Raw genomic sequence first — 220,528 nt, forward strand, 5'->3', positions numbered from 1 at the left:
AGGGGCCCACGAAAAAGTCGCCTTCAACGGTCAGTTCAAAGGAATTGTCGGATCGCAGACGCCAAACCTGACAGGCAGCCTGAGGTAAATCCTCCACAGGCTCCCAGCGCTGCACCGTCTCCTGATCGTCGGTCATCGCCATCTCCATTCGAGTGAAAGCCGCGGGTTGTGCTCAAGCGCCTATCATCCCGCGCGGGCTTCGACCAGCTTGTCGCGACTTGGGGCTATGTCGAGCGGGTCTTCTTTGAGGCGCAACGGATTGACCATAACATGAGTAAAAAAATCATGTTATTATCGAGCCTTTTCAGCGGCTTGCGGCGAAAATTGACCAATTGATAAAAAAATAAAACGTGCTAGCCTTCCCCAAAACGAAAACATGGGGAACTGACGATGCCAGAAGGCCAGTTCAAGGACGGTATCGCCGGCGGACGGCTTGCCGCCGACCAGTATGCCGAGAATTTTTCCGACCTGCATCCACCGCTCGATCATCATGAGGCGCTGGTCGAATCCGACCGCTGTTATTTCTGCTACGACGCGCCGTGCATGAATGCGTGCCCGACCTCGATCGACATTCCGCTGTTCATCCGCCAGATCTCGACCGGCAACCCGATCGGCTCCGCCAAGACGATTTTCGACCAGAACATTCTGGGTGGCATGTGCGCCCGCGTCTGCCCGACCGAAACGCTGTGCGAAGAGGTCTGCGTGCGCGAGGTGGCGGAAGGCAAGCCGGTGCAGATCGGCCGCCTGCAGCGCTACGCGACCGACGTCGCCATGGCCGAGCAAAAACAGTTTTATCCGCGTGCGGAATCGACCGGCAAGTCTGTCGCCGTGGTCGGCGCCGGTCCTGCGGGTCTTGCCGCCGCGCACCGACTCGCCCGCCATGGCCATGACGTCACCATTCTGGAAGCTCGCCCGAAGGCCGGCGGCCTCAACGAGTACGGCATCGCCGCCTACAAGAGCATCGACAATTTCGCCCAGGCCGAGGTCGACTATGTCACGGCGATCGGCGGCATCGACATCCAGAACGGCAAGGCGCTCGGCCGCGACTACCAGCTGTCGGACCTGACCCGGAACTACGATGCCGTCTTCCTCGGCATGGGGCTTGGCGGCGTCAATGCGCTGCGCGCCGATGGCGAGGATGCCGACGGCGTCACCAATGCGGTCGAGTTCATCGCCGAACTGCGCCAGGCCAGCGATCTCGCAAGCCTGCCGGTCGGCCGGCGCGTCGTCGTCATCGGCGGCGGCATGACGGCAATCGACGCCGCCGTGCAGTCGAAGCTGCTCGGCGCCGAGGAGGTGACGATCTGCTACCGGCGCGGCCAGGAGCACATGAACGCTTCCGAATTCGAGCAGGATCTGGCCGCCGCCAACGGCGTTACCATCCGCCACTGGCTGCAGCCGAAGCGCGTCATTGCCGAAGGTGGCAAAGTGTCGGGCATCGAGCTCGAATACACTGCCATGAACGGCGACAAGCTTGCCGGCACCGGCGAGCGGCTGACGCTCGTCGCCGACCAGGTGTTCAAGGCGATCGGCCAGAGTTTTGTGCCGGCCGCCCTCAACGGCAGCGGTGCTGCGATCGAACTCGAAGCCGGCCGCATCAAGGTCGATGCCGAAGGGCGCACGTCGCTCGCCAATGTCTGGGCCGGCGGCGACTGCATCTTTGGCGGCGACGACCTGACCGTCTCGGCCGTGGCGCAAGGGCGCGATGCGGCTGAGAGCATCAACAGGAGTCTGACGCAGGGATAGAGATCATGGCCTCGGTGGAATCGGGCATCGCCCGTCACTACGACGTATCGGGTCTTGAGCAGCACATTCTTGCGGTGCTCGCCGATACCGGTGTGGACATTGCCCATCTGCGCGCCGGCGATCTCGAAGCGGTCGACGAATTCCACATTGGCGGTATCGCCGCCACCAGGGAACTCATCGGCCAGATAGGTTTGAAGCCGGGAGCCAGGCTGCTCGACATTGGCTCCGGCGTGGGTGGCCCAGCCCGCTTTGCCGCCAACAATGCCGGCGCGGATGTCACCGGCATCGATCTGACGCAAAGCTATGTCGACATCGCGACCAGCCTGTCGAAGCGGGTGGGAATGGCCGACAAAGTCCGGTTCGTGCAGGGCAGCGCGCTGGACATGCCGTTCGGCGACAGAAGCTTTGATACGGCCATGATCCTGCATGTCGGCATGAATCTTCCCGACAAGAAAAAGCTGATGAGCGAGGCGGCGCGCGTGCTCAAGCCGGGCGGCGTCTTTGCCGTCTACGATGTGATGCGGCTGAAGTCCGGCGCTCTGACCTATCCGCTGCCATGGGCATCGGATGAAAGCATGTCCTTCGTCGCCACGCCCGACGACTATCGCTCGGCTGCCGCGGCTGCAGGGTTCTCTGTAGCCGCCGAGCGGCCGCGCGGCGCCTTCGCCATCGAATTCTTCGCCACGATACGGGCGCGCATGGCTGCGGCGCAGGCGGAAGGCAAAAAACCGCCGCCCGGCGTCAATCTTATCATGGGCGAGAACGCCCGCACCAAGATCGCCAATCTCACCGCCGCGCTTGAAGGCGGCATTCTCGCACCCGTCGAACTGCTTCTTCGTCTCGGCTGAAAGGGACCTGTCATGGCAGACATCCGCAACAGATTCGTCGGCATCAAATCGCCCAATCCGTTCTGGCTGGCTTCGGCGCCGACGACCCGCTTGATCAACCGGGCATTGCGATGATCGCGCCGATCCTCGCTGCCGTTATCGGCACCGCGGCAATGCCTGCGGCTTCTGCGGACTATTGGCTCTACGCGGAGTGGTGTGATGAGAAGGGCGAGGAGCGGATGTATGTCGAAGCGACCGGCGTCGGTTTCAACGAGCACACAATGTGCCAATGGACATCCGGGCCGCCAGCCGGCGATCAGGTTGCAACGAAGATCTCATGCGCGAACGTCTATCTCAACGGCGAGGAGACGGTGCGCATGGACGAGAAAATGGTCGGACTGGACGCGCGCAAAGGCGATCCGGACAAGATCACGGTAACGGTCGAAGGCGAACCGTCGACGGTTTTTCTTCGATGTGAGGAATGATCGGGGTACGATAGGCAACGCTGGGTAAGCCCGCCGCGGCCAGAGGAGAAAGATCCATGGCAGACATCAGAAACAATTTCGTCGGCATCAAATCGCCCAATCCGTTCTGGCTGGCCTCGGCGCCGCCGACCGACAAGGCCTACAACGTCATCCGCGCCTTCAAGGCGGGCTGGGGCGGCGTGGTCTGGAAGACGCTTGGCGAAGAAGGCCCGCCGGTGGTCAACGTCAACGGCCCGCGCTACGGCGCGATCTGGGGTGCGGACCGGCGCCTGCTCGGCCTCAACAATATCGAGCTGATCACCGACCGCGATTTGCAGGTCAATCTGCGCGAGATCAAGCAGGTCAAGAAGGACTGGCCTGACCGCGCCATCGTCGTCTCGCTGATGGTGCCGTGCGTCGAGGAAAGCTGGAAGGCGATCCTGCCGGTCGTCGAGGAGACCGAAGCCGACGGCATCGAGCTCAATTTCGGCTGCCCGCACGGCATGTCGGAGCGCGGCATGGGCGCGGCTGTCGGCCAGGTGCCGGAATACATCGAAATGGTGGTGCGCTGGTGCAAGGCCAACACCCGCATGCCTGTCATCACCAAGCTGACGCCCAACATCACCGATGTGCGCAAGCCCGCGCGTGCTGCCCTTGCCGGCGGCACCGACGCGGTGTCGCTGATCAACACCATCAACTCGATCACGGGCGTCGATCTCGATAGCTTCGCGCCGCAGCCGACCATCGACGGCAAGGGTTCGCATGGCGGCTATTGCGGCCCGGCGGTGAAGCCGATCGCCATGAACATGGTGGCCGAGATCGCGCGCGATCCCGAAACGCACGGCCTGCCGATCTCCGGCATTGGCGGCATCACCACCTGGCGCGACGCGGCCGAATTCATGGCGCTCGGCGCCGGCAATGTGCAGGTGTGCACGGCGGCGATGACCTACGGCTTCAAGATCGTGCAGGAGATGATCGCCGGTCTCGAAAACTGGATGGACGAGAAGGGCCACGCCTCGCTCGATGATATCATCGGCCGCGCCACGCCCAACGTCACCGACTGGCAGTATCTCAACCTCAATTACATCGCCAAGGCGCATATCGACCAGGACGCCTGCATCAAATGCGGCCGCTGCCACATCGCTTGCGAGGACACTTCGCATCAGGCGATCACCAGCATGGTCGACGGCAAGAGGCATTTTGAGGTGATCGAAGCCGAATGCGTCGGCTGCAATCTGTGCGTCAATGTCTGCCCGGTCGAGAACTGCATCACCATGGAGCCGCTGGCCGCGGGCGTCATGGACCAACGCACCGGCAAGCCGGTCTCGCCGGTCTACGCCAACTGGACGACGCATCCCAACAACCCGATGGCCAAGGTGGCCGCGGAGTAGGAACGGACCTACGGAAAAAAGCGGCGCCTTCGGGCGCCGTTTTTCATTTTCCTATTGCAGATAAAATTTATCCACGATAAAAGATATCCATGAATAGGAGAACAGCACCATGAAGCTGGGCGAGGGCGTTGAAGCGGCCATTCATTGCGCGGCGACGCTCGCCAGTGTGGAGGGCAACAGCACCATGCCGGGCGCTGCCTTGGCAGAATCCTTCGGCCTGTCGCCGAGCTATCTCTTGAAGCATCTCAACATGCTGACGGCGGAGCGCATCCTGGAATCGGTGCCGGGGCCGGCGGGCGGCTACCGGCTGGCGCGGCCGGCCGAGCGCATCACGCTGCTCGACATCGTGCTGGCGATCGAAGGGCGGGAGCCGGCGTTTCGTTGCGGCGAGATCCGCCGCAACGGGCCGGTCAAGCTCGATGCGTCCGCCTATGTCAAACTCTGCGGCATCAATGCTGCGATGCTGAAGGCGGAGCGCGCCTATCGCGCAGCTCTCGCGGATATCAGGTTGTCCGACATCGTGGCGACTTACCAGGCAGAAGGCGATCCGAGATCGATCGCCGCCAGCTGTGCCTTTGTGGCGCGCCATCAGCGGCCACAGAAGCCCGCTTCGACCAAACAGATTTAACCCGCCAGACAGAAAGGAAAGACGATGAAACAGAGACTGCAATTCTTCGCCAAGGCGCCGGAAATCATGAAGGCGGTGTCGGCGCTCAACAAGGCGGTCGACGAATGCGGGCTTGAAGTGGGCCTGCTGCACCTGATCAAGCTCAGGGCATCGCAGATCAATGGCTGCTCCTACTGCGTCGAGATGCACAGCCGCGAGGCGCGGCGCGACGGCGAGACCGAGACACGGCTTTATCTGGTTTCGGCCTGGAAGGAATCGCCGCTGTTTTCCGAACGCGAGCGCGCGGCGTTTGCTTGGACCGAGGCGACGACCCTGATCGCCAACGATGGCGTGTCGGACGAACTCTATGCCAGCACGCTCGCGCATTTCTCGGAAGAGGAATTGGTCAAGCTGTCGGTCGCGATCGGCATGATCAACACCTGGAACCGGCTCTGCATCCCGTTCCACGCCATTCATCCGATGCCGGCCGCCAAGGCAGCCTGACCGTCCGGTTTATCTATGGAGCGCCGTCGAGAGGGCGGCGCTCCAACTGTTTTTAAGGGGAGAGTTTCATGCCTGTCGATTTGCCTTCTTGCCTGTTGTTTGTCGGCCGCCTTTTGCTCGGCGGCGCCTTCGTCGTCGCCGGCCTGCGCAATGTCCAGAACGAGGCCTTCCTGACCGGGCTGATGACCGCGCGCGGCGTGCCGCAGGCCAAGCTGGCGCTATGGGCCGGCATCGTCCTGCAGACCATTGCCGGTGCTCTGGTGATGGCAGGTCTGTGGACCGCGATCGCCAGCGCGGTGTTGGTGCTGTTCCTCATCGTTGCCACGCCGATGTTCCACAATTTCTGGGACCATCAGGGTCCGGACCGGGCATCCCGCATCAATGGCGTCGTCGGCAATGTCGCGCTGGCCGGTGGCTTTCTGACGCTGATCGCGCAATCGCTTTGAGGCAGCGGATTTCGCGGCTATTGTCATCCGCGAACTAATCGCCCTTTTGCTGTTGTCGCGTATCAACGGTCGGAGCGCTCATGGAGCAGAGCTGGAACGGGTTCTGGGCAAGTGTTTCACAAGTCTTCCACCAGGCACTGTTTCCGCTCCGTGCAGTCGCGGAGGCCCTTGGTCTGCACCTAGGGGATGCACAGATATGGTGCTTCCTGTGTGGCGTCTTCGTCCTGACGCTCGTCGGCATACAAACCTATGGCGACCTGCTGCTCAAGCGACGCGGTGTCGTTGCCACGGGTAAAGTCGTCAGTCTCGAAAAGTCGGATGAGGGCCCTGATACGCCGATCATCGAATTCGCCGACCGGCGCGGCAAGACTTGGCGGTTCACGTCAAGTTTGCCGGTCAACAAAACGACCAAGTCGGTCGGTGCGTCAGTCGAAGTGAAGTACGACCCACTTCGGCCCAAGCGGGCCCGCGAAGTAGGCAGGTCGCTCGCGAAAGCGGCCTATATGACCCTCTGGTGGACGATCGTGGCAGCGCTGATGACGCTGGCATTCTGGCCCGGTCTGATTTCCGACTGACGCAGCTCACGCCGCGTAGCGCAAACCGCCATCGCAGGTCAGGATCTGGCCGGTCATGAAACCGTTGGAGACGAGGAAGGCGATCGCGCCGGCGACGTCTTCGGCGTGGCCGATCCGTCCGACAGGGGTCTTGCCGGCATAGTCGGCAAAGACCGCCTGCCGCTGGTCGTCCGGCAAAAAGTCCCACCACGGCGTATCGATGACGCCGGGCGCGACGACATTGACTCGCAGCGGCTTCAGTTCGACGGCGAGGATCGGCACCACCGTCAGCAGCATCCCGTTGACGGCGGCGATGCCGGCAACGCCGGGCGCGGTCAGCTGTGCCGATACCGCCGAAATGAAGGTCACCGATCCCGATTTGTTGAGCGTCGGCAACGCCGCCTGCAGGCAGGACAGCTGCGGCCGGACTTTCTCGTCGACGCCACCGGCGATGTCGGTGAGGTCAAGGCTCGCGAACGGGCCAAGCCCCTTGCCGCCGCTGGCGGCCAGAACTAGGTGATCGAAGGGTCCGAGGTCATCGAAGAACTGGCCTACTTCGTCTGGCTTCGAAGCATCGAAGGCAGCCTTGCCGGCCGCGCCGCCAAGGCTCTTCCAGGCGCTGTTCAGCTTGTCCTGGTTTCGTCCGGTGATGGTCACCTTCATGTCCGGGCCAAGCAGTTTTTGCGCTGTCGCCAGGCCGATACCGGACGAGCCGCCGATGATGACTGTGTGTTCGATCCTGCTGGTCATGAATGTTGTTCCTTCGATTTTGCGGAGGCCTGGCCGACGAGGTCGAGGCTCAGGGTTCGCAATTGCTGCCGCGCCTTGGTGTCATAGGCCTGCGCATCGGCGCGGGATTCCTTTTGGCCGTCGAAATAGAGGCCGCTGCGGCCCTCGAGATCAGGCGATGTCGCGAGGTTGAGGATGGCGTCGGCGCCGGTCTCGACCGAACTCCATGGCGTCACGCCGGCCTGGCGGACCATGGTGGTGTTCATGTAGCTCGCCGGATGCAGGGCGTTGACGGTGACGCCGCTGCCTTTCAGCTCTGCAGCCAGGTCGATTGTGAACAGGATCTGCGCCAGCTTGCTCTGGCAGTAGGCGCGCACGCCGTCATAGGAACGGGTCAGCATGACATCGCTGAAATCGATCGCCTGCTGGCCGGCCGAGGCGACATTGACGATACGCGCTGGCGTGCTGGCCTTGAGCAGCGGCAGCAGCTCCGACGTCAGCACGAAACCGGCGAGATAGTTGACGGCAAAGCGCAGCTCGTAGCCGTCGGCGCTGAGCTGGCGCTTGGCGCCGGCGGTGCCGATGCCGGCATTGTTGATGAGGATGTCGAGCCGATCGGTTTTTGCGCGCACGGCCTCAGCGAGGCGGCGGACCTCGGCCAGCGAAGCGAGGTCGGCGGCGAGAAAATCGGCTTTGCCGCCGGCGGCTTCGATTTCGGCCGCGGTCGCCTTGCCGCGCGCGGCGTCGCGGCCATGCACCAGCACGCGCGCGCCGGCCGCACCCAGCCTTTGCGCGACGACGCGGCCGACGCCGTCGGTCGAGCCGGTGATGAGGATTGTCTTGTCTTTCACGTCCATGTCGGGAGCCTCCATATTCGCTCTGGACGTCAAGATGGGGCGCTTTGCGCGGCGCAAACAGTTCAAACTTTATCCTGGTATCGATACTGCTATACTGAGCCCTCATGGATGCTTCCGCACCATCACCCGAAGACAGCCGCCGGCGCGAGCTCGGCGCCTTCCTGCGTTCGCGCCGCGAACGGCTTTCGCCGTCGGCCACCGGCATCGCGGCCGGCGCCAGGCGGCGCACGCCCGGTCTGCGCCGCGAAGAGGTGGCGATGATCGCCGGCGTCGGCACGACCTGGTACACCTGGCTGGAACAGGGCAGGGACGTGCGGCCATCCGTTGAGGTGCTGACGGCGCTCTGCGAGGCGCTGCGCCTCGATGCCGCCGAGAAGCGGCATTTGTTCACGCTGGCCGGCCGCCAGCAGCCCGAGCGGCGGCGCATCACCCCCGTCAAGGTCGAAGGTCCCCTGCTGCACATGCTGCAGAGCTTGGTCCTACAGCCGGCCTATATTGTCGGGCCGCGCTGGGATGTGCTGGCCTGGAATGCTGGAGCGGTAGCCATTTTCGGCGATTACGGGCTGCTGGAAGGCGACGCCCGCAACATCCTCCATGGCGTGTTCACCGATCCGCACCGGCGCCATTTGCTGGTCGACTGGGAACAGCTGGCGCGCGCAACTCTTGCCGCGTTTCGCGCCGAGAGCGCGAAATACACCGGCGATCCCGATTTCGAGCGGCTGATCGCGCTGATGATGCGCTCGAGCCCGGAGTTCCGGGAATGGTGGCCACAGCGCGACGTGGTGCATCGCCTCTCCGGCAAGAAGTATCTGCGCCATCCGATCGCCGGCGCCATGGCGTTCGAGCATATGAGCCTGTCGATCGATGACGGCTCGGACATGAAGCTGATCGTCTACACGCCGTTGGCCGAGCAGAACTCGGTTGCAAAGCTGGAAGACCTGCTGAAGGCTCAGCCACAGGAGTTGCGCAGCGCCTGACGCCCAAAGTCAGCCTTTCGGCTTCAGCCCATCAATAAACAGCTGTTCCAGAAACCGCGCCGCATCCTCAAAGCGGCCGTCGCCGCCGCGGTCGGGGCCGAGCACGGCGCGGACCTGGACGTCGAAATCGGCATAGTGCTGGGTCGTTGCCCAGATCGAAAAGATCAGGTGCCAGGGATCGGTGCGGGCAATCTTGCCGGCGCGCATCCAGCCCTTGATGACGTTGGCCTTTTCGTCCACCAGCGTTTTCAGCTCACCTTCCAAAAGCGGCATGATGCGCGGCGCGCCTTGCAGGATCTCGTTGGCGAACAGCCGGCTTTCCCTGGGAAAATCGCGCGCCATTTCAAGCTTGCGCCTGATGTAGCTCCGCAGCTCGGTCAGCGGATCGCCGATATCATCGAGTTCCCTGAGCGGCGCCAGCCAGGTCGCCAGCAGCCGCTCCATCAGCGTCTCGTGGATGTCTTCCTTGCGGCGGAAATAGTAGAGCAGGTTCGGCTTCGACATTCCCGCGGCTTCGGCGATCTGGTCGATGGTCGAACCGCGAAAGCCGTTGGTGGAGAAGACTTCGAGCGCCGCTTCCAGGATCAGTTCGCGCTTTTCCTGCTGGATACGGGTGCGGCGAGGGGCGGAGCCTTCGATGGCGTCGGTCATAAGGCCAAGCCTTGGTCGCGCGGGTCATCTGGACCAATTCTCTGGACCAGTTTTTCCCTGAGCCGTGGAGCGCACTTCGAAGGCCGCATTTCCGCTAGTAATCCCTTGACCGCCGACAGGGCGGTGCTAACGTTTGTCCAATCGGTCAAAATTTGCGTAGCATGAAAACGTCGCAAAGACCAAGTGTTGGAACGACCAAGCGTTAGCGCACCGAAACAGGTTACAAGGGGAAGTCTTGGTCATGTCCAACCGGCTGAAAGTCACGCCGAACGATCTCAGCGCATTCTGGATGCCGTTCACGGCAAACCGGCAATTCAAACAGGCGCCACGCATGTTCGTGTCCGCCAAGGACATGCACTACACCACCAGCGATGGCCGCAAGGTGCTCGACGGCACCGCCGGCCTGTGGTGCGTCAATGCCGGCCATTGCCGTCCCAAGATCACCGAGGCGATCCAGCATCAGGCGGCCGAACTCGACTATGCGCCGGCCTTCCAGATGGGCCACCCCATCGTGTTCGAACTGGCCAACCGCCTGGTCGACATCGCGCCCAAGGGCATGGACCATGTCTTCTTCACCAATTCCGGTTCGGAATCGGTCGACACGGCGCTGAAGATGGCGATCGCCTATCACCGCGTGAAGGGTGAGGGCGCACGCACCCGTCTGATCGGTCGCGAGCGCGGCTATCACGGCGTCAATTTCGGCGGCATCTCGGTCGGCGGCATCGTCTCCAACCGCAAGATGTTCGGCACGCTTCTCGGCGGCGTCGACCATATGCCGCATACGCATCTGCCGGAGAAGAACGCCTTCTCCAAGGGCGTGCCGGAATATGGTGCGGAGCTTGCCAATGAGCTGGAGCGCATCGTCACCTTGCATGACGCCTCGACCATCGCCGCCGTCATCGTCGAGCCGGTCGCCGGCTCCACCGGCGTCATCCTGCCGCCGAAGGGCTATCTGCAGAAGCTGCGCGAAATCTGCACCAAGCACGGCATCCTGTTGATCTTCGACGAGGTCATCACCGGGTTCGGCCGTCTCGGCGCGCCGTTCGCCGCCGACTATTTCGGCGTCACGCCCGACATCATGACCACCGCCAAGGGCGTTTCCAACGGCGTCATCCCGATGGGCGCGGTGTTCGTGAAGAAGGAAATCCACGACGCCTTCATGACCGGCCCCGAGCACATGATCGAGTTCTTCCACGGCTACACCTATTCGGGCAATCCGATCGCCTGCGCAGCTGCCCTAGGCACGCTCGACACCTACAAGGAAGAGGGTCTGCTCACCCGTGGCGAGGAGCTGGCGCCGTACTGGGAAGACGCGCTGCATTCGCTGAAGGGCGAGCCGCATGTCATCGACATCAGGAATATCGGCCTGATCGGCGCGATCGAACTGGCGCCGATCGCCGGCCAGCCGACCAAGCGGGCCTTCTCGGCCTTCGTCAAGGCATTCGAGCGCGGCGCGCTGATCCGCACCACCGGCGACATCATCGCGCTGTCGCCGCCGCTGATCATCACCAAGGGCCAGATCAACGAATTGATCGACCATGTGCGTGAAGTGCTGCGGGCGATAGACTAATCTATCTAGCCAATCGGGCGGTGGCGGGAACCGCCGCCCGTTGGTGACATGAAATGAGAGGACTTTGAATGGCCGCCCCAGGCGAGAATCTGCGAATCAATTCAGACCGTTTGTGGGATTCCATCATGGAGATGGCGAAGATCGGCCCCGGCATTGCCGGCGGCAACAATCGCCAGACCGTGACCGACGAGGACGGAGAGGGACGGCACCTGTTCAAGCGCTGGTGCGAGGCGGCCGGGCTCGAAATGGGCCTCGACGAGATGGGCACCATGTTTGCCCGCAGGGAAGGCGCTGATCCCAGCCTGCCGCCGGTCTATGTCGGCAGCCATCTCGACACACAGCCGACCGGCGGCAAATATGACGGCGTGCTTGGCGTGCTCGGCGGGCTGGAGATCATCCGCTCGCTCAACGATCTCGGTATCACCACCAGGCACCCGATCGTTGTCACCAACTGGACCAATGAGGAAGGCTCACGCTTTGCGCCGGCAATGATGGCCTCCGGCGTGTTCGCCGGCGTTCTGGAGCAGGCGGATGTGTATCAGCACACCGATAAGCAGGGAAAAAAATTCGGCGAGGAGCTGGAGCGTATCGGCTGGAAAGGCACCGAGAAAGTCGGCGACAGAAAGATCCACGCCTTCTTCGAACTGCATATCGAGCAGGGGCCTATTCTGGAAGATGAAGGCATCGACATAGGCGTCGTCACCCACGGCCAGGGGCTGAAATGGCTGCAGGTGACGCTGACCGGCAAGGAGGCGCATACCGGCTCGACCCCGATGCCCAAGCGCCGCAATGCCGGGCTCGGCATGGCCCGCGTCATCGAACTGGTGCACGAAATCGCCATGGACTATCAGCCGGACGCCGTCGGTGCGGTCGGCCACATGGAAGTGTTTCCGAACTCGCGCAACATCATTGCCGGGCGCACCGTCTTCACCATCGACATCCGCTCGCCGGAAAAGGAAGTGCTGGACGCGATGGACGGCCGCATCCGCGAAGGCATCGACACGATCTGCGATGCGCTCGACATCCAGTACAAGATCGAACAGGTCGGCGCGTTCGACCCGGTGACCTTCGATGCCGGTTGCGTCAAGGCGATCCGCGATGCCGCCGATCGGCTCGGCTATACCCACCGCAACATCGTCTCGGGCGCCGGCCACGACGCCTGCTGGATCAACCGTGTTGCGCCGACCGCCATGGTGATGTGCCCCTGCGTTGACGGGTTGTCACACAACGAGGCTGAGGAAATCACCAAGGAATGGGCCGGCGCCGGCGCCGACGTGCTGTTCCATGCGGTGGTGGAGACGGCGGGGATCGTGGCGTGAACTAAAAATCTGAATTCAAACGACGCTCACAAAGAAGCGCGAAGAGAACAAGGGGAACACGACAATGACCAAAGTCATCCGAAACGGCACCGTCGTCACCGCCGACCGCACCTGGAAGGCCGATGTGCTGATGCAGCACGGCAAGATCGTCGCCATCGGCTCGAACCTGCATGGCGACCATGAGTTCGACGCCAGCGGTTGCTACATCATGCCGGGCGGCATCGATCCGCACACCCATCTCGAAATGCCGTTCATGGGCACCTATTCAGCCGACGATTTCGAGTCCGGCACCCGTGCAGCCTTGTCCGGCGGCACGACCATGGTGGTCGATTTCTGCCTGCCGGCGCCGCAGCAATCGCTGCTCGAAGCCTTGCAGATGTGGGACAACAAGACCTCGAAGGCGTCTTGTGACTATTCCTTTCACATGGCGATCACCTGGTGGGGCAAGCAGGTATTCGACGAGATGGCGACCGTCGTCGACAAGGGCATCACCTCGTTCAAGCATTTCATGGCCTACAAGGGCGCGCTGATGGTCGACGACGACGAGATGTACGCGTCGTTCCAGCGCTGCGCCGATCTCGGCGCGCTGCCGCTGGTGCATGCCGAGAATGGCGATGTTGTTGCCGCCCTGTCGCAGAAGTTGCTTGCCGCCGGCAATAACGGGCCGGAGGCACATGCCTACTCGCGGCCGCCGGAGGTGGAGGGCGAGGCCGCCAACCGTGCCATCATGATCGCCGACATGGCCGGTGTGCCGCTCTATATCGTGCATGTCTCCTGCGAGCAGGCGCACGAGGCGATCCGCCGGGCGCGGCAGAAGGGCATGCGCGTGTTCGGCGAGCCGCTGATCCAGCACCTGACGCTGGACGAGAGCGAGTATTTCGACAAGGATTGGGACCATGCGGCGCGCCGTGTGATGAGCCCGCCCTTCCGCAACAAGCTGCACCAGGATTCGCTGTGGGCAGGGCTGCAGGCGGGATCACTGCAAGTGGTGGCGACCGACCACTGCGCCTTCACCACCAAGCAGAAGCGCAACGGCGTCGGTGATTTCACAAAAATCCCGAACGGCACCGGCGGGCTCGAAGACCGCATGCCGGTGCTGTGGACGACCGGTGTCAACACCGGGCGGCTGACGATGAACGAGTTCGTCGCGGTGACCTCGACCAACATCGCCAAGATCCTCAACATGTATCCGAAGAAGGGCGCCATCGTCGAAGGCGCGGACGCCGATATCGTGGTGTGGGATCCGAAGCGCAAGAAGAAGATCACGTCGAAGAAGCAGCAGTCGGTGATCGACTACAATGTCTTCGAGGGCTTCGAGGTGACCGGGTTGCCGCGCTTCGTCTTCTCGCGCGGTGAACTGTCGATCGAGGAAGCCGAGATCAAGGCCAAGCCCGGCCATGGCGAGTTCGTCGCCCGCGAGCCGAACGCGGCGGTCAACCGGGCGCTGTCGACCTGGAAGGACATTACCGCGCCACGCAAGGTGGAACGCACCGGCATTCCGGCGACCGGGGTTTAGGTTGCGGAACGCCGCGGCGCTCATCTCACTGGTCGTGGCGACCGGCATCGCCGGTCCGGCAGAAGCGGCCAGCGTGCTGGTTGGCTCCTGGGGCAACGATGCCGGCTGCGTCGTCGCAAAGGCCGGCTATCAGGACGGCGACGACTATATCCTGCTGACTGCCGAAGGTATCGAGACCTATGGCAGCGGCTGCCGGTTTGCGCAGCAATTGACCTCGGCTCCGGGTATGCAATCGCTTGAGGCAACCTGTTCGGCCGAGGGTGAAGCGGGGACGACGGCTGAAACCGTTGTGGTCACCAACAAGGGCGAGGGCGGTTTCTTCGTGACCATTCCCGGCCTTGAAGAAATGGGGCCGCTGCAACCGTGTTCGTGACGTTGGATTTGGGGGAATGAGTGTGCGTGGTTTTGGTCTCTCTGTAGCGATGCTTGCCGTTCTGGCTGCTGGCCAGGCTTTCGCGGCCGGCATCGATCTGTCGAAACCCTATGGCGACAAATATGGCTGCATCAACCGCAACGGCCAGGAAGTCGCTGCCAATAAGATGCTGCTTTTGACCGACGAAGCATTGGTCACCGCCGCCAGCGCCTGCACGTTCACGGACAAGCAGGCGCAGGCCGATGGGTCACTGGTGGTGACGGCAACATGCGAGGCGGAAGGCGAAGAGAGCTCGGAGCCGACCAAGTTCACCATCAAGCGCAGCGCCAAGAACGCCAAAAAGCTGACGATCACCGACGAAGACGGCAACGTCATGGGCGAGGTTGCGCGGTGCAAATGATGGCGATCCCGTCAGCGTCAGGCGACCAGCGCATCCAGTTCCGGCAGCAGGACGACGCTTTCCTGTTCGTTGGGATCGGTGCGGGCAATGACCGCCGAAGAGGGGGCGCTGCTCAAATTGGCCGGCAGATGCGGCACGCCGGCAGGGATGTAGAAGAGGTCGCCGGCCTTGACGACGATGTGGTTCTCGAGCCGGTCGCCATACCAGGTGTGGACTTCGCCGGAGAGAACATAGATCGCCGTCTCATGGCTTTCATGCAGATGCGCCTTGGCGCGGGCGCCGGGCGGCAAGGTGAGCAGATGCATGCAGATGCCGGACGAGCCGACGGTTTCGGCGGCGATGCCGGCAAAATAGGTCAGTCCCTGCTTGCCTTCATAAGTGCTTTCAGGACGGATAAGGTGGCAGGTGGGTTTGGGCGACATCGGCAAGGCTCCGGGCGTCGATTGATGGGGATTGGACGAGTGGAAAACAACATCAACGCAAATGCAACGGCATTTCATCCTGCGCGGCAGCGGCTGCGAAAGGCAGGTCACAGCCAATGACGGGAACCTCGCCAGCCGTCGTTTCGGCAAGCAAACTTGACCTCACCTTCCAGACCAATGACGGTCCGGTCCAGGCGCTCTCCAATGTCGATCTGACCATCGGCAAGGGCGAGTTCGTCTCCTTCATCGGCCCGTCCGGTTGCGGCAAGACCACCTTGCTGCGCGTCATCGCCGATCTGGAGAAGCCGACTTCGGGCACCATCTCCATCAACGGCATGACGGCCGAACAGGCGCGCGAGAAACGCGCCTATGGCTATGTTTTCCAGGCGGCCGCGCTGTTTCCGTGGCGCACCATTGAACGCAATGTCGGGCTGCCGCTGGAGATCATGGGCCTGTCAAAGGCAGAACAAAGGGAGCGGATCAACCGCACGCTCGACCTCGTCAACCTTTCAGGTTTCGAGAAGAAATATCCCTGGCAGCTTTCTGGCGGTATGCAGCAGCGCGCCTCGATTGCCCGCGCGCTCGCCTTCGACGCCGACCTTCTGCTGATGGACGAGCCGTTCGGCGCGCTGGACGAGATCGTGCGCGATCACCTCAACAAGCAATTGCTGGAATTGTGGGGACGCACCAACAAGACCATCTGCTTCGTCACCCACTCCATTCCTGAGGCCGTGTATCTTTCGACGCGCATCGTCGTCATGTCGCCACGCCCGGGCCGCGTCACCGATGTCATCGAATCGACGCTGCCCAGAGAGCGGCCGCTCCACATTCGCGAGACGCCGGAATTCCTGGCTATCGCCGCGCGCGTCCGCGATGGTCTGCACGCGGGGCACAGCTATGAAGATTGAGGCGGTGGAGGACGGGTTCCCTCCTCTCCCCAACGGGGAGAGGGTGGCCGGAGCGAAGCGGAAGTCGGGTGAGGGGGCAGCGCCGACGGACCCGACCAAGAGAAATGTCGGGGCAACTGCTCGTGCCCGAAAGCTGCGGTTTGACGAGACCGAAGCTGAGTATCGGCTTTGGGGGGAACTGAGAGGACGTCACCTGAACGGCTACAAATTTGTGCGGCAAGTGCCGCTCGGACCTTTCATTGCCGATTTCGTCTGCCGCGAGCAGGGCCTGATAGTCGAACTCGATGGCAGCCAACACGCGGATTCGCTGACCGATCCTGCAAGGACAGCTTGGTTGAACGGCCAGGGTTATTCCGTTCTCCGCTTCTGGAACCACGAGGTATTGGCCGAGCGTCGAGCGGTCCTGGATACGATCTTGGCTTGCCTCGACGGAAAGATTTCTACCCCCTCACCCGACCTCCGCTTCGCTCCGGCCACCCTCTCCCCGTTGGGGAGAGGAGGGCGCTATACCGGCGAGGCCCGCTAGATGGACAGCTTCCGCGACAAGATCGTTCCGGTGACATCGATCCTCGCTGGGTTGGTCGTGCTCTGGTACGTTTTCGCCGTCATCCTCAACGCGCCGTTCCAGCGCGACCTCGATCGCCGCGCCAACGAAACACCCGGCACCGTCGAATTCATCGGCAAGACGCTGTCACAACCCAAGCCGACACTGCCGGCGCCGCATCAGGTGGCGGTGAATTTCTTCGAGAACACCTTTCTGCGGCCGATCACCTCGACCCGCAGTCTCGTCTACAATGCCTGGGTGACGCTGTCGTCGACGCTGCTCGGCTTTGCCTTCGGCACCGCGCTCGGTATCATCATTGCCGTCGGCATCGTCCATGTGGCAACGCTCGACCGCAGCCTGATGCCGTGGATCATCGCCTCGCAGACCATTCCGATCCTGGCGGTGGCGCCGATGATCATCGTCGTGCTGGGAGCGATCGGCATCAGCGGCCTGATCCCGAAGGCGATGATCTCGACCTACCTGTCGTTCTTCCCGGTGACGGTCGGCATGGTGAAAGGCCTGCGCTCGCCCGAACTCATGCATCTCGACCTGATGCACACCTACAACGCAAGCGCCTCGCAGACCTTCTGGAAATTGCGCGTGCCGGCCTCCGTGCCGTTCCTGTTCGCCTCGATGAAGGTCGCGGTGGCGGCAAGCCTGGTCGGCGCCATTGTCGGCGAACTGCCGACGGGTGCGGTTGCCGGCATCGGCGCCAAGCTGCTCGCCGGCGCATATTACAGCCAGTCCATCGACATCTGGTCGGCGCTGGTTGCCGGCTCGGTGGTGGCGGCCCTTCTGGTCATGGTGGTCGGCATCGCCGGGCGCTTGGTCGACCGCGCCATGGGCGGGAGGCCGGCATGAACTGGCTGAAACCCTCCTGGCAAGCGGTGCTGGCCATCGTGCTGTGCCTCGTCGCTCTGGCGCTCGGCGCGATGTCGACGCCGGAAGCGGCGGCCCTGGCAAATCCGGCCGCCAGCTTCGACTACCCCTATTTCGGAATAAGGACCCCGATGATCGGCCTGGCTGTTCTGGCAGGGTTGATCTCGATGCTCAGGATTTCGTCGCTAGCCGAGGCTGTGGTGCTGTTCATCGGCGCCCACCTTGTCGCCTGGATGCTGATCTCGGGCATTACCGGTTTCGAGGGCATGGCATTGGCGCCGTACTTCCTGCTGCTCGCCGCTGCCTGGTTGCTTGCCTGGCGCTGTGTAGCCGTGCTGTCAGGGCTTCGCCCGACAGCAAAAGGGGAGCGGATGGCGCTGCGGCTGATCATCCCGGCGATCTTCGGCGCCTGGATCCTGATCATCTGGGAAGCGGTGACGCGTGGCGCCGGCATTCCCTTCATCCTTTTGCCGCCGCCGAGCGCCATCGGCGCGCGCATCGCGAGTTCCTTGCCGGTGCTCGGCGCAGATGTCCGGCAGACCATCTTCAAGGCGGTGATCTTCGGCTATGTCGTCGGCAGCGGCGCCGGCTTCCTGGTGGCCATCGCGGCCGACCGGGTGCCGTTCCTGCGCCGTGGCCTGCTGCCGATCGGCAATATGGTCTCGGCGCTGCCGATCATCGGCGTCGCACCGATCATGGTGATGTGGTTCGGTTTCGACTGGCCGTCGAAGGCGGCGGTGGTCATCATCATGACCTTCTTCCCGATGCTGGTGAACACGGTCGCTGGGCTTGCCGCCTCCGGCCATATGGAGCGCGACCTGATGCGCACCTATGCCTCGGGCTACTGGCCGACACTCTTGAAGCTCCGGCTGCCGGCTGCGGCGCCCTTCATTTTCAACGCGCTGAAGATCAACTCGACCCTGGCGCTGATCGGCGCCATCGTCGCCGAATTCTTCGGCACGCCCGTCGTCGGCATGGGCTTCCGCATCTCGACCGAGGTCGGGCGGATGAACATCGACATGGTCTGGGCCGAAATCGCAGTTGCAGCCCTTGCGGGTTCGGTCTTTTATGGCGTGGTCGCTCTTATCGAGAGAGCTGTCACGTTTTGGCATCCCTCTGTCCGTGGTGGATAGGGCGGTGGGTTTTGGGTGTTAACTTCAGAGGGTAAAAACATGAAAAGACTGATCATTCCGTTGCTGGCCGGTGCGATGTCGCTGGCCGCGTTCCAGGCCATGGCCGCCGACAAGGTGACCTTGCAGCTGAAATGGGTCACGCAGGCCCAGTTTGCCGGCTACTACGTCGCCAAGGCCAAGGGTTTCTATGAAGCCGAGGGCCTCGACGTCGACATCAAGCCGGGCGGTCCCGATATCGCGCCGGAGCAGGTGATTGCCGGCGGCGGCGCCGACGTCATCGTCGACTGGATGGGTGGGGCGCTGGCCGCGCGCGAAAAGGGTGTGCCGCTGGTCAACATCGCCCAGCCGTTCAAGAAGGCCGGCATGGAACTGGTCTGCCCGAAGGACGGCCCGATCAAGACCGAAGCCGACTTCAAGGGCCACACGCTGGGCGTCTGGTTCTTCGGCAACGAGTATCCGTTCTACGCCTGGATGAACAAGCTCGGTCTCAAGACCGAAGGCGGCCCGGACGGCGTCACGGTTCTCAAGCAGAGCTTTGACGTGCAGCCGCTGATCCAGAAGCAGGCGGACTGCATCTCGGTCATGACCTACAACGAGTACTGGCAGCTGATCGACGCCGGCTACAAGCCGGAGCAGCTGACCGTGTTCAACTACTCGGCGATGGGCAACGACCTGCTCGAGGACGGTCTCTATGCCTCGGAAGACAAGCTCAAGGATCCAGCCTTCGAGGACAAGATGGTGCGTTTCGTGCGCGCTTCGATGAAGGGCTGGAAATACGCCATCGACAACAATGACGAAGCCGCCGGCATCGTCATGGACGGCGGTGGCCAGGACGAGAACCACCAGAAGCGGATGATGAGCGAAGTCGCCAAGCTGATCGACAATGCCGACGGCAAGCTCGATCCGGCGACCTACGAGCGGACCGCCAAGGCGCTGCTCGACCAGAAGATCATCACCAAGGCGCCGACCGGCGCCTACACCACGGCCATCACCGACAAGGCGATCAAATAAGCCTGACCGGTTAGAGTCTGATCTTGGAACGGCGCCTCTGGCTCAGAGGCGCCGTTCCTTTATGGTGTTCATGACGAAGCTGGTCTCGATCGAGGCGACGCATTTCAGCCGTGCGATCTTCTCCTTGATGAAGCGCTCATACTGTTCGAGGTTGCCGGTCGCCACCTTAAGCACATAGTCGCGCGAACCGGTGACGAGGTGGCATTCCAGCACCTCCTCCCAGCCGCGGATGGCGTCTTCGAACATGACGATCTCGTCCTCGTTCTGGCGGCTGAGCCTGACGGTGGCGATGGCGACCATGCTCCAGCCGAAGGCGGCGGGATCGACCAGCGTGGTGTAGCCCCGGATGATGCCGGCTTCCTCCAGCCGGCGCACGCGCCGCAGGCAAGGCGACGGCGACAGGCCGATGCGCTCAGCCAGCTCATTGTTGGTGATACGAGCGTCGGCCTGCAATTCGCGCAGGATTTTAAGGTCGAAATCGTCGGCTATCTTCTGCTGCAATTTTGCTCGCTCCCGGCAGTTTGTTGCCGGGATGCAGCCATGCGAGGCCGAAAATAGCAAGGACTGCGCGATGAGGATCGCATAAATTGCCGCGCGAGACTCCTCCAAATGCAGGAAAAGCCATGACCGCGCCGCGCCCGTCGAAAACCCATATCGGCAACCACAAGCTCCATCCCGAGACGCTGATGCTGAGCTATGGCTTCGATCCGCAGCTGTCGGAAGGCGCCGTCAAGCCGCCGGTGTTCCTGACCTCGACCTTCGTGTTCAAATCGGCGGAAGAGGGGCGCGACTTCTTCGACTACACGTCGGGCCGCAAGGAGCCGCCGAGCGGCACGGCGTCCGGCCTGGTCTATTCGCGCTTCAACCATCCCAACTCGGAGATCGTCGAGGATCGGCTGGCGGTCTACGAGGGGACGGATGCTTGCATCCTGTTTTCATCCGGCATGTCGGCGATTGCCACCACGCTGCTCGCCTACGCCCGTCCGGGCGATGTCATCCTGCATTCGCAGCCGCTTTACGGCGGCACCGAGACGCTGCTTACGCGCACCCTGTCCGGCTTCGGTATCGGCGCTGTCGGTTTCGCCGACGGTGTCGACGAGAAAGCGGTGCGCTCGGCTGCAGACGCCGCCGTGGTCAAGGGGCGTGTCTCCGTCATCCTGATCGAGACGCCGTCAAACCCGACCAACAGTCTGGTCGATATCGCGCTGATCAGAAAAATCGCCGACGAGATTGGCTCCAAGCAAGGGTCCACGCCGATCATCGTTTGCGACAACACGCTGCTCGGCCCGGTGTTCCAGCGGCCGATCGAACACGGCGCCGATGTCTCGGTCTATTCGCTGACCAAATATGTCGGCGGCCATTCCGACCTGATCGCCGGCGCGGCCATGGGCAGCAAGGCGGTGACCAAGCCGATCAAGGCGCTGCGCGGCGCCATCGGCACGCAGCTCGACCCGCACTCCTGCTGGATGCTCGGACGCTCGCTGGAGACGCTGTCGATCCGCATGGAGCGGGCCAACGACAATGCGCGCCTGGTCGCCGAGTTCCTTAGGGATCACGCCAAGGTCGAGAAGGTGCATTATTTGCCGTTCCTCGGCGAGGATACGGCTGCGGGCCGCGCCTACAAGGCGCAGTGCAGCGGCGCCGGCTCGACCTTCTCCTTCGACATCAAGGGCGGAGAGAAGGCGGCTTTCGTCTTTCTCAACGGACTGCAGATATTCAAGCTGGCGGTGAGCCTCGGCGGTACGGAGTCGCTCGCCAGCCATCCGGCGGCGATGACCCATTCCGGCATTCCCTTCGACGTGCGCCAGCGCATCGGCGTGCTGGAGACCACGGTCAGGCTTTCGATCGGCGTCGAGCATCCGGACGACCTGATCGCCGACCTGACGCAGGCGCTGGCAGCGGTCTGACGGCAGCTGTTCTTGGAATGGGAAGGGGGCGAGCGATCGACCCTTTTTTGTTTTCCCGGTCACAAAACCGTGTGTCGGGAAACATTGCGTCGCCCAGACGTTCCGGTTGAGGCATGCGCGCGCCGGGGGCGCCGCGACGCATGTGACATGCAATCGGAGGTTCTTTATGCACACGCACTCCTTCCTGCCGGTGTTTTCGGCGCTGGCCATCTCGACCGCCTTCCTTCTCGCCTCACCGGCCATGGCCGAGGTGGTGAAATACAAGGCGACGCTCGACGGCAGCCAGCAGAGCCCGCCCGTCACCACCAAGGGCAAGGGCACCGCCACTTTCACCTTCGACACGACCAAGAAGAAGCTCAGCTGGAACGTCAAATATTCCGGCCTCAGCGGCCCGGCGGTCGCCGCGCACATTCATGGCCCGGCGGCGATGGGTGCGAATGCCGCGCCCGTCATCCCGTTCAAAGGCAAGCTCAAAAGCCCGATCAAGGGTTCGGCCGAACTGACCGACGCGCAGGCCGCCGACCTGGCGGCCGGCAACTACTACGTCAATGTCCACACTGCGGCGAACAAGGACGGCGAGATCCGGGGGCAGATCGAGGCGGCTAAGTAGCGCAAGCCACTTCGATAAAAGGGGCGGGCGACCGCCCCTTTTTTGCTGGATTAAGCCTTGTCGCGGATTTGCGTCATCGTCCGGGTCGGCGTGATCGCCTCGGGATCGAGCCTGATTTCGACGATCGTCGGCTTGCCGCTGGCCCGCGCGCGTTCGAAGGCGGGGGCGAAATCGGCCGTCTTCTCGACCGTTTCGCCATGGCCGCCATAGGCTCGGGCGAGCGCTGCGAAGTCCGGGTTCTTCAGGTCGGTGGCGACAACGCGGCCGGGATAGTCACGCTCCTGATGCATGCGGATGGTGCCGTAAATGCCGTTGTTGACGACGATGACGATGATCGGCAGGTCGTATTGCACGGCGGTGGCGAATTCCTGGCCGTTCATCAGGAAGCAGCCGTCACCGGCAAAGGCGATCACGGTTCGGTCCGGATGCAGCGCCTTGGCGGCGACCGCGGCCGGCGTGCCGTAGCCCATCGAGCCGGAGGTGGGAGCGCCTTGCGTGGCGAAGCGGCGGAAGCGGTGGAAGCGATGTACCCAGGTGGCGTAGTTGCCGGCGCCGTTGGTCAGGATGGCGTCGTCGGGCAGCACCTTTTCCAGATAGTTCATGATCGGTCCCATCTGGACCGGGCCGGGGCCGCTTTCCGGCGGCGTCGACCAGTCGAGATAGGCGGCATGCGCCTTGGCTGTCTCGTCCGCCCAGGACGGCGTGCCGGCCGGCTTGCGCTTGGCAAAAGCTTCGACGAAAGCCGAGGGCGAAGCGTTGATGGCCAGCGTCGGCCGGTAGACGCGGCCAAGCTCGCCGGCATCGGCGTGAACATGCACCAGCGTCTGGTCGGGGTAGGGGCTCTTCAGCAGCGTGTAATCGGAAGACGGCATCTCGCCCATGCGGCCGCCGATCAAAAGCACGACGTCGGCCGCCTTGATCTGCGCCGCCAGCTTGGGGTTGATGCCGATGCCGACATCGCCTGCATAGTTCGCATGAAGATGGTCGAACAGCATCTGGCGGCGGAAAGAGCAGCCGACCGGCAGCGACCACGTCTCGGATATCGTGCGCATGCGCGCTACGGCTTCCTCGTTCCAGCGCGTGCCGCCGAGGATGACGAAGGGACGCTTGGCCTTGCCGAGCAGTTTCTCCAGCGCATCGAGCTCGGCTTCGCCCGGCCGGGTTTCGACCGGCGTGTGCGGCAAGGCAACTGGCGCCTCGACCAGGCTGGTCAGCATGTCCTCCGGCAGCGAGATGACGACCGGGCCGGGGCGGCCTGAGGTAGCCACCGCAAAGGCGCGGGTGACGAATTCGGGGATGCGCGCGGCATCGTCGATCTCGACCACCCATTTGGCGATGTCGCCGAAGAAGCGCTTGTAGTCGACCTCCTGGAACGCCTCGCGCTCCTTGGCGTGGCTGGCGACCTGGCCGATGAACAGGATCACGGGCACCGAATCCTGCATGGCGATGTGAATGCCGGCCGACGCGTTGGTGGCGCCGGGGCCGCGGGTGACAAAGCAGATGCCGGGCTTGCCGGTCAGGCGCCCCTGGCAGTCGGCCATCATCGCAGCGCCGCCTTCCTGGCGGCAGACAATGGTGCGGATCGGCGAGTCATGCAGCGCATCGAGCACGGCGAGATAGGATTCGCCCGGCACGCAAAAGATGCGATCGGTGCCATTGGCCTCGAGCGCGTCGACAATCAGCTGTCCGCCGGTCTTCATTTTCCAGATTTCTCCAGTTCGGCAAGGATTTCGTCAGTGTGTTCGCCAAGGCGCGGCGAGGGGCGTTCATAGACCAGCGGTGTGCCGGACATAACCATCGGCGCACGCACCGAGGGCAGGCGATTGCCGTGGCCGTCGTCGAGGTCGAGGCGCATGCCGCGCGCAATGGTCTGCGGGTCGGCAAACATCTGGCCGATATTGTTGATCGGGCTCGCCGGCACGCTTGCCGCTTCGAGCTTCGCCAGCAGCGGATCGCGATCCCAGTTCTTCAAGGTCTCGATCATGTGTTCGCGCAGTTTGACCCGGTTGGCGACGCGGGCTGGATTGGTGGCGAAATCGGGATTTGCTGCGAGATGGTCGAGCCCGACGGCCGCGCAGAATTTGCCGAACTGGCCGTCATTGCCGACCGCCAGGATGATGTGGCCATCCCTGACCGGCACGACCTCATAAGGCGCAATGTTCATATGCGCATTGCCCATCTGCACCGGCGACTTGCCGGAGACGAGGTAGTTGAGGTTCTGGTTGCCAAGTGCGGAGATCTGGGTGTCAAACAGCGCCATGTCGACATGCTGGCCTTCGCCGGTCTTTTCGGCATGGCGAAGCGCCGCCTGGATGGCGATGACGGAGTAGAGCCCGGTGAAGATGTCGGAAATGGCGACGCCGGCCTTTTGCGGCTCGCGGCCGACCTCGCCGGTGATCGACATCATGCCCGCCATGGCCTGGATGATGAAATCATAGCCCGCGCGGGGTGCGTAAGGGCCGTCCTGGCCGAAGCCAGTGATCGAGCAATAGACGAGACGCGGGTTGATTGCCTTCAGGCTCTCATAGTCGAGCCCGTATTTCCTGAGCCCGCCGAGCTTGAAGTTCTCGATCAACACGTCGGCCGTGGCGACAAGCCGGCGTACCGTCTCCGCACCTTCTGGCGTGGAGAAGTCGACCGCGATAGAGCGCTTGCCGCGATTGCAGGAGTGGTAATAGGCGGCCGACAGGTTCTCGCCGTCATGGCTCATGACGAAGGGCGGGCCCCATTTGCGGGTGTCGTCGCCGCCATCGGGGCTTTCGACCTTGATGACGTCGGCGCCGAGATCGGCCAGCAATTGCCCGGCCCATGGTCCCGCCAGGATGCGGGCCAGTTCGATGACGCGGACGCCTTTCAGTGGAGGTTCAGCCATAAAACACCAGAATGGGTCGGAACCGCAGCCTCTATCAATCCGGGATGCCGCTGTCACGGGGCTTGCGCTGGGCCAGCGGTGTCACCGTTTCAGCACGCTGTCGGCCCAGGCAGCGAAATCGTCCATGACGGTGTCGCGGTTCACCTCGTTCAGGCTTTCGTGGCGGGTGTCGGCGTAAACCTTTGAAACCAGATTCGAAAAGCCCATTGCGCGCATGCGTTTGGCCAAATGGTCGATGCCCTTGCCATAGTCGGACGCCGGGTCCTTCTCGCCGCCGACGATGCTGACGGGGAGGTCGCGGCGGATGCCGGCAAAGCCCGCATCCTTGCCGCCGTTCTGCGCCATCCCTACGACGTCGCGCCACATCGAGATCGAGGCGTCCCAGCCGCAAAGCGGATCGGCGATGTATTTGGCCACTTCCGCCTCGTCGCGCGACAGCCAGTCGAACAGCGTCTTGTGGTTGGGCACCGCCTTGCCCCAGGCCTGAAAGGTCAGCCTGGGCAAGATACGCGAGGGGACGTCGGAGCCGAGCCGGAAGCGCTCATAGACGAGGATGGCGAGCGCCAACTGGCCAAGCAGGCCTTGCGAGAAATTGCCGTTCCAGATCGCCGCGGCATGGACACGTGGCGAGTGCGCCAACAGATAGTTCAGCGCCACTGACGCGCCAAAGGAATGGCCGAACAGGATGACCGGCAGGCCAGGCTGCTCCTTGGCGATCAGATCGTGGACGGCATCGACATCGGCGATGACCTTGGCCGGGCCGTTTGTGCCGGCGAACCTGCCGAGCGGGGCTTCGGGCGCCTTGGTCGCGCCATGGCCGCGATGGTCGTGGACGTACACATGAAAGCCACGTGGGGCGAGGAAATCGGCGAAGCGGGCATAGCGCGCCGCATGCTCGGCTAGGCCGTGGTTGATCTGGATCACGGCGCGCGGAGCGCCGCTGGCGCGCTTCACATAAAGGTTGAGCGTGGCCCCGGTCGGTGAGGCCAGCGTCGTCTGCTTGTCAAATGCCATGTCTCGCTCCCTCAGCGACTGTTGGGCGACGGCGCGACCGACGTCAAGGGGAGGTCGAAATCCGCCAAAAGGGAATTGACAGTATGCTGTCAATCTGGTTATATGACAGCATACTGTCAAATTAGGTCGGGAGCATGAGCATGAAAACCATTTCGATCGTTTCGCGGCGCGCAATCCTGCTGGCGAGCCTCGCAACCGCGCTCTTGCCGGGCGTCGCATCCAGCCAAACCAGGGAGATGACCATGAAGACGTGCACCATTGCCGGACCGCAGGGACGGCTCGCCACTTACGACCTCGAGGCCGGTGATGGCCTGCCGATCCTGTTTGCGCATGGCGATTGCAGCCGTGCCTCGCAATGGAATCGTGTCATGCAGCTTACCGTCGACGGCCGCGAGGCTATTGTCTTCGACTTCCGTGGCCATGGCGCATCGGCGCCTGCAGCTGATGCCGATTACGGCTATGACGGCCGGGCGGCTGACATTGGTGCCGTAGCGGATGCGTTCGGCCTGAAGCGGTTTGTCCTTGTCGCGCACAGCGGCGGCAGCGGCGCAGCCCTTGTCTATGCCGCGAGCCATGCCGACCGGGTCGCCGGTATCCTGCTGGTCGATCCGGCGACCGATCCGCGTGCACTGCCCAAAGAGATCCGCGACGGGTTCGTGCATGATCTGGCTGGGCCGAAAGGCGGTGATGTCCTGAGCGCCTATTACACTTCGATCGCCGGCCCCAATGCAGATGTCCGCAAACAGGTCCTCGCCGATGCGGCTCTCGTCGATTCGGCGGCACGGGCAGGCGTCGGCAAGGCGCTGGCCGAATGGAATCCGGAACCGACGCTTGGTGCCTATCACGGGCCGGTCTTCGTGCTGGCCACCGAGGCCAACGACAATGCGGCAGCCCTTTTCCGGCTGCGCAGCGGAATTGGCCATCAGATCGTCCCGGGTTCCGGCCATTGGGTGATGCTTGACAAGCCGGAAGCGGTGGCTGAAGCCGTCAATACTTTCGTTTCCACCATCGAGGCCGGCCAGCAATGACTGAGAGGACCGAAGCCGCTGACGCACTCACCGAACTGGTACTTGCGGTGTTCCGGCTGAATGGCGGCTTTCTCGACGCGGCTGACCGGCTGGCGGAGCCCGCCGGACTGACGGCGGCGCGCTGGCAGGTTCTGGGCGCGGTGCTGAAGGAGCCGAAATCGGTGGCCGACATCGCCCGCGACATGGGGCTTGCCCGCCAGAGCGTGCAGCGGCTGGCCGACATATTGGCCGCCGAAGGGCTTGCCGCCTATGCCGACAACCCGGCGCACCGCCGCGCCAAGCTGTTGGCAATCACCGATGCCGGCTGGGCAGCAATCCGGGATATCGGCACGCGCCAGCATGTCTGGGCCAATCGCGTCTCCGACGGCATCGAAGCTCGCGCGCTTCAGACTGCGCTGGACCTGCTGCGCACACTGTCGAAGCGGGTCGAGGAGGGCGAGGCGTGACCGGCGGATCGATTGTTTTTTGCGGCGGACGAAAGAAATCGTAATTCTGACATGTCGTACGTTTCTAGCTTGCGCTATGACACGCTAGGAGTGCTGGAATGCGGATATCGGCAATAGTGGCTGCGGTGTTTTTTGCGCTGGCCGGCGCAGGCATGGCGCGAGCCGATGTGAAGATGAGCGGCTCCTTCGTGGCCGATGCCGCCTGTCCGGCAACGCAGGCGATCAAGAGCGGCAAGAATCCGGGCAACATCGCGACAACGGCCGGGCAGAGCTACGACCTCCTGGCTGGCAACAAGGATGCGCCGACGCATTATCTCATCCGCGTGCCCGGTGCCGATCAGGAACGCCGCTGGGTCAAGATCAGCTGTGGCCATGTCACCGGCGGCAACGCGGCCGCCGAGCCGGCAGCACCTGCCGATCAGGGCAAGCCTGCGGCTTCCGGCAAGCCCGAATATGTCTTTGCGCTGAGCTGGCAGCCGGCCTTCTGCGAAACCAAGTCGAGCAAGCCTGAATGCCAGGCGCAGACAGCGGGCGGTTTCGACGCGTCGCATTTCACGCTGCACGGGCTGTGGCCGCAGCCGAACGGCAACTTTTATTGCCAGGTGCCGGCGAGCGACAAGGCCAATGACAATCCGGCCCACTGGGGCGACCTGCCGCCGGTCGATCTCGATGCCAACACGCGCGCCGAACTAGACCAGGTGATGCCGGGCACGGCGTCCAAGCTCGAACGGCATGAGTGGATCAAGCACGGCACCTGCTACGGCAAGAGCCAGCAGGAGTATTTTGCCGAGGCGCTGAACCTGATGCGGGCGGTGAACGCCTCGCCGGTGCGCGAGCTCTTCACCAAGAATGTCGGCAAGCAGCTGACCTCGGACCAGATCCGCAGCGCCTTCGACAGCGCCTTCGGCAATGGGGCCGGCGCGCGGGTGCGGGTCTCTTGCCTGGTCGATCCGTCAAGCGGCAGGCGGCTGATCGGCGAGCTGACGCTCGGCCTGACCGGTCCGATAGATGCGGACAGTTCGCTGGGCAGTCTGATGCTGGCCTCGGCACCGACGAGCAAGGCCGGCTGCCCGAAGGGCTCGGTCGATGCCGCCGGGTTCCAGTAGGATATCCGTCCGTCGCTTGGCAGTGACGCGGTGACATGGTCTGGACGCATTTCGGCGGGGGTGGCGATGAGTGGCATGACATCAGGCGCGCTGGCGCGGCTGGCTTTCTGGGCCAGGGGGATGACCGCAATCCAGGACGGCCGGATGGAATGGCCGGGCTTTTCCTACACCGATGCCGAGTGGGCGCGCATGCGCGTGCTCGCCGCGCCGATAGGGGCCGGCCGCTACCAGCTGTTCACGATGGTCAATGCCGCGATCTTCATTGCCATCGCCGCGCTTGGCATCTTCTGTGTCTTCCTGCCGCTGGCAACCCTCTTGTTTCCGGTGCCGGCCGAGACCAGTGCGCTCAAATTCTCATTGCTCCTGGCAGCATGCGCTTTCCTCATCATCGGCCTCGGCCTGCCGATTTCGATGCTGCTGTCCGGCTTGCTCGTGGCCTCCAAGGAAATGCGCGCCAGCCTCGTAGCGGAAGCAGGTGATGAGGCATTGGCGGCAAAAGTGTCCTGGCAGATCAACCGCATCATGCTGGTCATGTGCGGCCTGTTGGTGCCGGGCATCCTGCTGTTCATCGCCTATGACATCGATGCCGGTCCTGTTATCACCACGCTGAAATGGCTGGCGATCGCGCTGATGGCTCTTACGACTGCGATCGGAGCCCTGCAGCGGCGCAAGCGGAGCTGATCGGGCTGGTCAGCCGCCAATGCCGCGCGTGAGCGCCCATGCGCCAGCGTCTTCGGCTTCGTCCCTGGTTTCGCCGATGACACGGTCGCGTCCGGTGGACTTGGCTTTGTAGAGACGTTCATCGGCAAGGGCGAAGAGATCGGCAAGACAGCCGACCTGTTCATCGACAGTAGCGACGCCGGCGCTGACGCTGATGTCGAAGCGGTTTGCGCACCCCTTGACCGCATGGCGGATGTTTTCGCCGAGCAGTCTGGCGACCGGATGCGGTTGCGAGCAAAGAATGGCGAATTCCTCGCCGCCGATCCTGAAGACCTGGTCGTGCGCGCCGGCCGCCTGGGTCAACACCTGGGCGATCGATCTCAGCACCCTGTCGCCCTCGGCATGGCCGAAGCGATCGTTGATCGATTTGAAATGGTCGACGTCGACGATCAGTAGACTGAGCGGCTGGGCCGTGCGCAGGCTGACTGCGACCGAACTTTCGCCATCGCTGTCAAAACGTCCCCTGTGCAAAAGGCCGGTGAGGCCGTCGCGGCCGACATATTCGACCAGGGCTTCGTAGCGCTCGCGGTAGGTTAAGGTATCGAAGACGTCGGACAATCCACGCGGCGCCACAACGTGCCGCGTCTCGAACCATTTGAGATAGGCGACCAGCATGGCGCTATAGGCAAACGCCGCGCCCATCTTGGCGAACCAGCCGCCGAAAAAGACGGCGATCGGAGCGCCGGCGACGAAATGCAGAGCGGTGAAAAATCCGGCCTGGTCGAAGGTCAGGACGCAGGCAACGCAAATCAGGACGCGGGCAAACGGCGCCTTGCGCAGATAACGCCCGAGCTTTTCGTAAAGCAGGATGATCAGGATGGCGTCGATGAAGAGCAGCGTCGTGCCCCACACCATCAGCCAGCCCATCTGGTCGATGAAACCGATGTCGGGAAGCTTGGCCCCAGAAAGCGCCGAAATGTCATGCAGGCGCAGGATCAGCACAAGCCCGATCATCAACGCGTTGCCAAGCAGCAGGCCATAGATGGGCTGCCGCACCGTGGCTGCGTCTTCCTTCATGTAGAGCAGAAGCAGCATCACCAGCTTGCCGGAAAACAGCACCGCCGAACCCGGCGAGACCATGCCGAAGGGCAAAGCGACGTAGAAGACGCTGGCGAGGTAGGTTTCCAGGAAATGCATGGCGCCGAGCGCACAGATGAATACGCCGAGACCGATGCGGTCCCTGAAGCGGAACAGCGTGACCATGACGCTGAAGTAGACCACAGCTTCGGCAAGGAGCAGGAAACTGTTCAACACTGCCGTCGGTCCGATCTCATTCTTTCTCGAAATCGCGGAAAGCCAGCGATCGATCATGTTTTGACGCGGAAGGGTTAACCGGAGATTTCAGCGCGCCCTGCGACCGGCGGGAAACTTAACGTGCGGTGTACACCTGGCTTGAAATGGCGAAAGCGATTGCCGTTCGGCCCGGCATCGCCTACATAGCGCCCAACCTCCATTCAATCCGACATTTTCGGTCAACTGTCAGGGAAAGCGCGCGTGGCTCGCCAGTTCATCTATCACATGTCCGGCCTGTCCAAGGCCTATGGCACCAAGAAGGTGCTCGATAACGTTCACCTGTCCTTTTATCCGGATGCCAAGATCGGCATTCTCGGCCCCAACGGCTCGGGCAAGTCGACCATCCTGCGCATCATGGCCGGGCTCGACAAGGAGTTTCAGGGCGAGGCCTGGCTGGCCGAGGGAGCGACCGTTGGCTACCTGCCGCAGGAGCCGCATCTCGACCCCAACAAGACCGTGATGGAAAACGTCATGGAAGGCGTCGTACGGAAGACGGCCATCATCGAGCGCTACAACGAGCTGATGATGAACTATTCCGACGAGACGGCCGAGGAGTCCGGCAAGCTTCAGGACGAGATGGACCGGCTGAACCTGTGGGATCTCGAGCAGCAGGTCGAGATGGCGATGGACGCGTTGCAGTGTCCGCCAGGCGATTCCGAAGTGACCAACCTGTCGGGCGGCGAGCGCCGTCGTGTGGCGCTTTGCCAGCTTCTGCTGCGCCAGCCGGACCTGTTGCTGCTCGACGAACCAACCAACCATCTCGACGCCGAGACCACGGCGTGGCTGGAAAAGCACCTGCGCGACTATCCGGGCTCGGTGCTGATCATCACCCACGACCGCTACTTCCTCGACAACGTCACGGGCTGGATTCTCGAACTCGACCGCGGCCGCGGCATTCCCTATGAGGGCAATTACACCAGATATCTCGACGCCAAGGCAAAGCGCCTGATCCAGGAAGGCCGCGAGGACGACGCCCGCCAGAAGTCGATCTGGCGCGAGCGCGAATGGATCCAGTCCTCGCCGAAGGCACGCCAGACCAAGTCGAAGGCGCGTATCAAGGCCTATGAGGAACTGGTCGAGCAGTCGCAGAACCGCAAGCCGACCGACACGCAGATCGTCATCCCGTCGAGCGAGCGTCTCGGTAATGTCGTCATCGAGGTCGAAGGCCTCAACAAGGGCTTTGGCGACGAGCTGCTGATCGAGAACCTGTCGTTCCGGCTGCCGCCGGGCGGCATCGTCGGCGTCATCGGCCCGAACGGCGCCGGCAAGACGACGCTGTTCAAGACCTTCACTGGACAAGAGAAGCCGGATTCAGGCACGGTGCGCATCGGCGAGACGGTCAAGCTCGGCTATGTCGATCAGAGCCGCGATGCACTGGATGGCAACAAGACCGTGTGGGAAGAAATTTCCGGCGGCGCCGAAATCATCAGGCTCGGCAAGCACGAGATCAACAGCCGCGCCTATTGCTCGTCCTTCAACTTCCGCGGCGGCGACCAGCAGCAGAAGGTCGGCAACCTCTCCGGCGGCCAGCGCAACCGCGTGCATCTGGCCAAAATGCTGAAGAACGGCGGCAATGTTCTGCTGCTCGACGAACCGACCAACGACCTCGACACCGAGACGCTGGGCGCGCTGGAAGACGCGCTCGAAGCCTATGCCGGCTGCGCCGTCATCATCAGCCACGATCGCATGTTCCTCGACCGCATGGCCACCCACATGCTCGCCTTCGAAGGCGACGCACATGTCGAGTGGTTCGAAGGCAATTTCGAGGAATATGAGAAGGACAAGCTGCGCCGCCTGGGCGCGGAAGCGGCAGCCCCGCACCGCATGACGCATAAGCGGCTGACGCGGTAAGGGGATCATTAGGGCGGCGAATTCTCAAGACGATATGAGGAGCTCAAATGGCTGATTGGTCCGCCGCCCAATATCTGAAATTCGAGGATGAGCGCACGCGGCCCGCGCGCGATCTCGTCGCACAGGTGCCGGTGGATTTCCCGCGCCACGTGGTCGACATCGGCTGCGGTCCGGGCAATTCGACCGAGCTGCTGGTCGAGCGCTGGCCGGATGCTGAGGTCAGCGGGTTCGATAGCTCGCCCGACATGATCGAGAAGGCGAGGGCGCGCCTGCCCAGCGTCAATTTCGACCTCGCGGATGCCTCGACATGGCAGCCGGCCGAGCCCGTCAACGTCATCTTCGCCAATGCGGTGTTCCAGTGGCTGCCCACGCATCCGGCGGTCTTCCAGCGGCTGATGGGCTTTCTCGCGCCCGGCGGTGCGCTGGCTGTCCAGATGCCGGACAACCTGCTTGAGCCCTCGCACCAGCTGATGCGCGAGACCGCGGCCGAAATGCCGTTCGCGGCGAAGATGGCGGGGGCCGCGCGCGGGCCGCTGCCGCCGGTGTCGTTCTACTATGATCTGTTGTCGCCGCTCTCCGACCGGGTAGATATCTGGCATACCGCCTACAATCATCCGCTGGCCGACGCCGAGGCGATCGTCGAATGGGTGAAGTCGACGGGACTGAAACCCTTTCTCGATCCGCTGGACGCCGACGAGCGCAAAGTGTTTGTGGAGAGCTACACGGCCAAGATCGCCAAGGCCTATCCGAAGACCGCAAACGGCAAGGTGCTGCTGCGTTTTCCGCGCATCTTCATCGTCGCCAAGCAGGCGGGCTAGCATTCTGGTGAATGCGGCCGATGTCCTCGGCTTAAGGCGGCGTAAACCGGCCGGGTGAGAAAAGTGTTGCGCCGGGCCTCTTCGTCGCCCACATGAGAACGACAACGCCTGCGCATGGACGGACTGGATATGCATCGCGTCATCATCAGCGGCATCGGCGTTGAAATCCCTGAAGCCAAGATCACCAATGAAGAACTGGTCACCAGCTTCAATGCCTGGGTCGACACCGAGAATGCGCGCCGCGAGGTCTCCGGCGAGACGCTGCTGCAGAAATCCGACAGCGCCTTCATCGTCCACGCCTCCGGCGTCCAGACCCGCCATGTCATCGAGCGCGAAGGCATTCTCGATCCGACCCGGATGGCGCCGCGCATCCCGGCGCGGCCCGACGATGCGTTGTCGCTGCAGGCCGAGTTCGGCGTGGCGGCGGCCAGGAAGGCGATCGACCATGCCGGCCTGCAACCGCCCGACATCGATCTGGTGATCTGCTCGGCTTCGCACCAGCAGCGGCCCTATCCGGCGATCGCCATCGAAATGCAGGAGGCGCTGGGCACCAAGGGCGCCGGCTTCGACATGGGCCTCGGCTGTTCGTCCGCCGCGGCCGCCTTGCACATCGCGGTCAATCTGGTGCGGACGGGCGCGCACAAACGCGTGCTGGTGGTTACGCCGGAGATCATCACCGGCCATCTCAATTTCCGCGACCGGCAGACGCATTTCATCTTCGGCGACGCGTCCGTGGCGATGGTCGTCGAGGGGCTGGCCAAGGGCGAGAAGCGGCCGGGACGCTTCGAGGTGCTGGACACGCGCACCTGGACGCAGATGTCGAACAACATCCGCACCAATCTGGGCTACCACACCCGCACCGCCCAGGACGATCCCTACATGATCAGCCTCGAAGGCAATCTGATCAAACAGGTCGGCAACAAGGTGTTCAAGGAAGTCACCGTCGCCGGCCATAAATTCATCGTCGAATTCCTCGCCGAACACGGGCTGACGCCACAGGCCGTCCGACGCTTCTGGCTGCATCAGGCCAATGCGCGGATGAACGCCATGATCCTGAAGCTGGCCTTCGGCCACGAGGTCGACCATGATCGCGCGCCGATGGTGCTGGAGCGGCTCGGAAACACCGCCGGCGCCGGCGCCATCATCGCGCTGTCGGAAAACCATGCCGACATGAAGCCCGGTGATTTCGGCGTGCTGTGCGCCTTCGGCGCCGGCTATTCGATCGGCGGCGCGCTGCTCAGGATGCTGTAGAGCAATTCCAGGAAAAGTGTGAAACGGTTTTCCGTCCGGAATTGCGTAAAAACAAAGGGATAGAGCGGTTCGCCGTTTCCGTGAAACGGTGAAACGCTCTAGTCAGGCTGGCGTGAACGGCACCAGCATCGGCACTCGGCGGGCATAGTCGTCATAGGCGCTACCCAGTTCGCCGCGCAGAAAACGCTCCTCAAGTTTTGCCTTCATGACGATGCCGACGGTGAGAAAGGCCGCGCCGGCGATGCCCCAGACCGTGCCTTTGGCCGCCATGGTGGCAAGGATGGCCAGCAGCAGCCCGGTGTAGATCGGGTGGCGGACCAGCCCGTAGGGACCGGTGTCGACGACACGATGTTCGGCCTTGGCCGTCACCGAAGCCGACCAGAGACGGCCGAGATGCAGCCGCGCCCACCAGGCGAACAACAGGCCAATGGCGATCAGCCCGGCGCAGATCCACGCTTCGGCAAGGGTCGGAAACCAGAACCGCAGCCGGCCGGCATAGCCATGCGCGGGAATGAACAGCAGCACCGCGCCGATCAACCACAGGGAGCGGTAGCGAAACTCCGCCTGGATGCCGGCGCGCTTTTGCGCCGGGTCGGACCAGAAGGCGGCCAGAAACCACGACACCACCCAGATCAGCCAGAGCGATGCGATTGCCGTACCGGGACGCATGGGAGACCTCCACCGACTGTCTCACCATGAAGCCGGCGCAGCACGGCGGCAATGCGGCGCAATACGGAACCGGTGCTGCTTTCAGGTAAGAAGATCGTGATCCGCGCTCATGGGCCGGAAAACATCCACTGCACGCCAAAGGCATCGACCAGCATGCCGAAGCTGGTTCCCCAAACTTGCCGCGCCAGCGGCACAGTGATCCGGCCGCCCGGGGCCATGCGGTCAAACAGTTCCCGCATTTTGGCCTGGTCGTCGAACTCCAGCATCAAGGCGGAGCCTTTCATCGGCTCCGCATCGTCATTGTCCGAGGCATGAAACAGCACGCCCGGGCCTTTGAACCGGGCATGCAGGATTTTTCCCCGCATGGTTTCGGTCCGCACCGGCATGCCGTTGTCGCCCCAGCGCAGCAGGATGGTTGCCCGGCCGAGGCCGCACGCTCCGTAGAAAGCCAGCGCCGGTTCGCTATTGGTGGGAAGAACAGCGAAGGGGAGAGCCGCATCGGGTTGTTCCTGCTCGGTGCCGTTGGCCGTATCACTGCGCCGCCGCCGCAGTAGCGGCAACGATGAGGGCCTCCCCTGTATATTGCCTGTCGCCGATGCCCCAGCCGCCGTCGGGAGCGTTGACGATGTTGATCCAGGTGTTTTCTGGCCTGTGGCCGGGCACGCAGAGCTCGGCGACAATGCTGGCGGCGGCGGTGATGAAGGCGTTGCGGGCGTCGAGCGAGCCGAGGCCGATGTTGGGCAGCTTCAGTTCGACCATGACGACCGGCCGATTGGCGCCGCCGGCATAGATGTGGTGCGGCGGCAGGATGTGAACCGTGCCGCCGACAATGGCGGTGAAGAACGCATTGCCGGTGGCGCCGGAGGCTTCGATGAGGGCGGCGCTGAGACGCGGCAGGATCTCGCGCTCTCCGGCCTGAGTCAGTACGCCTTGCGGTGCGGTGACGGTGATGGGCATTTTCTATCCTCTCCTGTGAATACATGGCCTTGCAGTTGTTGCTTGCCATCTTTCGTATCGATTGTTACGTTATGTGGAGAAGATGAGTCAACAGGTTTCGTAACGATCGCTATGGATAATTTGGAAAAGCCACGTGGCGGTCGGCCGCGTGCCTTCGACCCCGACCGGGCATTGGATGCGGCGATGCATCTGTTCTGGGAGCATGGCTATGAGGCGACGTCGCTCGCCATGTTGCGCGAGGCGATGGGGCTGACGCCGCCGCAGATCTACAACGCCTTCACCGACAAAGAGACTTTGTTCCGCAAGGCGCTTGAGCGTTACCACCAGACGGAGATCGGCTTTGCGCTGGAAGCAATGAGCGCACCGGTGTCGACGGGGGAGGCGATCCGGCGGTTGCTGCTGGGGGCTGCGGAGGCCTATTCCAGGCCCGGCAAACCCGGCGGCTGCTTGTTCGTCAGCGGCGCGCTGGCGACGTCGCCGCAGGCGCAAGCCGTTGCCGAGGAGCTGAAAACCTATCGCAAGGCGAGTGAGGCGGCGATCGCCGAGCGGCTGGCGCAGGGCAAGGCAAAGGGCGATCTGCCGGACGGTATTTCCGTCGAGGGCTTCGCCAAATACCTGGCAGGGACCATGAACGGCATGTCGATCCAGGCGCGGGACGGTGCTTCGGTGGAAGAGCTGCGCGCTTTGGCTGAAACGGCTCTTGCGGCTCTGCCGGTCGAGGGGCGAAAACCAAGAGCATGATTCAAAAACAGAACGCCACACCGGACCTCTTCCCGGAGTCCGAGAAGCCGGTCGAAATCATCCCGGCCAGGAAGTTGTCCGCCAAAGTGGCGGCACTCTATGTCGCCGCATTAGATCACTTCCAGACGCGTGCGGTTCAAGAATTGCAGCTCGGCTTCGACGGCATCGATGGCGATTTCCATGCCGGCGCTACGCGCCGCTCCGGCGGGCGCGAGCCTTGGTACCCGCGCGGCACCGAAATGCGCAACGAGCGGCAGATATCGATCGTGGCGGCGGACGAATTGGCGATTGTTGCCGGACGGATGGGGTTGGCCGAAATCAAGCCGGAATGGATCGGCGCCAATCTGCTGATCGAAGGCGTGCCGCATCTGTCCATGCTGCCGTCAGGCACGCTGCTGTTCTTCAAAGGCGGCGTGACGATCAAGGTCGACGCACAGAACGGGCCGTGTCGGCTCGCCGGGCGTTCGGTCGCCGAGAATGCCGGGATGGCCGATCGCGAAGCCGGCGCACTGGCCTTCCCGAAGGCGGCGAAGCGGCTGCGCGGCCTGGTTGCCTGGGTCGAGAAACCGGGTTGTATTACGACAGGTGAAGAGATTTCTGTGCGCGTGCCCGAGCAGTGGATTTATAGACCGTAGCTCGGCGATAGGAGAGCCGGCTGCGCCGCCGGGACGGCGCAACCGGATTTAACAGACGTGTTCAGGCCGCCTTGCGGTTCTTCTTCGCGCCCTGCGCCTCGACGGAAACGTGGTCCCACTTTTCCCAAAGCGCGATGCGGTTGGCGTATTCCTGCTTGATCATTGGCAGGCCGCCGTCGCCGAAGAACACGCGCAGCGGCGGCTCGGGCGCATCGACGAGTTCGAGCATTGCCGGTCCAGTGGCGTCGGGATCGCCGGCCACGGCGCGGCTGCGGCGCTCGGCCATGGCGGCGCGGGCGGGCGCATAGGCCTCGATTGCTTTCGAGGTTTTGGCCGAGGCGCCGGACCAGTCGGTCGAGAAGCCGCCCGGCTCGACCAGCGTGACATGGATGCCGAACTCGGCGACTTCCAGACTGAGCGACTGGCTGAAGGCTTCCAGCGCCCATTTCGAGGCGTGGTAGAGGCCGAGCGAGGCAAAGGCGTTGACGCCGCCGATCGACGAGATCTGGATGATGTGGCCGGAACGCTGCGCCCGCATGATCGGCAACGCCGCCTGGGTGACCCAGAGCGCGCCGAAGACATTGGTTTCGATCTGGTCGCGGGCTTCCTGCTCGCTGACTTCTTCGATGGCGCCGAAATGGCCATAGCCGGCGTTGTTGATGACGACGTCGAGCCGGCCAAAGCGCTTATGCGCCTCGGCGATAGCGGCATCGACGGCCTTCTTGTCGGTGACGTCGAGCTTTATCGCGGCGATGTTGTCGCCATACTTCGCAACGAGATCGGCGAGCGTGCCGGCATCCCGGGCGGTTGCGGCGACACGGTCGCCGCGGGCGAGTGCCGCCTCGGCCCAGACGCGGCCAAAACCCTTCGACGATCCGGTGATGAACCAAACCTTTGATGTCATGATCTGAGATCCTTGCCCCTGCGGGCCGTGAATTGGGGATGGAAACGGAGGCTTCTCCGTTTCTGCCATATACGGCGCATTCGCCGAGTTTCCAGAGGCGAGGGGGAATCTTTTTGGTCACGACGTCGTGTTGAGCAGGAACGCCGACCGATCAGGGATAGCGCACCGCGCTCGACCAGGCCGGGTCGTCATGCTTTTGCCAATAGAGCGCCATCAGCCGACTGGTGATCGCACCTACCTTGCCGTCGGCGACAGGCATGCCGTCGATCACCGTCACCGGCATGATGCCGCCGGCGGTCGAGGTGATGAAGACTTCGTCGGCTCCCTTCAACGCGGCGACGCTGACATCGGCTGCGGCAGCGACAAGGCCGGCTTCGGCGCAGAGATCGAAGACGGTGCGCCTGGTGATGCCGGGCAGCACGCCGATGGCCGGCGTCGACAGTTGGCCCGCCTTGACGCAGAACACGTTGAAGCCGGGGCCTTCGGCAACATTGCCGTTGAAGTCGAGGATCAGCGCGGTCTCGGCGCCGCGGTCATAGGCATCGTAGAGGCCGCGCACCAGATCGAGCCAGTGATAGTTCTTGATCGCCGGGTCGATCGAGGCCGGCGGGATGCGCACCTTGTCGCTGATGGCGACATGCAGTCCGCGCCGCAACTGCTCGGCATTGGCGACCGAACCGAACGGCACAGCGAATGCCATGAAGCGGTTGATCGCCTGGCGCGGATCGCGGCTGAAGGTCGGCGAGGCGCCGCGCGTGCACAGCATTTCGACATAGGCGGCGCGGTGGCCGGAGAGCGCCACGCAATTGTGGAGGATTTCGGCGACACCATCGCGGTCGAACGGGATCGTCATGCGCAGTTTCTGCAAGCCGGCGAAGAAACGGTCGAGATGCAGGTCGAGCCGAAAGAAGCTGCCGTCCCAGACATGGACGGTGTCGTAGGTGGCGTCGGAATGCAGAAAGCCCCAATCCAGCACCGAGATTTTCGCTTGCGACATCGGCAGATACTGGCCGTCCAGGAAGGCGATGCCGTTGGGATAGGAGTGCGGATCGATATGGCGCTCGGACAGGGTCGGCAAGGACGCAATGCTACCTGCTGCTGCGCTTCGGTTCATGGCGATTGGTCCCTTCGGCTCAATGCGGAATGATCAGGCTAGCGGCCTTCAGCCGACGGCATAGGGCCACCCAGGCAGCGCTGTTTATCCTAGGTAGCCCATTCGATTTGCCCTATGGTCAGCCTTGAAAATATCCGGCCGGGAGGGGGCAACGTGGGCAGATTTTTTCAGACCATCATCTTTGCAGTTTTCCTCGTCTTCGTCACCGGCGAGGCCTTTGCGCAGTGCGCGCGCGAGGGCGAGGAGCTGTGCCAGAGCGGCCAGACCTATCGCTGCGAAAAGACGGGCAGCGAACTGACGCCGATCTTCCAGAACGTGCCTTGCGTGGTCAATGCGACGGGGCTCAACGGCGTCTGGACCGGCAGCGGCCATCAAAGCCCGGCCGGGGCTGGCGGCGCTGACTGGGCGATCGCCATGACCATTGGCGATGGCAGCGCGTCGATCGACTATCCGTCGCTCGGCTGCGGCGGATCTCTGACCCAGCTCTCCCGGGACGACAGCTCGGCGGAATACCGCGAAAACATCACCTACGGCCAGGACAAATGCATCGACGGTGGCGGCATCACCGTCCGGTTCTTCAAAGGGAACCTGTCCTGGACCTGGGTCGGGCAGGCCGACGGCCAGCCCTACAATGCGGTTGCCGTGCTCAGCCGGAAGTAGCCGAAATCATTCCTCGTCGTCGTCGGCCTCGAGCAGGCGGGTGGCGCGCCAGCGCGTCAGCACCATATTGGTCTGCTCGATGACGAAGAAGCGCGCCGAGTCGCGGTCATAGCCCTCGGCCAGCAGCTTTTCATAGTCGGTATGGCCGTGCCTGATATGGGCGATCGTCGCCAGCCACACCGCAATGCCCGGCGGCAGCGTCTTCATATGCACCGCCCCGGCCTCGGCGCGGATTTTCTCCATATCGGCATAGGGCGCCAGCGGCAGGAGCGCGGTCAGCGCCTTGGCGATGGCGCGGCGGCGGCCGGTCGGCGCGCTCATTTGTCGTCGCGCCCGGCAATGGTCGCCCCGGCAAAGGCGTCGGTCGAAGCGAAATAGGGTTTGATGTCGATGACGGGCGTGCCGTCGAGCACATCGATGGCATCGATATCGATGCGGCCATTGTCGATGTCGACGGCGATCAGTCCGGCGACGTGCAGTCCAATCGGGTTCGGACGGGCAGGCGAGCGCAGCGAGAAAACGCCTTTCGGTTCAGTCGCATGGCGCGGCTTTTGCACAATAAGAGTCCGCGGCGCGTGATGCAGCCAGGACAGGATGACGATGTGGCTGGCGCGCTCCAGGGCAAGCAGGCCGTCGCGGTAGGCGGGGTCAATGAGAACCGTTGCCGCCTGTCCGGTCTCGCGGGCGGCTCGCATGTTCTTCGGGCAGCTTTCCCTGGATGTCCATGGCGAGGCGATGCGGCCGATGAACACGATATGGCCATCCGGCGGCATATCGGCCGGGTCGGCCTGCAGGAGCTTTTCGCCGTCGCGCGTCTCGAACATGGCTTTCGCCTCTAGCACATGCTTCCAGTCGATCGTGACCGAAAAGCGCTTCCCGGGCGCAGGGATCACGCGTGCGGCATTTTCTTGTCAGGAAGCGACATAGCCCTTGTCATGCCGCCAAATCTGACATAAACATATGTTTATATCTTTTCAAAGAGAATACGCCCATGCATGTCTCGCTCGATACGATGGTGGATACGTTGAAGGCGGCGGCCGAATCGAGCCGCCTGCGCATCTTGGCGCTGTTGTCGCGCGGCGACCTCACCGTGTCCGATCTCACCGAGATCCTCAGCCAGTCGCAGCCGCGCGTGTCGCGCCATCTGAAGCTGCTGATGGAAGCGGGGCTGATCGGCCGCTACCAGGAGGGCTCCTGGGCATTCTTCCGGCTGTCGGATACGGATTCCGCGCGCGACTTCGTCATGGGTCTGGTGTCAGGCATTCGCGGTGCCGATCCGCAGGTTGAGCGCGACCTCGAACGGCTGGCTGCCGTCAAGCGCAAGCGGCAGGATCGTGCGGCCGAATATTTCTCCGAAAACGCCGCCAGCTGGGATCACATCCGCTCGCTGCACGTGCCCGACCGCGCGGTGGAAGCAGCACTCCTCAAACTGGTCGGCAAGCGGCCGTTCCAGTCGATGCTCGATCTCGGCACCGGCACCGGGCGGCTGCTCGAAATCTTCTCGCCGCTCTACCGGCGCGGCGTCGGCATCGACATGTCGCGTGAAATGCTGACGGTGGCGCGCGCCAATCTCGACAAGGCCGGCATTGCCAATGCGCAGGTCCGCCAGGGCGACATCTTTGCGCCGCCGGTCGAGCGCGACGCCTTCGATCTCGTCACCATCCATCAGGTGCTGCACTATCTCGACGATCCGGCGCGTGCCATCCGCGAGGCGGCCAGGCTGCTGCGCCCGGCCGGCCGGCTGGTAATCGTCGACTTCGCGCCGCATGCGCTGGAGTTCCTGCGCGACCAGCATGCGCATGTCCGGCTGGGCTTTTCCGACCGGCAGATATCAGAATGGTTTGCCGAGGCCGGGCTCGACCTCGAGGATGCCCAGGAATTCGAGCCGCGCGGTGGCAACGAGGCCAGGCTTACCGTCAAGCTGTGGCTCGGCCGCGACCGCCGTCTGCTGATCGCCGAACCTTCCAACGATACTTTTCCGGCAAGGGAAACCGCCTGATGAACCAGTTCCGTTTTTCCCGCCGTCCCGACATTGGCGACAAGGTCCGCGTCTCCTTCGAGTTCTTCCCGCCGAAGACCGATGAGATGGAGGCAAGGCTCTGGGACACCGTCACCAGGCTGGAGCCGCTGAAGCCGAAATTCGTTTCGGTGACCTATGGCGCCGGCGGCTCGACACGCGAGCGCACGGCCCGCACCGTCAAGCGCATCCTCAACGAGACGACGCTGACGCCGGCGGCGCACATGACCTGCGTCGACGCCGCGCGCCATGAGGTCGACGCCGTGGTCCGCGAATTCGCCGAGATGGGTGTGAAGCGCTTCGTGGCGCTACGCGGCGATCCGGCGGCGGGTGTCGGCACCGCCTACCGGCCGCATCCCGACGGCTATGCCAATGGCGCAGAACTGGTCGGGGCGCTGAAGGGCGCCGGCGATTTCGACATTTCGGTCTCGGCCTATCCGGAAAAGCACCCGGAAAGCCCAGACTTCGCCACCGATTTCGACATGCTGAAGCGCAAGGCCGACAATGGCGCGACGCGGGCGATCACCCAGTTCTTTTTCGACAACGATCTCTATGAGCGCTACGTCGAGAAGGCGCGCCGGGCTGGCATCTACATCCCGATCGTGCCCGGCATCCTGCCGGTGCACAATTTCACCCAGGTCGCCAATTTCTCGGCACGCTGCGGTGCGCTGGTGCCGGCATGGCTGGCCGAGCGTTTCGAAGGACTGCACAACGACCCGCAGACCCATGCTTTGGTGGCTTCCGCAGTGGCGGCCGAGCAGGTGCTCGACCTCGTCGAGCGCGGCGTCAGCGATTTCCACTTCTACACCATGAACCGGGCCGACCTGGTGTTCGCCATCTGCCACATGATCGGCATCCGCTCGCACGAGGCGGAGGCGGCAGGATCAGCGGCGGCTTGAGTGGTTGGAAATGCAAAAGGCCGGGCGAAAAACCCGGCCTTTCGAATAGCTTAGACTATTTTGGTGCTGTCTTCTTCCGCTCTGGCGGTTACGGAAGAACGCCTATGATAAGGGCGCCAATGAATGCGAATGCAGCACAGATCATCAATGCGTTGATTGGCCTCGTGAGTCCCATGTCATAGCCTCCTCTATGAAAGAGCTATGTACGGAGTCTAGGGTCATTTGTGCCACAGGCAAGCGGAAAATATGCTGCAATGCGACGCGATTGTGAAATTTGCGACCTGCCGCCTGGCGTTAGGCATTGAAACTCTTCGGCAAATGCCCGCTGCCGGGCTGTGAATAAATTGTGACGGGTCTGTGGCGGAAGCGTGGCATGGCAGCGCTACCATCCCTAAAGCGCATCGCGTTTGAGCGGATTCACGCGCCGCGCTTTAGGTCTTGTTTTTGTGCATGTCGTTCGCTCAAAAACCGCGGCCACTTTTGAGCGACATTCATTAGCGTCGACCGAACAGCCGCCCGTCGATCGTCACCAGGCCGAAGGCAATCAGCGCCATGCCGCAGAACTCAAACAGAGCGAGCCGCTCGCCCAGGAACAGCAGGCCAAGCAAGATGGCGCTGGCGGGGACGATGAGGGTGACCAGCGAGGCGTTGGTGGCGCCGGCAGAGGCGACGAGATTGAAATAGAGGATGTAGGCGAAGGCGGTGGACAGCAGCGCCAGCGCCAACACCGCCGCCCAGACCGGCGGCGAGGCCGAGAACAGGCCGGCCGGGCCGTAGGTGAACAGCACCACCGGGATCATGATGATGGTCGACGCCGTCAATTGTCCGGTGGCGATGACCGGCGAGGGCACGCCCTTGAAGCGGCGGGCGATCATCAGCGCGACGGCATAGGAGAGCGAGGCGCCGATCAGCGCGAACTTCGCCCAGACCGGACCGCCGAGCCCGGCCAGCAGGCCTGGGCCGATCATGACGGCGGTGCCGGCAATGCCGAGCCCGATGCCGGCAAGCTTGTTCCACGACAGTTTTTCGTCTGATGTCAGCGCGTTGGCCAGGATCAGCGTCCAGAACGGCGTCGTCGCATTGAGCACAGAGGCGACGCCGGCGCCAAGCGCGGTCTGGCCGGCAAAGATCAGCGAGAACGGCACGACATTGTTGGCGAGCGCCAGGAGGAAGAACAGGCCGGCATGCGGAAAGGCGAGGCGGAAAGAGGGACCGCGAATGGCGAGATAGAGTTGCAGCGCGATTGCCGCGATGGCGACGCGAAACAGCACCAGCACCAGCGGGTGCATTTCGGCAACGGCGATGCGGGCAAAGAAGAACGATCCGCCCCAGATGGCGCCAAGCAGCAGAAGCTGGCCCCAATCCCTAAGGGTCATCGGTCCGCGTGGCACGGATGTCGCGGCTATCGCCATGTGATTCGTCCTCCCCAAGACGGCCTGAATGCCAGTCGGTCAGGCAAAGGGCATATCGGGTTTGGCGACAAGGGCCACCCGAAACCCGATTGATGGCAAAGGCTGACATCTGGAGTAGTGCCGCAGCGTCGGCGCCACGAGACACAGAATTGTTTTCTTTAGCCGCTAGCATGGATTAATTGTGCGCAGCCGAGAAGTTAGGGGATTCGTCCATGCAGCGATTCGAGAATGCCCGCGAGGCGGCGCTGGCGCTTCGTCCGGACGACCCGGTCTACTGCTTTCGCCCGCAGGTGCTGAAGGCGGATGCCAAACAATTCATGGGCATGTTTCCCGGCAAGACCGCCTATGCGGTCAAGACCAATGGCGAGCAGATCGTGCTGAAGGCGCTGGTCGAAGCCGGCGTCACCGCCTTCGACGTGGCCTCGCCGGGCGAATTCGCCGCCGTGCGCGCGGTGTCGCCCGATGCCGAGATGCTTTACATGCATCCGGTCAAGGCGCAGTCGGACATCAAACTGGCGCTGGAGAAATACGCCATCCGCGTCATTTCGCTCGACCATGAGGACGAGATCACCAAGCTGACTCGCGTGGTGCGGGCGCTCGACATCGATCCGGGCGCCATCAGCGTCTTCGTGCGCGTCCAGACCAAGGGCTCGGCGGCCTACGAACTGTCGAAGAAGTTCGGCGCCGGGCCGGCCTATGCCGTGGAACTTGCAGAGCGGCTCAACCGCACCGGCTACAAGGTCGGCCTTTGCTTCCATGTCGGCAGCCAGATCGAGGATCCCGACACCTATGAACGGGCATTGGCCTCGGCCGACTGGGTGCGCAACCGGCTGACCTTCGACGTTGCCGGTCTCGATGTCGGCGGCGGTTTTCCTGCCGAATATGGCCATGATCCCAACCGCAAGCAGATCGAGATGCCGTCACTCGGCCAGATCATGTCGCGGCTGTCGGGCGACCTCAGGGAATATCAGTTCGACCAGATGCCGCTGGTGGCCGAGCCTGGCCGGGTGATCGTGGCGCGCTGCCTGTCGCTGATCGTGCGGGTGCTGTTGCGCAAGGGCAAGCGGCTCTACATCAATGACGGCATCTGGGCGTCGCTGTCGGATTCTTGGACCGGCAAGATCACGCTGCCGGCGCGCTTCATTCCCGATCCGGCGATCCGCTCGCGCAATGGCGAGGAGAAGAACATCGTGCCGTTCAAGGTCTGCGGCGCGACCTGCGATTCCGTCGACATCCTGTCAAGGCCGTTCTGGCTGCCGGAAACCGTCGACACCGGCGACTGGATCGAAATCGGCCATATCGGCGCCTATTCGCTGTCGCTGAGGACCCGCTTCAACGGCTTTTATCCCGACCCTTTCGTCGAGGTGACGACACCCTTCGACGAAGGCGACGCACCGCAGGGTTTTGCGAGTTTGGAGACGATGGCGGATTGAGTTTCTTCCTTCTCCCCTTGTGGGAGAAGGTGTCGCCGAAGGCGACGGATGAGGGGTGTTCCAGCGGAGTGAGACGTCGGCTTTCCCTGGAACACCCCTCATCCGTCTCGGCGCTGCGCGCCGATCCACCTTCTCCCACAAGGGGAGAAGGCAAGGGGGCTACAGCTTCGCCAAAAGCTCCGGCGTCGGCCAGCCATCGACCGGCAGCCCGAGCCGCATCTGTTCCTTGCGGATGGCTTCGCGGGTGTTGGTGCCCAGAATGCCGTCGACGGTGCCGACGTCATAGCCCCTGGCTTCGAGCTTGGTCTGCAATTCCTTCATCTGGTCGCCATTGAGACCGGTTTCGGGATTGCGCGGGTCGAACTGCTTTGCCCCTGCCAGCCGTGCCGCGAGGTTTGCCGCCGTGAGCGCGTAGGTGAAGGACTGGTTCCATTCGAGATAGACGTCGAAATTGTCATAGGCGAGGAAGGCCGGGCCCTTGCGGCCCATCGGCAGCGCCAGGCCGGCCTTCAGGCCGTTGTCGATCAGCGGCGTGCCGTCGGGGTTGGTGACGCCCCAGGCGGCCCATTGCGACAGCGGCAGCTTGTTGGTGCGGCCGGTCTGCTCCCACGGCATGTCCTCGGGCACGCGCACTTCCTCGATCCAGGGCTGGTCGCGTTTCCAGCCGCGCGACATGACCTTGCTGGCCGTGGTCATGATCACGTCGGGGACGCTGCGCCGGAGGTCGACGATGCCATCGCCGTCGCCGTCGACGCCGCGCGCCAGATAGTCGGAAGGCAGGATCTGCGTCTGGCCGATCTCGCCGGCCCAGGCGCCGGTGACGTCGGCCGGCACGACGCCGCGATCGATCAGCGTCAAAAGTGGCACCAGTTGCGGCCGAAACAGCTGCGGGCGGCGGCAGTCGTGCGACAGCGTCACCAAGGCGCTCAGCGTGTGGAAATCGCCCTGCACGGCGCCGAAATCGGTCTCCAACCCCCAGAAGGCGGTGATGATCGGCGCCTGGACGCCGAACTGCTGGTCGGCGCGGGCGAAAACGTCGGCGTATTTCTTCAGATTGGCCGCGCCCTGTTTCAGCCGGTAGGCCGAGATCATGCGGTTGGAGAACTGGATGAAGGTCTGGGCGAAGACGCCCTGGGCGCGGTCACGCGCCAGCACCTTGTCGTCGATGGTGGCGGCTTCCAGCGCGTCGAGGCCGGCAGCGCCGACGCCAGCAGCCTTGGCTTCCGCCGCGACGCCTTGTTTCCAGGCTTCGAAGTCGCCGCCGCATTCCTGCGCTGCCGCCGGCATGGCCGCGGCGCTGAGCAGCAGGGCCGCGAGCAGCCCGGAGCGCAGTCGGCTCTTCGACTGTTTCCGGCTCTGATATTCCTGTGGTTGCAAATCGGTTCGCATGAACCGTCGAAAAGCAGGCGGCAGCGCCGGTGTCAACGGTTCTTCTGCCGCAGCCCCTTTTTTGAAAGTGGTGCTGCCGTTGAACCCGGTGTCAACGGGTGTTCTGCCGCAGCCACTTTTTCCACGCGGCCTCGGAGCCGTTGAAGACGTTGATGTCGGACTTGCCGCTTATGCCCGGAACGATGCCGGTTCCGGTGTATTGCCAGAAGGTGAAGGGGTGGCTGCCGTACTTCTGGCGGGGATGACCGGCGACCGAGCGCAGCCAGTAGGGATAGCCGCGGAAGGTCGACAGATCATTGTCGTCGAAGAAGTCGATCGAGGTGTAGATGATCGGTTTCTTGCCGTAATGTCGCTCGATGATCTCAAGAAAGGTGGTCATCTCGGCCCGCACCGTCGCGGAATCCGGGCGCAGCCGGCAGGTCGGCGATTGCGGGTTCCACTCCATGTCGAGCACCGGCGGCAGTGCCGAACGGTCGACAGGCACGTTCTCGATGAACCAGCGCGCCTGGGTGGCGGCCGGCGTGCAGAAATAGAAGAAATGGTAGGCCGCGCGCGGAATGCCATTGGCTTTGGTGCGGGCCCAATGCTCGTTGAAATAGTCGTCGAAACGATCGCCGCCCTCGGTCGCCTTGATGAAGGCGAAGGAGATGCCGCTGGCCTTGGCTGTCGGCCAGTCGACCGAGGTCTGGTACTTTGAGACATCGGTGCCGTGAACGGCGTAATTCCAGGGCGCGCCGCTGTCCCATTCATGCGGCTTGGAGTCTTCGAAGCGCGGCGCGCGCACAGCAACCGTCGGGCTGCTCGAAGGCGACATCGACGGCACGAGATCGCCAGCGGTCGAACAGGCGGCCAGAAGCGTCAACGAGATGAGGGCCGCGAAACGGCGCATCGCATTTCCCGAGCCGGAATCAGCCGGTCGCTGTTGGGTTGTCGTTAAGGGTGCCCCCAGGCGATCGCCCCACAGCATCGCCTGATTCTCCATCTTTATGCCTGCCTTTGTCCCAAAACCACTCGGTGATTGCGGGCGGCGTGCACCCTGTGATCGCCGATCATGGTTGATATCTGGTTGACGGCGCTCGACAGGAACTCCGATTTTGCGGAAGCAATGGCGGCAAATCGATGACATAAATCGAGCCGGAAGCGACCGGGCAGCTGAAAGCAGGGATTAACATGCGGATCGTCGTCAAAATCGTCAAATGGCTGCTCGGTCTGGTCGTGCTGGCGGTTGCCGCGCTGTTTGCCTGGCTTTACATCGCGCCGCCGGAACTGATCCGCGTCGGTTCGGGCTATTCGGCCAAGATCGTCTGCTCGAATGTTTTTATCGCCGGACGTGACCCCAACGAGGTGCTGGCTGTCGATGTGCAGGCGCCCGGCCATCCGCTACTCAGGCTGATGAAAGTGTCGGTGGACAAGAACAGGGGGACAGTCTCGGCCGGGCTGCTTGGCTTCCTCGGCAAGAGCGTTGCCGTCGCGCGCGACGGCCTGGGTTGCGCCTCGGTTCCCGATGGCGATGTCGGCAAGGTACGGCGCACGACAATCCCTGCCGAAGCGTCGGTGGCCGCCAAGGGCGATCTGTGGCCTGAGGGAGATCGGGTCGATGCCTCGCAGAATCCCGAGATCGGCAAGATCCTCGACGATGCGGGGATGACCGGAACCGGCATGCGGGCGGTGGTGGTGGTGAAGAATGGCCGCATCGTCGCCGAGCGTTATGGCGACGGCTTTTCGGCGAAGACGCCGCTGCTTGGCTGGTCGATGACCAAGACGGTCAATGCCGCGCTCGTCGGCACGCTGGTCAAGGACGGCAAGATGGCGGTGACCAACCAGGGCCTGTTCGGCCCCTGGAAGGCGGACGGCCGCGCCGCCATCAGTCTTGCCGACATGATGGCGATGTCGAGCGGGCTGGAATTCAACGAGGATTACGGCGACGTCGCCGATGTAACGCGCATGCTCTATCTCGAGCCTGACATGGCGGGCTTCGCCGAAGCCAAGCCGCTGACCGGCGAGGTCGGCAAGGTGTTTTCCTATTCGAGCGGTACGGCGGTGATGCTGTCGCGGCTGTGGCAGGATGCGATCGGCGACAAGGCGAAGGCGCTGGTTTGGCCGCGGACCGCGCTGTTCGCGCCGCTTGGCATGCAAAGCGCGGTGCTCGAAACCGATGAGCAGGGCACTTTCGTCGGCTCATCCTATCTCTACGCCACCGGCCATGACTGGGCGCGTTTCGGCCAGTTCCTGCTGCAGGGCGGCGTGTGGAACGGCAACCAGATCCTGCCCCCCGGTTTCGTCGACTGGATGCGCGAGCCGGCGCCCGCCTCGAAAGTCTACGGTAAGGGCCAACTATGGATCGAGGCACCGGGCGACGAAGAAAATCCCGGCGCCGGCGTCGCCGCCGGCCTGCCCAAGGACACCTACTGGATGGAGGGCCATGACGGCCAGACGGTCGCCATCATCCCGTCGGAGCAGCTGGTGGTGGTGCGGCTCGGACTGACTCCGGCCAAGCTCGGCTACCGGCCGCAAGTGATGCTTGGCGCGCTGGTGAAGGCGCTGCATTAGCTCCCTTTACCCTCCCCTTGATGGGGAGGGTCGGCGCGCAGCGCCGGGGTGGGGTGCCTAGCGCTTCACCCCCACCCGCGCCTTCGGCGCGACCTCCCCCATCGAGGGGGAGGTGAGGTTGGGCTGCGCGATCACCGCCAGCCATGCATAACCCCGATAAAGCGTGCGGAAACGGAAGCTTGCGCCGGTTCGCCGAGATTCTGATTCCAGGACTTCGCGCAATGATTCACGCGGCGCGACATGGAATTTCTTGAGCCAGCCGCGCAGCACGGTGCGGAACCAGCTCGGCAAACCTTCCTGCTGGCCGAAATCGACGACGTGGAGCGAGCCGCCGGGCGCAAGTGCCGCAAGGGCTGCCGAAACCGTCTTTTCCCAACCAGGGATCATCGACAGGGAATAGGACACGAAGATGCGGTCGAAGCGTTCGACGCCGAACAGCGTTTTGGCATCGAAATCGGTGGCGTCGCCGCGCGCCAGCACGGCGCGGCCGGACAGGCCCTCGCGGCCAATCGCCTTGCTGGCGGTCTCCAGCATCTCGGCGGAGATATCGAGGCCGTAGAAACGGGCGTCGGGGTAGCGGCGAGCGGCAAGCGCAATGTTGCGACCGGTGCCGCAGCCGAGCTCGAGCACTGTTCCTTTCGCCGGCACGTCCAGCCCCGATATCATCTGGTCGCGGCCGAGCAGGTAGTATTTTCGGGTCAGGTCGTAGATGTGGCGCTGCCAGCGATAGACGCCGTCCATTAGCTCGGCATGGTCGGCCGGCAGCTCGCTCGTGCTCATGCCGCGCGCTTCACATAGAGGTGGAAGCCGCCATAGATCGCAGAGCGGTCGCGGGCCGAATAGTCGCGCGAGGCCTCGTCCTCATAGTTCCACTGGTCGAGCAGCGACGTCGAGACGCGGCCTGGCAGCAGGCTGGGTTCGGCGGCGGTGCGGAAGATGACGCGGGCGCCGACCGAGGCGGTGCGGGTGATCTCCGACCACAGCGCATTGAGCTGGTCGTCGGTCATCCAGTCCTGCGCGTCGAGCAGGATGAAGCGGTCGACGGTCCCGGCGTCCTTGCCGGCCAGGAATTCGATCAGATTGGCGTGATGGATGCCGACCCGATCGACATTGTTGCGGATCGCCTTGTAGTTGGCCTCTTCGAGATAGGCGGGCAGGGCGGCTTCGCCCGGATTGGGATAGCGGCGGGCAAAAGCCTGCCAGGCGAAGTAATTGTTCTTCAACGGGAAATCGCAAGCGAGCTTTTCCAGCCTGGCCTTCAGCACGCTGGCCATCGAGCCGTCGCCCGAGGTGATCAGCGAATCGTACTGCGCCGGCGGAATGCCGAGGCCGAACAGCGAAGCCTTGCGCGACGTCGCCCAGCGCAACAGCTTCTTGTCGAAGACCGGCGCCAGCTCCTCGTTGAAGAAGCGGCGCTGGTCGGCGATGCTCTTCGACGCCATGATGCCGGCGGGATCGACGCCGAAGAATTTGCCGGTGCGATGGCCCATGGCGATGAACAGGCCGAGCAGGCCGGTCTGGTAGAAATTGCGGTCGAAGACGGTGATGCGCCGGCGGCCCCGCCAATTGCGACGCTCCCAATAGTGCCGGCTGACCGGATCGAGATGCGGCGCGATGAAGCGGTCATAGGCTTCCGAATTGTGGCTGGTGTCGGCGGCGCCGAAGAAACGGAACAGGTCGCCCTGCGAAGGCAGATGCCGCACCGCTTCCAGCTTCATCCGGTTCAAGGCGATATGGGCGGCGTTGAGATCGACCGCATCGACGCGTTCAGGCGACCGGGTGAGGTAGGCGAGGATATTGCAGCCGCCGGACGCGATGGTGACGACGCGGTGGCCCTGGCCAAGCTGCATGGCCTCCATGTCGACTTCGGGGTCTTCCCAGATCTGCGGGTAGACAAGGCCGGAAAACAGCAGCGCAAACAGCCGCTCGGAAAGGCCGGCCTTTGACAGCGGGCGGTTCTGGTAGACAGCCTTTCCAACTTCCTTGCCACGGCGAAAGACCAGATCTGCCGAAACGTCCGTCATGGCTAATGATTCCCCGTTTGCTTTGGCGCAAGCGGGTAGCGCAGCGTCATGACAGGCCAGTGACAGGCTGTTGACGCTTCAGCTTGTTGTTTTGCTGCAAGTCGCTTTCCCAAAACGGATGAACAATTTTTGAGCGGTGTGCATCAAGCTTGGCCAAACCCTCCCGGCGTCGGCGTCGTCAGGATGACGGCGTCACCGGCGTCGAGCACGGTCTGGTCGCAGGCCATCAACGTCTCGATGCTGCCGTCCTGGCGCCGCACCTTGGTCGAGCCAACCTCGCCATCGCCGCCACCATCCAGACCTTGCGGCGGGCGGTTGCGGTGCGAGGACAGGATGGCGCATTCCATCTTTTCGAGGAAACGGATCGTCCGCTTGGTGCCGTCGCCGGCGCTCCATTTGCCTTTGCCACCCGATCCCTCGCGGATGTGAAAATCCTCGAGCAGCACGGGAAAGCGCAGTTCCAGCACCTCCGGATCGGTGAGGCGCGAATTCGTCATGTGGGTGTGGACGCCGGAGGTGCCTGCAAAGCCGCGGCCGGAGTTCATCTGCCCGGCCGGCGAGCCTGAGCAGATAGTCTCGTAGTATTGGTACTGCTTGTTGCCGAAGGTCAGGTTGTTCATCGTGCCTTGCGCATTGGCCATGGCGCCCATGGCACCGAACAGCGCGTTGGTGACGTGCTGCGAGGTTTCGACATTGCCGGCGACGACGGCTGCGGGGTAGGCCGGCTTCAGCATCGAGCCGTCGGGGATGATGATGTTGATCGGCCGCAGACACCCGGCATTCATCGGGATCATGTCCTCGACCATGACCCGGAAAGCGTAGAGCACCGCGGCGCGGGCAACGGGCTCGGGCGCGTTGAAATTGTTCTTCATGACAGGCGAGGTGCCGGTGAAGTCGACGGTTGCTTCGCGCTTTTGCCGGTCGACCGTGATCTTCACCTTGATGACCTGGCCGGTGTCGGTCGGGTATTCATACTGCGAGCTGTCGGGCAGCCTTTCCAGCACGCGGCGCACGCTTTCGGCGGCATTGTCCTGGACATGGCCCATATAGGCCTCGACGACATCGAGGCCGAAATGGGAGACCATTTTGCGCAGTTCCGCCACGCCCTTTTCATTGGCGGCGATCTGCGCCTTTAGGTCGGCGATGTTCTGGTGCGGGTTGCGGGCGGGGTAGGGGTGGTCGGTGAGCAGCGTCTGCAGCTCCGCCTCGCGGAATTTTCCGCGATCGACGACGCGGAAATTATCGAACAAAACACCTTCCTCGTCGACCGTTGTGGCCAGCGGTGTCATCGAGCCGGGTGCCGTGCCGCCAATGTCGGCATGATGGCCGCGCGAGGCCGCCCAGAACAGGATCTCTTTCTTGGCGTCATCGAACACCGGCGTCACCACGGTGATATCAGGCAGATGCGTACCGCCATTGTAGGGGGCGTTCAGCGCAAAGACGTCGCCGGGGTGCATGTCGCCGGAGTTCAGCCGGATGATGGTTTCGACCGAGCGGTCCATGGAGCCGAGATGCACCGGCATGTGCGGTGCGTTGGCGACCAGCGCGCCGTGGCGGTCGAAGACGGCGCAGGAAAAGTCCAGCCTTTCCTTGATGTTGACGGAATAGGCGGTGTTCTGCAGCGTCACCCCCATCTGCTCGGCGATCGACATGAAGAGGTTGTTGAAGACCTCCAGCATCACCGGATCGGCTTCGGTACCGAGGGCGGCCGTGCGCACTTTCCTTTCGGTGCGGCGGATGACGACGTGATTGAGATTGGTGATTTCGGCTTGCCAGCCCGGTTCGACAACGATGGTCTGGTTCGGCTCGATGATGAGAGCGGGGCCCGCGACCAGGTTGGACGGGCGCAGGTTCTCGCGGCGATGGATGCCGGCTTCGCGCCACTGGCCTTCGGTGTAGATGCGCCGCGTTCCGGAAGCACCGGCTTCAACCCTCGCCGGTCCGGCGGGCGCATAGGCTTCGGTCGTGGTTTCGGTGACTTCGCTGCCTTCGACGCCGACGGTCTCGACGATCATCGGCTTGTCGTCATAGACGAAACCGAACTGCGCCTTGTGGGCGATTTCGAAGTCGCGCCTGGCCTGGAAGATCGAGTCCTGCTCGAAATTCACCGGCAGTGTGGTGTCGGTGCCATCATAGCGGATGTGCAAAACCGGCTTTGCGGCAACCTTGTCCTCGGCGATGCCTTGCGCGGCGAGTTCGGCGACGACGGCCTTTTTCAAACTGGCAATGAGGCTGTCGATCTCGGTTCGCGACTCCTCTGCAAGCGGCTTGAGCAGCGCCTGCTGGCGCGACGCGAAAACCGACGACAGGCCGATGCCGTAGGCCGACAGCAGTCCGGAGAAGGGGTGGATCAGCACCGCTTCCATGCCGAGCGCGTCGGCAACCAGGCAGGCATGCTGGCCGCCGGCGCCACCAAAGCAGTTCAGCAGATATTCGGTGACGTCATAGCCGCGCTGGACGGAGATCTTCTTGATGGCGTTGGCCATGTTTTCCACCGCGATGGTGACAAAGCCTTCGGCGACTGCCTCCGGCGTGCGACCGTCGCCGATCTCGGCGGCAAGGGCTTTGAATTTTTCGCGCACGGCGGCGACGTCCAGCGGCTGGTCCTGGCCGGGTCCGAAAATCGCCGGGAAGAAATCGGGCTGCAGCTTGCCCAGCATCACATTGGCGTCGGTGACCGCGAGCGGACCGCCGCGCCGGTAGGCGGCTGGTCCGGGATTGGCGCCGGCGGAATCCGGCCCGGCGCGGAAGCGGCCGGCTTCGTAATGCAGGATCGAGCCGCCGCCGGCGGCGACCGTGTGGATGCGCATCATCGGCGCACGGATGCGCACGCCGGCAACCTCGGTGTCGAAGGCGCGCTCATACTCGCCGTCATAATGGGCGACGTCGGTCGAGGTGCCGCCCATGTCAAAGCCGATGACTTTCTCGAAGCCGGCGAGCTTTGCCGTCTCGACCATGCCGACAACGCCGCCGGCCGGGCCGGACAAAAGCGCGTCCTTGCCCTGGAACATGTCGGCTGCGGTGAGCCCGCCCGACGACATCATGAACATCAGGTGGGGGGACTGGCTGATCTCCCCCCTTGTGGGGGAGATGCCCGGCAGGGCAGAGGGGGGCGTGACAGAGTGAGGCGCTGGCGACACAGCGCTCAGTTCTCCCGCCACCCGTTGCACATAGCGCGACAGGATCGGCGACAGATAGGCGTCGACCACCGTGGTATCGCCACGGCCGACCAGCTTGATCAGCGGCGAGACCTCATGGCTGACCGAAATCTGCGAGAATCCAATCTTGCGGCAGACTTTCGCCACCGCCCTCTCGTGGTCGGGGTATTTCCAGGCATGCATGAAGACGATCGCCACCGCATCGATGCCGTCGGCCTTTGCCTGTTCGATGGCGGGACGGCAGGCGGCAATGTCGAGCAGGCGCTCGACGGAGCCATCGGCGCGCACGCGTTCGTTGATCTCGATGACGCGCTCATAGAGCTGCTCGGGAAGGATGATCTCCTTGGCGAAGATATCCGGCCGCGCCTGATAGGCGATCTTCAGGGCATCGCGAAAACCCTTGGTGATGAGCAAAAGCACGCGGTCGCCCTTGCGCTCCAAAAGCGCGTTGGTGGCAACGGTGGTGCCCATCTTGATGTCGCCGATCAGGCCGGGCGGAACGGCAGCGCCGGATTTCAGGCCGAGCAACTCACGGATCCCGGCTATGGCCGCATCAGGGTAGGCTTCGGGATTTTCCGACAGGAGTTTTTTGGGATGCAACCCGCCATCCGGGTCGCGCCCGATCACGTCGGTAAAAGTGCCGCCGCGGTCGATCCAAAAATCCCAATTCTTGTCCACGCAGAGCTCCGGCATTGCATTTGGTTTCAGACTGTTAGTTCGCCGTCGCGCGGCCTGCAATCGGCTATAGGGATGTTACATGCCGAAACGCAACGTTACGAAACTCATGGCCGTCTGATGCATTTCCCCTTCGACCGTTCACCGGAACGTGAGCGTGTGTTGAAGGAGAGATGTCATGAAAAAGCTCATTCTTGCTTCCGTTTCCGCCCTGGCCCTGCTGGGCGTCGCAGCTTGCAGCGACAGCGGTACGGATAACACCACCACCCAGAGCACCAATCCGCCAGCCGCCGAGCCCATGAAGCCGGTGACGCCGGATGCACCGAAGCCCGCAGAACCGGCTCCGGCAACACCTGCTCCTGCCGCCCCCGCGCAGTAGCAGCAGTCTCGGTCACTTTGATGTGACGGGAGAGGAGGCCGGCTTCGCGCCGGCCTTCCTGCGTTCAGGGGCCGCTCTGGGCGGTTTCGGGGGCGACGATCGGCTAATTCCAGCACTTTGCGATCTGGCGCGTCGGTTGTTTGCGTAAATCGATCCACCCTGCGGCACTGTCTCGGCTTGATAGCGATGGCCGGCGGCCCTAATAAGCGCTCATGTCGATTTGGGATCGCCTCGGCGAGTTCATCACCCGTGTTTCTTCTTCAGCCAGTTCGGGCGTCGCCGAAGTGGTCGAGGCTGTGCGTACTGTTTTCTCTGGTGACGCCGAGCTGCGCAAACAGGTTGCCTTCTCGGTCGCGATGATTGCGCTTTCGGCCAAGATGGCCAAGGCCGACGGCATCGTCACCCAGAACGAGGTGCGTGCCTTCCAGGAAATCTTCGAGGTGCCGAGGGACCAGACCCGCAATGTGGCGCGGCTCTACGATCTGGCCAAGCGCGACGTTGCCGGCTTTGAAATCTATGCCGAGCGCATGGCGCAGATGTGCGGCTCTGGCCATTCCAACTGCATGATGCTGGAAGACATACTCGACGGCCTGTTCCACATCGCCAAGGCCGACGGGGTGGTGCATGAGCGCGAAGGCATCTTCCTGCACCGTATTGCCGAGATTTTCCGCATCGACGAGGTGCATTACGAGGCGATCATGGCCAGGCACGTCAATCTCGGCGCCGGCGATCCCTATGTCGTGCTCGGCATCGAGCGCGGCAAGCCGTTCGAGGAGGTCAGGAAGCGGTATCGCAAGCTGGTCTCCGACAATCATCCGGACCGGTTGATCGCGCGCGGCCTGCCGCAGGAATTCATCAAGATCGCGACGACCAGGGTGGCGGCGATCAACGCGGCCTATGAAATGATCGAGCGGGGCCTCAGGCACGCATGAGCGGCTTCCTGCCCGACGAGCCAGGCGCCGAGGTCAGGGTATCGCCGAATTTCGGCCCACGGCGCGATGCGCTCAGACCCGACATGATCGTGCTGCACTATACCGGCATGGCGACGGGTGCCGCGGCCGAAGCCTGGCTGTGCGACCCCGCCAGCGAGGTTTCCTCACACTATCTGGTCCACGAGGATGGCCGCATCGTCCAGATGGTGCGCGAGAGCGACCGCGCCTGGCATGCGGGCGCCAGTTCCTGGTTCGGGCGCACCGACATCAACTCCTGCTCGGTCGGCATCGAAATCGTCAATCCGGGCCATACGCTCGGTTATTCGACCTTTCCCAAGCGGCAAATCGAGGCGGTGATTGGCCTTTGCAAAGGGATAATCAGGCGGCATTCCGTCGCGGCTCAACGCGTGCTCGCCCATTCCGACGTCGCGCCGGGGCGCAAGATCGACCCAGGCGAGAAATTCCCCTGGAAGGCGCTGTTTGCGGCCGGGGTCGGCCATCTCGTGCCTGCGGCGCCGATCCGGCGCGGCCCGGTGCTGAAAGCCGGCGATACTGGCGGCGAGGTCGAGGCGCTGCAGTCGATGCTGGCGCTCTACGGCTATGGCGTGGAGATATCGGGCGCCTTCGACCGCCAGACCGAAATGGTCGTCGAAGCGTTTCAGCGGCATTTCCGCCCGCGGCTGGTAAATGGCGTCGCCGACGGCTCGACGGTCCGCACGCTGCAAAGCCTGCTGGCTTCCGTTAGGGCAGCCTAATCCAAACAGTCTTTTCCAGGGTCTTTAAGTTACAGCCTGTCACTGAAAGTGAATTGCCTCGCCTTGTTCGACACCAATTCGGCCCTCAAAGGCGTTGCGTGCAAGTTATCGGACATTCAGCCCCCCGGATGTTTCGATATTGATTAGGCGTTGCTGCGCGAAGATCTTCGCGCGGCCCAGACAGAACAGGACCACATGCAGAAATTGACCGTTGTAACGGCAGCTATTGCTGCCGGCGTGATGACTTTTGCCTTCAGCGCGGCCGATGCCGCACCACTGAGCCAGAGGGCAGACCAGGGCTTCATCGCCACCCCCGCCAAAACCGCCATGACGAAAGCGAGCCCGAAAGCCAAGAGGACAGCCACTGCCAAAGTGCAGAAGGCAGCCGTGGTGAAGGTCAGAAAAGCGACGGCCAAGAGGAATTTGAAGCGCGGCAGGAAGAGCATCGACCTGACGACGACCGCGTCGATCCGCCCGAGCACCGCTTCAGAGTCGACCGCGGCGGCGGCCCTCGGCGGCCAGTATTCGGCGATCATTGCCCGCTATGCGGCGGCCGAAGGCGTGCCGGTGTCGTTGGCCAAGGCGGTCATCAAGATCGAGAGCAATTATCGCCCCAACATCGTCGGCAGCGCCGGTGAGATCGGCCTGATGCAGATCAAGCCGGCGACGGCGCGGATGATGGGCTATAGCGGTTCGACCAAGGGCCTGTTCGATCCCGACACCAACATCAAATACGGCATGAAGTATCTCGCCATGGCGCGTAACCTCGGCGGCGGCACGACCTGCGGCACCATCCTGAAATACAATGCCGGCCATGCCGCGACGCGGATGAACCCGGTGTCGGCCGCCTATTGCGGCAAGGTCAAGGTGCAGATGGCTGCGTTGGGATCGCCGGCATAAGTCTTCTTTTTCGTTTGCGTTTTGGAACGCGAACCCCTTTATACGCCCTGCCAGCTGGCCGGGCGGCCGCACCCGCAAAGCCGAAAGGCTGCGGGTGAGGAAAGTCCGGGCTCCATGGAGACACGGTGCCGGTTAATGGCCGGCGGGGGCGACCCCAGGGAAAGTGCCACAGAAAGCAAACCGCCCCGATTTATCGGGGTAAGGGTGAAAGGGTGGGGTAAGAGCCCACCGCGCGACTGGCAACAGGAGCGGCACGGTAAACCCCACCGGGAGCAAGACCGAATAGGGACGGTGCGAGGGGAAACCTTCGAGGGCTGTTTCCGGCTCACCGTTCGGGTAGGTTGCGTGAGACGCATGGCAACATGCGTCCAAGATGAATGGCCGCCACGTTCTCGCCTCGCAAGGGGTGAGGGCCATACAAAACCCGGCTTACAGGCCAGCTGGCAATTTTCCGCGAAATCGAAGATCTTTTGAGATCAGCAGGTTGCGCCCTCGGGCGCGCCTGTCGATTCAAGCGCCGATCTTGTCCAGCGACGCCTCGATCGCCTGCCATAATTCTTCCACCGGTTCGCAACCCACCGATAGGCGCACGAAGCCGGGTGGCACGGCATCGCCGCGTTTGGCCCGCCGCTCGGCCGAGGTGTGGACGCCGCCGAAGGATGTCGCCGCCTGCATCAGCGTGCAATTGTTGATGAAATCCTCGGCCTTGCCCTCTGAGGCGAATTCGAAGGAGACGAGGAAGCCGAAGCGCTCCATCTGGGCGCGGGCGAGGTTGTGCGACGGGTCGCCTTCCAGCCCGGGATAGCGCAGGCCGCTCACGGCGCGATGATCTTTCAGGCGCTTCGCGATCAATTCCGCCGACGTGCACATGCGATCGAAGCGCACATCCAGCGTCTCCAGGCCGCGATGCACCAGCCAGGCCTCGAACGGTCCGGGAATGCCGCCCGCCAACTCGCGCCATCCGGTGACGGCGGCGATGATGTCGGGATCGCGGCTGGCGACATGGCCGAACAGCACGTCGGAGTGGCCGTTGGCCGCCTTGGTGTCGGCGGCAACGACGATGTCTGCGCCGAGATCCAGCGGGCGCTGGCCGAACGGCGTCATCGTCGTGTTGTCGACGACGACGATTGCGCCCGTCCCATGCGCGGCCTCGGCGACGGCTGTGATGTCGCAGATGTCCAGTCGCGGATTTGACGGGGTTTCGATGTAGACGAGCCGATAGCCGTCGAAGCCACCATCGAGAAAGGTCGATGTCGGCCTGAGATCATAGCTAATGCCGAACGGCTTCAGGAAACGCTCCGCCAGCGCTCGCGTGGCGTGATAGCCGTCGGATGGCAAAAGGATGCGGTCGCCGGATTTCAACAGGCCGAAAAACACCGCCGAGATCGCCGCCATTCCCGAGGGGAAGCCGACGCATGGGGCGTCTTCCAGATGCGCCAGCATGTGCTCGACCGCATCCCAGGTGGCGTTGCTGTAGCGGCCGTACTGACTGTAGCCGGCGCCATCGCCCGGGTTGTGGAAAATGGCGGCCATGGTCAGCGGCAAAGGGATGGGATCGCCTTTGGCAAGCCCGTCGCGACGCAGATGGGCAAGGGAGGCCGCGCGTGACCTGGCTGTTTCGGACATGGATTTCAAACCTTGTTGCTGGGCGAAAAGACGGGCCGACGCTATGCGTGGCGGCGATGCGCGGCAAGCCGCTTCCGGTTGGGCCAAGCCGCTCTAAACGGTTCGTTAGGCTTAATGGGAGATAAAGACGGGAGCGTCGTCAAAGCTGCTCTCACCGGTTGTGGCGCGCGCGATTGTGAAGCCCGTTCCCGTTGACGCCCATAGTGCCCCATGATATCCCATTTCGATACCAAAGCCTTCGTTCCGCGTCAGGGTAAAGCGTACGCCAATCGGGCAGCCGCGGCGGCTGTGCGTTTGCCGGGTTTTGCTGTTGGGACCGAAGCAGATTTTCGGCAGGGGACGCGCCTCGCTGGCGCGGACGAAAACATGGAGAGGGGTGCGGCGGCGGAAGCGGCTGTAGCGTGTCATGGACCGGTTTCTGTCAAGCGCGGTGAACAGGATCGATGCGAAGGGGCGGGTCTCCGTTCCGGCGCATTTCCGCGCGGTCGTGCAGAAGCGCGGTTATTCCGACCTCTACGCGTTGCGTTGCCTGGATGTCGCGGCGATGGATGTCGGCGGTCTCGATTTGCTCGACCGCTACGAGCAGCGCATCGCGCTGGAGGATCCATTTTTGCAGACGGCAGACGACATGTCGTTCTTCTGCCATGGCGACGGGGCGTTCCTGAAGCTCGACCAGGACGGCCGCATCACGATGAGCGATTTCATCCGCGAGCATACGGGCATTACGAGCGAAGTGGCTTTCGTCGGCCGCGGCAATTTCTTTCAAGTTTGGGAACCAGGGCGGCTTGCCGCCTATGGGGCGCAGGCGCGCGCCCGGCTTTTGCAGCTTCGGCAGGGGACGAAGCCTGGGGAGCGACCGGAATGATGGCAGATCACGGCGATGATATCAGCGCCGTTGGCGGATCGGTCCGCCACATTCCGGTCCTCCTTGCCGAAGTGCTGGAAGCGCTCGCGCCCACAGAAGGCGATGTGATCATCGACGGCACGTTTGGCGCCGGCGGCTATACCAAGGCGATCCTGGCAAGCGGTGCCTCCGTTGTCGCCATCGATCGCGATCCGGACGCCATTGCCGCGGGACGCAGCCTGGAGCAGCAGTTAGCCGGCAGGCTGAGGCTGGTGCAGGCGCCGTTCTCGACGCTGGACGAACAGGTCGAAAGCGCCGACGGCGTTGTCCTCGACATCGGCATTTCCTCCATGCAGGTCGACCAAGCCGAGCGCGGCTTTTCGTTCCGCGCCGACGGGCCGCTCGACATGCGCATGGCGCAGGCGGGCTTGAGCGCCGCCGATGTCGTCAATTCTTTCAAGATGGGCGACCTTGCCCGCATCTTTGGCTTCCTCGGAGAAGAGCGCAACGCTGGCCGCATCGCCCGCATGATCGAGAGCCGCCGCGAAAAACGCCCGTTCGAGCGCACGCTCGACCTCGCCGATGCCATCGAGACGCATATCGGCCGCGCGCCGAAGGACAAGATCCACCCGGCCACCCGCGTCTTCCAGGCGCTGCGCATTTTCGTCAATGACGAGCTTGGCGAACTGGCCAAGGCGCTGGTGGCGTCCGAGCGCGTGCTGAAGCCCGGCGGGCGGCTTGCCGTGGTGACGTTCCATTCGCTGGAAGACCGCATCGTCAAGCGCTTCATCGCCGACCGCGCCGACGTCGCCACCGGCTCACGTCATTTGCCCGAGGCGCACGCCCGCACCGCGACCTTCCGCAAGGCTGGTGGCGGCGTGACGGCAGGCGATGCCGAGGTTGCTGCCAATCCGCGCGCCCGCTCGGCCAGGCTGCGCGCTGCTATCCGCACCGAGGCGCCGGCGCGCGCCGGCGACCTTTCGATTTTCGGCCTTCCAAAACTTCCCGGCATCCAGGCGCCGCGAGAGAGGTGAGCACTTGTTTCGAACCAGCGACATAGTCCTGATCGCCGTCATGGTTTCGGCCGCGGCCTTCACCTACAAGGCCAAGCGCGAGGCCGAGGAACAACTGGCCTCGGTTCAGAAGATCGAGGCGCAGATCCGCTATGAGGAGGACACGATCGACCTGCTCAAGGCCGACTGGAGCCTGCTGACCCAGCCGTCGCGCCTGCAGAAGCTGGCTGAAACCTACAAATCGCAGCTTGCGCTCGAGCCGGTCAATGCGCGTCAGATCGTCGGGATCGACGATCTTCCGGCAAAACCGCTCAACATCGAGGACCTGTCGTCGCAGCGGCTTGGCGGCATGGCCGACAATTCCGACAAAGGGCCAGCCGGCAAGGATCCCGTGGTGACCGGAGCCATCGTCCAATGAGCGTCGGGTTCCCAATGAGCGTCAAGCTTCCGAAGATCGGTGGGTTGCTGAAGCGGCGCGCAAGGACCGGCGAGGACGGCTCGATCGTCGTCGAAGGCGCGCGCAAGGCGACCGGCGGCAAGGCCAAGACCCGCATCATCATGACGATGGCGGTGTTCTTCGGCATCTATTCGACCATCGCCGGGCGGCTGGTCTATCTCGGCTTCCAGAACCCCGATATGTCGAACGGGCCGCAGAGCCGGGTGACGGCCTCGCGCCCCGATATCGTCGACCGCAACGGCGAAGTGCTGGCGACCGACATCAAGACGGCATCGCTGTTTGCCGAGCCGCGCCGCATCGTCGATGCCGACGAGGCGATCGAAAAGCTGTCGACCATTCTGCCCGATATCGACCCCGAGCAGACCTACCACAAGCTGAAGAGCGGCGCCGGCTTTGTCTGGCTGCAGCGGCAGCTGACGCCCAAGCAGCAGGCCGACATCATGCAGCTCGGCATTCCCGGCATCGGCTTTCGCACCGAAAAGCGCCGCTTCTATCCGGCCGGCGTGACCTCGTCCTACATTGTCGGCCTCACCAACATCGACAATCAGGGCATCTCCGGCATGGAGAAGTACATTGACGAGCAGGGGTTGAGCGACTTGCAGGCCTCAGGGCTCGCGGTGGCAAAGGACCTGAAGCCGGTGCAGCTTTCGATCGATCTGCGCGTCCAGCATGTGGTGCGCGACGAGATCGCCGCCGGCCTTGAACGCTACCGCGCCATGGGCGCCGGCGCCGTCGTGCTCAACATCAAGACCGGTGAAGTGGTGGCCATGGCCTCGGTGCCGGATTTCGATCCGAACAATCCCTTTAATGCGCAAGACAAGGACCGGCTTAACCGCATGTCGGCCGGCCTCTACGAAATGGGCTCTACCTTCAAGAGCTTCACCTCGGCGATGGCGCTCGATTCCGGCAAGGCCAACATGACCAGCCGTTTCGACGCGTCGCATCCGATCCGTGTCGGCCATCAGGCCATCCACGATTTCCATGGCAAGAACCGCGTGCTGTCACTGCCGGAAGTGTTCCTCTATTCCTCCAACATCGGATCGGCCCGCGAGGCCGAGCTGGTCGGCATCGAGGGGCACCGCGAATTCCTGCATCGCCTCGGCCTTCTGGACAGGATGCAGACCGAACTTCCTGAAGTCGCCCGCCCGACCGAACCGAAGGTCTGGAAACAGGTCAACTCCTTCACCATCGCCTTCGGCCATGGCGTGTCGACGACGCCGCTGCAGGCGGCTGTCGGCTGCGCGGCGCTGATGCAGGGCTACCTGATCCCGCCGACTTTCCTGGTCCGCAGTGAGCAGGATGCCATGGCGGTGGCCAAGAGAGTGGTCAGCGAAAAGACGGTGGAGGGCATGCGCTACCTCTACACGCTCAATGCCGAGAAGGGCTCGGCCAGAAACGCCAGGGCCCCTGGCTACCGCGTTGGCGGCAAGACCGGAACGGCCGAGAAGGTCATCAATGGCCGCTACTCGAAGGAACTGAATTTCAACACCTTCGTCGCCGCTTTCCCGATGGACGATCCGCAATATCTGGTGTTTACGATTGCCGACGCTCCGCATCCGGAAAAGCCCGGGATGACCGACGTTGCCGCCAACAATGCGGGGGTCATGGCCGGCAATATCATCCGGCGGGCAGCGGCCATGCTTGGCGTGAAGCCAGATTTCAGCCATGAAAATGGTGCAACGCTGGTTTCCTATCAGTGATTCTTGGGGCGCGCCGGCAACTGCGCGCTATTTTGTTGAGATAAACGGGGTTCGATGCACCTGAGAGATTTAGCCGGTATCCTGCCTGTCGAGGGAACAGCGTCCCGCGATCTGGAGGTAACCGGGATTTCGTCGGATTCCCGTCAGGTAAAGCCGGGCGTCGTCTTTTTCGCGCTCGCCGGCAGCAAGGCGGATGGCGCCGCCTATGCCACTGACGCCGCAAAGCGCGGTGCAGCGGCTGTTGTGACGGGCGAGACCAGCGCCGTTTCCGGCCTGTCCGTTCCGGTGCTCAGCGTCGAGGACCCGCGCCTGGCGCTGGCGTTGAGCGCGGCACGTTTCTTCGGCAAGCAGCCTGAGACCATGGTCGCGGTGACCGGCACCGCCGGCAAGACGTCGGTCGCCGCCTTTACCAGACAGATCTGGGAGCAGGCGGGTTTCGCCGCCGCTTCGATCGGCACCACCGGCGTGGTGGCGCCGGGCCGCAACGAGTATGGCTCGCTGACCACGCCTGATCCGGTGGCTTTGCACCAATTGCTCAAAGAACTGGCGGAGGCCGGCGTCACCCATGCCTCGATGGAAGCGTCCAGCCACGGTCTCGACCAGCGCCGCCTCGATGGCGTCAAGCTCGCCGCCGGCGGCTTCACCAATCTCGGCCGCGACCATATGGACTATCATCCGACGGTCGAGGACTACCATCGCGCCAAACTGCGCCTGTTCGACACGCTGCTGCCGAAAGGCGCGCCGGCCATCATCTTTGCCGACGATCCGTGGTCTGCGCCGACAATAAAGGCAGCGCAGGCCGCAGGGCTCAAGGTGCTGACGGTCGGCCGCCATGGCGATTTCTTGCGCCTGAAGCGGGTCGAGCATGAGCGCCACCGCCAGCGCGCCGAGGTCGAAGCCGACGGCGTGCTTTACGAGATCGACCTGCCGCTGGCCGGTGATTTTCAGATCGCCAATGCCCTGGTTTCGGCGGGTCTCGCGATTTCCACTGGAACGCCCGTTGCCAAGGCCTTGATGGCATTGGAGAAACTTCAGGGCGCACCTGGCCGGCTCGACCTTGTCGGCGCGACCGCCAATGGTGCGCCGGTCTATGTCGACTATGCCCATAAGCCGGATGCGCTGGAAAATGTGCTGGCCGCGGTGCGGCCGTTCACCACCGGCCGCGTTATCGTCGTGTTCGGCTGCGGCGGCGACCGCGACCGAGGCAAGCGGCCGATCATGGGCGAAATCGCCACGCGGCTGGCCGATGTCGTCATCGTCACCGACGACAATCCGCGTTCGGAAGTGCCCGAAACCATCCGCGCCTCGATCATGGCGGCTGCGCCCGGCGCCATCGAGATCGGGGACCGCCGCAAGGCGATCCATGACGCGGTGGCCATGCTCAAGGCCGGCGACACGCTGATCGTTGCCGGCAAGGGCCATGAAGAAGGCCAGACCATCGGCGCCGAGACATTTCCTTTCTCCGACCATGAGGAAGTCCGCTCGGCACTGCGGGAGCGGGCCGCATGAGCGTGCTGTGGACCGCCGATGCGCTGGTTGACGCCATGGGCGGACGGCCGCTCGGGCCGATGCCGGAAGGCATATCGGGGATTTCGATCGACAGCCGCAGCCTGCAGCCGGGCGATGCTTTCTTCGCCATCAAGGGCGAGACGATGGACGGCCATGATTTCGCGACCGCGGCGATCAAGGCCGGCGCCGGCGTGCTGGTCGTCGCAGAGGGCAAGTTGCCGTCGCTCGGGCGGCTGACGGCGCCGATGATCGTCGTGCAGGATGTGCTGGCGGCGCTGGAGAAGCTTGGCGTTGCCGCTCGCGCGCGGTCCAAGGCGAAGATCATCGCGGTGACCGGTTCGGCTGGCAAGACCACCACCAAGGAAGCGCTACGCCATGTGCTGTCGGCGATCGGCAAGGTGCATGCCTCGGCGCAGTCGTTCAACAACCACTGGGGCGTGCCGCTGACCTTGGCGCGCATGCCGGATGATTGCGACTATGCGGTGTTCGAGATCGGCATGAACCATCCCGGCGAGATCCGACCACTGGTCAAGATGGTCCGGCCGCATGTCGCCATCGTCACGCTGATCGCCGCGGCGCATCTCGGCTTCTTCAAAAACCTCGACGAGATCGCCAAGGCCAAGGCCGAGATTTTTGAAGGCATCGAGCCCGGCGGCGCGGCCTTGCTCAACCGCGACGACGGGCGCTGGAAGCTGCTCGACAAAATGGCGCGCGCCGCCGGCGTCGAACATGTCTTCGGCTTCGGCGAAAACGCCCGCTCGACCTACAAGCTCACCAAATGCGAGCTGCATGCCGATCATTCCGATATCACCGCCAGGATCGGCGGGCAGGAGGTGACGGCTCGCATCGGCGCCCCCGGCCGTCACATGGTGCAGAATGTGCTGGCGGTTCTCGGCGCGGCGCATCTCGTTGAAGCCGACATCGGCAAGGTGGCCGCGGCGTTGGCCGATCTCTCGGCCGAGCGCGGCCGCGGCAAGCGCCATGTGCTGCGCCACCCCAAGGGACCGATCACGCTGATCGACGAGAGCTACAACGCCAATCCGGCATCGATGAGTGCCGCCATGGCGCTGCTCAACGCGACGCCCGTCACGGGCGAGGGCCGGCGCATCGCCGTGCTCGGCGACATGCTCGAGCTCGGCGATCATTCGGCGAAGTTGCATGCTGCGCTTGCCGAACTGATCGTCGGCACAGGGACAAACACGGTCTTTCTCGGCGGCCCGGAAATGCGGGCTCTGGCCGACATTTTGCCCGACGAGATCGCTGCGGAATACCGCGCTGGTGCGGAAGAATTGAAGCCGCTGCTGTTGTCAGGGCTGAAGGCCGGTGACGTCGTCATGATCAAATCGTCAAAAGGCATCGGCTTTTCAAAACTGGTCGAGGCCTTGCTCGGCAAATATCCGGCTGAGGCCGCAGGCACGAAACAGGACTAGTCCGGGGGACGAAAATCGCATGTTTACACTGCTCGTCGATTTTGCGGACAAGATCTCGGTCTTCAATGTCTTCCGCTACATAACCTTCCGCACCGGCGGCGCGCTGATCACCTCGGCGCTGATTGTCTTCATCTTCGGGCCGACCATCATCAATTCGCTCAGGCTCAGGCAAGGCAAGGGTCAGCCGATCCGCGCCGACGGGCCGCAGACGCATTTCAAGAAAGCCGGCACGCCGACCATGGGCGGGCTGATGATCCTGTGCGGCATTGTCGGCTCGTCGCTGCTATGGGCGAACCTGTCCTCGATCTACGTCTGGGTGGTGCTGCTGGTGACGCTGGGCTTCGGCTCGATCGGCTTTTACGACGACTATCTCAAGGTGACGAAGCAGTCGCATCTGGGCTTTTCCGGCAAGGCGCGGCTGGCGCTGGAATTCGTCATCGCCGGCATCGCCGCCTGGGTGATCATGCATAATGGCCAGGCGCCGTTCTCCTCGTCGCTGACCTTCCCCTTCGCCAAGGAATTCATCGTCAATCTTGGCTGGTTCTTCGTGCCGTTCTCCTGCTTCGTCATTGTCGGCGCCGGCAATGCGGTGAATTTGACCGACGGCCTCGACGGGCTGGCGATCGTGCCGATCATGATCGCGGCGGCGTCCTTCGGTGTCATCGCCTACCTCTCCGGTAACGCCGTGTTCGCCGAATATCTGCAGATTCATTTCGTGCCCGGCACCGGCGAACTGGCTGTCGTGCTTGGCGCCGTCATCGGCGCCGGCCTCGGCTTCCTCTGGTTCAACGCGCCGCCAGCGGCGATCTTCATGGGTGACACCGGTTCGCTGGCCATGGGCGGCCTGATCGGCACCGTCGCGGTCGCCACCAAGCACGAGATCGTTCTGGTGATCGTCGGCGGCTTGTTTGTCGTGGAAATCCTGTCGGTTATCATCCAGGTCGGCTACTTCAAGATGACCGGCAAGCGCGTCTTCCTGATGGCGCCGATCCACCATCATTTCGAAAAGCTCGGCTGGACCGAGAGCCAGGTGGTGATCCGCTTCTGGATCATTGCCGTCATCCTGGCGCTGGTCGGCCTGTCGACCCTCAAGCTGAGATAGGAGCCCGCTTGATCCCCGCCGCATCCTTCTCGGGCAAACGCGTTTCGCTCTTCGGGCTCGGTGGCTCGGGGATTGCCACGGCGCGCGCGCTGATCGATGGCGGGGCCGACGTGCTGGCCTGGGACGATAATCCCGACAGCGTCGCTAGGGCCGCAGGCCAGGGCATTGCTACCGCCGATCTGCGCGGCGCCGACTGGGCGAAGTTCTCGGCTTTCGTGCTGTCGCCCGGCGTGCCGCTGACGCATCCGAAGCCGCATTGGACTGTCGAGCTCGCGCGCGGCGCCGGCGTCGAGGTGATCGGCGATATCGAACTGTTCTGCCGCGAGCGGATCGCGCGCGCGCCGACAGCGCCGTTCATTGCCATCACCGGAACCAATGGCAAATCGACAACCACGGCGCTGACAGCGCATATCCTGAAATCGGCCGGGCGCGACACGCAGATGGGCGGCAATATCGGCCGTGCCATCATGACGCTCGATCCGCCGCAGCCGGACCGGCACTATGTCGTCGAATGCTCCTCCTACCAGATCGATCTGGCGCCCTCGATCAACCCGACGGCCGGCATCCTGCTCAATCTGACGCCCGACCATCTCGATCGCCACGGCACTATGCAGCACTACGCCTCGATCAAGGAGCGGCTGGTGGCCGGCAGTGACACGGCCATTGTCGGCGTCGACGACAGCTGGTGCGCGCAGATCGCCGACAGGCTGGAGCGGGCGGGCAGGCAGGTGATCCGCATTTCCAAGCGGCTGCCGCTGACCGACGGCTATTTCGCCGACGGCTCCGACCTGATGGAAGCCGTGCACGGCCGCTACAGCCGCGTCGCCTTCCTTGAAGGCATCGGTTCGCTGCGCGGCCAGCACAATGCGCAGAACGCGCTGGCCGCCGTCGCCGCCTGCCTGAAGGTCGGCTTGAGCCTCGGCGAGATCCAGGCGGGGCTCGAGAGCTTTCCTGGGCTGGCGCATCGTATGGAACAGGTCGGCCGCAAGGACCACGTGCTGTTCGTCAACGATTCCAAGGCGACCAATGCCGATGCTGCGGCACCCGCTCTGTCGAGTTTTTCGCGCATCTACTGGATCGCCGGCGGGCTGCCCAAGGAAGGCGGCATCGAACCGCTGCGCGGCTTCTTCCCGCGCATCGCCAAGGCCTATCTGATCGGCGAGGCGGCGCCTGCCTTCTCGGCGACGCTCGGCGAAGCCGTACCCTACGAGATCTCTGGCACGCTGGCCGCCGCGGTCGACCATGCGGCGAACGATGCGGCCAAGGACGATAGCGGCGAGGTGGTGGTGCTGCTGTCGCCGGCCTGCGCCAGTTTCGACCAGTTCAAGAATTTCGAAGTTCGCGGCGAAGCCTTCAGGCAAGCTGCGAATGCTATCGAGGGTGTGAAACCCATCGGAGGGGCACGATAATGCAAAGCCGTCTCGACAAAAGCCCGGTTGCAACCTGGTGGTGGACGATCGATCGCTGGTTCCTGGCGGCGTTCCTGTCGCTGATGGGCCTCGGCATCGTGCTCTCCTTTGCGGCAAGCCCGGCGGTGGCCGAACGCATCGGCCTCGACAGTTTCCACTTCGCCACCAGGCAGATCATCTTTACCGTGCCGGCGCTCGGCGTGATGCTGGCGGTGTCCTTCCTCGAATCCAGGCAGATCCGGCGCATGGCGCTGGTCATATTGTGCATCATGCTGGTGCTGATGGTGGCCGTGCTCTACATCGGCGTCGAGGTCAAAGGTGCACGGCGCTGGGTGTCCTTCGTCGGCATGTCGATCCAGCCGTCGGAATTCCTAAAACCAGCCTTCGTCATTGTCTGCGCGTGGCTGTTCGCCGAGCACAAGCGCCAGCCCGACATTCCCGGCAATCTGTTTGCCATGCTGCTCCTGATCCTGGTCATCTCGCTGCTGGTGGCGCAGCCCGATCTCGGCCAGACCATGCTGGTGACCGGTACCTGGGGCGTCATGTTCTTCATGGCCGGCCTGCCATGGCTGTGGATCATCGCGCTTGGCGCCACCGGCGCCAGTGGCCTGTTTGCCGCCTACACCGTGTTCCCGCACGTCGCCGCCCGCATCGACAAGTTCCTGACTGGCGAAGGCGATACGTTCCAGGTCGATATGGGCCGCGAGGCGTTGATCAACGGCCACTGGTTCGGCGTTGGGCCGGGCGAGGGCACGGTCAAACGCGTCATCCCCGACGCGCATGCCGACTTCGTGTTCTCGGTCGCCGGCGAAGAGTTCGGGCTGATCATGTGCTTCTTCATCATGTCGATCTTCGCCTTCATCGTGCTGCGCGGCCTCAATACGGCGCTGAAGGAACATGACGATTTCACCCGCTATGCCGTCGGTGGGCTGGTCACGGTGTTCGGCCTGCAGTCGGTCATCAACATGTGCGTCAACCTGCAGCTGATGCCGGCCAAGGGCATGACGCTGCCCTTCATCTCCTATGGCGGCTCTTCGCAGATCGCCATTGCCATCTCGATGGGCATGGTGCTGGCGCTGACGCGCAAGCGCCCGGAAAAGCGCAAGCAGATGGGCTTTGCCCTGTCGCAGCGCGCTTTGCCGGCGGAGTGATATGGCGAGAGGTGTCATTCTTCTCGCCGCGGGCGGAACCGGCGGACATCTGTTTCCGGCCGAGGCGCTGGCGCATGAGCTGATCGAGCGCGGCTGGAGCGTGCATCTGGCGACGGACGATCGCGCCGAACGCTTTGCCGGCCATTTCCCGGCCGCGGCCATCCATCCGATCCAGTCGGCGACGATGGGCTCGAAAAACCCCGTCGCCCTGCTTGGCGCCTTCTGGAAGATCTGGCGCGGCGTGCGGCAGGCTTCCGCTGTGATCGGCAGGATCAAGCCTGATGCGGTTGTCGGCTTCGGCGGCTATCCGACCTTGCCGCCGCTCTATGCCGCGACACGGCGCAAGGTGCCGACGCTGATCCATGAGCAGAACGCGGTGATGGGCCGCGCCAACCGGGCGCTGTCCGGCCGCGTCGATGCCATTGCCGGCGGCTTCCTGCCCGAAGATGAAAGTGCTGCCGGCGCCAAGACGGTGATCACGGGCAATCCGGTCAGGCCGCCAATCCTGGAGGCGGCAAAGACGCCATACACGGCATCGCAAGGCGAGGAGCCGTTCCGGCTGCTGGTGTTCGGCGGCAGTCAGGGCGCGCAGTTCTTTTCCGACGCCATGCCGGCGGCCATCGCCCTGCTGCCGGAGGCGCAACGCAAGCGGCTGGTGATCACCCAGCAGGCGCGCGCCGACGACGTGGCGCGGGTGAAGACGGCCTATGCGGCCCTTGGCGTCCATGTCGAGGTCTCGCCATTCTTCACCGATATGGCGCAGCGCATGGCCACCGCGCATCTGGTGATCTCGCGCTCCGGCGCCTCGACGGTCTCGGAAATCGCCGTCATCGGCCGGCCGGCGCTGCTGGTGCCTTATCCCTATGCGCTCGACCATGACCAGGCGGCCAATGCAGCCGCCCTTGCGGCAGCCGGTGGCGGCGAGGTGCATCCGCAATCCTCGCTGTCGCCGGAGCTAATCGCGGCGCTTGTTGGCGGGCTGATGGACAGTCCCGAGCGGCTGGCGGCGATGGCTGCCGGCGCAAAGTCAGCCGGCCGGCCAAACGCGGCACGGTTGCTCGCCGATCTCACAGAGGCTATTGCGTCCAGAAAAACCGTATCGGATTTCAGGAAAGGGACGCATTGATGAAGATGCCGCAGACCATCGGCCTTGTGCATTTCATCGGCATTGGCGGCATCGGCATGAGCGGCATTGCCGAGGTGCTGCACAATCTCGGCTACAAGGTGCAGGGCTCCGACCAGGCCGACAGCGCCAATGTGCAGCGGCTGCGCGATAAGGGCATCGAATGTTTCGTCGGCCACAAGGCCGAGAATATCGGCGCAGCCGAAGTGGTGGTCGTCTCCACCGCGATCAAGAAATCCAATCCGGAGCTGAAGGCCGCGCGTGAAAAGCTTTTGCCGATCGTGCGCCGCGCCGAGATGCTGGCCGAACTGATGCGCTTTCGCCAGGCCGTCGCTATCGGCGGCACGCATGGCAAGACGACGACGACCTCGATGGTGGCGACGCTGCTCGATGCCGGCGGGCTCGACCCGACCGTGATCAATGGCGGCATCATCAACGCCTATGGCACCAATGCCCGCATGGGCGACGGCGAGTGGATGGTGGTCGAAGCCGACGAAAGCGACGGCACTTTCCTCAAGCTGCCGGCCGAAATCGCCGTCGTCACCAACATCGATCCCGAGCATCTCGACCACTATGGCAGCTTCGACAAGGTGCGCGAGGCCTTTCGCCAGTTCGTCGAGAACGTGCCGTTCTACGGTTTTGGCGTGATGTGCACCGACCACCCGGAAGTGCAGGCGCTGGTCAGCCGCATCGAGGACCGCCGCGTCATCACCTATGGCGAGAACGCCCAGGCCGATGTGCGCTTCACCAACCACCGCATGGCGGGTGCCGCCTCCGAATTCGACGTGGTGATCCGCGACCGCAAGACCGGTGGCCAGACGACGATATCGGACCTGCGGCTGCCGATGCCCGGCCGCCACAACGTCTCCAACGCCACCGCCGCGATTGCCGTCGCGCATGAACTCGGCCTGTCGGCCGAAGCGATCAAGAAGGGGCTGTCGTCCTTTGCCGGCGTCAAGCGGCGCTTCACCCATACCGGCTCGTGGGACGGCGTCGAGATCTTCGACGATTACGGCCACCACCCGGTCGAGATCACGGCGGTGCTGAAGGCGGCGCGCAGCGCCACCAAGGGCCGCGTCATCGCCATTGCGCAGCCGCACCGCTTCACCCGGCTGCATGATCTGTTCGGCGAATTCTCGGTCTGCTTCAACGATGCCGACACGGTGATGGTGGCGCCGGTCTATGCAGCGGGCGAAGAGCCGATCGACGGCGTGACCTCGGAGAAGCTGGTGTCGCGCATCCGCTCCGGCGGGCACCGCGACGCGCGCTACATCGACGGTGCGCCGGCCATCGCACCCATTATCCGCGAACTGGCCAAGCCCGGCGATTTCGTCGTCTTCCTCGGCGCCGGCAACATCACCCAGTGGGCCTATGCGCTGCCCAAGGAACTCGGCGGTACCGTCTCATGATGCGCGGCCAGGACCTGATCGACAGACTTGGCGACCGGCTTGCCGGCCTGCGCGGCCGGCTGACGCCCAACGCCGAGATGGACAAGATCACCTGGTTTCGCGCCGGCGGTCTGGCCGAGGTGCTGTTCCAGCCCGCCGACGAGGAAGACCTTGCCGCTTTCCTGCGCGCCGTGCCGGAGGACATCCCGCTCACCGTCGTCGGTGTCGGTTCGAATCTCCTGGTGCGCGACGGCGGCATTCCGGGTTTCGTCATCAGGCTTTCGGCCAAGGGCTTTGGCGAGGCCGAGGTCATTTCGCCGACCGGCATCAAGGCGGGCGCTGCGACGCCCGACAAGCGCGTTGCGGCCGTCGCCTACGAAGCCGGCATTGGCGGCTTTCATTTCTATCACGGCATTCCCGGCGCCATCGGCGGCGCGCTCAGGATGAATGCCGGCGCCAATGGCGTCGAGACGCGCGAGCGCGTCGTCGAGGTGCGGGCGCTCGACCGCAAGGGCAATCTCCACACACTCAGCAATCAGGACATGGGCTATGCCTATCGTCACTCCGCGGCACCTGCCGGGCTGATTTTCACCTCCGCCATTTTCGAAGGCGTTTTGGAAGACAAGGCGGCGATCAAGGCGGCGATGGACGCCGTCCAGACGCATCGCGAGACGGTGCAGCCGATCCGCGAGAAGACCGGCGGTTCAACCTTCAAGAATCCGGAAGGCACCTCGGCCTGGAAGGAGATCGACAGGGCGGGTTGCCGCGGGCTGATGATCGGCGGCGCGCAGATGTCGCCGATGCACTGCAACTTCATGATCAACACCGGAACCGCGACCGGCTACGACCTCGAAGATCTCGGCGAGACGGTGCGTGCCCGCGTGCTTGAAAAGTCCGGCATAAGGCTGCAGTGGGAAATCAAGCGCCTGGGCAATTTCCGTCCCGGCCACGCCGTGCAGGAGTTCCTCGGCCAACTGCTGTAGCGGTCTTTGCGCACGCTGAAGTTAATGTGATGCATGAACTTCAAACGGTCTGAAACGACAGCGTGACCGTTGCCCGAAAGACTCACAACGCGCTTTTTGCCGCCGTTTTCGCGGAAAGTGAATCTGTCGGAATCATAAGCACTTGCCAGCGAATCAACTCTCTGATTCTCTGCCCTAAAGCGTTTCCTGATTTGAGTCGTTCGACGCGTCGACCGCGTTTTCCGTCTGGGGGGCAACCTGCCGGGAGACTCGGACTCCATCTGGTCGCTGAATGCGTGGTTGCGGGCCCGCCGAGAGGGATGACGGGATATGAAGAACAAGCATGTGGCTGTCCTCCTGGGCGGATTCTCGTCGGAGCGGCCCGTGTCTCTGTCTTCGGGGAAGGCGTGTGCTGATGCGCTTGAGAAGGAAGGCTACCAGGTTACTCGCGTCGACGTGGCGCGCGATGTCGGCGCCGTGCTTGGTGAGCTCAAGCCGGATGTCGTCTTCAATGCGCTGCACGGCCCGTTCGGCGAAGACGGCACCATCCAGGGCATCCTCGAATATCTGGCCATTCCCTACACCCATTCGGGCGTGCTCGCCTCGGCGCTCGCCATGAACAAGGAGCAGGCCAAGAAGGTTGCCAAGGCTGCCGGCATTGCGGTGGCGGAATCGAAGGTTGCCAGCCGCTTCGCCATCCAGAACAAGCATCCGATGAAGCCGCCCTATGTGGTCAAGCCGGTCAATGAGGGCTCGAGCTTCGGCGTCGTCATCGTGCATGAAGGGCAGTCGCATCCGCCGCAGGTCATCGGCTCGTCCGACTGGAAATATGGCGAGACCGTCATGGTCGAGCGCTACATCCATGGCCGTGAGCTGACCTGCGCCGTCATGGGCGATGTGGCGCTCGGCGTCTGCGAGATCATTCCGACCGGCCATTCCTTCTACGACTATGATTCAAAATACGTCGCCGGCGGATCAAAACACGAAATCCCTGCTAAAATTTCACCGAATATTTACCAAAAAATACAGACACTGGCGCTCAAGGCACATCTGGCTATCGGCTGTCGGGGCGTTTCCCGGTCGGACTTCCGCTATGACGATCGTCACTCCGAAAACGGCGAAATTGTCTGGCTCGAGATCAACACTCAGCCCGGCATGACGCCGACGTCTTTGGTGCCTGAAATCGCCGCCCAAGCGGGGCATTCGTTCGGCGATCTGTTGAGTTGGATGGTGGAGGACGCTTCGTGTCTGCGTTGAAATGGGGACAGGACAAGGGCAGGGGCGGCGCCGGGCCGGCGCTGTTCGGTATGCCGTTGTCGTTCGACCATTTCGTGCTGCCGCGCGTGCTGCGCCGGCCGGTGCGTGTGCTGGCGCGCCTGGGCGGCGGCGACTTCGTCGCGCCGCGCTTTTCGGCGGCCATCCTGTCGGCTTCGCTCATCGCATCTAGCAGCCTCTATGGCGCCATTCTCGGCGGCCATGCCGACGACATCGTCCAGGGCATCACAGCGCGCACCGGCTTTGCCGTCGACCAGATCAAGGTGGTGGGCAACCGCCAGACCTCGGAGATCGACATACTGGACCGGCTTGAACTCGACGGCTGGACGTCGCTGATCGGCTTCGATGCCGAGGCCGCGCGCGAGCGCATCGATACGCTGCCCTGGGTGGAAGTGGCGGCTGTGCGCAAGGTCTATCCGCATACGCTGGAAGTGCGCGTCGAGGAGCGCGAGCCGTTCGCGCTCTGGCAGCAGGGTTCCGAGCTTTCGGTCATCGAACGAAACGGTGCGGTGATCGCGCCGTTCTCCGGCGGCAAGCAGGCTTTGCTGCCGCTGATCATCGGCACCGGCGCGCCGGCCAAGGCGCCCGACTTCGTGGCCAAGATCCAGAAGTTTCCCGAGCTTGCCGCGCGGGTCAAGGGCTATATCCGCATCGGCGAGCGGCGCTGGGACCTGAAGCTGGAAAACGGCATCACGGTCAAGCTGCCCGAAGATGGCGAAGATCAGGCGATCGCCGATCTGGTCCGTATGGATCATGACAATGGGCTTTTGACGCGCGATATCGCCGCCGTCGACATGCGCATTTCCGATCGGCTCGTGGTGCAGTTGACGCCGGAAGCGGCGACGCAGCGCCAGGCCGCACTCAACGAAAAGCCGCAGAATCTGAAGCGCAAGGCGGGGACGAAGATATGAGCTGGCTTGGCGGCAACAGCGATGCCTCTTCGCGCCGCTCCGGCACGCTCACCGTGCTGGATGTCGGCTCGAGCAAGGTTTGCTGCGTGGTGGCGAAACTGAAGCCACGCGAGGACGGCAAGCTGTTGCGCGGCCGTTCGCACCGCATCCAGGTGATCGGCATCGGCCATCAGAAATCGCAAGGCGTGAAGTCGGGCGTGGTCGTCGATCTTGATCGCGCCGAGCACGCCATCCGCCTGTCCGTCGACGCTGCCGAGCGCATGGCGGGGCTGACCGTGGACTCGCTGATCGTCAACATGACGGCCGGTCGGCTGAAGAGCGAAACCTTTTCGGCCACCATCAACCTCGGTGGCCATCAGGCCGACGAGGCCGACATCAAGCGCGTGCTTGCCGCCGGCGCCAAGCAGGCGCTCAAGGCCGAGCGCGATGTGATCCATTCGCTGCCCATCGGCTTTTCGCTTGACGCCGAGCGCGGCGTGCGCGATCCGCGCGGCATGGTCGGCGACCAGCTCGGCGTCGACATGCATGTGCTGACGGGCGACGCCGCACCGCTGCGCAATCTGGAGCTCTGCATCAACCGCTCGCATCTGTCGGTCGAGCGCATGGTGGCGACGCCCTATGCCAGCGGGCTTGCGGCGCTTGTCGACGACGAACTCGAAATGGGCGCGGCCTGCATCGACATGGGCGGCGGCACGACGACGATCTCGGTGTTTTCGGAAGGCAAGTTCGTCCATGGCGACGCCATTGCCATCGGCGGCAATCACGTGACGCTGGACATGGCCAAGGGTCTGTCAACCTCCCTCGATGCCGCCGAACGGCTGAAGGTGATGCATGGTTCGGCGCTGCCCGGCAGTGCCGACGATCGCGACCTGGTTTCGATCCAGCCGATCGGCGAGGAAGGCGAGATGCCGCTGCAGATCCCGCGTTCGGTGATGACGCGCATCATCCGCGCCCGCATCGATGAGACGCTGGAGCTGTTGCGCGACCGGCTGAACAAGTCCGGCTACGGCAATGCCGTGGGAAAACGCGTCGTGCTGACCGGCGGCGCCAGCCAGCTTGCGGGCCTGCCCGAGGCGGCGCGCCGGATTCTGGGACGCAATGTGCGCATCGGCCGCCCGCTCGGCGTGGCGGGCCTGCCGGAAGCCGCCAAGGGGCCGGCGTTCTCGACGGCGGTCGGACTGCTGATCTATCCGCAGATGGCGAGTTTCGAGAGCCATCCGGCGAAAGGAATTTCCGGTCTCAGGATGACCGGAACGGGCGGAAAACTGCATCGCATGAGTCAGTGGTTGAGAGACAGTTTCTAATTGACGGGGACAGCCCCATAGGCGGCCGCGGCGGCGAAGCGGCGGGAAAGGCAAAGGACGGAGAAAATGACCATCAATCTGCAAAAGCCGGACATCACCGAGCTCAAGCCGCGGATCACCGTGTTCGGTGTCGGCGGCGGTGGCGGCAATGCCGTCAACAACATGATCACCGCTGGCCTGCGCGGCGTCGAGTTCGTGGTGGCCAACACCGACGCGCAGGCGCTGACCATGTCGAAGGCCGAGCGGCTGATCCAGCTCGGCGCGCATGTCACCGAGGGCCTCGGCGCCGGCTCGCAGCCGGAAGTCGGGCGTGCGGCGGCGGAAGAGTGCATCGATGAGATCATCGATCACCTCTCCAACACCCATATGTGCTTCGTCACCGCCGGCATGGGCGGCGGCACCGGCACCGGTGCTGCTCCAGTCGTTGCCCGCGCGGCGCGCGAAAAAGGCATCCTTACCGTCGGCGTCGTCACCAAGCCGTTCCATTTCGAAGGCCAGCGCCGCATGAAGACGGCGGACCTCGGCATCGAGGAACTGCAGAAATGCGTCGATACCCTGATCGTCATCCCCAACCAGAACCTGTTCCGGCTGGCCAATGACAAAACTACCTTCGCCGACGCCTTCGCCATGGCCGACCAGGTGCTCTATTCCGGTGTTGCCTGCATCACCGACCTGATGGTCAAGGAAGGCCTGATCAATCTCGACTTCGCCGACGTCCGCTCGGTGATGCGCGAGATGGGCAAAGCTATGATGGGCACCGGCGAGGCTTCGGGCGAGGGCCGCGCGATGGCCGCCGCCGAGGCAGCGATCGCCAACCCGCTGCTCGACGAGACCTCGATGAGGGGCGCCAAGGGCCTGCTGATCTCGATCACCGGCGGCCGCGACCTGACCCTGTTCGAAGTCGACGAAGCCGCGACCCGCATCCGTGAGGAAGTCGATCAGGACGCCAACATCATCCTCGGCGCCACTTTCGACGAGGAACTCGAAGGCGTCATCCGTGTCTCGGTGGTCGCCACCGGCATCGACAAGTCGGCGGCCGAAATCGCCGCGGTGCCGATCTCGATCCGCACTGTCCCGCCGCAGCAGAAGCCGGTCGCCCGTCCGGCTCCGGCCGCGGACGTCCGGCCAGCACCGGTCCAGCAGACCTATGAGCAGCGCGCGGCCGATCCGGTCGCCGAGGCGATCCAGCTTGCCGAAGCCAATGCGGCGGCAATGGCTCGCCCAGTGCCGATGGGCCAGGCCGAAGATTTCCGCCCGCAGAGCAAGATCTTCCAGGCTCCGCCTGCTCAGCCGCAGCCTGTCGTTCAGCAGGTGATGCAGCCGGCGCCGCTCAGGGAAATGCCGCAGCCGGTGGCTGCCGCGCCGCAGCGCATGCCGCGGGTGGAGGATTTTCCGCCGGTGGTGAAGGCCGAGGTGGAAGCCAAGGGCAGGCCGAGCGATCATGAAAACAGCGGGCCGATGGGGCTGCTCAAGCGGCTGACCAACGGCCTGACGCGCCGCGAGGAAGAACCGGCCCGGTTGCAGCCAGCACAGCCGCGCGAACCGAAACTGCGCCAGGCAGCGCCGGAAATGCGCCGCCTTGCCAGCCAGGATCCGCAGCTTTACGCACCGCGCCGCGGCCAGCTCGACGATCAGGGCCGGTTGACGCCGCAGACCAGGTCGACCCAGGAAGACGACCAACTGGAGATCCCGGCTTTCCTGCGCCGCCAGGCCAACTGAGCCGTTAACGGTATGTAACACTTGTTAACAGGCAGACGAGAGAATCGTTTGCCTGTTAACGCTTAAAGTGGTTTGATAACAAGGCGTTACGATGTGACGCTCACAGGAGGTCGCGGTTACACAGAGTAAGAAACCGTGATTTGGAGTCTCCCTGACGGGCCACTATCTTTGCCGCAGCACTTTCGGTGTGCTGGGATTCGGGGAGTTGGCCCTGCCTGCCGATTACAAAGAGCCGCGCCTTTTGGGGTAAAGCGGACTTAGGCATACGGGCTATGGGGTTTGTCTTGCAGGACTACCAGACGACACTGAAATCGCGTGCGACGCTGACAGGCACCGGCGTTCACAGCGGCAAACCGGTCACCGTCAATTTCCTCCCCGCGGATGCCGACACCGGCGTCGTCTTCCAGCTTTCGACCGGAAGCGAGAGCCGCGAATTCCGCGCGCTGGTCGCCGAAGTCGGCGCGACCGATCTCTGCACCATGCTTGGTGATCCGGCAGGCGAGCATATCGCCACCGTCGAGCATCTGATGGCGACGCTCTTCGGGCTCGGCATCGACAACATCGTCATCGAGATCGATGGCCACGAGGTTCCGATCCTCGACGGCAGCGCGGTGGCGTTCGTGGAAGCCATCGACCAGGCCGGTATCGAGACGCTGGCGGTCAAGCGCCGCTACATCAGGGTGGTCAAGCCGGTCCGCATCGAGAACGGCGCCTCCTGGGCCGAATTCAGGCCCTATAGCGGCACCCGTTTCGAGATCGAGATCGATTTCGAAAGCCCGGCGATCGGCCGTCAGCTGTTTGCCTCCGACATCAACCCCGATGTCTTCCGTCAGGACATTGCACGCGCGCGCACCTTCGGTTTCATGAAGGATGTCGAGCGGCTGTGGGCGGCCGGCTACGCGCTGGGCTCCTCGCTGGAGAACTCGCTGGTGATCGGCGACGACAACCGGGTGATCAACATGGGCGGCCTGCGCTATCCCAATGAGTTCGCCCGCCACAAGACGATGGACGCAATGGGCGACCTGGCGCTGGCCGGCGCCCGCTTCATCGGCTGCTTCCGCTCCTATCGCGGCGGTCATCGGATGAACGCGGCGGCTTTGCGGCGGCTTTTGTCCGACCGTTCGGCCTTCGAGGTCGTCGAGACCACGCGCCGCGAGCGCGGCCGCACGGCCGAGATGAGCGCCGTCACCGGGCCTGTCTTCGCGCCCTGGGTGATCTGATTCTTAACGATTTTCTGGCTTTCTGAGCGCTGGTTGGTGTTGCGCGGATGCATCACCGGCCGGCGAAAGCACATAGCTTTAGGGGCAACACCAAGCCGCCACAAAAATGTGCGATTGGCTAGACATAGCGTTGCTGGGCTAGGCAGTTATGGTTTATGGCTGCTGCCGTCGATTAGACGCATGTCGCTCAAAAGTGGGGACCAGTTTTGAGGGAACGCCATGCGAAAGGCATTGAAATAACGCCGAAAGGGCGCAATCCAATCATGTTCTTCAAGCGAGTTGGTCAATTGAAAGCGCCGCATAGGGCTGTTTTCCTGGCGCTTTCGGTGGTTGTGCCGTCGCTGTTCCTCTCGGCCTGCATGTCGTCGGAGAAAGACGTCGATCTGTCGACCTATGTCGACCAGACCGAACCGGCCGACGTCCTTTACAATCAAGGCCTTGCCAATCTCAATGCCGGCCGCCTGGATGAGGCGAGCAAGAAGTTCGACGCCGTCGACCGCCAGCATCCCTATTCCGAATGGGCCCGCAAATCGATGGTGATGGGTGCCTTCGCTGATTACCGCGCCGGCCACTATGACGAAGCGATCGGCTCGGCCAAGCGCTATCTCACGCTCTATCCGTCGACCGACGACGCCGCCTACGCCCAGTACATTATCGGCCTGAGCTACTACCGCCAGATCAAGGACGTCACCCAGGATCAGAAGGAAGCACGCCAGACCGTGCAGACGATGCAGGATCTGGTGACGCGCTGGCCGACCTCGGAATATGTCGACGATGCCAAGGAAAAGATCCGTTTTGCCAACGACCAGCTCGCCGGCAAGGAGATGCAGATCGGCCGCTACTATCTTGAGCGGCGTGAATACATCGCCGCCGTCAAGCGCTTCCGCAATGTGGTCGAGAACTATTCCAACACCCGCCATGTCGAGGAAGCGCTGGCGCGCCTGACCGAGAGCTACTATGCGATGGGTCTGGCCTCGGAAGCGCAGACGGCCGCGGCCGTGCTCGGCACCAACTATCCGGACAGCCAGTGGTACAAGGATTCCTACAAGCTCTTGCAGAGCAATGGGCTTGAGCCGCGCGAGAATGCCGGGTCGTGGATATCCAAGGCCGGAAAGCTGATCACCGGCGCCTGACGCCTCTACTGAAGCGGGCACAGCGCTTTTCGGATTGATCCGACGCTCAAACAAAAAGATAGTGCGGCGCTGCGACTCCCGCGGCGCCGTTTTTGTTCAAGCATGCCGTTGTCGGCGGGCGACATGCGATAGGTTCGGGTTCTGATGCTTTCCAGACTGTCGATCCGCGATATCGTCCTGATCGAGAAGCTGGATATCGACTTCCAGCCCGGCCTTTCCGTGCTGACCGGTGAAACCGGCGCCGGCAAATCCATCCTGCTTGACGCGCTGTCGCTGGCGCTTGGCGCGCGCGGCGACGCTTCGCTGGTGCGTCATGGCGCGGCCCAGGGGCAGGTGATTGCCGTGTTCGACGTGCCGCGCAACCACCCGGTGCGCGCGCTGCTGGCCGAAAACGCCATCGAGGATGACGGCGACATCATCCTGCGCCGGTTGCAGACGGCGGATGGGCGCACGCGCGTCTTCGTCAACGACCAGCCGTCGAGCGTCACCCTGATGCGCGACATCGGCCACGCGCTGGTCGAGATCCACGGCCAGCACGACGAGCGCGCCCTGGTCGATCCTGGCGCGCATCGCGAATTGCTGGACAGTTTTGGCGGCCATCTCGGTGCTGCACGAGCGACGGGCGAGGCGTGGCGCTATTGGCGAGGCTGTGAGCAGGACTTTGCCAGACATCGCGCCAAGGTCGAGGCAGCGGCGCGCGAGGCCGATTATCTCAGGGCTTCGGTGGCTGAACTGGCAAAGCTCGATCCGCAGCCCGGCGAGGAGACGCAGCTGGCCGAACTGCGCGCCACGATGATGCGGGCGGAAAAGATCGCCTCGGAAATACACGATGCGCAGGACGTGCTGTCAGGGCCGTCCTCGCCGCTGCCGCAGCTGGCCAGCCTGCTCCGGCGCCTGCAACGCAAGGCGAGCGAAGCGCCGGGCCTGCTCGAGGATGTGGTGAAGTCGCTGGACGAGGCGATGCTGTCGCTGGATGCGGCACAATCGGGCGTCGAGGCAGCGCTTCGCGCCACCGAATATGATCCGCAGCGGCTGGAGAAGGCGGAAGAGCGGCTGTTTTCGCTGCGTGCGGCGTCACGCAAGCACAGCGTCGCGGTCGACGATCTGGCGCAGCTGCGCGACACGATGTCGGCCGACCTTGCCGATCTCGACGCCGGCGAGGGGCGCCTGCATGTCCTGGAAAAGCAGGCTGCCGCGGCGCGCGAGGCGTACGATGTTTCGGCGGCCCAGCTGTCCTCGCTTCGCCATGCGGCGGCGGTCGGCCTGACCAAGGCTGTCATGGCCGAACTGCCGGCGCTGAAGCTCGAGCGGGCCGAGTTCATCGTCGGGCTGACCAGTGATGGCGAAAACCGCATGGAAGAAGGCATCGACCAGGTCGAGTTCTGGGTGCGCACCAATCCCGGCACAAGGCCCGGCCCGATGATGAAGGTCGCGTCCGGCGGCGAGCTGTCGCGCTTCCTTCTGGCGCTCAAGGTGGCGCTGGCCGACCGTGGCTCGGCGCCGACACTGGTCTTCGACGAGATCGACGCCGGCGTCGGCGGCGCCGTGGCCGATGCCATTGGCCTGCGGCTGGCGCGGCTGTCGAAGCGGGTGCAGGTGCTGTCGGTGACGCATGCGCCGCAAGTCGCGGCGCGTGCGTCGACGCATTTCCTGATTTCCAAATCCGGCGGCTCGGACAAGGTCGCCACCGGCATTGCCGAGATGGACCGGGCGGCGCGCCAGGAAGAGATCGCGCGCATGCTGGCCGGCGCCACGATCACCGACGAGGCGCGCGCGGCGGCGGAGCGCCTGTTGCGAGAGAATACTGCAGCTGCATAAGGGGCGGCAGATGCTGGAAATAGCCTTTCGAAAACGAGTCAGGATATGGCGGCATCCTGCTGTTCGGGTTTGATTTTTCCACAACCTATCTCGCTGCCGGCAAATCCTGATTTATAGTGGCCCACCAGAATTCGAGGACCGCGCCGCATGTCTGAAAAACCAGTCGAATCGTTGAGCGAAAGCGAAGCCGCCGATGAGCTCGCGCGGCTGGCCGAGGAGATCGCCGGCCATGACCGGCGCTACCACGCCGAAGACGCGCCGACGATCACGGACGCCGAGTACGATGCGCTGCGGCGGCGCAACCTTGCCATTGAAGAGCGCTTTCCCGGTCTGGTGCGCGAGGATTCGCCATCGCTCAGGGTCGGTGCAGCGCCGGCGGAAGGCTTTGCCAAGGTGCGCCATGCGGTGCCCATGCTCAGCCTTGCCAAGGCCTATACAGATGAGGACGTCACCGACTTCATCGACCGTGGCCGACGCTTCTTCGACCGCGACAAGGATCTCGACATCGCCTTTACGGCCGAGCCGAAGATCGACGGTCTTTCGGCGTCGCTGCGCTATGAGCGTGGCGTGTTCGTACAGGGCGCGACGCGCGGCGATGGCGCTGTCGGCGAAGACATTACCGCCAATCTCAGGACCATCGCCGACATTCCCGCCAAGCTGAAAGGCTCGGGCTGGCCCGAGACGATCGAGATCCGTGGCGAGGTCTACATGACCTATGCCGAATTCGAAGCGCTGAAGGCGCGTTCGGCGGCGGTCGGCGGCCAGGACTATGTCAATCCGCGCAACACGGCGGCCGGTTCGCTGCGTCAGAAGGATGCATCCGTCACCGCCAGCCGCAACCTCAGATTTTTCGCCTATGCCTGGGGCTACACGACGGCCGACCCGGCGCCGACCCAGTACGAATCCGTGCAGAAATTCGCGGAGTGGGGGTTCAAGGTCAGCCCGCTGATGGTGCGGGCGAAATCGGTCGAGGATCTCATCGCGCAGTATCACAAGATCGAGGAGCTGCGCTCGTCGCTCGGCTATGACATCGACGGTGTCGTCTACAAGGTCGACCAGCTGGAACTGCAGCGCCGCTGGGGGTTCGTCACCGGTGAGCCGCGCTGGGCGGTCGCGCACAAATTCCCGGCCGAACAGGCAATGACCACGGTGCAGAAAATCGACATCCAGGTCGGCCGCACGGGCACGTTGGCGCCGGTGGCGCGATTGGCGCCAGTCACTGTCGGCGGCGTGGTGGTCGAGAATGTCACGCTGCACAATGAGGATTACATCAAGGGCTTTGACAGCAACGGCCTGCCGATCCGCGACGGTATCGATGTGCGCATCGGTGACACGGTTGTCATACAACGGGCTGGCGACGTCATTCCGCAGATCGTCAGCGTCGTCATCGACAAGCGGCCGAGCGATGCCGTGCCCTACGAATTCCCGCACATTTGTCCGGTCTGCGGTTCGCCGGCGACGCGCGAAATCAACGAGAAGACCGGCAAGGAGGATTCGCGCCGCCGCTGCACCGGTGAGCTGATCTGCGCCGCGCAGGCCGTGGAGCGGTTACGCCATTTCGTGTCGCGCGGGGCGCTTGATATCGAGGGCCTGGGTGCGGAAAACATCGATCTGTTCTTCAACTCGGGACTGGTCAAGACCGCCGCCGATATCTTTACGCTCAGGGATCGCCGTCCCGCCGTCACCAGGGCGCTGGCCGAGCGGCGCGAGGAGCAGGCCAGGCAGCGCGAGGCGGCATCGGGTAAGGCGCGCAAGAATGTGCGCGGCGTCGAGGACCGCAACTATGAAGGCCTCGACAAGCTGTTCGCGGCAATCGATTCGCGCCGCGAGCCGGAACTCGACCGTTTCATCTTCGCGCTCGGCATCCGCCATATCGGCGAAACCACGGCCGCCGTGCTTGCCAAGACCTTCTCGACCATCGAGGAGCTGATCCGCGTCGGCAAGGAGACGGCGGAGGCCGAGGATCCGCACAGCGTCTTCCCCTCGATCAACGGCATCGGCGACACGGTGATCGATGCGTTGCGCGATTTCTTCGGCAATGAGCGCAACGACGACGTGCTCGACAGACTGCTCGAAAAGGTCAAGCCGAAGCCCTACATCGTCACCGTCTCGGCCGACAGCGAAGTTGCCGGCAAGACCATCGTCTTCACCGGCACGCTGGAAAAGATGACGCGCTCCGAAGCCAAGGCGATGGCCGAGCGGCTCGGCGCCAAGGTGGCGGGGTCGGTGTCGGCGAAGACCGATCTGCTGGTCGCCGGGCCGGGTGCGGGCTCCAAACTGAAACTTGCCAGCGAACTCGGCGTCGAGGTCATCGACGAGGACACATGGCTGCAACGGGTCGGCAAGGCATGACCGGCGGTTCGTTCAAAGGGTTTGGCCAAAAAGCCATCCCGTTCCTGAAGGCGCTGGACTTCCACCAGAGCCGCGAATGGTTCCAGGAGAACCGGGCGCTATACGAGAGCGAATTGCACGAGCCGTTCTGCGATCTGGTCGAGACGTTGACCGAGCGCTTCGCGGACGCCGGACTAGGCCTGCGCGGCGATCGCAAGAAGTCGCTGTTTCGCATCAACCGCGACGTGCGCTTCGCCAAGGACAAGCGGCCCTACAACCAGCATCTGTCTGCCATGCTGTCGCCGGACGGCACCAAGATGGAGCAGGGCGTGTTCTTCGTCTATGTCGGGATCGACCGCTGCTTTGCCGACGTCGCCTGGTGGAACCCGGAGCCGCCGCTGCTGCTGGCAATGCGCAAGGCGATTATCGCCCGGCCAGCCGAGTTCCGAAAACTGCTTTCAACGCTGAAGAAAAACGGCTTCGAACTCGAAACCGAGGGCCGCTTGAAGCGCACGCCGCGCGGCTTCGAGCAGGTCAACGAACCCGATCTTGTCGACGCCATCCGCCACCGGCACTTCTACGTCCAGCACATGATCGATCCGGCCGGTATCCACGCGCCGGCGCTGGTCGACGAGCTTGTCGACTTCACCTTGCGCGCCAGGCCGCTGCTCGACTGGGGCAGGGCGATCCAGGGCACGGCGCCGCGGAGCTAGCCCGGACGGCTACATCCGCATCAAAAGACCGCCGTCGACGGCGAGCTCAATGCCGGTGATGTAGCTCGCCGCGTCGGAAAGCAGGAAGAGCGCGGCATTGGCCATGTCCTGCGGCGTGCCGATGCGGCCGAGCGGGGTGTAGTCGGCAACGGCTGCGCGCTTCTCCTCGGTGTCCCAGCGCGCCTGCAGCGGCGTCAGCGCCATGCCCGGGCAGATCGAATTGGAACGGATGCCATCGCCCGCCAACTGCATGGCGAGCGACTTCGAAAGCGCACAGACGCCGGCCTTGGAGGCCTGGTAGGCGTCCTGCGGTTTGAGATCGCCGCGATACCACTGGATGGTCGAGAAATGCACCATGGCGCCGCCGCGGCCGCCCGCGCGCATATGCGGAACGACAGCACGCGCCGTGTGGACAAAGGATTTCAGATTGATGTTGAAAACCTGGTCCCAGACATCGAGATCCATTTCAAGGGCCGACTTGTCGCGGCCGAACCAGAGCACGCCGGCGACATTGGCGAGATAGTCGATGCGGCCGCGCGCGCGGCCGGCAGCATTGATGGTCTGTTCGACAAAGGCGGCATCGGTGAGGTCGCCCTGGGCGAAGGTGAGCCGGTCGTCATAGGCGGCAAGCGAGGCCGGACGCGGCTTGATGTCGATGGCGGTGACGGAGGCGCCGGCATCGAGCAGCGCCAAGGTGATGGCTTCACCCATGCCGCCGCCGGCGCCGGTGACGACTGCGTGCCTGCCGGTGAAATCATAAGCGATCATCTGAAACCCCTTCGCGCCCCGTTACATCAGTTTCGCTGATCTGTTGGCTCAAGCGAATTCGTCTGACTTTTCAAACGTTGACTCCTACATAACAGCGCGATTGGGAAATGTGACATGTCGGCAGAGACCTTAACCGAAAAATCTGTGGCCAGCGATTTCTGGGACGGCGTGCGGCTGTCTATACCGGTGGTCGTCGCTGCGGCGCCGTTTGCGCTGCTGTTTGGCGCCATTGCCGTCGACAATGGCCTTTCCGTTCTCGAAGCGACTTTGATGAGCGCGCTGATCTTCGGCGGTGCCAGCCAGATGGTCGGCATCGAACTGTTCGGCCAGCATGTCGCGCCATGGCTGATCGTGCTGTCGATCTTCGCGGTCAATTTTCGCCATGTGCTCTACTCCGCCGGCATCGGCCGGCGCATCGCACACTGGCCCGTGATCAGCCAGGCACTGGGCTATTTCGTGCTCACCGATCCGCAGTTCGCGGTGGCCGAGCGCAAGGCCGAAGCCGGCGAGATCGTTGGCTTCGCCTGGTATATGGGGCTTGGCCTGCCGGTCTATGTGTTGTGGGTGATCGAGAGCGCGCTGGGCGCGGTGTTCGGCAAGCTGATCCCTGATACACACGCACTCGGCATCGATTTCCTGCTGCCGATCTATTTCCTTGGCCTTGTGCTGGGCTTTCGCAAGCGGCCGCTGTGGCTGCCGGTGGTGATTGCCAGCGCGGCCGCCTCGATCGTTGCCTACAAGACGGTGGGCTCGCCCTGGCACGTCTCCATCGGCGCCGTTGCCGGCGTGCTTCTGGCCGTCATCTTGCCGCCGCACCATAGCGGCGTGGAGGCAAAGCGATGAGCACGACCTTCTGGATCATCCTTGCCGGCGCAGTCGCCACCTATCTCACCCGCATCGGCGGCCATCTGGTGATCTCGCGCTTCGACCACATCCATCCGCGCGTCGAGGCCGGCCTCAATGCCGTACCGGCGGCTGTGCTGACGACACTGGTGGCGCCCGCCGCGCTCAGCGCCGGGCCGGCGGAATGGGCGGCACTGATCGTCACCGCTGTGGTCTCGCTGCGTGGCGGGCTGATGGCGATGTTCTTGGCCGGAGCTGCTGTGCTGATTCTGGCGCGCCAGTTCGTTGGGTAGGCAAGTCTGCCGGCGCGATTGCTTCGAAAGTACGCGCTGCCCCTCATTGCCCTGCCGGGCATTTCTCCCCGTAAACGGGGAGAAAGAGGCTCTCGTTAGATCTTGGCGTCGTGCGGCAGCGGTGCTGTCGCTTTCTCCAGCCAGGCCAGCGTCTCGCCATCGAGCATCGGGCCGATCTCGGCCAGCACCCAGGCATGGTAAGTATCCAGCCAGTGCAACTCCTCGCGGGTCAACAGGTCGGTGCGTATCAGCCTGACGTCGATCGGCGCCAGCGTCAGCGTCTCGAAGCTGTGCATGGCGATATCGCCGCCTTCCACCGGTTCGGCCGATGTCACCAGGATCAGGTTCTCGATGCGAATGCCGTAGGAGCCTTCCTTGTAATAGCCGGGTTCGTTGGACAGCATCATACCGGCGAGCAGTTTTTCGGTGCCGGTGCGGGCAATGCGCTGCGGCCCCTCATGCACGGCGAGATAGGAGCCGACGCCGTGGCCAGTGCCATGGGCGAAGTCGCAGCCATGCTTCCACAGCGCCATGCGCGCCACCGCGTCGATCTCCGAGCCGCGCGTGCCGGCGGGAAAGCGCAGTGTCGAAATGCCAATCATGCCCTTCAGCACCAGCGTGAAGCGCTCGCGCATCTCTTCGGTCGGCTGGCCGATCGGCACGGTGCGGGTGATGTCGGTGGTTCCATCCTGATACTGAGCGCCAGAATCGAGCAGGAACAGCTCGCCCTTTGCCAGCTTGCGGTTGGTGGCGCGCGACACGCGGTAGTGCATGATGGCGCCATTCGGGCCGGCGCCGGAAATGGTGTCGAAGGAGACGTCGCGCAGCGGCATCTGCGTTTCCTCGCCGGTCTGCCGGCGCGTCTCTTCCAGTTTGGTGACGACGGTTATTTCGTCGAGCGAACCCGGCTTCTGCCGCTCCAGCCAGCACAAGAGCTTCGCCACCGCCGCGCCATCGCGGCGATGCGCGGCGCGGCTGCCGGCGATTTCGGCCTGGTTTTTGGTGGCGCGCGGAATGCGGGCGGGATCAGGCGCGGCAACAAAGGTGCCGCCATTGTCCTCGACCAGCATTCTGAGCTTCTCCGCCGCCAGCACCGGATCGAGCGCGATCTTTGCGCCGCCCTTGGCAAGGGCGACGACCGCCGCCTCGAATTCGCCGGGCTCATGCAGGTCGGCAAGCTGGGTGAGATAGGCGGCGACGGTGCGCGAAAATTTTCGGCTGTCCATGAACAGCTGGTGCTTGCCATCGGCGGCGAGGATGGCGAAGCCTAGCGCCAGCGGCGTGTGCGGCACGTCGCCGCCACGAATGTTGAAGGCCCAGGCGATCGAGGAGGGGTCGGTCAGAACCGCATGCGTGGCGCCGTCCTTGCCGATTGCCGCTGCCAGCCGTGCCAGCTTGTCCTTGGCCAGTTCGCCGGCAAAGCCGATCGGGTGGATTTCGACCGGCGCTGCCGGCGGCTCGGGCTGATCCTTCCAGATGATATCGATCGGATTCTTGTCCAGCGGCACCAGCGTCGCGCCGGATTGCTCTGCCGAGGCTTGAAGCGCCTTGACCTCAGCGATCGTGTGCAGCCAGGGGTCGAAGCCAAGCCTGGCGCCCTTGCCGAGATTGTCCTTGATCCAGACGGCCGGAGGATTGTCGACGAGGCTCTCGATGGCAAAAATGTCGAGATCGACTTCGCCACGTACCTGCAGTGTGTAGCGGCCGTCGACGAACATGAAGGCGCGGTCGCGCAGCACAAGCGCGACGCCGGCCGAACCGCTGAAGCCGGTCAGCCATTTCAGCCGCGCCGAGCGGTCGGCGACATATTCGCCCTGGTGTTCGTCCGCGCGGGGCACCAGGAAACCATCGAGGCCATTCTTAGCCAGCCATTCCCGCAGCAGCTTCACGCGCGGCTTGCCGACGCTGGGATCGCCAGCGGAATCGAAGGTCTGGAACATGGCTGGTTTCCTCCTGTACTTGGCGCGACCGTAGCGCATGGCCCGGAAAACCGGAATCGATTTTCAACAATCGCAACAGGCTCGGATTGGTCCAGTTAATGCTTGAGGTGGATGGTCACCCAGCCTTCGCGATGCAAGGTCCTGACATGGCGGAAATTCTGGCCGACATAGGCCGAGATCACCGCGTTGCACTGGCGATCGAGAATGCCGGACAGCACGATCGAGCCGCCGAGGCTGATATGCCTCGCCATTTCAGGCGCCAGCCGCATCAGCGGCCGCGCCAAAATGTTGGCGACGATGAGGTCGAAAGGCGCGCGCTTGCCGAAGATCGGGTGGTGGAAGCCGGGCGCTGTTACCGTTTCGACCAGCGCCTTGACGTGGTTGAGGCGGGCATTGGCGGCGGCAACCCTGACCGCGATCGGATCGATGTCGGTCGCCAGCACTGGAATATGCGCCAGCTTGGCAACCGCGATCGCCAGCACCGCGCTGCCGGTGCCGAGGTCGAGAGCATTTTTCGGATGCTCGCGGCGCACGACCCGCTCCAGCATTTCCAGGCAGCCGGCGGTGGTGCCGTGATGGCCGGTGCCGAAGGCAAGGCCGGCCTCGATCTCGATGGCGAGTTCGCCGCTGTGACGCTTCCGGCGGTCATGCGCGCCATGGACGAAGAAACGCCCGGCGCGCACCGGCTTCAGTCCCTCCAGAGAACGCGCCACCCAGTCGATATCGGGCAGCACTTCGCGTTCAATCGGCTTCGACAGGGAGAGGCCAGAAAGGATATCTTTCAGCCGGACCTCGATCCCCTCGACATCGCCGTCGGCGTAGAGCGAGACTTCGTGGATGTCGCGGTCTTCGTCGACCTCGAGCACGGCGATCGGCAGGCCTTCATCCTCGAAAGCCACTTCGAGCGCGGCAAAGATACGGTCGGCCTCGACCTTCCCAGCAATGAAATGGAGCCGTGTCTGACCCATCAGCTTTTGGCGCCCGCCGCCAGCCGCTTCAGCTTGGCAATGGCGGTGTCGGCGCTCTCTCCGTAAGCGATCGTACCGGAGAACTCGCCCTTGGCATTGAGCAGCAGCGCAGAGGCGGTGTGGTCCATCGTGTAGTCGCCGTCGCCGGTGTCGACCTTCTTCCAGTAGATGGCGAACGACTTCGCCATGGCGTGCACCTTGTCGGGATCGCCCGATATGCCGACGATGCGGTCGGAGAAATTGCTGACATAAGTGTTCATCACCGGCGGCGTGTCGCGCTCTGGATCGACGGTCACGAAGTAGGCGTTGAGGTTTTTGCCGTCGTCGCCCAGCGTCTTCAGCCAGCCGGCCATTTCGAACAAAGTGGTCGGGCAGACTTCCGGGCAATGGGTGAAGCCGAAGAAGACGATGCTGGGTTTGCCCCGGAAAGCGGCTTCGGTGATCGGGGCGCCTTTCTGGTCGACCAGCGTGAACGGGGCGCCGAACGGCTCGCCGCCATAATGGCCCTTGTACCAGTCGAAGGTGAGCCAGCCGATGCCGGCCGCCATCAGAACGAGAATGCCGACCAGGATTGCACGCATCATCGGGAAATGTCCGTCGTGATTTTGATGGGCGCCGAATTGGCGCCTGCGGCGGCAGTCTTAGCCGGTAGCGGCGGTCAAGGCAAAGATGCCGCGTTGCCGCAACCCGCTCTCGATGCGGCCGGAGTTACCAAACCGTAATTTGACCGATTCGGGCCCCTACCTATCTTGACGGTCTGTTCTCTTACTGTGGAACCAGCCAATGTCGGATATGTCCGTTGCTTCCTACTCGAAAACCCAGATCGGGCTGCATTGGAGCATTGCGGCCCTGATCCTGATCCAGTTCCTCGCCCATGACGGCATGGAGCATGTGTGGCGTGCCTTTCGCAGGGGGCAGGAGGCTTCGCCCGGGGATGTGCCACTGGCCTATATGCATGTCGTCATCGGCCTGGCGGTGCTGGTCCTGGCTTCATGGCGGGTCTGGCTCAGGGCGACGCGCGGCGTTCCGCCGGTGTCGGGTATGGAGCATCCTGCGTTGAAACTGCTCGCCAAGGCGACGCATTTCGTCATCTACGCGCTTATCTTCCTCGTGCCGCTCTCGGGCGCCGCCGCATGGTTCCTTGGTGTGCCAGGGGCCAGTCTGGTGCATGTGCTGGGCAAGAACATCCTGCTCTATGTGGTGCTCATGCACACGGCAGGCGCACTGGTTCAGCATTTTTTCTTCAAGACCGACGTGCTGCGGCGAATGCTGGCATTCCGGCAGGCTTGAAGTTCTGATGCATGTCGTTATCTCAAAACCGGGACCACTTTTGAGCGACATGCATTTGCTTGCAAAGCCAGGCTGCTCGCCCCACCTGTGATCGGCAACCAGAACCTGAGGAGGCTACGTTGCAGAGACGGATTGGGCAAAAACTGTTCGGTGGCGCACTGGCCGCATGCATTGTTCTTGGCGCTGGTGCCGCCGCGGCCGAGGAAGTCGGCAAGGTCGGCGTCGACTGGCTCGGCAATGACATTATCGTCGAGGCGATCAAGGACCCGAAGGTCGACGGCATCACCTGCCACGTCTCCTATTTCGACCGCGGCGTCATCGACCGGCTGCAGAAAGGCAACTGGTTCGAGGACCCGTCGGATTCGTCGATCTCGTGCCGCCAGACCGGGCCGATCACCATCGGCGACATCGACATGAGCGAAGGCGGCGAGGAGGTGTTCAAGCAAGGCATCAGCCTTATCTGGAAGAAGCAGTTGGTGAACCGCATCTACGACAAGAAGAACGAGACGCTGATCTACCTCTCGCATTCGCGCCAGGTGCAGGACGGCTCGGCGAAAATGTCGGTGACCACGGTGCCGCTGTTCGGCCAGAGCGTGGTATGGACCAACGGCCAGCCGAAATAGGGCGGTAACTCTGGGCTGTTTGGCGGCGCAACATTGCTTCCGCAATTGCGCTGACGGACGATTGGCCCCGCTTGCGGGACCAATCACCGACGCGACAATTGCTTCCGCAATTGCGCGGGGGTAAATCCGCGCCATGGACCGTACCGAAAACCTCGTCCTCAAAGACCCGGAGCCGCGCATCCATCCGACCGCGGAACTGAAGGCGTGCAAGCTTGGCCGCTATGCCTCGATCGGCGAGCGGGTCGTGCTGCGCGAGGTCAATGTCGGCGATTTCTCCTATTTCGAGCGCCACGCCGAGGCGATCTACACGACCATCGGAAAATTCTGCTCGATTGCCGCCAACAGCCGCATCAATGCGCTGGAGCATCCGATCGAGCGGATAACCCAGCACAAGCTCAGCTACCGGCCGAACGAGTACTTCCGCTGGCTGGGCGTCGATGCGGCGTTTCGCGCGCGGCGGCAGGCCAAGGCTGTCAGCATCGGCAACGATGTCTGGATCGGCCATGGCGCTGTCATCATGCCCGGTATCAGCATCGGCAATGGCGCCATTGTCGGCGCTAATGCCGTGGTGACCAGGGATGTGCCGGCCTACACGATCGTTGCCGGCGTGCCGTCGAAGCCCTTGCGACGGCGTTTTACGCCCGAGATCGCGGCGCGGATCGAAAGCCTCGCCTGGTGGGACTGGCCACCGGAAAAGCTCGCCAAAGCGGTTCCCGACATGCAGGTCCTGGCGATCGAGGACTTTCTCGACCGCTGGGAACAGGAGCCTTCCTAGCGCAGCACTCTGAGGCAGGAACCCCTTCCGCTATGCGGGGGTGGCGCAGCGGAAGGGGCTTTGGAGGTGAACCGCTGTGAAGCGGAAGGAACAGGCTCTCCGGCCTGCACAGGGACTATGGCAAGAAACCCATAAGGCGGCTTTTCCCGGCGCTGCCCTTTTGGCGTGTGTTCAATTGCATCGGCGATATCACGCGAGACAGGGAACCCGGAGCGGCTGCCGATTGTTTCTTGCTGAGCGACGAACGCGGTGTCGTTCGGTTCGCCGCGCCTTGGCCATTGAGGGATTTTGAATTGGAAAAGCTGTTTACCAGGATCGCCAACTTCGTTGCCCATCTGGCCGGGCTGCCGCTGACCTTTGTCGGCTGCTGCGCGATCGTTATCATCTGGGCGGTCAGCGGGCCGTTCTTCGGCTTTTCCGATACATGGCAGCTGGTCATCAACACCGGAACGACGATCATCACCTTCCTGATGGTGTTCCTGATCCAGAACACCCAGAACCGCGACGGCGCGGCGGTCCAAGCCAAGCTCGACGAACTGATCCGGGTCAGCGAAGGCCACAATCATTTCATCGGCATCGAGCATCTGACCGAAACCGAGGTCGAGGAAATCAGAGACAAATGCGAGCGCGCGGCGAAACGACATGACACCGAGATCGCCGAATTGGCCGCCAAGAAAGCGGTGACGCAGAAGCGCACTGCGAAAAAGCGCGCGGCCTAGAGTCTCAGCTTTGCGTGAATTCGCCGCTCAGCGCTCCATGAAGGCCGCGAAGGCGTCCTTGTGTTCGGGGTGCCAGCGCGAGAGAGCAGGGCGGTTCTCGATGATGTCGCCGATCGCCCAGGCCATGCGTTTTTCGTCCGTCGGCCGCTTCACCTCATTGTCGGGGCAAAGGATGTAGAAATCGCCACGCATGAGCGAGGCCAGCATGAAGTCGATCACCTGCTCGCCGGTCCAGGCGCCGGCCGGTTTTTCCGTCGCGCCTTCGGTGATGCCGGTGAAGGTGAAGCCGGGGATGAGAAGATGCGCCGCGAGTTTCGCGCCGGGCTCGTTGCGCAGTGCGTGCGCCAAGCCTTCGGTGAAGGTCTTCAGCGCCGATTTGGAGACGTTGTAGGCCAGATTGCCGGGCGGCGTGGTGATGCCTTGCTTGGAGCCGGTGTTGACGATCAGGCCTGATATACCCGACGCCAGCATGGCCGGTGCGAAAGCTTCGACGCCGTGCACGACGCCCCAGAAATTGATGTCGATCAGCCGCTTCCAGGCCTCGCCGTTTTCCCAGGGTTTTCCCGGATTGTTGCCGACGCCGGCATTGTTCATCAAGAGCGATACGGCGCCGAAGGCATGGTGCGTCGTCTCCGCCAGCCGGGCGAGCTCGTCGGCCTTCGAAACGTCGGTGGCGACGGCAAGCACGCCATCCTCACCAGTGATCGCGGCGACCGCTTGGCGGGCTGCATCGAGGCGCGCGCCGCCAATGTCGGCCAGCACAATCTTCATGCCCATAGCCGCCAACTTCCTGGCCGCGGCAAGGCCGATGCCGCTGGCGCTGCCGGTGATAACGGCGACATTGCCGGGGCTGAGGGCGGGCAGAGCGGACTGGATTTCGGCGTTGGAGGTCATGGGCTTTTTCCTTGGGTTCAGGTGGCGCCGAACTTAGCGCGGGATGCGCTTCGCGCAAGGCCGGCCAGTGTGTTCGGGTTGACCGTATCGGCGCTGGCTGCGCATGGTGAGAGTGAGTCTTAGTTTTACGCAGTTCCGGACGGAAAACCGTGTCACACTTTTCCTGGAACTGCTTTAGGAGACTGCCGATTGACCGACTGGATCGCAATCCTGAAGGAGCAGACCGCCACCGGCGACCAGATGGGCCGCGAGGTGCCGCAGATGCTCGCCAATCCCGACATCAGCGAAGCGCAGGTGAAGACGCTGTTTTCGGCATTGGAAAAACAGGCCGAGTTCGTCGAGAAATTGCGCATGGCGCTGGAGAAATTCGGCCATGATTTTCCGATCATCAAGTCGGCGGAACGGCTGGAGGAGCGCTATGCCGATCTTGCCGCCTCGGTCGCCGAAAAGCTGAAGGCGATGCGCAAGTAGCGCGCTACTTTTCGATCATTCGCGAAAACCGCCTATCCGGCACGAACCAGATGGCGGCCACCAGAACGTAGATCGCAACGCTGATCCACTGGTTGACGAAGGTCAGCAGCACCGCCGTTGTGTAAAGCGCCACCGAAATCTTGCCCTTGCGGTCATTGCCGAGCGCCTTGGCGAAGGCGGTTTCGTTGCCGTGCAGATGGTGCAGCTTGGTCGCAAGAATCGTATAGGCGAGCCCGCATAACACCAGGTCGATACCGTAGACGGCGACCGGCGCCGGGGCGAAATGGTTCTCGCCCATGAAGGCGGTGGTCGCCGGCATCAGCGACAGCCAGAACAGAAGGTTGAGATTGGCCCACAGCACGCGGCCGTCGACGCGCTGCACGGTGTGGAACATGTTGTGCAGATTGTTCCAGTAGATGCCGACATAGATGAAGGACAGGACATAGCAGAAGAAGATCGGCCATAGCGGCAGCAGGGACGAAAAATCCTCGCCGTGCGGCACTTTCAGCTCCAGCACCATGATGGTGATGATGATGGCGACGACGCCGTCGGTGAATGCCTCGACCCTGCCTTTGCCCATGGTTCCTCCCTCTCGTTGGACCGACGTTAAGGGAGATTTCGTGCAAGACCATCCTGACAAGATTGTCAGGAGCGGGGGAGGCAGGTGCCCACGCTTCACCCGTTCGGCGTCTCAGGCGCCATGTTGGCGCGCTGGCGTGGGATGCCGAGGCCGGTGTCCGGCGGTTCGCCGGCGGCCGGACGGTCCTCTATCATGTGCATGGTGCGCCAGCGGCCGAAGCGATAATAGGCGGCGGCCAGCACGAGCGAGGTGATCGATCCCGCCGGAAAGCTCCACCACAGCGCCTCCTGGCCGATGTAGCCGCGCATGAAATAGGCAAAGCCGGTGCGCACGATGAGCACCGAAATCACCAGGATGATCAGCGGCGGCATCACCGCTCCTGTCGCGCGCACCGTGGCGAACAGCACGATGGTGATGCCGAACAGGATGAACGACCAGGACGCCGCCTTGTTGATGTGGGCGGCAATGTCGATGGCCGTGCTGTCGCCGCTAAGGAACAGGCCGAGCACCGGCTTGTCGAAGAAGAACAGCAGCGCCACCAGCGAGCCGGTGAGCACGAGGTTGAAGCCGACGCCGGAGGCGGCGACCTTTCCGATGCGGTCCCAGCGGCCGGCGCCGACGTTCTGCGCCGCCATCGAGGAGACCGCGGCGCCGATGGCCAGCGCCGGCATCTGGATGTACGTCCACAGCTGCGCGGCGATGCCGTAGGCAGCAGCGACCTGCGAGCCGTAGGAATTGACGATGCCCATCACCGTCAGTGCCGCCGCCGAAATGACGATCATCTGCAGGCCCATGGGCACGCCTTTGAAGACGACGATCCTGAGCAGGGTCGGGTCGGGCCGCAGCAGAGCGAGATCGGCGCCGGCGATCCGCAGCGGATGCTTGCGCGCATACAACACAACGAGGATGGCGATCACGCTCACCGTCTGGCCGACCAGCGTCGAGGTGGCGGAGCCGGCAATGCCGAGTTCGGGGAAGGGGCCGATGCCGCGGATCAGCAGAGGGTTGAGCACGATGTCGAGCACGACGGCGAGCGCCATGAAGAAGAACGGCGTGCGCGAATCGCCGGCACCCCGCAGCACCGTCATGACGAAGGACAGAAGGTTCATCATCGGCACGGCGACGAAGATGATGCGCAGATAGGAGCGCGCCAGCGGCAGCGCGTCGGGAGGGGTGCCCAGCGTGTTGAGGATGGCGTCGACCCAGATCCAGCCGCAGACGGCGAAGATCACCGAGACGAGGAAGAAGAAGGTGGCGCTGGTGCCGACAATGCGGCGCGCCTCGGGCAGGTCGCGGGCGCCGACCGATTGCGCCACCAGGATGGTCGCCGCCATGCCGATGCCGAACACGGTGCCAAGGATGAGGAACAGCACCAGATTGGCGTTGGACGTCGCGGTCAGTGCCGATTCGCCGAGAAAGCGGCCGACCCAGACGGCATTGATCGAACCGTTGAGCGATTGCAGCACGTTGGAACCGAGCACCGGCAGGGCGAACAAAAGCAGCGTGCGCGGGATCGGGCCGCTGGTGAGATCGACGGTGCGCCGGCGCGCGGGCATTTTTTCGTCCATGGCGGGCACTCAACGCTGTCTCAGTCCAGTCGCGATGATCGCTGATTTAACAGGCAAGGTCGATGCGGCATCGGAACATTCCGCCTGGCTGCCTCGCGCCAATCAGGTTCTCAAAGCATTCGGAATGGGCTATGGATCGTCGCCGCGTGGGGTGGCAAACCGGGGGGATCATGTCCGACAATCCGCTTTTTTCCGAGCGCCTGAACCGGCGCGTGTTTCTCGGTGCATCCGCCTTGGGCGTGGCTTCCGTGGCGCTTTCGGCCTGCACAACCACTGATGTGGTCGTGCCGCCAGCGCCCGCACCGCCGCCGCCAAGCGACTCGGCTTTCGGCGCTGCCGAAAGCATGTATGCGGCGCGCGTCGACGAAGGTTTTTCGCTGCCGGCGATCCCGGTATCCAAGCTCGATCCGAAATTCGTGCGCCAGATCGTGACCGACCCGACCGGCGAAAAACCCGGCACCATCGTCGTCGATACGTCGGAGCATTTCCTCTATCTGGTGCGCGATGGCGGCAAGGCGATCCGTTACGGCGTCAGCCTCGGCAAGGCCGGGTTCGGCTGGACCGGCAGTGCGGTGGTCCAGGCGCGCAAGAAGTGGCCGGTGTGGACGCCGCCGCCGGAAATGATCCAGCGCCGCCCCGAACTGGCGAAATACAAGGACGGCATGCCGCCAGGACCGCAGAGCCCGCTCGGCGCCCGCGCGCTCTATCTGTTCCGCGACGGCAAGGACACGATGTACCGGCTGCACGGCACACCGGAATGGGATTCCATTGGCAAGAACGCATCGTCGGGCTGCGTGCGCTTCATGAACCAGGATATCATCGACCTCTACAGCCGGGTCAACGGCGTAACCCAGGTCTATGTGCGCCCGAACCTGTCGCCCGCCGGCAAGATCATGGCCGTGTCGAGCCGTACCGCCGAGCCGATCGATGCCGGCACGCCGAAGGATGCGGAGATCTTGAAGTAGGGTGTCTTCGATCCGCTGATCGCCGACAAAAAAGCGGACGCGCCGGGCGCGTCCGCTTTTGTCTGTCGTATGCGGCTACTTCTTGGCGAGGCCGGGAAGCGTGACCTGATAGACCAGGAACATGGTGTCGACATCGGCGCCGTCTTCGGCCTTGTAGGGCGCGCCGACCTGGAAGCCGTCCTGGGCGAGGAAGTCATTGTCGTTGCCGACGAACAGGAAATAATCGTCGGGCAGCGCCGGATCGAGCACGCTGACGACCGACATTGCCTCCCACTTCTCCGACAGGTTGTTCTTGTCGTTCGGCTTGCCGTCATGCAGGCCGAAGCGGCCGAGTTCCTTGTTGTCGTTGATGTCGATGAACGGCGTCAGCTTGGCCGGCGTCACCGAGGGGTCGAGCACGCCCTTGGGCGCCACAGGCTTGTCGGCGGCATCGAAGGCGCCGCCGGCAATGTCGGTTGCACCCGAGACGTCGACGACGAAGATCTGGCGCACAAGCGAAGTATCGCCTTTCACGCCCTGGCCGTTGCCGCTGTCGCGCGCCAGCATCAGGAAGGTCTTGTCGGACAGCGCCACGATCTCGCTCTGCGCGGCGATCTTGGTCTTGCCCTTGTCGTCCTTGAATACCGGCAGCGGCACGACATATTCGTGCGCCAGCTTGAGGTGCGCCGGGTCGGAGGCATCATAGACCAGTGCGCGGGTGTTCTGGCGCGTCGAACCGGAATCGCCGCCATCCTGGCGAGGGGCCGACTGCAGCACCGCGATCAGCGACTTGCCGTCCGGCGTCAGCGCCATGCCTTCGAGGCCCTGGTTGTTCTGGCGGCCGGTTTCGGGATCCTTCGGATCGGGTTCGGCGGCGCCGGGGCCCGGATTGTCGGAGGCGAAGTTCGGCTTGCCCTTGCGCATCGGCACCAGGGCTGCCGGCGGTTGCGTCGCCGACATCAGATGGCCGTCGGCCGAGAAGCGATAGATGTTGGGGCCGTATTCATCGGAGATGAACATGGTGCCGTCGGGCAACCGGGCGATCGCCTCATTGTCGAGCGCCAGCTTGCCGTTGGCCTCGGGCAGGATCGGCATGTCGCCGCTTGCCGCGCGCACGCCGTTCAGCGGGTCGAGGCCGGTGGCGTCGGCGCCCTTGTCGTCGGTGAGCAGCAGGGAATCGGCCAGCGTCGCCTTGACGCCGGACTGTTCCTGGCCGGCGGCGGGCGTGGCGCCCAGCGCGGTCGGCGTAAGCTCAATGGTGATGGTGTTGAGGCGCGGCCGGTAGTCGGTGGTGCCGACGACATTGTAGCCGCGATCGGGCAGCAGCCAGAGCGAACCCTTGTAGCCATTGGCGTCATGCGTCCAGCTTGCGGCATCGATCGACATGCCGGAGCCGGAGCCGAAGGTCTCGCCGAACTTGTCCTTCAGGTCAGCCGGGATGCGGCCGACGCCGACCAGTCCCTTGTTGACGAAGCTGACGCCGCCGACGGTGGCAGTGCTGTCGGCGAGGGCGGGGGTCAAAGCGGTAAACAACGCCAATGCGGCGCCGAGCGACACGGTTCGGTGCGAGATTTTCATGGAGATCCTCTTTGTGACAAGCCTTCAAGCGGCTGAGACTGCAAAGGGCTCCGCGTCGCATCGACGATGTCGCCCTCCCGCAAAGCGGTCTAGGACGCGAACATGATACTTGCGTGACAAGGCATTTCTGCCGGCCATTGGCATTCGGCGCTTGCCGTGCAGAAATGGCTGCATGCAGGAAACACTCATCGCGGTGGCCGTTTTCCTCTGCCTGACGGCGGCGCCGCTGGTCAGCATGGCTGTCTATGGCAAATTGCCCGCGCATCACCGCGAGGACGACACCAACAATGTGGTACGGCTGGCCGCCAACCTGTTCGTGGTCATGACCTCGCTGGTGCTTGGTCTCATGATCAACTCGGCCAAGAACACTTTCGAGTCGATCGACCGCAACGTGCACACCTATGCGACCGAGTTGATCCTTCTCGACCGGTCGCTTCGGCAATATGGGCCTGAGACCGCCGAGGTGCGTCAGCCGCTGGTCGCTTATGTGCAAAGACAGACCAACAACTGGACAGAAGCCAACGAAACACCCCTCGTCGCCAACCGGCTGTCTGAACGTCTGTTGACCGAGATCAGCACACGATTGAACGCTCTGCAGCCTGCTGACGCAGCGCATGTTTCCCTGCTGGAGGACGCCCACCAGCATCTGCAGAAGGTGGTGGAACTGCGCTGGGCTTTGATTGAGCAATCGGAAGGTACCATCCCGCGGCCGCTGATCGTGATGCTCGTTGCCTGGCTGGTGCTGATCTTCGCCAGTTTCGGTTTCAGGGCGCCGCGAAATGCCATCACCATAGAGACGTTCGTGGTGTCGGCTGCGCTGATTGCCGGAGCGCTTTACCTGATCCTCGATATGGATGTGCCGTTCTCCGGCCCGATCCAGATTTCGTCGGCGCCTTTGCAGAGGGCCTTGGTCGAATTGCAACAGTGAGGCGGAACCCGCGGCGCTCCAGCGCATTCCTGGATACGGCTGGATTTGCCGGTCCGTTTTAGGGAGGCGATATGGGTTTCGATCAGTATCACGAGCCGCCGGAAGAACTGACGCAGAAGGTGCGGACCTTTGCCCGCATGATCACCTCCCTGATCGAGGAAGCGGAGGCGATCGGCTGGTATGAGCAACGCATGTCGGTGGAAAAGGACCCGCAGGCCAAGGCGATCATGAAGAACGCGCAAGGCGAGGAGTTCAAGCATTTCGGCATGGATCTCGAATTCCTGCTGCGCCAGAAGAAGGACTGGCGGGCGGAACTGAAGGAAATCCTGTTCACGACGGGCGACATCGTCAAAGCCGGCGAGCGCGGCGAGAAGAAGGTGGATTGAGGCCGGCCGTCCTACGTCCGGCAGCAATCAATCGCTATCCCTTGCGATCAGCTCCAGCGGCCAGACTTCGCGGATGATGCGCCTGCCTTCGGGGCCGGCGAATGCGGGGAGCGAGGCCAGCAGCATTTCGGCCAGCCGCCGGCCCATCGGCTCCAGCGACGGACGGAAGGCGGTCAGCGCCGGTGAAAAGTAGCGGCAAAGCGGCGTGTCGACGATGACGATCACCGCAATGTCGTGGCCGGGCCTGATGCCCATCTCGGCCAGTGCCTTGCAGCCGCCGAGCGCCATTGCATCATTGTTGAAGATGATGGCTGTGGGCCGGTCCTTGGAGAGCATCACGCGCGGCGTCACCTGGTAGCCTCCGGCCTCGTTGATGAAGCCGTCGGCGATCAGGCCGGGGTCGACTTCGATGCCGTGCCGCTTCAGCGCCTTGCGGTAGCCGTCGAGGAACAGGTAGCCGAAGTTGAGATCATGCGAAGGGCGGATGGCGGCAATGCGGCGGTGGCCGCGCGCGACCAGACGGTCGACGGCTTCTTCACCCGCCCTTTCGAAATCGATATCGAGCGAAGGATAGGTGTCGTCGCCGGATTGACTGCGGCCAAGCGTGGCAAAGGGAAAGCCGGCCTTGCTGAGATAGTCGATCCGATCGTCTTTCCGCCGTGTATTGGCCAACACGACCGCGTCGGCCCGGCGCGTCTCAACCACGCGGCGCAGCCTCTCCTGCTGATATTGGCCGGGCTCACCCATGACGACCATCAGATCCAGGTCATGCTCGGCGAGCCGCGCCTGCAGACCGGTCAGGAACGGGATGAAGAACGGTTCGCCATATTGCTGGTCGCCGGGATGCGGTTGCAGCATGAAGGCGATGGAACGGGTGGCGCCTTGCCGCAGACTGCGGCCGGACTGGTTCGGCGAATAGTTCAGCTGCTTGGCGGCGGCGAGCACGCGCTGACGGGTATCGGCATTGACGTCGGCGCGGCCGTTCAGCGCCCGCGAAACGGTGCCGATCGAAATGTTCAGGTGACGCGCAAGGTCGTGGATGCTGGACGCCAAAGAATAGTCTCCCCCTGCCTTGGCCGGAGCAATTCCAGGAAAAGTGCGAAGCGGTTTTCCGTCCGGAATTGCGTCAAAAACAAAGAGTTAGAGCGGCTCGCCGTTTGCAAAACGGTGAACTGCTCTAGCACCGGCTGCCGCTCAGGCCAAGGCTTCGGGATGATTTTTGCAGGCAGCCGATTGACATTCTACGCCATCGGGTGTGTTCTCGTAAACGTTTACGGGAAAACGTTTACGGTGATGCCGTGGATGCCGTGACATTCGGTCTGGAGGGACCGGACGGGAGGAATGCCGGATGATGAATGCCGTCCTCGTCGGCTGTGGTGCGATGAGCAAGGCCTGGCTCGGTGCCGCAAGGCAGATCGACGGGCTTGCCATTGTCGGCCTTGTCGATCTCGACGCCGAACGGGCGAAGGCGAGGGCGCTTGAATACGGGCTGGACAGCGCCATCATCGGCACCAGCCTCGATGCTGTGCTCGACCAGACCAGGCCCGACGCTGTGTTCGATGTCGTGGTTCCCGCCGCCCGGCGCGACGTCGCCTTTGCCGCCTTTGCCCACAATTGCCATCTGCTCACCGAAAAGCCGCTGGCCGATACGCCGGAAAACGCCCGCGCCATCGTCGAGGCGGCGCGCCGCGCAGGGCGTGTCCATGCGGTGGTGCAGAACCGCCGCTATGTCGCCAACGTGCGGCGCATCAGGCGGTTTCTGGATTCCGGCGCCATCGGCAAGCCGACCAGCATTCATGCCGACTTCTTCATCGCGCCGCATTTCGGCGGCTTTCGCGAGGAGATGGCGCATGTGCTCTTGCTCGACATGGCGATCCATACGTTCGACGCCGCCCGCTACATGGTCGGCGGCGATCCCGCAGGTGTCTACTGCCAGGAATGGGAACCGGCCAATTCGTGGTACCGGCAGGGCTCATCGGCAAGTGCTGTCTTCGATCTCGGCGACGGCAAGGTGTTCACCTATGCCGGCTCCTGGTGCGCCGCCGGCTTCCGCACCAGCTGGGAAAGCAGCTGGCGCATCGTCGCCGAGCACGGCAGCCTGGTCTGGGACGGCGAGGAGGGGCTGAAGGCGGAAGGTGCGTTGTCGGTCCGCGACGGCATGTTCGACCTGACCCAGCCGATCATCGTGCCGCCGCTCGATCCCGCCGACCGTATTGGCGGCCATGTCGGCATCATCAAGGATTTCATCCACGCGATCGAGACCGGCACCGAGCCGGAAACGCGCGGCTCCGACAACATCAAAAGCCTGGCCATGGTTTTCGGCGCCATCGAAAGCGCCGAGACCGGCCGGCGCGTAGCGATCCCTGCACAGGAAGAAAAGTAATGCCAAACCCGCTTCTCGACATCCGGATCGGCACCATGGTGCGGGCCAATCTCGAAGACCCCGCAGCCTACATCAAGCAGATCCTGCCGCTTGGTTTCGAAAGCATCCAGCCTTTCTTCTGGCAGACGCTGGGCGGCAAGGATTTGCCGCGGCTGGCCGGCCAGATTCGCGAGGCGATCGGCGATGCCGATGTCAGCGTGTCCTCGCTTGGCGTGTTCGGCAATCCGCTGGAGGATGGCGAGGTCGATCGCGGCGTGCTCGCCGCCTGGGAGACCGTGATCGACAATGCGCATCTGTTCGGCGCTTCCATGGTCAGCGGTTTCACCGGGCGCCTGCGCGGCAAGAAGCTGACCGACAGCCTGCCTCGCTTCCGCGAAGTATGGGGGCCATTGGCCAAACGCGCCGCCGACAAGGGCGTGCGCATCGCCTTCGAAAACTGCGCCATGGACGGCAATTGGGCGACCGGCGACTGGAACATCGCCCATAATCCCGATGCCTGGGAGCTGATGTTCAATGAAGTGCCCGACGACAACCTCGGGCTGGAATGGGAGCCCTGCCACCAGCTGGTCTATCTCATCGACCCGATGCCGCAGATCCGCAAATGGGGGCCGCGCATTTTTCACGTCCACGGCAAGGACGCGACGGTGCGCTGGGATGTCATCCGCGAGCATGGCGTGTTCGGCCGGCTGCCCTTCGTGCAGATGCGCACGCCGGGTTTTGGCGACAGCGACTGGACGCGGGTGATCAGCGAATTGCGGCTCGCCGGCTATCACGGCGCCATCGACATCGAGGGCTGGCATGACCCGGTCTATCGCGGCGATCTCGAAATCACCGGCCAGGTGCGGGCGCTTGAATACCTGAAGCAATGCCGGGGAGGAGCGACCTATCTGCCGAACCCGGCGTGAGGAGCGGCCGGCGGGAGGAGCCGGCCGGAGACGATTGCTGAGCAGTGCCGACAAGCGAATGACGAAACCCCTCGGCTCACCGAGGACAAAAGGGAGGAACGTTAATGAGCATCGCATTGAGAACGACACTTCTGCGCTCGACCGTCGTGGCCGCCGCCACCGCGCTCTGCGCCGCCATCTCCACTCTGCCGGCGCATGCGCTTGACGCCCAGTGGTGCAAGGACGTCCACATCCGCTTCTTCGTCGGCGGCGCCGAGGGCGACGCTTTCGGCACCATCGTCTATAATGGCGCCAAGCAGGCAGCGGCCGATCTCGGGCCGAAGGTCGACTACATCTTCTCGCAATGGGACGTCGAGAAAATGGTGCAGCAATTGCGCGAGGCCGTCGCGGTCAAGCCCAACGGCATCGCCATGATGGGCCATCCCGGCGACGCCGCGATCATGCCGCTGGCCGAACAGGCGCACAAGGACGGCATCAAGATGATGTACCAGAACGTGCCGGTGCCGAAGGTGGTGGAAGCGTTCGGCGGCGGATATGTCGGCGCGCAGCAGGAACAGCAGGGCCGTGCGCTCGGCGCCGAGGCGTTCAAGCTTGGCAAGCTCAAGTCCGGCGACAAGGCGATCATGATCGGCCCGTTCGAGAACGAAGCCCGCGGCGCTCGCGAGCGCGGCACGGTGGCCGCGCTCAAGGAGGCCGGCGTCGAGGTGATCCAGCTGTCGTCGCCGCCGAGCGGCGAATGGGCGTCCGACCCCAATCTGGCGATCCCGGTCATCACCGCAGCGCTGCTCAACAATCCTGACGTCAAGGCGGTCGGCTATCCCGGCGGCCAGATGCTCGGCAATGTCGCCACCTACATGCAGGCGGCGGGACGGAAGCCCGGCGACATCTTCAATTTCGGCTTCGACACCAGCCCGCAGATCGTCGAGGCGTTCAAGGGCGGCTGGGTGCAACTGACGGCCGACCAGCAGCCGTTCCTGCAGGGTTATCTGCCGATCCTCAGCCTCTGCCAGCAAGTGGTGCTGGGCCTGGCGCCGATGAATGTCGACACCGGCGCCGGCTTCGTCACGCCGCAGAATTACGAGATCGTCGCCGAGCTCGCCAAGCAGGCGCTGCGCTGACCTCCCAAGCTGCCGGCTGGGCCTGAGCCCAGCCGGCAGGACCGCTGGCGAGAATGCCGGCAAGCGACAATGAACGCGAGGATCGCCATGGCCGAACGCATTATCGAACTGCGCGACATCAGCAAATCCTACGGCCAGGTCTATGCGCTGGGCGGGGTCAACCTCTCCGTCGACCGCGGCGAGGTGGTTGGCCTCATCGGCGACAATGGCGCCGGCAAGTCGACGCTGATCAAGATCCTGTCCGGCGTCGTCAAACCGACCAGCGGCGAGATCCTGGTGCGCGGCAAGCCGGTGACCGGCTGGAGTGCCGCGCGCTCGCGCGACGCCGGCATCGAGACGGTGTTCCAGGACAGGGCGCTGGCGGTGCAGCAGACCATCGTGCGCAACATCTTCATGGGCCGCGAACTGACCGGCTTCATGGGCTTCCTGAAGGTCAACAAGGAGATCGAGGAGGCGAGCCGCTTGATGCGCGAGATCGGCTTCACCTCAAAAGTGTTCACGCCGCATTCGATCGTCGGCCAGCTCTCGGGCGGCGAACGCCAGGGCGTGGCGATCGCGCGCGCCATCTACAAGCAGGCCGAGCTGATCATCCTCGACGAGCCGACGACGGCGCTGTCGCTGACCGAGACCGCCAAAGTCTTCCATTTCGTGCGCCAGGTGCGGGCGAGCGGCCGTTCGATCCTGTTCATCGGCCACAACATCCACCATGTCTTCGACATTGCCGACCGCTTCGTGGTGCTGGACCGCGGCAAGGTGGCGCTGACCGCCGACCGCACTGAGGTCAACTCGGCCGAAGATCTCATCAACTTCATGGAAGACGTCGCGCACCCCGGTGGATTGCCGGGCCTGCACGATGCCGGCGACGCGGAGAGGGCAGTGCGATGAGCAAGACCATGGAACCCGATCTGCAGAGCCCGCTCGGCGGCGAAGTCGCGCGACCTGAGTGGAAGCACCCGTCCGATCACTGGCTGCGCGGCTTCGTTATCGACAACCGCGCCGCACTCGGCACGCTCGCCGTGTTCATCGTCATGATGGCGGCGTTCCTGATCGCCAACCCGACGGTGTTCACCACCTGGTATCTCTACAGCTCGGTGCTGACGACGCTGCCGGTTGCGCTGTTCGTGGTGGTGCCGCTGGTCTTCGTCGTCACTTGCGGCGAGATCGACCTGTCGTTTCCGGCGACCATGGGCTTTGCCTCATGGGTGTTCGCCTTGGTGGTGCAGGCCGGCTACGATCCGTTCCTCGGCATTGCGGCGGCGATCATCACCGGCATGCTGCTCGGCTTTCTCGTCGGATCGCTGGTCGTCTATGGCGGGCTGTCCTCGCTGATCGCCACGCTCGGCATGAACTTTTTGCTGCGCGGCCTCATCCAGATCATCAATGAGGGCAAGTCGACAGCGCTGACCGGTCTCAACGACAGCTTGGCCTACAAGATCTTCTCCAGTCAGCTGTGGGGCATCCCGGTACAGATCTTCTGGGCACTCGCCTTCGTCGTTTTGTCGGCGATGCTCTACAACCGCCATCGTTTCGGCGCGCAGGTCAGGGTGGTCGGCGACAACCCCGACAGCGCCCAGCAGATGGGCATCGACGTCAAGCGCGTGCGGGTCAAAGTGTTCGTCTTCACCGGCATCGGTGCGGCGATCGCCGGCACGTTCTCGGTGATGATCAACTTCACCTGGTGGCCTACCGCGGGCGACGGCTATCTCCTGCCGGTGCTGGCGTCGGTCTTCGTCGGCGGCACGCCGACCTGGGGTGGCATCGGCACGGTCGCCGGCGGCGCCATCGGCGCGGTCACCGTCGCCTTCATCCAGACCGGCGTGGTGGCGGCGGGCCTGAGTGGCTTCTACGTCCAGTTCTTCAACGGCCTGATCATTATTCTTTCGCTGCTCGGGCACAAGTGGAACCAGGCGAGGTATAGGTGAGGGCTAGCGGTTAAGACGGATCACACCGCCGCGACGAACCCGTCCAGCACGCGTTTCTGGCCGGCTTTGTCGAAGTCGATGGTCAGCTTGTTGCCTTCGATGGCCGATATGTTGCCGTTGCCGAATTTCTGGTGGAAGACGCGGTCGCCGACGCTGAAGGGGGAGGGCGTGTCGGCGACGGATTTGGCGACAAGCTCGCCGTCGATGGTGCGGCCCTTCACCGAGGTGCGGCCGGCGCCGTAGCCGCTATCGGTCTCGCCATAGCCGATGCGCTCGACCTGGTGGCCGGAACGTGTGCCCCAGTTGCGGTCGGTCGCCTCGGTGCGGTTGGCTTGCGCGCGCTGCCAGCCCGGTGTGGCATAGGTGTTGGAGAAGGCTTTGTCCTCGCCGACTGTGTCGAAGCGGGAAGCGCCATAAGGGTTCTGGCGGCCGCTACGCTGGCCGCCGCGTCCGGAAGCAAACGAGCCGCCGCCATAGGCATTGCCGTAGCCGCCATAGGAATTGCCGCTTTCGGCGACCTCGACATGGCTTTCCGGCAGTTCGTCGAGGAAACGCGACGGGATGGTCGACTGCCACAGGCCGTGGATCAGGCGGTTCGACACGAACCAGAGGTGCAGGTTCTTCTTCGCCCGCGTCAGCCCGACATAGGCGAGGCGGCGCTCTTCCTCCAGGCCGGAGCGGCCGCCTTCGTCCAGCGCGCGCTGATGCGGGAACAGGCCTTCCTCCCAGCCGGGCAGGAACACGGTCTCGAATTCGAGGCCTTTGGCCGAATGCAGCGTCATGATTGAGACGGCATCGAGCCCGGCATTCTGCTCGGCATCCATGACCAGCGCCACATGTTCGAGGAAGGAGCGCAGCGACTCGTACTCCTCCATGGAACGGACCAGTTCCTTCAGATTTTCCAGCCGGCCCGGCGCTTCGGCCGAGCGGTCGTTCTTCCACATGTCGGTGTAGCCGCTCTCCTCCAGAATGGTCTCGGCGAGTTCGGTGTGCGGCGTGGTTTCCAGCGCCTTCTGCCAGCGTTCGAAATTGGCGGCGACTTCGCGCAAGGCGGCGCGCGGCTTCGGCTTCAGCTCGTCGCTTTCGGCGAGGTTGCCGGCCGCTTCCAGCATCGGGATGCGCAGTGCACGCGCGGTGTCGTGGATCTGGCGGATGGTGGCTTCGCCCAGCCCGCGCTTCGGCACGTTGACGATGCGCTCGAAGGCGAGGTCGTCGCCGCCATTGGCGACGACGCGCAAGAAAGCCAGCGCATCGCGGATTTCCATGCGCTCGTAGAAACGCGGGCCGCCGATGACGCGGTAGTTGAGGCCGAGCGTGATGAAGCGGTCTTCGAAGGCGCGCATCTGGAACGAGGCGCGGACCAGGATGGCCATGTCGTTGAGATTGTGTTTCTGGCGCTGATAGGCCTCGATGGTCTCGCCGACGGCGCGGGCTTCTTCCTCGGAATCCCAGGCGGCGTGGACATGCACCTTGTTGTCTTCAGGCTCGTTGCGGTCGGTGAACAGCGTCTTGCCGAAGCGGCCTTCATTGTGGGCGATGAGATGCGAGGCGGCGCCCAGAATATGCGCGGTCGAGCGATAGTTGCGCTCCAGCCGGATGATGGTGGCGCCCGGAAAATCCTTGTCGAAGCGCAGGATGTTGTCGACCTCGGCGCCGCGCCAGCCATAGATCGACTGGTCGTCGTCGCCCACGCAGCAGATGTTGACGGTGGCGCGCACTTTACCCTCCCCTTGATGGGGAGGGTCGTCGCGAAGCGGCGGGGAGGGGTGACTGGCGCCGGCGCTGCCACCCCCACCCGCGCCGCTACGCGGCGCGACCTCCCCCATCGAGGGGGAGGTAGGCCGCTGCGCCAGCAGCCGCAGCCACATGTATTGCGCCGTGTTCGTATCCTGGTATTCGTCGACGAGGATGTATTTGAAGCGCCTGTGGTAGTCCTTCAGCACATCCGGATTGGCGCGGAAGATGCGGATCGGGTGGCAGAGCAGGTCGCCGAAGTCGCAGGCGTTGAGCGTCTGCAGCCGCTCCTGATAGGCCTTGTAGAGCTCGCGGCCCTTGCCGTTGGCGAAGCTGCGGGCGTCGCCCTCGGCGATATCAGCGGGGCCTTGGCCCTTGTTCTTCCAGCCGTCGATCATCTGCGCGAACTGCTTGGCCGGCCAGCGCTTGTCGTCGAGGCCTTCGGCCTGGATCAGCTGCTTGATCAGCCGCACGACGTCGTCGGTGTCGAGGATGGTGAAATCGGATTTCAGCCCGGCCAGCTCGGCGTGGCGGCGCAGCAGCTTCACGCCGATCGAATGGAAGGTGCCGAGCCACGGCATGCCCTCGACATTGCCTTCGCCGATCAGGATGCCGATGCGCTGCTTCATCTCGCGCGCGGCCTTGTTGGTGAAGGTCACCGCCAGGATCTGCGACGGGAAAGCCCTGCCGGTGGCGAGGATATGGGCGATACGGGTGGTCAGCACCCGCGTCTTGCCGGTGCCGGCGCCGGCCAGCACCAGGACCGGGCCTTCGGTGGTCTCCACCGCCAGCCGCTGCTCGGGGTTCAACCCCTTCAGGTAGTCAGGCGCGCTGTTTTGGCCGCTGCGGGCCGCCATAGCGCGCGCGGCAATCCCCGACGGGGCCGCGGGCCGCGCATTCGGTTCGTCAAAGAAGGGCATGTCTTCCGAAAAGCCGGACATCGTCCCGAATGTAGTGATTCGGCAGCGAAAGACCAGAAGTGTCTACGTTTTGTTCTGGTTTGGAAGCCAGATTCCCGGGCGCCGTGCGAATTTTATCGCCCCAGTGCCCGGCAGCCTGTGTAAAACCTCTACCTGGCCGTCTCCCGCATCCGCTCGGCGATCTTGTCGGCGACGTAACCGGCATCGCGTGCGGCACCATGGATCATGGTGGACGAGGTCGAGTGCTGGAAATGCAGGCCGCAGACATAGAGGCCTGGTTCGCCTTCAACCGCGCCGCGATACTGCTTCACGCGGCCGGTGCCGTCGAAGACCGGCAGCTTGATCCAGTCCAGCCCGCCCTTGAAGCCGGTGCACCAGACGACGTTCGCGACGTCGAGGGTCTGGCCGTCGTCGAGCAGCGGTTTGCCGTCGCGCACACCAGCGACGCGGGCGACCCGGCGGACGCCCGCAGCGTCGAGATCGGCAGGCTTGACCCGGATCAGCGGCAGGCCATGGGAGAGCTGGTTCGGCTTGGCCTTGCGACCCATTGGCGTGTCGACCGTCAGCAGGCGGTGGAAGACGAAGCGGAACACGACCGGCAGCACCAGCCGCATGGCGAAATAGCCGTTATAGGCGACCGGAATGTTGCCGGGATGCCGGCCGGCCAGCCAGACCTGATGCGAAGAGGCGATATCCATGGCGATTTCCGCGCCGGAATTGCTTGCGCCGACCAGCAGCACGCTGCCCGGATTGAGCTGCGCCGGGTTCTTGTAGGCGCTCGAATGCAATTGCCGGATCGACGGATCGAGCTGTGCGGCGAAGTCCGGCAGCTTCGGTTTCTGATAGCTTGCCGAGGCGATGACGACATGGTCGGCGCTATAGTTCGTCCGGCCGGCCGTCACGACATAGCGGCCGTCGCTGCGGGTGACTTCGTCGACCTTGACGCCGGTGCGCACGGGCAGTGAAAATTTTTCGGCATAGGCTTCGAGATAGTCGGCCATCTCGTCCTTGGTCGGGAAATCATAGCGGCCGGCAGGGAAGGGCATGCCAGGCAGCCCGTCATAGCGCGCCGGCGTGAACAGGCGCAGCGAATCCCAGCGCGAGCGCCAGATGTCGCCGATGCGTTCGCGTGCCTCAAGGATGATGAACTTCATGCCTTTGCGGGCGAGATGGTAGCCTACCGACAGACCACATTGGCCGGCGCCGATGACGATGACGTCGAAATGCTCTTCACTGAGGGCTGACCGCTTTTCGTCGCCGGATGATGCCTGGCCTGATGTCCTTTTGCCGCCCTGCAGCGCTTCGGCCTCCAGCTGCATGAAGGCCGTTCCCTGTTCCAGCAACGCGCCGGCGCGCATCCTTGTCTCGGTGATGCCGACGCGGCGGCCTGGCAGTCTTGTTGCGTGCCCAGTCGGGCGGGGTGTCGAAATCGGGGTCATGATTGCTCCATCTGGTTTCGTCAGCCATGGAGCAAAATAGCGGTCCGGCCCGGCGCCGCTTCGGGGAGACACCTCACCGGACCAAGAAAACGCAATGGGGATTTTCCCCCATGACCAGCGATCGTCGTCGTGTCAGAGCAGCCCGTTCTGGAAGGCAAAGGCCGTCGCTGCGGCGCGCGAGTTGACCGCCAGCTTGTCGAATATGTTGCTGAGATGCCGGTCGACGGTCTTTTCGCTGAGACCGAGGTCCGTGGCGATCAGCCGGTTTGTCTTGCCCGTGGCGACAAGGCCCAGCACCTCGATCTCGCGCCGGGTCAGGCCGTGCGGGCGCACATTGTTCGGCGCGGTCAACGCCGTGACGCGGGCAAGCTCGGGCGTGGCGCCAAGTTCGGTTAAAACCGCGCGGGCGGCGTCGAATTCGAGCCCGGCGCTGTCCTCGTCGCCAAGCGCGCGGCAGGCCTGACCGGCGAGTACACGCAAGCGCGCTTCGAGATAGGGCGCGCCGGCGTGGCGCCATGTCGCCAGTGCCGCGCGGAAATGGCCAAGTGCGGCTGATGCATTGCCGTCGTTCAGTTCGATTTCGCCGCGAGCCTGCGACGCCATCGCAACGAGAATGTCGGTGGCGAAACGGTCGGCTGTCGCCTGCAATTCCTGGGCAGCCTCACGCGCATCGTCGATTGCGCGGGCGGCAATCATGATCTCGACCAGCGCCGGAAGCAGGCGGGCGCGGCCGAGCGGGGTGTTGGTCGTGCCGAGCACGCGGCGCATGGTTGCCGCCGCCTGCTCGGCACGGCCTTGCATGAGGCGCAGCAGCGCCATGCCCGGTTGCGGCTCCAGGCCGAGCCGGCTGGCGGTGCGATAGAGCTCTTCGGCGGCAGCAAACTCGCCGCGCAGCCGGTGAATTTCGGCTTCCTGGTAGGCCGCGCCGGCAGTCGTCTCGTTGCTGACATTGCGGGCCAATGATGACGTCGCGCGCCGCGCTTCGGCAACGGCATCCTGCCAGGCACCGTTCACCTCCATGATCTCTGCCCGGTGCAGCCGGCATAGGCCGTTGAACTGAACCAGCTGTGGCTGCGATCCGCACCAGTTCGACATCGCGTCTGTCCATTCGCGCGAACGATCGAAGGCATAGATCTGCCGGCACGCATCGATCAGATTGCAGTAGATGAGGCCGGTGACGACAGGTGAAAGCTTGCCATCGACGACGGGCAGCATGGCTTCGTCGAGCGAGGCGATGCCTTCCTCGATCCGGCCCTGCCGCACCAGCGCACGGCCGAGGTAGCAGCGGGCGAAGGCGATCAGGTCGAGATGGCAACAACGCTCGCCGATCGCCAGCGACTGCGCGGCGAACACCGCGGCAGCCGCATCGTTGCCGGCCCTGAGTTCCCTATGGGCCGAAAGCATGATCAGGTAGCCTTGCGCCGCGCATTCGCGGCCAAAGTTCTCGGCATGGCGCTGCGCCTTCTGCAGCCAGGCGGTGCCGCGGCCCTCCTCGCGCAAAGCCATCAGCCGGAAGCCATGGAAGAACGCCCAATAGGCCGCCTGATCGTCGCGGCCGGCCTCGGCATGCAGGTTGAACAGGCGCTCGACGGCGGCGAAGATGTCGGGGTCGCGGTCCAGCATTCCTGCCGACCACATCAGCCGCTCCAGGTCTTCCGGCGCCAGCGCGGCGATCTCGTCTGTCGCCTGCAGAAGCTCGAACGCATCCGCCCATTGCCGCTGGCCATAGGCATTGCGGGCCTTCTCGAGCAATGAGGCGGCATCGGTCTTCATCGGCAGCATGCATATAGCATCGCTCGAAAGCGCGCAGAAGAATGGCGAATGCGCGGCGGCGTCATTTCGGCGTGAACGCGATGCCCATGCGGACAATAAAGACAGTCTTCGGCAGCTGCTTTACGGGCCGTTTAGGCTGTCGGTTCATCGGAAATCAACAGCATTGCGACACTATTGCAAGCAAAGGCTGCAATGGAGGCGGTGTTGATTGGAGTATTTGGACGCAGGGTAGCTCAGGTTCTGGGCGGTCGCGACGCCACGCCGCAATCACGCGATGACGGTCGAAAGATCATTGTGCCGGAAAAGGCTTACAAGTCGGACAGCCCTTATGACCTCGTGCAAAGTGTGGTGAATTTCGTCAACTTTGCCCTGCGCAAGGCGTACTACAACAGGGACGAGCTGGCGCAGAACGCACTGCGCTCCTATCACGTCGACTATTACATGGCGCAGGTGAACAATGGCGGCCATTCGCAATACGCCGCCAATTCGAACATGCTGGATTTCACGCTGCGGGATTGCCAGGAAGGCCTCGAGGCCATGCGCCATGACGCCGCCACCTTGCACCGGCGGTTCCTGACCTTCGCCAAGGCCGAGCCGGCGCGGATGGACAAGGTGTTCAAGGGCGGTGGTTTCGGCGAGATCGACCCGGCGATGGATAAACTCGACAAGGAATTCTACGAACTCTGCCGGCACAAGCCGCTGATCGAGGCGAACCGGACCTGGCTGAAGTCGCTGCCCGAACTCAAGGTCGTCGCCGACGACGAATATATGGCGGTCACCGACGCCTTCGCTGCGGCGAACAAGAATGCGTCGGCGCGCAAGGCCGAGCGCGAGCGCCAGGCCAAGGAAGACGACGCCCGAGACCCGCTCAAGCAGGCGATGGGCTATCTCTGCATCATGGTGAAAGAGCCGCGCCGGTTTATCGCCTGGCATCAGGGTCAGCCGGGCCAGGACCTTGGCGATGGCATCAAGATTGTCCGCTTCGTCGTCGAGACCGATCGCGGCATGTGCTACGCCTATTTCCACCCGAAATGGTCGTTGTTGTTCGACATGACGGCCAAGGGCGATCCGATCGCGCAGGTGCCGACCGAGATGGTCGTTGCGCATGTCCAGCGCTCGACCGGTCACAATCTCATGGATGTGCTGCGCCGCTGAGCCGGCGCGAAGAGGCCGTAACATCGCTGTGTTCTCAACCTGTGCGGTCAGCTTTGCTTGACAGGCACGGCGGGCGGGAGAAAGTTGTACCTTCGGGGGCAGGGACGGGATGCTGGCTGCCCATGGCCGCGTCACGGAGCGCGCATCAGTCGAAGGAGTATCGTCTTGGCTGTCGTCATCACCTCCCTCATCCTGTTCCTCATCGGCCTGGCACTTGGCGGCGGTGGCATGCGGCTCGCGATGCTGGGCGGCAGCTGGTATTACGTCATCACCGGTCTCGCCTTCCTGATAACCGCCTGGCTGCTGTTCCGGCGCAAGTCTACGGCGCTGTGGCTCTATGCTGCGATCGTGCTCTGCACACTGGCCTGGGCGGTGTGGGAAATCGGCTTCGACTGGTGGGAACTCGGCCCGCGCGGCGGCATCATCGTGCTTCTGGCGCTGTGGCTGCTGACGCCGTGGGCAAGGCAGGGCCTCAGCGGTCCCGACGCGCGCGCGCCACTCATCCTGGCGGTGCTCGCGTCACTTGCCGTGGCCGGCTATTCGATGACCGCCGATCCCAAGGACATTGCCGGCGAACTCAGCGCCGACAAGGTGACGCCGACCGCCGATCTCGGCGGCAATGTGCCTCCCGGCGAATGGCACTTCTATGGCCGCACGCAGTTCGGCCAGCGCTATTCGCCGCTCGACCAGATCACGCCGGACAATGTCGCCAAATTGCAGCCGGCGTGGACCTATCAGACCGGTGACGTGAAAGGGCCTGACGATGTCGGCGAAACCACCTATCAGGTGACGCCGCTCAAGGTTGGCGACGCTCTCTACATCTGCACGCCGCACAATTTCGCCATCGCCATCGATGCTACGACCGGCAAGGAGAAATGGCGCTTCGACCCCAAGGTCAAGCTCGACAGGAACCGCCAGCACCAGACCTGCCGAGGCGTGTCCTACTACGCCGATGCCAAGATCGCGGCGGGCCAGGCCTGCGCGACACGCGTCTACCTGCCGACCTCGGACGCGCGGCTGATCGCGCTCGACGCCGCCAACGGCCAGGTCTGCCCGTCCTTCGCCGAGGCCGGCACACTGAACCTGTTGACCAACATGCCGTATCCGAAGTCGGGCTATTATTACTCGACCTCGGCGCCGCTGATATCAGGCGGCAAGATCATTGTCGGCGGCGCGGTCAACGACAATTATTCGACCGAGGAACCGTCCGGCGTCATTCGCGCCTTCGATGTCGACACCGGCGCGCTGGTGTGGAACTGGGATTCCGGCAATCCGGACGTCACGACGCCGCTGCCCGCAGGCCAGACCTACACCCACAACTCTCCCAACATGTGGTCGACGGCGAGCGCCGACGAGAAGCTTGGCCTTCTTTACGTGCCGCTCGGCAACCAGACGCCGGACCAGCTCGGCGCCGGACGCAGCGCCAATGTCGAGAAGTTTTCCTCGTCGATAACGGCGCTCGATCTTGCCACCGGACAATTGCGCTGGGTTCGGCAGACCGTGCATCACGACCTCTGGGACATGGACGTGCCGGCGCAGCCGACACTGGTCGACATCACCACTGCTGCCGGCGTCGTGCCGGCGCTGGTCGGGCCGACCAAACAGGGCGACCTCTATGTGCTCGACCGGCGCAGCGGCGAGCCGATCATCCCGGTCAAGGAAGTGCCGGCGCCGGGCGGCGCCATCGAAGGCGATCATGCTTCGCCGACGCAGCCGTCTTCGGATCTCTCCTTCAATCCGAAGCCGCTGACCGGCGCCGACATGTGGGGCATCACCATGTTCGACCAGCTGGCCTGCCGGATCGAATTCCAGGGCCTGCGCTATGAGGGCCGCTATACCCCGCCTTCGGTGCAGGGGTCGCTGATCTATCCCGGCAATTTCGGCACCTTCAACTGGGGCGGCGTCGCTGTCGATCCGGTGCGACAGGTGATGTTCGGCATGCCGACCTATCTCGCCTTCAAGTCGCAGCTTATCCCGCGCGATCAGGTGCCGCCGCCGGATGAAGGCCGCGGCAGCGAACAGGGGCTGAACCGCAATGAGGGCGCGCCCTATGCGGTGGTGATGGGGCCGTTCCTGTCGCCGCTCGGCATTCCCTGCCAGGCGCCGCCATGGGGCTATGTCGCCGGTGCCGATCTCAGAACCGGCAAGATCGCCTACAAGCACCGCAACGGCACTGTCTATGACATGACGCCGCTGCCACTGCCGCTCAAGGTCGGCGTTCCCGGCATTGGCGGCCCGATGATCACTGCCGGCGGCGTCGCCTTCCTGGGGGCGGCGGTCGACGACTATCTGCGCGCCTATGATTTGACATCTGGCAAGCAGCTCTGGCAGGCCCGGTTGCCGGCCGGCGGGCAATCGACGCCGATGACCTACACCGTCGCCGACGGCCGCCAGTTCGTGGTCATCGTCGCCGGCGGCCACGGCTCGGTCGGCACCAAGCCGGGCGATTATGTGATGGCGTATACGCTGCCGAAATAGGATGGATTAGGCGACCGCCTGGACCGGCAATGCGGGCGCAAGCCTGATGGCGAAGGCGGCGTCCTTACCATGCACCAGGGCGAAGATGTCGGCGAAAGGCGCCGGCCGGCCGAGCAGGAAGCCTTGCGCTTCGTTGCAGCCCTCGGCGCGCAGGATCGACAGCTGGCTTTGCGTTTCGACGCCTTCGGCAAGCACCGGTATATCGAGGCTCTGGCCGAGCGCCAGCACGGCGCGGATGATGGCCTTGGCTTGCGGGCTGGTCTCGACCTCGGACATGAACGAGYGGTCGAGCTTGATCTTGTCGAAGGGAAAGGCTCTCAGCGTCTCCAGCGACGAATAGCCGGTGCCGAAATCGTCGATGGCGATGGTGACGCCCAGCGCCTTGATGCGCCGCAAGATGGTCAAGGTGCGGTTCTTGTCGGCGATGATGGTGGATTCGGTGATCTCCAGCTCGAGCCGGTTCGCACGCAGGCCGGTTTCGAGCAGGATTTCGTGGACGAGCTTCGGCAGGTCGGCATGGGCGAACTGCACCGGAGACAGGTTGACCGCGATCTTGTAGGGGTGTTCCCACGAGGCGGCCTTGGCGCAGGCGGTGCGCAGCACCCATTCGCCAAGCGGCAGGATGAGACCGTTTTCCTCGGCCAGCGGAATGAATTCGACCGGCGGTATGTTGCCGCGTGTCGGATGCTTCCAGCGCAGCAGCGCTTCATAGCCTCTGACATCGCCGGTCGAGACCGACGTCTGCACCTGATAGTGCAGGTCCAGTTGTCCGTTCTCGACGGCATCGCGAAGATCATTGGCCAGCGTGCGGTTGGCGCGGACGGCCTCGTCCATGGCCTGCTCGTAGAAACAGACGGTTCGCGTCACATTGGCCTTGGCGCGGTACATCGCCAGATCGGCGTTGTTGACGAGGGTTTCGCGGTTCTGCGCGTCGTTGGGATAGATCGCGACGCCAAGGCTGGCGCCGGTCGTGGCTTCGATACCGTCGATCCCGATCGGCGCAAAAAGTGCTGCTTCAAGGCGCGACACGAAATCGACAAGGTCCGATTGGCTCTTCATCCGCTTGACGCCGGCAAACTCGTCGCCGCCGAGACGGGCGACGAATTCGCCCTCCTGCAGAAGCGCGCTCATGCGCACGGCCAGGGTCTTCAGGGCCTGGTCGCCGGCGCTGTGGCCCCAGAGATCGTTGATTTCCTTGAACCGGTCGAGGTCGATACCGACGATCGCGAGCTTGCCGCCGAGTTCCCTGGCGCGGTCGATTTCGTGATCGAGATGATCGTTGAAATTGGCCCGGTTCGGCAGCCCTGTCAGCGCGTCGTTCATCGCCAGATGGTGCAGGCGGCGGAAGGCCTCGGAGCGCGAGCGGTCGTCGATCAGATAGCTGGCTAGGCCGGTGCCTATGATGATCAATCCGGCGACGGCGACACCAAGCGCCATGGCCTGCAAGGCGGCGGGATCTGTGTAGTCGCCGCGCATCGCCAGCGGCGTCACCTGCAAGGCTGCCATGGCGGTGAAATGCAGGCTGACGATGGCCACCACCAGGATCGTCGCGGCCCAGTATTTATGGCCTCGTATCCGATGATTCAGGGCGACGTTGATGGCCATGCACGCAAAGAGCACGGACAGAGCGATCGAGACGACGAGATAGGTCATGTCCCATTCGACCAGGCCATCGACATGGTAGGCGGCCATGCCGGTATAGTGCATGCCGGAAATGGCCAGGCCGATGATGATGCCGCCGAAGGAACCGGCAATGCGCGTACGGCCCGCAGCGGCGATGAAACCGGCGGCGGTGCCTGCGATGGCGATGAACAGCGAGGCGATCGTCAGCACCGGATCGAAGGCGATGGGCGCGCCTGGATCGTAGGCCAGCATGGCGATGAAATGGGTGCACCAGATCGACGATCCGGCGCAGACCGCGGTCAGGAAATGCCATCCGATCTGCTGCAGGCCGGTTGCCTCGTGAGCGCGCAGGAAGAGCCTGATCGTGGCCCAGGAACCGGCGCTGCAGACCAACGCCGCCACCAGCACCAGCCAGAGATTGTGCTCCATTGCCACACAGGAGATGACGCGCATCATGGTCGGATGCTTCCTTCGATCATAGGCGAGAAAGGCAACCGCCCCACAGACACGATTGCCGATAATTCAATCCTGACTCTGGGTTTCAACTTCTAATAGGTGATTAATTGCATTGGAGCGCGCTTGCGCGTTCTCGTTGCATGGTTTCCAGAAAGTGTACGATCTGTTCAGAAAGCGCAGAATATCGATATTTTAAGGTCCGCACCTGCACTCAACGCGATGCGGATCGCGCGCTGCCGGCCCAAGCGCCGGCGCGGTGCTCCGGATCGTAGAGAGGGACAGCGGGATCAGAGCCCGAGATGGCCCTTCAGGCTGGGCACCGAGTCCAGCACCTCGTTGGTCAGCTGCGGTCCCGCCGCGGCCTGCGCCTGCTGGATCAGTGTGGTGCCGGCCTTCTGGATCTGCGCCATGTCGAGGCCGGATGCCTTGAGGGCGGCAACGCCGTTGATCAGCGCGCCGGTCTTTTCGCCGAGCACGCCGCCAAGCGCGCCTTGCAGCGACGACAGGAAACCACCGCCGCCGGCAGGGGCGGCGGCCATGACGTCGTATTTCTGCGCCAGTGCGTCGGCGCCGGGGATCTTGGCGAAGAACGATGAGGCAGCGGTGCCTTCGGCCTCGTGCTCAAGCACCGAGAAGATGGTGCCGACGACCTTTTCGGTGACGGCCTGATCGAGGCCGGCTTTCTCGGCGACGGTGTTCACGATGCTCTGGGCGTCCATGGTATTTCCCTCGGCATTTCTGTCAGTTGCGGGCTTTGGAACGGCGCCGGTCGACGCGGACCTTCACCATCCGCGCGGCGGTCGCGGCAGCGGCGGAGCGCATTGCCAGCAAGGCTGCAACAGCAAGCACGAGCGCACTTGCAAGGATCGGAGTGGACAAGGTCATCAAATTTATTCCTTCTCGTCGGGCCAGCCTGACAGGCGAAGCCACAGTCAGCTTCCCCTCATATTGTGGCGACAACCATCAACATCTGCCGAAATGACCAAAATGTGATGACTGCTTGCCATTTGCGCCGGTTTTGCCAGCCGCGCGATGGCGCAGCGAACGTCACTGATCCGTGACTGGACCGTGCCAGCTTGCACCCTATCTTGATCCGCGAGGTGACCGTGAGGTCATCCCGGAGTGACCCACAGGTCATCTCCCAGCGAGGAGCACGCCATGACGAAACCCACCGCCGAAGCCGCCGAAGCCGCCAAGCCTGTCATCAGCCAGGCGATGATCGATGCCTATGACGAATACACGCATCTGACGCTCGACCGCCGCCGGTTCATGGAACAGCTGACCAGGCTCGCCGGGTCGGGCGCCGCGGCGGCCGCGATCGCGCCGCTGCTCGCGGCGAATTCGGCGCAAGCGGCGATCGTCGCCGACAACGATCCGCGGGTGAAGGCTGAAGATATCACCTATGCCGGCTCAAGCGGCGAGATGACGGGCTATCTGGTCAAGCCGGCGAGCCTGTCCGGCAAACTCGGCACCGTCATCGTGATTCATGAAAACCGTGGGCTCAACCCGCATATCAGGGATATTGCGCGGCGCGTGGCGCTAGAAGGTTTTGTGGCGCTGGCGCCGGATTTCCTTTCGCCGCTCGGCGGCACGCCCGCTGACGAAGACAAGGCGCGCGACATGTTCACCAAGCTCGATGCAAGCCAGGTCACCGCCGATGGCGTGGCGACCATGTCCTATCTCAAGGCTGACAAGGGCGGCAATGGCAAGGTCGGCGCGGTCGGCTTCTGCTGGGGCGGCGGCGCAGTCAACAATCTGGCCGTCAACGCGTCCGATCTTGCTGCCGGCGTCGCCTATTACGGTATGCAGCCGAAAGCCGAGGATGCGGCGAAGATCAAGGCGGCGCTGCTGTTGCACTATGCCGGGCTCGACGAGCGCATCGACGCCGGCATCGATGCCTACAAGAAGGCGCTCGACGCCGCCCATGTCGAATACACGGTCTATGTCTATGACGGCGTCAACCATGCCTTCAACAATGACACGTCAGCCGCGCGCTACGACAAGAAGGCAGCCGACCTCGCCTGGGGCAGGACGATCGCTTTCCTGAAGGAGAAGCTGGCTTAGCCGCTTTACGCGGCCGCCCATACGCTCTGATAGGCTGGCGACAGCGTAAAGCCGGCCGGCAGCACCGAGACCGGAGGCGGGCGGCGCACGCCCTCCTGCAGGTAGCGCAACGCCGACACCAACCCGTTCATCGTGTAGGGCTTGGCGATGACGCCGACCGCGCCGGCGAAATGGTCGGGAATGCGTTTTGGATTGGCGGTCATGAACACCACCACGGAGCGCTGGCTTTCTCTGATGTGCTCGGCAATTTCGACGCCGGTCGGTCCATCTGTGAGGTGAATATCGACAAAGGCGATGTCGGCATCGGTGGTTGCCACCATCGCCTTTGCTTCGGCCGAGGATGTCGCCCAGCCCACGACCTGGTGACCGGCCTCCTCGACAAGGCTTTCCAGTTCCATCGCCAGCAGCGCCTCGTCCTCGACGATCAGGACCTTGAGAGGTTCACTCATGACACATTCCCTTTCTGCTGCGGTTCGTTCGGCATCGAGATGACGACCCTAGTGCCCGGGCCCGCGTCGCGCCATTCGATGTCGGCATGCAACTGACGGGCAAGCGACTTGATCAGCCGCATGCCGAACGAGGCGTCGCCGCTGGCGTCCGACATGCCGACGCCGTCATCCGAGACCTCGATGTTGAAGTGGCCGTCGGGCTGGCTCATCTTGATGCCGATGCGACCCGCCGTGGTGCCGTCGGGTTTTTCCTTGAACGCGTGCTTCAGCGCGTTGGTGACCAGCTCGTTGACCATCAAGGCGACAGGCGTGGCCTTTTCCGCCGAGATGACGATCGGTTCGAGGTCCAGCGTCGATTTGATTTCGGCACGCCCTGAGGCGGTCAAGAGGTCGGTTACCAGATCCCTGGCAAAATCCGAGACGTCGAACCGGCTGACATCCTTCGACTGGTAGAGCCGGCGATGCACGGTGCTCAGCGCCTCGATGCGCTCCAGCATGGTGGTCAGCGACTGCTTGGTCGCTTCATCCTTGATAGTGCGGCTCTGCATGATGATCAACGACGAGATCATCTGCAGGTTGTTCTTCACGCGATGGTCGACCTCGTGCAGGAGCGTGGTCTGCGCTTCGAGCGCAGCCTCGAGCTCGCTGGTGCGTTCCTTCACCGCCTTCTCGAAGCGCTCCTTGTCGGCGGTGATGCGGTGCTCTGAACGCTTGCGGTCGGAGACGTCGAGTTGCGAGGCGAAGAAGAACAGGATGTCACCTTTGTCGTTGGACACCGGGCTGATGTAGAGCGCGTTCCAGAACGTCGAACCGTCCTTGCGATAGTTCAACAGATCGACGGCGATATCGGTTCCCGCAGCGATCGCATCTCGCACATTACCGACGGCTGCCTTGTCGGTCTTGGGTCCCTGCAGGAAGCGGCAGTTCTTGCCCATGACCTCGTCGCGTTCATAGCCGGTCAGGCGCAGGAACGCGTCATTGGCAAAGACGATCGGATTGTCAGGCTGCCGGGGATCGGTGATGATCATCGACATGCGGGTGGCGCGAATGGCGGCCGCGAACGGATCGCCCTTGCCGTGTTCGGCATGCAGATTGTCCGTCATGTGCCATGCGTCGGCCGGTTCCCTGGTCCTTTTCCAGTCCATGCTTTCACTCCAAGCCGTTTTTTCAGGGGGCACAACGGCTAAGGCGTGGAATTGGTTCAATCCTAAGCTTTCTTGTCGCAGCAGACGGTTTGTGGAACCAAAACATTGGTTCCGCAATCAATTGAGAACAAACGGCTTTTTAAGCTCGTTGCCTGTCCGCGATTCGATCCATGCGAACAAATTCTGACCGTGTGCGATGGTCAGCGCGGCGGCTTTGCAGTCGTCAACGGGGATGTAGCGCTCGCGCGCTGGCGGCGATTTCAGGACAGGGGGAAGGTCAGACGTGGCCGCGTTTCATGCGCGCCTGCTTGAGGATGGCCCGCCAGCGAATCATGTCGAAGGGGATCGGCTCGTTGTTGTTGGCGATCTGGAAGATTTCGTTGTTGACGTTCTTCAAGGAGCGCCAGAAATCATAGTCGGTAACGCGCGGATCGGCAGCCAGCCTGTCCACTTCGACCTTGATGTCGGTTTTCATGCACGTTCCTCGAACCGCCTGTGCCCCGCCGCCTGCATCGCAACTCTTAATCAGCCCGTTCTCAAACGGTCCGCTGAGTCGTTCAATGGCTCAAATGGTTTGTTAACGTTAAAACCTGGGTAAGGTTAACGCGGGCCCGAAAACGCTTCAAGCGCAGCGACCTGTGGATATTGAGGACGCTGCGACTTTGACTTGCGAGTGTGGCTTTGGTGCCCCTGGTGAGGACGGAGTTCGGCTTACTTGCGTTTGATGCCGATCGAACGACCGGCGCGTTCGGGCATCGGCAGCGCGGCATGCGCGGCGCGCATGGCTTCCACCTTGGCCTGGACGTCGGCGGGGAAGGGCGCGACTTTCGGCCCGGACATGTCGACATGCAGCGACAGGGTTTCGGAGGTGGCGGCGAGCCAGCCGTCGACATGGCGGATTTCCTGGTAGGCCCTCAGCCGCTTGTCGTCATGGTCGATCAGCTGGAACGAGACGACGACCTTGTGTTCGAGATGCAGCTCCTGGACGTAGCAGACATGGACCTCGGCCGTGTAGATGGTCAGGCGCCGCTCTTTGACATAGTCCAGCCCCATGCCCATCGCCGCGAAGGCTTCATCCGAGCAGCGGTCGAACAGCACGTTGTAGTAGGCCATGTTGAGATGGCCGTTGTAGTCGATCCAGTCCTTTTCGATGTCCATCGGCTTGGAGACGTAGGGGGCGGGGATGGGCATGGAAACTTCCTTGTTCTGGTGCTGGACCGCGTTCTGGTGCTGGACAGCGTATGGCGGGCAAGACTACGCATCCATAATCGCATAACAAGCGTGGACGCTGGTCCATTCGCGGAGGAATTCATGGCTCTGAGCGACCTCAACCCGGTCGAACGCAACGAGGAAGGCATCGCCGCCGTGCTCGGCATCCTCAAGCAGCAGCTCGGCGAACGCTTTCAGACCGGCGCGGCGATCCGCTCGCAGCATGCGCACACCACAACCTATATCCCGACGCAGGCGCCCGATGGCGTCGCTTTCCCGGAGACGACGGAAGAGGTGCAGGAGATCGTGCGCGCCTGCGCTGCGCATCGCGTGCCGGTCATCGCCTTCGGCGTCGGTTCCTCGCTGGAGGGGCACACCAACGCGCCGGGCGGCGGCATCTCGGTCGACACGTCGCGCATGAACCGGATTCTTGCGGTCAACCCTGAGGATCTCGACTGCACGGTCGAGCCCGGCGTGACGCGAGAGGATCTCAACCGGCATTTGCGCGACACCGGCCTGTTCTTTCCGATCGATCCCGGCGCCAATGCGTCGCTCGGCGGCATGGCGGCGACGCGAGCATCCGGCACCAATGCCGTGCGCTACGGCACGATGCGCGAGAATGTCCTGTCGCTGACAGCCGTCATGGCCGATGGCGAGACGGTGACGACCGGCAAGCGGGCGAAAAAGAGCTCGGCCGGCTACGACCTGACGCGGCTTCTGGTCGGCTCGGAAGGCACGCTCGGCATCATCACCTCGCTGACGCTGAAGCTGCAAGGCATCCCGCAGGCGATCTCCGGCGGCGTCTGCCCGTTTCCGAGCCTGGAGGCGGCCTGCAATGCGGTGATCGCGACCATCCAGATGGGCATTCCGGTGGCGCGCATCGAACTGGTCAACGCGCTGCAGATGCGGGCGATGAAGAATTATTCCAAGCTCGACTATCCCGAGAGCCCGTGCCTGTTCGTCGAATTCCATGGCAGCGATGCCGGCGTCGCCGAACAGGCCGAAACGTTTGGCGCGATCGCCGAAGACAATGGCGGCGGGCCGTTCCTGTGGACCAGCGTCGCCGAGGAGCGGACGAAACTGTGGAAGGCGAGGCACGACGCCTACTGGGCATCGCTGACGCTGCGGCCAGGCGCCAAGGGCCTGTCGACCGATGTCTGCGTGCCGATCTCGCGGCTGGCCGAATGCGTTGCCGAAACCGAAGCCGATATTGCCGAGATGGGCCTGGTGGCGCCGATCGTCGGCCATGCCGGCGACGGCAATTTCCATGTGCTGGTGCTGATGGATGTCAACGACCCCAAGGAGATCGCGCTGGCCGAGAAATTCGTCGCGCGGCTCAACATGCGGGCGATCGCCATGGACGGCACCTGCACCGGCGAACATGGCATCGGTCAGGGCAAGATCGGCTTCCTGCGCCATGAGTTCGGCCATGGCGTCGATATCATGCGTTCCATAAAAAAGGCACTCGATCCGCAAGACATTATGAACCCGGGCAAGATATTACCTGCATAGCCGAAATGGGAGTGGGCGAGGGCGGCAATGCGGTACGGGACCAAGACTGTGGAGCCCCTGGTTATAAGGGCATCGAGCGGCAAGACATTGTTGATGCTGCTGGCCAGCCTCGTCTTTGTCCTGGGCAGTGCTCTCATGATCTATGTCTCCAAGGACGACGACACCACCGGGCTTTGGTGGTGCATGGCCTTCTTCGGGCCATGCGCGCTGGTGTTTGCCTGGCTGCTTGTGCGCCCACAGATGCTGGTGCTGGACGGACAAGGTTTTATTCTCGGCGGCGGTCTTGTCCGATCGCCGAAACTGGTCCGCTGGCAGGACGTTGAAGGCTTCCAGGTCTATGATCTGCCGAGAGCCGGCGAGATGATCGGCTACAATTTTGCACCGGGGGTCAAGAAGAGCTCCGTCATGCGCAGCATCAACAAAAGCCTGGGTGCCGAAGCCACATTGCCCAAGGGCTGGCCATTTTCGCCCCAGGAGATGGCCGTGCTGCTGAACGAATATCGCCGAAGGGCGATGGCGCGATAAGATCGCGGGCCGCGAGAGCTGCACAATTGCCGAGGGAGACCAAGCAGATGCCGGCATCAGAGGCATTGTTGCCGATCGACGTGCCGCAATCGGCCCCCGGCGCGCCCTTGCCGCATGTCTTCGCCGACGAGGGCAGGCTGCTCATCGCTTACATCATCAACACTCCGGATTCGTCATTCGACGGCACCAATCCGCGCTCGATCTCACCCGCGACAGCCGATCAGTCGATCGCCATCCTGACGGCGGATCCTTATCGGGTATTTCAATTCGGCCCGCCAAACGACGAAGCCATTAGCGGGCACCGCTTGTATGGGCTGGGACTGCAGCCCTATTCGGCTTTCGAAGTCCTCAATTCGTCCTGGATCGCTTCCCAGGAAAAGGCAAACCGGGTTCATTCGCGCCACATGCCGGAGCTGTTTTCCGCTTACCGGCACTTCATCTGGACCTTCCACGATTCGACGCTGGAATTCATCGCCGAGAGCTTTTCGGTCAGCCTTCATCAGGGGGCGGTCCTGCCGGCGCTGATGGAGGCGGTCGGATCCCGGTGATCGGGCGCACCGGGATGGGCCGACCGCAATGTGTCCGCCAGATGAATTGCCTCTTTATCGACACGCTGATGCGGGTAGAGTGCGGCTGACTTTCAATCAACCCGTTCGGAGCTGATGCTCGCACGCCTGTTCGTGATCTTCGGTGGCTTGTTCGTGCTGGTGCTCTGTGCAGCACTGGTGGTGCCGTATTTTATCGACTGGACCGGCTACCGCGCCGAGTTCGAGCGCGAGGCGAGCGCCATTCTCGGCCGCAAGGTGACGGTGCAGGGCGACGCCACGGCGCGGCTGTTGCCGTTCCCCTCGGTGACCTTCTCAAACGTCACCGTCGCCGGCGGTCCCGGCGGCCAGCCGGCGATGACCGTCGAGACCTTTTCGATGGATGCGGAGCTGGCGCCGTTCCTGCGCGGCGAAGTGCTGATCTTCGACATGCGGCTGGTGCATCCGAAGGCGACAATCGACATTGCCGATGATGGCACGGTCGACTGGGCGATGCGGCCGTCCTCGCCCTTCGACCTCAACCAGATCTCGATCGAGAAGTTGACGGTGACGGAGGGCGAGATTGCGCTGCGTCATGCCGCCGGCGGCCGCAGCCATCTCATTTCCGAAATCAATTCGACCATCTCGGCCAAGTCGCTGGCCGGGCCGTGGCGCATGGACGGCACATTGCTGCTCGACGGCCTGCGTTCGACGCTCACCGCTTCGACCGGCAAGGCCGAGGGTAACGGCCAGATGCGGCTCAGACTCAAAGTCGATCCGGATGCCTCTCCGCTGGTCATCGAAACCGACGGCAATGCCGGCATCGTCAACGGGGCCGCTGTCTACTCCGGCCAGTTCAAGATTTCCGGTGCCGACAAGAACGACAAAACTCCGGTCGAGTTGCGCGGCAGCGATGGCGAGACCGTCAAGGTCAGTGCGGCCAAGGCCGATCCGGGCTTCCGGCTGAACGGCAAGTTCTCGCTCGACCACCAGAAGCTCGGCGTCGACGAATTCCGTTTTGAGACCGGGCCGCTCGACAATCCCTACACCGCCGACGGCAAGGCTTCGGTCGATCTCGGGCTGAAGCCCAGCTTCGCCATCGAGGCCAATGGCGCGCAGGTGCAACTGGACGAGGCGGTGGGCGCCGAGAAGGGTGCTGGACTGACCTTGGACCAGCGCATTGCCGGGATCGAGCAGGCACTGCTCGACCTGCCGAAACCGACCATACCCGGCACCGTCGAGGTCAAGCTGCCGGCGGTGGTGGCCGGCGACACCACGGTGCGCGACGTGCACCTCTCGGCCGAACCGGTCGATGGCGGCTGGTCGGTGAAGTCGATGGCCGCGACCTTGCCTGGCCGCACCACGCTGGAAGCCAGCGGCATGCTCAGCGTCGAAAACCATTTTGGTTTCACCGGCTCCATGCTTCTGGCGGTGGCGCAGCCTTCCGGCTTTGCCGCATGGCTGTCGAAGGATGTCGACGAGGCGATCCGCCGCCTGCCTGCCGCCGGCTTCAAGGCCAAGGTCGATCTCTCGGAAAGGCGCCAGGCGTTCAGCGATCTCGAACTGATCCTCGGCAAGGCAAAGTTCTCCGGCCGCATCGATTCCAGCCAGCCCGACGACGCCAAGCCGTCGGTGCTGATGCGGCTGACGGGCGGCGAACTCGATGTCGACGGGCTGACCGCCTTCGCCTCGATCTTCGTCAGCGACAAGGGCGCCAACCGCTTCTCCGACCGCGACCTTGATTTCCAGATCAAGGCCGGGCCGGTCAGCGCCGGCGGGCTGACCGCCGACACGGTCGATACCGCGCTCCGGCTGCGCGACGGCCTGCTCGAAATCGACCGGCTGTCGATTGGCGGCCTTGCCGGCGCGTCGATCAGCGCCACCGGCCGGATCAAGGATTTTCCGGCAAGCCCGACCGGCAAGCTCGACGCCTCGGTGGTTGCGGTCGACCTGAAGCCGTTGATCGACATTGCCGCGCAACACTATCCCGACAATGATGTGCTGAAGGGACTGGCAAGCCGCACGTCTGCCTATCCCGAGCTGTTCCAGGACGCGCGCGTCGATCTGGTGGCAAGTGCCGCCGACAATGGCGACGGCACGACAGGGCTGGCGGTCAGCGGACAAGGCAAGGCCGGCGGTTCGGCCTTCTCGGCGTCGCTGTCGGGCAAGGGTGCCGTCGGCCAGTTGCTCGACGCGCCGGTGACGCTGACCTTCAACGCCAAAAGCCCCGACGCCACCGCGCTGCTGGCGCTCTATGGAATGCCGGCGCTGCCGCTCGGCATGCTTGGCCAGGCATCAACCGACATTTCGGCGAAAGGCACGCTTGGCGGTGGCCTGGCGACGAGCTTCAACTTCGCCGCCGATGATTTCAAGGCAACCTTTGACGGCACCGTTGCCCAGACACCACAAGGCGCCACCGCCAAAGGCAAGATCGGCATCGACGCCTCCGATATCGAGCCCTGGCTGATGACGACGGGCGTCGGCCTGCCCGGCATGGGCACCGGCACCTCGACCTCGCTCAGCGCGGATGCCGATTTCGGCAATGGCCTGCTCGTGCTGAGCGGTCTCAGCGGGTCGATCAACGAAGCGGCGGTGTCCGGCGACATCAATCTCGACGTGAAGCAGGGCCTGCCCCATCTTGCCGGTGCGCTGGCGCTCGACGAACTCGACCTCGACCCGATGGCGGTGGCGCTGTTCGGCGACCAGTCGTTCATCGCCAGCAACGGCAATTGGCCGACGGCGCCCTTCAGCCAGAAATCCAGCCTGCCGTTCACCGCCGACCTCGATCTGACGACGGCCACCCTTGCCGCCGGACCGCTGGCGACGGCCTATGACGCGTCGCTGTCGCTGAAGCTTGACCAGGAAGGAATCCGCGTTTCCGACCTGAAGGCAAAGCTGCTCGGCGGCGCGCTCACCGGGCTGTTCGAATTGAAGAACACCGACGGAACCGGGCTGTTCTCCGGCCAGATGAAGCTTGCCGGCGCTGATCTCACGACCGTGCTGCCCAATGCCGGCCTGAGCGGCAGCGGCGATTTCTCGACCGGCCTGTCCACCAGCGGCAAATCGGTCGACGCGATGATTGCGGCATTGTCGGGCTCGGGCACGGCGGCGCTCAAAGGCCTAACCATAGCCGGCGTCAATCCCGACGCCTTCGGCGCCTTGATCGCGAAGGCCGATGCGATCGGGCGCGATATCGACGTGGCCAAGACCGCAGGCTTCGCACCGCAGATCGCCGGCGATGGCAGTTTTGCCGCTGGCGACACCGACATCGCTTTCACGGTTGCCGGCGGCACGCTCAGGGCGCCGCCGGTCAAGCTGGAGAACGCCAGCGCGGCGCTATCGGCCGACATCACGGCGGACCTCAACACCAGCACCGTCGCCGCCAGGGGTACGATCACCTACAAGCCCGGCGACGAGGCGCAGGTCGGGTCGGATCCTTCCGTCAATTTCAGCGTCGACGGGCCGCTCAGTGCGATGAAGAAGCAGTTCGACAGCGAGCCGCTGGCGCAGTTTTTGACCCAGCGCGCGCTGGAGAAGGAGCAGCAGCGGGTCGAGGCGATGCAGGCCGCGCTGCTGGAGAAGCAGCGCCTGCGGCGCGAGGTACGCTACTACGCTGCCCTGCAGACCGAACGTGACAACGCCGCCGAGGAGTTGCGCAAGCAGGAGGAAGCGGCGCGGCTGAAAGCCGAGGCCGACGCCAAGGCGAAAGCGGAAGCCGAAGCAAAAGCGCAAGCCGAAGCGGAGGCGAAAGCCAAGGCGGATGCGGAAGCAAAGGCGGAAGCCGATGCGAAAGCACAGGCGGAGGCAGACGCGAAAGCGCAGGCCGACGCCAAGGCCAAGGCAGATGCGGATGCGAAGGCGCAGGCCGAGCAGCAGGCTGCCGAAGACGCCGCCAAGGCCGAAAACGAACGCAAGAAGGCTGAACAGGCGATGCGGATTGCGTCACAGGAAAAGGCCAGGCTGGAGGCCGAACGCAAGGCCCAGGAGCAGGCGCCGAAGGTCGATCGCTCACTGCCGGGCGTCAATGACGGCTCGGCCCCGGCGCCGCCAAAGCCCAAGACAAACCCGTTCTCGGTCGACAATCTGCTGAAGTCGCTGGGCAATTGAGACGTTCCAAGGTAGCCGTCGCTTGCCGCAACCTATTGCTTGTGGCGGGTCAACAGGCGGCCCAGCATCGGTTCGATGCGCTCGAGCTCGTCGATATGCGCGGCCGACAGCTCGGCGAGCCGATCTTCGGCATGCTCGGTCAGTCTCAAGAACACGCGCCGCTGATCGTCCTTGTCCTGATCCCTGATCACAAGCCCTGCCTCGCTTAGCCGGTTTACCAGCTCCACGGCGCTGTGATGACGGATACGCAGGCGTTCGGCGAGGTCGCCGACCGTCACAGGTCCGCCATCCGGAAAACCCTTGATCGCCAGCAGCGCCTGATGCTGGCGCGGGGTCAGGCCGGCCTCGTTGGCTTGGGTCTGGCTGAATTCGAGGAAGCGCCGGATCAGGTACCGGAATTCGGACAGGCGCTGGTAATCGGCCTGGGAGATGGCGGGGCGTGGTTTCTGCGGAGCTGTCATGCCCGATCTCTATCGCCCTTTACCGGAAAAGCTCAACGCCCAGTGCGCAAACGTCGTCCAAAATGACGCGGTAGACCGGCGAGTAACGGTCTTGAACATTTATATCGTATTACGATACATAGCGACCCGACAACAGGATGGCGCTTGGCGTCGTCGGAAAGCTGGGCCGCCCCATGAAATCCTCGGAAAATCATCATCTGCGCGACTTCACCACCGATGCGCGCGTACTGCTCATCGCGGCGATCGCGGTCGTGGTCGCAACCGCAGGGCTGTTTGCGGGCATTGCGCTGTTGAAGCTGATCCGACTTGCCACAAACATTGCCTATTTCGGCCAGTTCTCGCTTGCCGATCTGAAGCTTCAGGACACGCCGCTCGGTTATGTCGCCGTCATTGTTCCGGTGATCGGCGCGCTGATCATCGGCTTGATGGCCAGATATGGCAGCGAAAAAATCCGCGGCCATGGAATTCCCGAAGCCATCGAGGCGATCCTGCTCGGTCGCTCGCGGCTTGGCGCCAAGGTGGCGATCCTGAAGCCGCTGTCGTCGGCGATCTCGATCGGCAGCGGCGGCCCGTTCGGCGCCGAAGGTCCCATCATCATGACCGGCGGCGCCATCGGCTCGCTGATCGCGCAGATGCTGCCGGTCAGCGACAATGAGCGCAAGACGTTGCTGGTGGCGGGTGCGGCGGCCGGCATGACCACCGTCTTCGGCACGCCGATAGCGGCCATCATGCTGGCCGTCGAACTGCTGCTCTTCGAATGGACGCCGCGCAGCTTCATTCCCGTCGCGGTCGCAGCCATCATTGCCGAGGTCGAGCGCACCATGCTGCATTTGCCGGGGCCGATCTTCCCGTTCCAGGGCAGCATGGACGCCTCGTTCCTCGCCCTTGGCGGTTGGGTTGCGGTCGGCATCTGCGCCGGCCTTCTCTCCGGCCTGCTGACGCAATTGGTCTATGGCTGCGAGGACGCGTTCCAGAAACTGCCGATCCACTGGATGTGGTGGCCGATGATCGGCGGCCTTGTGGTGGGCATTGGCGGGCTGATCGAGCCGCGGGCGCTCGGTGTCGGCTATGACAATATCGCCGACATGCTGGATGGCCGCATGCTTGCCGCCGCCGCGCTCACGCTGCTGGTGGTGAAGGCGGTCATCTGGTCGGTGGCGCTGGGGTCTGGAACATCGGGCGGCGTGCTGGCGCCGCTGCTGATCATGGGCGGCGCAATGGGCGCCGTGCTCTCCGGAATTCTGCCGGAGGCAACGCCCGGCTTCTGGCCATTGCTGGCGATGGCCGCGACCATGGGCGGCACCATGCGCGCGCCGCTGACGGCTACTTTCTTTGCGGTCGAACTGACCGGCAATACGCATATGCTGGTGCCGCTGATCGCGGCATGTGCCGCCGCGCATGCCGTCACTGTGCTGTTGATGAAGCGTTCGATCCTGACCGAGAAGGTGGCGCGGCGAGGGCATCATCTGGTGCGCGAATACCGTGTCGACCCGTTCGCGCTGACCAGGGTGCGCGAGGTGATGACGTCGAATGTCGAGAGCGTGCCGGCGACAATGTCGCTGCACGGTGCGGCTGCCTTCCTGACCGCGCCCGAGACGCGGCATCCGAGTTTTCCGGTGGTCAATGCGGACGGCAACGTGCTTGGCGTCATCGATCCGCCTGCTATCCTGCGCTGGCGCCGCGCCGGCAAGCACCGCACCACGACGCTCGGCGAGTTGCTCGCCGGCAGCAAGGTGACGCTCGCCTACCCCGATGAATATCTGGAGGGCCTCTCCGACAAATTGCTGACGGCCAACATTTCGCATCTGCCAGTCGTCACCCGCGAGGGGTCTCGTCTGGTCGGCTATATCGGCTGGAAGGATTTGATGCGGGTGAGGGCGAAGAAGCAGGCCGAGGAACGGGATCGCACGGCACTGCTCGGTTTCGGCGCCAAACGCCGGAAGCAGGAGAGCGCGGCCGACCCGGTCTAAGGTCTGGCGTTGCGCTTCGCCCAGTCCAGCACATGCAGCCGGAGCGCCGAGGAGAGGTTGGCGTCGCGCGGCCTTGTCTCGTCGATTTCGGCGACCAGCGCAGCGAGCGTCAGCTTGCGCGCGGCTGCGATGGCGACGAGATCGTCGTAAAAAGGTTTTTCGAGGGAATAGCTGGTGCGGTGGCCGCGGATCGTCACCGAGCGCTTTTCGACCGGGCTCACCGCGGGCTGCCCATCAATCGCCCTGATCTTTCGGGCGTTCGCGGCGATGGCCGGCGACGAAGGTTTCTGCCTTGTCGGCGATCAACTGGTCGCGGCTCTTTTCGGCTTTGGAACGGCCATGCAGAGCGCGGTTCTCGCCGGCCTGCCGTTCCTTTTCGGCGCGCGCCTTTTGCTTGCGGACCTGGCGAAGATTGATGATTTCGCCCATGTCGCGGCTCGTCGGCTACTTCTTGCGGAAGGCGTCAAGCGAGACGACGTCGGCGCCCTTGCCGGCGGCGGCATCGGCTGCGGCAGGCTTCTTCTCGGCTTCGGCCGCAGCCGCCTTCTTCTCGGCCTTCGGCTTTTTCTCGGAGACGATGGCCAAGGGCTCGGGCGCCGGCTGTGCCGGCGCTTCGTCTTCCGCCGGGACGTCTGTCTTGACGTCGAATTCGAGTTCGAAATTCACCGACGGGTCGTAGAAGCCGCGCACGGCAGAGAACGGGATCTCCAGTTTCTCCGGCACGTCGGAGAAGGACAGGCCGACCTCGAAGCCGGTATCGGTCACCTTCAGGTCCCAATACTGGAACTGGATGACGATGGTCATCTGTTCGGGATAGCGCTCGCGCAGCCTGGACGACACGCGCACGCCCGGCGCGCCGGTCAGGAAGGTGATGAAGAAATGATGGTTGCCGGGAAGGCCGGTGCGCGCGACTTCGGCCAGGACCTTGCGCATGACGCCGCGCAACGCCTCCTGGGCCAGAATGTCGTAGCGGATGTGGTCGTCGGCCATGTGCTGGTCGGGTTCCGTTGAATCGTCCGCATAGCTGTAATCAAGCTTGAGGGCGGCGTAAACCGCATATAGATCGCTGATGTGCGGAAGCGAGGCCCGTCACTGACGATTTGATCGCTGGCTTCGATCGCTCAGGCGCTGGCCAGCTGCTTTTCCACCGCTGCCGCGGATCTGCGCTTGCCGAAGGCGCGCACGAAAGTTCTCACGCCATGGGTCGCGGATTGCAGCACTTCATCCTCGGATGGCATGCCGCCAAGCATGAAGGTGGTTTGAAGTTCGGCGTTGGCCAGCGCAAGGAACTGGCGCGCGGCGACATCGGGATCGTCGACCGTGAGATGGCCGGCATGGGCGAGGCGGGCAAAACGGGCGGCAAGTGCCGGCCATGTCCGGCCCGGACCATGGTCGCGCCATTCGGCAAACAGTTCGGGATAGCGCTCGCCCTCGGTCTGGATCAGCTTGCGCAAGAAACGTCCATCGCGGTTGCAGATGCAGTTCTGGTTCATGCGCACGGCAAAGCCGATCAGGTCAGCCTCGAGATCCCTGGGCTGGTCGGGGAAGGTGGCAAAGGTGGCAAAAATGCCGGCATTGCAGCGCTCGGTCAGATCGCGCACCACGGCCATGAAGAGCTTTTCCTTGTCGCGGTGGTGATTGTAGATGGTCTGGCGCGAGACGCCGGCCTCCATCGCGATCAGGTCGATATTGGCGCCGGCAAAGCCCTCGCGGCAAAACACCGAAGCCGCCGCGTCGATGATCGACATACGCTTGGCCTCGTGGCCGCGTGGCGGGAAAATGTCAGGAGAAACGGCAAGCTTCATAAAAAACTATATAGAGGTGATTGACGAATTAGACAAGGCTGTCTAAATTTGTGGACATAACAAAACGGAAATTTGTGCCGAGGGGACGACTGAATTCGCCCCGGGGCGTAGGATTTCCACGGGATGGAACGTCCTGGGGTTAGACGTCGCTTGCCGGCGGCAACCAGATTCGAAAGAAGCCATTATCATGAGTCCCAAATTCCTCCGCATTGCGGTCGTGCTCGGCTTGTTGTCCGCCATCGGCCCCTTCGCCATCGATATGTATCTGCCCGCACTGCCGTCGATCGGCGAGGATTTGCATGCCGGCACCGCTGCCGTGCAGATGAGCCTTTTGATCTTCTTCCTGTCGATGGGTTTCGGCCAGATCGTCGTCGGGCCGATTTCCGATATGGTCGGCCGCAAGCTGCCGCTCTATGGCGGCCTTGCGCTGTTCATGGTCGGCGGCATCGGTTCGGCCATGGCGCCGACCATCGAATGGCTGATCGCCTTCCGCTTCCTGCAAGGTCTCGGCGCCAGCGCCGGCATGGCGGTGCCGCGCGCCATCGTGCGCGACCTGCACACCGGCACGGAAGCCGCCAAGCTGATGTCTTTGTTGATGCTGGTGTTTTCGGTGTCGCCGATCCTGGCGCCGCTGACCGGCAGCCAGATCATCGAGAACTTTGGTTGGCGCGCGGTGTTCTGGACGGTGACCGGCGCGGCGGCACTTGCCACCATCCTGCTCGCGACCTCGCTCAAGGAGACGCGGCCGGCGGAAGAGCGCGTCGGTTCGTCCTTCGGAACCGCCCTTGCCGGCTATCGCTTCCTGATGGGTGACCTCAATTTCCTCGGCCTGGTGGCGATCGCCGGCTTCGGCATTGCCTCCTTCTTTGTCTACCTCTCCAGCTCGTCCTTCATCCTGATCGACCATTACGGGCTGTCGCCGTCGGTCTACAGCGTGTTCTTCTCGATCAACGCGGTGGCCTTTATCGGCATGTCGCAGCTGACGGGAGTGCTGTCGGAACGGTTTGGGCTGAAGCGCGTCGTCTGGGTAGCAGTAACCGGCTATGCCACAACCATGGTTGTGCTGTTTGCGATCATGGCGACGGGCGTCGACCGGCTCGATGTGATGGCGGCGCTGCTCTTCGTCGGCTACGGCTTCCTTGGCCTGGTCATCCCGACGACATCGGTGCTGGCCATGGAAGAGCATGGCGAGATCGCCGGCACCGCTTCGGCGCTGATGGGCACGCTGCACTTCGCCATCGGCGCCCTGGCCATGGGTGTCGCCGGCATCTTCTTCGACGGCACGCCGCTGCCTATGGTGGCGGGCATTACGCTGTGCGCGGTGATCTCGTTCACGCTGGCCAAGCTGACGCTCGGCCGCACGCGTGAAGCCGTGGAAGCGCCGGCCGAGTAAGCCAATCGCAATCGATCGGAAAAGGCCGGATTTGTCCCGGCCTTTTTCATGTCCGGGACAGCCCGGCCTCAGCCAGAATGAAGCGCAGCCGCGCTTCGACCGGCGCCAGCGGCAGTTCCACCAGCTCGTAGCCCAGTTCGGTGTAGACGCCGACCAGTGAGTGATAGGTGCGCTCGGCCTCGTCGAGCGTCTGCTTTCGCTCGCTGTCCTGGATGAAGATGTCCGGCCATGGTGGGGCAATGAAGATGCGGCTGTTGTACCGGAATGTTGCCGCGGCGTTTGTGACATGAGCGGGCACCGGCAACCCGATCAGCCTGTAATAGCCCAGCGTATCCGGCACCCCGCGATCGAAGAAGACCGGTCCCGTATGGTCGCAAGCGGCCTGCCAGGAGCGCATCTCCCATGACAGCATCAGCTCGGAAAACAACGCCTTGTCGTGCCAGGGCAGGGCAGTTCCGCCGATCGCCACCTGGTCGCGGATAATGCCGCGCCCGGCTTCGGGCGAGGTGGCGAAGCCTGCGGCCTGCAGCGCTTCGATCAGCGTGGTCTTGCCGGAACCGGGACCGCCGGTCAGTACGAAGAATCGATCGGTTTGCATCTTTTGTCCATGGAGAAGGGCGCACGCGGCTCGACAGCTTCGCGGCCCACAGCCAGGCAAAGTTCGACCAGCGGCAGCCGGCGCTGCGCGTAAAATATTGGGGAGGGGAGAAGTGGAGGTTTCTGTTGCCAGGTACCTCCGAACCCCGCCTAGAAGTGCGAACCTCTAGGGCTTGATTTGAAGCTATCGCACTGCATTAAGCAGCGAGACGTGCTTCCGCATAGTTGTCATTTGCAACTACAGGTTTAGCCCGATGACGGTGGTACCATGCCGGGCAAAAGTACGATCTTTACACCTTCGTCGATCCTATTTCGCCCCCAGCAAGAACCGCTTTGTCGTCAAAGCGGCTTTTGGTGGAGGCGCCGGGTACCGCCCCCGGGTCCGAACGGCTTATTACATCGCCCATTTATCGCCATAGTCGGTCAAGCCGACAAAACGAATATAGGGGGGCGACGCGGAAAATGAAAGGCCGCAATGGTGCTTTGTCCCTATGTCAAATCGCGACGCCGAGGGTTGACTTGAGCGCGGTCTCAACCGAAGCTTTCCCGCGGTGAGGAGTTCTCGACCTAGCGCACAGGTTGCGTAGCGCGCCACAGCCCTCATCGACCGAATCCGTGGCGCCGACGAGGGGAAGTCTGATGGCCGACTATCTTGCGGATGTGAAGAAATACGACGCCGGCGCCAGCGCCGATGCGGTCGAAAAGATCGTCAAGCATCTCGGTATTGCGCTGAGGAACCGCGATTCCTCGCTGGTATCGTGCACCGACCCCAAGGAACTCGAGCGCGTCAAGACCAACTGGGTCGCCAAGAAGCTCGGCGTGACCGACGGGGCGAAAGCCGACGCCGCGATCGAGAAGACCTGCAAGGCACTGGCTGCCGACAGCTCCAAGAGCCGCGTGACGTTCTACTATCTGGTCGCCAAGGATCTGGGGAAGCTGGGTTCGCTCTGATCGACTGCGCCGCCTGAAAGTGGACGCCGGTGCGGTTGCGCACCGGCTGTTGGGCGATATCCCCGAGGCATTTTCGCTTTGCTGTGTTCGGCCGACGGCCAGTCGGCTATGATCGCGGCAACCCCGAATCGAGGCGAAGCCGATGCGCCAGTATCTAGACCTTTTGCAGCATGTGCTGGACAATGGCGCCGATCGCGGCGACCGCACCGGCACCGGCACGCGTGGGGTGTTCGGCTACCAGATGCGCTTCGACCTGGCGCGCGGCTTTCCCGTCACCACCACCAAGAAGCTGCATCTGAAGTCGATCATCCATGAACTCCTGTGGTTCCTGGCCGGCGACACCAACATCAAATACCTCAACGACCATGGCGTTTCGATCTGGGACGAGTGGGCCGACGAGAATGGCGATCTTGGCCCGGTCTATGGCAAGCAGTGGCGCTCCTGGCCGGATGGTCATGGCGGGTCGATCGACCAGATTGCCAATCTTCTCAAGGAGATACGCAAGAACCCGAATTCGCGCCGGCTGATCGTTTCGGCGTGGAATCCGGCCGAGGTCGAGGCCATGGCGCTGCCGCCATGCCACTGCCTGTTCCAGTTCTACGTCTCGGACGGCAAACTGTCCTGCCAGCTTTACCAGCGTTCGGCCGACATTTTTCTCGGCGTTCCCTTTAACATCGCCTCCTACGCGCTGCTGACGTTGATGGTGGCGCAGGTCACCGGGCTGAAGCCCGGCGATTTCGTCCACACACTCGGCGACGCGCACCTCTATTCCAACCATTTCGAGCAGGCGCGCGAACAGTTGCGGCGTTCGCCCAAGGCGCTGCCGACACTGTGGATCAATCCTGATGTGAAGGACCTGTTCGCCTTCCGCTTCGAGGATTTCCGGCTGGACAACTACTTTGCCGACGCGACGATCAAGGCGCCGATCGCGGTATAGGTCTCCGTTTTCTCAATCAATGCCGACCATGACGTCCGACGCCTTGATCACGGCATAGGCCTGTTTGCCCTTCTCGAGCTGGAGATCGGCAACGGCCTCGTTGGTGATCGAGGCGGTGACGACCGAGCCGCCGACGTCGATACGGACATGCGAGGTGGTGGCGCCTTTGACGATCTCGACGATCGTTCCCTTGAGGATGTTGCGGGCGCTGATTTTCATGGGGACTTCCTTTCCAAGGTTTGTCTGCCCCTCATAGCCAGAACAATCGATGCCGAACAGACGCTTTCGACGGCCGGCGGCCTTCCCATGTTATATTCATCCGGATATATCGATCCTAGGCTTCGAGCCAGTCGGATTTCAAACCCAGGGAGAGTTTCGATGACGCGTAAAGGTTTCGGATTGAGGGCGATCGCGATTGGCGGTTTTGCCGCAGCGCTGATGGCCGCGATGCCGGCGGCCCATGCGGAAGACAAGGTGATCGTGTTTGCCGCGGCCAGCCTCAAGGATGGGCTCGATGCCGTCAACAAGGCCTGCGAAGCCGATGTCGGCGAGGCCGCGACCGTCTCCTATGCCGCAAGCTCGGCACTGGCCAAGCAGATCGAAGGCGGGGCGCCTGCCGATGTCTTCATCTCGGCCGATCTCGACTGGATGAAATATCTCTCCGACAAGAAGCTGACCAAGCCGGACACCGAGGTGAAACTGCTTGGCAACCAGATCGTTCTGGTGGCGCCGAAGGATTCGAAGGTCGAGACCAAGATCGAGAAAGGTTTCGACCTCGCCAAGCTGGTCGGCGACGGCAAGCTCGCCATGGGCGACTTCAAGGCCGTGCCGGCCGGCAAATACGGCAAGGCGGCACTTGAATCGCTCGGCGTCTGGTCGTCGGTGGAAAGCAAGGTGGCGCAGGCCGAGAATGTGCGCGCAGCACTCAAGCTGGTGTCGACGGGTGAAGCAGCGCTCGGCATCGTCTATGCCACCGACGCGCATGCCGACAAGGGCGTCAAGGTGGTCGGCACCTTCCCGGAGGATTCGCATCCGCCCATCATCTATCCGGTTGCCCAGACCGCCGATTCCAAGGACAAGGATACGCCGGCTTTCCTGAAGTGTCTTGAGTCCGCCAAGGCGGCCGACCTTTTCAAGGCACAGGGCTTCACGATCCTGGCGCCGAGCAACTAAGGCAACGCCTGACGCATGAACTGGCTGCTGGACCTCACTCCCGACGAATGGAATGCGGTCCGGCTGTCGATCAAGGTCGCGACGGTGGCAATGCTGTTCAGCATGCCACCGGGCATCGCGATCGCGCTGCTGCTTGCCCGCGGCAAGTTCTGGGGCAAGACGCTGCTCAACGGCGTGGTGCATTTGCCGCTGATCCTGCCGCCGGTGGTGACCGGCTATCTCTTGCTGCTCACCTTCGGCCGGCGCGGACCGGCCGGCGCATTCCTGGCCGAGCATTTTGGCATCGTCTTTTCGTTTCGCTGGACCGGTGCCGCGTTGGCCTGCGGCATCATGGGCTTCCCCTTGATGGTGCGGGCGATCCGGCTGTCGATCGAGGCCGTCGACCGCAAGATGGAGGCGGCGGCAGGCACGCTCGGCGCCAACCCGCTCTGGGTCTTCGCCACGATCACACTGCCTTTGATCCTGCCCGGGCTGATCGCCGGCTCCATCCTGTCTTTCGCCAAGGCGATGGGCGAGTTCGGCGCCACCATCACCTTCGTCTCCAACATTCCCAATGAGACGCAGACGCTGCCGTCGGCAATCTACACTTTTACGCAAGTGCCGGGCGGCGATGACGGGGCGCTACGGCTGACGCTGATCTCGATCATTATCTCGATGGCGGCCCTGGTTGCCTCGGAAGTGCTGGCGCGGCGGGTCGGCCGGCGGATGGATATCGAATGAGCGTCGTTGTCGACATCAGCCATCGTCTCGGCGAGTTCGCCATCGACGCCCGTTTCGAAAGCGCCGGGCGGCTGACGGCGCTGTTCGGGCCCTCGGGCTCCGGCAAGACGACGCTGATCAACCTGATCGCGGGCCTGATCCGGCCGACCAAGGGCCGCATCGCGGTCGACGGCCGTGTGCTGGTCGATACCGATGCCGGCATTTTCGTGCCGAAGCACAGGCGCCGCATCGGCATGGTGTTCCAGGATGCACGGCTGTTTCCGCATATGAGCGTGGCCGGCAATTTGCGCTACGGCCGATGGTTTACGCCGCCAGCGGAGCGCTACGCGGATATGGACGCCGTCGTCGAACTGCTCGGCATCAGTCCGCTGCTCGACCGACGGCCGGCAAAACTGTCGGGCGGCGAGAAGCAGCGTGTGGCGATCGGCCGGGCGCTGCTGGCCAGCCCGAAATTGCTGTTGATGGACGAGCCGCTGGCCTCGCTCGACGATGCGCGCAAGGCCGAAATCCTGCCCTATGTCGAAAGGCTGCGCGACGAGACCAAGCTGCCTATCGTCTATGTCAGCCACTCCGTGGCCGAGGTGGCGCGGCTGGCGAGCGACGTGGTGGTGATGGCGCAGGGCAAGGCCGCGGCTTTCGGGCCGACCGGCGCGATCATGCAGCGGCTCGATTTGTTGCCGGCCGAAGAGCGCGGCGAGGGCGGCGCGGTGCTGGATACCAAGGTGCTGCGCCATGACCACGCCTTCGGCATGAGTGTGCTCGGCTCGGCGGCGGGCGAAATCCGGGTGCCGCGGCTGGCGGTTGCGCCTGGCGCGCCGGTGCGCATCCGCATCCGTGCCCGCGACGTGATGATCGCCACCGAGCAGCCGACAGGCCTCAGCGCACTCAACATCCTTCCGGGCATCATCGTCGCAATCAGCCCGGGTGAGGGGCCAACGGTCGAGGTCGGCATCGACTGCAATGGCGCAACCGTACTTGCCCGCATCACCGAACAATCGCGGCAGGCGCTGAACCTTCGGCTCGGCGGCAAGGTGTTCGCGGTGGTCAAGACGGTCAGTTTCGACCGCGCCAACACCGGCGCCGGTCTGCCGGCCGAAGCGGATGGTTGATGGCCGCTATATCGATTTGGAATAGCGCTTTGGGTCGAGAGGGGCTAGAGTGATCGCGGAGGACACGACATGCCGTCGCTGAGCTTGCGGATAAATCTCGATCCCGACGGGCGCATCGGTCCGGGCAAGATCGAGCTTCTGGAGCAGATCGCCACCTTCGGCTCGATCTCGGCCGCCGCGCGCGGCATGGAGATGTCCTACAAGCACGCCTGGGACCTGGTCGAGGACATGAACCGGGTGTTCGGCAAGCCGCTGGTGTCGGCGCAGACCGGCGGCCGCAAGGGCGGCGGCGCGCAACTGACCTCGGTCGGACTGGCGGTGGTCAGCCGCTTCCGCGCCATCGAACGGGCAGCAGCTGCAGCGGCGGCGACGCATATGGCAGCGTTACAGGCGGAGATCGATGCGGGGTGAGGCAGTAGGGCAGTAGGGCAGTAGGGCAGTAGGGCAGTAGGGCAGTAGGGCAGTAGGGCAGTAGGGTTAATCGCCTTCGCCTGTTTTGCGCAACAGATAGGTGTCCATGATCCAGCCCTTTCTCTTGCGGGCTTCTTCGCGCACCTTGTCAATCTCAGCGCCGACGTCACCGAGACGGCCCGAGACAACAATTTCGTCGGGCGTGCCGAGATAGGCGCCCCAGTGGATGATCAGATCCTTGTCTACAATCGTGTTGAAGGCGCATTTGCCGTCGAGCATGACCACGGCGCTGCCGGCATTCTGCGGCATGCCGTCTTCGGTCAGGCGGCGGCCGGTGGTGATCAGCACGGGGTCGCCGATGCGGTTCAGCGCCATTTTGTGGCTGGCGGCAAGCGCCTGGACGGCGGTGATGCCGGGAATGACCTGCAGCTCGAACCCGACATTGCCTCTGAGCCGCACGCGCTCGAGGATGCGCAGCGCGCTGTCGTAAAGAGAAGGGTCGCCCCAGATCAGGAAAGCGCCGCAGCCGTCTTCGGCAAGCTCGTCGCGGATCAGGCCTTCGTAAATTTCGGCAATAGCTTCATGCCAGTCGTCGACGGTCGAGCGGTAGGACGGCGCCGGCTCGGCGCGCACCGGCACGTCGAACTCGACGCGGCGCGATTTCGGATTGGTGACGAAGCGGTCGCAGATCTGGCGGCGCAGTTCGGCAAGATCGTTCTTTTTCGCGCCCTTGTCGGGAATGAACAGGACGTCCGCCCGGTTCAGGCCATCAATCGCCTGAACGGTCATATGATCGGGATTGCCGGCGCCGATGCCGATGACGAGAAGCTTGCGCATGTGGCGAACTCCTGCCTCATCGGAACCTGTTAGTCCAGACCGCCTATTGGCGTGTCCAGACCGCGACGGTACGCTTCTGGAGATGGAATGGCTTTGAAACGCCACATTGAAACGGCTAGGGTCGCGCCGCATTCTCGCCGAGGGGGCTTTCATGCTGCGCTATGTTCTTACCACCATGCTGGCGCTTTCAGCCGCGCCTGCGCTGGCCAATGATTCGACCGCCGAACTCGGCACCGGTGGCCTGATCCTGTCACGCAGCGATGCGGTGGCGATGCAAAGCGAGGATCTGTTCATCTCGCCGGAAAAGGTGACGGTCGACTACGTCTTTCACAACAACACCGACAAGGATGTAAATGCCATCGTCGCCTTCCCGTTGCCCGACATCGAAGGTGACCCGGAGGAAATGCCAGCGATTCCCGAAAACCAGAGCGACAATTTCCTTGGTTTCGAGGTGACGATCGATGGCGCGCCGGCGAAGCCGCAGCTCGAGCAGAAAGTGTTCGCTGTCGGCATCGATATCGGCGCCGATCTGAAGGCGCAGAACGTGCCGTTCAATCCATTCGGCGATGCGGCCAAGGCGGCCCTGGCGAAGCTGCCGAAAGCGGTCGCCGAGGATTGGGAGAACCGCGGCATCATCATCGAGGATCCGGGCAGCGACGGTACCGAGGCCAACAAGGTCTATACGCCGTGGTGGCAGTTGCGCTCGACCTATTGGTGGCGTTCGACCTTTCCGGCCAACAAGGATGTCCATGTCTCGCATCGCTACAAGCCGAGCGTCGGCGGCACATCGTCGGTCAGTTTCTTCTATGACGGCAAGTTCTCCGAGGGCAGCCAATATGCAAGCTACAAGACCCGGTTCTGCATGGATGACGGGTTCGAGAACGCGGTGCGCCAGGCTACCAAGGCCGACGGCTATCCGCATTTTTACGAAAACCGCATCCAATATATCCTGACCACCGGCGGCAATTGGGCGAATGGCAGCATCGGAAAGTTCAAGTTGACCGTCGACAAGGGCAATCCGAAAGCGCTGATCTCGTTCTGCGGCGACAATGTCAAAAAGGTCGGGCCGACGACCTTCGAGACGACGGCGAAGGATTTCTACCCCGAACGCGACATCGACATATTGCTTTTGGAGCCGTCGGATGACGGCGCCGGGGAAGCCAACTGATGGACGTCGCAATCTATGTCGCCATCGCCGAGAACGGCGTCATCGGGCGCGACGGCGGGTTGCCGTGGCGGCTGTCTACTGATCTCAAGCGCTTCAAGGCCGACACGATGGGCAAGCCCGTCATCATGGGCCGCAAGACCTATGAAGGCATTGGGCGGCCTCTACCGGGCCGGTTGAACATCGTCGTCACCCGCGACAAGGCTTGGCGCGCCGAGGGCGTTGAGACAGCAAATTCGCTGGAAGCCGCAATCCAGCTGGCCACGGTGCGCGGGCGTTGCATGGCTGGCGTCGATGAAATCTGCGTCATCGGCGGTGGCGAGATCTATGCGCAGGCGCTGCCGCTCGCCGACCGCCTGCATGTCACCCATGTGCTGGCCACGGTCGACGGCGATGCGCATTTCCCCGACATCGATCCAGCCAGCTGGCAAATTGTGCGCGCGCAGGATTTTCCGGCCGGCGAAAAGGACAGCCACGCAACCCGCTACACAGTCTACGAGCGCCGCCGGCCAACGACACAGGTGTCTCCATGACCGACAACAAGCGTCAACCGCTCGGTACCTTCATGGATTTGCTCAGCGCGGAAATACGCTCGCGCATGGGAAATGAACCCGCACGTGAAGCCGCGCACGAGCGGATCTTCGGTAGCGCCGCGCTCGAGGCGCCTCAGGAGGGCAGTGAGCCACCCCAGCGTCAGCCGGCCTGTCGCCACCTCGCGGAATGCTTTGCCGAGCTTGAAACGATCGGCGGCAATCTCGGCAAACTCGGCGCCGCGCTGCGCGAGATTGAGCCGCATCTCAACTGGAACAACCAAAGCGAGCGCCGCAAATCAGCTGATCTGGCCGAGAATTACGCCGATTCCTTCATTGTCGGCCCGGGTGGCTTTGTCCAAAGCAGTGCAATCGAGATCGGAGTGTCGGTCATGGCGCCGCATACGACCTATCCAGACCATCGGCATCCGCCGGAAGAGCTTTACCTTGTCCTGTCTCAAGGGGAATGGCGGCAGAATGCCGAGGCGTGGCATGAACCCGGGGTCGGCGGGGTGGTCTACAATCCACCTGGCATCGTTCATGCCATGCGCGCGGACGCCAAGCCGCTTTTTGCCATTTGGTGCCTTCCCCTCGACAATACGCCGCATTCATAAGGCGACTTATTGGAATTTACTGCTTGCAGTGGTCCAAATCGGACGGTGCCGTGCCGGATCGCGTTGAAAGCGCATCGCGGCGTCCCTATAGAAGAACAACTGGATTTTGCGCCGCAAGGCCGGCGCTGAGGGAATTCCAAGCGAAAGGACATTCATGCCCTGGAACGACAAGAGCGGTGGCGGCGGCGGCCCATGGGGCGGCGGCGGCAACAATCAGGGGCCCTGGGGGCAGGGACCGAAGGGGCCCAGCGGCCCGCAAGGGTCACCTCCCGATCTCGAAGACATCATCCGCCGCGGCCAGGACCGGCTGCGGCGCGCGCTGCCCGGTGGCGGCGGCGCCAGCCCGGCCGTGTTTGCGCTGATTGCTGCGGCGCTGATCGTGCTGTGGGCGTTCAAGGCGGTCTACACCGTGCAGCCGGACGAGGTTGCGGTCGAGTTGCGCTTCGGCAAGCCGAAGGCGGAGCTCTCGCAGCCGGGCCTGCATTTCCATTGGTGGCCCGTTGAAACCGTCGAGACGGCCAACATCGCCGAGCAGCTCGTCGATATCGGCGGCGGCGGCGCGACGAGTGGCAACACGTCCGGGCTGATGCTGACCGGCGACCAGAATATCGTCAACGTCCAGTTCTCGGTGGCCTACCAGGTCTCCGATCCAAGGGCCTATCTGTTCGACGTCTCCGATCCGGAAGGCATGCTGCAGCAGGTCGCCGAAAGCGCCATGCGCGAAGCGGTCGGCCGGCGACCGGCCCAGGACATTTTCCGCGATGATCGTCAGGGCATCGCCGCGTCGGTGCGTGAAATCATCCAGACGACGCTGGACGGCTACAAGGCTGGCCTGAACGTCAACGCGGTTTCGATCGAGGACGCGGCGCCGCCACGTGAAGTGGCGGACGCGTTCGACGAAGTGCAGCGCGCCGAACAGGACGAAGACAAGTTCGTCGAGCAAGCCAACCAGTATTCCAACCAGAAGCTGGGTCAGGCGCGCGGCGAGGCCGCACAGGTCCGTGAAGACGCGGCGGCCTACAAGAACCGTGTCGTGCAGGAGGCCGAAGGTGAGGCGAAGCGCTTCATCTCGGTCTATGACGAATATGCCAAGGCTCCGGATGTGACGCGCAAGCGCCTCTATCTGGAAACGATGGAGAAGGTCCTGAAAGACTCCAGCAAGGTCATCGTCGAACAGGGCAACGGGCAAGGGGTCGTCCCCTATCTTCCGCTGCCGGCACTGCAGCCGAAGGCCCCGGCGCCCGCGCCCCTTGGCGCCACGACCGGAGGAGCCCAGTGATGGCCAATCGTCTTCCCATCCTCGCCGTCATCGCGGCCGTGCTTCTGTTCCTGATCTACTCCTCGGTCTTCGTGGTCAACGCGCGCCAGCAGGCGCTCGTGCTGCGGTTCGGCGAGATCGTCGACGTCAAGAATGAACCCGGCATCTATTTCAAGGCGCCTTTCGCCTTCTTCGATGCCGACAGCGTGCAATTGATCGAAAACAGGGTGCTGCGCTTCGATCTCGACAACATCCGCGTCCAGGTTTCGGGCGGCAAGTTCTACGAGGTCGACGCTTTCATCGCTTACCGCATCTCGGATCCGCGCGTATTCCGTTCCGCCGTGTCCGGTCAGATCACACTGGCCGAAGCCCGGCTTCGGACGCGTCTCGATGCAGCGCTGCGCCGTGTCTACGGTCTGCGCGACTTCGAAGCAGCACTCTCGGAAGAGCGGGCCGTGATGATGCGCGAAGTGCGCGATCAGCTTCGGCCGGACGCCACGTCGCTCGGCCTGCAGATCGAGGATGTGCGCATCCGCCGGACCGACCTGACGGCTGAGGTTTCGCAGCAGACCTTCGACCGCATGAAGGCCGAACGTCTGGCCGAGGCCGAACGGCTTAGAGCGCGCGGTAAAGAGGCCGCGCAGCGCATCACCGCCCGCGCCGACCGCGAAGTGGTGGAAATCGTCGCCGAAGCGCGCAAGGAATCGGAAATCCTGCGCGGTGAAGGCGAGGCCCAGCGCAGCGCGACCTTCGCCGATGCCTACAAACGCGATCCGGCCTTCTTCGACTTCTACCGGTCGATGAATGCCTATGGCACGGCGCTGGACAACTCCGGGACGACGATGGTGTTGTCGCCAAATTCGGAGTTCTTCCGCTTCTTCCGCAACCCCGACGGCACTGACGCGAAGCCGGCGACACCGCCTGCGGCACCTGCCGCGCCGGCGACGGCTCCCGCCGCGCCGGCAGCGCAACCTGCACCCGCCCAGTAGGGCGGTGCAGGATTTCCTTGCGGCCATAGGCCTGGTCCTCGTTGTCGAGGGCCTGGTCTATGGCGGTTTTCCCGGCCTCGCCAAACGCCTTGCCGGCGAAGTGCTGTCGATGCCGGAAAATGCGCTGCGCATCGTCGGGCTGGCGGCGATTGCCATCGGCGTCGGCATTGTCTGGCTGGTGCGCGGCTGAGGAATGTCGGTACAAGGTATAACGGAGGATTTATCCTCCTGATGTGGCCATAGCCGCAGATGTGCCGTATTTCTTGCCAACATGACGCGACGCGGCGTTTTGCCGAAGCGCTTTTTCTTTTCAGCAATTCCGGGAGGCTCTCGATGACATCCAACACCCTTCTGCGCGCTGCGCGGCGGACGTTCATCGTAGGTGCTGCGGCACTTATGGTCGGCGCGCTTGCCGTTCCGGCTTTCGTGACGCCGACGGTGGCCGCGGACGGACCGGCTTCGGTCGCCGACCTCGCCGAAGGGCTGCTCGGTGCGGTGGTCAACATCTCGACCTCGCAGACCGTGAAGGGCACGGAAGGTCCCGGTGCGGTGCCGATGCCGCAACTGCCGGAAGGTTCGCCGTTCCAGGATTTCTTCGACGATTTCTTCAAGAACCGTGGCGGCGACAAGGATGGCGGCGCGCAAAAGGTGCAGTCGCTGGGCTCCGGCTTCGTGGTCGACGCCGAGCAAGGCATTGTCGTCACCAACAACCATGTGATTGCCGACGCCGATGACATCGAGGTGAATTTCTCCGACGGCGTGACGCTCAAGGCGACGCTGGTCGGCACCGACACCAAGACCGACGTCGCGGTGCTCAAAGTCGATCCGAAGGGCCATAAGCTGACGGCGGTGAAGTTCGGCGATTCCAACAAGATGCGTGTCGGCGACTGGGTAATGGCGATCGGCAATCCGTTCGGCCTCGGCGGCACGGTGACGGTCGGTATCGTCTCGGCCCGCAACCGCGACATCAATTCCGGCCCCTATGACGACTTCATCCAGACCGACGCCGCCATCAACCGCGGCAATTCCGGCGGGCCGCTGTTCAACAGCCTGGGCGAGGTCATCGGCATCAACACGGCGATCATCTCGCCGTCTGGCGGCTCGATCGGCATCGGCTTCTCCATCCCCTCGCAGCTCGCCTCGGGCGTCGTCGACCAGTTGCGCCAGTTCGGCGAAACCCGCCGCGGCTGGCTCGGCGTGCGCATCCAGCCGGTGACCGACGACATCGCCGAGAGCCTCGGCATGGCGACCGCCAAGGGGGCGCTGGTGGCTGGCGTCATCAAGGGCGGACCGGTCGACAACGGCACCATCCTGGCCGGCGACGTCATCATCAAGTTCGACGGCAAGGACATCCATGAAATGCGCGACCTGCCGCGTGTCGTGGCGGAAAGCCCGGTCGGCAAGGCGGTCGACGTGATCATCGTGCGCAAGGGCGTCGAGCAGACGGTGAAGGTGACGCTCGGCCGGCTCGAGGACGGCGAGAAGCTCGCCAGCGGCGAAGACGGCACCACCGACGAGGACAAGGGCGGCGACAAGGCGCCCGCGGTTTCGACGGCTTCGGTGCTCGGCATGACCGTCGGCGAACTCAACGACGAGACGCGGACTAAATTCGGCATCGCCGCCGATGTCTCGGGCGTCGTCATCACCGACGTCACCAAGGATTCGGCCGCCGCCGAGCGCGGTATCCAGGCCGGCGAGGTGATCACCGAGATCGCCCAGGAATCGGTCGCGACCCCGAAGGACGTCATGGATCGGATCGGCGCGTTGAAGGAGCAGGGCCGTAAGAACGCGCTTCTGATGCTGGCGTCGAAGACCGGCGAATTGCGGTTTGTCACGATCCGGATGGATTGAGTCCGGCAAGGCCTGTAATGATCTGATTTCGATAAGAAAAGGGCGGCTAGCGAGCCGCCCTTTTTCTTGCCTGCCAGTCCTTGCGCGACAGAGCGTAGAGGACATGCCGCTTGAGATGCGGATGGCTGTCAGGGATGGATGGGTGGTCGAAATCGCGAGCCGGGTCAGGGCTCATGCCAAGACGTTCCATGACGGCCGTCGAGCGGCGGTTGGCCGCGACGGCGAAGGAGACGATTTCGTCGCGGTCAAGCGTTTCGAAGCCGAAGGCGAGCCAGGCTTCGGAGGCCTCGGTGACATAGCCCTTGCCCCAGAATTCCGGCGCCAGCCGCCAGCCGATCTCGATCGTATCGGAAGGCATGGATGGCACGTGATCGGTCTTCAAGAGGCCGACAAAGCCAATGCATTCGCCCGTCGCGGCAATCTCGGCAGCGGCAAAACCAAAGCCGTCCTCGGCGATCCAGCCCCGAAATTCGTCCATCTTGGCATCCGTCTCGGCACGGTCACGGCGGAACGGGAAGAACTCCATCACCTGCTCGTCCGAATTGATGCGATGGAAAAGTTCGCGGTCGCGGTCTTCCCAGTTGCGCAGGATCAGGCGCTCGGTGCGCATCGGTTTCATCCGGCAAACTCCTGCTGGTGATAGCCCTGGAGATAGAGCAGCGCCGTCAGATCGCCATGGTCGATGCGAACCTTGGCCTCAGCTGCCACAGTCGGCTTGGCGTGGAGCGCGACACCGGTGCCGGCCAGCCGGATCATGTCGAGGTCGTTGGCGCCGTCGCCGACGGCAATGGCGTCGGCCGGCGTCAGGCCCAGGCGGGCCGAGATCTCGTTCAGCGCATCGGCCTTGGCAGCGCGGCCGAGGATCGGCTCGGCGACCAGGCCGGCAAAGCGCCCGTTTTCCTCGATCAGGCGGTTGGCGCGGTTTTCCTGGAAGCCGAGCATGTCCGCGATGCGGCTGGTGAACACGTCGAAGCCGCCTGAGACGAGTGCCGTCCAGGCGCCGTTCTTCCGCATCGTCTGCACCAGAGCGCGACCGCCCGACGCCAGTGTCAGGCGGTTGGCGATAATGCGGTCGACGACGGCGCTATCGAGGCCTTTCAGCAGCGCCACGCGTTCGCGCAAGGCTGGCTCGAAAGCGATCTCGCCATTCATCGAGCGCGCCGTGATGGCGGCAACGCGATCCTTGACGCCGATCTCGTCGGCCAGTTCGTCGATGCATTCCTGGTCGATCATGGTCGAATCCATGTCGGCGAGCAGGATTGTCTTGCGGCGTGTTTCGGCCTGCTGAACGATCACGTCGACCGGTTCGGAGGCAAGTGCGGCGCGCAAGGCGGCGGTTGTCTCGCCGGCTTCAGCCCCTTCGGCCAGCACCAGATCGCAGGCGACGCCTTCGCCCAGCCAGCGAACAGCGCTTGCGCCAACCGACCGTGAGGCCATATTCGCAAGCGAGGCCGAGACAGTGCGGCTGGCGGGGTGGGACACAAGCGTGGCAATGAGCGGCATCGAAAATTCCAAGCAGCTAGGCAAGGGCGGGCAGCCGGGCGAGGGCCGCGTGAAGAACGCGATCCTGATAGCCGGGCCGACCGCCAGCGGCAAGTCGGCGCTGGCGCTCGATCTTGCCGAGCGCAAGGGCGGCATCATCGTCAACACCGATTCCATGCAGGGGTATTCGGTGCTCGAGGTGCTGACGGCGCGGCCGGCTGTTGCCGAACTCGCCCGCGCACCGCACTTTCTCTACGGTCACGTGCATCCCTCCACCGCCTATTCCACCGGCGCCTGGCTGCGCGACGTGATGAAGCTGATCGATGACGGTACGCTTGCCCGGCGGCCCGATGGCGCTGCCTTCGAACGTCCGGTGATTTTCGTCGGCGGCACCGGGCTCTATTTTCGCGCCCTTGCCGAGGGCATTTCGGAAATGCCCGATATTCCCCAGCAGGTGCGCGACCGCTGGCGCTACGAACTCAAGGAGCAGGGTGCTGCCAAGCTGCATCGCATCCTGATGCATGAGGATTCGGCGGTCGCCATGCAGCTGAAGCCGACCGACGGCCAGCGCATCGTGCGGGCGCTCGAGGTGCTCGACGCATCCGGCCGCTCCATTCTCGAATGGCAAGCGGCGCGCGGCCAGCCGCTGATCGACCGCGACAGCGCGCGTTTCTTCGTCATCGAGCCGGAGCGCGCGGCCCTTGTCGAGCGGATCGAAACCAGGTTCGACCGCATGCTTGATCTTGGCGCTCTCGACGAAGTCAAACGGCTCGTGGCGCTTGGTCTTGACCCTGACCTGCCGGCGATGAAGGCGATCGGAGTTCGCGAACTCTCGGCCGCGATGGCTGACGACATCAGTTTCCCTGAGGCCATCGATCGCTGCAAGGCAGCGACGCGGCAATATGCCAAACGGCAAACGACGTGGTTTCGCCATCAGCTGGGCCCGGAATGGCTGAGATTGCAGCCTGGCGACGACCCGAAAACCGCGATTTGATTTTGCTGCTGCTAATACAATTAAAGAAACAGAAGCTGAAATGAACATTCCCGTTCCGGTTGTCTGGATTAACAGTCCGTAAGGCGCCGTCATGCCATAAGTCCGGCAGGTACTTTTCCAACGGGGAGCAGATGCGTTTCCACAAGGCGGAATCCGCATTTTTCGTCTTTATTTTTGTGATCCTCGCCGCAGGCCTGGTGACGCTTCATTCCTATGGTCTTTTGCAAGGCATCGCAGCCGACATGGATACGGCTTCGCGCATCGAGAGGATCGTCTATCTCAACAAGCTGCTGTTCATCACCGGCGTTCTTCTGGCGACAGCGCTGTCCTTCGGCGTCTTCTTCATCTACCCGCTGATCCGCAGGCAGGCGACGGAAGAGGGCAAGCTGCGGGCGATGACGGTGTCGCTCAGCGCCCGTTCGGAAACGCTGCAGCATGCGGCGCTGACCGATGGCCTCACCGGCATGCAGAACCGGCGCTATTTCGACGATGCGCTGAGGGAATATCTCGAGGAATTCCGCCGCATCGAGAAGCCGGTCGGGCTGATGATCCTCGACCTCGATCACTTCAAGCAGGTCAACGACACACATGGCCACGATGTCGGCGACGAGGTGCTGCGGGCCGTCGCCAATTGTCTCAAAGGCATGACCAGATATCACGACGTTGTGGCGCGGCTCGGCGGCGAGGAGTTTGCCGTTGTCACGCCCAACATGGATGCGGAGTTGCTGGCGAAATTCGCCGAACGCATCCGCAAGGCAGTTGCCAACATGTCGGTGCTGTCGGGCAATGTCCGCCTCAAGATCRCCACCAGCGTCGGACTTGCGGTCTGGGATCGCAAGGAAACGGCCGAGGAATTTTAYCGCCGCGCCGACCGCCAGCTCTATGAGGCGAAGAGGCAGGGCCGCAACCGCGTCTGCGCCTAAAATCCCATCATTGAATTCGTGAGGCTGGCCGCCTGCTGCCGCCTTCTGCGCTTCCGGTGCTCACGGACTGAATGTCCGCTCCGCTCCGGTTCTCGAAGACAGCACCAGTCGACTAAGCCTGACGAATTCCCTGACGGGATTTACCTAACTGGCCGACGAAGCCGAGCCTCTCCGAGGCTCTTCAACTGGCTAAATGTGCACGCTAATCGTTCTGCGGGCGTATGCCGAAGGTGGCGGGCTTGAGGCCGTAGCGCATGTCGAAATCGTCGTCCGGCTGGATGCGCTGGGCAGTGGCCGGCTTGCGGTAGTCGGGATCGCCGGCCTGTCGGCTGGAGTCCACCACCTCGGCGAAGGCCATCTGCTGCTGTGGCTTCGGCACGTTGCGCAGCCGCTCGACGATCGCAGCGAGATCGACATCGCCGTCGACATCCGACTCCAGATCGTCTCGCTTGGCTGTGCCGGGGATGAGTTCCTGCGCCAGCTTCTCGAATTTCAGCCGCATCGTCGTCGCCACGCCTTCGCCGAAAGCGATGGCTTCGCGCTGGCCCATGGAGGACAGGAAGGCCAGCGTCGAGGCTGAGGAATCGGCGATCGCCGAACGGATGATCGCCTGGTCCTGCTCGTTGGCCAGCCGCATGGCGAAGAAGGTCGAGCACTGCGACAGGATGGTCGGATCGAGTTCACCCGGGCGCTGGGTGACGACGCCGAGATAGCAGCCATATTTGCGGCCTTCCTTGGCGATGCGCGACAGTGCATGCCTTGTCGGCGCGAATCCGAGGCGTGGGTCGGCAGGCATGTAGCGGTGCGCTTCCTCGCACAGCAAAAGCAGTTTCAGCCGGCCCTCGCTCCACAGCGCAAGGTCGAAGGCGAGTCGCGCCAGCACCGAACAGACGGAATTGACCACCTCGGACGGCATGCCGGCCATCTCGAAGCAGGTCACCGGGCGGCCATGATGGGGCACGCGGAAAATGTTGCCGATCGTCTCGTGGATCGTGTCCTCGATCAGCCGCGAATTGAACATGAAGCGATAGCGCGGGTCGGATGCGGCCGACTCGATGCGCGTCTTCAGCGATTTCAACGTCGGGCGGTCGTTCTTGCTTTCCAGGAGGCCCATGCGCTCGTCGATCTGCTTGATGAGATCGACCATGCGGTAGGGCACCGGCGTGTCGGCGGTCAGTGCATCGCTGCCGCGCCGCACATAGGAGCCGGAACTCGGGTTGCGATAGAGGTTCTTGGCGGCGGGGATCAGATCGCGCAGCACATCGACTTCTTCCGGCACGACCTCGCGGCCGCGAAACAGCACTTCGGCGAACTCCTCCAGCCTGAACATCCAGAACGGCAGATCAAGCGTCTTGGAATCGACCCGGACGCAGAACTCAGGCAGCGACGCCGCGAATTCATTGTGCGGATCGAGGATGAGGATGCGCAGATCCGGCCGGGCGGCGATCGACTTGCGCAAGAGCAGCGAGACCGCGGTGGATTTGCCGACGCCGGTGGTGCCGACAACGGCGAAGTGGCGCGCCAGCGTGTCGTCGATGGCGATGTTGGCGTCGATCGCTTCGTCCTGCGACAGCGTGCCGATGGTGATCGAATGACGCCCGGCGAGGTCGTAGACCGCCTGCAGGTCGCGGCTGCGGATGCGATGGGCAATGGCGCCGATATGCGGATAGGTAGTGATGCCGCGGTCGAAGACCGGGCGGTCGCCGGGCTCGGCGCCGTCGCGCACCTCGCCGATCAACTCGATGTTGACCTCGATCGGGTTCTGCCCCTCATTGCTCCAGGCGCGATCCGACTTGCCGATTTCGTAGACCAGGCCAACGGTGCGCGATGTCCCGAGGTTGATGGAGATCATTTTACCGACCGTCCACAGGCCGGTGACCGCGCCTTCGAGATCGTCGGCATAGGCGCTGATGGTAGCGCGCGCACCGTCGCACTGCACGACATTGCCCAGAATGCGCTTGTCGTTCTGCTCGGCGCGGCGGCGCTCCTGCGAGGTCGGTTCTCCGACGGAGGCTTCGCGCTCTACAAACATACGGTCCGATCCCCATTTCCGTGGAGCGTCGACCCTACGCAAATGGGGTTAAGGTGGCGTGTGACGGGATGGTGTAGCAGGCGTTAATCCGTCGCAGAAAATTGAACCGACCTGCCTCTTTCCCAAATTCTGGAAGTTCGATATATTGGACATATGACTGATATAGCGAATGACATTTCCTCTACGATCGGCAGAAGAATCCACTCCGAACGAGCCTTGCGGAACTGGTCACTGGCCGATCTGGCGGAGCATTCCGGCGTTTCGAAAGCCATGCTCAGCACCATCGAGCGGGGCATGACCAGCCCGACTGCAGCCCTTCTGGTGCGCATCGCCGCCGCCTTCGGCATGACGCTGTCGACGCTGATTGCGCGCGCCGAGCAGCAAGGCGGTGGGCTGCTGCGCGAAAGCGAGCAGCCGGTGTGGCGTGACCCCGGCACGGGCTATGTCAGGCGGCATCTGTCGCCGGTCTCCGACATGCCGCTCGAACTGATCCGGGTGCAACTGCCGGCCGGCGCCAAGGTGAGCTTTCCGGCAGCGTCCTATGCCTTCATCAAGCAGCAGATGTGGCTGATCTCCGGGCGGCTCGACTTCACCGAAGGCGATGTCGTGCACAGCCTCGAGCCCGGCGACTGCCTGGCGCTTGGCGCGCCGTCGGACTGCACGTTCCACGCCGTGGGGCCTCAGCCGGCCGACTATCTGGTCGCGCTGGTCAGGGGCTGAAATCGTGGCAAGACGTCCCAAGCGCTCCGACAATGGCGGACCGCCGCTCGACGACTACAAGGGTCCGCCCTGGGGCAAGGGCGATCCCTACATCTTTCTCGCCTGGCAGGCAGCGCACGCCAAGGCGTGGAAGGCGCCGAGCCGCGACGTGATGCTGATGCGCATGGCAAAGGCCGAGCAGCTCGGGCTGACCTATGAGGAATACACGCTCGAAATCCTCGAACGCGGACTGCACCTGCAGCCGAAAGACGCCGATCGCATCGCCGCGATCAAGGCAGGACGAAAGCGGCGCCGCGTCGCGCGTCTGGATTGATGCCAAAAGGGGATAGTGCAGGCATGAGTTCCATCGAAATCAAGCTTCTCACGCGTGATGCCGCGACTCTGGCGATGCTGGCCGACCTCCTGATCGAGACGGTCGCGGCCGGCGGCTCGGTCAGCTTCACGCATCCGCTGTCCCGGCAGGCTGCGAGAGCCTTCTGGGACAAGTCGCTGGAGGCTGCGGAAAGGGGTGAAAGAGCAGTGTTGGGCGGCTGGCAGGGAGACGCTCTCGTCGGCACCGTGACCTTGCTGCTCGACTTCCCCGTCAACCAGCCGCACCGGGCCGAGATCGCCAAGCTGATGACCCGGCTCGCCCATCGCGGCAAGGGCATAGCGAGCCGGCTGATGCGGGCCGCCGAAACCCTGGCCATCGAGAAAGGCCGCACGCTGCTGGTACTGGACACGGCGACCGAGGAGGGCGCTTCCGGCCTCTACGAAAAACTCGGCTTCACGCTCACCGGCGAAATACCGGACTTTGCCTTGAAACCGCATGGCGGGCTGACCGGCACGCTCATTTACTGGAAGCGCATCGGGCAGCCCGCCACTGCCTAACCCTTGTGATGCACCTTCTGCAGCCCGTAGACCGGTGTCGCGATGCCTTCCATTCGCGCCTTGAGCTGCAGCGACAAAAACTGCGAATAGTGGCGCGACTGATGCAGATTGCCGCCGTGGAACCACAGCGCCTCCTGCTGCGTCGGCTTCCACATGTTGCGCAGCTCGCCCTCCCACGGGCCGGGGTCCTTGGTGGTGTTGGAGCCGAGACCCCAGCATTTGCCGACCTTGTCGGCGACTTCTCTTGAAATGAGATCGGCCGCCCAGCCGTTCATCGAGCCGTAGCCGGTGGCGTAGACGATGAGGTCGGCCGGCAGTTCGGATCCATCCGAGAGCAGCACCGAATGCGCCTTGATCTCGTTGACCTCGACGCCGCTCTTCAATTTGATCGAGCCGTCGATGATCAGGTCGGAGGCGCCGACGTCGATGTAATAGCCGGAGCCGCGCCTGAGATACTTCATGAACAGGCCGGAGTCGTCGTCGCCCCAGTCGAGCATGAAGCCGGCCTTCTCCAGGCCTTTGTAGAAGCCGGCGTCGCGCTTCTTCATCTCGGCATAGGCCGGGATCTGGAACTCGTGCAGGATCTTATAGGGCAGAGAGGCGAAGATGAGATCGGCCTTGGCGGTGGTCACACCGCTCGCAACCGCCTTTTCCGAATAGAGCGAGCCCAGCCCGATCTCCATCAGCGTGTCCGACTTGACGATATGCGTGGTCGAGCGCTGCACCATGGTGACGTCGGCGCCGGCTTCCCAAAGGGCTGCGGCGATGTCGTGGGCGGAGTTGTTGGAGCCGATGATGACCGCCCTCTTGCCGACATAAGCGTCGGGGCCGGGATGTTTTGAGGAGTGATGCTGGTCGCCCTTGAAGCTCTCCATTCCCTTGAAGCTCGGCATGTTGGCTTTGCCGGACTGCCCCGTCGCCAGCACCAGCTGCTTCGGCTTCAGCGTGATGTCCTTGCCGTCGCGGCGCACGACAACGGTCCATTCCTTCTTCTTATCGTCATAGACAGCGCTCTTGGCCTCGGTGGAGGACCAGTAGTTCAGCTCCATCACCTTGGCGTACATTTCCAGCCAGTCGCCGATCTTGTCCTTGGGCGCGAAGACCGGCCAGTTCCGGGGGAAATCGATGTAGGGGAGATGGTCGTACCAGACGGGGTCGTGCAGGCAGAGCGACTTGTAGCGCTTGCGCCAGCTGTCGCCGGCCCGCTCGTTCTTCTCGACGATGATGGTTGGCACGCCGAGTTGCCTGAGCCGCGCGCCGAGCGCGATGCCGCCCTGGCCGCCGCCGATGATGAGCGTGTAGGGCTGCGTCTTGAAGCCGAGCTCTGCGGCTTCCTTCTCGCGCTCCTCCTTCCAGGTCGGGCGGTTCTTGCCATGGCCATGCTTGGCGCCGAGCGGGCGATCGAAGCCGGCCGGCTCCTCATGGCCCTTGAGCTCGACCATGGTGGTGAGCAGCGTCCAGATCTTGCCGTCCTTCAACCTAATGTGGCCGAAGCCGCGCGCCACTGAAGTCTCGAAGCTGATCCAGCCGTCGAGCACGCCATCGTTTTCCGTGGCGTCCTCGCCCTTGGCGATCGCCCAGTTCGACGGTTTGGTCTTGGCCAGTTGGCTGACCAGCATGTCGCGAACCTGATCGCGGCCCTCCATCGTCCTGATGTTCCAGGTGAAGCTGACGAGATCGCGCCAAAAACAGTCCTCCTGGAAGCAGGCGACGGCCTTGTCGATATCGCCGGCGGCAAGGGCTGAGCCGAAGCGATCGAGCAGGTCGGACAGCTTCTTGTTGGGGGCCTTGTCGAGCATCGAATTTCCTCCGCGATTTTTTCTTGGCCGCCTGTAGCGGGCGGAACCTGCCGAAGCTTGACGTCCGGCCTTGCGCAGTATCGCGGCAAATGAGGCGCCGCGTCACGTCGTCCAATAGTTTGGCGCGTATTCAGGGACTTATCGGGAAACCGGGGTGCCGAAGACGGTGGCGAACCAGCGGCGGACCGCTTCCTCTGCCGGGCTCAGATGAGCGCCCGAGGGTGCGGTCAGATAGTGGCCGGCGCCGCTCGATAGTGCAAAGCCGGAAAGGGTGACGAGCGATGCGTCGCGCAACGCTGCATCGGCCAGCGGGCATGACCCCAGCACCATGCCGGCGCCGTGCTTTGCCGCCTCCAGCGCGGTGACGAAACTGTCGAATTTGTGCGTCGGCCCGAGCGTCGGCTTCATCCGCGCGACGGCAAACCATTCGCCCCACATTTCGCGCGCGCCGACGACCGTCAGGCGCGGCAATCCTGTCCAATCCGGCGTTTTGGCGAGGTCAGGCGCCGCCATCGGCGTCAGGGTTTCCCGGGTCAGGCGGTCGGCCTGCCGTCCGGGGAAGGAGCCGGAGCCGGTGCCGAAACGGATGTCGAGCCCGGAGCGCTCGCCGTAATCGGCCGGGGTGTGAATGGTCTCGATCTGCAACTGGACGAAGGGCAGGTCTCCAGCCATTTGCGGCAGCTTCGGCGCGATCATCAGCACCGCAAAAGAAATCGGCGAGCGGATCGTCACGCTCTGGATCGTCCTCGGCTCGAACAGTTCGCGCGTGCTGTTGGCGATCGTGGCAAAGGCCGATTGCAGGTGCGGCAGGTAGGCACCACCTTCCGGTGTCAGTTCGACGCCGCGCGGCAGGCGGATGAACAGCTGCTGTTTCAGCCGCTCTTCGAGCGAGCGGATGTGCTGGCTGACCGCCGCCTGCGTCAGGCCAAGCTCTGCCGCGGCGGCGGTGAAATTCGACAGCCGCGCGGCGGCTTCGAAGCTGCGTAGCCAGTCGAGCGGCGGCAAGGGCAGTGTCGTCTGAGGCATAAGAAGTTTATGGCCTTTGGCTGCAAAATGATAATTTGAATTATGCCTCTCGCGCCGTCACCATGCAATCGGAAACCTTGCGGAGCTGGCCGCAGGGACGCAGCGGACAGGATCGGATTTTCATGCTCACCCACGCGCTGATCGGCGACGAAGGCAAAACAATCGAACTCAGTTGGAAGGACGGCGCACGCACCCGCTTCCACGCGATGTGGCTGCGCGACAATGCGCTGGACGACAAGACGCGCAGCGCCGGCAATGGCCAGCGGCTCATCACCATTCTCGACATCCCGGCCGGGACGCGGATCGGCGCGGCCTCGATTCAGGGTGACGCTCTCGAAGTCAGCTTCGTGCCGGAGGGAAAGACGGTGCGCTTTCCAGCGTCCTGGCTGAACGCCAACGCTTATGACCGCGACGCTGCCCGCCAGCCCGGCTGGACCGGCGAGGGCACGGTGCGATGGACCAAGGCCTCGATGCAGCATTCGGTGCCGCGCGCCGGCTATGCCGCTGCCCGCCGCGACCGCGCGGTGCTCAGGCAATGGCTGTCGGCGGTGCGTGCCTATGGCTTTGCGGTGATGGACGATCTGCCGGCCGAATCCGGCGCGCTGTGCAAGGTCTCCGACCTGTTCGGCTATATCAGGGAGACCAATTACGGCCGCTGGTTCGAGGTACGCGCCGAGGTCAACCCCAACAACCTCGCCTACACCAATCTCGGCCTGCAGGCGCACACCGACAATCCCTATCGCGATCCGGTGCCGACGCTGCAGATATTGTCCTGCATCGAGAACACGGTTGAAGGCGGTGAATCCAGCGTCGTCGACGGTTTTGCCGTCGCGGCCGCGCTACAGGCTGAAAACCCGGAAGGCTTCCGCCTGTTGAGTTCATACCCGGCGCGCTTCGAATATGCCGGATCGTCGGGCGTGCGGCTGCAGGCCAAGCGGCCGATGATCGAGCTCGGGCCGGATGGCGAACTCATCGCCATCCGCTTCAACAACCGCTCGCTGGCGCCGACGGTCGACGTGCCGTTCGCCGACATGGAAGCCTATTACGCCGCCTATCGGCGGTTCGCCGAACTGATCGAGGATCCGTCCTTCGAAGTCACCTTCAAGCTGGAACCGGGCCAGGCCTTCATCGTCGACAACACCCGCGTCATGCATGCCCGCAAGGCGTTTTCTGGCACCGGCAAGCGGTGGCTGCAGGGCTGCTACGCCGACAAGGACGGCTTGTTGTCGACGCTTGCCGCAATCGAACACGAGTTCAAGGAGGCTGCGGAATGAACGGCCAGGATTTGAACGCGGACAACATCGTCGAATTCATCGCCGACATTTTTGAGCGCCGGGGTGCTGAATCCTATCTCGGAGAACCCGTCACAATGTCGGAGCACATGCTGCAGGGCGCATGGTTTGCCGAAAAGGACGGCGCGCCGGATGTGCTGGTGGCGGCAGCCCTGCTGCACGACATCGGCCACTACACCAGCGAGTTCGGTACCTATTCGCCCGACGATGTCGAGGACAAGCATCATGACGAAGCCGGCGGCGAGGTGCTGGCGCCGTTCTTCCCGCCAGTGATCGTCGAATGCGTCAGGCTGCATGTCGCCGCCAAGCGCTATCTCTGCGCCACCGACCCGACCTATTTCGGCAGACTGTCGCCGGCCTCGGTCCACACGCTGTCGCTGCAGGGCGGGCCAATGAATGCGGAGGAGGTTGCCGAGTTCCGCAAGAACCCGTTCCACGAAGAAGCTGTGCGGGTCCGCATCTGGGATGAGGCCGGCAAGATTGCCAACATGAAGACGCGACGTTTTCGCGATTACGTGCCGCTGCTGCAGCGGGTCGTCAGCGACTTCGCCAAACGCGCCTGACGGCGGGCCGGGAGGAAACAGTCATGTGTTTCTGTTTCGATGGTGAAGGCGCTGTGGCCGCATACCAGTCGGCCTGTGAGCGGCGGCCTGCCGCGAGCGCTCCTGCTTTGTCGCCTTCTATCGTCAGCGACGAGCCCAGCCGGCTTGCCGCTGCCGGTTCGTCCCGGCCGGGCGACCTGGCAGCTGTCCGCCATCTTGCCGCGGCACCCGTTCCGTCGTATTAGCAGCGCCCGATCTGCGGCACCCTTTTTCACGTGCCGCGCCCGTACCAACCACGCTTTTCCAAGGAGGCGACGATGAGATCAATTTCACGCATTTTGCGCCTCCGTTGGCGGCGGACGGGCTGAGCCGCTTCACGGCGGACACCCACTTCCTGACAGCCTGAGAGCCGTGCCGCGAGGTGCGGCGCAGTCGCTGGTCGAAGGCGATTATCTCGATATCCAATGCCCTGGCGAAGCCTTGGCAAACCGGTTGAAGCCAAGCGCTTCTGCCGACGATGGCGGCTGTCCGATACCCTGAGATGCGTCTTTGCAACAGACGGTCATGCCGTTGTAAACATTGAGAGAATGTCTCTTGCGTCTTGGGTGTTGCAAGCGTAGTGACGCCGCCCATTCGTAACCCGTCATCCCCAAGAGGAGACCTGTCCATGTCACGGCAATCCAGATCGACACATTCCGTGCCGGCGCTGGAATTGCGCGCGGCTGACAGGGTTCCAATCGGGAAGAACGGCCATGGCCAGGTCCATGATACAGCTCAGGCAGGATGCCGAGCGCCAACGTATTGAAGCATATCAGGCATCGCTGCAGCGTGTGTCCGCCGCGCCGCGTCCCGCTCCGGATTTCGAGCGGGCGCTTGACGAGGTGCGCCGGGGCTATGCCGGCGTAGCAATCCGCGACGGTGGGCTGTGGCGCCCGAAGCTGAAGACGCGCGACCCTGCGCGTCTGCGGCTGGCGGCTGCCCGCTACCTCTATGCGCGCTATCCGGTTTCGGCCGCGCTCGAAGCCATCTGGCTGGACAGGTCGGGGCTGGATGGCCCGGAGATCGCGCTGCGCCTGGCCTGGTATATCGCGGCCGCGGCTGGCCAGTCGCTTTACAAGGGCGGCGCCAATGAATGGCTGTCGCGCAAGGAGGTGCATTGCTTCCTCAACGTGTCGAGCGAGTTTGGCTTCCGTGAGGCGTTCTGGTTTGCGATCGTCCGGTCCTACACCGGGGACAATGGACTGGCGGCACGGCTTGCGCGCACAAAGATTGCGCGTACGCCGCGCAGCGAGCTCACCTTCTGGCGTGAGGTGGCGCGCTTCTTTTGCGAGCAGCCCACGTCGAAGGAGGAGATCGACGACCTCTGCGACTATATCGCCGCCATGCACCGGCGCGACAAGGCGTATAGCCTGAAGGGCCGCACGCTCGCCTCCTTGCACCGGCAAATGTCGCAATGGCATCGCGACATTGCCGCCATCGAGCGCATCGAGGCTATGCGCCGCCGCGCCGCCGGTCGGGCCGCATTGGCGCCGGGCAGCGCCTGGGAGGGCTCGCGCCTTGAGGACTGGGAATGGGAGCCACCGGCCAAGGAGGCGAAGGCGCATGGCGAGCGCTTCTTCGTCCGCCAGCTGAAGACGGCTGAGGACCTGGTTGCCGAGTCCAGGGCGATGCATCACTGCGTCTCGACCTACGCGGTCAAGTGCATTGCTGGCAACGCCTCGATCTGGACGCTGCGTCGCAAGGCGCTTGGCAAGGCCGAGCGGCTGCTGACGATCGAGCTCGACCCGCAACATCGTGCGGTGCAGGTACGCGGTTTCGGCAATCGTCTGGCCACGCTTGAGGAACAAAAGATCCTCAAGCGCTGGGCCAAGGCGAACGGCGTGGCGCTCTGGGCCTGAAGATGGAAGATCCGCGCGGCCCAAAAGCCGCGCGGATTGCCCGTTGACATCCGCGCAAAAGCAATTCTATTGTCCGCCACCATGAAAAAGGCACTCATTCTCGTAGGAAGGCGCGTGGGCAAGGCGGTGTAACCGCCGGGCGAAAACCTCCCATGCGCAACACACAGGCTCCCTCGGGGGCCTTTTTTATTGCCCAAAACACGACTAAACGACCAAGAACACCCAAATGGCAACGCCCATGGGGCGACAGTACGGGACCAGACCGATGAGCAACGGACAGAACGACCGGCGTGAAATGACAGGCGCCGAAATGGTGGTGCAGGCGCTGAAGGACAATGGCGTCAAGCATGTCTTCGGCTATCCCGGCGGCGCGGTTCTCCCAATCTATGATGAAATTTTTCAACAGGACGAGGTCGAGCACATCCTGGTGCGCCACGAGCAGGGCGCGGGCCATGCCGCGGAAGGCTATGCACGCTCGACCGGCAAGGCCGGCGTGTTGCTGGTGACATCGGGGCCGGGCGCCACCAATGCGGTGACGCCGCTGCAGGATGCGCTGATGGATTCGATCCCGCTGGTCTGCCTGACCGGGCAGGTGCCGACCTCGCTGATCGGCTCCGACGCTTTTCAGGAGTGCGACACGGTTGGCATTACCCGGCCCTGCACCAAGCACAACTGGCTGGTGAAGGACGTCAACGAACTAGCCGCGACCATCCATGAAGCCTTCCATGTCGCCACGACCGGCCGTCCCGGTCCGGTTGTGGTCGATATTCCGAAGGACGTGCAGTTCGCCAAGGGCATCTATGTGCCGCCGCAGACGGCGCCGCGCACCAGCTACCAGCCCAAGGTCCAAGGTGATCTGGAGAAGATCAAGGCAGCCGTCGAACTGATGGCCGGCGCCAAGAAGCCGATCATCTATTCGGGCGGCGGCGTCATCAATTCCGGCCCGGAAGCGAGCCACCTGCTGCGCGAACTGGTCGACCTCACCGGCTTCCCGATCACTTCGACGCTGATGGGGCTCGGCGCCTATCCGGCATCGGGCAAGAACTGGATGGGCATGCTGGGCATGCACGGCACCTATGAAGCCAATATGGCGATGCACGATTGCGACGTGATGATCTGCATCGGCGCGCGCTTCGACGACCGCATCACCGGCCGGCTCACCGCGTTCTCGCCGAACTCGAAGAAGATCCACATCGACATCGATCCGTCGTCGATCAACAAGAACGTCCACACCGACGTGCCGATCATCGGCGATGTCGGACGCGTGCTGGAAGACATGGTGCGGCTGTGGCGGGCAAGCGCCAAGGCCGACAAGAAGGCGCTCTATCCCTGGTGGGAGCAGATCGCCAAATGGCGCGCGCGCGATTCACTCGCCTACAAGATGAACAACGACGTGATCATGCCGCAATATGCCATCCAGCGGCTCTATGCGCTGACCAAGGACATGGACACCTACATCACCACCGAGGTCGGCCAACACCAGATGTGGGCAGCACAGCACTATCATTTCGAAAAGCCGAACCGCTGGATGACATCAGGCGGCCTCGGCACGATGGGTTACGGCCTGCCGGCAGCACTCGGCGTGCAGATCGCGCATCCCGACGCGCTGGTCATCGATATTGCCGGCGACGCCTCGGTGCAGATGACGATGCAGGAGATGAGCGCGGCGGTGCAGCACGATGCGCCGATCAAGATCTTCATCCTCAACAACCAGTATATGGGCATGGTCAGGCAGTGGCAGCAGCTGCTGCACGGCAACCGTCTGTCGCATTCCTACACCGAGGCGATGCCCGACTTCGTCAAGCTGGCCGACGCCTATGGCGGCCACGGCATTCGCTGCGAGAAGCCGGACGAACTGGATGACGCGATCAAGGAGATGATCTCGGTCAAGAAGCCGGTGCTGTTCGACTGCCGCGTGGCGACGCTCGCCAACTGCTTCCCGATGATCCCGTCGGGCAAGGCGCACAATGAAATGCTCCTGCCGGACGAGGCGACCGACGAAGCCGTGGCCAACGCCATCGACGCCAAGGGCAGGGAACTGGTCTAGGACAAGCCGAGGCAGGGCTTGTCGCAAGAAGCCGTGCGCAAACAGAGAATTAGCTCAAAGTCTGAAATCGAGATTCATGTCATGAACGCACAGCTTCAACCGACCGGTTCGGCCTATTTCATCGCCAAGGAAACGGAAAAGCCGGAGAACCACACGCTTTCCGTTCTGGTCGACAATGAGCCGGGCGTGCTTGCCCGGGTCATCGGCCTTTTCTCCGGCCGCGGCTACAACATCGAAAGCCTGACCGTCTCCGAGACCGAACACGAGAAGCATCTGTCGCGCATCACCATCGTGACGCGCGGCACGCCGCATGTGCTGGAGCAGATCAAGCATCAGCTCGAGCGCATCGTGCCGGTGCACCGCGTCGTCGACCTCACCGTGCGCTCGCACGAGTTCGGTCAGGAGCGGCCGCTGGAGCGCGAGCTGGCGCTGGTCAAGGTGGCCGGCACCGGCGAGGCTCGCGTCGAGGCGCTGCGTCTGGCGGACGCTTTTCGCGCGTCGGTGATCGACGCCAACACCGAGCACTTCATTTTCGAGATCACCGGCAAGGGCTCCAAGCTCGACCAGTTCATCGCCATCATGAAGCCGCTCGGCCTGGTCGAGATCTGCCGAACCGGCGTGGCGGCGATGAACCGCGGGCCGCAAGGCATGTAGGCGTTCATGCGAAATTAAAGTTCCGCAATCACGGTTGAAGAAGGCTGTCTGAATTCGATCTGGGAATTGGTGACGCATGACTCCGCGACAAGAGCTGGTCATACATGTGATGATGTACGCTCTGATCGCATACTCGATCTGGGTGCTTGCCCATGCCTGGGTGACGATGACCGTTCCGGTCGGACGGACCTATAGCCTGGTGGCCTATGCGGATAATCCGACCAGATTCTGGAACGGGGTTTTCTTCCACGCCGGATCCATCGTTGTCTTCAGTTGGCTTCTCTGGGCACTGAAGTATCGTCGCCGGAACTGATGCGGCGGGGGCTTCCTCGCAGATGCAATCAGGATATCAGCCGGCGGATTTTGTCAGCTTGGCATCGACCTTGCCGCTCGCCAGTTCCTTGCTCTCCCGCTTGATCGGGCGCGCTACCGGGCAGACGTCCTGGACGAAGCCGTTCAGCGTGTTGACCAGATTGTTCTGGACCAGCGAGTAGTGGATGAACTGGCCCTGCCGCTCTTTGGCGATGAGGCCGGCCGTTTCCAGTATGCTCAAATGTTGTGAGATCGACGGCTTCGACATGTCGAAGCGCGCCGCGATCTCGCCTGCTGTCAGCGACGAGTGGGCGAGATAGGCGAGGATCTTGCGCCGGGGCTGCGACGACAGCGCCTCGAACACGCGCTGAATGGCGCCGCTGCCGGCGGCCGTTTCGCTCTCCGATATTTTGTCTTCGATCACTGCCGCCTCGTAAATCGCGAAGGCGTGCGCCCTCGGTCTGCTTTTCTACGGCATTTAGACTATTGCCTAAATACCTAATCCGAGATAGTAGATAATTAGCTTACTGCCTAAATAAGCGCCGACGCGGCGAAAGGCAAGGCTCTTGGTTCGGAAATGTTTTCCTGCAGAGGAGGGGTACCGATGAAAACTATATCCACAGGCAGAATGATATCGCAGCCCTTGAGCGACGCCGAAGACGGCGAGGTCGTCTGGATGCCGGCCAAGTCGATCTGGGTCGGTGTGATGACGCTGATAGCCCTGGTTTTCGGGCCGCTGACCTTCAGCTGGAGCGCCTTCGCCCTATTTGTGGCGACGACGGCGGTGACGATCTGCGCGGGACATTCGGTCGGCATGCACCGGCTGCTCATCCACCGCTCGTTCAAGGTGCATATCTGGATCGAACACGCGCTGGTCTATCTCGGCACGCTGGTCGGCATGGCCGGTCCTTTCGGCATGATCTATGCGCATGACATCAGAGACTGGGCGCAGCGGCAGACGGCGTGCCACGATCTCCACGCCCATCGACGGCCGTTCTTCACCGACGCTTTCTGGCAGATGCATTGCGCTGTGGCGTTGCGCAATCCGCCTGATTTCGTCATCGAGCCGTCAATCCGCAACGACCGCTTCTACAAATTCGTCGAACGCACCTGGATGCTGCAGCAATTGCCGTGGGCGATTCTTTTCTTTCTGCTCGGCGGTTGGAGCTGGGTGGTCTGGGGGATTGCAGTGCGCATCTCGGTATCGCTCACCGGGCACTGGCTGGTCGGGCATTTCGCCCATCGCAGCGGGCAGCAGGGCTGGCGCGTCGACGGCGTCGCCGTGCAAGGCTACAACCTGCCGCGTTTCGGGCTGGTGACTTTCGGCGAAAGCTTTCACGGCAATCATCACGCGTTTCCCGAATCCGCCAGGCTCGGCATCGAGCGCGGGCAGATCGATCTCGGCTGGGTTTTCATTCGCATTCTCGCAGCACTTGGCCTGGCGCATAATGTGAAGCTTCCCGAGAACACGCCGAAACGCAAAGGCCTGCGGCGCGTCGCCGGCCGCGATGGGAGGGCGACCGCTTCCCAGCTCTTGTCGGAGCAACTGGCTAGCAGAGGCTTTCGCCCTGCGAATACCCCCACCCCTAACCCCTCCCCACAAGGGGGAGGGAGACTCCCGTAAGCGCTAGCCTCAGCGAACTGCCAAAGTTCGGCACTGAACATGGCGGAGGAAAGCGAGCGGCAGCGTTCCCTCCCCTTGTGGGGAGGGTTAGGGTGGGGGTCCTTCTTCAGAAGAATCTTATCTGTAAAGCCCTGTGGTAGACTGTGTCGGCCGTGGGTCGGCTGGCTAGACGGGTCAATGCCGGACGCATTGGACCAATCGAATGACGTTGCGTCCGGCGCCCGGTCGATTTAAGTCAGTATTGCTGACCTTTGTGAGCCGTCATGACCCTCGACGCCTTCCTTGCCCTGCTGCTCTACGCCCTGGTGACCTCGATCACGCCGGGCCCGAACAACTTCATGCTGCTGGCGTCGGGCGTCAATTTCGGCATCGTGCGGACAATCCCGCATATGCTCGGCATCAGCATCGGCTTTTGCGTGCTGTTGCTGGCCGTCGGCTTCGGCCTCGGCGCGGTGCTGACGGCGTTTCCGGCGCTGCACACCGCACTCAAGATCGCCGGTGCTGCCTATCTGCTCTACCTCGCCTGGAAGATCGCCATCTCTCGCTCGCTCAGCGCCAAGGGCGAGGCGGAGGCCAAGCCGATGCGTTTCATCGATGCTGCCGCCTTCCAATGGGTCAATCCCAAGGCCTGGGTGATGGCGATCACGGCCATGGCTGTCTACACCAACCCCGAGCATCCATTTCTGTCGGTGGTACTGATCGCCGTTGCCTTCTCGCTGGTCAATCTGCCGAGCGTCTCGATATGGGCCGGTTTCGGCACGGCGCTGCGCGGTTTCCTGTCGGATCCGGTGCGGCTGAAATGGTTCAACATCGCCATGGGTGTTTTGCTCGCGGCGACGCTGTGGCCGATGCTTCGCTAGGCCATTTGATTAGAGCCGGAAGATGACGGTCGCGGCGATGCAGGTCGCCGACCTGAATCCGATTTGCGGCCCCTTGGAAATCCCCCTGATCCAAGACAAGATCATGGCGCTTAACCTTTTTGGGGGACTCGGATGGAAAGCCACGAGCCGTTTCTACGTGAGGCGATTGCGCTCTCGAAATCCGCAATGGAACGCGGCGACGAACCGTTTGGCTCGGTGCTGGTGAAGGACGGCGAAGTGATCTTGCGCGCCGAAAACAGCGTCTTCACCGGCCGCGATATGACGAACCACGCCGAGCTGAACCTGGTTAAACTGTCGGCGCAGCACTACGACAGTGCTTTTCTCGGCGACTGCACGCTCTACACCAGCACGGAGCCGTGTGCGATGTGCTCCGGGGCGATTTACTGGTCGGGCATCGGGCGTATGGTCTTTGCGTGCTCCGAAGCGCGGCTTGGCGAGATCGCGGGGATCGGGCTGAATGTGCCGAGCCGGGCGGTGCTGCAAACCGGCGCGCGCATAGTCACTGTGATTGGCCCCAACCTCGAAGACGAAGCCGCCGAAGTCCATCAGGAATTCTGGCCGAAGCATCTGGGCAAGGCCTAGAGCCTAACCACCGAGGCCTACGAAAGGCGTCGGCTCGGTGATCGTGAGCCGGCTGCACAGTCATTGTGCAGTGCACATTAAATCTTCGTAATGCCGCGTTTTGGCCCTTTTCCGACAAAGGCGTGTCCTATCTATTCGGCGAAATCCCGGCAGGCAGCCGTGACTTGAGCTAGAATACGACCACCGGACTGCGGCGTGTCGGGTTTAGAGGACCTTGGTGTCGATGCGCGGAAAAGTCGTTCTTGTGGTGGCGGCAGCAGCGTGCGTCGCTGCGGCGTGGCTTTATCTTTCGCCCACAGCCATGGGCAGTCTGCAGCAGATGCTGCCGGGCGGCAAGCAGGCGGCAGCTGACAAATCAGCAGCAGACAAAACGGCAGCATCAGGCAAATCCGGCGGCGGCGGTAATGCCGCCCGTTCGGCCTCGATTGTTTCGGCGACGGCGACAACGGCCGATTTCCCGATCCGCCGCTACGCCATCGGCTTCGTGTCCTCGCCGGCCGTGGTCAACATCAATGCGCGGGTGTCGAGCCAGATCGTGTCGATCGACGTCAAGGACGGCCAGATGGTGAAGGCCGGCGATCTGTTGTTCTCGCTCGACGACCGCGCGCTGAAGGCGCAGTTGGCCAAGGACCAGGCGACGCTCGCCAAGGACCAGGCGCTGCTTGCAAGCTCGGTGTCCGATCTCCAGCGCGCCAAGGATCTTGTCGCCAAGCAGGCCGGCACGCAGCAGACCTACGATCAGGCTGTGGCGGCGCAGAAGGCGGCCGCCGCGACCGTCGATGCCGACCAGGCGACGATCGATGCCGACAATGTCCAGCTCGGCTTTGCCACGATCACGGCGCCGATTGCCGGGCGGCTGGGTGCGGTGAATGTTTCGGTCGGCGACCTTGTCACCGTGAGCAACGGCAACTCGAGCACCGCGACGCCGCTGGTGACGATCACCCAGATCGATCCACTGCAGGTCAACTTCAACCTGCCGGAAAGCAACCTGGCGCTGCTGCACAAGGCGCTGGCCAATCCGCAGCAAGGTGCGGTGACGCTGACCAAGGACGGCGACCCGACGCCGATCGGCAAGGGCACGCTCGACTTCGTCGATTCCAGCGTCGACACCGCGTCCGGCACCATCGCGACGCGGGCGAGCATACCCAATGCCGATCTCTCGCTGTGGCCCGGCCAGTATGTGAATGTCGTGCTCGACGCCGGCATCATGCCGCAGATGACCTCGGTTCCGACGGTCGCGGTGCAGCCCAGCCAGAAGGGGCCGTTCGTCTATGTCGTCAAGCCGGACAACACGGTCGAGATGCGGCCGGTGCAGGTGGCGCTGACCGAAGGCGCAAACAGCGCCATCAGCGAAGGCGTCAAGTCCGGCGAGAAGGTGGTTGTCGAGGGCCAGACCAGGCTGAAGGACGGCGCCGCGGTGCATGAAGGCAAAGCGGCGGCCGGCGGCGGGGACAAGGCTGCGCCCAAGGTCGCGGAAGCCGAAAAAGCCGGCGGGGCTGCCCAATGATTTCCGAATTCTGCATACGCAGGCCCGTCGCCACGCTGCTGATGTCGTTCGCCCTCGTTCTGGGCGGGCTGTTTGCCTACAAATTCCTGCCAGTGGCGGCACTGCCAAGTGCCGAATTTCCGGTCGTCAACGTCTCGGCGTCGCTGCCCGGCGCGTCGCCCGAAACCATGGCCACTTCGGTGGCGACGCCGCTGATCAAGCAGTTCGCCACCATTGCCGGCATCGATTCGATCTCGACCACCAACTCGCTCGGCCAGACCTCGATTGCCATCCAGTTCGTGCTCAACCGGGATATCGACGCCGCCGCCGCCGACGTGCAGGCGGCGATCGCGCGCACGCAAAAATCGCTGCCGCCGCAAATGACGTCGCCGCCGAGCTATCGCAAGGTCAATCCGGCCGACGCGCCGATCCTTTTGATGTCGCTGGTCAGCGATACGGTTCCGTTGACCGATCTCGATGCCTTCGCCGAAAATGTCATCTCGCCGTCGCTGTCGACCATCGACGGCGTCGCGCAGGTCTCGATCTTCGGCCAGCAGAAATATGCGGTGCGCATCCAGATCGATCCGACCGCGCTTGCCGCGCGCGGTATCTCGATCGACCAGCTGCAGACGGCGGTCGCCTCGGCCAACAGCAACACGCCGCTCGGCGTCTTGCAGAACGACAAGCAGCAGCTGACCATCACCGCCAACACGCAGCTCACCAACGCGGCCGGCTTCGCCAACCTCATCATCGCCACCAAGGACGGCCACCCGGTGCGGCTGGGCGAGGTGACCCGCGTCGTCGATTCGGTGCAGACCACGACGACGGCGAGTTGGTATGACGGGACCCGCGCGATCATCATGGCCGTGCAGCGCCAGCCCGACGCCAACACGGTCGACGTCGTCGACAAGGTCAAGGCGATGCTGCCGTCCTTCAGGGATCAGATGCCGGCCGCCGCCGACATCAAGCTGCTCAATGACCGTTCGACCTCGATCCGCCAGGCCGTCGACGACGTGCAGTTCACCCTGCTGTTGACCATCGCCTTGGTGGTGATGGTGATCTTCGTCTTCCTGCGCCGGGTGACCGCCACCATCATTCCGGCCGTGGCTGTGCCGATCTCGCTGATCGCCACACTGGGCGCGATGTTCCTGTTCGGCTTTTCCATCGACAACATATCGCTGATGGGCCTGACGCTTGCGGTCGGCCTTGTCGTCGACGACGCCATCGTCATGCTGGAAAACATCTTCCGCCACATGGAGGAGGACGGGTTGTCGGCCTTCGAGGCATCGCTGAAGGGCGCGCGCGAAATCGGCTTCACCATCATCTCGATCTCGATCTCGCTGGTGGCGGTGTTCATTCCGGTGCTTTTGATGGGCGGCGTGATCGGCCGCATCTTCAACGAGTTCGCCGTGGTGGTGACGGTTGCCATCCTGGCGTCGATGTTCGTGTCGCTGACGCTGACGCCGATGCTGTGCTCGCGGCTGCTCACGGTGACGAAGGCCGATCGCGACAAGCATAGCCCCGGCCACAAGCAGGACCTTGTCACACGCGGCTATGACCGGCTTCTCAGCTTCTGCCTGCGCCACACTTTCCTGGTGTTCCTGGTCTTCCTCGGAACCGCGGCAGGATCGGTGTGGCTGATCGAGGTGTCGCCGAAGGGCTTCTTCCCGCAAGAGGATATCGGCCAGATCTCGGTGACGACAATCGCGCGCCAGGACATCTCGTTCGACGCCATGTCGAAGCTGCAAGGCCAGGTGGCCAGCGTCTTCTCGCATTCGCCCTATGTCGATCATGTGGCGTGGTCGGCGGGCAGCGGCAGCAATGCGCTCAACCAGGGGCAGCTTTTCGTCCAGCTCAAGGGCAAGGACCAGCGTCCCGACATCGAGAAGGTGCTTTCGGATCTAAGGCGGCAACTGGCCGGCGTGGCGGGTATCGAAACCTACATGCAGCCGGTGCAGAACCTGCGGCTGGGTTCGCGCTCGTCGGCCAGCGCCTACCAGCTGGTCGTGCAGGGCCTCGATACCGGCCAGACCGACATCTGGGCACAGAAGCTGAATGACGCGATGGCGGCCGACCATGCGAACTTCACCGACGTCACCAGCGATCTGCAGAACAATGCGCTGCAGGCATCGCTGGTGGTCGACCGCGACAAGGCCGCCCAGCTCGGCATCGACACCGACACGCTGCGCTCCGCCCTCTATGGCGGATTCGGCACCGACCAGGTTTCGACGATCTTCGGTTCGGCCGACAGCTATGAAGTCATCACCGAGCTCGACCCCAACATCGAATGGTCGCCGGAGCGCATGCTCGCCATCCAGATGCGGACGGCGAGCGGCAGCCTGGTGCCGCTCGGCGCCTTTGCCCGCGTCGACCGCACGGCCGGCGCCTTGACGGTCAACCAGCTCGGCCAGCTGCCGGCGGTGACCATCTCCTACAATCTGCCGCAAGGCGTGGCGCTCGGCGACAGCACGGCCCGCATCGACGCGCTGAAGGAACAGATCGGCATGCCGACGGCGATCTCGACCAGCTTCGCCGGTACGGCGAAAACCTTCCAGGATTCGCTGGCCAACCAGGGCCTGCTGATCGGCGGCGCCATCCTGACCATCTATATCGTGCTCGGCATCCTCTATGAGAGCTTCATCCACCCGCTGACGATTCTGACCGGCCTGCCTTCGGCGGTGCTTGGCGCCGTGGTCGCGCTGCGCTTTGCCGGCATGGACCTGTCGGTCATCGCGGTGATCGGCATCCTGATGCTGATCGGCATCGTCAAGAAGAACGGCATCATGATGGTCGACGTCGCGCTGGAACTGCGACGAGACGGAATGTCGGCCAAGGAGTCCATCCACAAGGCGTGCCTGATGCGGTTTCGGCCGATCATGATGACGACGCTGGCGGCCCTGATGGGCACGTTCCCGATCGCGCTCGGCACCGGCGCAAGTGCTGAACTGCGCCAGCCGCTCGGCGTCGCGGTGGTCGGCGGGTTGCTCGCTTCGCAGGCGCTGACGCTGTTCGTCACTCCGGTGATCTACGTCTATTTCGAGAACTTCTCCGGCTGGCTGACGAGCTTCTTCTCCCCAAAGAAGAGCCCGACGGCGCTGCATGTGGTCGAGAGCGGCGAGCAGGGCTCGCTGTTCGGCCCAGTGCCTGGCGAGGGTGGGGACCGGCTTGTCGAACCGCAAAAGGCTGCCGCCGAATAGTCTGGCCCAAGCTGTCATGCTTGCGGCGACGTGCCGGCAATCCTAATCTGAGGTCATGTCCCATGATCATGACCACGACAACGAGCTCGATCCGTTTGCGGCACGCGTGCGCGCGCTGGAAACCATCCTCACGCAAAAAGGCCTGATCGATCCGGCGGCGATCGACGTCATCGTCGACACCTACGAAACCAAGATCGGGCCGCGCAACGGCGCCCGAGTCGTCGCGAAAGCCTGGAGCGATCCAGCCTATGCCGACTGGCTGAAGCGCGATGCGACGGAAGCGATTGCCTCGCTGAGTTATACCGGCCGCCAGGGCGAGCACATGCAAGCGGTGTTCAACACGGACGAGACGCATAACCTCGTCGTCTGCACGCTGTGCTCCTGCTATCCATGGTCGGTGCTCGGCCTGCCGCCGGTCTGGTACAAGGCGCCGCCCTACCGCTCGCGTGCGGTGATCGATCCGCGCGGCGTGCTGGAGGAATTCGGGCTGACCTTGCCGGCGGACAAAAAAATCCGCGTCTGGGATTCGACCGCCGAGCTGCGCTATCTCGTGGTGCCGATACGGCCTGAGGGCACCGAGGGCTGGAGCGAGGAGCAACTGGCCGAACTGGTCAGCCGCGATGCCATGATCGGCACCGCAGTGGCCAAGGAGCCGGCATGAACGGGCCGCAAGATCTCGGCGGGCAGATGGGGTTCGGGCCGGTCGCACCCGAAAAGGACGAGCCCTATTTCCATGCGGCATGGGAGAGGCGGGCGCTCGGCGTGACGCTGACCGCCGGTTCGATGGGCGCCTGGAACATCGATGAGAGTAGGCATGCCAGGGAATCGCTGCATCCGGCCGTCTACTATTCATCGAGCTATTACCAGATCTGGATCAAGGCGCTGGAGGTGCTGCTGAAGCGCCATGGCTTCGTCAGCGAGCGCGACCTGGCCGAGGGCCGGGCAATCGATCCGGCGGCGACGCCCAAAAGGGTGCTGAAGGCCGAAAACGTGCCGGCGGTGTTGGCCAAGGGCGGTCCCTGCGACCGGCCCGTTGCGACACCGGCGCGGTTCAAGGCGGGCGATCCCGTGCGGACGAAGAATTTAAATCCGACCGGCCACACAAGGTTGCCGCGTTATGCGCGCGACAAGCAGGGTGTGATCGAGGCCGTGCGCGACGGTTTCGTCTTCCCCGACAGCAATGCGCATGGCAAGGGCGAGAACCCGCAATGGGTCTATACCGTGGTCTTCGATGGCTCGGAAATCTGGGGCGAGGGCGCCGACCCGACGCTCAGCGTCTCGATCGATGCCTGGGAGAGCTACCTTGAGCCGGCATGAGGGCGCATTGCCGTTCGACGAACCGGTGTTCGCCGAGCCCTGGCAGGCCGAGGCCTTCGCCATGACGGTGGCGTTGCACGACAAAGGCCTGTTTTCCTGGAGCGAATGGGCGGATGCCCTGTCGGCGCAAGTGAAGAAGCCGGGCGCCGCTGATGACGGCCACGATTACTACGAGCATTGGCTGGCGGCGCTGGAAACGCTGCTGGCGGCCAAGGGCGTTGCCGGCAAAAGCGATGTCGACACGCTCGCCGCCGCCTGGGAGCGCGCGGCACATGCGACGCCGCACGGCAAGCCGATTTTGTTGGAGAATGATCCGGGACTTGGCGGCTAGGGTGCGGGCAGCCAAAAGATCAATTTAGCCTCAGTGGCTGCGATGGTCTGGACCGACGATGTGAAGAAAGCCCATCGGGCGGGCATCGAAGCGGAATCGGCTTGATTCCCTTTATGTCGCCAGCTTATTTCAAGGGATGGAAACTCATTTTCTTCATGTCAGAAAAACCGGCGGCAGCGCTGTTCATACCGCTTTGGAGCCTATCAGCGCCGAATACAGAATAGCGCTGTGGGGCCACCAGAAATATCTGCCAGATGTGCCGTCTGGCGACAAGATCATCTTCGGCATTCGCCATCCGGTGACCCGGTTTGCCAGCGGCTTTAATAGCAGGCTTCGCAAAGGCCAGCCTAAAAACAACAGCGAATGGACTGAAGACGAGCGTTTCGCCTTCGCGCATTTCGGAACTCCGGATGACCTCGCCAGATCCCTGTCTTCGGCTGACGGATCGCGCAAAGCCATGGCACAGAAAGCCATGGGCTGCATCAATCATGTCAGGCATCGCTATGCCGATTGGTTCGTGTCATCCGCGTACCTCGAAAGTCGAGAGCAAGACATCTTGATGATCTTGCACCAACCTGATCTGAATGACGACTTCAACGTCCTGAAAGCCCGCCTCAGTCTGCCGGAATCGGCAACGCTGCCGGTTGATCCAATTCTCGCGCATCGCAACCCGGACGGAATTTCGTCCTATCTCAGCCCCGGCGCCATCGCCAATCTGTCGGAGTGGTACGCCGCCGACATCGACCTGTACGAAGCGTGCATGAAGATCAGGTCTCGCATTTTGTAGAAAATCCAGACGCACCCTAGCTTTCCGCATCTGCGATATCGCCGCTTCTGTCCCTTGAGCATGGTGACCTCGGCTTCGCCACCGCCATTGCCTCAACTCCACCCTAAGCCGAAATTCAGAACCATGACGTGGTCGGTTGTTCTCTTTACGTTCTTGTTTGCGCCTGATAGCCTGAGCCGTCGGAGGCGTTGAGTTCGCCACCGATGGCGGTCGGTATGGTGACGGCCTTGTCTTTCCCTTGCGAATCCGGTCTCTCGCGCTGATGGAATTCTCTCCCCAACAGGATGAGGCGTTGAAAGCGGTGGCGCGCTGGCTCAAGGAGGGCCGGCCGCAGATCTTTCGGCTGTTCGGCTATGCCGGCACCGGCAAGACGACGCTGGCGCGCTATTTCGCCGAACATGTCGACGGGCAGGTGCAGTTCGCGGCCTTCACCGGCAAGGCGGCGCAGGTGCTGCGCTCCAAGGGGGCAACCAATGCCCGCACCATCCATTCGCTGATCTACAGGCCCAAGGGCGAGGAATCGGTGGCCGACGAGGTGACCGGCAAGACGTCGATGTCGCCGACCTTCTCGCTCAACCGGCAAAGCCCGATCTCGCGGGCAAAACTGGTCGTCATCGATGAGTGCTCGATGGTCGACGAGCAGCTTGGCCGCGACCTCCTCAGTTTCGGCACGCCGATCCTGGTGCTCGGCGATCCGGCGCAGCTGCCGCCGATCTCGGGCGGGGGCTTCTTCACCGAGCACGAGCCCGATGTACTGCTCACCGAAATCCACCGCCAGGCGCGCGACAATCCGATCATCCAGCTGGCGCTCGACGTGCGCGAGGGCCGTGAGTTCATGCGCGGCGACTATGGCACCGCGCAAGTGATCGGCAAGGAAGACGTCACCCAGGAGCTGGTGCTCAAGGCGGACCAGGTGCTGGTCGGCACCAACCGCACGCGGCGGCGCTACAATCAACGCCTGCGCGAGTTGAAAGGGTTCAATGCCGATTATCCGCAGGCCGGCGACAAGCTGGTCTGCCTGCGCAACGACCCTGCCAAAGGTCTGCTCAACGGCTCGCTGTGGAAGGTGATGACCTCATCGCGCGAGACGGTGAAGCCCGGCATCAACCTGCTGGTCTCGCCGGAAGAGGACGATCCCGACCGCGGCGTTGCCAAGATCAAGCTGCTCAAGTCGGCGTTCGAGGATCCGGACGCCGATATCCCCTGGCAGCAGAAGAAGCGTTTTGACGATTTTGACTATGGCTACGCGCTGACCGTGCACAAGGCGCAGGGTTCGCAGTGGAACGACGTGGTGCTGTTCGACGAGAGCTGGGCGTTCAAGGAAACCCGCCAGCGCTGGCTCTACACCGCCATCACCCGCGCGGCCGAGCGGCTGACAATCGTCAGATAGTTGGCGTCACGTAGAAGGACTGAGTGGCTTCGCACCCAGCCATTGCCAAGCCTCGACTTCATCCTCGGCCTTGAAATGCCTGATGTCGATGGGCGACGAAGTGGGAAGGAAGCTTTGCGCATCCGCTATCCAGTTCGGCTCGCCGATCGTGGCGCAGCGGGCGATATGGTTGAGCGCGTGCACCGTGCCCTGTTTCAGCGTCTCGTCGGCAACATCCGTCCAGTCGACGCCCTCATGATCGACCAGCCGCGCAAGCACGTCGATCCTTGGGTTAAGCGCGTAGGCCGCCTCAAGCAATCCAAACAGATTTTCGCCGTCCGCCGCCGAGACATGGCCGACGACGTCAATGGCGAAAAGGTCCTCACGGTCGGTTTCGATACGGCGGATCGCCGGCACGGATTGGAGAAAATTCATCGGCTGGTCCTCCACTAGAGCGTTTCACCGTTTCGCTGAAACGGCGAACCGCTCTAGCTCTTTGATTTGACGCAGTTTCCGGACGGAAAACCGTGTGACACTTTTCCTGGAACTGCTCTCATAGGGCACTCACCTGACTGGAACACCCGAAACCCCCTGTCTGTTCCCATCAAAGGCAGTATAGATGCGCTGCCAAAACGCCCCTGATCGGACCCAAAGCCATGCCAGCCAAGCTTTCCGTGAACCTCAACGCCATCGCCATGCTGCGCAACCGCCGCGACCTGCCATGGCCAAGCGTCACCGGGCTCGGCCGCCTGGCGCTGGCCGCCGGCGCGCACGGGCTGACGGTGCATCCGCGGCCCGACGAGCGCCACACCCGGCATTCCGACCTGCCGGAGATACGGGCGCTGATCGACGACGAGTTCCCCAAGGCGGAATTCAACATCGAGGGCTACCCTACGGAAGATTTTCTGGCGCTTGTGGAAAAGCACCAGCCGGAGCAGGTGACCCTGGTGCCTGACGATCCGGCGCAGGCGACCTCCGACCATGGCTGGAACTTTGCCGCCGAGGCCGCGTTCCTCAATCCGATCGTCAAGCGCCTGAAAAAGGGGGGCTTTCGCGTGTCGCTGTTTTCCGACCCGGACCCGGCCGGCGTCAATGCCGCGCGCGATACCGGCGCCGACCGGATCGAGCTCTATACCGGGCCCTACGGCAGCTACTATTCCGATTCCGCCAAAGCGCAGAAGGAACTGGAAAGATTGGGAAAAGCCGCTGATGCCGCGCTCGCCGCCGGGCTCCAGGTCAACGCCGGCCACGATCTGGTGGTGAACAATCTGCCGGGGCTGATCAAACGCATCCCGGCATTGGCCGAAGTGTCAATCGGACATGGGTTGACAGCCGATGCGTTGGAGTATGGCATGGCCGGCACGGTGGGACGGTTTCTCAGGGCATGCGGATGGTAAAGGGCAGACGGCTGGCATTACCGCATATCAGCCATTACTTGAGGGCTCTTGATATTGCATCGCAGCAAGCGTAGAGCACCGCGCGCTTATCGGAGTGTCGTCCATGGCCCTTACCAATACTGGTAGTGAGGCAGAACCCGTCGAACAATCGAGCCATCCCGAAATCGAACAGCATAGCACCAAGGTGTTGATGCTGGGCGCGCTCGGCGTGGTCTATGGCGACATCGGTACCAGCCCGATCTACGCGTTCCGCGAGGCGCTGGTAGCGTCGTCGGGTGGCGAGGTCGCGGATCGCGGCGATATTCTGGGCGTGCTGTCGCTGATCATCTGGTCGCTGACGATCATCGTCACCATCAAATACATCAATTTCGTGTTGCGCGCCGACAACCGCGGCGAGGGCGGCGTGCTGTCGCTGATGGCGTTGGCGCGCGGCAGTTTCCCGACGCGCTCGGCAATCATCCTGGCCATCGGCATCGTCGGTGCATCGCTGTTCTTCGGCGACGCCGTGATCACGCCGGCGATCTCGGTGCTGTCGGCCGTGGAAGGCATGAATGTCGTCACCCCGGCCTTCCAGCCCTATGTCGTGCCGCTGACGCTGGTCATCCTGGCGATCCTGTTTTCGGTGCAGCGCTTTGGTACCGGCGGCGTGGCGCTGATTTTTGGCCCGATCACCGCGGTCTGGTTCCTGGCCATCGGCCTTTCGGGCCTGAATCACATCATCGCCGATCCGGAAATCCTGTGGGCCGTCAGCCCGCACTACATCGTCGCCTTCCTGATCAATTCGCCCGACGTCGCCTTCGTCACCATCGGCGCCATCTTCCTCGCCGTCACCGGCGCCGAGGCGCTGTACGCCGATCTCGGCCATTTCGGCCGCAAGCCGATCGTGCTCGCCTGGCTGGCGATCGTGTTTCCCTGCCTGTTGCTCAACTATGCCGGGCAGGGCGCCTTCGTGCTGGCCAAGAACGGCGTGGTCGGCCATCCGTTCTTCGAGATGAACGAAGGCTGGACGCTGATCCCGATGGTGGTGCTGGCGACGGCGGCGACGGTTATCGCCAGCCAGGCGGTGATATCGGGCGCTTTCTCGCTGACCCGGCAGGCGGTGCAGCTCAACATGCTGCCGCGCCTCGAAATCCTGCACACGTCGGAACGGCAGTCGGGCCAGATCTACATGCCGCGCGTCAATTTGTTGCTAGCGCTGGTGGTGATGCTTTTGGTCGTCGGTTTCGGCGAATCGAGCAAGCTCGCGTCGGCCTACGGCATCTCGGTCACCGGCAACATGCTGGTGACGACGGTGCTGCTGTTTGTCGTCATGACGCGCATCTGGAAATGGCGGCTGTGGGTAGCGGTGGCGATGACGTCTGTGTTCGCCTTCATCGATGTCGGCTTCTTTGCCTCCAACATCGTCAAGGTGTTCGAGGGTGGCTGGGCCTCGCTGGCCGTGGCCTTCACCATCGTTTTGGCGATGTGGACCTGGGTGCGCGGCAGCCGCTATCTCTTCGACAAGACCCGCCGCAACGAAATCCCGCTCGATTTCCTTGCCGGCAATCTGTTGAAGAAGAAGCCGCAGCTGGTGTCCGGCACAGCCGTGTTCCTGACCAGCGATCCGCAAAGCGCGCCGACCGCCCTGATGCACAGCCTGAAGCACTACAAGGTGCTGCACGAGCAGAACGTCATCCTCTCTGTCGTGACGGCGCCGCAGCCGCTGGTGCCCGACAGCGAGCGGGTCAAGATGGAGACGGTCAACGAGCTGTTTATGCGGGTGACGCTGACCTTCGGCTATATGGAACAGCCCAACATCCCGCGCGCGCTGGCGATCTGCCGCAAGCAGGGCTGGAAGTTCGACATCATGACGACCTCGTTCTTCCTGTCGCGGCGTTCGCTCAAGGCCTCGCCCAATTCCGGCATGCCAGTGTGGCAGGACAAGCTGTTCATCGGTCTCGCCCGCACGGCGGCCGACGCGACGGAGTATTTTCAGATCCCCACGGGGCGCGTGGTCGAGATAGGCACGCAGGTCGCGATCTAGAGAAATTCCAGGAAAAGTGTGAGGCGGTTTTCCGTCCGGAATTTCGAAAAAATGGATTAGCTTGAACGCTTAGGCCATTGGGGGAGGCGGATATGAGCGGCGAATTGGTGCTGGTCACCGGCGGGTCCGGCTTCCTCGGCGCTCACTGCATCCTCGAACTCTTGAAGGCCGGCTACCGCGTCCGCACGACCGTGCGATCGGCCAGACGTGAAGCCGATGTGCTCGCCATGCTCAGGGTCGGCGGTGCCGAGCCCGGCGAGGCGCTTTCCTTTGCCCATGCCGATCTGATGGCCGATGCAGGCTGGCCAGCAGCGGTCGCCGGCTGCGATTACGTGCTGCATGTCGCCTCGCCGTTTCCGCCTGGTGTGCCCAAGCACGAGGACGATCTGATCATCCCGGCGCGCGAAGGGGCACTGCGTGTGCTGCGGGCGGCGCGGGATGCCGGTGTCAGACGTGTCGTGCTCACCTCATCCTTTGCTGCCGTTGGCTATGGCCAGCCGCCGGTTGCCGGTCGTCCGTTCACCGAGGAGAACTGGACCAACCTGGCGGAAAAGGTGAGCGCCTATGTGAAATCGAAGACGCTGGCGGAGCGGGCGGCCTGGGATTTCATTGCCGCCCAAGGCGGTGCCTTGGAGCTGGCGGTCGTCAATCCGGTTGGAATCTTCGGACCGGTCCTGGGGCCGGATCATTCGACCTCCACGGAATTCATAGGACGCCTGATGGACGGCGCGATGCCGGGTCTGCCGCGCATGCTGTTCGGCGTGGTCGACGTGCGCGACGTGGCCGACCTGCATCTGCGCGCCATGACCAATCCGCTCGCCAAGGGCGAGCGGTTCCTGGCCATCAGCGGCGATTTCATGACGATGCTGGAGATTGCGCAGACGCTGAAAGCCCGGCTGGGCAATGCGGCGTCACGCGTCCCGACGCGGGTGCTGCCGGACTGGCTGGTGAGGATCGTCGGACTGTTCGACGGCCAGGCGGCCCAGATCGTGACGGAACTGGGCAAGGCGAGGAACGCGACGGGGGCCAAGGCGACGCGCCTGCTCGGCTGGGCGCCGCGGTCGCGGGAAGAGGCCATCGTTGCGACCGCCGAAAGCCTGATCCGGCTGGGGCTGCTCAAGAAATCGAAATAGTGGTGCGGGAGGCCGAGACGAATTAGGCTTCCCGCACCGCGGGCTTCAGCCGGCCAATGCGGCCTTGTTCGCCTCGAGGAACTGCTTCAGCGGCACTGGCTGGCGGCCGGAGAGTTTTTCGACAGCGTCGGTCACCATGGCGAGGTCGCCGACGCGCGCGGCCACATCGAACGACACCAGGACCTTGGCCAGGGACTCGGGCAGGCCGGCCGACTTCATGCCCTCGGTCAGGGCCTCGTCGGAGAGCTGGATGACCTGGATCGGCTTGGCTGTGACTTCGGTGATGAACGCCGCGACCTCGGCGGTGGTGTGTGCCTTGGGGCCGGTCAGCGTGTAGGTCGTGCTTTCGCTTGTGTCCGAGGCAAGCCCGGCAGCGATCGCCGCCGCGTAGTCGTCGCGCGTACCATAGGAAATGGCGCCATCGCCAGCCGATGTGTACCACTGCCCCGAGGCCAGGATCTGCGGCAAGGCCATGAACAGGTTCTCATCGTACCAGCCGTTGCGAAAGACGGTGTAGGGGATGCCGCTCGCCTTGATGGCTTGTTCGGTGTCGTAGTGGTCAGGCGCGAAGACCACCGGCGAGCCCGGTTCCGGGTTGGGCATCGAGGTGTAGAGCAGATGGCCGACGCCTGCCTGGCTGGCTGCGACGACGGCCGCAAGCTGCTGCTCGCGCCGCTTTCCCCGAACCTCCACCTCGTTTGTCGAAATGATGAGCGCCCGGTCGGCGCCGGCAAAAGCCTTGGCAAGCGAGGCCTGATCGTCGAAATCGGCCGCCCGGACGGTTACGCCGCGCGCCGCGAGATCGGCGAGGTTGGCGGGCGTGCGGGTGGTGGCGACGATCCGGTTTGCGGGAACTTTCAAACTGTCCAGCAGGTGATTGATGACGCCGCGGCCAAGTTGGCCGGATGCGCCGGTGACGAGAAGGGTTTTGGGCATGGGGGATCCTGATCTTAGCGCCGGAATGGCGGGTGCTTTGGTAGTCTCAAAAAGAGACCAGCACTAAAATAGGAATTGACCTGCTGCCGTAAAGAAGGCAGTTTTCCGGGAGGTAGGCACAGGCAGGGAACCAGCGATGGACGGCAAGATCGTCAATCTGAAATCGAAGATCGAGATCTACAGAGCCATGACGGGCGGCGCCAATTTCGGCGATTGCCCGGTTCGTGACGTCATCAAGGGCATCAACGGCAAATGGAGCCCATTGCTGGCGATGGCGCTGGCGGAGAAGCCTTATCGCTTCGGTGAACTGCGGCGGCTTGTTCCTGACATCTCGCAGCGCATGCTCACCCAGACGCTGCTTGAGCTGCAGCGCGACGGCTATGTGCATCGCGAAGTGTTCCCGACCAAGCCGCCGAGCGTCGAATACAGCCTGACCGATCTCGGACGCTCGATGTTCGGCGCCCTGCATCAATTGATCATATGGGCCGAACTCAACCACGACGCGGTGCGCGACGCACGGGCTGCTTTCGATGCCGGTGGTTGATATTTTGACGCATGCCGCAATGGCTTGATTTGGCAGGGTCGCTGAAGGATTGTCCGGCCATTGGTTGGGCGGGCAATGAAAAAATCACTCGACATTGCGATTGCCGGCGCGGGCCCGGCGGGGCTGGCCACGGCACTCTATCTCAAGCGCGCCGGACACAACGTCACCATCTTCGAACGCTTCGAGGAACCCAAGCCCGTCGGCTCGGGACTGATCCTGCAGCCGACCGGGCTGAGCGTGCTTTCCGATCTCGGCCTGCTCGACGACATACTGGCGCTGGGCAGTCGCATCGAGCGTTTGCATGGCGCGGATGCGAGCACCGGCCGCACCGTGCTCGCCGTGCGCTACGATGCGCAGCCCGGCGGCCGCTTTGGCCTGGCGGTGCATCGGGCGGCGCTGTTCAACGTGTTGTTTCGTGCGGCGCAGCGGCAAGGCATTGCCATCGAAACCGGTGTCGAGATCGAGACGCTGGAGGTCGGCGAGCGGGCGATGTTGTTCTTTGACAAGGGGCGAAGGGCAGGGCCATTCGACCTTGTCGTCGACGCCAGTGGCTCGCGCTCGAAACTGCGCCAGAGCCTCGACGACCCGGCAGAGCCAAGGCCGCTCACCTATGGCGCGTTCTGGGCGTCGCTCGGCTGGCGCGACGGGTTCGACGAGAACGCGCTGCTGCAGCGCTACGAGAAGGCCAGCGTGATGATCGGTGTGCTGCCGATCGGCCGGCCGCAGCCGGGCGGCGAAAAAATGGCGGCGTTCTTCTGGAGCCTGAAGCCGACCGATGTCGAACAGGTCCGGGCCGCGGGCCTCGACGCCTGGAAGGCGAGGCTGGTCTCGCTATGGCCGGCGTGCGAGGCGTTCACCAGCCAGATCGACAGTTTCGACCAGCTGTCGCTGGCGCGCTACGGCCACCACACGATGAAGCTGCCGGCCGGCCGCAGGCTGGCGGTGATCGGCGACGCCGCGCATTCGACCAGCCCGCAGCTCGGGCAAGGCGCCAACATGGCGCTGCTCGACGCGGCAGCACTCAGCCATGCCTTGGCACAGACGGGCAACGTCGATGCGGCGCTGGAGACCTATGCCAAAGCACGGCGGTGGCATGTCCGGATCTTCCAACTGCTGTCGCTGGCGCTGACGCCGTTCTACCAGTCGGATGGCATGATGCTGCCCTTCTTCCGCGACACACTGGTGGCGACCATCGCAAAAATCCCGCCAGTGCCAAGCGTGCTCGCCTCGATGGTGGCCGGCACGCTGATCGATCCGTTCAGGCGGACCGGGCTAGAGGAGGCGGACTGGCGAGATCATCCGGCGGGATCAAGGTCGAGAGAAACGAATTTCTCGCCCGCAGGAATTGATGCAGGCGTTGCGGATAGTCCGGCGTCACGGCGGCCTTGATCGAGGCGCGTTCGCTCAGCGCCTTGCGCCATGCCCGGACCAGCGGCTTGCCGTCGAGCATGCCGAAATCGCTGATACGGTCGAAGGCGTCGAGATAGCGGAAGACCGGGCCGTAGACGGCATCGACGAGGCTGAAGCGTTCGCCGTTGAACCATGGTCCGGCCTGGTCTGCCAATTCGTCCTCGATGCGATCGAACATGGCCGACAATGCCGAGGATTCCGTCAGGAAGGCGGCCTCTGTCGACGCCGAGTAGAAGCGGCCGATGGCGTTCAGCGTCGCCGAGCCGAACTCGATCCAGGCGCGATGCCGGGCGCGGTCGTAAGGATCGGCGGGGTGCAGCGGATTGCCTTGCGTTTCCTCGAGGAATTCGAGGATGACGGCGGATTCGAAGATCACCGTCTCGGCGCCATTGGCCTGCACGATGAGCAACGGCACCTTGCCCAGCGGCGAGATCGCCTTGAACCAGTCCGGCTTGTCGGCGAGGTCGATGGTCACGCGCTCGAAGGGCACGCGCTTCTCGGCCAGCGAAATCGCGGCGCGCTGAACGTACGGGCACAGATGATGGCTGACGAGAATGAGCTTGTCAGTCATTTCATTCTTCTCAGGCATGTCACTCTCCCCAGACATAGTTCAGCGCGCCGTCCTCGACGCGCGTCGACAGAAACATCAGGCGCGACGCTTTTGGCGCCGGGCCTTCGAGCCGGTCGCCTGATGCCATGTCGAAGGTCGCGCCATGCCATTGGCAGACGAATTTACCGTCCTTGCAGTCGAGCGGCCCGCCGAAATGCAGACAGACATTGGCGGCGGCGCGGATGCGCTCGCCGCTGCGCCAGACATGGACCTCGCGGCCGAAGAACGGTGCGATCAGGCTGCCCGTCTGCGGGACGTCGGCGACTTTGCAGATTTCGTGTTTCATGGGATTCCTTAGGTGATTGATGCGATTGCATGTATATAGATGCAGATGCATTAATCGTCAATCTTGATGCAATTGCATCTATCGCCTAGGATCGCCCCTATGACGGAGAAAGCCACGCCTTCGCCCGACGCCATCAAGGCCTGGGCTCGTCTGATGCGGGTTTCGCGCCAGCTTGTCGAACAGGCCGAACAGGCTTTGAAGGACAGTGGCTTGCCGCCGCTCGACTGGTATGACGTGCTGCACGAGCTTGCCGAGGCGGGCGAGGGCGGGCTGCGGCCGTTCCAGCTGATCGAGCGCACCCTGTTTGCGCAGTACAACATCTCGCGGCTGCTGGCCCGGCTCGAAGCAGACGGGTTGGTCGAGAAGCTGAAGGTCGCCGATGACGGCCGCGGCCAGACCATCCGCGTCACTGACAAAGGGCGCGAGACGCGCCGGCGGATGTGGGCGGTCTACGGGCGCTCGATCGCGGAGCTGGTCGGCGAAAAACTCTCCGCAGACGAACTGGGCATGGTGTCGGCATTGCTCGGCCGTCTGCGCCTGCCGCCGGCTGCGGACTGAGGCGACCCAGCCGTCAGGCCAGATGGCTGCCCCAGAGAAAGGCCAGCGTCGCCAGCACGCCCAGTCCGGCGCGCGCCAGATGCAGGGTCCCCCATTTGACGATCAAATCCCTAGCTTGCGGATTGTCGGCGCTGGCGTCCATCGCCGCCAGCAGCTTGTTGGTCGGCATCATGATCATCAGCGTCCACGGCCAGGGCAGGATGATCAGAATTGCGCCGAGCAGAAAGGCGAAGCCAGCGGTCTGCCACCAGGCGATCAGGCCGAGAAGGAAGGCGACAATGGCGATGGATGCCTGCATGGCCGCGCCGCGCTTGTAGGAAGGCTGCCATTCCCTGAGCAGCGCCTTGTCATCGAGGCCAAGCCGCGCCGGCTGTTCGGCGACGCTGACATAGATGGCGGCGCCGGAGAACACGGCGGCGACCGTCAAGGCAAGCAATCCGGCCAGCATCGTCGTTCCCCGCGACATCAGTGAGTGAACGTTTGAAGGGAAATAGGGGCTTGCAAGGCTGAGCGCAATACGGCATAGAAGCGGCGAACCGTAACGTACGGTACGGCACGCCGCGTTTGCTGGCCTGCCTGCCGGCCGAGGGAAGAGCGTGTTGCACATCGTACCCGACATCGACACCAGCGCGACGCTGACGGAGCGGCAGAAGGCCGTTCTCGACGCAGCGTTGCGGCTGCTGGTCGAGGAGGGCGACAACCTGACGATGACGGCGGTTGCGCGCCGTGCCAGCTGCTCCAAGGAAACGCTCTACAAATGGTTCGGCGACCGCGACGGTTTGCTGACGGCGACCGTGCAATGGCAGGCATCGAAAGTGCGCGTGGTGCCGGTCGACGGCGAAAAACTCGATCTTGCCTCGCTGACGGCTAGCCTTGAAGGCTTTGCCTCGGACTGGCTGAAGGTGATTTCGAGCGACACGTCGATTGCGCTGAACCGCGTCGCGGTCGGCCATGCCGGTTCCGGCAAGGACGACCTCGGCGCCATCGTGCTCGAGAATGGCCGCTTTGCGCTGGCCAGGCGCCTGAAGCCGGTGCTTATGGCCGGCAAGCAGGCCGGGCTGCTCGATTTTGCGGATGCCGAAACGGCGTTCCGCAGCTTTTTCGGGCTGGTCGCCCGCGACGTGCAGATCCGTCTCTTGCTCGGCGACCGGCTGGAATTGACTGAAGCGACGATCGGCGGCGATGCCGTCCGGGCAACGCAACAGTTTCTCGCTCTTTTCGGAGCAAAAACCGGGCCGCAAGGCCTCTGATCTTCAAAACGGGAAGGAAGTAAAATGCGCGTCTATTACGATCGTGATGCCGATCTCAACCTGATCAAGGGCAAGAAGGTCGCCATCATCGGCTATGGCAGCCAGGGCCGGGCGCATGCGCTCAACCTCAAGGATTCCGGCGCCAAGGAAATCGCCATCGGCCTCAAGGCGGGCTCGGCGACCGCCAAGAAGGTCGAGGCCGACGGCCTCAAGGTGATGAGCGTGGCGGATGCCGCCAAATGGGCCGACCTGATGATGATGGCGACGCCCGACGAATTGCAGGCCGACATCTACAAAAACGAGATCGCGCCGAACATCCGCGACGGGGCGGCGATCGCGTTCGCGCACGGCCTCAACGTGCATTTCGGCCTGATCGAGCCGAAGGCTTCGGTCGACGTCGTCATGATTGCGCCCAAAGGTCCCGGCCACACGGTGCGCGGCGAATACCAGAAGGGCGGCGGCGTGCCGTGTCTGGTCGCCGTCAACCAGGACGCTTCGGGCAATGCGCTCGATCTCGCTCTGTCCTACGCCTGCGGCGTCGGCGGCGGCCGTTCGGGCATCATCGAGACCAATTTCCGCGAGGAATGCGAGACCGATCTGTTCGGTGAGCAGGTTGTGCTCTGCGGCGGCCTGGTCGAGCTGATCCGCGCCGGCTTCGAGACGCTGGTGGAAGCCGGCTATGCTCCGGAAATGGCCTATTTCGAGTGCCTGCACGAGGTCAAGCTGATCGTCGACCTGATCTATGAAGGCGGCATCGCCAACATGAACTACTCGATCTCGAACACCGCCGAATGGGGCGAGTACGTCTCGGGCCCGCGCATCATCACCGCCGAGACCAAGGCCGAGATGAAGCGCGTGCTGAAGGACATCCAGACCGGCAAGTTCACTTCGGAATGGATGCAGGAATACCGCGCCGGCATGTCGCGCTTCAAGGGCATCCGCCGCAACAATGACAGCCACCAGATCGAGGAAGTCGGCGCCAAGCTGCGCGCGATGATGCCGTGGATCTCGAAGAACAAGCTGGTCGACAAGGCGAAGAACTGATCCGCAATTTCAGGATTGCGACAAAGCCGGCGGAGCGATCCGCCGGCTTTTTCATGCCAGTTTATTGATCAGGATGCTCAGCCGTAGTGCCAGTGCGGCTTGGGCTCGGTGCCGGTGAACTCGACGCCGATGCGGTCGTCGCGGCGCCAGCGCACGATGGCCTTGTAGCCGATGCCGTCGACCGGCACATAGAGCAGGAATTCGTCCGGCACGCGCGCATCGATCGGCACTTTCAGCTCGGCGCCGCCTGGATGCATGTTGCGCACCGTGCACTTGACCTCGGAATTGGTGAGGCCGAGCAGAATCGTCGCGCCTTTCAGCACGCGCTGCCGGTGTTTGTTTCTCAATTCATTCTCGGCCATGACGGCACGTCCTACGCAACCGAATCGTCGCGATCGTCAGATGGGGCCCCGCATCATGGATAGACCGAGCCGATAAACATATGGTTAGCGGCGGTCGTCTCCAGCCCTGTTTCCCAAATGGAAACGGCGCCGCGATGGGCGGCGCCGTCATGCATTATCGCTTATAGTTCAGCTATAGGGCGACCAGCATTGCTGGCGCGGGCCATTGTAGGGCTGGAACGTGTTGTCCCAAGACCGGTAAGACCGGTAGCGGTCGTAGCACCACTGGACATGGGCGCTGGAAAGACGCTGCGTGCGGTAGTAGCGGCGGGGCGCCGGCTGCACGTAGTAGCCGTCATTGTAGTAGCCGTTGTTGTAATAGCCGTTGTTGTAGATGCTGCCGAGGCCGAGTCCCAGGCCGAGGCCGAGAACCGCGGCGGCGCCGGTATCAAAATCGCGGCCGTGGCGATGGCGATGATGACGCCAGCGCCAGTTGTCGCCGCCATTCCAATTGCCGCCATTCCAGTTTCCGTTGCCGTTCCAGTTGCCATTGTCCCAGTTGCGCGACCGGGAAAAGCGGCGGCCTTCATGGCGGCGCCACTGCCAATCGTTGATTGAGTTGCGGTCATTGTTGCCCGCCCAGCCGTCGCGAACCGGCGTGATGTCAGGCAACGCGGTGCTTGCCGGCACCGACAGGTTTGGCTGGGGGATCGGGCCGGCGGCGGAGGGCGCCGTGAGGCCCGAGACGAGACCGAGCGCTATCAGCCCGGATTTGACGGTGGAAGAAAAGAGCGAGTTCATTGCACTCTCCAAGCGATACAGGCCCCACGCCCAGAATACCCCAGGGAAGAAGCCTGATGATGGGACTTTTCATCTGAACGGAGGATGAACGGAAAGGTTCCATCAACCCTGGCGAGCAAGGGCGAAGCCCTTGTTTTCGACACCGCTTGCAGGCAAAGGTCACGGCCATGTCGCTGCGCCTCGCCACGTTCAATGTCGAAAACCTGATGAACAGGTTCGATTTCTCCGGCTACCGCAACCAGCTCAACGAAGACCGCACGCTGGCGCTTTTCGACATCCAGAGCGAGGCCGAATACAGGATGCTGGAGCAGGCGCGTGCCATCGCGCAGTCCGACGACACGCGTCAGCTGACGGCGCTCGCCATTGCCGCCACCCGCGCGGACATCATCTGCATGCAGGAGGTCGACAATATCGAGGCGCTGAAGGCCTTCGAGTATGGCTATCTCTTCAAGATGGTGGGCGAGGGCTACCGGCAGAAATACACCACCGCCGGCAATGATTCGCGCGGCATCGACGTTGCCGTGATGATGCGCAGCGAGACCGCACAAGGGCAGCCCATCGAATTCGTGCGCATGACCAGCCATGCCTATGTCACCTTCGAGCAGTTCGGCCTGTTCACGCCCGAACTGGCCGAACTCGGGCATCAGGCCAATGAGCGCATCTTCCGGCGCGATTGCCTGGAGGTCGACGTCAAGATCGGCGGCGTGCCGCTGACGCTTTATCTCGTGCATTTCAAGTCGATGGGTTCGCCGCGCAACGGGCTCGACGGGCGCGAGGCGACGATGCCGCTGCGCGTCGCCGAGGCGCAGGCAGTGCGCCGTATCATCGAGGAGCGCTTCAGCAAGGACCATGCCGCCGACAAGCGCTGGGCGATCTGCGGCGACATGAACGACTACCGGCAGCGGGTGAAGATCGAGGGCGACGCCGTCAACGGCTACCGCTTCCAGGTGATCGACGAGAGCCTGTCCTGCCTCAATGTGCTGACCGCCGGCGGCTTTTGCGAGAATGTCGTCGAGCGCCGGCCGGAGATGGACCGCTGGAGTTTCTATCACACGCGCGGGCCGCAGGAGCGGCATCTGTGCCAGCTCGACTACATCCTGTTGTCGAAAGGGCTGGCGGCGAAGAACGCGACCGCCGTTCCCGACATCATCCGCAACGGCCAGCCCTGGCGCACCATCTTTCCGGCGGGACAGGCGGTGGAGCGTTTTCCGCGTGCCGGCTGGGACCGGCCGAAGGCATCGGACCATTGTCCGGTGGCGATCACCCTGGACATGGCCTGAGTGGGGGTCTGAGCGTGAGTTTCGACCTGCCGCGCAACGTCATCCTGCCGGTCGACGAGATCGACGTGCGGCTCGACCCGGGACCGCATCCGTTCGAGCGCGACAATGCGCAGGTCATCGCAGAGAACTGGCAGCGAGAGACCGAAGCCAAGCCGGCGCTGTTCGATGGCACCGTCGTGCTTTTGTCGGCGCTCGCCTGGCGTGACAACCGGCTGGTCGGGCGCTGCCACGCGGTCAACTATTCGACCTTCATGCTGTGGCGCAAGAACCGGCAGGGAACCGGCGCCGAGCACGCCTATGGCCACGCCATGCTGGTCGCAGGCGACAATGCGCTGGTGGCGATCCGCATGGGCCCGCACACGGTGATGGCCGGGCGTGTCTATTTTGCCGCCGGCTCGTTCGAGCCGATCGATTTTCGCGACGGCCGCGTCGATGTCGATTTCAACATGATCCGCGAAGTGCGCGAGGAGACCGGGCTCGACCTGACGGGCGCCGCGCGGGGCAAACGCTACCACGCGCTGTCGACCGCTACCGGCACGGTCCTGTTCCGCCGCTACCACGTCGACGAGCCGGCCGATGAGATTGCCCGACGCATCAGCGCCTTCGTCGCCACCGAGGCCGAGCCGGAGATCGAGGGGCCGGTGATCATCCGCCATGCCGCCGATCTGCCCGACGGGCTGGCGCCGCATATGAAGCCGCTGGTCGAGTGGCATTTTTCCAACGATTCTTCCCAAATTCCGTGACTTGGAATTAACATCGCCCAGCGATGATGTCCGCGCGTTTTGGTCCGGGGGACACCTGTGCGGAAGCTTGTGCTGATCATGGTCGGGCTGGTCATGATGGCCGTCCTGTGGGCGACATTTACGACAGGCGGGCAAATCCTGACAGGCCGCTGGTCCTACACGGAAAAGGCCTACGTCGATCAAGGCACTTATTTTCGCCTCAAGGTCGACCTGACCTATCGAGGCGAGCCCCAACATTTCGATATCGTCGTCGGCTGCAACGTTGTTAGCATCGGCTACAAGGACGGCTCGGGCACGCGCGAGGTGGGGCTGGTGCCAACGGTCTATGGCCGACAAATGAGCGACGGCAAGGGACTTGTGGTGCGAGTGCCTGACGCTTGTCACGGCCAAACGACGGCGAAAGGCAACGTGCCGTCAGATTTCATGCCGGTGATGATCGTGTATGACGACGCCAACACCTTGGGTTTCGGCACCGCCTATATAGCCGAGGAAGCCTATGACAGTCCGCGTTCGCTGATGAAATTCGGCCAGGCATCAGTCGAAAAAGCGACACGAGCCGAGTTTGACGATTTCCGCACCAATGGTCAGCCCAATTTGGTGACACGAAACCAATATCATTCCGCACAGCCGAGAGGCATTGTCGAACAGATGGGGTTGAAGAAGATCTATCCGGGATTCGGAAGATCATGCTGGGCCTATAGTCGGACGCTTATTCCCGAAAAGTTCCGTGCCAATGTGCGAAAATACTGGCCTGCCGATCGACCGCAATACTGGATGATCCCAGATCGCAAGGCGAGGACTGAACTGCGCGAATCCTTCATCGGAGCTAATTTTTCGCGTGACGATGGTGTTGGGCTGACGGGAATAGGCCCCTGGATCAATTCTGAACGACCAAGTTATGGTGCCCTCCGTCGCAAGGGCAGCACGCCTAGTCCGCCCGGGATAGGTCAGCGTGTTATCGGGCCCCCGGCCTTCTACCCATTTACCAGCGATGTTTCGGGAGCCAGCTGGCCAACAGATCCAAATAGATGGAACGGCTATGCATCAAGCTTGTCGATGGTCAACATTCTGAACATTAGCGAGACCGTTCCGGAAGACAGGGGATTCGCGTATTGCTTTGAATTGCCGGATTTTTCTTCGAACGACGAAGCAATGCAGATCCTGGAAACGCGACCGGCTTCTTTTACGATCGGAAATCGAGCCGTCGAGGGCGCGCCAACAAACTGGAGCCGCTCGGCCGGGGCGACGAAGCCGATCTTTGAAGGCGATCAGTTCATCTATTATCACCAACAATTCTATCTTGAATCGACGAGGGGCGACGTCTGACAGTCGAGGCTTCTGGCCGCATCAGCTTGGCATTCAGCAGCGAGGACCCCTGACCTGTCAGGGAAACAGCGGCGGCAGCGTCTCCTGTGGCGCGCTTTGCCGAGGTTCTGAACTTGCTGCCAGTCGCGGCCGGGCCGGGGCGCCATCGTCCTTGTAGTAATAGCTGTAGCCGTTGATCGCCGGCGCGCCGCCGAGATGGGCGTAGAGAATTTTCGAGCCCTCGGGAAAGAAGCCTTTGCGAGTCAGATCGATCAGGCCCTGCATCGACTTTCCCTCATAGACCGGATCCGTGATCATGGCCTCGGTGCGGGCCGCCAGCCGGATCGCGTCGTTGGTTTCATCCGAGGGAACACCATAGGCCGGATAGGCATAGTCGGGGTTGATGACGATTTCGTCGTCGCGGACCGTGCGGCCGAGCCCGACGAGGGCGGCGGTGTCGTCGACGATGCGGCGTACCTGCGCGCGGGTCTGGTCGAGCGTGCCGGAGGCGTCGATGCCGATCACGCGGTCGGCGCGATCTTGCGCGGCGAAGCCGACGATCATGCCGGCCTGCGTCGACCCGGTGACAACGCAGACGATGATGTAGTCGAAGGTGAAGCCGAGCTCGGCCTCCTGGTTCGCCACCTCTTCGGCGAAGCCGACATAGCCCAGCCCGCCGAATTTGTGCACCGAGGCGCCGGCCGGGATGGGATAAGGCTTGCCGCCGGCGTCCTTCACCGACTGGATGGCGTCTTCCCAGCTCTTGCGGATGCCGATGTCGAAACCGTCATCGACCAGCCGGCTGTCGGCGCCCATCAGCCGCGTCAGCAGGATGTTTCCGACCCGGTCATAGACGGCGTCATAATGGGGCACCCATTTCTCCTGGATGACCACGCATTTCATGCCGATCTTGGCGGCCGTCGCTGCGACCATGCGCGTGTGGTTGGACTGGACGCCGCCGATCGACACCAGCGTGTCGGCGCCGGAGGCAATCGCGTCCGGCACGATGTATTCGAGCTTGCGCAATTTGTTGCCGCCCATGGCGAGCCCGGAATTGCAATCGTCGCGCTTGGCGTAGACCTGCACCTTCCCGCCCAGAGCCGCGCTCAGCCGCGGCAGATGCTCGATCGGCGTCGTGCCGAAGGTCAGGGGGTAGCGTTCGAATTTTGCCAGAAGTGACATCGATTTATCTCCGCCGTGGTCGTTTTCGCTCGGCGGAAGATAGGCGCAGTTGTGCGAAAGGTGCTCTCGAACTTGCGCCGAGGATTTTTGCAGGATTCACAAACAGGCGATATGATTGCTTGAACCATCCATGAAGGCTTATCAAAATGGAAGAATCTTCCACGCAAGCTCTTGACCGCATCGATATGAAAATCCTGCGCGCCCTTCAGGCCGAAGGGCGGCTGACCAATGCGGAGCTGGCGGCCCGCGTCAATGTCAGCGCCGCGACCTGCCACCGGCGTACGCAACGCCTTTTCGAGGAAGGCTACATCACCGGGGTGAGGGCGGAGATCGCGCCGGTTGCGGTCGGCCTTGGCGCGCTGGTCATGGTCGGCGTCGTTCTCGACCGATCGACACCGGAAAGTTTTGCTGCTTTCGAAGCGGCCGTGCTCGAGCTCAAGGAGGTGCTCGACTGCAATCTCGTCGCCGGCGACTTCGACTATCTCCTGAAGATCAGGGTCCGCGACATGGCGGATTTCAACAAGCTGCACGGACAGAAGCTGATCGCACTGCCGGGCGTGCGGCAAACAAGGACCTTCTTCGTCATGAAGGAGGTCAAGGAGAACGCACGGTTGCCGTTCTGACAGGCTTCAGCGCTTCGCCTTTTCCTGCGCCGCCTTGCGGTCGTTACGGGCGGCGACGACAAACAGGATGAGGCCGAGCCCAAGCAACCCACCCATCGCCATGCCCATCGTCTGGCCGACGACGCCCTGAAAATCGGCTGTGACGCGATCAGGATTGGCCATGCCGTAGCGGGCCAGATACCACCAGATGCCGGCAAGCGCGCCTTCGATGATCACCATCGCCAGAATCAATCGCGCCTTCTTGCTCATTGCCCATTCCTCGACCAGAGATGCACTGCCCTAGCATCGTGGACCGGACGATGACAGCGCTGCCGGCGTCGGCAAGCACCCAAGTTGTGGATAGCGCCTACTCGTGCCGCAGCGCGTCGATCGGGTCGAGCCTGGCGCCGCGCAGCGCCGGGAAGAAGCCGAACACCATGCCGATCAGCGCCGAAAAGCCGACGGCAAGCAGGATGACGGCCGGGCTCGGCGCAAACGGTATGGCCAGCGTCGCCGATGCGAGCCCGGCCAGCGCCAGGCCGATCAGGATGCCGATGATGCCGCCGAGCAACGACAGCACCGTTGCCTCGACCAGGAACTGGATCAATATGTGCTTTTCATGCGCGCCGATGGCGAGCCTGATGCCGATCTCGCGTGTGCGCTCGGTGACCGACACCAGCATGATGTTCATGATGCCGATGCCGCCGACCAGCAGGCTGACGCCGGCGACGGCGCCCAGCATGCCGGTCATGGTGGTGGTGGCGCTGGCCATGGCGTCGGCGATCTGGGTCATGTCGCGGATCGAGAAATCGTCCTCGCGGTCCGGCGTGATGCGGCGGGTGTCGCGCAAAATATCCTCGACGCGCGGCTGCAATTCGGTGGTCGGGGTGCGGTCGTCGGCGGCGACATAGATGTTGTCGATGTCGCGGTTGCCGGCGATGCGGCGCTGATAGGCGGCAAGCGGCATCAAGACGACATTGTCCTGGTCCTGGCCGAAGCCGGTATAGCCCTTGGGCTCGAGCAGGCCGATGATCTTGCAGGAGGTGCGGTTGACCCTGATGATCTCGCCCTCGGGCTCGCCGGCGCCGAAGAATTGCTGGCGCACCGTCTCGCCGATCAGGCAGACGCCGGTGCCGGAGCGCGTTTCGGAATCGCTGAACGGGCGGCCCGACACCAGCTTCCAGTCGCGGGCGTCGAGATAGGCGCTGTCGGTGCCAGTGACGCCGGAGGTCAGGCTCTCTGTGCCGAAGATGACGCGCACCTGCTTTTGCGAGGCCGGCGAAATCGCGCGCGCCCCGGTCAGATGCGCGACGAGGGCGGCAACATCCTTGTCGGCCAGCGGCCGCACCGCTTGGTCGAGCCCGCCCGGTCCGCCGGTGCCGGCAGGGCGGCCGGAACGGACGACGAGCAGGTTGGAGCCGAGCTTGGCAATGTCGGACTTGACCTTGGCCGTGGTGCCGGAGCCGATGGTCAGCATGGCGATGACGGCGGCGACGCCGATGACGATGCCGAGCAGCGTCAGGAAGGAGCGCAGCACATTGCGGCGGATGGAGCGCAGCGACAGGCGGACGGTTTCCCAGATCATTGCGCTACCTCGAGATTCTTTGAATCCGAGGCGACGTGGCCGTCGAGGAAGCGGATCGTGCGCTCGGCATAGTCGGCGACATCGGCCTCGTGGGTGACCATGGCGATGGTCAGGCCAAGCTCGCGGTTCAGCCGCGTCAACAGCTCCATGATCTCATGCGTGCGGGCGGTGTCGAGATTGCCGGTCGGCTCGTCGGCGACGAGCAGCGTCGGCCTGGTGACGATGGCGCGCGCGATCGCCACGCGCTGCTGCTGGCCGCCGGATAGTTCGGCCGGCGTGTGGTGCTCGCGCCCGACAAGGCCGACCTCCGCCAGCGCCTGCATGGCAAGTTCGCGGCGCTCGCGGGCAGGGGCGCCGCGATAGATCAGCGGCAGCTCGACATTCTCCGCCGCCGTGGTGCGCGGCAACAGATTGTAGCCCTGGAAGACGAAGCCGATGTAGAGATTGCGCAGCAGAGCGCGGCGGTTGCGGTCGAGCCGGCCGGCATCGATGCCCATGAAGGTGTAGGTTCCGGCGGTGGGTGTGTCGAGGCAGCCGATGATGTTCATCGCCGTCGACTTGCCTGAACCCGACGGACCCATGATGGCAACGAATTCGCCGCGCTGGATGGCAAGGTCGACGCCGGCCAGCGCATGCACCTTGGCTTCGCCCTGGCCATAGCTCTTCCAGACCGTGTCGAAGCCTATGAGGGTCGCGCCCGCGGCCACGGCGTCAGCTCCGCAGCTGCGAGGCTGTGATCACCTGAGCGCCTTCGTCGAGGCCGGAGGTGATCTCTGTGAGTTCACCGTCGGTGGAACCGATCTTGACGTTGACCGGATGCGGCCGGCCGTTCTCCAGCACATAGAGCGTGCGTGAGCCATCGGTGGGCGCCGCCACCTGCTGGCGGCGATTGCCGCCGGGACGGCCCATGCGGCCGGTAAACAGGTCGCTCAGGCTCCAGGCGCGGGCCGCCTGTTGCGCCGGGCGGTAGCGGAAGGCGGTGGACGGCACGGTGAGCACGCCCTTGGCTTGTTTGGTCACGACCGAAACCGTGGCGGTCATGCCGGGCCGCAGCAGCAGCTCATTGTTGTTGACCTCGAGCCGGGCGTTGTAGGTGACGACGCCGTCGGTGGTGAGAGAGGCAAAGGAGATGTCGCGGATCTCGGCATCGAATGGCCGCTCCGGAAAAGCGTCGACGGTGAAGCGCGCATGCTGTCCGGGCCTGACCGCGCCGATATCGGCCTCGTCGACCGCCGCCACCAGTTCCATGTTTCTGAGATCGGCGGCGATGATGAACAGCACCGGCGCCTGCAGCGAGGAGGCGACCGTCTGGCCGGGGTCGACCGAGCGCGTCAGCACGATGCCGTCGATCGGCGCATAGATCGTGCTCTTGGCAAGATCGGTCTGCTGCGCCTTGAGGTCGGCCTGGGCGATGGCGAGATTGGCCTCAGCACTATCGAGCGCCGCCTTGGAGCGGTCGCGCGTGGCGGTTGCGGCCTCAAGCGACTGGTCGGTCGCCATGCCGCGCTTGGTGAGCTCTGCAGCGCGCACCAGCGCTTTCTCGTTCTCGGCCAGCGTGACCGTGGCGTCCTCGACATTGGCGGCGGCGGCCTTGGCGGAGGCTTGGGCACGCTCGATCTGGACTTCGAGTTTCACCGTGTCGAGCGTCGCCAGGACGTCGCCCTTCTTGACCTGCTGGTTCTCCTCGGCCGAGACGGAGCGGATGATGCCGGACAGTTCGCTTGAAATGTCGACCTGGGTGAGGGGCTGCAGCGTGCCGGTCGCCGACACCGCGACGGTGAGGTCGGCGATTGTGGCCGGCGTGGTGGTGTAGTCGATCTTGGCGGGAGAACCGGCATACCATTGGTAGCCGGCGAGGCCGCCAACAACTGCGATCAGCGCCAGCAGCGCGTAGAGCCAGCCCCGGCGGCGCTTCTTGCGAACGCCGTTCTGGTCGAGCCCAAGTGCGGCCTCGATGGCGGAATCCGATTCCGTCTTTGGCAGATTGACAAGCTGGTCCACGCTGGACCCCTATGAAAGCGTAATGTCCCTATAGGTGGACAGATCAGGCTTACTGGTTCGAATATCAAATTAAATTTCGGCCATGTTCGGATTGAGGCGGAAGGTTTTCCAAGATGCAGACGCGCAACTACTTGCTTTACGACGTGTTTACGACCGACCGCCTGGCCGGCAATCCGCTGGCCGTCGTACTCGACAGCAAGGGGCTGGATACGGCGGCCATGCAGGCCATTGCGCGTGAGTTCAACCTGTCCGAATCGGTGTTCGTGCTGCCACCGGACAATCCAAAGCACCGCAACCGCATCCGCATTTTCACGCCCGACTATGAAATGCCGTTTGCCGGCCACCCGACGGTCGGCTCAGCGATCGCGCTCGCCGAACTGACGGGCGAGGGCGATGCGGGGATCTTCGTGCTGGAGGAAAACATCGGCCCGGTGCGCTGCGCCGTCAGCAAGCACGATGGCGCGACCTTTGCCGAATTCGACCTGGCGAAGCTGCCGGAGCCGCTGAAGCTCGAGGCCGATCCGCAAGCGATCGGCGCCGCCCTTGGCCTGGCGCCGCACGAGATCGGCTTCGAGAATCACCAGATATCGTTCTGGTCGGCAGGCGTGCCTTACGTCACCATCCCTGTCGCCAATCTGGAAGCGGCGGGTCGAATCAAGCTCGACAACCAGGCATGGTCGGAACTGGCGCCGCGCAAGAGCGAATGGGCCTTCGCCAGCCCGTATGTCTATTGCCGCCAGACGGTGAACCATGACAGCGCCTTCCATGTCCGCATGATCGTGCCGGGCACGCCGTCCTATGAAGACCCGGCGACCGGCTCGGCGGCGGCCGCCTTTGCCGGCGCCATCATGCAGTTCGACGCACCGACCGACGGCATTTCGCAGCTGTGGATCGAGCAAGGCCTGGAGATGGGCCGCCCGTCGCGAATCCGGCTCGAACTGACTGTGGATGGGGGGAAGCTGGCCTCCGCGCGCATTGGCGGCCATGCCATCAAGGTGGCGGAAGGCAAGCTGTTCGTCTGAACGCGCGCACTGGTCTGCGGGAGCCGGCGCGTTCGGGCGAGAGGGGACACAGATGGGTTGGGCGACAGGCTATATTGGGCGTCTGCAGGCGGGAGAGACGGTCCAGTTTCGTCCGCGCGGCGGTTCGATGAAAGGCAAGATCGAGAGCGGGCAACTCTGCACGGTCAAGCCGATAGAAGATGCGAGCCTGCTTGGCGTTGGTGACATCGTTCTGTGCCGCGTCGGCGGCGCTCAATATCTGCATCTGGTGAAGGCCATGAGAAACGGTCAGTTCCAGATCGGCAACAATCGCGGCGGCATCAACGGCTGGATAAGCGCGAATGCCATCTTCGGCATTCTGACCGACGTGGCCGACTGAAACCGCATCGAGGATGGCCATTCGCTGTTGGCGATCCTTCACCGCCCCCCTGTTGTCCTGCCGGACATCTCCCCCTCAAGGGGGGAGATTGGCTGTGACTCGGGTTTCGCCAACCTCAAACGCAGAAGGAAGGCGGGACGACGAAGCTCCAATCTCCCCCCTTGAGGGGGAGATGCCCGGCAGGGCAGAGGGGGGTGCTGCCCCGTCAGGAGAACGAAAGGTTTCGCCGTGCGCAGCGGCCGAAAGCGAAGCGCGGAGCGATTTGTCGGGAAATGATTCCGGCAGGGCTGGACAGGACCGGTATCGGCGGCTATATGCCCGCCAACACCGGTTTTACCGGTCGAGTGGGTGCGTAGCTCAGTTGGTAGAGCAGCTGACTCTTAATCAGCGGGTCCACAGTTCAATCCTGTGCGCACCCACCAAATTTTCAAGAAAATTGGTGGAAAAGACCCTGAACGCGAGACGCGTTTGACGCGTAGCTGGCGCTGATCGCGGCGCGGGCCTGCGACGCCATTCTGGCTTCAGGCTAGCCAATTGGCGCCATTCCAGGCCATGCAAACAAAGCAGGCGGCCTGGATCTGGTTCCGCAAGGGCGAAGTCTACTTCTCCGAAACACCAGCCTCGGCAAAGCTAGCCATTCTGGCGTGACATTCCAGCGCCGAGCGGACGATGTTGACGGCGAGGCAGGCGCCGGAGCCTTCGCCGAGCCGCATGCCGAGGTCGAGCAGCGGCGGCAGGCCGAGCGCTTCGAGCAGGCGGCGGTGGCCGGATTCGGCCGAGACATGGGCGGCGATGGTGTGGGCGAGGCCGCTCGGATGCAGCCGCGCCAGAGGTGCTGCGGCCGCCGTGCAGACAAAACCGTCGAGCAGCACCGGGACGTTGTTGCGGCGCGCGGCAAGCGTGGCGCCGAGGATGGCGGCGAGTTCGCGTCCGCCCAGGGCGGCGGCGATCTTGAGCGGATCGGACAACGCGTCGGCATGGCGCTTGAGGCCGGCTTCGATGGCCGTCACCTTCCGCTTCAGCCCGGCATCGTCGACGCCGGTGCCGCGCCCGGTCCATTTTTCCGCGCCGCCGCCGAACAGGCCGGCGGAAATGGCGGCCGCCGGCGTGGTGTTGCCGATTCCCATTTCGCCGAAGCAGACGAGGTCGAGGTCTTTCGTCACCGCGTCATAGCCGGCGGAGACGGCGGCAAGAAAATCCTTTTCGTCCATCGCCGGGGTTTGTGTGAAGTCGCCTGTCGGGTGGTCGAGATCGAGCGGGATGACATCGAGTTCGGCGCCGGCGATGCGAGCGAGCTGGTTGATGGCGGCGCCGCCACCGGCGAAATTCGCGACCATCTGCACGGTGACTTCCGAGGGGAAGGCCGACACGCCTTGGGCGGTGACGCCATGATTGCCGGCGAAGACGAAGACTTTGACGCGGTCGAGCTTCGGCATGTCGCGGCCCTGCCAGCGCGCCAGCCAGGCGGCGATGGTCTCCAGCCGGCCAAGGCTGCCTTGCGGCTTGGTCAGCGTGTCCTGGCGGCGGGCGACGGCATTTGCTGCGGTATCGCTGCCGGTGGGCAGATCGAGGCAAGCGGCGCGCAGTTCATCGAACGATTTGAAGGGCATGGGGAAAAAACCTCCGGAAGGGATTCAGGTGAGGGATACGGATGCGACGAGCAGGACAGTGATCTCGCCAAGCTGCTGCAGGGCGCCGATCGTGTCGCCGGTCTGGCCGCCGATCTGGTTGAGGCAGAGCGCGCGCAAGGCGCTGAAGACGAGGGCAAGCAGGATGAGCGCGGCAAAGGCGCCGCCAAGCCCAAGCGCCAGCAGCGCGACCGCGCCGAGCACGGCGCCGAGAACAGCGGTTTCAACTGAGACGGTGCCTGCGCCGGCCGACAGCCCGTCGCTGCGCGCGGGTGGCGCCAGATGCATGAAGGCGCCGAGCAAGCCGCGCGATGCGGCATGGGCGGCTATCAGGGCGAAAAGAGCGCTTGTCGGATTGGCCAGTTGCGACAGCGCGCTCCAGCGGATGAGCAGCGACATGGCAAGGGTTGCGGCGCCGTAGGCGCCGATCCGGCTGTCGCGCATGATCTCCAGCTTTTTGTCGCGCGTCTTGCCGCCGCCAAAACCGTCGGCGACATCCGACAGCCCGTCCTCATGCAGGCAGCCGGTCACAAGCAGGGTTGCTGCAAGGGCAAGCGCCGCCGCCGGACCGGCGGCAAGGCCGAGCTTTACGCCTGCGGCGTAGACAACGGCTCCGACCACCGCCACGGCGAGGCCGGCTATCGGTGCGGCCCAGATCGCGTCGGCGAGGCTGCGGCCGCGAAAGTCGAAGACCGGCAGCGGCAGCCGGGTGAAGAAGACGAGGCTGAGCGCGATGTCGTCGAGCGCCTGCCGGGGCGAAGGCACAAAGGTCATGCGCCCCTCGCAATGGCATGGAAGAAGGTGCCGCTGACATGGCCGCGCCGGTAGCCGGAGGCGCCGAGCGGATTGCCCTGGCCGTCGGCGAGATCGGCCAGGGGCTCGTCATTTCCGGTCGCAATCATCTGCGCATAGTGGAATTCGTGGCCGCGGACCAGCGCGCCTTGCGCGCCCAGCGGACAGGCGGCGCGCAACGTTGCCTCGCGGTAGCCGAGGTTCATCTTGCGCTTGGCGAAGCTGGTGGAATGGCCGAGCAGACCGAGCATGGCATGCGCCTCGCCTGAGGCATCCTCCAGCGCTTCGCCCAGCACCATGAAGCCGCCGCACTCGCCATGGACCGGCTTTGTCTCGGCGAAACGCGCCATCCCTGCGCGGAAATTGGTCGCCGCCGCCAGGCGACCGGCGTGCAGCTCGGGATAGCCGCCGGGCAGCCAGCAGACATCGCAATCCTCAGACGGCGCTTCGTCGGCAAGTGGCGAGAACGGTACGATCTCCGCGCCCGCCTTGCGCCAGTAGGCGGCGACATGCGGATAGAGGAAGGTGAAGGCCGCGTCTTCGGCAAGTGCGATGCGCTGACCGGGTGGCGGCAAGGCATTTTCAAAACTGCCTGATGCCGGCGAAAACGGTGCAGCCAGCGCCATGATGGCATCGAGGTCGAGCGATTTCTCGACCATATCTGCCAAGCGGTCCAGATGCGCCATCAGGTCGGCATATTCGCCGGCCTGGACGAGGCCGAGATGGCGCTCTGGCAGGTTGAGCGAGGGATCGCGCAGGATGGCGCCGACGACCGGCAGCCCGAGCGCTTCGATGGCCTCGCTGCACAGTTTGCGATGGCGCTCGCTGCCGAGACGATTGAGCACGACGCCCGCCATGCGCACGTCCGGGTCGTAGGTGGCAAAGCCTTTGGCGACGGCAGCGGCCGTCGTCGACTGTCCCGAGACGTCGAGCACCAGAAGCACCGGCAGATGGTAGAGCCGCGCCAGGTCGGCGGCCGAGCCGGTGCGGCCTTGCCCGGCGGGGATGCCGTCGAACAGGCCCATGGCGCTTTCGAGGAAGATGAAATCGGCATCCTCAGTCGCGTTGCCGGCCAGCGCATTGAGCAAGTCGGGCGACATCGCCCAGCTGTCGAGATTGACGCCGGAGAGGCCAGTCGCCGCGGTGTGAAAACCGGGATCGATATAGTCGGGGCCGGATTTGGCGCCGCGCACCTTGATGCCGCGCCGGGCGAGCGCGCGCAAGATGCCGATGGTGACGCTGGTCTTGCCGGAGCCGGAGCGCGGCGCGCCGATGATGATGGCGCGGGTCATTGCTCGCCCGCCAATGCCGCGCGCATGGCGACAATGCCGCCGACGACGATGAGCGCCGGCGAGGCGAGCCCGGCAGCTGCTGCCGCCTCGGCAATGGTGGCGAGCGTGGCGACGACGGTGCGCTCCTGCGGCGTTGTCGCCGAAACGATAACGGCAGCCGGCGTCGACGGCGCCAGCCCGCCTTCGAGCAGCGACGCGGCGATGATGGGCAGATTGGCCATGCCCATATAGATCACCACTGGCTGGCCGGTGCGGGCGATTGCCGCCCAGTCGAGATCGTCGTCGGTGCCGGCAGCGTGGCCGGTCGCCAGGATCACCGCCTTGTTGATGCCGCGCATGGTGGCGGGAATGCTGGTGGCGGCCAGCGCGCTCAGCCCCGATGTCAGGCCAGGCAGAACGCGGAACGGTATGCCTTCCCGTGCCAGCGCTAGCGCTTCCTCGCCGCCACGCCCGAAAATATAGGGATCGCCGCCTTTCAGCCTGACGACACGGCGGCCGTCGCGCGCCAGCCGCACCAGCAAAGCTGTGATGTCGTCCTGCTTCATTGACGGCTTGCCGCCGCGTTTTCCCGCAAAGAACAGCTCGGCCTTGTCCGCGACAGCGACCACGTCGGGCGAGACCAGCGCGTCGTAGACCAGCGCATCGGCCTCGGCCAAAGCCGCCAGCACCTCCAGCGTCAGGCAGCCGGGGTCGCCGGGACCGGCGCCGGCCAGCCAGACATGGCCGGGCTCCAGCGAACGCGGCTTGAAGTTCAGTCGCGCAAGCGCCTGTTCGAGCGTGGTGTTTTTAGTCTTGCCGCTCACAATCCGTCCCGTCCGCGAAAACGCCGCTGGTAGTGGGCGTCGTACAATGAACTCTCGCCAAAGCCTTCCGCCGCCAGCGACGAGCCAACGAAGATGATCGCCGTGCGCTCCATCGGATCGGCGGCAAGCAGCGCCTCGATGGTGGCCAGCGTGCCGGTCAGCACGCGCTCGTCCGGCCACGAGGCGCGAAAGACGATCGCCACCGGGCAATCGCCACCATAGTGCGGCGTCAATTCGGCGACGACGCGGTCGATGGCGTGGATGGCGAGGTGAATGGCCAGCGTGGCGCCGGTGCGGCCGAAGCCTGCCAGCGTTTCGCCCGGCGGCATTTTGGAGGCGCGGCCGGAGACGCGGGTCAGCACCAGGCTTTGCGCGACCTCCGGAATAGTCAGTTCGCGGCGCAGCGCGGCAGCGGCTGCGGCGAAGGAAGGGACGCCCGGCGTCAGCGTGTAAGGAATGCCGTGCTTTTCCAGGCGGCGGATCTGCTCGGCCACCGCGCTCCACACCGACAGGTCGCCCGAATGCAGGCGCGCGACATCGTGGCCGGCCTTATGCGCCGCCACATATTCGGCCTCGATCTCATCGAGCGACATCGGTGCCGTGTCGATCAGCTTCGTCCCCGGCGCGCAGTGCTGCAACAATTCGGGCGCGACGATGGAGCCGGCATGCAGGCAGACCGGGCAGCTTGCGAGCAGCTTCGCGCCGCGCAGCGTGATGAGATCGGCGGCGCCCGGGCCGGCGCCAATGAAATGCACGGTCATGGCGCGTCTCCGCTGATGGCGATGGCGCAGGTGACCGGGCCGAGCACGGTGCGGGGGCCAAGTAGCTTTGCACCGGCGCCGGCGACGGCAATGGCGGAGGCTTCGGAGACCGATGGCGTGCCGGCGAGGTCTTGCGAAAGGCCGGAGTGGCTGAGTGTGTCTGGTGACGCGGCCTGAAGGTCTGCCTCATCGACGATGATAACGGGAAGGTTGAGCGTGCGGCCAGCGGCAGCGATCGCCTCTTCATCCTTCTTGAGCGCGGCAGTGGCCAGTGCCGACAGCGCCGTCATCGCCAGCCCGTGCGCTTCGAGCGCGGTTTCGATCGCCGCCAGCACATCTTCGACGCTGACGCCCTTTCGGCTGCCGATGCCCGCGACCATCATGGTTTTGTCCAGCTCCATTGGGTGACCGGCATGGCCGGCCGCCAGGCCTGCATCGATCCAACCGGGGAAACCCTAGAGATGGCGATGCGGGTGAGATCGCCGCCGCGTTTGGTATGCTCTGCCAGCAGCAGGGTTTCCATCTCCAGCGTGACGGCATTGGCGACCAGACGGCCGCCGGAACGCAGCGCCTTGATGGCGGCGTTCAGCACGCCTGCATCGCTGCCGCCCCCGCCGATGAAGATCGCGTCCGGCGTGGCCAGCCCGTTGAGCGCCTTGGGCGCTTTGCCTTCCACCACGGCAAGGCCAGGTACGCCGCAATGCGCCGCATTGCGGGCGATGCGGGCCGCGCGCTCGCTGTTGGCCTCGATGGCAATAGTGCGCATCGACGGGTGGGCGAGCATCCATTCGATGCCGATCGAGCCGGAACCGGCGCCGATATCCCACAGCAATTCGCCACGCCTCGGCGCCAGTGCGGCAAGCGTGATGGCGCGGATATCATGCTTGGTGATCTGGCCGTCATGCTCGAACAGATGATCGGCGCGGCCGACGGTCAGCGGCAGGATGCGGGCCTCCGGTGTCGATTCAAGTTCGAGCGCCAGCACGTTGAGCGGATTGATATCTCCGAGATCGAAGGCGTCGGCGCGGGCCGTGCGCTGTCTCTCGTTCGGTCCGCCCAGTGCTTCCAGGACCGTCAAGCGCGAGGCGCCGAAATCGAGCTCGGTAAGCAGGCGCGCGATTGCAGCGGGGGCGCCGCCGTCCGATGTCAGCGCCAGGATGCGTGCCTTGGGCTGCAGCAGCGGCCGGATCAGGTCGAGCGGCCTTCCATGCAGCGAGATGGTCTCGATGTCCTGCAGTGCCCATCCCAGGCGCGCGGCCGCCAGCGAAATCGCCGACGGCGCGGGGATGACCTGCATCTCCTCAGGCTTGACCTTGCGGGCGAGGGTAGCGCCGACGCCGTGGAAGAACGGATCGCCGGAGGCAAGCACGCAGACGCGCCGGCCGGCCAGTGTCAGCACATCGGCCATGCCGGCATCGAAGGGAACCGGCCAGGGACGTTGCTCGCCCTTGGAGAGAGAAGCCACCAGCGCCAGATGCCGCTTGCCGCCGAAGACGAATTCCGCCTCGGCGATCAGCCGCTTGGCCTCGTCGCCGAGACCCGCTAAACCGTCCTCGCCGATGCCGACGATGGAAAGCCATCTGGCGCCGCGCTTACCTTCAGCAGGCATGATGACCCACCGCGTTCTGATCCTCGGCGGCACCAGCGAAGCCCGGCACCTCTCGGGAAAGCTGGCCGCGCGTGCCGATCTGTCGCTCAATTTGTCGCTCGCCGGCCGCACCGAAAGCCCGGTCGCGCAAGGCGTGCCGGTGCGCAGCGGCGGCTTCGGCGGCGCCGAGGGGCTGGCCGCTTATCTCCGGGAGACGGGCACCGATCTGCTGATCGACGCCACGCATCCTTATGCCGCGCGAATCTCCGCCAATGCCGCGCAAGCCGCGCACCTGACCGGCGTGCCGATCCTGGCGCTGCGCCGTCCCGGCTGGGTGCCTGTCGAAGGCGACCGCTGGACGCTGGTGGATACGGTTGGCAATGCCGTGCAGGCGCTTGGAGAGGCGCCGCGCCGCGCTTTCCTGGCGCTCGGCCGTCAGGAGGTCGCGGCTTTCGAGGCAGCACCCCAGCACCATTATCTCATCCGCAGCGTCGATCCGGTCGAGCCGAAACTGGCGGTGCCGGATGCGACTTACCTTCTGGCGCGTGGACCCTTTCGCGAGGCGGATGAACGCGCGCTGCTTGTGGACCACCGCATCAATGTCGTTGTGTCCAAAAACAGCGGCGGCGAGGCGACCTATGGCAAGATCGCTGCAGCAAGGGCGCTCGGCATCGAGGTGGTGATGGTGCGCAGGCCCGTCCTGCCGGACGTGCCTTCGGCCGAAACCGTCGATGAGCTCGCCGCGCTGGTTGGTCATTTGCTCGACCCTGTCGCCGAACGCGGCGTATAGACCAGCGCCGGCTTGTCGCCGCGCTTGATGATGCGGGTTTCCGGCGAGCCGATGATGATGCAGGTCGCCATATCGGCCTTTTCGGCCTCGACCTCGGCCAGCAAAAACACCTCGATGCGCTCGTCCGGGCGGCCGGCGGCACGGCCGAAAATCACCGGCGTGGTGCCCGGCAGAATGGCGCGCAGGCATTCGAAGGCGCGGCCAAGCTGCCAGGGGCGCGCCTTGCTGATCGGGTTGTAGAGCGCAATGACGAAGCCGGCGCCGGCCGCTGCCAAAAGGCGCAGTTCGATCAGGTCCCAGGGTTTTAGATTGTCGGACAGCGAGATGGCGCAGAAATCATGGCCGAGCGGCGCGCCGATGCGGGCGGCAACCGCCAACATGGCAGTGACGCCGGGGACGACAGCGAGATCGACGGTGCGCCATTCGGCCGGGCCGGCCTCGATCGCCTCGCAGACCGCGGCCGCCATGGCAAACACGCCGGGATCGCCGCCTGAAACGACGGCGACGTCATGACCCTCGGCTGCTTTTATGAGCGCGTCCTTGGAGCGGGCGAGTTCCTCGCGATTGTCGGAGGCGACACGGGTCTGGTCCGGGCGCAAGTCGAGCCGGTCGAGATAGGGTTTGTAGCCATAGAAGAACTTTGCTTCGGCGACGGCATGGCTGGCTTGCGGCGTCACCTGGTCGGCATTACCGGGTCCGAGGCCGATGACGGTAAGGCGGCCGCTCATGGCTTGGCTCCCGAAGCGCCAGGCCGACCGGACCAGCCGGCGACCAGCACGATGGCGAAATAGGGCGCCTTGTCATCCGGCTTGTCGGCGAGCCGCATCGAGACACTGCCGGCCATGGTGCCGCGCTCGACATAGACGGCGCGGGCGAGTTTGCCGGTGGCCTCCAGCGCCCGCCTGATCTTGGGCAGGTTGCGGCCGACCTTCATGATGACGGCGGCATCGGTGTCGGCCAGCCGGCGGGTCAAGTCGAACTCGCTCATGGTGCCGGGCAGAACGGTCAGCACATCGTCGCCCTGGACGATCGGCACGCCGGTCTGAGACCAGCAACCCGACATGGCGGTGACGCCTGGGATGACTTCGGTCGGGAAGCGATGCGCGAGCCGCACATGCAGATGCATGTAGGAGCCGTAGAATAGCGGGTCGCCTTCCGACAGCACGGCCACCATGCGGCCGGCTTCGAGGTGTTCGGCGACTTGCTCTGCCGATTGCTCGTAGAAATCGGCGATCTGCGAGCGGTAGTCCTCGTGATCCTTGTCGATTTCAGTGGTGACGGGATAGAGCAGAGGCAGTTCCAGCATGTCCTGCCGGAAGCGCGCCTCGACGATGGCGCGGGCATTGCTGTTGTTGCCGCGCTTGGCGAAATAGGCGACGACATCGGCCTCGGCCAGGATGCGCGCGGCTTTCAACGTCAGCAGTTCAGGATCGCCGGGACCGGTGCCGACGCCGACAAGGCGACCTTTGGTAAGCGCGTTCACAGGCCCGGCCTCGCCAGCGAATTGAGCGCGGCGGCGGTCATGGCGCTGCCGCCCAGCCTGCCGCGCACGATGGCGTAGGGCACACCATAGGAATTCTCGGCCAGCGCATCCTTGGATTCGGCCGCACCGACGAAGCCGACCGGCATGCCGATGATCGCTGCCGGCTTCGGCGCGCCGTCGCGCAGTTTTTCGAGCAGATAAAACAGGGCCGTCGGCGCATTGCCGATGGCGACCACCGAACCAGCCATGCGCTCGCCCCACAGGTCGATGGCGGCTGCCGAGCGGGTGTTGCCGATCGCTTTGGCTATGTCGTGCGTGCGCGGGTCGCGCAAAGTGCAGATCACCTCATTGCCGGCCGGCAGGCGGGCGCGGGTGACGCCATGCGAGACCATTTCGGCGTCGCAGAAGATCGGTGCGCCGGCCGCGAGTGCCTTGCGCGCGGCAGCGACGAAATCGGGCGAGAACACAAAATGGCTTGATGCCTCGACCTGGCCACAGGCGTGGATCATGCGGATGGCGACATCGGCTTCGGGTTCCGAAAAGCGCGACAGGTCGGCCTCGGCGCGGATGATGGCGAAGGAGCGCTCGTAGATCGCGTTGCCGTCATGGATGTAGTCGTAGGCGGCCATGCTTATTCCTGTCGGTAGGTCTTGGCGATTGCCGCCGGCCCGAGCCTTGCCAGGCAAGCGGCGGCGGTTTCGCCTTGAAATCGTGCGCTGCGGATCGCTGCTGCGACGCGACCAATGCCGCGCGCGGCGTCATAGCCCGGCCTGTAGCCCGCAGGAAGGCCCTTTGCCGTCGCGTTCACGACAAGTCCGGCTCCGTTTTCGCCGCCGACGATTGTTAGCGCCGCCGGACCGGGATGTGCGCAGCCTTTGGCGCAACCGGAGATGTGCAAGGTGAAGTCGAGGATATCGGCGTTTTCGGCGGCGATTAGCTCGGCGATGTCGCGGGTGGCGATGTGGCCGGAGGCGCAGGCAGGCGTGCCGGGGCAGGCGGCGATGCGGGTGCGCGGGTCGGCGGCGGAGGTGACGAAGCCGAGGGTGGCGGCGGTGTGCTGGAGGGAGTGGTTGGCGGATTCGGGTTGGCCGAGAAAGAGGAGAGCGCGACCTGGGGCGAGGCGGATTTCGGTGGCGCTGAGGGAGAGGGCGGTTTGGATGAGGGCGATGAGCTTGTCGGCCGGCATGCTGCCATAGGGGAGGGCTATGCCGAGGGCGTGGCTGGTGTTCACGTCGAAGAGGCCAATCGGCGGGCGAGAGGGCTCTACGGCGCCCCCCTCTGTCCTGCCGGACCCAGCCCTTCGCTGTCGCTCCGGGCGTTCGTCGCTCGGAAAGCCAAGCAATTGGCTTTCCGTCCGCTTCGCGGACCACTCCTCACCCCCCACAAGGGGGGAGATCATGCTGTCGTCGGCGGTTTCGCCAATCTTCAACGTCGAAAGTGAAGAGCCGGCAGCAAAGCTGCTGATCTCCCCCCTCGTGGGGGAGATGTCCGGCAGGACAGAGGGGGGCGCGACAGAGTGCCAGCCTGCGAGAGAGGCCAATTGCCTCTCCGACAAATCCCTCGCATGGGCCTCCCGGCCTTTCTCCGCGACCATCCTGAGGGCAGCCACCACGATATCCCTCGCGGCATCGGCGTCGACCGTCGCGAGCGGCGTCGCGCTTTGGCCAGCGCCGCCAACTGACACATTCCAAACGACGCTAGCGCCGCCCCCCACCGCCTTCAGCCTGACATCAGCCGTCACCGCATCCATCGTCAGCTGCCCGCCGCCATCGACAACCACCGAAACCTTCGGCCCCAGCCTCGCCGTCAGCCCGGCCTCCTCAACCGCAACCCTGACCCGCTCAGCCAGCGGCCGGGGATCGGCGATCTCCCGCGGATCGATGCCCGCCAGCGGCCCGGTCTCGACCGGCACGCCGGTACGCACGGCAATGCCCAGCGCATCCACCTCTGCCGCGAGAAGCACCGCGCTTGCCGCCGTGAGCCCGCGTATCTGCAGGCTGCCACGCGCCGTCACCTCCATGATGCCGTTGCCGTGGCGCAAGGCGGATTCACAGAGTCCAATCAGAAGCTTGGGCGATAATCCTCCAGCAACCGGGTTGAGCCGCACCAGCAGGCCGTCACCGGTTTGCATCGGCGCCGACAGAGCCGGGCAGGCGCCGCGCCTTGAAAAGGCGTTCATGCCGCGACCCCGAGCGCCTCGGCCTCGGCGATGAGTGCTGCGAGATCATCGTCGATCGAATTGCGCAAGGGATGCCACAGCCCGCGCCTACGCGCCGACAGGAAGCGTTCGGCGATGACTTTGGCTGCGGCCGGGTTTTCGCGCAGGATGAAGGCGCGCACGTTGGGATCGCCGACATAGGCGTCATGCACGGCTTCGATCAGCGCGCCCGAAATGGCGTGCGTGGTTTCGGCAAAGCCGATGAGGCGGTCGACGGTCTCGGCGAATTCGGACGCGCCGCGCGGGCCGTGGCGCATCTGGCCGGCGATGAAACGGGTATTGACGGCGCGCGCCCGCACCACTCGCGAGACGGCCTCGCCGACCGAGCGCGGCTTCGGCCTTTGCGGATCGGTGGTGTCGAGCACGATGACGTCGGCGTTGCGCCCCAGCGCAGCAAGGGCCGCCGAAAAGCCGCCGATGAAGGCGACATCGGCCGAGCCCTCGAGAATGTCGCGGCCGGGGTCGTCGCCGGTATGGACGAGCAGGTCGGCCTCGGAGATGCGGGTCTCGAACGCGCCGGGGTAGGCGGTGCCTTCGCCCTCGGCGCCGCCATAGGCATGCGATGTCGCGTCGAGATAGGCGCGGCCGATCTCTTCGCGCGCGCCCCAGTCGCCGCTCGACAATAGGTCCTCTATGCCGGCGCCATAGGTGCCGGGCGAAGTGCCAAAGATGCGCGGGCTGATCTTGCCGTCGGCACGGGTCCGGGCCGCGAGCGGGTTTTCCGAATCGTCTTCGTCGCGGGCAGCAACGGCACTGGCGGCGGCGTCGAACAGCGCGATCTGGGTCGGGAACATGTCGCGGAACAGGCCTGATATGCGCCAGGTGACATCGACGCGCGGGCGGCCGAGGGTTGCCGGCGGCAGCACCTCGATGCCGGTGATGCGGCCGGTGGCAGAATCCCATTGCGGCCGGCAGCCCATCAGGGCCAGGCCTTGCGCGATCTCCTCGCCACCGGTGCGCAGGGAGGCCGAGCCCCAGAGATCGATGACCAGCGAGCGCGGCCAGTCGCCATGCGATTGCATGTAGCCGCGCACCACTTCCTCCGCTGCCGCCTTGCCGAGATCATAGGCGGTCGGCGTTGGCATGGTGCGCGGGTCGGAGGTGAAGAGGTTGCGGCCAGTGGGCAGCACGTCGGAGCGGCCACGCGCGGGCGCGCCGGCCGGACCGGCCTTGACGTGGCGGCCATCAAGCGCGGCAAGCAGTGCGGTCTTCTCGGCCTCGGCGCTTTGCCGGCGAATGGCATCTGGCTCGTCCTCGGGCGCGCGGCCATAGATGTGCAGGCCATCTTTGATGGCGAAGTCCTTGAGGTCGCAGAGCCAGGCGTCGATGCGGCGCAGCGCCTCATCGGGCGCGTCGGTTTTTGCGACGCCGGCTTCGGAGGCGAGGCCGGTCTTTTGCGCGGTGTCGACGATCAGTTTTGCGAGTCGGTCGCGGCGGCGGCGGTCGAGGCCGTCGGCCTGGGCGTATTCGTCGACAAGCCGTTCGAGTTTGTGCTGGTCTTCGTCCAGTCCAGCGCCGGTCAGCGGTGGCGGCAGATGGCCAAGGGTGACGGCAGAGATGCGCCGCTTGGCTTGGGCGGCTTCGCCCGGATTGGAAACGATGAAGGGATAGATGACGGGCAGTGGGCCGGTGACGATCTCGGGAAAGCAGGCTTGCGACAGCGCAACCGTCTTGCCCGGCAGCCATTCCAGCGTGCCGTGGGCGCCGACATGGATCAGCGCATGGATGCCAAGCGATTTGCGCAGCCACAGGCCGAAGGCGATCAGGTCGTGGCGGGGAGGGAGTGTGGGGTCGTGGTAATCGGCGCGACGGTCGGCCGAGCGGCCGCGATCGGGGGCTAGCGCGACGGTGATGTTGCCGAAGGTGGCGGCGCGGAAGGGGAAGTGTTCCTTACCCTCCCCCTTGTGGGGAGGGTGGCCCGCAGGGCCGGGCGGGGGTGGTGCACCGCTACCCCCACCCCGTTTCGCGCCATCCGCTTCGCGAATGTCGCGAACCGACCCTCCCCACAAGGGGGAGGGTGAAGGGGCTCCCCACGCGGCCTCTACTGCGGCAACAGCCTCAGCCGGCAAATCTTGAGAGAGGGCGGCATACTCCTCCACCCCCAGCCCTTCACCACCCCGCTCCAACGCATCCAGCAACCCGCGCGGCGTTTGTGGAATCCCTTCAACCGCATAGCCCTGCTCCTTGAGGTCATGCAGCATGGCCAGCACGCTGGACGGGACGTCGAGGCCGACCGCATAGCCGGTACGGCCAGGCGCGCTCGGATAGTCGGGAATCAAGATCGCCAGCTTGCGCGCCGCGCGTGGCGTCTCCTGCAGCTTGATGAACGCCGCCACGCGATCCGCCACCTGCGCGACGCGGTCCGGTTCCGGCCGGTTGGCGAAGGCGCGGTGGCCGAGCGCGGGGTCGGTTTCGCTTTCGCCCTTGAAGGAAATCGCGCCGGCGAGGATGCGGCCGTCGAGCTCGGGCAGCACGACATGCATGGCGAGGTCGGCTGGCGCCAAACCGCGCTGGTTGTTGTCCCAGACGTCGCGGCGGGTGGTGGCAACGATGACCTGGAAGACGGGCACGCCGGCGCGATCGAACAGGGTTTCGACGCCCGGTTCGGCGCCGGAGGCGAAAGCGGTCGCTGTGATGATGGCGGTGGGGTTCAGCGAGGCCAGCGCGGCTTCGACGAAGGCCAGCGATGTTGCGTCTTTGAGGCTGGAGACGAAGATGGGGATCGGGGCGATGCCACGCTGGCGGAGTGCTTCGACAAGCGCATCGATAGGCGCGACATCGGCGGCCAGCAGCATCGAGCGATAGAAAAGTATGGGCACGACCTTTCCCTCCCCCTCGAGCGGGAGGGGGACCACGCCGCGGCCTGGTTCGTAGTAGCCGGCTTTCGGTACCGCGACCGGCTCAGCCGCGGCCACATCGGCCCCGGCCAGACCCGCCAGCTTCTGCACCAGCGCGTTCATATTCTCCGGGCCACCCTCGCGGAAATAACCCAGCAGGGCGTCCAGCTCTTTGCGCGGCAGGGTCGAGGCTTCGATCAGCCTGAGATCCTCGTCGTGGCTTTCGCCGGGCAGCAGCGCCAGTTTGATGCCGCGCGCGCGGGCAGTCGCGGCAAGCTGGTCGCAGCCGTAGCGCCACCAGTCGTAGCCGCCGAGGATGCGCACCAAAATTACCTTGGCATGGCGGGCGACGCTGTCGACCCAGAGGTCGACGGACATGGGATGGCGGAGATCACGAAGTGCGGCCAGCCGCATCGAGGGCAGGCGGGCGGCATCCGCCTTCCAGGCCGCCGCCAGCCCGGCAAGATCGCTGTCGGTGAAGGACAGCGCCACGATATCCGCCGGCGTCTGCCTGAGATCAACCGGCTCGGCGAGGTCGTCGAGCGAGGCGGAGGTCGTGGTGAGGATGTGCATCGCGATCCGTGTCTGAAACTCAGCCGGCGAGTATACGCTCGATCGCCGGGCGGTTCAGCCCCTTCAGGCCAATGACGACGAGGCGCGAGCGGCGGTCGTCCTCAGCGGTCCAGGCGCGGTCATAGTAGTGGTTGACGCGCGGGCCGACGGCCTGCAGCAAAAGCCGCATCGGCTTGCCGCCGACATCGACGAAGCCTTTGACGCGCAACACGTTCTCTTCCTCGGCGACGGTGGCGACGCGCCTGGCCAGTTCGTCCGGGTTGGCGATCGAGGGGATGTCGACGATGAACGTGTCGAAATCGTCATGCTCGTGATCGAAGGCGCCGTCATGGTGCGACTTGCGGTTCTCGATGTCGTCCTCGACGGCGAGGCCGAGGCCAAGCAGGACAGAGGGATCGACCTTGCCGTGCGCCGTCGCCACAATCTTCACGGCGCGGGCGGAATGTTCGTTGATAATGGCGTTGGCGCGGGCCGTGCCGACCGAATCCATCAAATCGCTCTTCGACAGGATGATCAGGTCGGCGCAGGCGATCTGGTCCTCGAACACCTCCTCGACCGGGTCGTCGTGGTCCAGCGTCTCGTCCTGAACACGCTGCGCCTGCAAGGCGTCCATGTCGTTGGCGACGCGTCCCTCAGCCAGCGCCGGGCCGTCGACCACGGCGATCACGCCGTCAACCGTGACGCGGCTTTTCACGCTCGGCCACTGGAATGCCTGGACCAGCGGCTTGGGCAGGGCCAGGCCCGAGGTCTCGATCAGGATGTGGTCGACCCTTGGTGTCAGTGCGAGAATTTTGTCGAGCGCCGGCACGAAATCGTCGGCAACGGTGCAGCAGATGCAGCCATTGGCCAGTTCGACGATGTTTTCCTCCGGGCAGGTGTCGATGCCGCAGCCTTTCAGGATTTCACCGTCAATGCCGATGTCGCCGAACTCGTTGACGATGATGGCGATGCGCTTGCCGCCGGCGTTTTCCAGGAGATGGCGGACCAGCGTCGTCTTGCCGGCGCCGAGGAAGCCGGTAACGACGGTGCAGGGAACACGGGAAACGGATGCGGTCATGATCAGTCCTTCAGCATGTCGAGGGGCGGGATGCGGGCTACGAGGCCGCGCTTGAGGGAATCGGGCCGGCCGCGCCAGGGGATGAGGCCGTCGGTCGAGGTGGCGAAGAGCTTTGCGCCGGTGACGAGGTCGGCGCCGCTGGTTGGGGTCAGGTCGCCGAAGACATAGCTCCAGCAGCCGTCGCGCAGGATGGCGGCGCTGAGCCGGCGCTTGCAGTTGCCGAGGCATTCGACCGTGCGGACACGGATGTTGTCATCCGCTGCTGCGCGGCGCGTGTCGTCGGCCAGCAGTTCGCCGGCGCGGGGATGGGCGTCGGAGCCGGTCTCGTCGCGGCAGGAGGCACAGACGATGACCGTCACGCCAGCCAACGCGTCGCCATCGGCGGACGAAATATCCGCTGTGCCAGCCGAAAAACTGCTGTTCTGGTCCAAAAACCGGGCTCCTTGCCCGGAAACCCGCCAGGCGATCGGATACTTCTGTCGCAGACGGCAGGTCTCCTGGCTCGCGAGTCGTCGCCTTGGTTAGCCGCCTTCCCGGTGTTACCCAGTGGCATTCGGCCTTGGCTCGTCGCTTACAGTTGCGGGGACAGCCGCGGATTTGAGCTTTTCACCTCGCACCGCATTCCCTCTTAGCCCCTGCCGTTGCGGGCAAKGGACCGTCTGGAGCGGATTTAGGCTTTTGCGGGCAGCGGTGTCAACGCGCGGCTACGACATGGCGATGTCGGCCAGGGGCTGCCCCAGATCGCCGGCAGGCGTCACTTCCATGCGCTCAAGCCCAAGCCAGCCCTGCATCTGCTTCAGTTCCTCGAAGAGTTGCGCGGCAGTCTCCGGCGGAGCGCCGGGCTCGGCATAGGCGGCATGGACGCGCAGCACGCTGGCGGGACGGTCGGCCTTGAGGTCGACGCGCCCCACGATCCGGTCGCCGAGCAGGAAGGGCAGGACGTAATAGCCGTATTGGCGCTTGTCGGCCGGGGTGTAGATCTCGATGCGGTAGTGGAAGTCGAACAGCCGCTCCGAGCGCGAGCGCTCGAAGACGACGGGGTCGAATGGCGCCAGCAAGGCACGGGCTTCGATTTTTCGCGGCAGGCGCGCGTCCTTGTGGAGGTAAGCCGGCTTGTCCCAGCCTTCGACACGCACCGGCAGCAATTCGCCCAACTCGACCAGTTCCTCCAGCCGACCCTTCATGTCGGCCGGCGACAGGCGGAAATAGTCGCGCAAATCGCCTGAGGTCGCGATGCCATGGGCGCGGGCGGAAATGCGCAGCAATTCGCGGTGCGCGTCTTCGGCGGCCGGCACCGGCAGATCGAGGATCGCCTGCGGCAGCACGCGCTCGGGCAGGTCGTAGAAGCGCTCGAAGCCCCGCCGGTGCGCCGTGGTGATGCGGCCGGCCCAGAACAGCCATTCGAAGGCGTGCTTGGCATGGCTCCAGCCCCACCAGCCGCCCGAACCCTTCTGGCCCTCAAGTGCCGAAGCGGCGATCGGGCCGCGCTCGGCGACCGCGCGGTAGATCTCTTCGATATAGGCGGCGTGCTCGCGGCCCCATTTGGCGAGGCCCAGATACATTTCGTCGCCCTGTTCGGCGCGCTGCATGCGCCAGCGCATCAGCGGCCAGGTCTCGACCGGCAGGAAGGAGGCCTCATGCGCCCAGTATTCGAACACGGTGCGCTTGCGGGTGACGGCGGCATTGTCGAGCAAGGCCAGAGGATAGGGGCCAAGGCGCGAATAGAGCGGCATATAGTGGGCGCGCACCACCGCGCTGACGGAATCGATCTGCAGCAGGCCGGTGCGCGAGAGCACCCGGGCGAGGTGGCGGCGGTCGGGTGTGCCGCCCGGACGGGGATCGGTAAAACCCTGGGCAGCGAGCGCGATCCGCCTGGCCATGGCGAGCGATATTTTGTCCTTCATCAAGATGCCTTTGCCCTGGTCCTGTTCGCGTATTTTTAGCCGGTGATTCCGGCGATGCTAGCAGGCTTGTGGCGGGAGATATGTCAGGAGACAAAAGTGGAGTAAAAAGTGAAGGAAATCAAACAGGAGGGGATCGGACCAGTTTTTCCCGAACTGCCGACCAGCACCCGCTTTTGAACAAGGTTTGACTTGCTTCGCTCAAAGCCCTGCGCTAACCCTCGCCGCGTTGCAGCATAGGCACCTAAAACGGTTCAGCGGTTAAACTGTCACGCTTCCGCATTAGGGTTGGTTGCTGTAATCAAAGTGGATTGGCCGCCAACGGAAAGCCGCAGCATGAACGCACTGCTCAGTTCGTACCTGCCCATTGTTCTCTTCATCGCCGTGGCGGCGGTCGTCGGTCTGGCGCTCATCATCGCGCCGTTCCTGGTGGCCTACCGCAATCCCGACCCCGAAAAGCTCTCCGCCTATGAGTGCGGCTTCAACTCTTTCGACGATGCCCGCATGAAATTCGACATCCGCTTCTACCTGGTGTCGATCCTGTTCATCATTTTCGATCTTGAAGTGGCCTTCCTGTTTCCGTGGGCGGTGTCGTTCTCGAAGATCGGCATGCTCGGTTTCTGGTCGATGATGGTGTTTTTGGCGGTGCTGACCATCGGCTTTGCCTATGAATGGAAAAAAGGAGCGCTGGAATGGGATTGAACGACAGTTCCGGCACGCTCGTCGCGCCCAAGCCCAAGGGTATCATCGACCCCAATACCGGTCGCCCCATCGGTTCTGACGATCCGTTCTTCCTCGAGATCAACAATGAGCTCGCCGACAAGGGCTTTCTGGTCACCTCGACCGAGGCGCTGATCACCTGGGCCCGCAGCGGCTCGCTGATGTTCATGACCTTCGGTCTGGCCTGCTGCGCCGTCGAGATGATCCACACTTCGATGCCGCGCTACGATTCGGAGCGGTTCGGCGTTGCGCCGCGCGCGTCCCCGCGCCAGTCCGACATCATGATCGTGGCGGGAACGCTGACCAACAAGATGGCCCCGGCCTTGCGCAAGGTCTACGACCAGATGCCGGAGCCGCGCTACGTCATCTCGATGGGCTCCTGCGCCAATGGCGGCGGCTACTACCACTATTCCTATTCGGTGGTGCGCGGCTGCGACCGCATCGTCCCGGTCGACATCTACATACCCGGCTGTCCGCCGAGCGCCGAAGCGCTGCTCTACGGCATTCTTCTCCTGCAGAAGAAGATCCGCCGCACCGGCACCATCGAACGGTAGGCCCAATGAGTGCATCCCTGAGCGAACTGTCGACTTATCTCACTGAAAAGCTGACCGGCCGGATCGGCGAAGCGGTGTTCGCCTATGGCG

General features: G+C 63.7%; 219 protein-coding genes, 1 tRNA gene, 2 other RNA genes, 2 pseudogenes and 1 riboswitch (2 of these 225 cut by a window edge). Of the genes and pseudogenes, 138 read left to right on the forward strand and 86 right to left on the reverse strand.

Translation table 11 applies throughout. The features are described from left to right. Positions 1–136, reverse strand: partial view of a hypothetical protein gene (locus AC1DYJ_RS09630; RefSeq protein ID WP_477280402.1) — the start only. The gene continues 275 nt to the left of window position 1, outside the view; only the first 136 of its 411 coding nucleotides appear in the window; it begins with the start codon at positions 134–136; the stop codon falls past the left edge of the window. A 254-nt stretch (positions 137–390) separates the two neighbouring features. On the opposite strand from AC1DYJ_RS09630, the gene AC1DYJ_RS09635 reads away from it, so the two are divergent. The 8 genes from AC1DYJ_RS09635 to AC1DYJ_RS09670 all read left to right on the forward strand — a co-directional run bounded on the left by AC1DYJ_RS09635 (position 391) and on the right by AC1DYJ_RS09670 (position 6,560). Next, positions 391–1,746 (forward strand): NAD(P)-dependent oxidoreductase, encoded by a 1,356-nt coding sequence (locus tag AC1DYJ_RS09635; RefSeq protein WP_477280403.1) that lies wholly within the window; start codon positions 391–393, stop codon positions 1,744–1,746. A gap of 5 nt (positions 1,747–1,751) precedes the next feature. Next, the gene (locus AC1DYJ_RS09640) at positions 1,752–2,594 is read left to right on the forward strand and encodes a class I SAM-dependent methyltransferase (RefSeq protein ID WP_477280404.1); all 843 of its coding nucleotides are present in this window, start codon (positions 1,752–1,754) and stop codon (positions 2,592–2,594) included. 110 nt (positions 2,595–2,704) lie between these two features. Further along, entirely contained in the window at positions 2,705–3,058 is a 354-nt protein-coding gene (locus AC1DYJ_RS09645) for a hypothetical protein (RefSeq protein ID WP_477280405.1), read from the forward strand. A gap of 56 nt (positions 3,059–3,114) precedes the next feature. Further along, positions 3,115–4,428, forward strand: a complete 1,314-nt coding sequence (preA, locus tag AC1DYJ_RS09650) for an NAD-dependent dihydropyrimidine dehydrogenase subunit PreA (protein WP_477280406.1) — start codon at positions 3,115–3,117, stop codon at positions 4,426–4,428. A 109-nt stretch (positions 4,429–4,537) separates the two neighbouring features. Continuing rightward, entirely contained in the window at positions 4,538–5,056 is a 519-nt protein-coding gene (locus AC1DYJ_RS09655; RefSeq protein ID WP_477280407.1) for an RrF2 family transcriptional regulator, read from the forward strand. Between the two features lie 24 nt (positions 5,057–5,080). After that, on the forward strand, positions 5,081–5,539 hold the full coding sequence (locus tag AC1DYJ_RS09660) for a carboxymuconolactone decarboxylase family protein (RefSeq protein ID WP_477280408.1): 459 nt from the start codon (positions 5,081–5,083) through the stop codon (positions 5,537–5,539). Positions 5,540–5,607: 68 nt separating this feature from the next. Continuing rightward, complete coding sequence (locus AC1DYJ_RS09665; protein ID WP_477280409.1) at positions 5,608–5,985, forward strand: DoxX family protein; 378 nt, start codon at positions 5,608–5,610, stop codon at positions 5,983–5,985. Positions 5,986–6,065: 80 nt separating this feature from the next. Next, positions 6,066–6,560 (forward strand): DUF3592 domain-containing protein, encoded by a 495-nt coding sequence (locus AC1DYJ_RS09670; protein ID WP_477280410.1) that lies wholly within the window; start codon positions 6,066–6,068, stop codon positions 6,558–6,560. Between the two features lie 6 nt (positions 6,561–6,566). Here AC1DYJ_RS09670 and AC1DYJ_RS09675 read toward each other — a convergent pair whose 3' ends face one another. Together AC1DYJ_RS09675 and AC1DYJ_RS09680 are read right to left on the reverse strand one after the other, a co-directional pair. Beyond that, positions 6,567–7,289 (reverse strand): SDR family oxidoreductase, encoded by a 723-nt coding sequence (locus AC1DYJ_RS09675; RefSeq protein ID WP_477280411.1) that lies wholly within the window; start codon positions 7,287–7,289, stop codon positions 6,567–6,569. After that, positions 7,286–8,125 carry an SDR family oxidoreductase gene (locus tag AC1DYJ_RS09680; protein WP_477280412.1) on the reverse strand — a complete coding sequence of 280 codons (840 nt, stop codon included), beginning with the start codon at positions 8,123–8,125 and terminating at the stop codon, positions 7,286–7,288. Before AC1DYJ_RS09680 ends, AC1DYJ_RS09675 begins: the two co-directional genes overlap by 4 nt. Positions 8,126–8,229: 104 nt before the next feature. On the opposite strand from AC1DYJ_RS09680, the gene AC1DYJ_RS09685 reads away from it, so the two are divergent. Beyond that, positions 8,230–9,102: a helix-turn-helix transcriptional regulator gene (locus tag AC1DYJ_RS09685; protein WP_477280413.1), complete on the forward strand. Its 873-nt coding sequence runs from the start codon at positions 8,230–8,232 to the stop codon at positions 9,100–9,102. Between the two features lie 9 nt (positions 9,103–9,111). On the opposite strand, the gene AC1DYJ_RS09690 is transcribed toward AC1DYJ_RS09685, so the two are convergent. Then, positions 9,112–9,753 (reverse strand): TetR family transcriptional regulator C-terminal domain-containing protein, encoded by a 642-nt coding sequence (locus AC1DYJ_RS09690; protein ID WP_454585241.1) that lies wholly within the window; start codon positions 9,751–9,753, stop codon positions 9,112–9,114. Between the two features lie 241 nt (positions 9,754–9,994). Between AC1DYJ_RS09690 and aptA the strand changes: the two genes are divergently transcribed. The 5 genes from aptA to AC1DYJ_RS09715 all read left to right on the forward strand — a co-directional run bounded on the left by aptA (position 9,995) and on the right by AC1DYJ_RS09715 (position 14,931). Then, positions 9,995–11,323 (forward strand): omega-aminotransferase AptA, encoded by a 1,329-nt coding sequence (aptA, locus tag AC1DYJ_RS09695; RefSeq protein WP_477280414.1) that lies wholly within the window; start codon positions 9,995–9,997, stop codon positions 11,321–11,323. Positions 11,324–11,391: 68 nt separating this feature from the next. Further along, positions 11,392–12,642 carry a Zn-dependent hydrolase gene (locus tag AC1DYJ_RS09700; RefSeq protein WP_477280415.1) on the forward strand — a complete coding sequence of 417 codons (1,251 nt, stop codon included), beginning with the start codon at positions 11,392–11,394 and terminating at the stop codon, positions 12,640–12,642. A gap of 64 nt (positions 12,643–12,706) precedes the next feature. After that, positions 12,707–14,158: a dihydropyrimidinase gene (gene hydA, locus AC1DYJ_RS09705; RefSeq protein WP_477280416.1), complete on the forward strand. Its 1,452-nt coding sequence runs from the start codon at positions 12,707–12,709 to the stop codon at positions 14,156–14,158. Position 14,159: 1 nt separating this feature from the next. After that, the gene (locus tag AC1DYJ_RS09710; RefSeq protein ID WP_477280417.1) at positions 14,160–14,531 is read left to right on the forward strand and encodes a hypothetical protein; all 372 of its coding nucleotides are present in this window, start codon (positions 14,160–14,162) and stop codon (positions 14,529–14,531) included. Between the two features lie 16 nt (positions 14,532–14,547). After that, positions 14,548–14,931, forward strand: a complete 384-nt coding sequence (locus tag AC1DYJ_RS09715) for a hypothetical protein (RefSeq protein WP_477280418.1) — start codon at positions 14,548–14,550, stop codon at positions 14,929–14,931. A 17-nt stretch (positions 14,932–14,948) separates the two neighbouring features. Here AC1DYJ_RS09715 and AC1DYJ_RS09720 read toward each other — a convergent pair whose 3' ends face one another. Beyond that, positions 14,949–15,353 (reverse strand): cupin domain-containing protein, encoded by a 405-nt coding sequence (locus tag AC1DYJ_RS09720; protein WP_477280419.1) that lies wholly within the window; start codon positions 15,351–15,353, stop codon positions 14,949–14,951. Between the two features lie 116 nt (positions 15,354–15,469). Between AC1DYJ_RS09720 and AC1DYJ_RS09725 the strand changes: the two genes are divergently transcribed. Genes AC1DYJ_RS09725 through AC1DYJ_RS09745 form a run of 5 tightly spaced genes read left to right on the forward strand, consistent with a single transcriptional unit; the run spans position 15,470 to position 19,828 of the window. Further along, complete coding sequence (locus AC1DYJ_RS09725) at positions 15,470–16,261, forward strand: ABC transporter ATP-binding protein (protein ID WP_352583828.1); 792 nt, start codon at positions 15,470–15,472, stop codon at positions 16,259–16,261. Further along, positions 16,251–16,787 (forward strand): endonuclease domain-containing protein, encoded by a 537-nt coding sequence (locus tag AC1DYJ_RS09730; protein ID WP_477280420.1) that lies wholly within the window; start codon positions 16,251–16,253, stop codon positions 16,785–16,787. Before AC1DYJ_RS09725 ends, AC1DYJ_RS09730 begins: the two co-directional genes overlap by 11 nt. Then, positions 16,788–17,666 carry an ABC transporter permease gene (locus AC1DYJ_RS09735; RefSeq protein ID WP_477280421.1) on the forward strand — a complete coding sequence of 293 codons (879 nt, stop codon included), beginning with the start codon at positions 16,788–16,790 and terminating at the stop codon, positions 17,664–17,666. Then, on the forward strand, positions 17,663–18,817 hold the full coding sequence (locus tag AC1DYJ_RS09740) for an ABC transporter permease (protein WP_477280422.1): 1,155 nt from the start codon (positions 17,663–17,665) through the stop codon (positions 18,815–18,817). Before AC1DYJ_RS09735 ends, AC1DYJ_RS09740 begins: the two co-directional genes overlap by 4 nt. A gap of 39 nt (positions 18,818–18,856) precedes the next feature. Continuing rightward, on the forward strand, positions 18,857–19,828 hold the full coding sequence (locus AC1DYJ_RS09745; RefSeq protein ID WP_477280423.1) for an ABC transporter substrate-binding protein: 972 nt from the start codon (positions 18,857–18,859) through the stop codon (positions 19,826–19,828). A gap of 42 nt (positions 19,829–19,870) precedes the next feature. Here the strand turns inward: AC1DYJ_RS09745 and AC1DYJ_RS09750 are convergent, their stop codons facing one another. Beyond that, positions 19,871–20,329, reverse strand: coding sequence for an Lrp/AsnC family transcriptional regulator (locus tag AC1DYJ_RS09750; RefSeq protein WP_477280424.1), 459 nt, complete (start codon positions 20,327–20,329; stop codon positions 19,871–19,873). 122 nt (positions 20,330–20,451) lie between these two features. Here AC1DYJ_RS09750 and AC1DYJ_RS09755 point away from each other — a divergent pair, with 122 nt between their 5' ends. Together AC1DYJ_RS09755 and AC1DYJ_RS09760 are read left to right on the forward strand one after the other, a co-directional pair. After that, positions 20,452–21,735 (forward strand): cystathionine gamma-synthase family protein, encoded by a 1,284-nt coding sequence (locus tag AC1DYJ_RS09755; RefSeq protein WP_477280425.1) that lies wholly within the window; start codon positions 20,452–20,454, stop codon positions 21,733–21,735. A gap of 166 nt (positions 21,736–21,901) precedes the next feature. Beyond that, positions 21,902–22,345 carry a CHRD domain-containing protein gene (locus AC1DYJ_RS09760; protein WP_477280426.1) on the forward strand — a complete coding sequence of 148 codons (444 nt, stop codon included), beginning with the start codon at positions 21,902–21,904 and terminating at the stop codon, positions 22,343–22,345. 50 nt (positions 22,346–22,395) lie between these two features. On the opposite strand, the gene AC1DYJ_RS09765 is transcribed toward AC1DYJ_RS09760, so the two are convergent. From AC1DYJ_RS09765 to AC1DYJ_RS09775, 3 genes are all read right to left on the reverse strand, one after another. Further along, a complete protein-coding gene (locus AC1DYJ_RS09765) occupies positions 22,396–24,045 on the reverse strand; it encodes a thiamine pyrophosphate-binding protein (RefSeq protein WP_477280427.1) in 1,650 nt (549 codons plus the stop codon). Further along, on the reverse strand, positions 24,042–25,217 hold the full coding sequence (locus AC1DYJ_RS09770; RefSeq protein WP_477280428.1) for a CaiB/BaiF CoA transferase family protein: 1,176 nt from the start codon (positions 25,215–25,217) through the stop codon (positions 24,042–24,044). The genes AC1DYJ_RS09765 and AC1DYJ_RS09770 overlap by 4 nt, the downstream gene beginning before the upstream one ends. Positions 25,218–25,298: 81 nt before the next feature. Then, entirely contained in the window at positions 25,299–26,231 is a 933-nt protein-coding gene (locus AC1DYJ_RS09775; protein WP_477280429.1) for an alpha/beta fold hydrolase, read from the reverse strand. A gap of 140 nt (positions 26,232–26,371) precedes the next feature. Here AC1DYJ_RS09775 and AC1DYJ_RS09780 point away from each other — a divergent pair, with 140 nt between their 5' ends. The 4 genes from AC1DYJ_RS09780 (at position 26,372) to AC1DYJ_RS09795 (ending at position 29,492) form a co-directional block, all read left to right on the forward strand. Continuing rightward, on the forward strand, positions 26,372–27,259 hold the full coding sequence (locus AC1DYJ_RS09780; protein ID WP_477280430.1) for an alpha/beta fold hydrolase: 888 nt from the start codon (positions 26,372–26,374) through the stop codon (positions 27,257–27,259). Beyond that, on the forward strand, positions 27,256–27,705 hold the full coding sequence (locus AC1DYJ_RS09785; protein WP_477280431.1) for a MarR family winged helix-turn-helix transcriptional regulator: 450 nt from the start codon (positions 27,256–27,258) through the stop codon (positions 27,703–27,705). Before AC1DYJ_RS09780 ends, AC1DYJ_RS09785 begins: the two co-directional genes overlap by 4 nt. Before the next feature lie 98 nt (positions 27,706–27,803). Continuing rightward, positions 27,804–28,811 (forward strand): ribonuclease T2 family protein, encoded by a 1,008-nt coding sequence (locus tag AC1DYJ_RS09790; RefSeq protein ID WP_477280432.1) that lies wholly within the window; start codon positions 27,804–27,806, stop codon positions 28,809–28,811. Positions 28,812–28,877: 66 nt separating this feature from the next. Then, a complete protein-coding gene (locus tag AC1DYJ_RS09795; RefSeq protein ID WP_477280433.1) occupies positions 28,878–29,492 on the forward strand; it encodes a hypothetical protein in 615 nt (204 codons plus the stop codon). Positions 29,493–29,501: 9 nt separating this feature from the next. Here AC1DYJ_RS09795 and AC1DYJ_RS09800 read toward each other — a convergent pair whose 3' ends face one another. Beyond that, positions 29,502–30,785: a GGDEF domain-containing protein gene (locus tag AC1DYJ_RS09800; RefSeq protein WP_477280434.1), complete on the reverse strand. Its 1,284-nt coding sequence runs from the start codon at positions 30,783–30,785 to the stop codon at positions 29,502–29,504. Positions 30,786–31,025: 240 nt separating this feature from the next. Between AC1DYJ_RS09800 and ettA the strand changes: the two genes are divergently transcribed. From ettA to AC1DYJ_RS09815, 3 genes are all read left to right on the forward strand, one after another. Then, the gene (gene ettA / locus AC1DYJ_RS09805) at positions 31,026–32,675 is read left to right on the forward strand and encodes an energy-dependent translational throttle protein EttA (protein ID WP_477280435.1); all 1,650 of its coding nucleotides are present in this window, start codon (positions 31,026–31,028) and stop codon (positions 32,673–32,675) included. A 47-nt stretch (positions 32,676–32,722) separates the two neighbouring features. Further along, complete coding sequence (tam, locus tag AC1DYJ_RS09810; protein ID WP_477280436.1) at positions 32,723–33,493, forward strand: trans-aconitate 2-methyltransferase; 771 nt, start codon at positions 32,723–32,725, stop codon at positions 33,491–33,493. A gap of 129 nt (positions 33,494–33,622) precedes the next feature. Continuing rightward, positions 33,623–34,744, forward strand: coding sequence for a beta-ketoacyl-ACP synthase III (locus tag AC1DYJ_RS09815; RefSeq protein WP_477281707.1), 1,122 nt, complete (start codon positions 33,623–33,625; stop codon positions 34,742–34,744). 102 nt (positions 34,745–34,846) lie between these two features. On the opposite strand, the gene AC1DYJ_RS09820 is transcribed toward AC1DYJ_RS09815, so the two are convergent. From AC1DYJ_RS09820 to AC1DYJ_RS09830, 3 genes and pseudogenes are all read right to left on the reverse strand, one after another. After that, positions 34,847–35,413, reverse strand: a complete 567-nt coding sequence (locus AC1DYJ_RS09820) for a methyltransferase family protein (RefSeq protein WP_477280437.1) — start codon at positions 35,411–35,413, stop codon at positions 34,847–34,849. A 107-nt stretch (positions 35,414–35,520) separates the two neighbouring features. Beyond that, positions 35,521–35,912: pseudogene (locus AC1DYJ_RS09825) on the reverse strand (VOC family protein). A gap of 32 nt (positions 35,913–35,944) precedes the next feature. Then, the gene (locus AC1DYJ_RS09830; RefSeq protein ID WP_477280438.1) at positions 35,945–36,370 is read right to left on the reverse strand and encodes a tautomerase family protein; all 426 of its coding nucleotides are present in this window, start codon (positions 36,368–36,370) and stop codon (positions 35,945–35,947) included. A gap of 111 nt (positions 36,371–36,481) precedes the next feature. Between AC1DYJ_RS09830 and AC1DYJ_RS09835 the strand changes: the two genes are divergently transcribed. Together AC1DYJ_RS09835 and AC1DYJ_RS09840 are read left to right on the forward strand one after the other, a co-directional pair. Continuing rightward, on the forward strand, positions 36,482–37,111 hold the full coding sequence (locus AC1DYJ_RS09835; RefSeq protein WP_477280439.1) for a TetR/AcrR family transcriptional regulator: 630 nt from the start codon (positions 36,482–36,484) through the stop codon (positions 37,109–37,111). Continuing rightward, on the forward strand, positions 37,108–37,746 hold the full coding sequence (locus AC1DYJ_RS09840; RefSeq protein WP_477280440.1) for an MOSC domain-containing protein: 639 nt from the start codon (positions 37,108–37,110) through the stop codon (positions 37,744–37,746). Before AC1DYJ_RS09835 ends, AC1DYJ_RS09840 begins: the two co-directional genes overlap by 4 nt. Before the next feature lie 61 nt (positions 37,747–37,807). Here the strand turns inward: AC1DYJ_RS09840 and AC1DYJ_RS09845 are convergent, their stop codons facing one another. Next, entirely contained in the window at positions 37,808–38,650 is an 843-nt protein-coding gene (locus AC1DYJ_RS09845; RefSeq protein ID WP_477280441.1) for an SDR family oxidoreductase, read from the reverse strand. A 151-nt stretch (positions 38,651–38,801) separates the two neighbouring features. Next, positions 38,802–39,764 (reverse strand): aminotransferase class IV, encoded by a 963-nt coding sequence (locus AC1DYJ_RS09850; RefSeq protein ID WP_477280442.1) that lies wholly within the window; start codon positions 39,762–39,764, stop codon positions 38,802–38,804. A 153-nt stretch (positions 39,765–39,917) separates the two neighbouring features. On the opposite strand from AC1DYJ_RS09850, the gene AC1DYJ_RS09855 reads away from it, so the two are divergent. Further along, entirely contained in the window at positions 39,918–40,424 is a 507-nt protein-coding gene (locus tag AC1DYJ_RS09855; RefSeq protein ID WP_477280443.1) for a hypothetical protein, read from the forward strand. A 6-nt stretch (positions 40,425–40,430) separates the two neighbouring features. Here the strand turns inward: AC1DYJ_RS09855 and AC1DYJ_RS09860 are convergent, their stop codons facing one another. After that, a complete protein-coding gene (locus tag AC1DYJ_RS09860; RefSeq protein WP_477280444.1) occupies positions 40,431–40,745 on the reverse strand; it encodes a DUF2293 domain-containing protein in 315 nt (104 codons plus the stop codon). Further along, the gene (gene tsaA, locus AC1DYJ_RS09865) at positions 40,742–41,248 is read right to left on the reverse strand and encodes a tRNA (N6-threonylcarbamoyladenosine(37)-N6)-methyltransferase TrmO (protein ID WP_477280445.1); all 507 of its coding nucleotides are present in this window, start codon (positions 41,246–41,248) and stop codon (positions 40,742–40,744) included. Before tsaA ends, AC1DYJ_RS09860 begins: the two co-directional genes overlap by 4 nt. Before the next feature lie 167 nt (positions 41,249–41,415). On the opposite strand from tsaA, the gene AC1DYJ_RS09870 reads away from it, so the two are divergent. Next, on the forward strand, positions 41,416–42,423 hold the full coding sequence (locus tag AC1DYJ_RS09870) for an ArsR/SmtB family transcription factor (RefSeq protein ID WP_477280446.1): 1,008 nt from the start codon (positions 41,416–41,418) through the stop codon (positions 42,421–42,423). Beyond that, a complete protein-coding gene (gene metF / locus AC1DYJ_RS09875) occupies positions 42,423–43,340 on the forward strand; it encodes a methylenetetrahydrofolate reductase [NAD(P)H] (RefSeq protein WP_477280447.1) in 918 nt (305 codons plus the stop codon). The genes AC1DYJ_RS09870 and metF overlap by 1 nt, the downstream gene beginning before the upstream one ends. 494 nt (positions 43,341–43,834) lie before the next feature. Here metF and AC1DYJ_RS09880 read toward each other — a convergent pair whose 3' ends face one another. Continuing rightward, positions 43,835–44,752, reverse strand: coding sequence for a DMT family transporter (locus AC1DYJ_RS09880; RefSeq protein WP_477280448.1), 918 nt, complete (start codon positions 44,750–44,752; stop codon positions 43,835–43,837). A gap of 212 nt (positions 44,753–44,964) precedes the next feature. Between AC1DYJ_RS09880 and AC1DYJ_RS09885 the strand changes: the two genes are divergently transcribed. Then, positions 44,965–46,185 carry an alanine racemase gene (locus tag AC1DYJ_RS09885; RefSeq protein ID WP_477280449.1) on the forward strand — a complete coding sequence of 407 codons (1,221 nt, stop codon included), beginning with the start codon at positions 44,965–44,967 and terminating at the stop codon, positions 46,183–46,185. Between the two features lie 159 nt (positions 46,186–46,344). Here AC1DYJ_RS09885 and AC1DYJ_RS09890 read toward each other — a convergent pair whose 3' ends face one another. Both AC1DYJ_RS09890 and AC1DYJ_RS09895 read right to left on the reverse strand, forming a co-directional pair. After that, positions 46,345–47,574 (reverse strand): lytic murein transglycosylase, encoded by a 1,230-nt coding sequence (locus AC1DYJ_RS09890; protein WP_477280450.1) that lies wholly within the window; start codon positions 47,572–47,574, stop codon positions 46,345–46,347. 91 nt (positions 47,575–47,665) lie between these two features. Then, positions 47,666–48,463, reverse strand: coding sequence for a glycoside hydrolase family 25 protein (locus AC1DYJ_RS09895; RefSeq protein ID WP_477280451.1), 798 nt, complete (start codon positions 48,461–48,463; stop codon positions 47,666–47,668). A gap of 281 nt (positions 48,464–48,744) precedes the next feature. Here AC1DYJ_RS09895 and AC1DYJ_RS09900 point away from each other — a divergent pair, with 281 nt between their 5' ends. Further along, the gene (locus AC1DYJ_RS09900; RefSeq protein WP_477280452.1) at positions 48,745–50,124 is read left to right on the forward strand and encodes a serine hydrolase domain-containing protein; all 1,380 of its coding nucleotides are present in this window, start codon (positions 48,745–48,747) and stop codon (positions 50,122–50,124) included. 57 nt (positions 50,125–50,181) lie between these two features. On the opposite strand, the gene AC1DYJ_RS09905 is transcribed toward AC1DYJ_RS09900, so the two are convergent. From AC1DYJ_RS09905 to AC1DYJ_RS09915, 3 genes are all read right to left on the reverse strand, one after another. Next, positions 50,182–50,904: a class I SAM-dependent methyltransferase gene (locus AC1DYJ_RS09905; protein WP_477280453.1), complete on the reverse strand. Its 723-nt coding sequence runs from the start codon at positions 50,902–50,904 to the stop codon at positions 50,182–50,184. Further along, positions 50,901–52,148: a BtaA family protein gene (locus AC1DYJ_RS09910; protein WP_477280454.1), complete on the reverse strand. Its 1,248-nt coding sequence runs from the start codon at positions 52,146–52,148 to the stop codon at positions 50,901–50,903. Before AC1DYJ_RS09910 ends, AC1DYJ_RS09905 begins: the two co-directional genes overlap by 4 nt. Before the next feature lie 143 nt (positions 52,149–52,291). Then, a complete protein-coding gene (locus AC1DYJ_RS09915) occupies positions 52,292–55,984 on the reverse strand; it encodes a hydantoinase B/oxoprolinase family protein (protein ID WP_477280455.1) in 3,693 nt (1,230 codons plus the stop codon). Between the two features lie 175 nt (positions 55,985–56,159). Between AC1DYJ_RS09915 and AC1DYJ_RS09920 the strand changes: the two genes are divergently transcribed. The 5 genes from AC1DYJ_RS09920 (at position 56,160) to rnpB (ending at position 59,395) form a co-directional block, all read left to right on the forward strand. Next, a complete protein-coding gene (locus AC1DYJ_RS09920) occupies positions 56,160–56,360 on the forward strand; it encodes a hypothetical protein (protein ID WP_454574879.1) in 201 nt (66 codons plus the stop codon). Positions 56,361–56,572: 212 nt separating this feature from the next. Then, complete coding sequence (locus AC1DYJ_RS09925) at positions 56,573–57,292, forward strand: TerB family tellurite resistance protein (RefSeq protein ID WP_477280456.1); 720 nt, start codon at positions 56,573–56,575, stop codon at positions 57,290–57,292. Then, positions 57,289–58,047 (forward strand): N-acetylmuramoyl-L-alanine amidase, encoded by a 759-nt coding sequence (locus tag AC1DYJ_RS09930; protein ID WP_477280457.1) that lies wholly within the window; start codon positions 57,289–57,291, stop codon positions 58,045–58,047. The genes AC1DYJ_RS09925 and AC1DYJ_RS09930 overlap by 4 nt, the downstream gene beginning before the upstream one ends. A gap of 195 nt (positions 58,048–58,242) precedes the next feature. Continuing rightward, positions 58,243–58,947, forward strand: coding sequence for a lytic transglycosylase domain-containing protein (locus AC1DYJ_RS09935; RefSeq protein WP_477280458.1), 705 nt, complete (start codon positions 58,243–58,245; stop codon positions 58,945–58,947). 50 nt (positions 58,948–58,997) lie between these two features. Further along, positions 58,998–59,395, forward strand: an RNA gene (gene rnpB / locus AC1DYJ_RS09940) — RNase P RNA component class A. Positions 59,396–59,457: 62 nt separating this feature from the next. Here rnpB and AC1DYJ_RS09945 read toward each other — a convergent pair. Both AC1DYJ_RS09945 and AC1DYJ_RS09950 read right to left on the reverse strand, forming a co-directional pair. Next, a complete protein-coding gene (locus AC1DYJ_RS09945; protein WP_477280459.1) occupies positions 59,458–60,573 on the reverse strand; it encodes a cystathionine gamma-lyase in 1,116 nt (371 codons plus the stop codon). A 111-nt stretch (positions 60,574–60,684) separates the two neighbouring features. Continuing rightward, positions 60,685–60,981: a hypothetical protein gene (locus tag AC1DYJ_RS09950; RefSeq protein ID WP_477280460.1), complete on the reverse strand. Its 297-nt coding sequence runs from the start codon at positions 60,979–60,981 to the stop codon at positions 60,685–60,687. Between AC1DYJ_RS09950 and mraZ the strand changes: the two genes are divergently transcribed. The 21 genes from mraZ (at position 60,980) to AC1DYJ_RS10055 (ending at position 87,085) form a co-directional block, all read left to right on the forward strand. Continuing rightward, positions 60,980–61,438 (forward strand): division/cell wall cluster transcriptional repressor MraZ, encoded by a 459-nt coding sequence (gene mraZ / locus AC1DYJ_RS09955; RefSeq protein WP_477280461.1) that lies wholly within the window; start codon positions 60,980–60,982, stop codon positions 61,436–61,438. The genes AC1DYJ_RS09950 and mraZ overlap by 2 nt on opposite strands. Further along, on the forward strand, positions 61,435–62,451 hold the full coding sequence (gene rsmH / locus AC1DYJ_RS09960; RefSeq protein WP_477280462.1) for a 16S rRNA (cytosine(1402)-N(4))-methyltransferase RsmH: 1,017 nt from the start codon (positions 61,435–61,437) through the stop codon (positions 62,449–62,451). The genes mraZ and rsmH overlap by 4 nt, the downstream gene beginning before the upstream one ends. 4 nt (positions 62,452–62,455) lie before the next feature. Beyond that, positions 62,456–62,848 (forward strand): cell division protein FtsL, encoded by a 393-nt coding sequence (gene ftsL, locus AC1DYJ_RS09965; protein ID WP_477280463.1) that lies wholly within the window; start codon positions 62,456–62,458, stop codon positions 62,846–62,848. A 14-nt stretch (positions 62,849–62,862) separates the two neighbouring features. Further along, the gene (locus AC1DYJ_RS09970) at positions 62,863–64,587 is read left to right on the forward strand and encodes a peptidoglycan D,D-transpeptidase FtsI family protein (RefSeq protein ID WP_477280464.1); all 1,725 of its coding nucleotides are present in this window, start codon (positions 62,863–62,865) and stop codon (positions 64,585–64,587) included. Positions 64,588–64,641: 54 nt separating this feature from the next. After that, the gene (locus tag AC1DYJ_RS09975) at positions 64,642–66,096 is read left to right on the forward strand and encodes a UDP-N-acetylmuramoyl-L-alanyl-D-glutamate--2,6-diaminopimelate ligase (protein ID WP_477280465.1); all 1,455 of its coding nucleotides are present in this window, start codon (positions 64,642–64,644) and stop codon (positions 66,094–66,096) included. Further along, positions 66,093–67,526, forward strand: a complete 1,434-nt coding sequence (locus AC1DYJ_RS09980) for a UDP-N-acetylmuramoylalanyl-D-glutamyl-2,6-diaminopimelate--D-alanyl-D-alanine ligase (RefSeq protein ID WP_477280466.1) — start codon at positions 66,093–66,095, stop codon at positions 67,524–67,526. The genes AC1DYJ_RS09975 and AC1DYJ_RS09980 overlap by 4 nt, the downstream gene beginning before the upstream one ends. Positions 67,527–67,545: 19 nt before the next feature. After that, positions 67,546–68,628: a phospho-N-acetylmuramoyl-pentapeptide-transferase gene (mraY, locus tag AC1DYJ_RS09985; RefSeq protein WP_477231526.1), complete on the forward strand. Its 1,083-nt coding sequence runs from the start codon at positions 67,546–67,548 to the stop codon at positions 68,626–68,628. Positions 68,629–68,636: 8 nt separating this feature from the next. Next, the gene (gene murD, locus AC1DYJ_RS09990; protein WP_477280467.1) at positions 68,637–70,037 is read left to right on the forward strand and encodes a UDP-N-acetylmuramoyl-L-alanine--D-glutamate ligase; all 1,401 of its coding nucleotides are present in this window, start codon (positions 68,637–68,639) and stop codon (positions 70,035–70,037) included. After that, a complete protein-coding gene (gene ftsW, locus AC1DYJ_RS09995; protein ID WP_112560384.1) occupies positions 70,037–71,188 on the forward strand; it encodes a putative lipid II flippase FtsW in 1,152 nt (383 codons plus the stop codon). The genes murD and ftsW overlap by 1 nt, the downstream gene beginning before the upstream one ends. Before the next feature lies 1 nt (position 71,189). Next, entirely contained in the window at positions 71,190–72,314 is a 1,125-nt protein-coding gene (murG, locus tag AC1DYJ_RS10000) for an undecaprenyldiphospho-muramoylpentapeptide beta-N-acetylglucosaminyltransferase (protein ID WP_477280468.1), read from the forward strand. Further along, positions 72,314–73,720 (forward strand): UDP-N-acetylmuramate--L-alanine ligase, encoded by a 1,407-nt coding sequence (gene murC, locus AC1DYJ_RS10005; protein WP_477280469.1) that lies wholly within the window; start codon positions 72,314–72,316, stop codon positions 73,718–73,720. Before murG ends, murC begins: the two co-directional genes overlap by 1 nt. Next, complete coding sequence (murB, locus tag AC1DYJ_RS10010; RefSeq protein ID WP_477280470.1) at positions 73,717–74,682, forward strand: UDP-N-acetylmuramate dehydrogenase; 966 nt, start codon at positions 73,717–73,719, stop codon at positions 74,680–74,682. Before murC ends, murB begins: the two co-directional genes overlap by 4 nt. A gap of 309 nt (positions 74,683–74,991) precedes the next feature. Next, positions 74,992–75,918 carry a D-alanine--D-alanine ligase gene (locus AC1DYJ_RS10015; protein ID WP_142865401.1) on the forward strand — a complete coding sequence of 309 codons (927 nt, stop codon included), beginning with the start codon at positions 74,992–74,994 and terminating at the stop codon, positions 75,916–75,918. Further along, positions 75,906–76,847, forward strand: coding sequence for a cell division protein FtsQ/DivIB (locus AC1DYJ_RS10020; protein ID WP_477280471.1), 942 nt, complete (start codon positions 75,906–75,908; stop codon positions 76,845–76,847). The genes AC1DYJ_RS10015 and AC1DYJ_RS10020 overlap by 13 nt, the downstream gene beginning before the upstream one ends. Continuing rightward, on the forward strand, positions 76,844–78,151 hold the full coding sequence (gene ftsA, locus AC1DYJ_RS10025) for a cell division protein FtsA (protein WP_477280472.1): 1,308 nt from the start codon (positions 76,844–76,846) through the stop codon (positions 78,149–78,151). Before AC1DYJ_RS10020 ends, ftsA begins: the two co-directional genes overlap by 4 nt. Before the next feature lie 66 nt (positions 78,152–78,217). Further along, positions 78,218–79,870 carry a cell division protein FtsZ gene (gene ftsZ, locus AC1DYJ_RS10030; protein WP_477280473.1) on the forward strand — a complete coding sequence of 551 codons (1,653 nt, stop codon included), beginning with the start codon at positions 78,218–78,220 and terminating at the stop codon, positions 79,868–79,870. Between the two features lie 272 nt (positions 79,871–80,142). After that, entirely contained in the window at positions 80,143–81,090 is a 948-nt protein-coding gene (lpxC, locus tag AC1DYJ_RS10035; protein ID WP_477280474.1) for a UDP-3-O-acyl-N-acetylglucosamine deacetylase, read from the forward strand. 263 nt (positions 81,091–81,353) lie between these two features. Further along, on the forward strand, positions 81,354–82,223 hold the full coding sequence (locus tag AC1DYJ_RS10040) for an outer membrane protein assembly factor BamD (protein WP_477280475.1): 870 nt from the start codon (positions 81,354–81,356) through the stop codon (positions 82,221–82,223). 144 nt (positions 82,224–82,367) lie between these two features. Next, positions 82,368–84,041, forward strand: coding sequence for a DNA repair protein RecN (gene recN / locus AC1DYJ_RS10045; protein WP_477280476.1), 1,674 nt, complete (start codon positions 82,368–82,370; stop codon positions 84,039–84,041). Between the two features lie 147 nt (positions 84,042–84,188). Continuing rightward, entirely contained in the window at positions 84,189–86,393 is a 2,205-nt protein-coding gene (gene ligA / locus AC1DYJ_RS10050; protein ID WP_477280477.1) for an NAD-dependent DNA ligase LigA, read from the forward strand. Continuing rightward, positions 86,390–87,085 (forward strand): DUF2461 domain-containing protein, encoded by a 696-nt coding sequence (locus AC1DYJ_RS10055; protein ID WP_477281709.1) that lies wholly within the window; start codon positions 86,390–86,392, stop codon positions 87,083–87,085. The genes ligA and AC1DYJ_RS10055 overlap by 4 nt, the downstream gene beginning before the upstream one ends. Before the next feature lie 9 nt (positions 87,086–87,094). Here the strand turns inward: AC1DYJ_RS10055 and AC1DYJ_RS10060 are convergent, their stop codons facing one another. Continuing rightward, entirely contained in the window at positions 87,095–87,853 is a 759-nt protein-coding gene (locus tag AC1DYJ_RS10060; protein WP_477280478.1) for an SDR family NAD(P)-dependent oxidoreductase, read from the reverse strand. Between the two features lie 114 nt (positions 87,854–87,967). On the opposite strand from AC1DYJ_RS10060, the gene AC1DYJ_RS10065 reads away from it, so the two are divergent. Then, positions 87,968–88,696, forward strand: a complete 729-nt coding sequence (locus AC1DYJ_RS10065) for an AzlC family ABC transporter permease (protein WP_477280479.1) — start codon at positions 87,968–87,970, stop codon at positions 88,694–88,696. Then, positions 88,693–88,989, forward strand: a complete 297-nt coding sequence (locus AC1DYJ_RS10070; RefSeq protein WP_477280480.1) for an AzlD family protein — start codon at positions 88,693–88,695, stop codon at positions 88,987–88,989. The genes AC1DYJ_RS10065 and AC1DYJ_RS10070 overlap by 4 nt, the downstream gene beginning before the upstream one ends. A 95-nt stretch (positions 88,990–89,084) precedes the next feature. On the opposite strand, the gene AC1DYJ_RS10075 is transcribed toward AC1DYJ_RS10070, so the two are convergent. The 3 genes from AC1DYJ_RS10075 to AC1DYJ_RS10085 all read right to left on the reverse strand — a co-directional run bounded on the left by AC1DYJ_RS10075 (position 89,085) and on the right by AC1DYJ_RS10085 (position 92,481). Next, positions 89,085–90,929 (reverse strand): aminopeptidase P family protein, encoded by a 1,845-nt coding sequence (locus AC1DYJ_RS10075; RefSeq protein WP_477280481.1) that lies wholly within the window; start codon positions 90,927–90,929, stop codon positions 89,085–89,087. A 95-nt stretch (positions 90,930–91,024) separates the two neighbouring features. After that, positions 91,025–91,897, reverse strand: a complete 873-nt coding sequence (locus AC1DYJ_RS10080) for a 50S ribosomal protein L11 methyltransferase (RefSeq protein WP_477280482.1) — start codon at positions 91,895–91,897, stop codon at positions 91,025–91,027. Continuing rightward, complete coding sequence (locus AC1DYJ_RS10085; protein WP_477280483.1) at positions 91,897–92,481, reverse strand: SCO family protein; 585 nt, start codon at positions 92,479–92,481, stop codon at positions 91,897–91,899. The genes AC1DYJ_RS10080 and AC1DYJ_RS10085 overlap by 1 nt, the downstream gene beginning before the upstream one ends. Positions 92,482–92,680: 199 nt before the next feature. Between AC1DYJ_RS10085 and AC1DYJ_RS10090 the strand changes: the two genes are divergently transcribed. From AC1DYJ_RS10090 to AC1DYJ_RS10105, 4 genes are all read left to right on the forward strand, one after another. Further along, positions 92,681–93,187, forward strand: coding sequence for a cytochrome b (locus AC1DYJ_RS10090; protein ID WP_477280484.1), 507 nt, complete (start codon positions 92,681–92,683; stop codon positions 93,185–93,187). Positions 93,188–93,306: 119 nt separating this feature from the next. After that, positions 93,307–93,810, forward strand: coding sequence for a CreA family protein (locus tag AC1DYJ_RS10095; protein WP_477280485.1), 504 nt, complete (start codon positions 93,307–93,309; stop codon positions 93,808–93,810). Positions 93,811–93,943: 133 nt separating this feature from the next. Continuing rightward, on the forward strand, positions 93,944–94,585 hold the full coding sequence (locus AC1DYJ_RS10100; protein ID WP_477280486.1) for a DapH/DapD/GlmU-related protein: 642 nt from the start codon (positions 93,944–93,946) through the stop codon (positions 94,583–94,585). A gap of 293 nt (positions 94,586–94,878) precedes the next feature. After that, entirely contained in the window at positions 94,879–95,304 is a 426-nt protein-coding gene (locus AC1DYJ_RS10105) for a low affinity iron permease family protein (protein WP_477280487.1), read from the forward strand. Between the two features lie 27 nt (positions 95,305–95,331). On the opposite strand, the gene AC1DYJ_RS10110 is transcribed toward AC1DYJ_RS10105, so the two are convergent. Beyond that, complete coding sequence (locus AC1DYJ_RS10110) at positions 95,332–96,198, reverse strand: SDR family NAD(P)-dependent oxidoreductase (RefSeq protein ID WP_477280488.1); 867 nt, start codon at positions 96,196–96,198, stop codon at positions 95,332–95,334. Between the two features lie 189 nt (positions 96,199–96,387). On the opposite strand from AC1DYJ_RS10110, the gene AC1DYJ_RS10115 reads away from it, so the two are divergent. Next, the gene (locus AC1DYJ_RS10115) at positions 96,388–96,669 is read left to right on the forward strand and encodes a hypothetical protein (protein WP_477280489.1); all 282 of its coding nucleotides are present in this window, start codon (positions 96,388–96,390) and stop codon (positions 96,667–96,669) included. Between the two features lie 4 nt (positions 96,670–96,673). On the opposite strand, the gene AC1DYJ_RS10120 is transcribed toward AC1DYJ_RS10115, so the two are convergent. Together AC1DYJ_RS10120 and AC1DYJ_RS10125 are read right to left on the reverse strand one after the other, a co-directional pair. Beyond that, a complete protein-coding gene (locus AC1DYJ_RS10120; protein ID WP_477280490.1) occupies positions 96,674–97,249 on the reverse strand; it encodes a TMEM175 family protein in 576 nt (191 codons plus the stop codon). 95 nt (positions 97,250–97,344) lie between these two features. Further along, positions 97,345–98,817 carry an MATE family efflux transporter gene (locus tag AC1DYJ_RS10125; RefSeq protein ID WP_477280491.1) on the reverse strand — a complete coding sequence of 491 codons (1,473 nt, stop codon included), beginning with the start codon at positions 98,815–98,817 and terminating at the stop codon, positions 97,345–97,347. A 170-nt stretch (positions 98,818–98,987) separates the two neighbouring features. Here AC1DYJ_RS10125 and AC1DYJ_RS10130 point away from each other — a divergent pair, with 170 nt between their 5' ends. Beyond that, entirely contained in the window at positions 98,988–99,782 is a 795-nt protein-coding gene (locus tag AC1DYJ_RS10130) for a L,D-transpeptidase (protein WP_477280492.1), read from the forward strand. A gap of 75 nt (positions 99,783–99,857) precedes the next feature. Here the strand turns inward: AC1DYJ_RS10130 and AC1DYJ_RS10135 are convergent, their stop codons facing one another. Next, positions 99,858–101,339 (reverse strand): esterase-like activity of phytase family protein, encoded by a 1,482-nt coding sequence (locus AC1DYJ_RS10135; protein WP_477280493.1) that lies wholly within the window; start codon positions 101,337–101,339, stop codon positions 99,858–99,860. Between the two features lie 109 nt (positions 101,340–101,448). Between AC1DYJ_RS10135 and AC1DYJ_RS10140 the strand changes: the two genes are divergently transcribed. Both AC1DYJ_RS10140 and AC1DYJ_RS10145 read left to right on the forward strand, forming a co-directional pair. Then, a complete protein-coding gene (locus tag AC1DYJ_RS10140) occupies positions 101,449–102,267 on the forward strand; it encodes a bestrophin-like domain (RefSeq protein ID WP_477280494.1) in 819 nt (272 codons plus the stop codon). Between the two features lie 71 nt (positions 102,268–102,338). Next, positions 102,339–102,653: a ferritin family protein gene (locus AC1DYJ_RS10145; RefSeq protein WP_477280495.1), complete on the forward strand. Its 315-nt coding sequence runs from the start codon at positions 102,339–102,341 to the stop codon at positions 102,651–102,653. A 27-nt stretch (positions 102,654–102,680) separates the two neighbouring features. Here AC1DYJ_RS10145 and AC1DYJ_RS10150 read toward each other — a convergent pair whose 3' ends face one another. After that, positions 102,681–103,706 (reverse strand): LacI family DNA-binding transcriptional regulator, encoded by a 1,026-nt coding sequence (locus AC1DYJ_RS10150; protein ID WP_477280496.1) that lies wholly within the window; start codon positions 103,704–103,706, stop codon positions 102,681–102,683. Positions 103,707–104,001: 295 nt separating this feature from the next. On the opposite strand from AC1DYJ_RS10150, the gene AC1DYJ_RS10155 reads away from it, so the two are divergent. The 5 genes from AC1DYJ_RS10155 to AC1DYJ_RS10175 all read left to right on the forward strand — a co-directional run bounded on the left by AC1DYJ_RS10155 (position 104,002) and on the right by AC1DYJ_RS10175 (position 108,981). After that, complete coding sequence (locus AC1DYJ_RS10155; protein ID WP_477280497.1) at positions 104,002–105,036, forward strand: Gfo/Idh/MocA family protein; 1,035 nt, start codon at positions 104,002–104,004, stop codon at positions 105,034–105,036. Beyond that, on the forward strand, positions 105,036–105,941 hold the full coding sequence (locus tag AC1DYJ_RS10160; protein WP_477280498.1) for a sugar phosphate isomerase/epimerase family protein: 906 nt from the start codon (positions 105,036–105,038) through the stop codon (positions 105,939–105,941). Before AC1DYJ_RS10155 ends, AC1DYJ_RS10160 begins: the two co-directional genes overlap by 1 nt. Before the next feature lie 104 nt (positions 105,942–106,045). Further along, on the forward strand, positions 106,046–107,059 hold the full coding sequence (locus AC1DYJ_RS10165; protein WP_477280499.1) for a substrate-binding domain-containing protein: 1,014 nt from the start codon (positions 106,046–106,048) through the stop codon (positions 107,057–107,059). 87 nt (positions 107,060–107,146) lie between these two features. Beyond that, positions 107,147–107,944 (forward strand): ATP-binding cassette domain-containing protein, encoded by a 798-nt coding sequence (locus tag AC1DYJ_RS10170; protein WP_477281711.1) that lies wholly within the window; start codon positions 107,147–107,149, stop codon positions 107,942–107,944. Beyond that, a complete protein-coding gene (locus AC1DYJ_RS10175; RefSeq protein ID WP_477280500.1) occupies positions 107,941–108,981 on the forward strand; it encodes an ABC transporter permease in 1,041 nt (346 codons plus the stop codon). The genes AC1DYJ_RS10170 and AC1DYJ_RS10175 overlap by 4 nt, the downstream gene beginning before the upstream one ends. 20 nt (positions 108,982–109,001) lie before the next feature. Here AC1DYJ_RS10175 and AC1DYJ_RS10180 read toward each other — a convergent pair whose 3' ends face one another. From AC1DYJ_RS10180 to AC1DYJ_RS10190, 3 genes are all read right to left on the reverse strand, one after another. Then, a complete protein-coding gene (locus AC1DYJ_RS10180) occupies positions 109,002–111,656 on the reverse strand; it encodes an ATP-dependent helicase (protein ID WP_477280501.1) in 2,655 nt (884 codons plus the stop codon). A gap of 128 nt (positions 111,657–111,784) precedes the next feature. Beyond that, the gene (locus AC1DYJ_RS10185) at positions 111,785–113,074 is read right to left on the reverse strand and encodes a flavin-containing monooxygenase (protein ID WP_477280502.1); all 1,290 of its coding nucleotides are present in this window, start codon (positions 113,072–113,074) and stop codon (positions 111,785–111,787) included. A gap of 132 nt (positions 113,075–113,206) precedes the next feature. Beyond that, positions 113,207–114,856, reverse strand: a complete 1,650-nt coding sequence (locus AC1DYJ_RS10190) for a LuxR C-terminal-related transcriptional regulator (protein WP_477280503.1) — start codon at positions 114,854–114,856, stop codon at positions 113,207–113,209. Positions 114,857–115,051: 195 nt separating this feature from the next. Between AC1DYJ_RS10190 and AC1DYJ_RS10195 the strand changes: the two genes are divergently transcribed. Both AC1DYJ_RS10195 and AC1DYJ_RS10200 read left to right on the forward strand, forming a co-directional pair. Then, positions 115,052–116,002, forward strand: coding sequence for a DMP19 family protein (locus AC1DYJ_RS10195; RefSeq protein WP_477280504.1), 951 nt, complete (start codon positions 115,052–115,054; stop codon positions 116,000–116,002). Between the two features lie 165 nt (positions 116,003–116,167). Then, on the forward strand, positions 116,168–118,480 hold the full coding sequence (locus AC1DYJ_RS10200; RefSeq protein WP_477280505.1) for a glucose/quinate/shikimate family membrane-bound PQQ-dependent dehydrogenase: 2,313 nt from the start codon (positions 116,168–116,170) through the stop codon (positions 118,478–118,480). A gap of 6 nt (positions 118,481–118,486) precedes the next feature. Here the strand turns inward: AC1DYJ_RS10200 and AC1DYJ_RS10205 are convergent, their stop codons facing one another. From AC1DYJ_RS10205 to AC1DYJ_RS10215, 3 genes are all read right to left on the reverse strand, one after another. Continuing rightward, on the reverse strand, positions 118,487–120,559 hold the full coding sequence (locus tag AC1DYJ_RS10205; protein WP_477426055.1) for a putative bifunctional diguanylate cyclase/phosphodiesterase: 2,073 nt from the start codon (positions 120,557–120,559) through the stop codon (positions 118,487–118,489). Positions 120,560–120,846: 287 nt separating this feature from the next. Next, positions 120,847–121,278: a hypothetical protein gene (locus AC1DYJ_RS10210; protein WP_477280507.1), complete on the reverse strand. Its 432-nt coding sequence runs from the start codon at positions 121,276–121,278 to the stop codon at positions 120,847–120,849. Between the two features lie 22 nt (positions 121,279–121,300). Further along, positions 121,301–121,444: a hypothetical protein gene (locus tag AC1DYJ_RS10215; protein WP_477280508.1), complete on the reverse strand. Its 144-nt coding sequence runs from the start codon at positions 121,442–121,444 to the stop codon at positions 121,301–121,303. Between the two features lie 273 nt (positions 121,445–121,717). Here AC1DYJ_RS10215 and AC1DYJ_RS10220 point away from each other — a divergent pair, with 273 nt between their 5' ends. Beyond that, on the forward strand, positions 121,718–122,623 hold the full coding sequence (locus AC1DYJ_RS10220) for a dienelactone hydrolase family protein (RefSeq protein ID WP_477280509.1): 906 nt from the start codon (positions 121,718–121,720) through the stop codon (positions 122,621–122,623). A gap of 5 nt (positions 122,624–122,628) precedes the next feature. Here the strand turns inward: AC1DYJ_RS10220 and AC1DYJ_RS10225 are convergent, their stop codons facing one another. The 4 genes from AC1DYJ_RS10225 to AC1DYJ_RS10240 all read right to left on the reverse strand — a co-directional run bounded on the left by AC1DYJ_RS10225 (position 122,629) and on the right by AC1DYJ_RS10240 (position 125,408). Further along, positions 122,629–123,072, reverse strand: coding sequence for a response regulator (locus AC1DYJ_RS10225; protein ID WP_477280510.1), 444 nt, complete (start codon positions 123,070–123,072; stop codon positions 122,629–122,631). Next, on the reverse strand, positions 123,069–124,217 hold the full coding sequence (locus tag AC1DYJ_RS10230; protein ID WP_477280511.1) for a histidine kinase dimerization/phosphoacceptor domain -containing protein: 1,149 nt from the start codon (positions 124,215–124,217) through the stop codon (positions 123,069–123,071). Before AC1DYJ_RS10230 ends, AC1DYJ_RS10225 begins: the two co-directional genes overlap by 4 nt. A 277-nt stretch (positions 124,218–124,494) precedes the next feature. Beyond that, positions 124,495–124,692, reverse strand: a complete 198-nt coding sequence (locus AC1DYJ_RS10235) for a hypothetical protein (RefSeq protein WP_477280512.1) — start codon at positions 124,690–124,692, stop codon at positions 124,495–124,497. A 236-nt stretch (positions 124,693–124,928) separates the two neighbouring features. Further along, on the reverse strand, positions 124,929–125,408 hold the full coding sequence (locus AC1DYJ_RS10240; RefSeq protein WP_142865359.1) for a thioesterase family protein: 480 nt from the start codon (positions 125,406–125,408) through the stop codon (positions 124,929–124,931). A gap of 120 nt (positions 125,409–125,528) precedes the next feature. Here AC1DYJ_RS10240 and AC1DYJ_RS10245 point away from each other — a divergent pair, with 120 nt between their 5' ends. The 4 genes from AC1DYJ_RS10245 (at position 125,529) to AC1DYJ_RS10260 (ending at position 132,094) form a co-directional block, all read left to right on the forward strand. Then, on the forward strand, positions 125,529–126,938 hold the full coding sequence (locus tag AC1DYJ_RS10245) for an FAD-binding oxidoreductase (protein WP_477280514.1): 1,410 nt from the start codon (positions 125,529–125,531) through the stop codon (positions 126,936–126,938). 48 nt (positions 126,939–126,986) lie between these two features. Further along, the gene (locus AC1DYJ_RS10250) at positions 126,987–127,463 is read left to right on the forward strand and encodes a hypothetical protein (protein ID WP_477280515.1); all 477 of its coding nucleotides are present in this window, start codon (positions 126,987–126,989) and stop codon (positions 127,461–127,463) included. Positions 127,464–127,510: 47 nt separating this feature from the next. Then, complete coding sequence (locus tag AC1DYJ_RS10255; RefSeq protein ID WP_477280516.1) at positions 127,511–128,011, forward strand: hypothetical protein; 501 nt, start codon at positions 127,511–127,513, stop codon at positions 128,009–128,011. A gap of 114 nt (positions 128,012–128,125) precedes the next feature. Next, positions 128,126–132,094 (forward strand): AsmA family protein, encoded by a 3,969-nt coding sequence (locus AC1DYJ_RS10260; RefSeq protein ID WP_477280517.1) that lies wholly within the window; start codon positions 128,126–128,128, stop codon positions 132,092–132,094. Positions 132,095–132,126: 32 nt separating this feature from the next. Here the strand turns inward: AC1DYJ_RS10260 and AC1DYJ_RS10265 are convergent, their stop codons facing one another. Next, complete coding sequence (locus AC1DYJ_RS10265; protein WP_477280518.1) at positions 132,127–132,555, reverse strand: MarR family winged helix-turn-helix transcriptional regulator; 429 nt, start codon at positions 132,553–132,555, stop codon at positions 132,127–132,129. Positions 132,556–132,728: 173 nt separating this feature from the next. Here AC1DYJ_RS10265 and AC1DYJ_RS10270 point away from each other — a divergent pair, with 173 nt between their 5' ends. Continuing rightward, a complete protein-coding gene (locus AC1DYJ_RS10270; RefSeq protein WP_477280519.1) occupies positions 132,729–134,525 on the forward strand; it encodes a chloride channel protein in 1,797 nt (598 codons plus the stop codon). On the opposite strand, the gene AC1DYJ_RS10275 is transcribed toward AC1DYJ_RS10270, so the two are convergent. The 4 genes from AC1DYJ_RS10275 to AC1DYJ_RS10290 form a co-directional block, all read right to left on the reverse strand. After that, positions 134,522–134,746 carry a ribbon-helix-helix domain-containing protein gene (locus tag AC1DYJ_RS10275; RefSeq protein ID WP_477280520.1) on the reverse strand — a complete coding sequence of 75 codons (225 nt, stop codon included), beginning with the start codon at positions 134,744–134,746 and terminating at the stop codon, positions 134,522–134,524. The two genes, AC1DYJ_RS10270 and AC1DYJ_RS10275, sit on opposite strands and share 4 nt — an antisense overlap. Positions 134,747–134,759: 13 nt before the next feature. Then, a complete protein-coding gene (locus AC1DYJ_RS10280; RefSeq protein ID WP_477280521.1) occupies positions 134,760–134,954 on the reverse strand; it encodes a DUF4169 family protein in 195 nt (64 codons plus the stop codon). Positions 134,955–134,969: 15 nt separating this feature from the next. Continuing rightward, entirely contained in the window at positions 134,970–135,515 is a 546-nt protein-coding gene (locus AC1DYJ_RS10285) for an SspB family protein (RefSeq protein WP_477280522.1), read from the reverse strand. Between the two features lie 131 nt (positions 135,516–135,646). Next, positions 135,647–136,330: a TetR/AcrR family transcriptional regulator gene (locus AC1DYJ_RS10290; protein ID WP_477280523.1), complete on the reverse strand. Its 684-nt coding sequence runs from the start codon at positions 136,328–136,330 to the stop codon at positions 135,647–135,649. A gap of 187 nt (positions 136,331–136,517) precedes the next feature. On the opposite strand from AC1DYJ_RS10290, the gene AC1DYJ_RS10295 reads away from it, so the two are divergent. After that, positions 136,518–137,723, forward strand: a complete 1,206-nt coding sequence (locus AC1DYJ_RS10295) for a multidrug effflux MFS transporter (RefSeq protein ID WP_477280524.1) — start codon at positions 136,518–136,520, stop codon at positions 137,721–137,723. A 46-nt stretch (positions 137,724–137,769) separates the two neighbouring features. Here the strand turns inward: AC1DYJ_RS10295 and AC1DYJ_RS10300 are convergent, their stop codons facing one another. Together AC1DYJ_RS10300 and ssrA are read right to left on the reverse strand one after the other, a co-directional pair. After that, a complete protein-coding gene (locus AC1DYJ_RS10300; protein WP_477280525.1) occupies positions 137,770–138,321 on the reverse strand; it encodes an AAA family ATPase in 552 nt (183 codons plus the stop codon). A gap of 111 nt (positions 138,322–138,432) precedes the next feature. After that, positions 138,433–138,792, reverse strand: a transfer-messenger RNA (tmRNA) gene (ssrA, locus tag AC1DYJ_RS10305). A gap of 167 nt (positions 138,793–138,959) precedes the next feature. Between ssrA and AC1DYJ_RS10310 the strand changes: the two genes are divergently transcribed. Beyond that, positions 138,960–139,271: a DUF2853 family protein gene (locus AC1DYJ_RS10310; protein ID WP_112394624.1), complete on the forward strand. Its 312-nt coding sequence runs from the start codon at positions 138,960–138,962 to the stop codon at positions 139,269–139,271. A 142-nt stretch (positions 139,272–139,413) separates the two neighbouring features. Next, positions 139,414–140,208, forward strand: a complete 795-nt coding sequence (locus AC1DYJ_RS10315; RefSeq protein WP_477280526.1) for a thymidylate synthase — start codon at positions 139,414–139,416, stop codon at positions 140,206–140,208. Positions 140,209–140,220: 12 nt separating this feature from the next. On the opposite strand, the gene AC1DYJ_RS10320 is transcribed toward AC1DYJ_RS10315, so the two are convergent. Further along, positions 140,221–140,427, reverse strand: a complete 207-nt coding sequence (locus AC1DYJ_RS10320; RefSeq protein WP_477280527.1) for a TOBE domain-containing protein — start codon at positions 140,425–140,427, stop codon at positions 140,221–140,223. A gap of 159 nt (positions 140,428–140,586) precedes the next feature. Here AC1DYJ_RS10320 and modA point away from each other — a divergent pair, with 159 nt between their 5' ends. The 4 genes from modA to AC1DYJ_RS10340 all read left to right on the forward strand — a co-directional run bounded on the left by modA (position 140,587) and on the right by AC1DYJ_RS10340 (position 143,621). Next, positions 140,587–141,381 (forward strand): molybdate ABC transporter substrate-binding protein, encoded by a 795-nt coding sequence (gene modA, locus AC1DYJ_RS10325; RefSeq protein WP_477280528.1) that lies wholly within the window; start codon positions 140,587–140,589, stop codon positions 141,379–141,381. Between the two features lie 15 nt (positions 141,382–141,396). Further along, positions 141,397–142,101 (forward strand): molybdate ABC transporter permease subunit, encoded by a 705-nt coding sequence (gene modB, locus AC1DYJ_RS10330; protein ID WP_477280529.1) that lies wholly within the window; start codon positions 141,397–141,399, stop codon positions 142,099–142,101. Next, the gene (modC, locus tag AC1DYJ_RS10335; RefSeq protein ID WP_477280530.1) at positions 142,098–143,210 is read left to right on the forward strand and encodes a molybdenum ABC transporter ATP-binding protein; all 1,113 of its coding nucleotides are present in this window, start codon (positions 142,098–142,100) and stop codon (positions 143,208–143,210) included. The genes modB and modC overlap by 4 nt, the downstream gene beginning before the upstream one ends. A gap of 69 nt (positions 143,211–143,279) precedes the next feature. Further along, complete coding sequence (locus tag AC1DYJ_RS10340; RefSeq protein WP_477280531.1) at positions 143,280–143,621, forward strand: winged helix-turn-helix domain-containing protein; 342 nt, start codon at positions 143,280–143,282, stop codon at positions 143,619–143,621. A 66-nt stretch (positions 143,622–143,687) separates the two neighbouring features. Here AC1DYJ_RS10340 and cobF read toward each other — a convergent pair whose 3' ends face one another. Continuing rightward, positions 143,688–144,458 carry a precorrin-6A synthase (deacetylating) gene (cobF, locus tag AC1DYJ_RS10345; RefSeq protein WP_477280532.1) on the reverse strand — a complete coding sequence of 257 codons (771 nt, stop codon included), beginning with the start codon at positions 144,456–144,458 and terminating at the stop codon, positions 143,688–143,690. A gap of 151 nt (positions 144,459–144,609) precedes the next feature. Here cobF and AC1DYJ_RS10350 point away from each other — a divergent pair, with 151 nt between their 5' ends. The 7 genes from AC1DYJ_RS10350 to AC1DYJ_RS10380 all read left to right on the forward strand — a co-directional run bounded on the left by AC1DYJ_RS10350 (position 144,610) and on the right by AC1DYJ_RS10380 (position 150,865). Continuing rightward, positions 144,610–145,626: a DUF4424 domain-containing protein gene (locus AC1DYJ_RS10350; RefSeq protein ID WP_477280533.1), complete on the forward strand. Its 1,017-nt coding sequence runs from the start codon at positions 144,610–144,612 to the stop codon at positions 145,624–145,626. Further along, positions 145,626–146,156 carry a dihydrofolate reductase gene (locus AC1DYJ_RS10355; RefSeq protein ID WP_477280534.1) on the forward strand — a complete coding sequence of 177 codons (531 nt, stop codon included), beginning with the start codon at positions 145,626–145,628 and terminating at the stop codon, positions 146,154–146,156. The genes AC1DYJ_RS10350 and AC1DYJ_RS10355 overlap by 1 nt, the downstream gene beginning before the upstream one ends. Continuing rightward, a complete protein-coding gene (locus AC1DYJ_RS10360) occupies positions 146,153–146,767 on the forward strand; it encodes a dimethylsulfonioproprionate lyase family protein (RefSeq protein WP_477280535.1) in 615 nt (204 codons plus the stop codon). Before AC1DYJ_RS10355 ends, AC1DYJ_RS10360 begins: the two co-directional genes overlap by 4 nt. A 154-nt stretch (positions 146,768–146,921) precedes the next feature. Continuing rightward, positions 146,922–148,046, forward strand: a complete 1,125-nt coding sequence (gene hflK / locus AC1DYJ_RS10365) for an FtsH protease activity modulator HflK (RefSeq protein WP_477280536.1) — start codon at positions 146,922–146,924, stop codon at positions 148,044–148,046. Next, positions 148,046–149,014 (forward strand): protease modulator HflC, encoded by a 969-nt coding sequence (gene hflC, locus AC1DYJ_RS10370; protein ID WP_477280537.1) that lies wholly within the window; start codon positions 148,046–148,048, stop codon positions 149,012–149,014. Before hflK ends, hflC begins: the two co-directional genes overlap by 1 nt. Before the next feature lie 4 nt (positions 149,015–149,018). After that, on the forward strand, positions 149,019–149,204 hold the full coding sequence (locus tag AC1DYJ_RS10375; protein WP_112560446.1) for a DUF2065 domain-containing protein: 186 nt from the start codon (positions 149,019–149,021) through the stop codon (positions 149,202–149,204). A 143-nt stretch (positions 149,205–149,347) separates the two neighbouring features. After that, positions 149,348–150,865, forward strand: coding sequence for a DegQ family serine endoprotease (locus AC1DYJ_RS10380; protein ID WP_477280538.1), 1,518 nt, complete (start codon positions 149,348–149,350; stop codon positions 150,863–150,865). A gap of 46 nt (positions 150,866–150,911) precedes the next feature. Here AC1DYJ_RS10380 and AC1DYJ_RS10385 read toward each other — a convergent pair whose 3' ends face one another. Continuing rightward, entirely contained in the window at positions 150,912–151,484 is a 573-nt protein-coding gene (locus AC1DYJ_RS10385) for a GNAT family N-acetyltransferase (protein ID WP_477280539.1), read from the reverse strand. Beyond that, positions 151,481–152,368 (reverse strand): phosphoserine phosphatase SerB, encoded by an 888-nt coding sequence (serB, locus tag AC1DYJ_RS10390; protein WP_477280540.1) that lies wholly within the window; start codon positions 152,366–152,368, stop codon positions 151,481–151,483. Before serB ends, AC1DYJ_RS10385 begins: the two co-directional genes overlap by 4 nt. Here serB and miaA point away from each other — a divergent pair. Next, the gene (gene miaA, locus AC1DYJ_RS10395; protein ID WP_477280541.1) at positions 152,358–153,341 is read left to right on the forward strand and encodes a tRNA (adenosine(37)-N6)-dimethylallyltransferase MiaA; all 984 of its coding nucleotides are present in this window, start codon (positions 152,358–152,360) and stop codon (positions 153,339–153,341) included. The genes serB and miaA overlap by 11 nt on opposite strands. A 131-nt stretch (positions 153,342–153,472) precedes the next feature. Further along, on the forward strand, positions 153,473–154,264 hold the full coding sequence (locus AC1DYJ_RS10400; RefSeq protein ID WP_477426057.1) for a GGDEF domain-containing protein: 792 nt from the start codon (positions 153,473–153,475) through the stop codon (positions 154,262–154,264). A 202-nt stretch (positions 154,265–154,466) separates the two neighbouring features. Here the strand turns inward: AC1DYJ_RS10400 and AC1DYJ_RS10405 are convergent, their stop codons facing one another. Then, a complete protein-coding gene (locus AC1DYJ_RS10405) occupies positions 154,467–156,296 on the reverse strand; it encodes an ATP-binding protein (protein ID WP_477280543.1) in 1,830 nt (609 codons plus the stop codon). Between the two features lie 153 nt (positions 156,297–156,449). On the opposite strand from AC1DYJ_RS10405, the gene AC1DYJ_RS10410 reads away from it, so the two are divergent. From AC1DYJ_RS10410 to AC1DYJ_RS10420, 3 genes are read left to right on the forward strand one after another with little or no spacing between them, the layout of a single operon-like run. Next, entirely contained in the window at positions 156,450–157,016 is a 567-nt protein-coding gene (locus tag AC1DYJ_RS10410; RefSeq protein ID WP_477280544.1) for a helix-turn-helix domain-containing protein, read from the forward strand. A gap of 4 nt (positions 157,017–157,020) precedes the next feature. Further along, the gene (locus tag AC1DYJ_RS10415) at positions 157,021–157,329 is read left to right on the forward strand and encodes a hypothetical protein (RefSeq protein ID WP_477280545.1); all 309 of its coding nucleotides are present in this window, start codon (positions 157,021–157,023) and stop codon (positions 157,327–157,329) included. A gap of 23 nt (positions 157,330–157,352) precedes the next feature. Next, the gene (locus AC1DYJ_RS10420; RefSeq protein WP_477280546.1) at positions 157,353–157,886 is read left to right on the forward strand and encodes a GNAT family N-acetyltransferase; all 534 of its coding nucleotides are present in this window, start codon (positions 157,353–157,355) and stop codon (positions 157,884–157,886) included. Here AC1DYJ_RS10420 and AC1DYJ_RS10425 read toward each other — a convergent pair. Together AC1DYJ_RS10425 and AC1DYJ_RS10430 are read right to left on the reverse strand one after the other, a co-directional pair. Continuing rightward, positions 157,883–159,685, reverse strand: a complete 1,803-nt coding sequence (locus AC1DYJ_RS10425; protein ID WP_477426059.1) for an NAD(P)-binding domain-containing protein — start codon at positions 159,683–159,685, stop codon at positions 157,883–157,885. The two genes, AC1DYJ_RS10420 and AC1DYJ_RS10425, sit on opposite strands and share 4 nt — an antisense overlap. Before the next feature lie 138 nt (positions 159,686–159,823). Beyond that, complete coding sequence (locus AC1DYJ_RS10430; RefSeq protein WP_477280548.1) at positions 159,824–160,711, reverse strand: LysR family transcriptional regulator; 888 nt, start codon at positions 160,709–160,711, stop codon at positions 159,824–159,826. Between the two features lie 122 nt (positions 160,712–160,833). Here AC1DYJ_RS10430 and tmpA point away from each other — a divergent pair, with 122 nt between their 5' ends. From tmpA to AC1DYJ_RS10460, 6 genes are all read left to right on the forward strand, one after another. After that, complete coding sequence (gene tmpA, locus AC1DYJ_RS10435) at positions 160,834–161,985, forward strand: 2-trimethylaminoethylphosphonate dioxygenase (protein ID WP_477280549.1); 1,152 nt, start codon at positions 160,834–160,836, stop codon at positions 161,983–161,985. Next, positions 161,982–162,566 carry a (R)-1-hydroxy-2-trimethylaminoethylphosphonate oxygenase gene (gene tmpB, locus AC1DYJ_RS10440; RefSeq protein ID WP_477280550.1) on the forward strand — a complete coding sequence of 195 codons (585 nt, stop codon included), beginning with the start codon at positions 161,982–161,984 and terminating at the stop codon, positions 162,564–162,566. The genes tmpA and tmpB overlap by 4 nt, the downstream gene beginning before the upstream one ends. Positions 162,567–163,297: 731 nt before the next feature. After that, positions 163,298–164,443 carry a PcfJ domain-containing protein gene (locus AC1DYJ_RS10445; RefSeq protein WP_477280551.1) on the forward strand — a complete coding sequence of 382 codons (1,146 nt, stop codon included), beginning with the start codon at positions 163,298–163,300 and terminating at the stop codon, positions 164,441–164,443. Positions 164,444–164,708: 265 nt separating this feature from the next. Beyond that, positions 164,709–166,490: an acetolactate synthase 3 large subunit gene (locus AC1DYJ_RS10450; protein ID WP_477280552.1), complete on the forward strand. Its 1,782-nt coding sequence runs from the start codon at positions 164,709–164,711 to the stop codon at positions 166,488–166,490. A gap of 81 nt (positions 166,491–166,571) precedes the next feature. Next, on the forward strand, positions 166,572–167,144 hold the full coding sequence (ilvN, locus tag AC1DYJ_RS10455; protein WP_023668352.1) for an acetolactate synthase small subunit: 573 nt from the start codon (positions 166,572–166,574) through the stop codon (positions 167,142–167,144). Positions 167,145–167,220: 76 nt separating this feature from the next. After that, positions 167,221–167,457, forward strand: a complete 237-nt coding sequence (locus tag AC1DYJ_RS10460; RefSeq protein WP_477280553.1) for a hypothetical protein — start codon at positions 167,221–167,223, stop codon at positions 167,455–167,457. A gap of 36 nt (positions 167,458–167,493) precedes the next feature. Here AC1DYJ_RS10460 and AC1DYJ_RS10465 read toward each other — a convergent pair whose 3' ends face one another. Continuing rightward, a complete protein-coding gene (locus AC1DYJ_RS10465; RefSeq protein ID WP_477280554.1) occupies positions 167,494–167,880 on the reverse strand; it encodes a metalloregulator ArsR/SmtB family transcription factor in 387 nt (128 codons plus the stop codon). A gap of 180 nt (positions 167,881–168,060) precedes the next feature. Between AC1DYJ_RS10465 and AC1DYJ_RS10470 the strand changes: the two genes are divergently transcribed. From AC1DYJ_RS10470 to AC1DYJ_RS10515, 10 genes are all read left to right on the forward strand, one after another. Continuing rightward, on the forward strand, positions 168,061–169,080 hold the full coding sequence (locus AC1DYJ_RS10470) for an acyl-CoA desaturase (RefSeq protein ID WP_477280555.1): 1,020 nt from the start codon (positions 168,061–168,063) through the stop codon (positions 169,078–169,080). Between the two features lie 263 nt (positions 169,081–169,343). Next, the gene (locus tag AC1DYJ_RS10475) at positions 169,344–169,940 is read left to right on the forward strand and encodes a LysE family translocator (protein ID WP_477280556.1); all 597 of its coding nucleotides are present in this window, start codon (positions 169,344–169,346) and stop codon (positions 169,938–169,940) included. Between the two features lie 132 nt (positions 169,941–170,072). After that, on the forward strand, positions 170,073–170,543 hold the full coding sequence (locus AC1DYJ_RS10480; RefSeq protein ID WP_477280557.1) for a nucleoside deaminase: 471 nt from the start codon (positions 170,073–170,075) through the stop codon (positions 170,541–170,543). 223 nt (positions 170,544–170,766) lie between these two features. Continuing rightward, positions 170,767–172,050: an efflux RND transporter periplasmic adaptor subunit gene (locus tag AC1DYJ_RS10485; protein WP_477280558.1), complete on the forward strand. Its 1,284-nt coding sequence runs from the start codon at positions 170,767–170,769 to the stop codon at positions 172,048–172,050. After that, on the forward strand, positions 172,047–175,226 hold the full coding sequence (locus AC1DYJ_RS10490) for an efflux RND transporter permease subunit (RefSeq protein ID WP_477280559.1): 3,180 nt from the start codon (positions 172,047–172,049) through the stop codon (positions 175,224–175,226). Before AC1DYJ_RS10485 ends, AC1DYJ_RS10490 begins: the two co-directional genes overlap by 4 nt. A gap of 55 nt (positions 175,227–175,281) precedes the next feature. After that, complete coding sequence (gene nthA, locus AC1DYJ_RS10495) at positions 175,282–175,887, forward strand: nitrile hydratase subunit alpha (RefSeq protein WP_477280560.1); 606 nt, start codon at positions 175,282–175,284, stop codon at positions 175,885–175,887. Beyond that, positions 175,884–176,543, forward strand: a complete 660-nt coding sequence (gene nthB / locus AC1DYJ_RS10500; RefSeq protein WP_477280561.1) for a nitrile hydratase subunit beta — start codon at positions 175,884–175,886, stop codon at positions 176,541–176,543. Before nthA ends, nthB begins: the two co-directional genes overlap by 4 nt. Next, positions 176,512–176,874, forward strand: coding sequence for a nitrile hydratase accessory protein (locus AC1DYJ_RS10505; protein WP_477280562.1), 363 nt, complete (start codon positions 176,512–176,514; stop codon positions 176,872–176,874). Before nthB ends, AC1DYJ_RS10505 begins: the two co-directional genes overlap by 32 nt. 136 nt (positions 176,875–177,010) lie before the next feature. Further along, positions 177,011–177,661, forward strand: a complete 651-nt coding sequence (locus AC1DYJ_RS10510; RefSeq protein ID WP_477280563.1) for a hypothetical protein — start codon at positions 177,011–177,013, stop codon at positions 177,659–177,661. Between the two features lie 262 nt (positions 177,662–177,923). Continuing rightward, the gene (locus AC1DYJ_RS10515) at positions 177,924–179,051 is read left to right on the forward strand and encodes an ATP-dependent DNA helicase (protein WP_477280564.1); all 1,128 of its coding nucleotides are present in this window, start codon (positions 177,924–177,926) and stop codon (positions 179,049–179,051) included. Positions 179,052–179,057: 6 nt separating this feature from the next. Here the strand turns inward: AC1DYJ_RS10515 and AC1DYJ_RS10520 are convergent, their stop codons facing one another. After that, positions 179,058–179,465, reverse strand: a complete 408-nt coding sequence (locus AC1DYJ_RS10520) for a SpoIIAA family protein (RefSeq protein WP_477280565.1) — start codon at positions 179,463–179,465, stop codon at positions 179,058–179,060. 221 nt (positions 179,466–179,686) lie between these two features. On the opposite strand from AC1DYJ_RS10520, the gene AC1DYJ_RS10525 reads away from it, so the two are divergent. From AC1DYJ_RS10525 to AC1DYJ_RS10535, 3 genes are all read left to right on the forward strand, one after another. Further along, a complete protein-coding gene (locus AC1DYJ_RS10525) occupies positions 179,687–180,427 on the forward strand; it encodes a pyridoxine 5'-phosphate synthase (RefSeq protein ID WP_477280566.1) in 741 nt (246 codons plus the stop codon). 103 nt (positions 180,428–180,530) lie between these two features. After that, complete coding sequence (locus AC1DYJ_RS10530) at positions 180,531–182,450, forward strand: potassium transporter Kup (RefSeq protein WP_477280567.1); 1,920 nt, start codon at positions 180,531–180,533, stop codon at positions 182,448–182,450. Positions 182,451–182,542: 92 nt separating this feature from the next. Next, positions 182,543–183,583: an SDR family oxidoreductase gene (locus AC1DYJ_RS10535; protein WP_477280568.1), complete on the forward strand. Its 1,041-nt coding sequence runs from the start codon at positions 182,543–182,545 to the stop codon at positions 183,581–183,583. 45 nt (positions 183,584–183,628) lie between these two features. Here AC1DYJ_RS10535 and AC1DYJ_RS10540 read toward each other — a convergent pair whose 3' ends face one another. Continuing rightward, positions 183,629–184,519: an SDR family oxidoreductase gene (locus AC1DYJ_RS10540; protein WP_477280569.1), complete on the reverse strand. Its 891-nt coding sequence runs from the start codon at positions 184,517–184,519 to the stop codon at positions 183,629–183,631. Positions 184,520–184,655: 136 nt separating this feature from the next. On the opposite strand from AC1DYJ_RS10540, the gene AC1DYJ_RS10545 reads away from it, so the two are divergent. Then, on the forward strand, positions 184,656–185,063 hold the full coding sequence (locus tag AC1DYJ_RS10545) for a winged helix-turn-helix transcriptional regulator (RefSeq protein ID WP_477280570.1): 408 nt from the start codon (positions 184,656–184,658) through the stop codon (positions 185,061–185,063). A gap of 75 nt (positions 185,064–185,138) precedes the next feature. Continuing rightward, on the forward strand, positions 185,139–186,452 hold the full coding sequence (locus AC1DYJ_RS10550) for an FAD-dependent oxidoreductase (RefSeq protein ID WP_477280571.1): 1,314 nt from the start codon (positions 185,139–185,141) through the stop codon (positions 186,450–186,452). On the opposite strand, the pseudogene AC1DYJ_RS10555 reads toward AC1DYJ_RS10550, so the two are convergent. Together AC1DYJ_RS10555 and AC1DYJ_RS10560 are read right to left on the reverse strand one after the other, a co-directional pair. Further along, positions 186,349–187,062 (reverse strand): annotated as a pseudogene (locus tag AC1DYJ_RS10555) (glutathione S-transferase family protein); the annotation flags it as partial. The gene AC1DYJ_RS10550 and the pseudogene AC1DYJ_RS10555 sit on opposite strands and share 104 nt — an antisense overlap. A 1-nt stretch (position 187,063) precedes the next feature. Then, positions 187,064–187,369 (reverse strand): Rieske (2Fe-2S) protein, encoded by a 306-nt coding sequence (locus tag AC1DYJ_RS10560; protein WP_477280572.1) that lies wholly within the window; start codon positions 187,367–187,369, stop codon positions 187,064–187,066. 99 nt (positions 187,370–187,468) lie between these two features. On the opposite strand from AC1DYJ_RS10560, the gene AC1DYJ_RS10565 reads away from it, so the two are divergent. Next, entirely contained in the window at positions 187,469–187,927 is a 459-nt protein-coding gene (locus AC1DYJ_RS10565) for a MarR family winged helix-turn-helix transcriptional regulator (protein WP_477280573.1), read from the forward strand. A gap of 13 nt (positions 187,928–187,940) precedes the next feature. Here AC1DYJ_RS10565 and AC1DYJ_RS10570 read toward each other — a convergent pair whose 3' ends face one another. Beyond that, entirely contained in the window at positions 187,941–188,372 is a 432-nt protein-coding gene (locus AC1DYJ_RS10570; RefSeq protein WP_477281713.1) for an anthrone oxygenase family protein, read from the reverse strand. A gap of 151 nt (positions 188,373–188,523) precedes the next feature. Here AC1DYJ_RS10570 and AC1DYJ_RS10575 point away from each other — a divergent pair, with 151 nt between their 5' ends. Together AC1DYJ_RS10575 and ilvC are read left to right on the forward strand one after the other, a co-directional pair. Beyond that, on the forward strand, positions 188,524–189,177 hold the full coding sequence (locus AC1DYJ_RS10575; RefSeq protein ID WP_477280574.1) for a TetR/AcrR family transcriptional regulator: 654 nt from the start codon (positions 188,524–188,526) through the stop codon (positions 189,175–189,177). A gap of 24 nt (positions 189,178–189,201) precedes the next feature. Then, a complete protein-coding gene (gene ilvC / locus AC1DYJ_RS10580) occupies positions 189,202–190,221 on the forward strand; it encodes a ketol-acid reductoisomerase (RefSeq protein WP_112394672.1) in 1,020 nt (339 codons plus the stop codon). A 77-nt stretch (positions 190,222–190,298) separates the two neighbouring features. Here the strand turns inward: ilvC and AC1DYJ_RS10585 are convergent, their stop codons facing one another. Together AC1DYJ_RS10585 and AC1DYJ_RS10590 are read right to left on the reverse strand one after the other, a co-directional pair. After that, the gene (locus AC1DYJ_RS10585; protein ID WP_477280575.1) at positions 190,299–190,583 is read right to left on the reverse strand and encodes a PilZ domain-containing protein; all 285 of its coding nucleotides are present in this window, start codon (positions 190,581–190,583) and stop codon (positions 190,299–190,301) included. A gap of 168 nt (positions 190,584–190,751) precedes the next feature. Next, positions 190,752–191,363, reverse strand: coding sequence for a BA14K family protein (locus AC1DYJ_RS10590; protein ID WP_477280576.1), 612 nt, complete (start codon positions 191,361–191,363; stop codon positions 190,752–190,754). Positions 191,364–191,530: 167 nt separating this feature from the next. Here AC1DYJ_RS10590 and AC1DYJ_RS10595 point away from each other — a divergent pair, with 167 nt between their 5' ends. Genes AC1DYJ_RS10595 through AC1DYJ_RS10605 form a run of 3 tightly spaced genes read left to right on the forward strand, consistent with a single transcriptional unit; the run spans position 191,531 to position 194,712 of the window. Further along, positions 191,531–192,643, forward strand: coding sequence for an endonuclease/exonuclease/phosphatase family protein (locus AC1DYJ_RS10595; RefSeq protein ID WP_477280577.1), 1,113 nt, complete (start codon positions 191,531–191,533; stop codon positions 192,641–192,643). A 14-nt stretch (positions 192,644–192,657) separates the two neighbouring features. Further along, on the forward strand, positions 192,658–193,386 hold the full coding sequence (locus AC1DYJ_RS10600; protein WP_477280578.1) for an NUDIX hydrolase: 729 nt from the start codon (positions 192,658–192,660) through the stop codon (positions 193,384–193,386). A 57-nt stretch (positions 193,387–193,443) separates the two neighbouring features. Further along, positions 193,444–194,712: a hypothetical protein gene (locus AC1DYJ_RS10605; protein WP_477280579.1), complete on the forward strand. Its 1,269-nt coding sequence runs from the start codon at positions 193,444–193,446 to the stop codon at positions 194,710–194,712. 57 nt (positions 194,713–194,769) lie between these two features. Here the strand turns inward: AC1DYJ_RS10605 and AC1DYJ_RS10610 are convergent, their stop codons facing one another. Beyond that, on the reverse strand, positions 194,770–195,873 hold the full coding sequence (locus AC1DYJ_RS10610) for a 1-aminocyclopropane-1-carboxylate deaminase (RefSeq protein WP_477280580.1): 1,104 nt from the start codon (positions 195,871–195,873) through the stop codon (positions 194,770–194,772). 146 nt (positions 195,874–196,019) lie between these two features. Between AC1DYJ_RS10610 and AC1DYJ_RS10615 the strand changes: the two genes are divergently transcribed. Further along, positions 196,020–196,496: an Lrp/AsnC family transcriptional regulator gene (locus tag AC1DYJ_RS10615; protein ID WP_477280581.1), complete on the forward strand. Its 477-nt coding sequence runs from the start codon at positions 196,020–196,022 to the stop codon at positions 196,494–196,496. Between the two features lie 6 nt (positions 196,497–196,502). Here the strand turns inward: AC1DYJ_RS10615 and AC1DYJ_RS10620 are convergent, their stop codons facing one another. From AC1DYJ_RS10620 to AC1DYJ_RS10635, 4 genes are all read right to left on the reverse strand, one after another. Then, positions 196,503–196,745, reverse strand: coding sequence for a hypothetical protein (locus AC1DYJ_RS10620; protein WP_477280582.1), 243 nt, complete (start codon positions 196,743–196,745; stop codon positions 196,503–196,505). A gap of 97 nt (positions 196,746–196,842) precedes the next feature. After that, the gene (locus tag AC1DYJ_RS10625; RefSeq protein ID WP_477280583.1) at positions 196,843–198,060 is read right to left on the reverse strand and encodes an ABC transporter permease; all 1,218 of its coding nucleotides are present in this window, start codon (positions 198,058–198,060) and stop codon (positions 196,843–196,845) included. Then, the gene (locus AC1DYJ_RS10630; protein ID WP_477280584.1) at positions 198,057–198,767 is read right to left on the reverse strand and encodes an ABC transporter ATP-binding protein; all 711 of its coding nucleotides are present in this window, start codon (positions 198,765–198,767) and stop codon (positions 198,057–198,059) included. Before AC1DYJ_RS10630 ends, AC1DYJ_RS10625 begins: the two co-directional genes overlap by 4 nt. A 4-nt stretch (positions 198,768–198,771) precedes the next feature. Next, entirely contained in the window at positions 198,772–200,061 is a 1,290-nt protein-coding gene (locus AC1DYJ_RS10635; protein ID WP_477280585.1) for an efflux RND transporter periplasmic adaptor subunit, read from the reverse strand. Positions 200,062–200,174: 113 nt separating this feature from the next. Between AC1DYJ_RS10635 and AC1DYJ_RS10640 the strand changes: the two genes are divergently transcribed. From AC1DYJ_RS10640 to AC1DYJ_RS10650, 3 genes are all read left to right on the forward strand, one after another. Then, a complete protein-coding gene (locus AC1DYJ_RS10640) occupies positions 200,175–201,083 on the forward strand; it encodes a PhzF family phenazine biosynthesis protein (RefSeq protein WP_477280586.1) in 909 nt (302 codons plus the stop codon). Between the two features lie 127 nt (positions 201,084–201,210). Next, on the forward strand, positions 201,211–201,441 hold the full coding sequence (locus AC1DYJ_RS10645) for a hypothetical protein (RefSeq protein WP_477280587.1): 231 nt from the start codon (positions 201,211–201,213) through the stop codon (positions 201,439–201,441). A 346-nt stretch (positions 201,442–201,787) separates the two neighbouring features. Further along, positions 201,788–201,863, forward strand: a tRNA-Lys gene (locus tag AC1DYJ_RS10650). A 177-nt stretch (positions 201,864–202,040) separates the two neighbouring features. Here AC1DYJ_RS10650 and cobT read toward each other — a convergent pair. The 7 genes from cobT to cbiE are packed head-to-tail and all read right to left on the reverse strand — an operon-like array spanning position 202,041 to position 208,326. Continuing rightward, positions 202,041–203,051 carry a nicotinate-nucleotide--dimethylbenzimidazole phosphoribosyltransferase gene (gene cobT, locus AC1DYJ_RS10655; RefSeq protein ID WP_477280588.1) on the reverse strand — a complete coding sequence of 337 codons (1,011 nt, stop codon included), beginning with the start codon at positions 203,049–203,051 and terminating at the stop codon, positions 202,041–202,043. A 24-nt stretch (positions 203,052–203,075) separates the two neighbouring features. After that, positions 203,076–203,843 (reverse strand): adenosylcobinamide-GDP ribazoletransferase, encoded by a 768-nt coding sequence (gene cobS / locus AC1DYJ_RS10660; RefSeq protein WP_477280589.1) that lies wholly within the window; start codon positions 203,841–203,843, stop codon positions 203,076–203,078. After that, on the reverse strand, positions 203,840–205,153 hold the full coding sequence (locus AC1DYJ_RS10665; protein ID WP_477280590.1) for a cobyrinate a,c-diamide synthase: 1,314 nt from the start codon (positions 205,151–205,153) through the stop codon (positions 203,840–203,842). Before AC1DYJ_RS10665 ends, cobS begins: the two co-directional genes overlap by 4 nt. Continuing rightward, entirely contained in the window at positions 205,150–205,956 is an 807-nt protein-coding gene (gene cobA, locus AC1DYJ_RS10670) for a uroporphyrinogen-III C-methyltransferase (protein ID WP_477280591.1), read from the reverse strand. Before cobA ends, AC1DYJ_RS10665 begins: the two co-directional genes overlap by 4 nt. Further along, positions 205,953–206,717: a precorrin-4 C(11)-methyltransferase gene (gene cobM, locus AC1DYJ_RS10675; protein ID WP_181055868.1), complete on the reverse strand. Its 765-nt coding sequence runs from the start codon at positions 206,715–206,717 to the stop codon at positions 205,953–205,955. Before cobM ends, cobA begins: the two co-directional genes overlap by 4 nt. Beyond that, entirely contained in the window at positions 206,714–207,100 is a 387-nt protein-coding gene (locus AC1DYJ_RS10680) for a cobalamin biosynthesis protein (RefSeq protein ID WP_477280592.1), read from the reverse strand. The genes cobM and AC1DYJ_RS10680 overlap by 4 nt, the downstream gene beginning before the upstream one ends. Beyond that, a complete protein-coding gene (cbiE, locus tag AC1DYJ_RS10685; RefSeq protein WP_477280593.1) occupies positions 207,097–208,326 on the reverse strand; it encodes a precorrin-6y C5,15-methyltransferase (decarboxylating) subunit CbiE in 1,230 nt (409 codons plus the stop codon). Before cbiE ends, AC1DYJ_RS10680 begins: the two co-directional genes overlap by 4 nt. 1 nt (position 208,327) lies before the next feature. Between cbiE and AC1DYJ_RS10690 the strand changes: the two genes are divergently transcribed. Next, positions 208,328–209,095 (forward strand): cobalt-precorrin-6A reductase, encoded by a 768-nt coding sequence (locus tag AC1DYJ_RS10690; RefSeq protein WP_477280594.1) that lies wholly within the window; start codon positions 208,328–208,330, stop codon positions 209,093–209,095. On the opposite strand, the gene AC1DYJ_RS10695 is transcribed toward AC1DYJ_RS10690, so the two are convergent. The 8 genes from AC1DYJ_RS10695 to AC1DYJ_RS10730 form a co-directional block, all read right to left on the reverse strand. Then, positions 209,059–209,823, reverse strand: coding sequence for a precorrin-3B C(17)-methyltransferase (locus tag AC1DYJ_RS10695; RefSeq protein ID WP_477280595.1), 765 nt, complete (start codon positions 209,821–209,823; stop codon positions 209,059–209,061). The genes AC1DYJ_RS10690 and AC1DYJ_RS10695 overlap by 37 nt on opposite strands. Next, the gene (locus AC1DYJ_RS10700; protein WP_477280596.1) at positions 209,820–210,578 is read right to left on the reverse strand and encodes a precorrin-2 C(20)-methyltransferase; all 759 of its coding nucleotides are present in this window, start codon (positions 210,576–210,578) and stop codon (positions 209,820–209,822) included. Before AC1DYJ_RS10700 ends, AC1DYJ_RS10695 begins: the two co-directional genes overlap by 4 nt. Further along, positions 210,575–211,207: a precorrin-8X methylmutase gene (locus tag AC1DYJ_RS10705; RefSeq protein WP_477280597.1), complete on the reverse strand. Its 633-nt coding sequence runs from the start codon at positions 211,205–211,207 to the stop codon at positions 210,575–210,577. The genes AC1DYJ_RS10700 and AC1DYJ_RS10705 overlap by 4 nt, the downstream gene beginning before the upstream one ends. 2 nt (positions 211,208–211,209) lie before the next feature. After that, positions 211,210–212,757 carry a precorrin-3B synthase gene (gene cobG / locus AC1DYJ_RS10710; RefSeq protein ID WP_477280598.1) on the reverse strand — a complete coding sequence of 516 codons (1,548 nt, stop codon included), beginning with the start codon at positions 212,755–212,757 and terminating at the stop codon, positions 211,210–211,212. Next, positions 212,754–216,206: a cobaltochelatase subunit CobN gene (gene cobN / locus AC1DYJ_RS10715; protein WP_477280600.1), complete on the reverse strand. Its 3,453-nt coding sequence runs from the start codon at positions 216,204–216,206 to the stop codon at positions 212,754–212,756. The genes cobG and cobN overlap by 4 nt, the downstream gene beginning before the upstream one ends. Positions 216,207–216,225: 19 nt before the next feature. Continuing rightward, positions 216,226–217,263, reverse strand: a complete 1,038-nt coding sequence (gene cobW, locus AC1DYJ_RS10720) for a cobalamin biosynthesis protein CobW (protein ID WP_477280602.1) — start codon at positions 217,261–217,263, stop codon at positions 216,226–216,228. 2 nt (positions 217,264–217,265) lie between these two features. Beyond that, complete coding sequence (locus tag AC1DYJ_RS10725) at positions 217,266–217,694, reverse strand: DUF1636 family protein (protein ID WP_477280604.1); 429 nt, start codon at positions 217,692–217,694, stop codon at positions 217,266–217,268. Between the two features lie 39 nt (positions 217,695–217,733). After that, positions 217,734–217,938, reverse strand: a riboswitch (cobalamin riboswitch). Positions 217,939–217,967: 29 nt separating this feature from the next. Further along, positions 217,968–219,167, reverse strand: coding sequence for a winged helix-turn-helix domain-containing protein (locus tag AC1DYJ_RS10730; protein WP_477280606.1), 1,200 nt, complete (start codon positions 219,165–219,167; stop codon positions 217,968–217,970). Positions 219,168–219,500: 333 nt separating this feature from the next. Between AC1DYJ_RS10730 and AC1DYJ_RS10735 the strand changes: the two genes are divergently transcribed. The 3 genes in view from AC1DYJ_RS10735 to AC1DYJ_RS10745 are tightly spaced (at most 5 nt apart) and all read left to right on the forward strand, a layout consistent with a single transcriptional unit that may run on beyond the window. After that, positions 219,501–219,866 carry an NADH-quinone oxidoreductase subunit A gene (locus tag AC1DYJ_RS10735; protein WP_112394699.1) on the forward strand — a complete coding sequence of 122 codons (366 nt, stop codon included), beginning with the start codon at positions 219,501–219,503 and terminating at the stop codon, positions 219,864–219,866. Further along, on the forward strand, positions 219,857–220,438 hold the full coding sequence (locus AC1DYJ_RS10740) for an NADH-quinone oxidoreductase subunit B (protein WP_112394700.1): 582 nt from the start codon (positions 219,857–219,859) through the stop codon (positions 220,436–220,438). Before AC1DYJ_RS10735 ends, AC1DYJ_RS10740 begins: the two co-directional genes overlap by 10 nt. Positions 220,439–220,443: 5 nt before the next feature. Beyond that, positions 220,444–220,528, forward strand: partial view of an NADH-quinone oxidoreductase subunit C gene (locus AC1DYJ_RS10745; RefSeq protein WP_477280608.1) — the 5' end (the start) only. The gene runs 521 nt beyond the window's last position; the window shows 85 of its 606 coding nt (coding positions 1–85); the start codon lies at positions 220,444–220,446; its stop codon lies beyond the right edge, outside the window.

Source organism: Mesorhizobium sp. P2_B11 (genome assembly GCF_056404855.1).

What these genes read in the sequence shown, in the direction of transcription:
- AC1DYJ_RS10240 (WP_142865359.1), bottom strand. Translation starts at nt 125,408, where the DNA reads ATGCCCATCCCCGCCCCCTACGTCTCCAAGCCGATGGACATCGAAAAG.
- ilvN (WP_023668352.1), top strand. Translation starts at nt 166,572, where the DNA reads ATGAACGCACAGCTTCAACCGACCGGTTCGGCCTATTTCATCGCCAAG.
- AC1DYJ_RS09930 (WP_477280457.1), top strand. Translation starts at nt 57,289, where the DNA reads ATGAGCGGCTTCCTGCCCGACGAGCCAGGCGCCGAGGTCAGGGTATCG.
- AC1DYJ_RS10230 (WP_477280511.1), bottom strand. Translation starts at nt 124,217, where the DNA reads ATGGACTGGAAAAGGACCAGGGAACCGGCCGACGCATGGCACATGACG.
- cobS (WP_477280589.1), bottom strand. Translation starts at nt 203,843, where the DNA reads ATGACCTTTGTGCCTTCGCCCCGGCAGGCGCTCGACGACATCGCGCTC.
- AC1DYJ_RS10235 (WP_477280512.1), bottom strand. Translation starts at nt 124,692, where the DNA reads ATGAAAACCGACATCAAGGTCGAAGTGGACAGGCTGGCTGCCGATCCG.
- AC1DYJ_RS09670 (WP_477280410.1), top strand. Translation starts at nt 6,066, where the DNA reads ATGGAGCAGAGCTGGAACGGGTTCTGGGCAAGTGTTTCACAAGTCTTC.
- tmpA (WP_477280549.1), top strand. Translation starts at nt 160,834, where the DNA reads ATGCTCACCCACGCGCTGATCGGCGACGAAGGCAAAACAATCGAACTC.
- AC1DYJ_RS09745 (WP_477280423.1), top strand. Translation starts at nt 18,857, where the DNA reads ATGAAAAGACTGATCATTCCGTTGCTGGCCGGTGCGATGTCGCTGGCC.
- AC1DYJ_RS09635 (WP_477280403.1), top strand. Translation starts at nt 391, where the DNA reads ATGCCAGAAGGCCAGTTCAAGGACGGTATCGCCGGCGGACGGCTTGCC.
- AC1DYJ_RS10100 (WP_477280486.1), top strand. Translation starts at nt 93,944, where the DNA reads ATGGACCGTACCGAAAACCTCGTCCTCAAAGACCCGGAGCCGCGCATC.
- rsmH (WP_477280462.1), top strand. Translation starts at nt 61,435, where the DNA reads ATGATGGCAGATCACGGCGATGATATCAGCGCCGTTGGCGGATCGGTC.
- AC1DYJ_RS10290 (WP_477280523.1), bottom strand. Translation starts at nt 136,330, where the DNA reads ATGAAGCTTGCCGTTTCTCCTGACATTTTCCCGCCACGCGGCCACGAG.
- AC1DYJ_RS09845 (WP_477280441.1), bottom strand. Translation starts at nt 38,650, where the DNA reads ATGACATCAAAGGTTTGGTTCATCACCGGATCGTCGAAGGGTTTTGGC.
- ftsZ (WP_477280473.1), top strand. Translation starts at nt 78,218, where the DNA reads ATGACCATCAATCTGCAAAAGCCGGACATCACCGAGCTCAAGCCGCGG.
- AC1DYJ_RS10485 (WP_477280558.1), top strand. Translation starts at nt 170,767, where the DNA reads ATGCGCGGAAAAGTCGTTCTTGTGGTGGCGGCAGCAGCGTGCGTCGCT.
- AC1DYJ_RS10170 (WP_477281711.1), top strand. Translation starts at nt 107,147, where the DNA reads ATGGCCGAACGCATTATCGAACTGCGCGACATCAGCAAATCCTACGGC.
- AC1DYJ_RS09730 (WP_477280420.1), top strand. Translation starts at nt 16,251, where the DNA reads ATGAAGATTGAGGCGGTGGAGGACGGGTTCCCTCCTCTCCCCAACGGG.
- cobF (WP_477280532.1), bottom strand. Translation starts at nt 144,458, where the DNA reads ATGCGCAAGCTTCTCGTCATCGGCATCGGCGCCGGCAATCCCGATCAT.
- AC1DYJ_RS09970 (WP_477280464.1), top strand. Translation starts at nt 62,863, where the DNA reads ATGAGCGTCAAGCTTCCGAAGATCGGTGGGTTGCTGAAGCGGCGCGCA.
- AC1DYJ_RS10425 (WP_477426059.1), bottom strand. Translation starts at nt 159,685, where the DNA reads ATGCTCGACAAGGCCCCCAACAAGAAGCTGTCCGACCTGCTCGATCGC.
- lpxC (WP_477280474.1), top strand. Translation starts at nt 80,143, where the DNA reads ATGGGGTTTGTCTTGCAGGACTACCAGACGACACTGAAATCGCGTGCG.
- modA (WP_477280528.1), top strand. Translation starts at nt 140,587, where the DNA reads ATGACGCGTAAAGGTTTCGGATTGAGGGCGATCGCGATTGGCGGTTTT.
- AC1DYJ_RS09655 (WP_477280407.1), top strand. Translation starts at nt 4,538, where the DNA reads ATGAAGCTGGGCGAGGGCGTTGAAGCGGCCATTCATTGCGCGGCGACG.
- AC1DYJ_RS10695 (WP_477280595.1), bottom strand. Translation starts at nt 209,823, where the DNA reads ATGAGCGGCCGCCTTACCGTCATCGGCCTCGGACCCGGTAATGCCGAC.
- AC1DYJ_RS10690 (WP_477280594.1), top strand. Translation starts at nt 208,328, where the DNA reads ATGACCCACCGCGTTCTGATCCTCGGCGGCACCAGCGAAGCCCGGCAC.
- AC1DYJ_RS09675 (WP_477280411.1), bottom strand. Translation starts at nt 7,289, where the DNA reads ATGACCAGCAGGATCGAACACACAGTCATCATCGGCGGCTCGTCCGGT.
- AC1DYJ_RS10540 (WP_477280569.1), bottom strand. Translation starts at nt 184,519, where the DNA reads ATGCCCAAAACCCTTCTCGTCACCGGCGCATCCGGCCAACTTGGCCGC.
- AC1DYJ_RS09720 (WP_477280419.1), bottom strand. Translation starts at nt 15,353, where the DNA reads ATGTCGCCCAAACCCACCTGCCACCTTATCCGTCCTGAAAGCACTTAT.
- AC1DYJ_RS10245 (WP_477280514.1), top strand. Translation starts at nt 125,529, where the DNA reads ATGGCTCTGAGCGACCTCAACCCGGTCGAACGCAACGAGGAAGGCATC.
- serB (WP_477280540.1), bottom strand. Translation starts at nt 152,368, where the DNA reads ATGCCGCTCATTGCCACGCTTGTGTCCCACCCCGCCAGCCGCACTGTC.
- ilvC (WP_112394672.1), top strand. Translation starts at nt 189,202, where the DNA reads ATGCGCGTCTATTACGATCGTGATGCCGATCTCAACCTGATCAAGGGC.
- AC1DYJ_RS10610 (WP_477280580.1), bottom strand. Translation starts at nt 195,873, where the DNA reads ATGTCACTTCTGGCAAAATTCGAACGCTACCCCCTGACCTTCGGCACG.
- AC1DYJ_RS10135 (WP_477280493.1), bottom strand. Translation starts at nt 101,339, where the DNA reads ATGAAAATCTCGCACCGAACCGTGTCGCTCGGCGCCGCATTGGCGTTG.
- AC1DYJ_RS09925 (WP_477280456.1), top strand. Translation starts at nt 56,573, where the DNA reads ATGTCGATTTGGGATCGCCTCGGCGAGTTCATCACCCGTGTTTCTTCT.
- AC1DYJ_RS09700 (WP_477280415.1), top strand. Translation starts at nt 11,392, where the DNA reads ATGGCCGCCCCAGGCGAGAATCTGCGAATCAATTCAGACCGTTTGTGG.
- AC1DYJ_RS10550 (WP_477280571.1), top strand. Translation starts at nt 185,139, where the DNA reads ATGAAAAAATCACTCGACATTGCGATTGCCGGCGCGGGCCCGGCGGGG.
- AC1DYJ_RS10475 (WP_477280556.1), top strand. Translation starts at nt 169,344, where the DNA reads ATGACCCTCGACGCCTTCCTTGCCCTGCTGCTCTACGCCCTGGTGACC.
- AC1DYJ_RS09690 (WP_454585241.1), bottom strand. Translation starts at nt 9,753, where the DNA reads ATGACCGACGCCATCGAAGGCTCCGCCCCTCGCCGCACCCGTATCCAG.
- AC1DYJ_RS10450 (WP_477280552.1), top strand. Translation starts at nt 164,709, where the DNA reads ATGAGCAACGGACAGAACGACCGGCGTGAAATGACAGGCGCCGAAATG.
- AC1DYJ_RS09975 (WP_477280465.1), top strand. Translation starts at nt 64,642, where the DNA reads ATGCACCTGAGAGATTTAGCCGGTATCCTGCCTGTCGAGGGAACAGCG.
- AC1DYJ_RS09860 (WP_477280444.1), bottom strand. Translation starts at nt 40,745, where the DNA reads ATGAGCGCGCCGACCGGCCGCCGCCGCGCCATCGCCAAGGCGCTGACC.
- AC1DYJ_RS10430 (WP_477280548.1), bottom strand. Translation starts at nt 160,711, where the DNA reads ATGCCTCAGACGACACTGCCCTTGCCGCCGCTCGACTGGCTACGCAGC.
- AC1DYJ_RS09885 (WP_477280449.1), top strand. Translation starts at nt 44,965, where the DNA reads ATGCAGCGATTCGAGAATGCCCGCGAGGCGGCGCTGGCGCTTCGTCCG.
- AC1DYJ_RS09735 (WP_477280421.1), top strand. Translation starts at nt 16,788, where the DNA reads ATGGACAGCTTCCGCGACAAGATCGTTCCGGTGACATCGATCCTCGCT.
- AC1DYJ_RS10505 (WP_477280562.1), top strand. Translation starts at nt 176,512, where the DNA reads ATGCCTGGGAGAGCTACCTTGAGCCGGCATGAGGGCGCATTGCCGTTC.
- modB (WP_477280529.1), top strand. Translation starts at nt 141,397, where the DNA reads ATGAACTGGCTGCTGGACCTCACTCCCGACGAATGGAATGCGGTCCGG.
- AC1DYJ_RS10160 (WP_477280498.1), top strand. Translation starts at nt 105,036, where the DNA reads ATGCCAAACCCGCTTCTCGACATCCGGATCGGCACCATGGTGCGGGCC.
- AC1DYJ_RS10280 (WP_477280521.1), bottom strand. Translation starts at nt 134,954, where the DNA reads ATGGGCGAAATCATCAATCTTCGCCAGGTCCGCAAGCAAAAGGCGCGC.
- AC1DYJ_RS10640 (WP_477280586.1), top strand. Translation starts at nt 200,175, where the DNA reads ATGCAGACGCGCAACTACTTGCTTTACGACGTGTTTACGACCGACCGC.
- AC1DYJ_RS10155 (WP_477280497.1), top strand. Translation starts at nt 104,002, where the DNA reads ATGATGAATGCCGTCCTCGTCGGCTGTGGTGCGATGAGCAAGGCCTGG.
- modC (WP_477280530.1), top strand. Translation starts at nt 142,098, where the DNA reads ATGAGCGTCGTTGTCGACATCAGCCATCGTCTCGGCGAGTTCGCCATC.
- AC1DYJ_RS10445 (WP_477280551.1), top strand. Translation starts at nt 163,298, where the DNA reads ATGGCCAGGTCCATGATACAGCTCAGGCAGGATGCCGAGCGCCAACGT.
- AC1DYJ_RS10730 (WP_477280606.1), bottom strand. Translation starts at nt 219,167, where the DNA reads ATGAAGGACAAAATATCGCTCGCCATGGCCAGGCGGATCGCGCTCGCT.
- AC1DYJ_RS09890 (WP_477280450.1), bottom strand. Translation starts at nt 47,574, where the DNA reads ATGCGAACCGATTTGCAACCACAGGAATATCAGAGCCGGAAACAGTCG.
- metF (WP_477280447.1), top strand. Translation starts at nt 42,423, where the DNA reads ATGAACCAGTTCCGTTTTTCCCGCCGTCCCGACATTGGCGACAAGGTC.
- AC1DYJ_RS10165 (WP_477280499.1), top strand. Translation starts at nt 106,046, where the DNA reads ATGAGCATCGCATTGAGAACGACACTTCTGCGCTCGACCGTCGTGGCC.
- AC1DYJ_RS10190 (WP_477280503.1), bottom strand. Translation starts at nt 114,856, where the DNA reads ATGCTGCCGATGAAGACCGATGCCGCCTCATTGCTCGAGAAGGCCCGC.
- AC1DYJ_RS09820 (WP_477280437.1), bottom strand. Translation starts at nt 35,413, where the DNA reads ATGCGTCCCGGTACGGCAATCGCATCGCTCTGGCTGATCTGGGTGGTG.
- AC1DYJ_RS10060 (WP_477280478.1), bottom strand. Translation starts at nt 87,853, where the DNA reads ATGATCGCTTATGATTTCACCGGCAGGCACGCAGTCGTCACCGGCGCC.
- miaA (WP_477280541.1), top strand. Translation starts at nt 152,358, where the DNA reads ATGAGCGGCATCGAAAATTCCAAGCAGCTAGGCAAGGGCGGGCAGCCG.
- AC1DYJ_RS09835 (WP_477280439.1), top strand. Translation starts at nt 36,482, where the DNA reads ATGGATAATTTGGAAAAGCCACGTGGCGGTCGGCCGCGTGCCTTCGAC.
- AC1DYJ_RS10405 (WP_477280543.1), bottom strand. Translation starts at nt 156,296, where the DNA reads ATGTTTGTAGAGCGCGAAGCCTCCGTCGGAGAACCGACCTCGCAGGAG.
- AC1DYJ_RS10320 (WP_477280527.1), bottom strand. Translation starts at nt 140,427, where the DNA reads ATGAAAATCAGCGCCCGCAACATCCTCAAGGGAACGATCGTCGAGATC.
- AC1DYJ_RS10520 (WP_477280565.1), bottom strand. Translation starts at nt 179,465, where the DNA reads ATGAATTTTCTCCAATCCGTGCCGGCGATCCGCCGTATCGAAACCGAC.
- AC1DYJ_RS10295 (WP_477280524.1), top strand. Translation starts at nt 136,518, where the DNA reads ATGAGTCCCAAATTCCTCCGCATTGCGGTCGTGCTCGGCTTGTTGTCC.
- AC1DYJ_RS10595 (WP_477280577.1), top strand. Translation starts at nt 191,531, where the DNA reads ATGTCGCTGCGCCTCGCCACGTTCAATGTCGAAAACCTGATGAACAGG.
- AC1DYJ_RS10590 (WP_477280576.1), bottom strand. Translation starts at nt 191,363, where the DNA reads ATGAACTCGCTCTTTTCTTCCACCGTCAAATCCGGGCTGATAGCGCTC.
- AC1DYJ_RS10525 (WP_477280566.1), top strand. Translation starts at nt 179,687, where the DNA reads ATGCCAGCCAAGCTTTCCGTGAACCTCAACGCCATCGCCATGCTGCGC.
- cobG (WP_477280598.1), bottom strand. Translation starts at nt 212,757, where the DNA reads ATGAACGCCTTTTCAAGGCGCGGCGCCTGCCCGGCTCTGTCGGCGCCG.
- AC1DYJ_RS10545 (WP_477280570.1), top strand. Translation starts at nt 184,656, where the DNA reads ATGGACGGCAAGATCGTCAATCTGAAATCGAAGATCGAGATCTACAGA.
- AC1DYJ_RS09895 (WP_477280451.1), bottom strand. Translation starts at nt 48,463, where the DNA reads ATGCGCCGTTTCGCGGCCCTCATCTCGTTGACGCTTCTGGCCGCCTGT.
- AC1DYJ_RS09945 (WP_477280459.1), bottom strand. Translation starts at nt 60,573, where the DNA reads ATGTCCGAAACAGCCAGGTCACGCGCGGCCTCCCTTGCCCATCTGCGT.
- AC1DYJ_RS10385 (WP_477280539.1), bottom strand. Translation starts at nt 151,484, where the DNA reads ATGAAACCGATGCGCACCGAGCGCCTGATCCTGCGCAACTGGGAAGAC.
- AC1DYJ_RS09665 (WP_477280409.1), top strand. Translation starts at nt 5,608, where the DNA reads ATGCCTGTCGATTTGCCTTCTTGCCTGTTGTTTGTCGGCCGCCTTTTG.
- AC1DYJ_RS10055 (WP_477281709.1), top strand. Translation starts at nt 86,390, where the DNA reads ATGACCGGCGGTTCGTTCAAAGGGTTTGGCCAAAAAGCCATCCCGTTC.
- AC1DYJ_RS10340 (WP_477280531.1), top strand. Translation starts at nt 143,280, where the DNA reads ATGCCGTCGCTGAGCTTGCGGATAAATCTCGATCCCGACGGGCGCATC.
- AC1DYJ_RS09910 (WP_477280454.1), bottom strand. Translation starts at nt 52,148, where the DNA reads ATGACGGACGTTTCGGCAGATCTGGTCTTTCGCCGTGGCAAGGAAGTT.
- AC1DYJ_RS09770 (WP_477280428.1), bottom strand. Translation starts at nt 25,217, where the DNA reads ATGGCTGAACCTCCACTGAAAGGCGTCCGCGTCATCGAACTGGCCCGC.
- AC1DYJ_RS10125 (WP_477280491.1), bottom strand. Translation starts at nt 98,817, where the DNA reads ATGGACGAAAAAATGCCCGCGCGCCGGCGCACCGTCGATCTCACCAGC.
- AC1DYJ_RS09870 (WP_477280446.1), top strand. Translation starts at nt 41,416, where the DNA reads ATGCATGTCTCGCTCGATACGATGGTGGATACGTTGAAGGCGGCGGCC.
- hflC (WP_477280537.1), top strand. Translation starts at nt 148,046, where the DNA reads ATGGCCAATCGTCTTCCCATCCTCGCCGTCATCGCGGCCGTGCTTCTG.
- AC1DYJ_RS10355 (WP_477280534.1), top strand. Translation starts at nt 145,626, where the DNA reads ATGGACGTCGCAATCTATGTCGCCATCGCCGAGAACGGCGTCATCGGG.
- AC1DYJ_RS10620 (WP_477280582.1), bottom strand. Translation starts at nt 196,745, where the DNA reads ATGAGCAAGAAGGCGCGATTGATTCTGGCGATGGTGATCATCGAAGGC.
- AC1DYJ_RS10255 (WP_477280516.1), top strand. Translation starts at nt 127,511, where the DNA reads ATGCCGGCATCAGAGGCATTGTTGCCGATCGACGTGCCGCAATCGGCC.
- AC1DYJ_RS10490 (WP_477280559.1), top strand. Translation starts at nt 172,047, where the DNA reads ATGATTTCCGAATTCTGCATACGCAGGCCCGTCGCCACGCTGCTGATG.
- AC1DYJ_RS10480 (WP_477280557.1), top strand. Translation starts at nt 170,073, where the DNA reads ATGGAAAGCCACGAGCCGTTTCTACGTGAGGCGATTGCGCTCTCGAAA.
- AC1DYJ_RS10410 (WP_477280544.1), top strand. Translation starts at nt 156,450, where the DNA reads ATGACTGATATAGCGAATGACATTTCCTCTACGATCGGCAGAAGAATC.
- AC1DYJ_RS10460 (WP_477280553.1), top strand. Translation starts at nt 167,221, where the DNA reads ATGACTCCGCGACAAGAGCTGGTCATACATGTGATGATGTACGCTCTG.
- AC1DYJ_RS10585 (WP_477280575.1), bottom strand. Translation starts at nt 190,583, where the DNA reads ATGGCCGAGAATGAATTGAGAAACAAACACCGGCAGCGCGTGCTGAAA.
- murC (WP_477280469.1), top strand. Translation starts at nt 72,314, where the DNA reads ATGAAGATGCCGCAGACCATCGGCCTTGTGCATTTCATCGGCATTGGC.
- AC1DYJ_RS10175 (WP_477280500.1), top strand. Translation starts at nt 107,941, where the DNA reads ATGAGCAAGACCATGGAACCCGATCTGCAGAGCCCGCTCGGCGGCGAA.
- AC1DYJ_RS10560 (WP_477280572.1), bottom strand. Translation starts at nt 187,369, where the DNA reads ATGAAACACGAAATCTGCAAAGTCGCCGACGTCCCGCAGACGGGCAGC.
- AC1DYJ_RS10310 (WP_112394624.1), top strand. Translation starts at nt 138,960, where the DNA reads ATGGCCGACTATCTTGCGGATGTGAAGAAATACGACGCCGGCGCCAGC.
- murB (WP_477280470.1), top strand. Translation starts at nt 73,717, where the DNA reads ATGATGCGCGGCCAGGACCTGATCGACAGACTTGGCGACCGGCTTGCC.
- recN (WP_477280476.1), top strand. Translation starts at nt 82,368, where the DNA reads ATGCTTTCCAGACTGTCGATCCGCGATATCGTCCTGATCGAGAAGCTG.
- AC1DYJ_RS10380 (WP_477280538.1), top strand. Translation starts at nt 149,348, where the DNA reads ATGACATCCAACACCCTTCTGCGCGCTGCGCGGCGGACGTTCATCGTA.
- AC1DYJ_RS10705 (WP_477280597.1), bottom strand. Translation starts at nt 211,207, where the DNA reads ATGGCCGCCTACGACTACATCCATGACGGCAACGCGATCTACGAGCGC.
- AC1DYJ_RS09780 (WP_477280430.1), top strand. Translation starts at nt 26,372, where the DNA reads ATGAAAACCATTTCGATCGTTTCGCGGCGCGCAATCCTGCTGGCGAGC.
- cobT (WP_477280588.1), bottom strand. Translation starts at nt 203,051, where the DNA reads ATGCCCTTCAAATCGTTCGATGAACTGCGCGCCGCTTGCCTCGATCTG.
- AC1DYJ_RS10625 (WP_477280583.1), bottom strand. Translation starts at nt 198,060, where the DNA reads ATGATCTGGGAAACCGTCCGCCTGTCGCTGCGCTCCATCCGCCGCAAT.
- ftsW (WP_112560384.1), top strand. Translation starts at nt 70,037, where the DNA reads ATGCAAAGCCGTCTCGACAAAAGCCCGGTTGCAACCTGGTGGTGGACG.
- mraY (WP_477231526.1), top strand. Translation starts at nt 67,546, where the DNA reads ATGTTTACACTGCTCGTCGATTTTGCGGACAAGATCTCGGTCTTCAAT.
- AC1DYJ_RS10740 (WP_112394700.1), top strand. Translation starts at nt 219,857, where the DNA reads ATGGGATTGAACGACAGTTCCGGCACGCTCGTCGCGCCCAAGCCCAAG.
- AC1DYJ_RS10180 (WP_477280501.1), bottom strand. Translation starts at nt 111,656, where the DNA reads ATGTCCGGCTTTTCGGAAGACATGCCCTTCTTTGACGAACCGAATGCG.
- preA (WP_477280406.1), top strand. Translation starts at nt 3,115, where the DNA reads ATGGCAGACATCAGAAACAATTTCGTCGGCATCAAATCGCCCAATCCG.
- AC1DYJ_RS09830 (WP_477280438.1), bottom strand. Translation starts at nt 36,370, where the DNA reads ATGCCCATCACCGTCACCGCACCGCAAGGCGTACTGACTCAGGCCGGA.
- aptA (WP_477280414.1), top strand. Translation starts at nt 9,995, where the DNA reads ATGTCCAACCGGCTGAAAGTCACGCCGAACGATCTCAGCGCATTCTGG.
- mraZ (WP_477280461.1), top strand. Translation starts at nt 60,980, where the DNA reads ATGGACCGGTTTCTGTCAAGCGCGGTGAACAGGATCGATGCGAAGGGG.
- cobW (WP_477280602.1), bottom strand. Translation starts at nt 217,263, where the DNA reads ATGACCGCATCCGTTTCCCGTGTTCCCTGCACCGTCGTTACCGGCTTC.
- AC1DYJ_RS10130 (WP_477280492.1), top strand. Translation starts at nt 98,988, where the DNA reads ATGTCCGACAATCCGCTTTTTTCCGAGCGCCTGAACCGGCGCGTGTTT.
- tmpB (WP_477280550.1), top strand. Translation starts at nt 161,982, where the DNA reads ATGAACGGCCAGGATTTGAACGCGGACAACATCGTCGAATTCATCGCC.
- AC1DYJ_RS09640 (WP_477280404.1), top strand. Translation starts at nt 1,752, where the DNA reads ATGGCCTCGGTGGAATCGGGCATCGCCCGTCACTACGACGTATCGGGT.
- AC1DYJ_RS10185 (WP_477280502.1), bottom strand. Translation starts at nt 113,074, where the DNA reads ATGACCCCGATTTCGACACCCCGCCCGACTGGGCACGCAACAAGACTG.
- AC1DYJ_RS09950 (WP_477280460.1), bottom strand. Translation starts at nt 60,981, where the DNA reads ATGACACGCTACAGCCGCTTCCGCCGCCGCACCCCTCTCCATGTTTTC.
- cbiE (WP_477280593.1), bottom strand. Translation starts at nt 208,326, where the DNA reads ATGCCTGCTGAAGGTAAGCGCGGCGCCAGATGGCTTTCCATCGTCGGC.
- murG (WP_477280468.1), top strand. Translation starts at nt 71,190, where the DNA reads ATGGCGAGAGGTGTCATTCTTCTCGCCGCGGGCGGAACCGGCGGACAT.
- AC1DYJ_RS10315 (WP_477280526.1), top strand. Translation starts at nt 139,414, where the DNA reads ATGCGCCAGTATCTAGACCTTTTGCAGCATGTGCTGGACAATGGCGCC.
- AC1DYJ_RS09850 (WP_477280442.1), bottom strand. Translation starts at nt 39,764, where the DNA reads ATGAACCGAAGCGCAGCAGCAGGTAGCATTGCGTCCTTGCCGACCCTG.
- AC1DYJ_RS10215 (WP_477280508.1), bottom strand. Translation starts at nt 121,444, where the DNA reads ATGACCTTGTCCACTCCGATCCTTGCAAGTGCGCTCGTGCTTGCTGTT.
- AC1DYJ_RS10270 (WP_477280519.1), top strand. Translation starts at nt 132,729, where the DNA reads ATGAAATCCTCGGAAAATCATCATCTGCGCGACTTCACCACCGATGCG.
- AC1DYJ_RS09660 (WP_477280408.1), top strand. Translation starts at nt 5,081, where the DNA reads ATGAAACAGAGACTGCAATTCTTCGCCAAGGCGCCGGAAATCATGAAG.
- AC1DYJ_RS10515 (WP_477280564.1), top strand. Translation starts at nt 177,924, where the DNA reads ATGGAATTCTCTCCCCAACAGGATGAGGCGTTGAAAGCGGTGGCGCGC.
- AC1DYJ_RS10015 (WP_142865401.1), top strand. Translation starts at nt 74,992, where the DNA reads ATGAAGAACAAGCATGTGGCTGTCCTCCTGGGCGGATTCTCGTCGGAG.
- AC1DYJ_RS10110 (WP_477280488.1), bottom strand. Translation starts at nt 96,198, where the DNA reads ATGACCTCCAACGCCGAAATCCAGTCCGCTCTGCCCGCCCTCAGCCCC.
- AC1DYJ_RS09905 (WP_477280453.1), bottom strand. Translation starts at nt 50,904, where the DNA reads ATGAGCACGAGCGAGCTGCCGGCCGACCATGCCGAGCTAATGGACGGC.
- AC1DYJ_RS10040 (WP_477280475.1), top strand. Translation starts at nt 81,354, where the DNA reads ATGTTCTTCAAGCGAGTTGGTCAATTGAAAGCGCCGCATAGGGCTGTT.
- AC1DYJ_RS10680 (WP_477280592.1), bottom strand. Translation starts at nt 207,100, where the DNA reads ATGATGGTCGCGGGCATCGGCAGCCGAAAGGGCGTCAGCGTCGAAGAT.
- AC1DYJ_RS09980 (WP_477280466.1), top strand. Translation starts at nt 66,093, where the DNA reads ATGAGCGTGCTGTGGACCGCCGATGCGCTGGTTGACGCCATGGGCGGA.
- nthA (WP_477280560.1), top strand. Translation starts at nt 175,282, where the DNA reads ATGTCCCATGATCATGACCACGACAACGAGCTCGATCCGTTTGCGGCA.
- AC1DYJ_RS09785 (WP_477280431.1), top strand. Translation starts at nt 27,256, where the DNA reads ATGACTGAGAGGACCGAAGCCGCTGACGCACTCACCGAACTGGTACTT.
- hflK (WP_477280536.1), top strand. Translation starts at nt 146,922, where the DNA reads ATGCCCTGGAACGACAAGAGCGGTGGCGGCGGCGGCCCATGGGGCGGC.
- AC1DYJ_RS10300 (WP_477280525.1), bottom strand. Translation starts at nt 138,321, where the DNA reads ATGCAAACCGATCGATTCTTCGTACTGACCGGCGGTCCCGGTTCCGGC.
- tam (WP_477280436.1), top strand. Translation starts at nt 32,723, where the DNA reads ATGGCTGATTGGTCCGCCGCCCAATATCTGAAATTCGAGGATGAGCGC.
- AC1DYJ_RS10220 (WP_477280509.1), top strand. Translation starts at nt 121,718, where the DNA reads ATGACGAAACCCACCGCCGAAGCCGCCGAAGCCGCCAAGCCTGTCATC.
- AC1DYJ_RS10080 (WP_477280482.1), bottom strand. Translation starts at nt 91,897, where the DNA reads ATGGGTCAGACACGGCTCCATTTCATTGCTGGGAAGGTCGAGGCCGAC.
- AC1DYJ_RS09795 (WP_477280433.1), top strand. Translation starts at nt 28,878, where the DNA reads ATGAGTGGCATGACATCAGGCGCGCTGGCGCGGCTGGCTTTCTGGGCC.
- AC1DYJ_RS10360 (WP_477280535.1), top strand. Translation starts at nt 146,153, where the DNA reads ATGACCGACAACAAGCGTCAACCGCTCGGTACCTTCATGGATTTGCTC.
- AC1DYJ_RS10350 (WP_477280533.1), top strand. Translation starts at nt 144,610, where the DNA reads ATGCTGCGCTATGTTCTTACCACCATGCTGGCGCTTTCAGCCGCGCCT.
- AC1DYJ_RS10225 (WP_477280510.1), bottom strand. Translation starts at nt 123,072, where the DNA reads ATGAGTGAACCTCTCAAGGTCCTGATCGTCGAGGACGAGGCGCTGCTG.
- tsaA (WP_477280445.1), bottom strand. Translation starts at nt 41,248, where the DNA reads ATGTTCGAGACGCGCGACGGCGAAAAGCTCCTGCAGGCCGACCCGGCC.
- cobM (WP_181055868.1), bottom strand. Translation starts at nt 206,717, where the DNA reads ATGACCGTGCATTTCATTGGCGCCGGCCCGGGCGCCGCCGATCTCATC.
- AC1DYJ_RS10070 (WP_477280480.1), top strand. Translation starts at nt 88,693, where the DNA reads ATGAGCACGACCTTCTGGATCATCCTTGCCGGCGCAGTCGCCACCTAT.
- AC1DYJ_RS10260 (WP_477280517.1), top strand. Translation starts at nt 128,126, where the DNA reads ATGCTCGCACGCCTGTTCGTGATCTTCGGTGGCTTGTTCGTGCTGGTG.
- AC1DYJ_RS10535 (WP_477280568.1), top strand. Translation starts at nt 182,543, where the DNA reads ATGAGCGGCGAATTGGTGCTGGTCACCGGCGGGTCCGGCTTCCTCGGC.
- AC1DYJ_RS10265 (WP_477280518.1), bottom strand. Translation starts at nt 132,555, where the DNA reads ATGACAGCTCCGCAGAAACCACGCCCCGCCATCTCCCAGGCCGATTAC.
- AC1DYJ_RS10565 (WP_477280573.1), top strand. Translation starts at nt 187,469, where the DNA reads ATGACGGAGAAAGCCACGCCTTCGCCCGACGCCATCAAGGCCTGGGCT.
- AC1DYJ_RS10665 (WP_477280590.1), bottom strand. Translation starts at nt 205,153, where the DNA reads ATGACCCGCGCCATCATCATCGGCGCGCCGCGCTCCGGCTCCGGCAAG.
- AC1DYJ_RS09725 (WP_352583828.1), top strand. Translation starts at nt 15,470, where the DNA reads ATGACGGGAACCTCGCCAGCCGTCGTTTCGGCAAGCAAACTTGACCTC.
- AC1DYJ_RS09680 (WP_477280412.1), bottom strand. Translation starts at nt 8,125, where the DNA reads ATGGACGTGAAAGACAAGACAATCCTCATCACCGGCTCGACCGACGGC.
- AC1DYJ_RS10510 (WP_477280563.1), top strand. Translation starts at nt 177,011, where the DNA reads ATGGAAACTCATTTTCTTCATGTCAGAAAAACCGGCGGCAGCGCTGTT.
- AC1DYJ_RS09760 (WP_477280426.1), top strand. Translation starts at nt 21,902, where the DNA reads ATGCACACGCACTCCTTCCTGCCGGTGTTTTCGGCGCTGGCCATCTCG.
- AC1DYJ_RS09920 (WP_454574879.1), top strand. Translation starts at nt 56,160, where the DNA reads ATGAAAAAGCTCATTCTTGCTTCCGTTTCCGCCCTGGCCCTGCTGGGC.
- AC1DYJ_RS10065 (WP_477280479.1), top strand. Translation starts at nt 87,968, where the DNA reads ATGTCGGCAGAGACCTTAACCGAAAAATCTGTGGCCAGCGATTTCTGG.
- AC1DYJ_RS09765 (WP_477280427.1), bottom strand. Translation starts at nt 24,045, where the DNA reads ATGAAGACCGGCGGACAGCTGATTGTCGACGCGCTCGAGGCCAATGGC.
- AC1DYJ_RS09880 (WP_477280448.1), bottom strand. Translation starts at nt 44,752, where the DNA reads ATGGCGATAGCCGCGACATCCGTGCCACGCGGACCGATGACCCTTAGG.
- AC1DYJ_RS10735 (WP_112394699.1), top strand. Translation starts at nt 219,501, where the DNA reads ATGAACGCACTGCTCAGTTCGTACCTGCCCATTGTTCTCTTCATCGCC.
- AC1DYJ_RS10210 (WP_477280507.1), bottom strand. Translation starts at nt 121,278, where the DNA reads ATGGACGCCCAGAGCATCGTGAACACCGTCGCCGAGAAAGCCGGCCTC.
- AC1DYJ_RS09755 (WP_477280425.1), top strand. Translation starts at nt 20,452, where the DNA reads ATGACCGCGCCGCGCCCGTCGAAAACCCATATCGGCAACCACAAGCTC.
- AC1DYJ_RS10075 (WP_477280481.1), bottom strand. Translation starts at nt 90,929, where the DNA reads ATGTTCCAGACCTTCGATTCCGCTGGCGATCCCAGCGTCGGCAAGCCG.
- AC1DYJ_RS09775 (WP_477280429.1), bottom strand. Translation starts at nt 26,231, where the DNA reads ATGGCATTTGACAAGCAGACGACGCTGGCCTCACCGACCGGGGCCACG.
- AC1DYJ_RS10090 (WP_477280484.1), top strand. Translation starts at nt 92,681, where the DNA reads ATGTCGGATATGTCCGTTGCTTCCTACTCGAAAACCCAGATCGGGCTG.
- AC1DYJ_RS10470 (WP_477280555.1), top strand. Translation starts at nt 168,061, where the DNA reads ATGAAAACTATATCCACAGGCAGAATGATATCGCAGCCCTTGAGCGAC.
- AC1DYJ_RS09935 (WP_477280458.1), top strand. Translation starts at nt 58,243, where the DNA reads ATGCAGAAATTGACCGTTGTAACGGCAGCTATTGCTGCCGGCGTGATG.
- cobN (WP_477280600.1), bottom strand. Translation starts at nt 216,206, where the DNA reads ATGCACATCCTCACCACGACCTCCGCCTCGCTCGACGACCTCGCCGAG.
- AC1DYJ_RS10420 (WP_477280546.1), top strand. Translation starts at nt 157,353, where the DNA reads ATGAGTTCCATCGAAATCAAGCTTCTCACGCGTGATGCCGCGACTCTG.
- AC1DYJ_RS09790 (WP_477280432.1), top strand. Translation starts at nt 27,804, where the DNA reads ATGCGGATATCGGCAATAGTGGCTGCGGTGTTTTTTGCGCTGGCCGGC.
- AC1DYJ_RS10145 (WP_477280495.1), top strand. Translation starts at nt 102,339, where the DNA reads ATGGGTTTCGATCAGTATCACGAGCCGCCGGAAGAACTGACGCAGAAG.
- AC1DYJ_RS10120 (WP_477280490.1), bottom strand. Translation starts at nt 97,249, where the DNA reads ATGGGCAAAGGCAGGGTCGAGGCATTCACCGACGGCGTCGTCGCCATC.
- AC1DYJ_RS10615 (WP_477280581.1), top strand. Translation starts at nt 196,020, where the DNA reads ATGGAAGAATCTTCCACGCAAGCTCTTGACCGCATCGATATGAAAATC.
- AC1DYJ_RS09815 (WP_477281707.1), top strand. Translation starts at nt 33,623, where the DNA reads ATGCATCGCGTCATCATCAGCGGCATCGGCGTTGAAATCCCTGAAGCC.
- nthB (WP_477280561.1), top strand. Translation starts at nt 175,884, where the DNA reads ATGAACGGGCCGCAAGATCTCGGCGGGCAGATGGGGTTCGGGCCGGTC.
- AC1DYJ_RS10285 (WP_477280522.1), bottom strand. Translation starts at nt 135,515, where the DNA reads ATGGCCGACGACCACATCCGCTACGACATTCTGGCCCAGGAGGCGTTG.
- hydA (WP_477280416.1), top strand. Translation starts at nt 12,707, where the DNA reads ATGACCAAAGTCATCCGAAACGGCACCGTCGTCACCGCCGACCGCACC.
- AC1DYJ_RS09685 (WP_477280413.1), top strand. Translation starts at nt 8,230, where the DNA reads ATGGATGCTTCCGCACCATCACCCGAAGACAGCCGCCGGCGCGAGCTC.
- AC1DYJ_RS09840 (WP_477280440.1), top strand. Translation starts at nt 37,108, where the DNA reads ATGATTCAAAAACAGAACGCCACACCGGACCTCTTCCCGGAGTCCGAG.
- AC1DYJ_RS09645 (WP_477280405.1), top strand. Translation starts at nt 2,705, where the DNA reads ATGATCGCGCCGATCCTCGCTGCCGTTATCGGCACCGCGGCAATGCCT.
- AC1DYJ_RS09715 (WP_477280418.1), top strand. Translation starts at nt 14,548, where the DNA reads ATGAGTGTGCGTGGTTTTGGTCTCTCTGTAGCGATGCTTGCCGTTCTG.
- AC1DYJ_RS10530 (WP_477280567.1), top strand. Translation starts at nt 180,531, where the DNA reads ATGGCCCTTACCAATACTGGTAGTGAGGCAGAACCCGTCGAACAATCG.
- AC1DYJ_RS09900 (WP_477280452.1), top strand. Translation starts at nt 48,745, where the DNA reads ATGCGGATCGTCGTCAAAATCGTCAAATGGCTGCTCGGTCTGGTCGTG.
- AC1DYJ_RS10645 (WP_477280587.1), top strand. Translation starts at nt 201,211, where the DNA reads ATGAAAGGCAAGATCGAGAGCGGGCAACTCTGCACGGTCAAGCCGATA.
- ligA (WP_477280477.1), top strand. Translation starts at nt 84,189, where the DNA reads ATGTCTGAAAAACCAGTCGAATCGTTGAGCGAAAGCGAAGCCGCCGAT.
- AC1DYJ_RS10085 (WP_477280483.1), bottom strand. Translation starts at nt 92,481, where the DNA reads ATGATGCGTGCAATCCTGGTCGGCATTCTCGTTCTGATGGCGGCCGGC.
- AC1DYJ_RS09740 (WP_477280422.1), top strand. Translation starts at nt 17,663, where the DNA reads ATGAACTGGCTGAAACCCTCCTGGCAAGCGGTGCTGGCCATCGTGCTG.
- ftsA (WP_477280472.1), top strand. Translation starts at nt 76,844, where the DNA reads ATGAGCTGGCTTGGCGGCAACAGCGATGCCTCTTCGCGCCGCTCCGGC.